General features: G+C 63.0%; 197 protein-coding genes, 9 tRNA genes and 18 pseudogenes (2 of these 224 cut by a window edge). 108 read left to right on the plus strand and 116 right to left on the minus strand.

All coding sequences use genetic code 11. From position 1 onward, the window contains the following. Positions 1-1,403, minus strand: the beginning of a protein-coding gene (locus ABMD26_RS04380; RefSeq protein ID WP_354308351.1) for an NAD-glutamate dehydrogenase. It extends 3,457 nt beyond the left edge of the window; only the first 1,403 of its 4,860 coding nucleotides appear in the window; its start codon is at positions 1,401-1,403; its stop codon lies beyond the left edge, outside the window. A 267-nt stretch (positions 1,404-1,670) separates the two neighbouring features. Here ABMD26_RS04380 and ABMD26_RS04385 point away from each other — a divergent pair, with 267 nt between their 5' ends. The 7 genes from ABMD26_RS04385 to ABMD26_RS04415 all read left to right on the plus strand — a co-directional run bounded on the left by ABMD26_RS04385 (position 1,671) and on the right by ABMD26_RS04415 (position 9,114). Further along, positions 1,671-2,021: a hypothetical protein gene (locus ABMD26_RS04385; RefSeq protein WP_354308353.1), complete on the plus strand. Its 351-nt coding sequence runs from the start codon at positions 1,671-1,673 to the stop codon at positions 2,019-2,021. A gap of 251 nt (positions 2,022-2,272) precedes the next feature. Beyond that, entirely contained in the window at positions 2,273-3,232 is a 960-nt protein-coding gene (locus tag ABMD26_RS04390) for an AAA family ATPase (RefSeq protein WP_043187645.1), read from the plus strand. A 4-nt stretch (positions 3,233-3,236) separates the two neighbouring features. Then, entirely contained in the window at positions 3,237-4,181 is a 945-nt protein-coding gene (locus tag ABMD26_RS04395) for a DUF58 domain-containing protein (RefSeq protein ID WP_354308355.1), read from the plus strand. Further along, positions 4,178-4,675 (plus strand): DUF4381 domain-containing protein, encoded by a 498-nt coding sequence (locus ABMD26_RS04400; RefSeq protein WP_192000053.1) that lies wholly within the window; start codon positions 4,178-4,180, stop codon positions 4,673-4,675. The genes ABMD26_RS04395 and ABMD26_RS04400 overlap by 4 nt, the downstream gene beginning before the upstream one ends. Continuing rightward, positions 4,668-5,744: a vWA domain-containing protein gene (locus ABMD26_RS04405; protein ID WP_354308358.1), complete on the plus strand. Its 1,077-nt coding sequence runs from the start codon at positions 4,668-4,670 to the stop codon at positions 5,742-5,744. The genes ABMD26_RS04400 and ABMD26_RS04405 overlap by 8 nt, the downstream gene beginning before the upstream one ends. Beyond that, a complete protein-coding gene (locus ABMD26_RS04410; RefSeq protein ID WP_354308360.1) occupies positions 5,741-7,483 on the plus strand; it encodes a VWA domain-containing protein in 1,743 nt (580 codons plus the stop codon). Before ABMD26_RS04405 ends, ABMD26_RS04410 begins: the two co-directional genes overlap by 4 nt. Next, on the plus strand, positions 7,480-9,114 hold the full coding sequence (locus ABMD26_RS04415) for a BatD family protein (RefSeq protein ID WP_354308362.1): 1,635 nt from the start codon (positions 7,480-7,482) through the stop codon (positions 9,112-9,114). The genes ABMD26_RS04410 and ABMD26_RS04415 overlap by 4 nt, the downstream gene beginning before the upstream one ends. 161 nt (positions 9,115-9,275) lie before the next feature. Here ABMD26_RS04415 and ABMD26_RS04420 read toward each other — a convergent pair whose 3' ends face one another. The 7 genes from ABMD26_RS04420 to ABMD26_RS04450 form a co-directional block, all read right to left on the minus strand. Next, positions 9,276-10,319, minus strand: coding sequence for an AI-2E family transporter (locus ABMD26_RS04420; RefSeq protein ID WP_049861005.1), 1,044 nt, complete (start codon positions 10,317-10,319; stop codon positions 9,276-9,278). A gap of 25 nt (positions 10,320-10,344) precedes the next feature. Next, a complete protein-coding gene (locus ABMD26_RS04425; RefSeq protein WP_192065555.1) occupies positions 10,345-11,157 on the minus strand; it encodes a DUF4892 domain-containing protein in 813 nt (270 codons plus the stop codon). Between the two features lie 113 nt (positions 11,158-11,270). Next, positions 11,271-12,125 (minus strand): alpha/beta fold hydrolase, encoded by an 855-nt coding sequence (locus ABMD26_RS04430; protein WP_354308365.1) that lies wholly within the window; start codon positions 12,123-12,125, stop codon positions 11,271-11,273. Between the two features lie 3 nt (positions 12,126-12,128). Beyond that, on the minus strand, positions 12,129-12,572 hold the full coding sequence (locus ABMD26_RS04435) for a hotdog fold thioesterase (RefSeq protein WP_049861008.1): 444 nt from the start codon (positions 12,570-12,572) through the stop codon (positions 12,129-12,131). A gap of 18 nt (positions 12,573-12,590) precedes the next feature. Then, positions 12,591-13,046 carry a phosphohistidine phosphatase SixA gene (sixA, locus tag ABMD26_RS04440; protein WP_192000058.1) on the minus strand — a complete coding sequence of 152 codons (456 nt, stop codon included), beginning with the start codon at positions 13,044-13,046 and terminating at the stop codon, positions 12,591-12,593. Beyond that, complete coding sequence (locus ABMD26_RS04445; protein WP_354308368.1) at positions 13,043-13,387, minus strand: DUF4389 domain-containing protein; 345 nt, start codon at positions 13,385-13,387, stop codon at positions 13,043-13,045. Before ABMD26_RS04445 ends, sixA begins: the two co-directional genes overlap by 4 nt. A 10-nt stretch (positions 13,388-13,397) precedes the next feature. Next, a complete protein-coding gene (locus ABMD26_RS04450) occupies positions 13,398-14,423 on the minus strand; it encodes an NAD(P)H-dependent glycerol-3-phosphate dehydrogenase (RefSeq protein ID WP_122741707.1) in 1,026 nt (341 codons plus the stop codon). 192 nt (positions 14,424-14,615) lie between these two features. Between ABMD26_RS04450 and ABMD26_RS04455 the strand changes: the two genes are divergently transcribed. From ABMD26_RS04455 to ABMD26_RS04470, 4 genes and pseudogenes are all read left to right on the plus strand, one after another. Continuing rightward, on the plus strand, positions 14,616-16,520 hold the full coding sequence (locus tag ABMD26_RS04455; RefSeq protein ID WP_134721497.1) for an ATP-binding protein: 1,905 nt from the start codon (positions 14,616-14,618) through the stop codon (positions 16,518-16,520). 271 nt (positions 16,521-16,791) lie between these two features. After that, a complete protein-coding gene (gene fabA / locus ABMD26_RS04460; protein WP_049861013.1) occupies positions 16,792-17,307 on the plus strand; it encodes a 3-hydroxyacyl-[acyl-carrier-protein] dehydratase FabA in 516 nt (171 codons plus the stop codon). Positions 17,308-17,318: 11 nt separating this feature from the next. Continuing rightward, positions 17,319-18,540, plus strand: a pseudogene (fabB, locus tag ABMD26_RS04465) (beta-ketoacyl-ACP synthase I). Between the two features lie 140 nt (positions 18,541-18,680). Further along, on the plus strand, positions 18,681-19,088 hold the full coding sequence (locus ABMD26_RS04470; RefSeq protein ID WP_134721499.1) for an OsmC family protein: 408 nt from the start codon (positions 18,681-18,683) through the stop codon (positions 19,086-19,088). A gap of 92 nt (positions 19,089-19,180) precedes the next feature. On the opposite strand, the gene ABMD26_RS04475 is transcribed toward ABMD26_RS04470, so the two are convergent. Further along, positions 19,181-19,909 carry a dienelactone hydrolase family protein gene (locus ABMD26_RS04475; protein WP_134721500.1) on the minus strand — a complete coding sequence of 243 codons (729 nt, stop codon included), beginning with the start codon at positions 19,907-19,909 and terminating at the stop codon, positions 19,181-19,183. Positions 19,910-19,978: 69 nt separating this feature from the next. Further along, positions 19,979-21,884 (minus strand): annotated as a pseudogene (htpG, locus tag ABMD26_RS04480) (molecular chaperone HtpG). A 293-nt stretch (positions 21,885-22,177) separates the two neighbouring features. On the opposite strand from htpG, the gene ABMD26_RS04485 reads away from it, so the two are divergent. Continuing rightward, complete coding sequence (locus tag ABMD26_RS04485; protein WP_049861017.1) at positions 22,178-22,474, plus strand: hypothetical protein; 297 nt, start codon at positions 22,178-22,180, stop codon at positions 22,472-22,474. Positions 22,475-22,614: 140 nt separating this feature from the next. On the opposite strand, the gene ABMD26_RS04490 is transcribed toward ABMD26_RS04485, so the two are convergent. Then, complete coding sequence (locus ABMD26_RS04490) at positions 22,615-24,279, minus strand: DEAD/DEAH box helicase (RefSeq protein WP_056843228.1); 1,665 nt, start codon at positions 24,277-24,279, stop codon at positions 22,615-22,617. 387 nt (positions 24,280-24,666) lie between these two features. Here ABMD26_RS04490 and ABMD26_RS04495 point away from each other — a divergent pair, with 387 nt between their 5' ends. Beyond that, positions 24,667-25,458, plus strand: a complete 792-nt coding sequence (locus tag ABMD26_RS04495) for a crotonase/enoyl-CoA hydratase family protein (protein WP_122741704.1) — start codon at positions 24,667-24,669, stop codon at positions 25,456-25,458. A gap of 27 nt (positions 25,459-25,485) precedes the next feature. Here ABMD26_RS04495 and ABMD26_RS04500 read toward each other — a convergent pair whose 3' ends face one another. Continuing rightward, positions 25,486-26,187, minus strand: coding sequence for a spermidine synthase (locus ABMD26_RS04500; RefSeq protein ID WP_056843467.1), 702 nt, complete (start codon positions 26,185-26,187; stop codon positions 25,486-25,488). A 171-nt stretch (positions 26,188-26,358) separates the two neighbouring features. Further along, positions 26,359-27,108: a sulfite exporter TauE/SafE family protein gene (locus tag ABMD26_RS04505; RefSeq protein WP_354308373.1), complete on the minus strand. Its 750-nt coding sequence runs from the start codon at positions 27,106-27,108 to the stop codon at positions 26,359-26,361. Between the two features lie 215 nt (positions 27,109-27,323). On the opposite strand from ABMD26_RS04505, the gene ABMD26_RS04510 reads away from it, so the two are divergent. Together ABMD26_RS04510 and ABMD26_RS04515 are read left to right on the plus strand one after the other, a co-directional pair. After that, a complete protein-coding gene (locus ABMD26_RS04510; protein ID WP_049861021.1) occupies positions 27,324-27,794 on the plus strand; it encodes a MarR family winged helix-turn-helix transcriptional regulator in 471 nt (156 codons plus the stop codon). Between the two features lie 72 nt (positions 27,795-27,866). Beyond that, positions 27,867-28,589 (plus strand): FadR/GntR family transcriptional regulator, encoded by a 723-nt coding sequence (locus ABMD26_RS04515; protein ID WP_122741700.1) that lies wholly within the window; start codon positions 27,867-27,869, stop codon positions 28,587-28,589. Here ABMD26_RS04515 and ABMD26_RS04520 read toward each other — a convergent pair. The 3 genes and pseudogenes from ABMD26_RS04520 to ABMD26_RS04530 all read right to left on the minus strand — a co-directional run. Then, positions 28,555-30,918: an efflux RND transporter permease subunit gene (locus ABMD26_RS04520; RefSeq protein ID WP_354311795.1), complete on the minus strand. Its 2,364-nt coding sequence runs from the start codon at positions 30,916-30,918 to the stop codon at positions 28,555-28,557. The two genes, ABMD26_RS04515 and ABMD26_RS04520, sit on opposite strands and share 35 nt — an antisense overlap. Before the next feature lie 17 nt (positions 30,919-30,935). Continuing rightward, a complete protein-coding gene (locus ABMD26_RS04525; RefSeq protein ID WP_502948299.1) occupies positions 30,936-31,949 on the minus strand; it encodes a WD40/YVTN/BNR-like repeat-containing protein in 1,014 nt (337 codons plus the stop codon). Positions 31,950-31,957: 8 nt separating this feature from the next. Then, positions 31,958-33,262 (minus strand): annotated as a pseudogene (locus tag ABMD26_RS04530) (MFS transporter); the annotation flags it as partial. A 36-nt stretch (positions 33,263-33,298) separates the two neighbouring features. Between ABMD26_RS04530 and ABMD26_RS04535 the strand changes: the two are divergent. Both ABMD26_RS04535 and ABMD26_RS04540 read left to right on the plus strand, forming a co-directional pair. Beyond that, entirely contained in the window at positions 33,299-33,442 is a 144-nt protein-coding gene (locus ABMD26_RS04535) for a hypothetical protein (protein WP_167649264.1), read from the plus strand. 77 nt (positions 33,443-33,519) lie between these two features. Then, on the plus strand, positions 33,520-36,990 hold the full coding sequence (locus ABMD26_RS04540; protein ID WP_354308376.1) for a hybrid sensor histidine kinase/response regulator: 3,471 nt from the start codon (positions 33,520-33,522) through the stop codon (positions 36,988-36,990). On the opposite strand, the gene ABMD26_RS04545 is transcribed toward ABMD26_RS04540, so the two are convergent. The 11 genes from ABMD26_RS04545 to ABMD26_RS04595 form a co-directional block, all read right to left on the minus strand. Next, entirely contained in the window at positions 36,961-38,367 is a 1,407-nt protein-coding gene (locus ABMD26_RS04545) for a DNA recombination protein RmuC (protein WP_354311797.1), read from the minus strand. The two genes, ABMD26_RS04540 and ABMD26_RS04545, sit on opposite strands and share 30 nt — an antisense overlap. A gap of 182 nt (positions 38,368-38,549) precedes the next feature. Beyond that, on the minus strand, positions 38,550-38,843 hold the full coding sequence (locus ABMD26_RS04550; protein ID WP_134721505.1) for an SEL1-like repeat protein: 294 nt from the start codon (positions 38,841-38,843) through the stop codon (positions 38,550-38,552). Between the two features lie 128 nt (positions 38,844-38,971). Continuing rightward, positions 38,972-39,262 carry a type II toxin-antitoxin system RelE/ParE family toxin gene (locus ABMD26_RS04555; protein ID WP_122741697.1) on the minus strand — a complete coding sequence of 97 codons (291 nt, stop codon included), beginning with the start codon at positions 39,260-39,262 and terminating at the stop codon, positions 38,972-38,974. After that, on the minus strand, positions 39,259-39,567 hold the full coding sequence (locus ABMD26_RS04560) for a type II toxin-antitoxin system RelB/DinJ family antitoxin (protein ID WP_122741696.1): 309 nt from the start codon (positions 39,565-39,567) through the stop codon (positions 39,259-39,261). The genes ABMD26_RS04555 and ABMD26_RS04560 overlap by 4 nt, the downstream gene beginning before the upstream one ends. Positions 39,568-39,862: 295 nt before the next feature. Continuing rightward, entirely contained in the window at positions 39,863-41,299 is a 1,437-nt protein-coding gene (gene hydA, locus ABMD26_RS04565) for a dihydropyrimidinase (RefSeq protein ID WP_134721506.1), read from the minus strand. A gap of 166 nt (positions 41,300-41,465) precedes the next feature. After that, entirely contained in the window at positions 41,466-42,386 is a 921-nt protein-coding gene (locus ABMD26_RS04570; RefSeq protein ID WP_354308380.1) for an allantoinase PuuE, read from the minus strand. A 45-nt stretch (positions 42,387-42,431) separates the two neighbouring features. Beyond that, positions 42,432-43,289 (minus strand): MurR/RpiR family transcriptional regulator, encoded by an 858-nt coding sequence (locus tag ABMD26_RS04575; protein WP_122741694.1) that lies wholly within the window; start codon positions 43,287-43,289, stop codon positions 42,432-42,434. A gap of 37 nt (positions 43,290-43,326) precedes the next feature. Continuing rightward, entirely contained in the window at positions 43,327-44,574 is a 1,248-nt protein-coding gene (locus tag ABMD26_RS04580; protein ID WP_354308383.1) for a cysteine desulfurase-like protein, read from the minus strand. A 37-nt stretch (positions 44,575-44,611) separates the two neighbouring features. After that, positions 44,612-45,346, minus strand: coding sequence for an amino acid ABC transporter ATP-binding protein (locus tag ABMD26_RS04585; RefSeq protein ID WP_354308385.1), 735 nt, complete (start codon positions 45,344-45,346; stop codon positions 44,612-44,614). Then, positions 45,343-46,020, minus strand: a complete 678-nt coding sequence (locus tag ABMD26_RS04590) for an amino acid ABC transporter permease (RefSeq protein ID WP_056843249.1) — start codon at positions 46,018-46,020, stop codon at positions 45,343-45,345. The genes ABMD26_RS04585 and ABMD26_RS04590 overlap by 4 nt, the downstream gene beginning before the upstream one ends. Before the next feature lie 51 nt (positions 46,021-46,071). After that, positions 46,072-46,848: a transporter substrate-binding domain-containing protein gene (locus tag ABMD26_RS04595; protein WP_049861031.1), complete on the minus strand. Its 777-nt coding sequence runs from the start codon at positions 46,846-46,848 to the stop codon at positions 46,072-46,074. Positions 46,849-47,421: 573 nt separating this feature from the next. On the opposite strand from ABMD26_RS04595, the gene ABMD26_RS04600 reads away from it, so the two are divergent. Genes ABMD26_RS04600 through ABMD26_RS04610 form a run of 3 tightly spaced genes read left to right on the plus strand, consistent with a single transcriptional unit; the run spans position 47,422 to position 50,445 of the window. Next, positions 47,422-49,404, plus strand: a complete 1,983-nt coding sequence (locus tag ABMD26_RS04600) for a methyltransferase domain-containing protein (protein ID WP_354308388.1) — start codon at positions 47,422-47,424, stop codon at positions 49,402-49,404. Beyond that, positions 49,401-50,111 carry an AzlC family ABC transporter permease gene (locus ABMD26_RS04605; RefSeq protein WP_354308390.1) on the plus strand — a complete coding sequence of 237 codons (711 nt, stop codon included), beginning with the start codon at positions 49,401-49,403 and terminating at the stop codon, positions 50,109-50,111. The genes ABMD26_RS04600 and ABMD26_RS04605 overlap by 4 nt, the downstream gene beginning before the upstream one ends. Beyond that, positions 50,092-50,445: an AzlD domain-containing protein gene (locus tag ABMD26_RS04610; protein ID WP_354308392.1), complete on the plus strand. Its 354-nt coding sequence runs from the start codon at positions 50,092-50,094 to the stop codon at positions 50,443-50,445. Before ABMD26_RS04605 ends, ABMD26_RS04610 begins: the two co-directional genes overlap by 20 nt. Before the next feature lie 31 nt (positions 50,446-50,476). On the opposite strand, the gene scpB is transcribed toward ABMD26_RS04610, so the two are convergent. From scpB to ABMD26_RS04630, 4 genes are read right to left on the minus strand one after another with little or no spacing between them, the layout of a single operon-like run. Then, entirely contained in the window at positions 50,477-51,250 is a 774-nt protein-coding gene (scpB, locus tag ABMD26_RS04615; RefSeq protein ID WP_354308394.1) for an SMC-Scp complex subunit ScpB, read from the minus strand. After that, positions 51,247-52,074: a segregation and condensation protein A gene (locus ABMD26_RS04620; protein ID WP_489315738.1), complete on the minus strand. Its 828-nt coding sequence runs from the start codon at positions 52,072-52,074 to the stop codon at positions 51,247-51,249. Before ABMD26_RS04620 ends, scpB begins: the two co-directional genes overlap by 4 nt. Positions 52,075-52,079: 5 nt before the next feature. Next, the gene (locus ABMD26_RS04625) at positions 52,080-52,709 is read right to left on the minus strand and encodes an L-threonylcarbamoyladenylate synthase (protein ID WP_056843251.1); all 630 of its coding nucleotides are present in this window, start codon (positions 52,707-52,709) and stop codon (positions 52,080-52,082) included. A gap of 13 nt (positions 52,710-52,722) precedes the next feature. After that, a complete protein-coding gene (locus tag ABMD26_RS04630) occupies positions 52,723-53,583 on the minus strand; it encodes a PHP domain-containing protein (protein WP_056843252.1) in 861 nt (286 codons plus the stop codon). Positions 53,584-53,648: 65 nt separating this feature from the next. Here ABMD26_RS04630 and ABMD26_RS04635 point away from each other — a divergent pair, with 65 nt between their 5' ends. The 5 genes from ABMD26_RS04635 (at position 53,649) to ABMD26_RS04655 (ending at position 57,260) form a co-directional block, all read left to right on the plus strand. After that, on the plus strand, positions 53,649-54,245 hold the full coding sequence (locus ABMD26_RS04635; RefSeq protein ID WP_049861035.1) for a septation protein A: 597 nt from the start codon (positions 53,649-53,651) through the stop codon (positions 54,243-54,245). 1 nt (position 54,246) lies between these two features. Beyond that, positions 54,247-54,555, plus strand: coding sequence for a YciI family protein (locus ABMD26_RS04640; protein ID WP_134721515.1), 309 nt, complete (start codon positions 54,247-54,249; stop codon positions 54,553-54,555). An 8-nt stretch (positions 54,556-54,563) separates the two neighbouring features. Next, positions 54,564-55,241, plus strand: a complete 678-nt coding sequence (locus ABMD26_RS04645) for a response regulator transcription factor (RefSeq protein ID WP_056843254.1) — start codon at positions 54,564-54,566, stop codon at positions 55,239-55,241. 180 nt (positions 55,242-55,421) lie between these two features. Beyond that, positions 55,422-55,859: a Spy/CpxP family protein refolding chaperone gene (locus ABMD26_RS04650; protein ID WP_192000071.1), complete on the plus strand. Its 438-nt coding sequence runs from the start codon at positions 55,422-55,424 to the stop codon at positions 55,857-55,859. 66 nt (positions 55,860-55,925) lie between these two features. Continuing rightward, positions 55,926-57,260 carry a sensor histidine kinase gene (locus ABMD26_RS04655; RefSeq protein WP_354308399.1) on the plus strand — a complete coding sequence of 445 codons (1,335 nt, stop codon included), beginning with the start codon at positions 55,926-55,928 and terminating at the stop codon, positions 57,258-57,260. Positions 57,261-57,270: 10 nt separating this feature from the next. On the opposite strand, the gene ABMD26_RS04660 is transcribed toward ABMD26_RS04655, so the two are convergent. Then, positions 57,271-57,828 carry an NAD(P)H nitroreductase gene (locus ABMD26_RS04660; protein WP_320522175.1) on the minus strand — a complete coding sequence of 186 codons (558 nt, stop codon included), beginning with the start codon at positions 57,826-57,828 and terminating at the stop codon, positions 57,271-57,273. A 124-nt stretch (positions 57,829-57,952) separates the two neighbouring features. Here ABMD26_RS04660 and ABMD26_RS04665 point away from each other — a divergent pair, with 124 nt between their 5' ends. Continuing rightward, positions 57,953-59,407: a TrkH family potassium uptake protein gene (locus tag ABMD26_RS04665; protein WP_314570914.1), complete on the plus strand. Its 1,455-nt coding sequence runs from the start codon at positions 57,953-57,955 to the stop codon at positions 59,405-59,407. Positions 59,408-59,428: 21 nt separating this feature from the next. Here the strand turns inward: ABMD26_RS04665 and ABMD26_RS04670 are convergent, their stop codons facing one another. The 4 genes from ABMD26_RS04670 to recQ all read right to left on the minus strand — a co-directional run bounded on the left by ABMD26_RS04670 (position 59,429) and on the right by recQ (position 64,641). After that, positions 59,429-59,734, minus strand: coding sequence for an Rdx family protein (locus tag ABMD26_RS04670; RefSeq protein ID WP_049861042.1), 306 nt, complete (start codon positions 59,732-59,734; stop codon positions 59,429-59,431). Continuing rightward, positions 59,731-61,857 carry a FimV/HubP family polar landmark protein gene (locus tag ABMD26_RS04675; RefSeq protein ID WP_354308402.1) on the minus strand — a complete coding sequence of 709 codons (2,127 nt, stop codon included), beginning with the start codon at positions 61,855-61,857 and terminating at the stop codon, positions 59,731-59,733. The genes ABMD26_RS04670 and ABMD26_RS04675 overlap by 4 nt, the downstream gene beginning before the upstream one ends. Before the next feature lie 82 nt (positions 61,858-61,939). Further along, positions 61,940-62,377, minus strand: coding sequence for a MarR family transcriptional regulator (locus tag ABMD26_RS04680; RefSeq protein WP_134721520.1), 438 nt, complete (start codon positions 62,375-62,377; stop codon positions 61,940-61,942). A 122-nt stretch (positions 62,378-62,499) separates the two neighbouring features. Continuing rightward, complete coding sequence (gene recQ, locus ABMD26_RS04685; RefSeq protein WP_134721521.1) at positions 62,500-64,641, minus strand: DNA helicase RecQ; 2,142 nt, start codon at positions 64,639-64,641, stop codon at positions 62,500-62,502. Between the two features lie 258 nt (positions 64,642-64,899). Between recQ and ABMD26_RS04690 the strand changes: the two genes are divergently transcribed. The 3 genes from ABMD26_RS04690 to ABMD26_RS04700 all read left to right on the plus strand — a co-directional run bounded on the left by ABMD26_RS04690 (position 64,900) and on the right by ABMD26_RS04700 (position 67,669). After that, positions 64,900-65,487, plus strand: a complete 588-nt coding sequence (locus ABMD26_RS04690; RefSeq protein ID WP_049861046.1) for a UPF0149 family protein — start codon at positions 64,900-64,902, stop codon at positions 65,485-65,487. A 9-nt stretch (positions 65,488-65,496) separates the two neighbouring features. Then, the gene (locus tag ABMD26_RS04695) at positions 65,497-65,877 is read left to right on the plus strand and encodes a YbaN family protein (RefSeq protein ID WP_354308405.1); all 381 of its coding nucleotides are present in this window, start codon (positions 65,497-65,499) and stop codon (positions 65,875-65,877) included. A 433-nt stretch (positions 65,878-66,310) separates the two neighbouring features. Then, a complete protein-coding gene (locus ABMD26_RS04700; protein ID WP_122741681.1) occupies positions 66,311-67,669 on the plus strand; it encodes a TolC family outer membrane protein in 1,359 nt (452 codons plus the stop codon). A 73-nt stretch (positions 67,670-67,742) separates the two neighbouring features. Here ABMD26_RS04700 and ABMD26_RS04705 read toward each other — a convergent pair whose 3' ends face one another. Further along, positions 67,743-68,705, minus strand: coding sequence for a zinc-binding dehydrogenase (locus tag ABMD26_RS04705; protein ID WP_090356973.1), 963 nt, complete (start codon positions 68,703-68,705; stop codon positions 67,743-67,745). Positions 68,706-68,844: 139 nt separating this feature from the next. Between ABMD26_RS04705 and ABMD26_RS04710 the strand changes: the two genes are divergently transcribed. Then, positions 68,845-70,926 (plus strand): carboxy terminal-processing peptidase, encoded by a 2,082-nt coding sequence (locus tag ABMD26_RS04710; protein WP_204951010.1) that lies wholly within the window; start codon positions 68,845-68,847, stop codon positions 70,924-70,926. A 169-nt stretch (positions 70,927-71,095) separates the two neighbouring features. Further along, a pseudogene (locus ABMD26_RS04715) lies at positions 71,096-72,280 on the plus strand (EAL domain-containing protein); the annotation flags it as partial. 5 nt (positions 72,281-72,285) lie between these two features. On the opposite strand, the gene ABMD26_RS04720 reads toward ABMD26_RS04715, so the two are convergent. From ABMD26_RS04720 to ABMD26_RS04755, 8 genes and pseudogenes are all read right to left on the minus strand, one after another. Then, positions 72,286-72,657: a hypothetical protein gene (locus ABMD26_RS04720; RefSeq protein WP_049861051.1), complete on the minus strand. Its 372-nt coding sequence runs from the start codon at positions 72,655-72,657 to the stop codon at positions 72,286-72,288. Beyond that, positions 72,654-73,007 carry a helix-turn-helix domain-containing protein gene (locus tag ABMD26_RS04725; protein WP_134721524.1) on the minus strand — a complete coding sequence of 118 codons (354 nt, stop codon included), beginning with the start codon at positions 73,005-73,007 and terminating at the stop codon, positions 72,654-72,656. The genes ABMD26_RS04720 and ABMD26_RS04725 overlap by 4 nt, the downstream gene beginning before the upstream one ends. A gap of 115 nt (positions 73,008-73,122) precedes the next feature. Continuing rightward, the gene (locus ABMD26_RS04730) at positions 73,123-73,569 is read right to left on the minus strand and encodes a YkvA family protein (protein ID WP_049861053.1); all 447 of its coding nucleotides are present in this window, start codon (positions 73,567-73,569) and stop codon (positions 73,123-73,125) included. A gap of 285 nt (positions 73,570-73,854) precedes the next feature. After that, complete coding sequence (bamJ, locus tag ABMD26_RS04735; protein WP_049861054.1) at positions 73,855-74,616, minus strand: BamJ family beta-barrel-assembly machinery protein; 762 nt, start codon at positions 74,614-74,616, stop codon at positions 73,855-73,857. A gap of 158 nt (positions 74,617-74,774) precedes the next feature. Next, positions 74,775-75,711: pseudogene (pcaQ, locus tag ABMD26_RS04740) on the minus strand (pca operon transcription factor PcaQ). Positions 75,712-75,917: 206 nt separating this feature from the next. Then, positions 75,918-76,280: a nitrite reductase small subunit NirD gene (gene nirD / locus ABMD26_RS04745; protein ID WP_192000083.1), complete on the minus strand. Its 363-nt coding sequence runs from the start codon at positions 76,278-76,280 to the stop codon at positions 75,918-75,920. Beyond that, positions 76,280-78,841, minus strand: a complete 2,562-nt coding sequence (nirB, locus tag ABMD26_RS04750) for a nitrite reductase large subunit NirB (protein WP_134721527.1) — start codon at positions 78,839-78,841, stop codon at positions 76,280-76,282. The genes nirD and nirB overlap by 1 nt, the downstream gene beginning before the upstream one ends. Before the next feature lie 316 nt (positions 78,842-79,157). Next, positions 79,158-82,949 carry a bifunctional nitrate reductase/sulfite reductase flavoprotein subunit alpha gene (locus ABMD26_RS04755; protein ID WP_354308411.1) on the minus strand — a complete coding sequence of 1,264 codons (3,792 nt, stop codon included), beginning with the start codon at positions 82,947-82,949 and terminating at the stop codon, positions 79,158-79,160. 364 nt (positions 82,950-83,313) lie between these two features. Between ABMD26_RS04755 and ABMD26_RS04760 the strand changes: the two genes are divergently transcribed. Continuing rightward, positions 83,314-85,113 (plus strand): di-heme-cytochrome C peroxidase, encoded by a 1,800-nt coding sequence (locus ABMD26_RS04760; RefSeq protein ID WP_354308413.1) that lies wholly within the window; start codon positions 83,314-83,316, stop codon positions 85,111-85,113. Then, the gene (locus ABMD26_RS04765) at positions 85,110-86,285 is read left to right on the plus strand and encodes a catalase family protein (protein ID WP_134721530.1); all 1,176 of its coding nucleotides are present in this window, start codon (positions 85,110-85,112) and stop codon (positions 86,283-86,285) included. The genes ABMD26_RS04760 and ABMD26_RS04765 overlap by 4 nt, the downstream gene beginning before the upstream one ends. 20 nt (positions 86,286-86,305) lie before the next feature. Here ABMD26_RS04765 and ABMD26_RS04770 read toward each other — a convergent pair whose 3' ends face one another. Beyond that, positions 86,306-86,791 (minus strand): TlpA disulfide reductase family protein, encoded by a 486-nt coding sequence (locus ABMD26_RS04770; protein WP_354308415.1) that lies wholly within the window; start codon positions 86,789-86,791, stop codon positions 86,306-86,308. Positions 86,792-86,892: 101 nt separating this feature from the next. Between ABMD26_RS04770 and arsC the strand changes: the two genes are divergently transcribed. The 9 genes from arsC to ABMD26_RS04815 all read left to right on the plus strand — a co-directional run bounded on the left by arsC (position 86,893) and on the right by ABMD26_RS04815 (position 94,251). Beyond that, complete coding sequence (gene arsC / locus ABMD26_RS04775; protein WP_049861061.1) at positions 86,893-87,246, plus strand: arsenate reductase (glutaredoxin); 354 nt, start codon at positions 86,893-86,895, stop codon at positions 87,244-87,246. After that, entirely contained in the window at positions 87,243-87,848 is a 606-nt protein-coding gene (gene wrbA, locus ABMD26_RS04780) for an NAD(P)H:quinone oxidoreductase (protein ID WP_354308416.1), read from the plus strand. The genes arsC and wrbA overlap by 4 nt, the downstream gene beginning before the upstream one ends. 39 nt (positions 87,849-87,887) lie before the next feature. Next, positions 87,888-88,628, plus strand: a complete 741-nt coding sequence (locus tag ABMD26_RS04785; protein ID WP_354308418.1) for a type I pantothenate kinase — start codon at positions 87,888-87,890, stop codon at positions 88,626-88,628. A 13-nt stretch (positions 88,629-88,641) separates the two neighbouring features. Beyond that, positions 88,642-89,313, plus strand: coding sequence for a DNA-3-methyladenine glycosylase I (locus ABMD26_RS04790; protein WP_043187466.1), 672 nt, complete (start codon positions 88,642-88,644; stop codon positions 89,311-89,313). A 276-nt stretch (positions 89,314-89,589) separates the two neighbouring features. Continuing rightward, positions 89,590-90,654, plus strand: a complete 1,065-nt coding sequence (locus ABMD26_RS04795) for an ABC transporter substrate-binding protein (protein WP_192065473.1) — start codon at positions 89,590-89,592, stop codon at positions 90,652-90,654. A gap of 301 nt (positions 90,655-90,955) precedes the next feature. Beyond that, entirely contained in the window at positions 90,956-91,798 is an 843-nt protein-coding gene (locus ABMD26_RS04800) for an ABC transporter permease (protein ID WP_354308421.1), read from the plus strand. Beyond that, complete coding sequence (locus ABMD26_RS04805; RefSeq protein WP_354308423.1) at positions 91,785-92,582, plus strand: ABC transporter permease; 798 nt, start codon at positions 91,785-91,787, stop codon at positions 92,580-92,582. The genes ABMD26_RS04800 and ABMD26_RS04805 overlap by 14 nt, the downstream gene beginning before the upstream one ends. A gap of 1 nt (position 92,583) precedes the next feature. Then, positions 92,584-93,573: an ABC transporter ATP-binding protein gene (locus tag ABMD26_RS04810; RefSeq protein ID WP_320522163.1), complete on the plus strand. Its 990-nt coding sequence runs from the start codon at positions 92,584-92,586 to the stop codon at positions 93,571-93,573. A 24-nt stretch (positions 93,574-93,597) separates the two neighbouring features. Next, entirely contained in the window at positions 93,598-94,251 is a 654-nt protein-coding gene (locus tag ABMD26_RS04815) for an HAD family hydrolase (RefSeq protein ID WP_056843276.1), read from the plus strand. Positions 94,252-94,254: 3 nt separating this feature from the next. Here the strand turns inward: ABMD26_RS04815 and ABMD26_RS04820 are convergent, their stop codons facing one another. After that, entirely contained in the window at positions 94,255-94,851 is a 597-nt protein-coding gene (locus tag ABMD26_RS04820; RefSeq protein WP_320522161.1) for a tRNA-uridine aminocarboxypropyltransferase, read from the minus strand. A 146-nt stretch (positions 94,852-94,997) separates the two neighbouring features. On the opposite strand from ABMD26_RS04820, the gene ABMD26_RS04825 reads away from it, so the two are divergent. Further along, positions 94,998-95,456, plus strand: a complete 459-nt coding sequence (locus ABMD26_RS04825; protein WP_134721536.1) for a hypothetical protein — start codon at positions 94,998-95,000, stop codon at positions 95,454-95,456. A gap of 11 nt (positions 95,457-95,467) precedes the next feature. Here ABMD26_RS04825 and ABMD26_RS04830 read toward each other — a convergent pair whose 3' ends face one another. After that, a complete protein-coding gene (locus ABMD26_RS04830; protein ID WP_320522160.1) occupies positions 95,468-96,793 on the minus strand; it encodes an ATP-binding protein in 1,326 nt (441 codons plus the stop codon). After that, positions 96,790-97,473, minus strand: a complete 684-nt coding sequence (locus tag ABMD26_RS04835; protein WP_320522159.1) for a response regulator — start codon at positions 97,471-97,473, stop codon at positions 96,790-96,792. The genes ABMD26_RS04830 and ABMD26_RS04835 overlap by 4 nt, the downstream gene beginning before the upstream one ends. Before the next feature lie 207 nt (positions 97,474-97,680). Here ABMD26_RS04835 and ABMD26_RS04840 point away from each other — a divergent pair, with 207 nt between their 5' ends. Continuing rightward, positions 97,681-98,496, plus strand: a complete 816-nt coding sequence (locus ABMD26_RS04840; protein WP_354308427.1) for a prolipoprotein diacylglyceryl transferase family protein — start codon at positions 97,681-97,683, stop codon at positions 98,494-98,496. 273 nt (positions 98,497-98,769) lie between these two features. On the opposite strand, the pseudogene asd reads toward ABMD26_RS04840, so the two are convergent. From asd to leuC, 5 genes and pseudogenes are all read right to left on the minus strand, one after another. Next, positions 98,770-99,883: pseudogene (asd, locus tag ABMD26_RS04845) on the minus strand (aspartate-semialdehyde dehydrogenase). Between the two features lie 66 nt (positions 99,884-99,949). Next, positions 99,950-101,032, minus strand: a complete 1,083-nt coding sequence (leuB, locus tag ABMD26_RS04850; protein WP_056843282.1) for a 3-isopropylmalate dehydrogenase — start codon at positions 101,030-101,032, stop codon at positions 99,950-99,952. A 58-nt stretch (positions 101,033-101,090) separates the two neighbouring features. Continuing rightward, positions 101,091-101,849 (minus strand): class I SAM-dependent methyltransferase, encoded by a 759-nt coding sequence (locus ABMD26_RS04855; protein WP_134721541.1) that lies wholly within the window; start codon positions 101,847-101,849, stop codon positions 101,091-101,093. A 174-nt stretch (positions 101,850-102,023) separates the two neighbouring features. Then, entirely contained in the window at positions 102,024-102,665 is a 642-nt protein-coding gene (gene leuD / locus ABMD26_RS04860) for a 3-isopropylmalate dehydratase small subunit (protein WP_134721542.1), read from the minus strand. After that, positions 102,662-104,095: a 3-isopropylmalate dehydratase large subunit gene (gene leuC, locus ABMD26_RS04865; RefSeq protein WP_134721543.1), complete on the minus strand. Its 1,434-nt coding sequence runs from the start codon at positions 104,093-104,095 to the stop codon at positions 102,662-102,664. The genes leuD and leuC overlap by 4 nt, the downstream gene beginning before the upstream one ends. A gap of 136 nt (positions 104,096-104,231) precedes the next feature. Between leuC and ABMD26_RS04870 the strand changes: the two are divergent. After that, positions 104,232-105,144: pseudogene (locus ABMD26_RS04870) on the plus strand (LysR family transcriptional regulator). Here the strand turns inward: ABMD26_RS04870 and ABMD26_RS04875 are convergent. Next, positions 105,121-105,915, minus strand: a complete 795-nt coding sequence (locus ABMD26_RS04875; RefSeq protein WP_314570834.1) for a PhzF family phenazine biosynthesis protein — start codon at positions 105,913-105,915, stop codon at positions 105,121-105,123. The pseudogene ABMD26_RS04870 and the gene ABMD26_RS04875 sit on opposite strands and share 24 nt — an antisense overlap. Before the next feature lie 89 nt (positions 105,916-106,004). Further along, entirely contained in the window at positions 106,005-106,478 is a 474-nt protein-coding gene (gene ybaK, locus ABMD26_RS04880; RefSeq protein WP_122741660.1) for a Cys-tRNA(Pro) deacylase, read from the minus strand. A gap of 296 nt (positions 106,479-106,774) precedes the next feature. Between ybaK and ABMD26_RS04885 the strand changes: the two genes are divergently transcribed. The 4 genes from ABMD26_RS04885 to glpD all read left to right on the plus strand — a co-directional run bounded on the left by ABMD26_RS04885 (position 106,775) and on the right by glpD (position 111,856). After that, on the plus strand, positions 106,775-107,614 hold the full coding sequence (locus tag ABMD26_RS04885) for an MIP/aquaporin family protein (protein WP_122741659.1): 840 nt from the start codon (positions 106,775-106,777) through the stop codon (positions 107,612-107,614). Positions 107,615-107,669: 55 nt separating this feature from the next. Beyond that, a complete protein-coding gene (gene glpK / locus ABMD26_RS04890; protein WP_049861084.1) occupies positions 107,670-109,172 on the plus strand; it encodes a glycerol kinase GlpK in 1,503 nt (500 codons plus the stop codon). Between the two features lie 137 nt (positions 109,173-109,309). Then, positions 109,310-110,065, plus strand: coding sequence for a DeoR/GlpR family transcriptional regulator (locus ABMD26_RS04895; protein WP_049861085.1), 756 nt, complete (start codon positions 109,310-109,312; stop codon positions 110,063-110,065). A 252-nt stretch (positions 110,066-110,317) separates the two neighbouring features. After that, a complete protein-coding gene (gene glpD / locus ABMD26_RS04900; protein WP_134721547.1) occupies positions 110,318-111,856 on the plus strand; it encodes a glycerol-3-phosphate dehydrogenase in 1,539 nt (512 codons plus the stop codon). A 76-nt stretch (positions 111,857-111,932) separates the two neighbouring features. Here glpD and ABMD26_RS04905 read toward each other — a convergent pair whose 3' ends face one another. The 4 genes and pseudogenes from ABMD26_RS04905 to ABMD26_RS04920 form a co-directional block, all read right to left on the minus strand. After that, positions 111,933-112,058 (minus strand): PA1414 family protein, encoded by a 126-nt coding sequence (locus tag ABMD26_RS04905; RefSeq protein ID WP_354308433.1) that lies wholly within the window; start codon positions 112,056-112,058, stop codon positions 111,933-111,935. A 148-nt stretch (positions 112,059-112,206) separates the two neighbouring features. After that, a complete protein-coding gene (locus ABMD26_RS04910; RefSeq protein ID WP_134721548.1) occupies positions 112,207-113,133 on the minus strand; it encodes a DMT family transporter in 927 nt (308 codons plus the stop codon). Between the two features lie 318 nt (positions 113,134-113,451). Further along, positions 113,452-113,844, minus strand: a complete 393-nt coding sequence (locus ABMD26_RS04915; protein ID WP_134721549.1) for a transcriptional regulator — start codon at positions 113,842-113,844, stop codon at positions 113,452-113,454. Positions 113,845-113,985: 141 nt separating this feature from the next. Next, positions 113,986-115,330: pseudogene (locus ABMD26_RS04920) on the minus strand (DEAD/DEAH box helicase). Between the two features lie 184 nt (positions 115,331-115,514). Between ABMD26_RS04920 and ABMD26_RS04925 the strand changes: the two are divergent. Beyond that, positions 115,515-116,780, plus strand: a complete 1,266-nt coding sequence (locus tag ABMD26_RS04925) for a mechanosensitive ion channel family protein (RefSeq protein WP_134721550.1) — start codon at positions 115,515-115,517, stop codon at positions 116,778-116,780. Positions 116,781-117,021: 241 nt separating this feature from the next. Here ABMD26_RS04925 and ABMD26_RS04930 read toward each other — a convergent pair whose 3' ends face one another. The 4 genes from ABMD26_RS04930 to ABMD26_RS04945 form a co-directional block, all read right to left on the minus strand. Then, positions 117,022-117,294: a DUF3077 domain-containing protein gene (locus tag ABMD26_RS04930; RefSeq protein ID WP_134721551.1), complete on the minus strand. Its 273-nt coding sequence runs from the start codon at positions 117,292-117,294 to the stop codon at positions 117,022-117,024. Positions 117,295-117,532: 238 nt separating this feature from the next. After that, the gene (locus tag ABMD26_RS04935; RefSeq protein WP_134721552.1) at positions 117,533-117,799 is read right to left on the minus strand and encodes a hypothetical protein; all 267 of its coding nucleotides are present in this window, start codon (positions 117,797-117,799) and stop codon (positions 117,533-117,535) included. Positions 117,800-117,818: 19 nt separating this feature from the next. Next, positions 117,819-118,622, minus strand: a complete 804-nt coding sequence (locus ABMD26_RS04940; RefSeq protein ID WP_134721553.1) for an NAD(P)H-dependent oxidoreductase — start codon at positions 118,620-118,622, stop codon at positions 117,819-117,821. Beyond that, the gene (locus ABMD26_RS04945; RefSeq protein ID WP_240049989.1) at positions 118,619-119,545 is read right to left on the minus strand and encodes a DMT family transporter; all 927 of its coding nucleotides are present in this window, start codon (positions 119,543-119,545) and stop codon (positions 118,619-118,621) included. Before ABMD26_RS04945 ends, ABMD26_RS04940 begins: the two co-directional genes overlap by 4 nt. 135 nt (positions 119,546-119,680) lie before the next feature. On the opposite strand from ABMD26_RS04945, the gene ABMD26_RS04950 reads away from it, so the two are divergent. The 4 genes and pseudogenes from ABMD26_RS04950 (at position 119,681) to ABMD26_RS04965 (ending at position 123,358) form a co-directional block, all read left to right on the plus strand. After that, positions 119,681-120,649, plus strand: a complete 969-nt coding sequence (locus tag ABMD26_RS04950) for a LysR substrate-binding domain-containing protein (protein ID WP_240049972.1) — start codon at positions 119,681-119,683, stop codon at positions 120,647-120,649. A 120-nt stretch (positions 120,650-120,769) separates the two neighbouring features. After that, a pseudogene (locus ABMD26_RS04955) lies at positions 120,770-120,997 on the plus strand (mechanosensitive ion channel family protein); the annotation flags it as partial. A 774-nt stretch (positions 120,998-121,771) separates the two neighbouring features. Next, on the plus strand, positions 121,772-122,566 hold the full coding sequence (locus tag ABMD26_RS04960; RefSeq protein WP_134721555.1) for an NYN domain-containing protein: 795 nt from the start codon (positions 121,772-121,774) through the stop codon (positions 122,564-122,566). Positions 122,567-122,689: 123 nt separating this feature from the next. Further along, complete coding sequence (locus ABMD26_RS04965; RefSeq protein ID WP_134721556.1) at positions 122,690-123,358, plus strand: 3'-5' exonuclease; 669 nt, start codon at positions 122,690-122,692, stop codon at positions 123,356-123,358. 39 nt (positions 123,359-123,397) lie between these two features. Here the strand turns inward: ABMD26_RS04965 and ABMD26_RS04970 are convergent, their stop codons facing one another. Both ABMD26_RS04970 and ABMD26_RS04975 read right to left on the minus strand, forming a co-directional pair. Beyond that, positions 123,398-124,468: a nucleotidyl transferase AbiEii/AbiGii toxin family protein gene (locus ABMD26_RS04970; protein ID WP_134721557.1), complete on the minus strand. Its 1,071-nt coding sequence runs from the start codon at positions 124,466-124,468 to the stop codon at positions 123,398-123,400. Then, positions 124,437-124,856: a DUF6088 family protein gene (locus ABMD26_RS04975; protein ID WP_090356910.1), complete on the minus strand. Its 420-nt coding sequence runs from the start codon at positions 124,854-124,856 to the stop codon at positions 124,437-124,439. Before ABMD26_RS04975 ends, ABMD26_RS04970 begins: the two co-directional genes overlap by 32 nt. A 221-nt stretch (positions 124,857-125,077) precedes the next feature. Here ABMD26_RS04975 and ABMD26_RS04980 point away from each other — a divergent pair. Next, a pseudogene (locus ABMD26_RS04980) lies at positions 125,078-125,304 on the plus strand (mechanosensitive ion channel family protein); the annotation flags it as partial. A gap of 130 nt (positions 125,305-125,434) precedes the next feature. Here ABMD26_RS04980 and ABMD26_RS04985 read toward each other — a convergent pair. The 3 genes from ABMD26_RS04985 to ABMD26_RS04995 form a co-directional block, all read right to left on the minus strand. Continuing rightward, on the minus strand, positions 125,435-125,716 hold the full coding sequence (locus ABMD26_RS04985) for a hypothetical protein (RefSeq protein WP_134721558.1): 282 nt from the start codon (positions 125,714-125,716) through the stop codon (positions 125,435-125,437). Positions 125,717-125,892: 176 nt separating this feature from the next. Then, positions 125,893-126,321 carry a nuclear transport factor 2 family protein gene (locus tag ABMD26_RS04990; protein ID WP_056843295.1) on the minus strand — a complete coding sequence of 143 codons (429 nt, stop codon included), beginning with the start codon at positions 126,319-126,321 and terminating at the stop codon, positions 125,893-125,895. A gap of 181 nt (positions 126,322-126,502) precedes the next feature. Continuing rightward, a complete protein-coding gene (locus tag ABMD26_RS04995; protein ID WP_240049974.1) occupies positions 126,503-127,387 on the minus strand; it encodes a hypothetical protein in 885 nt (294 codons plus the stop codon). Positions 127,388-127,637: 250 nt separating this feature from the next. On the opposite strand from ABMD26_RS04995, the pseudogene ABMD26_RS22140 reads away from it, so the two are divergent. After that, positions 127,638-128,720 (plus strand): annotated as a pseudogene (locus tag ABMD26_RS22140) (HAMP domain-containing protein); the annotation flags it as partial. 324 nt (positions 128,721-129,044) lie between these two features. Next, a pseudogene (locus ABMD26_RS22145) lies at positions 129,045-129,581 on the plus strand (methyl-accepting chemotaxis protein); the annotation flags it as partial. Positions 129,582-129,894: 313 nt separating this feature from the next. Here ABMD26_RS22145 and ABMD26_RS05005 read toward each other — a convergent pair. The 4 genes from ABMD26_RS05005 to ABMD26_RS05020 form a co-directional block, all read right to left on the minus strand. Continuing rightward, the gene (locus tag ABMD26_RS05005; RefSeq protein ID WP_354311798.1) at positions 129,895-132,225 is read right to left on the minus strand and encodes a TonB-dependent siderophore receptor; all 2,331 of its coding nucleotides are present in this window, start codon (positions 132,223-132,225) and stop codon (positions 129,895-129,897) included. Positions 132,226-132,392: 167 nt separating this feature from the next. Continuing rightward, a complete protein-coding gene (locus tag ABMD26_RS05010) occupies positions 132,393-133,340 on the minus strand; it encodes a FecR domain-containing protein (protein WP_354311799.1) in 948 nt (315 codons plus the stop codon). Next, entirely contained in the window at positions 133,337-133,849 is a 513-nt protein-coding gene (locus ABMD26_RS05015) for a sigma-70 family RNA polymerase sigma factor (RefSeq protein WP_354308442.1), read from the minus strand. Before ABMD26_RS05015 ends, ABMD26_RS05010 begins: the two co-directional genes overlap by 4 nt. Before the next feature lie 207 nt (positions 133,850-134,056). Continuing rightward, positions 134,057-135,244, minus strand: a complete 1,188-nt coding sequence (locus ABMD26_RS05020; RefSeq protein ID WP_354308444.1) for a sugar transporter — start codon at positions 135,242-135,244, stop codon at positions 134,057-134,059. Positions 135,245-135,637: 393 nt separating this feature from the next. On the opposite strand from ABMD26_RS05020, the gene ABMD26_RS05025 reads away from it, so the two are divergent. Then, positions 135,638-135,961 (plus strand): addiction module antidote protein, encoded by a 324-nt coding sequence (locus ABMD26_RS05025; protein ID WP_049861095.1) that lies wholly within the window; start codon positions 135,638-135,640, stop codon positions 135,959-135,961. Here the strand turns inward: ABMD26_RS05025 and ABMD26_RS05030 are convergent. Next, positions 135,951-136,817, minus strand: coding sequence for a carboxylate/amino acid/amine transporter (locus ABMD26_RS05030; RefSeq protein ID WP_134721563.1), 867 nt, complete (start codon positions 136,815-136,817; stop codon positions 135,951-135,953). The two genes, ABMD26_RS05025 and ABMD26_RS05030, sit on opposite strands and share 11 nt — an antisense overlap. 112 nt (positions 136,818-136,929) lie before the next feature. Beyond that, positions 136,930-137,283: a 3-phosphoglycerate kinase gene (locus tag ABMD26_RS05035; RefSeq protein WP_134721564.1), complete on the minus strand. Its 354-nt coding sequence runs from the start codon at positions 137,281-137,283 to the stop codon at positions 136,930-136,932. Between the two features lie 49 nt (positions 137,284-137,332). Between ABMD26_RS05035 and ABMD26_RS05040 the strand changes: the two genes are divergently transcribed. From ABMD26_RS05040 to ABMD26_RS05050, 3 genes are all read left to right on the plus strand, one after another. Then, positions 137,333-138,280: a LysR family transcriptional regulator gene (locus ABMD26_RS05040; protein ID WP_122741644.1), complete on the plus strand. Its 948-nt coding sequence runs from the start codon at positions 137,333-137,335 to the stop codon at positions 138,278-138,280. A 148-nt stretch (positions 138,281-138,428) separates the two neighbouring features. Further along, the gene (locus tag ABMD26_RS05045) at positions 138,429-138,992 is read left to right on the plus strand and encodes a peptidylprolyl isomerase (RefSeq protein ID WP_134721565.1); all 564 of its coding nucleotides are present in this window, start codon (positions 138,429-138,431) and stop codon (positions 138,990-138,992) included. A gap of 66 nt (positions 138,993-139,058) precedes the next feature. Beyond that, the gene (locus ABMD26_RS05050) at positions 139,059-140,888 is read left to right on the plus strand and encodes an ABC transporter ATP-binding protein (protein ID WP_049861144.1); all 1,830 of its coding nucleotides are present in this window, start codon (positions 139,059-139,061) and stop codon (positions 140,886-140,888) included. Positions 140,889-141,041: 153 nt separating this feature from the next. Here the strand turns inward: ABMD26_RS05050 and ABMD26_RS05055 are convergent, their stop codons facing one another. After that, entirely contained in the window at positions 141,042-142,166 is a 1,125-nt protein-coding gene (locus ABMD26_RS05055; RefSeq protein ID WP_134721566.1) for a GNAT family N-acetyltransferase, read from the minus strand. A gap of 278 nt (positions 142,167-142,444) precedes the next feature. Here ABMD26_RS05055 and ABMD26_RS05060 point away from each other — a divergent pair, with 278 nt between their 5' ends. Next, complete coding sequence (locus ABMD26_RS05060) at positions 142,445-143,728, plus strand: putative porin (protein ID WP_049861101.1); 1,284 nt, start codon at positions 142,445-142,447, stop codon at positions 143,726-143,728. An 85-nt stretch (positions 143,729-143,813) separates the two neighbouring features. Here the strand turns inward: ABMD26_RS05060 and ABMD26_RS05065 are convergent, their stop codons facing one another. The 4 genes from ABMD26_RS05065 to fadD2 all read right to left on the minus strand — a co-directional run bounded on the left by ABMD26_RS05065 (position 143,814) and on the right by fadD2 (position 152,669). Continuing rightward, positions 143,814-144,935, minus strand: coding sequence for a beta-ketoacyl-ACP synthase III (locus ABMD26_RS05065; RefSeq protein WP_134721567.1), 1,122 nt, complete (start codon positions 144,933-144,935; stop codon positions 143,814-143,816). A 76-nt stretch (positions 144,936-145,011) separates the two neighbouring features. Next, positions 145,012-148,923, minus strand: coding sequence for an ATP-dependent RNA helicase HrpA (hrpA, locus tag ABMD26_RS05070; RefSeq protein WP_134721568.1), 3,912 nt, complete (start codon positions 148,921-148,923; stop codon positions 145,012-145,014). Between the two features lie 101 nt (positions 148,924-149,024). Then, positions 149,025-150,722, minus strand: a complete 1,698-nt coding sequence (fadD1, locus tag ABMD26_RS05075) for a long-chain-fatty-acid--CoA ligase FadD1 (protein ID WP_134721569.1) — start codon at positions 150,720-150,722, stop codon at positions 149,025-149,027. Between the two features lie 261 nt (positions 150,723-150,983). After that, positions 150,984-152,669, minus strand: coding sequence for a long-chain-fatty-acid--CoA ligase FadD2 (fadD2, locus tag ABMD26_RS05080; protein WP_122741639.1), 1,686 nt, complete (start codon positions 152,667-152,669; stop codon positions 150,984-150,986). 166 nt (positions 152,670-152,835) lie between these two features. Between fadD2 and ABMD26_RS05085 the strand changes: the two genes are divergently transcribed. Next, the gene (locus ABMD26_RS05085) at positions 152,836-153,306 is read left to right on the plus strand and encodes a MaoC family dehydratase (RefSeq protein ID WP_049861106.1); all 471 of its coding nucleotides are present in this window, start codon (positions 152,836-152,838) and stop codon (positions 153,304-153,306) included. Positions 153,307-153,363: 57 nt separating this feature from the next. Here the strand turns inward: ABMD26_RS05085 and ABMD26_RS22150 are convergent, their stop codons facing one another. The 3 genes from ABMD26_RS22150 to ABMD26_RS05095 all read right to left on the minus strand — a co-directional run bounded on the left by ABMD26_RS22150 (position 153,364) and on the right by ABMD26_RS05095 (position 154,096). Continuing rightward, positions 153,364-153,474 carry a cytochrome c oxidase subunit CcoM gene (locus ABMD26_RS22150; RefSeq protein ID WP_502948300.1) on the minus strand — a complete coding sequence of 37 codons (111 nt, stop codon included), beginning with the start codon at positions 153,472-153,474 and terminating at the stop codon, positions 153,364-153,366. A 70-nt stretch (positions 153,475-153,544) separates the two neighbouring features. Then, positions 153,545-153,745, minus strand: a complete 201-nt coding sequence (locus ABMD26_RS05090; protein WP_049861107.1) for a hypothetical protein — start codon at positions 153,743-153,745, stop codon at positions 153,545-153,547. Positions 153,746-153,769: 24 nt separating this feature from the next. After that, on the minus strand, positions 153,770-154,096 hold the full coding sequence (locus tag ABMD26_RS05095) for an aspartate-semialdehyde dehydrogenase (RefSeq protein ID WP_122741638.1): 327 nt from the start codon (positions 154,094-154,096) through the stop codon (positions 153,770-153,772). 181 nt (positions 154,097-154,277) lie between these two features. On the opposite strand from ABMD26_RS05095, the gene metG reads away from it, so the two are divergent. The 4 genes and pseudogenes from metG to ABMD26_RS05115 all read left to right on the plus strand — a co-directional run bounded on the left by metG (position 154,278) and on the right by ABMD26_RS05115 (position 158,199). Next, the gene (gene metG / locus ABMD26_RS05100) at positions 154,278-156,323 is read left to right on the plus strand and encodes a methionine--tRNA ligase (RefSeq protein WP_354308451.1); all 2,046 of its coding nucleotides are present in this window, start codon (positions 154,278-154,280) and stop codon (positions 156,321-156,323) included. A gap of 98 nt (positions 156,324-156,421) precedes the next feature. Next, positions 156,422-157,240: pseudogene (locus tag ABMD26_RS05105) on the plus strand (RnfABCDGE type electron transport complex subunit B); the annotation flags it as partial. A gap of 34 nt (positions 157,241-157,274) precedes the next feature. Continuing rightward, the gene (gene nth / locus ABMD26_RS05110) at positions 157,275-157,913 is read left to right on the plus strand and encodes an endonuclease III (RefSeq protein WP_122741635.1); all 639 of its coding nucleotides are present in this window, start codon (positions 157,275-157,277) and stop codon (positions 157,911-157,913) included. Positions 157,914-158,019: 106 nt separating this feature from the next. Further along, entirely contained in the window at positions 158,020-158,199 is a 180-nt protein-coding gene (locus ABMD26_RS05115) for a PA3496 family putative envelope integrity protein (RefSeq protein ID WP_122741634.1), read from the plus strand. A 21-nt stretch (positions 158,200-158,220) separates the two neighbouring features. Here the strand turns inward: ABMD26_RS05115 and ABMD26_RS05120 are convergent, their stop codons facing one another. Then, positions 158,221-158,847, minus strand: a complete 627-nt coding sequence (locus ABMD26_RS05120; protein WP_122741633.1) for a response regulator transcription factor — start codon at positions 158,845-158,847, stop codon at positions 158,221-158,223. A 392-nt stretch (positions 158,848-159,239) separates the two neighbouring features. Between ABMD26_RS05120 and ABMD26_RS05125 the strand changes: the two genes are divergently transcribed. Then, positions 159,240-159,869, plus strand: a complete 630-nt coding sequence (locus ABMD26_RS05125; RefSeq protein ID WP_354308454.1) for a hypothetical protein — start codon at positions 159,240-159,242, stop codon at positions 159,867-159,869. 69 nt (positions 159,870-159,938) lie between these two features. Here the strand turns inward: ABMD26_RS05125 and ABMD26_RS05130 are convergent, their stop codons facing one another. Both ABMD26_RS05130 and ABMD26_RS05135 read right to left on the minus strand, forming a co-directional pair. Beyond that, positions 159,939-161,156 (minus strand): argininosuccinate synthase, encoded by a 1,218-nt coding sequence (locus tag ABMD26_RS05130; protein WP_122741631.1) that lies wholly within the window; start codon positions 161,154-161,156, stop codon positions 159,939-159,941. Positions 161,157-161,215: 59 nt separating this feature from the next. Further along, a complete protein-coding gene (locus tag ABMD26_RS05135) occupies positions 161,216-162,175 on the minus strand; it encodes a flagellar protein MotY (RefSeq protein WP_354308456.1) in 960 nt (319 codons plus the stop codon). 130 nt (positions 162,176-162,305) lie between these two features. On the opposite strand from ABMD26_RS05135, the gene pyrC reads away from it, so the two are divergent. From pyrC to bfr, 4 genes are all read left to right on the plus strand, one after another. Further along, positions 162,306-163,352, plus strand: a complete 1,047-nt coding sequence (pyrC, locus tag ABMD26_RS05140; protein WP_354308458.1) for a dihydroorotase — start codon at positions 162,306-162,308, stop codon at positions 163,350-163,352. Beyond that, the gene (rnt, locus tag ABMD26_RS05145) at positions 163,349-164,023 is read left to right on the plus strand and encodes a ribonuclease T (protein ID WP_049861119.1); all 675 of its coding nucleotides are present in this window, start codon (positions 163,349-163,351) and stop codon (positions 164,021-164,023) included. The genes pyrC and rnt overlap by 4 nt, the downstream gene beginning before the upstream one ends. Positions 164,024-164,170: 147 nt before the next feature. Then, on the plus strand, positions 164,171-164,392 hold the full coding sequence (locus ABMD26_RS05150; RefSeq protein WP_354308461.1) for a bacterioferritin-associated ferredoxin: 222 nt from the start codon (positions 164,171-164,173) through the stop codon (positions 164,390-164,392). A gap of 199 nt (positions 164,393-164,591) precedes the next feature. Beyond that, entirely contained in the window at positions 164,592-165,068 is a 477-nt protein-coding gene (gene bfr, locus ABMD26_RS05155; RefSeq protein WP_049861121.1) for a bacterioferritin, read from the plus strand. Positions 165,069-165,172: 104 nt separating this feature from the next. On the opposite strand, the gene grxD is transcribed toward bfr, so the two are convergent. Together grxD and plzR are read right to left on the minus strand one after the other, a co-directional pair. Then, positions 165,173-165,514 carry a Grx4 family monothiol glutaredoxin gene (grxD, locus tag ABMD26_RS05160; RefSeq protein ID WP_354308463.1) on the minus strand — a complete coding sequence of 114 codons (342 nt, stop codon included), beginning with the start codon at positions 165,512-165,514 and terminating at the stop codon, positions 165,173-165,175. Positions 165,515-165,647: 133 nt separating this feature from the next. After that, on the minus strand, positions 165,648-165,941 hold the full coding sequence (plzR, locus tag ABMD26_RS05165) for a PlzR type 4 pili assembly inhibitor (protein WP_049861123.1): 294 nt from the start codon (positions 165,939-165,941) through the stop codon (positions 165,648-165,650). 279 nt (positions 165,942-166,220) lie between these two features. On the opposite strand from plzR, the gene argF reads away from it, so the two are divergent. Both argF and ABMD26_RS05175 read left to right on the plus strand, forming a co-directional pair. Then, positions 166,221-167,141 carry an ornithine carbamoyltransferase gene (gene argF / locus ABMD26_RS05170; protein ID WP_056843315.1) on the plus strand — a complete coding sequence of 307 codons (921 nt, stop codon included), beginning with the start codon at positions 166,221-166,223 and terminating at the stop codon, positions 167,139-167,141. Beyond that, positions 167,138-168,223, plus strand: a complete 1,086-nt coding sequence (locus tag ABMD26_RS05175) for an ABC transporter ATP-binding protein (protein WP_167649266.1) — start codon at positions 167,138-167,140, stop codon at positions 168,221-168,223. The genes argF and ABMD26_RS05175 overlap by 4 nt, the downstream gene beginning before the upstream one ends. A gap of 70 nt (positions 168,224-168,293) precedes the next feature. Here ABMD26_RS05175 and ABMD26_RS05180 read toward each other — a convergent pair whose 3' ends face one another. The 9 genes and pseudogenes from ABMD26_RS05180 to uvrB all read right to left on the minus strand — a co-directional run bounded on the left by ABMD26_RS05180 (position 168,294) and on the right by uvrB (position 175,360). Further along, positions 168,294-168,740, minus strand: coding sequence for an Hsp20 family protein (locus ABMD26_RS05180; RefSeq protein WP_354308466.1), 447 nt, complete (start codon positions 168,738-168,740; stop codon positions 168,294-168,296). Positions 168,741-168,892: 152 nt separating this feature from the next. Beyond that, positions 168,893-169,838: pseudogene (locus ABMD26_RS05185) on the minus strand (tRNA dihydrouridine synthase). 213 nt (positions 169,839-170,051) lie between these two features. Beyond that, a complete protein-coding gene (locus ABMD26_RS05190) occupies positions 170,052-170,489 on the minus strand; it encodes an acyl-CoA thioesterase (RefSeq protein ID WP_354308468.1) in 438 nt (145 codons plus the stop codon). A gap of 107 nt (positions 170,490-170,596) precedes the next feature. Further along, a tRNA-Glu gene (locus tag ABMD26_RS05195) sits at positions 170,597-170,672 on the minus strand. A 43-nt stretch (positions 170,673-170,715) separates the two neighbouring features. After that, a tRNA-Ala gene (locus ABMD26_RS05200) sits at positions 170,716-170,791 on the minus strand. Between the two features lie 53 nt (positions 170,792-170,844). Continuing rightward, positions 170,845-170,920 (minus strand) — tRNA-Glu (locus ABMD26_RS05205). A gap of 69 nt (positions 170,921-170,989) precedes the next feature. Then, positions 170,990-171,065 (minus strand) — tRNA-Ala (locus ABMD26_RS05210). Between the two features lie 469 nt (positions 171,066-171,534). Continuing rightward, complete coding sequence (gene gltX, locus ABMD26_RS05215; RefSeq protein WP_043187284.1) at positions 171,535-173,013, minus strand: glutamate--tRNA ligase; 1,479 nt, start codon at positions 173,011-173,013, stop codon at positions 171,535-171,537. Positions 173,014-173,344: 331 nt separating this feature from the next. Then, entirely contained in the window at positions 173,345-175,360 is a 2,016-nt protein-coding gene (gene uvrB / locus ABMD26_RS05220) for an excinuclease ABC subunit UvrB (RefSeq protein ID WP_049861466.1), read from the minus strand. Positions 175,361-175,646: 286 nt separating this feature from the next. On the opposite strand from uvrB, the gene ABMD26_RS05225 reads away from it, so the two are divergent. The 13 genes from ABMD26_RS05225 to ABMD26_RS05285 all read left to right on the plus strand — a co-directional run bounded on the left by ABMD26_RS05225 (position 175,647) and on the right by ABMD26_RS05285 (position 189,609). After that, a complete protein-coding gene (locus ABMD26_RS05225) occupies positions 175,647-176,843 on the plus strand; it encodes an amino acid aminotransferase (RefSeq protein ID WP_192065394.1) in 1,197 nt (398 codons plus the stop codon). A gap of 59 nt (positions 176,844-176,902) precedes the next feature. After that, a tRNA-Asn gene (locus ABMD26_RS05230) sits at positions 176,903-176,978 on the plus strand. Positions 176,979-177,122: 144 nt separating this feature from the next. Further along, positions 177,123-178,133, plus strand: coding sequence for a ligase-associated DNA damage response exonuclease (locus ABMD26_RS05235; RefSeq protein ID WP_090356843.1), 1,011 nt, complete (start codon positions 177,123-177,125; stop codon positions 178,131-178,133). Next, positions 178,130-179,839, plus strand: coding sequence for an ATP-dependent DNA ligase (locus tag ABMD26_RS05240; protein ID WP_122741621.1), 1,710 nt, complete (start codon positions 178,130-178,132; stop codon positions 179,837-179,839). Before ABMD26_RS05235 ends, ABMD26_RS05240 begins: the two co-directional genes overlap by 4 nt. 256 nt (positions 179,840-180,095) lie before the next feature. Next, a complete protein-coding gene (locus ABMD26_RS05245) occupies positions 180,096-180,878 on the plus strand; it encodes a transporter substrate-binding domain-containing protein (RefSeq protein ID WP_049861470.1) in 783 nt (260 codons plus the stop codon). A gap of 68 nt (positions 180,879-180,946) precedes the next feature. Beyond that, entirely contained in the window at positions 180,947-181,675 is a 729-nt protein-coding gene (locus tag ABMD26_RS05250) for an ABC transporter permease (RefSeq protein WP_122741620.1), read from the plus strand. After that, positions 181,672-182,382, plus strand: coding sequence for an ABC transporter permease (locus ABMD26_RS05255; protein WP_049861472.1), 711 nt, complete (start codon positions 181,672-181,674; stop codon positions 182,380-182,382). Before ABMD26_RS05250 ends, ABMD26_RS05255 begins: the two co-directional genes overlap by 4 nt. Before the next feature lie 9 nt (positions 182,383-182,391). After that, positions 182,392-183,507, plus strand: coding sequence for a succinylglutamate desuccinylase/aspartoacylase family protein (locus ABMD26_RS05260; RefSeq protein ID WP_320522133.1), 1,116 nt, complete (start codon positions 182,392-182,394; stop codon positions 183,505-183,507). 13 nt (positions 183,508-183,520) lie between these two features. Next, on the plus strand, positions 183,521-184,285 hold the full coding sequence (locus tag ABMD26_RS05265; RefSeq protein ID WP_049861474.1) for an ABC transporter ATP-binding protein: 765 nt from the start codon (positions 183,521-183,523) through the stop codon (positions 184,283-184,285). Between the two features lie 170 nt (positions 184,286-184,455). After that, positions 184,456-186,228: an N-acetylglutaminylglutamine amidotransferase gene (locus ABMD26_RS05270; RefSeq protein WP_192065381.1), complete on the plus strand. Its 1,773-nt coding sequence runs from the start codon at positions 184,456-184,458 to the stop codon at positions 186,226-186,228. A 3-nt stretch (positions 186,229-186,231) separates the two neighbouring features. Beyond that, positions 186,232-187,974, plus strand: coding sequence for an N-acetylglutaminylglutamine synthetase (ngg, locus tag ABMD26_RS05275; RefSeq protein ID WP_354308474.1), 1,743 nt, complete (start codon positions 186,232-186,234; stop codon positions 187,972-187,974). A gap of 105 nt (positions 187,975-188,079) precedes the next feature. Beyond that, on the plus strand, positions 188,080-189,270 hold the full coding sequence (locus tag ABMD26_RS05280; RefSeq protein WP_354308476.1) for an osmoprotectant NAGGN system M42 family peptidase: 1,191 nt from the start codon (positions 188,080-188,082) through the stop codon (positions 189,268-189,270). Between the two features lie 111 nt (positions 189,271-189,381). Continuing rightward, positions 189,382-189,609: a YheU family protein gene (locus tag ABMD26_RS05285; RefSeq protein WP_043187253.1), complete on the plus strand. Its 228-nt coding sequence runs from the start codon at positions 189,382-189,384 to the stop codon at positions 189,607-189,609. Positions 189,610-189,612: 3 nt separating this feature from the next. On the opposite strand, the gene csrA is transcribed toward ABMD26_RS05285, so the two are convergent. Beyond that, on the minus strand, positions 189,613-189,810 hold the full coding sequence (gene csrA, locus ABMD26_RS05290) for a carbon storage regulator CsrA (RefSeq protein WP_049861478.1): 198 nt from the start codon (positions 189,808-189,810) through the stop codon (positions 189,613-189,615). A 227-nt stretch (positions 189,811-190,037) separates the two neighbouring features. Continuing rightward, a complete protein-coding gene (locus ABMD26_RS05295) occupies positions 190,038-190,370 on the minus strand; it encodes a YnfA family protein (protein WP_354308479.1) in 333 nt (110 codons plus the stop codon). A 169-nt stretch (positions 190,371-190,539) separates the two neighbouring features. On the opposite strand from ABMD26_RS05295, the gene ABMD26_RS05300 reads away from it, so the two are divergent. Beyond that, positions 190,540-190,698 carry a DUF3309 family protein gene (locus tag ABMD26_RS05300; RefSeq protein WP_090356827.1) on the plus strand — a complete coding sequence of 53 codons (159 nt, stop codon included), beginning with the start codon at positions 190,540-190,542 and terminating at the stop codon, positions 190,696-190,698. A 102-nt stretch (positions 190,699-190,800) separates the two neighbouring features. On the opposite strand, the pseudogene ABMD26_RS05305 reads toward ABMD26_RS05300, so the two are convergent. The 5 genes and pseudogenes from ABMD26_RS05305 to ABMD26_RS05325 form a co-directional block, all read right to left on the minus strand. Beyond that, a pseudogene (locus tag ABMD26_RS05305) lies at positions 190,801-192,460 on the minus strand (cation acetate symporter). Beyond that, entirely contained in the window at positions 192,457-192,768 is a 312-nt protein-coding gene (locus ABMD26_RS05310) for a DUF485 domain-containing protein (RefSeq protein WP_049861480.1), read from the minus strand. The pseudogene ABMD26_RS05305 and the gene ABMD26_RS05310 overlap by 4 nt, the downstream one beginning before the upstream one ends. Before the next feature lie 236 nt (positions 192,769-193,004). Beyond that, a pseudogene (locus ABMD26_RS05315) lies at positions 193,005-193,860 on the minus strand (glycine betaine ABC transporter substrate-binding protein). Between the two features lie 154 nt (positions 193,861-194,014). Continuing rightward, on the minus strand, positions 194,015-194,794 hold the full coding sequence (locus ABMD26_RS05320) for an ABC transporter permease (RefSeq protein ID WP_049861482.1): 780 nt from the start codon (positions 194,792-194,794) through the stop codon (positions 194,015-194,017). Next, positions 194,791-195,724, minus strand: a pseudogene (locus ABMD26_RS05325) (ABC transporter ATP-binding protein). Before ABMD26_RS05325 ends, ABMD26_RS05320 begins: the two are co-directional and overlap by 4 nt. A 385-nt stretch (positions 195,725-196,109) precedes the next feature. On the opposite strand from ABMD26_RS05325, the gene ABMD26_RS05330 reads away from it, so the two are divergent. From ABMD26_RS05330 to ABMD26_RS05340, 3 genes are all read left to right on the plus strand, one after another. Further along, positions 196,110-198,557, plus strand: a complete 2,448-nt coding sequence (locus tag ABMD26_RS05330; protein WP_354308482.1) for an acyl-CoA dehydrogenase — start codon at positions 196,110-196,112, stop codon at positions 198,555-198,557. 72 nt (positions 198,558-198,629) lie between these two features. Further along, a complete protein-coding gene (locus tag ABMD26_RS05335) occupies positions 198,630-199,040 on the plus strand; it encodes a PA2817 family protein (RefSeq protein ID WP_122741612.1) in 411 nt (136 codons plus the stop codon). A gap of 184 nt (positions 199,041-199,224) precedes the next feature. Then, complete coding sequence (locus ABMD26_RS05340; RefSeq protein ID WP_354308484.1) at positions 199,225-200,190, plus strand: aliphatic sulfonate ABC transporter substrate-binding protein; 966 nt, start codon at positions 199,225-199,227, stop codon at positions 200,188-200,190. Positions 200,191-200,312: 122 nt separating this feature from the next. Here ABMD26_RS05340 and ABMD26_RS05345 read toward each other — a convergent pair whose 3' ends face one another. The 4 genes from ABMD26_RS05345 to ABMD26_RS05360 form a co-directional block, all read right to left on the minus strand. After that, positions 200,313-200,618, minus strand: coding sequence for an addiction module antidote protein (locus ABMD26_RS05345; RefSeq protein WP_056843335.1), 306 nt, complete (start codon positions 200,616-200,618; stop codon positions 200,313-200,315). Beyond that, complete coding sequence (locus tag ABMD26_RS05350; RefSeq protein WP_056843336.1) at positions 200,615-200,914, minus strand: type II toxin-antitoxin system RelE/ParE family toxin; 300 nt, start codon at positions 200,912-200,914, stop codon at positions 200,615-200,617. The genes ABMD26_RS05345 and ABMD26_RS05350 overlap by 4 nt, the downstream gene beginning before the upstream one ends. A gap of 89 nt (positions 200,915-201,003) precedes the next feature. Further along, positions 201,004-202,143: an acyl-CoA dehydrogenase family protein gene (locus ABMD26_RS05355; RefSeq protein WP_354308487.1), complete on the minus strand. Its 1,140-nt coding sequence runs from the start codon at positions 202,141-202,143 to the stop codon at positions 201,004-201,006. A gap of 159 nt (positions 202,144-202,302) precedes the next feature. Next, positions 202,303-203,196: a LysR family transcriptional regulator gene (locus ABMD26_RS05360; RefSeq protein ID WP_056843338.1), complete on the minus strand. Its 894-nt coding sequence runs from the start codon at positions 203,194-203,196 to the stop codon at positions 202,303-202,305. A gap of 94 nt (positions 203,197-203,290) precedes the next feature. On the opposite strand from ABMD26_RS05360, the gene ABMD26_RS05365 reads away from it, so the two are divergent. From ABMD26_RS05365 to ABMD26_RS05420, 12 genes and pseudogenes are all read left to right on the plus strand, one after another. Further along, on the plus strand, positions 203,291-203,929 hold the full coding sequence (locus tag ABMD26_RS05365) for a cysteine dioxygenase family protein (protein ID WP_122741609.1): 639 nt from the start codon (positions 203,291-203,293) through the stop codon (positions 203,927-203,929). Continuing rightward, positions 203,926-205,509, plus strand: coding sequence for a rhodanese-related sulfurtransferase (locus ABMD26_RS05370; protein ID WP_354308490.1), 1,584 nt, complete (start codon positions 203,926-203,928; stop codon positions 205,507-205,509). The genes ABMD26_RS05365 and ABMD26_RS05370 overlap by 4 nt, the downstream gene beginning before the upstream one ends. Positions 205,510-205,624: 115 nt before the next feature. After that, a complete protein-coding gene (locus ABMD26_RS05375; protein ID WP_320498240.1) occupies positions 205,625-206,419 on the plus strand; it encodes a class II aldolase/adducin family protein in 795 nt (264 codons plus the stop codon). 64 nt (positions 206,420-206,483) lie between these two features. Beyond that, positions 206,484-207,257, plus strand: a pseudogene (locus ABMD26_RS05380) (ABC transporter permease); the annotation flags it as partial. A 5-nt stretch (positions 207,258-207,262) separates the two neighbouring features. Next, entirely contained in the window at positions 207,263-208,045 is a 783-nt protein-coding gene (locus tag ABMD26_RS05385) for an ABC transporter ATP-binding protein (RefSeq protein ID WP_134721595.1), read from the plus strand. 152 nt (positions 208,046-208,197) lie between these two features. Continuing rightward, entirely contained in the window at positions 208,198-209,850 is a 1,653-nt protein-coding gene (locus ABMD26_RS05390) for an ABC transporter substrate-binding protein (protein ID WP_354308493.1), read from the plus strand. Further along, positions 209,847-210,806 carry an ABC transporter permease gene (locus tag ABMD26_RS05395; protein ID WP_043187222.1) on the plus strand — a complete coding sequence of 320 codons (960 nt, stop codon included), beginning with the start codon at positions 209,847-209,849 and terminating at the stop codon, positions 210,804-210,806. Before ABMD26_RS05390 ends, ABMD26_RS05395 begins: the two co-directional genes overlap by 4 nt. 20 nt (positions 210,807-210,826) lie before the next feature. After that, a complete protein-coding gene (locus ABMD26_RS05400) occupies positions 210,827-211,771 on the plus strand; it encodes an ABC transporter permease (protein ID WP_354308495.1) in 945 nt (314 codons plus the stop codon). After that, positions 211,768-213,387, plus strand: a complete 1,620-nt coding sequence (locus tag ABMD26_RS05405; protein ID WP_354308497.1) for a dipeptide ABC transporter ATP-binding protein — start codon at positions 211,768-211,770, stop codon at positions 213,385-213,387. Before ABMD26_RS05400 ends, ABMD26_RS05405 begins: the two co-directional genes overlap by 4 nt. 285 nt (positions 213,388-213,672) lie before the next feature. Continuing rightward, positions 213,673-214,650, plus strand: a complete 978-nt coding sequence (locus tag ABMD26_RS05410; protein WP_320498236.1) for an ABC transporter substrate-binding protein — start codon at positions 213,673-213,675, stop codon at positions 214,648-214,650. Between the two features lie 12 nt (positions 214,651-214,662). After that, a complete protein-coding gene (locus tag ABMD26_RS05415) occupies positions 214,663-215,997 on the plus strand; it encodes an LLM class flavin-dependent oxidoreductase (RefSeq protein ID WP_354308500.1) in 1,335 nt (444 codons plus the stop codon). A gap of 62 nt (positions 215,998-216,059) precedes the next feature. Further along, positions 216,060-216,926, plus strand: a complete 867-nt coding sequence (locus ABMD26_RS05420; protein ID WP_354308502.1) for a TauD/TfdA dioxygenase family protein — start codon at positions 216,060-216,062, stop codon at positions 216,924-216,926. Positions 216,927-217,019: 93 nt separating this feature from the next. Here ABMD26_RS05420 and ABMD26_RS05425 read toward each other — a convergent pair. The 4 genes from ABMD26_RS05425 to ABMD26_RS05440 all read right to left on the minus strand — a co-directional run bounded on the left by ABMD26_RS05425 (position 217,020) and on the right by ABMD26_RS05440 (position 217,431). Beyond that, positions 217,020-217,095, minus strand: a tRNA-Gly gene (locus ABMD26_RS05425). Between the two features lie 3 nt (positions 217,096-217,098). Beyond that, positions 217,099-217,174, minus strand: a tRNA-Glu gene (locus ABMD26_RS05430). 103 nt (positions 217,175-217,277) lie between these two features. Further along, positions 217,278-217,353 (minus strand) — tRNA-Gly (locus tag ABMD26_RS05435). Positions 217,354-217,355: 2 nt separating this feature from the next. Next, positions 217,356-217,431, minus strand: a tRNA-Glu gene (locus ABMD26_RS05440). A gap of 331 nt (positions 217,432-217,762) precedes the next feature. On the opposite strand from ABMD26_RS05440, the gene ABMD26_RS05445 reads away from it, so the two are divergent. Further along, complete coding sequence (locus ABMD26_RS05445) at positions 217,763-218,533, plus strand: hypothetical protein (RefSeq protein WP_354308504.1); 771 nt, start codon at positions 217,763-217,765, stop codon at positions 218,531-218,533. 13 nt (positions 218,534-218,546) lie between these two features. Here the strand turns inward: ABMD26_RS05445 and msrC are convergent, their stop codons facing one another. Next, on the minus strand, positions 218,547-219,038 hold the full coding sequence (gene msrC / locus ABMD26_RS05450; protein ID WP_134721603.1) for a free L-methionine (R)-S-oxide reductase MsrC: 492 nt from the start codon (positions 219,036-219,038) through the stop codon (positions 218,547-218,549). Continuing rightward, positions 219,035-219,925 carry an ATP-binding protein gene (locus ABMD26_RS05455; protein ID WP_354308507.1) on the minus strand — a complete coding sequence of 297 codons (891 nt, stop codon included), beginning with the start codon at positions 219,923-219,925 and terminating at the stop codon, positions 219,035-219,037. Before ABMD26_RS05455 ends, msrC begins: the two co-directional genes overlap by 4 nt. 125 nt (positions 219,926-220,050) lie before the next feature. Here ABMD26_RS05455 and ABMD26_RS05460 point away from each other — a divergent pair, with 125 nt between their 5' ends. Further along, a complete protein-coding gene (locus ABMD26_RS05460) occupies positions 220,051-222,360 on the plus strand; it encodes a response regulator (RefSeq protein WP_354308509.1) in 2,310 nt (769 codons plus the stop codon). 18 nt (positions 222,361-222,378) lie between these two features. On the opposite strand, the gene ABMD26_RS05465 is transcribed toward ABMD26_RS05460, so the two are convergent. Both ABMD26_RS05465 and msrB read right to left on the minus strand, forming a co-directional pair. Continuing rightward, complete coding sequence (locus ABMD26_RS05465; RefSeq protein WP_090356776.1) at positions 222,379-222,861, minus strand: glutathione peroxidase; 483 nt, start codon at positions 222,859-222,861, stop codon at positions 222,379-222,381. 20 nt (positions 222,862-222,881) lie between these two features. After that, a complete protein-coding gene (msrB, locus tag ABMD26_RS05470; RefSeq protein ID WP_122741597.1) occupies positions 222,882-223,289 on the minus strand; it encodes a peptide-methionine (R)-S-oxide reductase MsrB in 408 nt (135 codons plus the stop codon). Positions 223,290-223,453: 164 nt separating this feature from the next. On the opposite strand from msrB, the gene ABMD26_RS05475 reads away from it, so the two are divergent. From ABMD26_RS05475 to ABMD26_RS05485, 3 genes are all read left to right on the plus strand, one after another. Continuing rightward, positions 223,454-224,665, plus strand: a complete 1,212-nt coding sequence (locus ABMD26_RS05475) for a pyridoxal phosphate-dependent aminotransferase (protein ID WP_122742345.1) — start codon at positions 223,454-223,456, stop codon at positions 224,663-224,665. A gap of 129 nt (positions 224,666-224,794) precedes the next feature. Then, the gene (htpX, locus tag ABMD26_RS05480) at positions 224,795-225,682 is read left to right on the plus strand and encodes a protease HtpX (RefSeq protein ID WP_049861507.1); all 888 of its coding nucleotides are present in this window, start codon (positions 224,795-224,797) and stop codon (positions 225,680-225,682) included. Between the two features lie 126 nt (positions 225,683-225,808). Next, positions 225,809-229,290 carry the 5' portion of a DEAD/DEAH box helicase gene (locus tag ABMD26_RS05485; RefSeq protein WP_354308513.1) on the plus strand. The gene runs 811 nt beyond the window's last position, so the window shows 3,482 of its 4,293 coding nt (coding positions 1-3,482); its start codon is at positions 225,809-225,811; its stop codon lies off the right edge, out of view.

A 229,290-nucleotide genomic window follows, 5' to 3' on the forward strand; every position in this document is an offset into this window, starting at 1 on the left:
ATCAGCTGCACACGCGCCAGCACCGACTCGGAGAAGAACGTCCAGAACTCGCAGTCCGTGGCCTTGAGGCGCTCCATCAGCACCTGCTGGATCTTCTGCCGCACTTCGGTGGAATAGACGTCGCGCGGCACATAGGCCAGGCAGTAGCAGAAACGGCCGTAGGGGTCCTTGCGCAGGAACACGCGGATCTTGTTGCGCTCCTGGATCTGCACGATCGACATGACGGTGCTGAACAGCTCGTCGATCGGCGTCTGGAACAGGTCGTCACGCGGCAGCACTTCGACCACCTGGGCCAGTTCCTTGCCCAGGTGCGCCTTGGCATGGAAACCGGAGCGGCGTTCGATCTCGGCGACCTTGCGGCGAATGTAGGGGATCTCGCGTACGCTCTCGCCATACACCGACGAGGTGTACAGGCCCATGAAGCGGCATTCCTTGAGCACCTTGCCGTCGGCATCGATCTGGCGGATCGACACGTAGTCCGGATAGGCCGGACGATGCACGCGGCTGGGATGGGCCGCCTTGGCGAAGGACAGCAGCATCGGCTCGTGCAGGTATTGCACGGCGTAGTCTTCGATGTGCAGTTCTTCGCTGCTCAGGCCGGCGCGCAGCAGCCGGGTCAGGCCGAGGAAGGACGCGGGGTCGTAGCTGAGCTGACCGCCCTGGGCGTCGGCATCGACCACGAATTCCTCGTAGCCCAGAAAGGTGAAGTGGTTGTCGGTCAGCCATTCGAGGAAGGCCTTGATCTCGGCCTTTTCCTGCTCGTCGCTGGCGAACGCGGTCTGCTCCACCAAGGTGATCATTTCGCGGACCTTGGCCTTCATCGGCTCGAAGTCCTGCACCGCGATGCGCACCTCGCCCAGCACCTGCTCCAGCTCGCGAGCGAGCACGTTGAGTTCGGCGGCGTTGGCGCAGCGGTCGATTTCCAGGTACATCAGCGATTCATGCAGGACGTCTTCGCCCTGGGCACCCTTGGCCAGCACTTCGAGCAGCTCGCCCTGGCTGCCGCGGCGCACGCTGAGCACGGTGGTCTGCAGGGTATGAATGCTGTAGCCGCGGCGGTTGAGCTCGGTACGCACCGAGTCCACCAGGAACGGCAGGTCGTGATGCAGCACCTCGACGGCGGTGTGGGTGGACTGCCAGCCGTGACGTTCGTAGTCGGGGTTGTAGACCCGCACCTGCGGCTTGGCATGATCGAAACGCTGCAGCAGGCGCCACGCCGACAGGGTGCAGCCGGCCAGGTCGCTGAGGCGACGCTGGGTGAGTTCGTCCAACGAGATGATGCCGAAGAACTGATCGGCGAACAGCGCCACTTGTGGCAGTTGCTGCTCGCTGATGTGCTGAGCCAGGGCCGATTGCAGTTGATGCTGGAAGTCGGCTTTGCTGGCTGCGGTGAAGAACGCCATCTGTGGTACTCCGCTTGGGCTTTGTTATTGGGTGAAGCGTCGCAGGTCACCCCGGTTCGGATCAACCATAGCCAATCCGGCGCTGCAGGGCGACATTCAAGAGGTCCAACGACCTAGCTTACCCAGAGCCCGGCATGCACTCTTGCGGTGCGGCGACATATTCGGTCATGCAGGAGTTATCGTACGAGCCCGCTGGCACGGGCGTTCCAGCCACCTTGCAGCTTTACCGCTATAATCGCGCCACTTTCCTACAATGGGACCTCCCGTATGCGCATGACTGCCTCCCTGCTGATGGCCAACCCTCGCGACGAAGAAGAAGACGACATGGCCCTGCTCTGCTGCCATGGCAGCGAAGGGGAAATGTTTCTGATGACGCGTTTTCCGGACGAAGAAGAGCTGGAAATCACCCTCGGCGAAGACCCTTACCTGCTGCGTGACCTCAAGGTGACCCTGAGCGCCAGCCGCCTGTTGGTAGAAGTGGCCGCTGCAGATGCCGATGTGTTCGGTGGCGATGATGTGCTGGAAATCGAGCATGCCAGCGATGCGGCGGAACTGGCGGAGATCGGGGAGACGTTGAGGATTTTGCTGGCGGGTGTCGGGACATTGGAAATCAACTGACCTCGCTCTCCGCCGCCCTGTATATCTGCATACGTGTAGGAGCGGCCAGTGGCCGCGAAATGGCCGGCCGACCCAACCGATCTCTTTGGCCGTGCAAGCTTGTTCGCGGCCACTGGCCGCTCCTACGGGACTCAAGGGTGCCCGGTCGAACACGCCGATTCCTCTCCCACCCTTCAATGCATTAAAGTAGCTGCCCCCGGCCAAGACGCCCTCACCCGCGTACTCGGTCCCTTCTTCAGGAACCGTCAACGATGGAACATCGTGAAGCGCTGATCGCGCTGCGAACCTTTCTTTCCACGCAGATCCTTGGCCAGGAGAAACTGGTCGAGCGCCTGCTGATCGTGCTGCTGGCAGACGGTCACATGCTGGTCGAGGGCGCGCCGGGGCTGGCCAAGACCAAAGCGATCAAGGAACTGGCCGAAGGCGTCGAAGCGCAATTCCATCGCATCCAGTTCACTCCGGACCTGCTGCCCGCCGACATTACCGGCACCGAGATCTATCGACCTGAAACCGGCAGCTTCGTGTTCCAGCAGGGTCCGATCTTCCATAACCTGGTGCTCGCCGACGAGATCAACCGGGCGCCGGCCAAGGTCCAGTCGGCGCTGCTCGAAGCCATGGCCGAGCGTCAGGTCAGTGTCGGGCGCAGCACCTACGACCTGTCGCCGTTGTTCCTGGTGATGGCCACGCAGAACCCGATCGAGCAGGAAGGCACCTATCCCCTGCCCGAGGCACAGCTCGACCGGTTCCTGATGCACGTCAAGATCGGCTTTCCGGATGCAGCCGTGGAACGGCGCATTCTGCAGCAGGCCCGGGGCGAGGCGCTCAATGGCGAAACCAAGCCGGAGCGGCGGGTCAGTCAGCAGGCGATTTTCGCCGCGCGCAAGGAGATCCTCGGGCTGTACATGGCCGACGCGGTGGAGGAATACCTGGTGCAACTGGTCATGGCGACGCGCACCCCGAGCAAGTTCGACGCCGAACTCGGCGAGTGGCTGGCCTACGGTGCCAGCCCGCGCGGGTCCATCTCGCTGGATCGTTGCGCGCGGGCCCACGCCTGGCTGGCGGGACGTGACTTCGTCAGCCCGGAAGACATCCAGGCCGTGCTCTTCGACGTCCTGCGCCACCGCATCATCCTGTCGTTCGAGGCAGAGGCCGCCGGTGTCGACCAGGATCGCGTGATCCAGCGCATCCTCGACGTCGTGGCCGTCGCCTGACCCCATGAGCCAGGAGCCGAGGCCAGAGCCTGGCATTCGCATCAGCCTGGCCGAGCTGATCGAAATGCGCCACCGGGTGCGCGAGGTGCAGTTGTTCTCCACCCCGGCCCAGCGCAGTCCGTTGATCGGTCTGCATCATTCCAAGCTGCGCGGACGCGGTGTGGATTTCGACCAGGTGCGTGTGTATCAGGCCGGCGACGATGTGCGCAGCATTGACTGGCGCGTCACCGCACGCACCCAGGAGCCGCACACCAAGCTGTTCCATGAGGAGCGCGAGCGGCCGATCTTCATTCTTGTCGAACAGAGCCGACGGTTGTTCTTCGGCTCCGGGCAGATGTTCAAGTCGGTACTTGCGGCCCAGGCGGCCGCACTGATCGGCTGGGCGGCGCTGGGGCATAACGACCGGGTCGGCGGGCTGGTGTTCGGCGATGGCGAGCACTATGAAATCAAGCCCCGGCGCAGCAAGCAGAGCCTGCTGCAGCTGCTCAACCGCCTGGTCCATGTGAATCAATCACTGCACACCGAAGCGTTGCCGGAGAAAGATTCGCTGGGCATGGCCCTGCGCCGGGCACGGGAGGTCTTGCGCCCCGGCAGCCTGGCCATCGTCATCTGTGACGAACGGGCGCTTACCGATGGCGCCGAGCAGCAGCTCAGCTTGCTGTCGCGTCATTGCGACCTGCTGTTGCTGCCGGTCTCCGACCCGCTCGACCATGCGCTGCCCGCCGCCGGGCTGTTGCGCTTCGCCCAGCGCGGCAGGCAGATGGACATCGATACGCTGAATCCGGACATACGCCTGGCCTATCGCGCCCTGAGCGAGGCGCGCATCGCTCGGTGGGAACGCCTGGCGCAGAAACTGCGCGTGCTGCTGATGCCTCTGAGCACTCAAAGCGAAATGATCGAGCAACTGCGTGAGTACCTCAATCCGCAACGGCCGGGCAAACTCAAATGAGCACGCTCGAGCAACTGCAGCCCCTGATCGCGCCGCCACCGATCGGCCTCTGGCCACCGGCGCCTGGCTGGTGGCTGCTCGCGGTGCTACTGCCGACGCTGGGATGGGCCGCCTGGCACTGGCGTCACCGCTGGCGGCGCAAGGCCGTGCTGCCTGTTGCAGCCGAGCAACCCCTGGATCCTGTGCGCCAGGGCGCGCTGGAAGAGCTGGCACGCCTGCCCAGGCCCTACGACGGCGCCCCGGCAGGCGCCTGGTTGCAGCAGATCAACGGTTTGCTCAAGCGCCTGTGCCGCAACCATTACCCGAACGCCAACAGCCATGTGCTCAATGGCCGCCAGTGGCTGGCATTTCTCGACAACCGCTGCCCGGCCGCCGGCCTCACACGCTGGATGGTGCTGGTGGAAGGGGTCTACAAACCCGAATGCAAGCTCGACGACAAGGCCATCGCCGGGCTGCAGCAGTCGGTCGAAACCTGGATACGCAAGCATGTTTGAGTTCGCCTGGCTGTGGGTCTTCGCCCTGCTGCCGCTGCCTTGGCTGCTGCGCGTGCTGTTGCCACCAGCCGACAGCGGCGAAGCGGCGCTCAAGGTCAGCTTTCTCGATGAACTCGAAGGGCTGGCCGGGCGCCGTGCACGGATCAGCCTGCCGACCTGGCCGCAACAGGCGCCCTACGTATTGCTGTGGCTGTTGCTGCTGATCGCCGCGGCACGCCCGCAGTGGCTGGGCGATCCACTGCCCATCGCGGCCAGCGGTCGCGACCTGCTGGTGGCGGTGGATGTGTCCGGATCCATGGATTACCCCGACATGCGCTGGCAGAACGACGACGTCAGCCGGCTGGAGCTGGTCCAGCGCCTGCTGGGCGACTTTCTCGAACATCGCCAGGGCGATCGGGTGGGCTTGATCCTCTTCGGCAGCAAGGCCTATGTGCAGGCGCCGCTGACCTTCGACCGACGCACGGTGCGTAGATGGCTGGACGAAGCGCGCATCGGCATCGCCGGCAAAAACACCGCGATCGGCGATGCGATCGGCCTGGCGCTCAAGCGTCTGCGCCAGCGCCCGGCGCAGAGCCGGGTATTGATTCTGGTCACCGACGGCGCCAACAACGGCGGTCAGATCCACCCCATCACGGCGGCGCGTCTGGCGGCTCAGGAGCATGTGCGCATCCATACCATCGGCATCGGCGCCGACCCCAGCGCCGATGGCGCGCTGAGCATGCTCGGCCTCAACCCCAGCCTGGATCTGGACGAGCCGAGCCTGCGAGAGATCGCACAGATCACCGGCGGTCAGTATTTCCGTGCCCGCGACGGCGACCAGCTGCAGGCCATCGGCGCCAGCCTGGATACGCTGGAACCGGTCGACCAGCAGCCCACCCAAGCGCGTCCGGCGCAGGCCCTGTACATCTGGCCGTTGAGCGCGGCGTTGCTGCTCAGCGTATTGCTGGTGGTGCGCGAGAACTGGCCGAACAATCCGCTGCAACGGTTTCTGCGCCAGCGCCGGTTTCTGCCGACCGCACCGCAGTGGCGCGAGCGCCTGGAGCGGCTGCAGTTGCGGAGGCGCAAATGATCGAGGCGTGGCCGCATTGGTTCCGGCCCTGGTGGCTACTGGCCTGGCCTGCGCTGGCCTGGCTACTCTGGCAACTGTGGCACCGGCAGAAACGCGCCGGGCGCTGGCAGTTGCTGCTCCCGCGCCACTTTCACGCGGTATTGCTGGGCGGTGGCAGCGGCCGCCAGAGCAAGGCGCCATGGATCGTGCTGGGCCTGGCCTGGCTGCTGACCGGCATAGCCCTGTTGGGCCCCAGCTGGCAGCGCATCGAGCAGCCCGGCCGAACGGTCGTCGACCCGCTGGTGGTAGTGCTGGCGCTGAGCCCTGACATGCTCGCCACCGACGTGGCGCCCAATCGCCTGGAACAAGCCCGGCGCAAGCTGCTGGACCTGCTCAACGCACGTCGCGATGCGCAGACCGCCTTGATCGTCTACGCCGGTAGCGCCCACGTGCTGGTGCCGCTGTCCGACGACCTGGGCACCAGCCGCAACCTGCTGGAGGCGATCAAGCCCTCGATCATGCCGGTCGAAGGTCAGCGCGCCGACCTCGGCGTACAACGGGCCCTCGAACTGCTCGACCAGGCCGAACAGGGCCAGGGACGCATCCTGCTGCTGACGTCGCAATTGTCCGAAGCAGAGCGCAGGGGTATTGCCCAGCGTCTGGACAACCACTCGCCACAGTTGTTGATCCTGGGTATCGGCACCCGCGACGGTGCGCCGGTGAAGCAGGAAAACGGCGATTTCCTCAAGGACGAACAAGGTGCGATCCGCCTGTCCCGCCTCGACGGGGCCGGGCTGCGCAGCTTCGCCGCCGACGTCGGCGGCCTGTACCGCCAGGCACGTATGGATGACCTGGATCTGCGCAACCTCGGACTGTTCGATCGCCCTGCAGTGTTGCGCAGCAATGGCACCACGCAACAGCTGGACAGCTGGGCCGATCAAGGCCACTGGTTGCTGCTGCCCCTGCTGTTGCTGGCCGCCCTCGCCGGCCGTCGCGGCTGGCTGTTCTGCCTGCCGCTGTGCTTGATGATGGCGCCGCAGCCCGGCTACGCCTTCGAATTCCAGGACCTTTGGCTACGCCGTGATCAGCAAGGGCAGGCCTTGCTCGAACAGCAGCGTCCGGCCCAGGCCGCGCGGCGGTTTAGCGATGCGCAGTGGCAAGGCATGGCGCTGTACGAGGCCGGCGACTACGAGGCGGCCGCCGAGCGTTTCGCCCAGGGCGACAGCGCCCGTGACCACTACAACCGCGGCAACGCCCTGGCCCGCAGCGGCGAGCTGGAAGCGGCGCTGGACGCCTACGACCAGGCCCTGGAGCGCCAAGCGGACCTGCGGCCAGCGCTGGAAAACCGTGCCCTGGTGGAACAGTTGCTGCGCCAGGCGCCGGCCGAACCTCCCGCAACTTCCGCCAATCCCCCCGACAAACCGCAGGCACCGGGCGCCACGGCGCCAGACGGGCAGGAGCCGAATTCGTCCGCCACGGCCGACGAGCACGCCCAGGACACCGAGGCCCAGAGCGGTCAGGAAAGCCCTGCCGGGCAAGCCGGGGGGGATCAGAATCAGGCACAATCCTCGCCACCGACCCAACCGCCAGGCGACGATTCCACGACCCGACCACCGCAACGCCCGCCCCAGACCAGCCTGGATGCCGAGCAACGCCAAGCTCTGGAGCAATGGTTGCGGCAGATTCCGGACGATCCGGCCGAGCTGTTGCGGCGTAAATTCTGGTACGAACAGCAACAGCATCAGGACAAGATTCGATGAGTCGCCTCAGTGCCCTCTGCATCAGTGCAACCCTGGCCGTGCTGGCCCAATGGACGCAGGCCGCCACCTTGGTGGCCAGCGTCGATCGCTCGCGGCTCAACTCGGGGGAAACGGTCGAGCTGACCCTGGAAACCAACGATGTCACGCAGTTCGGCAAGCCCGATCTGACACCGCTCGAAGGCCCGTTCGAGGTGCGCGACACGCGTCAGGTCAACCGCCTCACCAGTCTGGATGGCGACCACCAGGCCACGACCCGCTGGATCATCACCCTGCTTCCGCGCCAGACCGGAAGCGTGACTATCGCCCCCCTGCAACTGGGCGAGCTGCGCAGCCAGCCGATTCTCTTGCAGGTGCTGCACAGTGACCAGCCGCCGCGGGCGAACATCGCGCCGGTGTTCATCGATGCCACCCTGGATGGCGACAGTGTCTATGTGCAGGCACAGGCGGTGTTGACCGTGCGCATCTATCACTCGGTGCCGCTGTACGACGACAGCAACCTGACACCGCTGCAGTTGGCCGATGCACGCGTCGAGCCGCTGGGTGGGTCGCGAACGTTCGAGAAGATCATCAACGGTGTCCGCCACGGCGTGATCGAGACGCGCTATGCCATTTATCCGCAACGCAGTGGCGAGGTGTCGATTCCGGCGCTGGTGTTCACCGCCACCACCGTCGAACCGGCCGCACCGGGCGAGAGCGGCAACAACGCGCCGCAGCCAGGCAAGCAGATCCGGGTGACGTCCGCACCGATATCGTTGACCGTGAACGGCGTCCCTGGGGCCTACCCTGCCGATGTGCCCTGGTTGCCGGCACGCAGCTTGAGCCTGACTGAAAGCTGGAACCCCGATCCGCCCAGCAGCCAGGTCGGCGACTCCCTGACCCGTACGTTGGAGGTCAAGGCCGAAGGCCTTTCCAGCGCGCAACTGCCGGACCTGCCGGATACCCAGGTGGAAGGCCTGCGCCGCTACCCGGATCAGCCCCAGCTGAGCAATCAGACCGATGAGCGAGGCCTGACCGGCAGCCGCCAGGAGCGTGAAGCGTTGGTACCCGCACGCAGCGGCACCCTGCAATTACCGAGCGTCGAGGTGGTCTGGTGGAATACCCACGAAGACCATCTGGAGCGTACCGCTCTGCCAGCGCGCAGCCTGGAGGTCGCCGGCAACGCCGGCCTGATGGTCGATGCGCCGGTCGGCAACGGCGATGCCGAGCCGGACGTGGCGTGGCCCTGGAAACTGGCCAGCGTGATGCTGCTGTTCACCACGATGATCGGCTTTGCGCTGTGGTGGCGGGCCCGGGGCCAGCCGGCGGTGCTGCGCACAGCGCAAAGCGGACCGAGCCCGCGCACCTTGCTCGATGACCTCAAGCGCGCGTGCCAGGCCAATGACCCCCAGGCCACTCGTCAGGCCCTGGACGCCTGGGCGCGCCAGCAACCGGAGACACTGGCCGACATGGCGGCGCGCTTCGTGCCGTTGTCAGACGCCCTGGATGGACTCAATGGAGCGCTTTACAGTGAAAGTGGCCAGTATTGGCAAGGCGAGGAACTGTGGCGCGCGATCGGCAGTATCCTGCGCAGCGGCCCGGCCCTGGATCCGGCCGCTGACAACGCCGGGTTGCCGCCGCTGTATCCAAAATGATCCCCACCGGGTGGGAATCTAGGGTCTGTGTGAAAAGTCTTGAGACGAAGGTCAGGCAAGGCGAAAACAGCCGAGGAAGCGGAGTTTACGGGCTGTAAATGAGCATTCCGAGGCTGTTTTCAACGCAGCATCACCGAGTATCAAGGCTTTTCGCACAGAGCCTAGAGCGGTTTGTGTTCGGTGTGGGTCCAGTCATGCAACAGGCTGTAGGCCACTGCCAGCAAGGTGGGGCCGATGAACAGGCCGATGAAGCCGAACGCCAGCAGCCCGCCGAACACCCCCAGCAGCACGATCACCAGAGGCAGGTTGCCGCCGCGACTGATCAGGTAGGGCTTGAGCACGTTGTCCACGCCACTGATGACGAAGGTCCCCCAGATGCCGAGGAAAATCGCATAACCGTAGTCGCCATGCCACACCAGCCAGGCCGTGGCCGGGATCCAGGCCAGTGGCGGTCCCATGGGAATCAGGCTGAGCAGGAAGGTGACGATGCCCAGCACCAGGGCCCCCGGCACACCGGCAATGAGAAAGCCGATCAAGGCCAGGATCGCCTGGGCGGCGGCGGTGCCGATCACCCCGTTGACCACCCGTTGCACCGTGGCGGCCACCAGGTCGATGTAGTACCCGGCACGTTCGCCGATCAGCCGTTCCAGCAGCCTGAGCACGAAGGCCGCCATCCGCGGCCCGTCGCGATAGAAAAAGAACACGAAGACCAGACTCAGGGTAAGTTCGAGAATCCCGCCACCGATCTGCGCGCTGCGGGCCAGCAGAAAGTTGCCGACCTGCCCCAGGTACGGCCGCACACTGGCCAGAAGCGCCGCGCCCTGCTCGTCGAGGGTGTTCCACAGGCCGACCAGGCTGCCACCGACCAGAGGAATGCCCGCCAGCCAATCGGGCGCATCAGGTAGCCCATCGACCTGGACATCACGGATGAAGGCCGTCGCATCGCGCACATGGTCGGCCAGGTTGAAACCCAGCCACACCAGCGGCAAGACCACCAGCAACATCCAGCAGCCGGTGAGAATGCCCGCGGCCAGCGACTCGCGGCCGTTGAGCCAGCGGGTCAGCAGACGCATCAGCGGCCAGCTGGCATAGGCCAGGATCGCCCCCCATAGCAACGCCGAGCAGAACGGCGCCAATACCCAAAGGCAGGCACCGAGCAAGGCCAGCAAGACGATCTGGACCAGGAGGCGGTCGTTACTCAGCATTCAGGCTCCAAAGGCCGAAACAGGCTCAACGAATGATTTCCAGGTGCAGCCCCTTGACGCTCTCGCTTCCGGTTTCCAGACGGGCCGCGCGCACGCCCTTGGCTACCAGGGCATCGCGCCAGGCGGCCGCCGAGGCAGGCGAGACGCCGGAGACGCTTGCGCGAATCGAGCTGTCGAGTTGCAGACTGCGGGCCAGCAAGGCCACCCAGGTGTCGTCGGGGGTTTCGCCAAGGGCGGGATAGTCGAGATCGCCGGTGCTGCGCAGTTCATGCAGCACCGTGGCCGGCGTGGGCAGCAAGGTACCCAGCGGCGCATCGGCGACGAAGGTTTCGACGTGCAGATAGGCGCGACGGTTGCCGCGGGTGATGGCGTAGAGGGCGGTCAGGGTGTTGTCGTCCGGGGCGGCCTGGCGCAGCAGCACGAACGCCTGCTGATCGTCGGCCCCCGACAGCCGTGCGCCGTCGAAGACATCGTTGACCCACAAGCTGCTTTCACCACAGTCGCGCGCCTGACACCAGTACAGCGTATGCGCCCCACCCTGCTGCAAGGCTTCGCGCGCGTCGTTGAACGCCTGGCCCGCCGTCTGAGTTTCGGGAAGCTCGTAGGTGGTGGAACTGACCTGGCCCTTGGCGTTGACCTGGCCGTCCATGCGCAGCTTGCCGCTGATCTTGCGCAGCGACCCCAACGGATAGATGCGGTCCTTGTCGACCGCAGAGCGCTGGTCGACGACCTTGGCGTCGATCGGCCCCGGCGCCTGGGCCGCGAACGCGGCGGTACTCAGCGCTGCGGTGCACAGCAAACCGGCGAGTACCGGCAGCAGCCGCTTGGAGGCGTTCATGAGGGCAGCAGGGCGTGGAGGGCCAAAGGGCCGTAGACGAGCGTAGCAGCGAGTTCCATCGGGGGTCTTCTCCTGTTTCAACCTGACAAGCCTCGGCAGTTGACCGCTGCAAGTCAAGGTATCGCAAAAAAGCGATTGAAACAGTCTGCGACAAGCTCGGCCCCGGTGTCGTCATTCAGGTGCAGGTGATGGCCTCCGGGCAACTGCTGCACAGGGAGCCCCAACCGGGCCAGCAGCGCGGTATCGTTCACCAGCAGGCCCTCCTGCGCGAGGATCAACAGGCTGGGACAGCGAATCGCCTGCACGTACGCCAGTGCCTGCTCTTCGCTCAGGCGGACCGGCGACGGCAGGGTCAGGCGACTGTCGCTGCGCCAGCTGAATCCACCGGCCACGGCTTCAAGCCCACGCGCCGCCAACAACTCGGCCGCCTCATGGCTGACGGCGATACGCCCATGCCTGCGCGCAGACACTGCCCGGTCGATATCGGGATACACCGATTTGCGCTTATGAGCCAACGCCTGTTGCGCCTGCAGGGCTTCGCCGAGGCGCTGTGGCCCCTCCTCGGCAGCGCCGAGCGGCGGCACCACACCGTCGATCAGCGCCAGGCGCTCTATTCGCTCGGGCATGGCGCTCGCGAGCAAGGTGGCGACAATCCCGCCCAGCGAGTGCCCCAGCAGGGAAAAGCGCCGCCACCCAAGGTGGTCGGCTACCTGCAGCACGTCGTGGGCGTAATCCCACAGGGCATAACCAGCGCCGATCGGGCGATGCCCGGAATATCCGTGCCCGGCCAGATCGAGGGCGACGATGCGCAGCCCAGTCAGCTTCGGCGCCAGGCGGGCAAAGCTGTTGGCGTTGTCCAGCCAGCCGTGCAGCGCCAGCACCGGCTTGCCGTCTTCGGGTCCGTAGACCTGGGCGGCCAGCTCGATATGGGGCAGCGACAGACGGATGTCGCGGGCCGGCGCAGACACGACTCAGCGGGCCGGAGGGTTCTGCCCCAGCGGCACGACGGCCACCGTCAGCCGTGAAATGCAGCTGGGCTTGCCGTCGTCGCCTTGCAGGCGGATGTCCCATACGTGGGTGGTACGGCCTATGTGCACGGCACGAGCCACACCCGTCACGCGGCCGCTGCGCAACCCACGCAGATGGTTGGCATTGACTTCCAGGCCCACACAATAGAAACGCTCGGTATCGATGCACAGAAAACTGGCCATCGACCCCAGGCTTTCGGCCAGCACCACCGAGGCGCCGCCATGGAGCAGGCCGAACGGTTGGTGGGTACGTGCGTCGACCGCCATGCTGGCGGTCAGGGACTGGCCATCGAAGCTTTCGAAGCGGATGTCGAGCAACTCGCCGATGGTGTTTTTCTGCGCGGCATTCAAGCGTTCCAGATCCGGTTCGGTGCGCCACAGGCTCATGGGTGTATTCCTGACAGGTTAGGGATGACGAACTACTTGCAGGGACATCAGCCCCGCCAGCGGCCAGTCGCCGTGCAACTCGGCCAGGCTGGCCGTCTGCATGGGCTCGGGATGACGCAGGTTACCGTGCACGAGCAGGCTCAGCAGGTTGCCGACCAGCGGCTGGTGGCTGACCAGCAGGACGTTGTCCAGACCCAGCGCCTCCAAATGGCCGATGACTGCCAGAGGATCGCTGTCGGGCGTCAGCCAGGGCACGGTCTGTATCGGTGGAGCCGCCTGCAGGGCGCCATGGACCAGGGCTGCGGTCTGTTGTGCGCGCACATAGGGGCTGGCAAGGATGGCGTCCAGCGGTTGATCGTGCAGGTGCGCAGCGCTGATCAGTGCCTGCTGCTGGCCGAACGAAGTCAGGGCACGCTCGGCATCGCTGCGGGCATGGCTGACGGCCTCACCATGACGCAGGACCCAGAGCTTCATGGTTTGGGCTCGTCATCGGCCAGCGGGCGACCCGCGCCTGCCGGGTGGGCCGCTTCGCCGTCGGCCGGGCGCGCCGTGGGCCAGTCGGAAAACGGCCAGGGTTTGTGTTCGGTGTGAAAGCTGCCGAAGCGGCCGATCTGGGCCAGGTATTGGCTCAGGCTGTCGCCGAAGACCATCATGCCGGCGTTCGGCGCGCCATAGACCAGACGGTAGATCAGTTGCACCAGCACCAGTGCGCCGAGCAGAAACTGGGCGACCTGCCAGACCAGCACGAACACCAGCATCCAGAGCACACGCAGTACGATGGCCTCGCGGTCCGGATCGTTGAAAGAACGGTTCATGAATTGCTCCTCAGTTGAAGCCGCTGGTGGAGATGAAGTCGACGTCGGTCTTGGGTTCGGCCCGCATCAGCAGGTCGATGACCTGGTTCAGGGTACGCCCTTCGAAGAGGATTGCATGCAGGCCCGCCACCAGAGGCATGTACACCTGCAGCTCCTGCGCCTTGGCCTTGAGCACCTTCAGGGTGTTGACCCCTTCGGCCACTTCGCCCAGGCGCGACACGGCGTCTTCCAGGCTCAGGCCTTCGCCCAGCGCGAACCCTACCTGATAGTTGCGGCTCTTGGGCGAGGAACAGGTGACGATGAGGTCACCGACCCCGGCCAGGCCAAGGAACGTCATGGGGTTGGCGCCCTGGCTGACGGCGAAGCGGGTCATCTCGGCGAGCGCGCGGGTGATCAGCATGCTCTTGGTGTTCTCGCCCATGCCCAATGCCACGGCCATGCCGGCGATGATCGCGTAGACGTTCTTCAAGGCGCCGCCCAGTTCGACGCCGAAGCGGTCACTGCTGGCATAGACCCGGAACGTGCGGCCGTGAAGAACGGCCTGGACGCGTTCGCAGAGGGCTTCGTCGGCGCTCGCCACCACGGTGGCGGTCAAGGCATGCTCGGCGATCTCGCGGGCCAGGTTGGGCCCGGACAGCACGCCGATGCGTGCGCCCGGCGCGACGTCTTCGAGGATCTCGCTCATCAGCTTGAAGGTCTGCGCCTCGATACCCTTGGTCAGGCTGACCAGCATCTTGCCCGTCAGCTGTCCGGCGTGCACGGCCAGCACGCTGCGCAGGGCACTGGAAGGCAGCGCGACGAAGATCAGTTCGCTGCCGGCGATGGTCGCAGGCAGGTCGGTGACCGGCGTCACCCCTGGCAGGATCTTTATACCTTTGAGGTAGCGCGGGTTTTCCCGGTTCACCCGCATGGCTTCGGCCTGTTCGGGGTCGCGCATCCATTGCCGGACCGAATGACCGTTCTCGGCCAGCAGGTTGGCCACGGCGGTGCCGAAACTACCTCCTCCCAGCACGGCTATCGGCTGCTCTTGAGTCATATCCCATCCATTTGGTCGAGTTGAAGGCGATGAGGGACATTATACGGAGCCGCCCTGACACGACCAGTCCCGGCCCATGCCCCGGCAACATTACGACTGGAATTGTCGCTCTGACCGGTTAACATGCCTGACTGTTCAACTCGATTCAGGCCCTGTCGTGCTCGCCATATTCCCATTGCCTCACGCCCTGACATGAAGTTGCGCCTGAACCGCGACATTCATACGCGTACGCAGATCATCAGCGTCGGGCCGGCGCTGCTGTTGACGCTGCTGCTGATCGGCTTCTTCACCTTCGTACGCCTGCAGGACCTTCGTCAGGAACTCAACCACACGGGCCAGTTGATCGCCAACCAGCTCGCCCCCGCGTCCGAGTACGGTGTGGTCACCGACAATGCCGCAGTGCTCGAAGGCTTGCTCGGCGCCACTCTGGCCACTCCACATGTACGCTTTCTGGAGATCCAGGACCAGACCGACCAGCGCCTGGCCTACGTCGAACGGCGTGTCGGCGATGAGCATCGCTCGGCCCACGTCGAAGTGTTCCAGGCGCCGATCCAGATCCGCGGCGCGTTCCTCGAGGACCATCGGGCACAGGTGCAGCAGCACCTGGTGAGCGCCAGCAGTGGCGACTACCTGGGGCGGGTCATCGTTGGCATGTCCGACGATGCCTTCAGTCAGCGCCAGCAGGAGATCGTGCTCAAGGCGGGCGTGCTGGCGCTGTTCGCCCTGCTGTTCACCTATCTGCTGGCCCGGCGCCTGGCACGCAGCCTGGCCCAGCCGATCAGCGAAATGAGCCGGGTGGTCAAGGCCATCGGCCAGGGCCGCTTCGACACGCCGCTGCCGATCGTCGACGACAGCGAACTGGGCCACCTGGCCGGGCACATCAACAACCTGGCCAGGGCCTTGGCCAAAGCCAGCGACGAACAGCATCAGGCCATGCAGCAACTGATCCAGACCCGTGAAGAAGCCGAGCGCGCCAACAGCGCCAAGTCGGACTTCCTGGCGATGATGAGCCATGAACTTCGTACGCCCATGAACGGTGTGCTGGGCATGCTGCAGTTGCTCGAAACCACTGCACTGAACGATGAGCAACGCGATTACGCCCAAGTGGCGACCGAGTCCACCGAGCACCTGCTCAAGGTCATCAACGACATTCTGGATTTCTCCCGCATCGAACGGGCAGCCATGGAACTGGAGCACATCGGTTTCGGCCTGCACGAACTGATCACCAGTTGCGTGCAGGCCTTCCAGCACACCGCCCGGCAGCGCAAACTGGTGCTCGAACTTGCGCTGCCCGAGGGCATCGAGGGCTTGCAGGTCGAGGGTGATCCGACCCGCATCCGGCAGATTCTGGTCAATCTGATCGGCAATGCGCTGAAGTTCACCGATGACGGCGGGGTACACGTCGGCGTGCAGTGGCAGGTGCTCGATCACCAGTTGATCTGGCTGACCTGCACCGTGCGCGACACGGGCATCGGCATTGGCGAAGATCGCCTGGAAAGCATGTTCGTCGCCTTCGCCCAGGCCGACAGTTCGATCTCACGGCGCTACGGCGGTACCGGTCTGGGCCTGCCGATCGCGCGGACCCTGGCTGAACGCATGGGCGGTACGTTGCGGGCTCAGAGCCAGGAGGGTCAAGGTTCGCTGTTCACCCTGGAAATGCCCTTGGCCCTGAGCCAACAAAGCCTGGCGCGTCCGGCACCGGTGCCCAGCACCTGCGCCCAGGACGACGGTGCCGGTCACCGCGTGCTGCTGGTGGAAGACAACCCGGTCAACCAGACCGTGATCGAAGCGATGCTGCGCAGCCTGGGTTATGACGTCGATGTGGTGAGTGACGGGGCCGAGGCGGTCAGCCAGGTGCGTGAACGGCTCTATTCGGCGGTGCTGATGGACTGCCGCCTGCCGGTTCTGGACGGCTACGGCGCCTCACGGCAGATCCGCCAGATTCCCGGTCGCACCGAGCTGCCGATCATAGCCCTGACCGCTAACGCCTTGCTGGGCGACCGCGATACCTGCCTGGACGCGGGAATGAACGATTACCTGGCCAAACCGTTCAAACGTGCAGACCTGCAACAGGTTCTGCTGCGCTGGACGAGCTGAAAATGCACCGGTGAATAACGACCCGATGCCTTCCAGATAGCGCCCGTTGCTGGCAAGAAATGTTAAAGTGCGGCAGTCTTGTACATCCATTCGGACAAAGCCCGCCGTCTGGCATTATAATTTCAGTGAACAAGTGTACTTCCGTATCGCTTGCGCTGTGACTTTCACTACAACGCAATAGTCTATGTGTAGGCTGCCGACCCAGGCTTTGATCCTTCTGGTCGGTCGGGAAGATCTGCCCCCTGCCACCAGGGACTATTGAGGAGCTCGCATGACCAAACAAAACGCCTTTACTCGGGAAGATCTGCTGCGCTGCAGTCGTGGCGAGCTGTTCGGCCCAGGTAACGCGCAATTGCCCGCCCCCAACATGCTGATGGTGGACCGCATCACCCATATCAGCGCCGAAGGTGGCAAGTACGGCAAGGGTGAATTGGTCGCCGAGCTGGATATCACCCCGGACCTGTGGTTCTTCGCCTGCCACTTCGAAGGCGATCCGGTGATGCCGGGCTGCCTGGGCCTGGATGCCATGTGGCAGCTGGTCGGTTTCTTCCTGGGCTGGCAAGGCCTGCCGGGCCGCGGCCGTGCGCTGGGTTCGGGCGAAGTGAAGTTCTTCGGCCAGGTTCTGCCGACCGCCAAGAAGGTCACCTACAACATTCATATCAAGCGCGTGCTCAAGGGCAAGCTGAACATGGCCATCGCCGATGGCTCGGTCAGTGTCGACGGTCGCGAGATCTACACCGCCGACGGCCTTCGGGTTGGCGTCTTTACATCCACCGAAAATTTCTAAGGGTTATCCGCATGCGCCGCGTTGTTATCACTGGTCTGGGCATCGTTTCGTGCCTGGGCAATGACAAAGACACCGTCTCCGCAAACCTGCGGGCAAGCCGCCCTGGCATCCGCTTCAACCCGGAATATGCCGAAATGGGTCTGCGTAGCCAGGTTTCCGGCTCCATCGACCTCAATCTGGAAGAATTGATCGACCGCAAGGTGTACCGCTTCGTCGGCCATGCCGCCGCGTACGCCTACCTGGCCATGCAGGATGCCATCAAGGATTCCGGCCTGACCGAAGAGCAGGTCTCCAATCCTCGTACCGGCCTGATCGCAGGTTCGGGCGGCGCCTCCACCTTGAACCAGATGGAAGCACTCGACATCCTGCGCGAAAAAGGCGTGAAGCGCGTCGGCCCGTACCGTGTCACCCGGACCATGAGCAGCACCGTGTCGGCCTGCCTGGCCACCCCGTTCAAGATCAAGGGCCTGAACTACTCCATCGCCTCGGCGTGCGCCACCAGCGCGCACTGCATCGGTACGGCCATGGAACAGATCCAGATGGGCAAGCAGGACGTGGTGTTCGCCGGTGGCGGTGAAGAGGAGCACTGGAGCCAGTCGTTCCTGTTCGATGCCATGGGCGCCCTGTCCAGCAAGCGCAACGACACGCCCGAGAAAGCTTCGCGTGCCTATGACAGCGACCGTGACGGCTTCGTCATCGCCGGTGGCGGTGGCATGGTGGTGGTCGAGGAACTGGAACACGCCCTGGCCCGCGGCGCGCACATCTACGCCGAGATCGTCGGCTACGGCGCAACCTCCGATGGCTACGACATGGTTGCGCCAAGCGGCGAAGGCGCCATCCGCTGCATGCAGCAGGCCCTGTCCACCGTCGACACCCCGATCGACTACCTGAACACCCACGGCACTTCCACGCCAGTGGGCGACGTAGCCGAGATGAAAGGTGTGCGTGAAGTCTTCGCTGGCAAGTATCCGGCCATCAGCTCGACCAAGAGCCTGTCCGGTCACTCCCTGGCGCGCCGCTGGCGTGCACGAAGCGATCTACTGCATGCTGATGATGGAAGGCAATTTCATCGCCGGCTCCGCCAACATCGACGAACTGGACCCTGCCGTGGCCGATCTGCCTGTGCAGACCGTTACTCAGGAAAACGTCGAGATCAACACCGTGATGAGCAACAGCTTCGGCTTCGGCGGCACCAACGCTACCTTGGTGCTCAAGCGCTGGACCGGCCAGTAAGGCTCATAGCCTTGCTTGAAGACGGCGCCTGCGGGCGCCGTTTTTTTTGCCTGCAGTCGGTCGGCTGACGACAGTTGAACCCCTTTGGCGGCACAAGCCTCTATAGAGTGTGGTTTGTGCACTCTAACGAAGGGATCTCCATGTCTATCATCGTGACTACCGAACCCGGCGACGGATTTCGCCACCGCATCGACATCGATGGCCGCCACTCATTCCATACCGACCTGCTCGAAGCCTTGGGTGGCGCAGATTCGGCCCCCTCCCCCCACGACTATTTCGACGCCGCACTGGGCGCCTGCAAGGCCTTGACCCTGAAGCTTTATGCGCAGCGCAAAAACATCCCATTGACCGGGGTGAACATCGAGGTCAAGCGCGACAACAGTCAGGAGCCGACCGGCAAGTACAGCCTGCGGGTCAAACTGACGCTACTGGGCAATCTGACGGAAGCACAGCGCCATGACCTGGACCGGGTCGCCGATCACTGTCCGGTGCACAAACTGATGACCAGCGCGGTGATCGATATCGAGACGTATCTGGCGGAGGCTTAGGTGGGGGTTGTTCGCGGCCGCTGACCGCTCCTACGCAATTTCCGTAGGAGCGGCCAGTGGCCGCGAACAGGCATTCCTGGTCACCTGCTGACTCAGGCCTGGAACACTTCGTCGAGCAGGTTGTGCATGGCCTGGAAAGCCCGCGCCGAGACCTTGGCATCGTACATCTGCACACCTGGGTTGTTGGCCTCGGTGTCGGTGAACGAATGGTAGGCACCCCCGTAGCTGGTCAACTGCCAGTCCACACCTGCCGAGTTCATTTCGGAACGGAACGCAGGCAGTTGCTCGGCCGGCACCAGTGGGTCGGCGTCGCCATGCAGCACCAGGACCGAACCCTTGATGTCATGAGCATCGGCCGGATTGGGTGTGTCCAGCGTGCCGTGGAACGACACGGTGGCCTTGAGCGCTGCGCCGGTACGTGCCAGCTCCAGAGCACAGCAACCGCCGAAGCAGAAACCGAAGGCTGCGGACTGAGCGGGATCGACGGCAGCATGGGTCTGCTCGTGCAATTGCTGCAACGCTACCTGCATGCGCTTGCGCAGCAGGGCACGGTCGTTCTTCAGCGGAGTCATGGCCGCTGCGGCTTCGTCGTTGTTGCTCGGGCGCACGCCCTGCCCATACAAGTCCACCAGCAGCACCACATAGCCCTTGGAAGCCACGGCATGGGCGATGCGCTCGGCACCCTCGCTGACACCCATCCAGTTGGGCGCCATCACCAGCCCCGGACGTGGAGAAACGATATCGGCGTCGTACACCAGACGGCTTTCGTACGCCTGCCCGTCGATCTGGTAGACCACGGATTGAACGGTCAATGTGCTCATGCTTGTACCCCCAAAAGGTCGTGACTGAAAACGAAAAAGCCCGCCGAAGCGGGCTTTTACCTGGACTGCTTAAACGGACAACTCGACCAGCAGCTTGTTCAGCCGCCGCACGTATCCGGCAGGATCTTTCAAGCTGTCACCGGCCGCCAGCGCCGCCTGATCGAACAGGATGTGAGAGAAGTCGGCGAAACGATCTTCGCTCTGCTCCACGTCCAGCTTGGCGATCAGCGGGTGGTTGGGGTTGAACTCGAAGATCGGCTTGGAATCCGGCACCTTCTGGCCGCTGGCTTCCAGGATCTGACGCATCTGCAGGCCCAGGTCCTGCTCACCGATGGCCAGGATTGCGGGCGAATCGGTCAGACGGTGGGAAACCCGCACTTCGCTGACGGAATCACCCAGAGCCGCTTTAAGGGCGCTCGACCAGGCCTTCCTTGTCCTTGGCGATTTCTTCCTGGGCTTTCTTGTCCTCCTCGGAGTCCAGCTTGCCCAGGTCGAGGTCGCCACGGGCAACGTCGACGAAGCCCTTGCCATCGAATTCGGTCAGGTAGCTCATCAGCCACTCGTCGATGCGATCGGTCAGCAGCAGCACTTCGATGCCTTTCTTGCGGAAGACTTCCAAGTGCGGACTGTTCTTGACCTGCGCATAGGACTCGCCGGACAGGTAGTAGATCTTGTCCTGACCTTCCTTGACCCGTGCCAGGTAGTCGGCCAGGCCGACGCTCTGCTCGCCGCTGTCGTCGCTGGTGGAAGCGAAGCGCAGCAGGCCGGCGATCTTTTCCTTGTTGGCGAAGTCTTCGGCAGGGCCTTCCTTGAGGACCTGGCCAAAGTTCTTCCAGAACCCCTTGTATTGCTCGGGCTCGTTCTTGGCCAGTTTCTCCAGCATGTCGAGAACACGCTTGGTCAGGGCCGTTTTCATCGAGTCGATGATCGGGTCTTTCTGCAGGATCTCACGCGACACGTTCAGGGACAGGTCGTTGGAGTCGACCACACCCTTGATGAAGCGCAGGTACAACGGCAGGAAGGACTCGGCCTGATCCATCACGAACACGCGCTGTACGTACAGCTTGAGGCCACGCGGGGCTTCGCGCTGGTACAGGTCGAACGGTGCACGGGCCGGTACGTACAGCAGCGAGGTGTATTCCAGCTTGCCTTCGACCTTGTTGTGGCTCCAGCTCAGCGGGTTTTCGTAGTCGTGACCGACGTGCTTGTAGAACTCCTGGTATTCCTCGTCCTTGATCTCGGTACGCGGACGGGTCCACAGGGCGCTGGCGCGGTTGACGGTTTCCCACTCCTGCGCCGGAGCCTCTTCGCCTTCGGCCGGCGCGCTTTCCTTGGGCAGCTCGATCGGCAGGGCGATGTGGTCGGAGTACTTCTTGATGATGTTGCGCAGACGGTAGCCGTCGGCGAATTCGTCTTCGGCGCTTTTCAGGTGCAGGACGATACGAGTACCGCGCTCGGTCTTCTCGACGTTGGCGACTTCGAACTCGCCTTCACCCTTGGACGACCAGTGCACACCTTCGCTGGCCGGAGTGCCGGCACGACGGCTGTAGACGTCGACCTGATCGGCGACGATGAAGGCCGAGTAGAAGCCCACGCCGAACTGACCGATCAGGTGCGAGTCCTTCTTCTGATCGCCGGTGAGGTTCTTCATGAAATCAGCAGTGCCGGACTTGGCGATGGTGCCCAGGTGGGTCACGACATCGTCACGGTTCATGCCGATACCGTTGTCTTCGAGGGTGACGGTCTTGGCGTCCTTGTCGAAGCTGACGCGGATCTTGAGCTCACCGCCGCCTTCGAGCAGCTCGGGCTTGGCCAGTGCTTCGAAACGCAGCTTGTCGACGGCGTCGGAGGCGTTCGAGATCAATTCGCGAAGGAAGATTTCCTTGTTGGAATACAGCGAATGGATCATGAGGTGCAGCAGCTGCTTCACCTCGGTCTGGAAGCCCAGGGTTTCCTTTTGAGTTTCCACACTCATGGTCATCAAACTCCAATCAGATGGCAGGTGCCGCCGATGAGCGGCGGGATGACAAGGAGATGGGGCCACCGATCGGTATTTCAAGGGTGGCGTCGGCAGACGAGTGAGCCAGCACCCGTGAACGGCTTCTTTCACCCAGGGCCTGCGTGAAAACCGGACGAGTGCTTGAACGGTACAGCACGGCTGCGGAAAAACCTCATTGCGATCCGATACTTATATATAACCGCAATGACGGAACTTATATCCGGGGCACACCCTCTTAGCCTCGTAGATACCCAATAAGGAGAAACACCATGCGCAAGACACTCGCTTACTCCCTGATGCTGGCTGCCACCCTTGGTCTGGCTGCTTGCGACAAGAAATCCGAAGACAAGGCTCAGGACGCTGCAGAGCATCGTCAGGAAGCGCAGGAAAAAATGGACTCGGCTCAAGAGAAAATGAACGATGCCGCCAAGGAAAACGCCAAGGCCAACGAAGCGGCTGCTGAATCGAACAAGGCTGCAGCTCAGGAAGCGACCAAGTCCGACTCGAGCATGCCCGTAGCCCCAGGCACCACCCCTGCTACCCAAGTGCCGCCTGCCAAGAACTGATTGATCGGCGGTGCCTGCTTCGCGGGCAGAGCCCGCTCCCACAGGAGCGCGCTCGACCTGGCGATGAACGCGCCGCGATCAAGACAAAAAAAATCCCCGAACCAGTCGGGGATTTTTTTATGCCTGAAGACTATAGACAATCAGTCTTCGCGATAGCGACGCAGCTTCAGCTGCTTGCCAGCGACGCGGGTGTCTTTCAACTTGCTCAGCAGACCTTCCAGACCTTCTTCAGGCAGCTCGACCAGGCTGAAGCTGTCACGCACCTGAATGCGACCGATAGCCTCGCGGGCCAGGCCGCCTTCGTTGAGGATGGCGCCCAGCAGGTTCTTCGCAGCGATGCCGTCACGAGCACCCAGGGCAGTACGGCAGCGTGCGCGGCCTTCACCCAGTGGCATGGGGGCGCGACGCTCGCGGTCACCACGGTCAGGACGATCACCGCTGGTGCGTTCGCGTGGAGCGCTGGTCGGAACCAGTGGCTGCTCTTTGTTGACGGCATCCAGGGTCAGCGCCTGGCCATTGGTGGCCTTGCGCAGCAGGGCCGCGGCCAGGGCACGCGGGCTGCAACCGATGTCGGCGGTCAAGCGGTCCAGCAACTCGCCGTGAGTGCTTTCGGCATCGCCTACCAGCGGCGCGAGGCTGTTGGTCAGCTTGCGAATGCGCGCATCCAGCACGGCCTGGCCATCTGGCAGGCGAACTTCAGCGACCTTCTGGCCGGTGACACGCTCGATGACCTGCAGCATGCGGCGCTCACGTGGAGTCACCAGCAGCAGCGCACGGCCTTCGCGACCGGCACGGCCGGTACGGCCGATACGGTGCACGTAGGACTCGGGGTCGTACGGCATGTCGACGTTGAACACGTGAGTGATGCGCGGTACGTCCAGGCCACGGGCAGCGACGTCGGTGGCGACGACGATGTCCAGGCGACCATCCTTGAGCGAGTCGATGACGCGCTCGCGCTGGTTCTGGGCGATGTCACCGTTGAGTGCCGCAGCCTTGTAGCCTTTGGCTTCAAGGGCGCTGGCCAGGTCGAGGGTGGCTTGCTTGGTGCGCACGAATGCGATCAGCGCATCGAACTCTTCGACTTCCAGCAGGCGCAGGACAGCCGAGGTCTTCTGGTCGGCGTGAACCAGCAGGTGAGCCTGCTCGATCGCGGTGACGGTCTGAGTCTTGGTCTGGATCTTGACGTGCTTGGGGTCTTTGAGATGACGCTCGGCGATGGCGCGGATCGACTGCGGCAAAGTTGCCGAGAACAGTACGGTCTGGCGAGTCTCGGGCATGGCCTTGAAGATGACTTCCAGGTCATCCATGAAGCCCAGCTTGAGCATTTCGTCGGCTTCGTCGAGCACCAGGTGGTTCACCGTGGCGAGGACTTTCTCGTCGCGACGCAGGTGGTCGCAGAGACGGCCGGGGGTAGCGACGACGATTTGCGCGCCGTTGCGGATGGCTTTCAATTGCGGGCCCATCGGGGCACCGCCGTACACGGCCACTACGGTAACGCCAGGCATCTGCTTGGCGTAGGTTTCGAATGCAGTGGCTACTTGTAGCGCCAACTCACGGGTTGGCGCCAGGATCAGGGCTTGCGGCTCGCGCTTGCTCGGGTCGATACGATGCAGGATCGGCAGAGCGAAGGCGGCGGTTTTACCGGTGCCTGTCTGCGCCTGGCCGATCATGTCATGACCGGCGAGAATGATCGGGATCGATTGTTGCTGGATAGCCGAAGGCTCTTCGTAGCCGGTAGCGACTACAGCAGCAACAATGTTCGGATGAAGTTCGAGAGCGGCGAAGCCGCCGGTTTCCTGGGTCATGGGTCTGCCTCTAAGTGCATCCGCAAAGACCCATGCTCCAAAGCTGCGCATGCCTTGTAAGACTCGAGAGTCACCCTGGCAGCTTTGTCGGCGGGGATTTGCGAAAACGATTGAATGAAAGAATCGTTAGGGAGAGTCCGCGGAACGGACATGCAGCCGAAGCTGTCTTCGGGGGATTGCGCTACCTAAACGTGGCCTGGTTAAAGACCGGCGCGCACTATACCTGAAAACGGCCGCAAGGTGAGACTTTTTTGTACCTTGGTGCCGCATGCACGGCCGAGCCACGCGGGCTTTGCGCGAATCGGCATCACGGTCTATTTTAGCGAAGGCGCCTGCGCAGGTGCGGCGGCTGAAACCTTTCATCCAAAACCTTCGGAGAATGCCGTCATGCCCACCCCCTGCCCCGGCAAGGTCAGCTGCGAGCTGCGCGAGCACGTCATGCTCATCGGCCTTGACCGCCCTGCCAAACGCAATGCGTTCGACCTGCCCATGCTCGATGCCCTGAGCCTGGCCTACGGCGCGTTCGAGCGCGAGCCGATGGCGCGGGTGGCGCTGGTGTATTGCCACGGTGAGCATTTCACCGCAGGGCTCGATCTGACGGCGGTGAGCACGCGTCTGAGCCAGGGTTGGCAGGTGCCGCCCGGCGGCTGCGATCCCTGGCGGGTGTCCGGCGGGCCGGTGGTCAGCAAACCGGTCATCGTCGCGGCGCAGGGGTACTGCCTCACCGTGGGCATCGAGCTGATGCTCGCAGCCGACATCAACCTGTGCGCCAGCAATACCCGCTTTGCCCAGATGGAGGTGCAGCGCGGGCTGTTCCCGTTCGGCGGCGCCACCTTGCGCCTGCAACAGATTGCCGGCTGGGGCAATGCGATGCGCTGGCTGCTCACCGGCGATGAGTTCGATGCTCACGAGGCGCTGCGCCTGGGCCTGGTGCAGGAAGTCATGGCCAGTGAGGACCTGCTGCCCAACGCGCTCGCCCTGGCCCAGCGGATTGCCCGGCAGGCGCCGCTGGGCGTGCAGGCGACCCTGGCGTCGGCGCGCCTGGCGATCAGCGACGGCGAAGTGGCCGCCAGCCGCCAATTGGCAGCGACCACGGGACGGCTGTTCGCCAGCGAGGACGCCCACGAGGGCCTGGCGGCGATGCAGCAGCAGCGCCCTGCCGTGTTCGTCGGCCAGTAGCAGGGGGCATCGAGTCGACGCGGCGTGTCAGGTCGCCGGGCGGATCAGGTCGATCAGGCTCTGCAGGGAATAGCCCAACTGCGGCGCCAGGGCTTCGGCACGCTGGCGCAGACCGGGCAGGTCCAGCTGCTGCTCGATATCGGCCGGTACCATCACGATCACGTTGCCCTCCTTCACCGGCAACTCCCAGTAGTGGCGCTGGTAGAGCCCGCGCAGCAACGCAGCGCCGAGCGGCTTGCCGTCGTTGCCGGCCCACTGGTTGATGATCAGCCAACCGTGCGGGTTCAGGCGTTGCTGGCACTGTTCGAGAAAGCGCCAGGCCAAGTGCGCGGGCGCCGGACCGTGATCGGTATACAGGTCGACGAAGATCAGGTCGGCGGTTTCGGCGCTGGGCAGCAATTCCAGCGCGTCGCCGACCCGGATGTACAGCCTGGGATCGTCTTCCAGGCCCATGTATTCGATGGCCAGCCGGGGCACGTCGGGGCGCAGTTCGATGCATTCGACGTCTTCGAGTGGCAGGAACTTGAGGCAGGCCTGGGTCAACGTGCCTGCGCCGAGGCCCAGGAACAGGGCGCTTTCGGGTTCCGCATGGCACAGCGCGCCCACCAGCATGGCCCGCGTGTAGTCGTACTCCAGCCAGCTGGGGTCGGCAGTGAAGGTGCAGCTCTGCTCGATGGCGTCGCCGAACTCCAGGAAACGGTAGTCCGCCACTTCCAGCACGCGGATCATGCCCCAGGCATCGTGCACCTCGGCCAGTACGTGCTCGGTGCGTTCGCGGGGTTGCAGGGTGTCTTGATCTTCCACCTGAGGGCTCGTCGCGGCGAATTGAAGCGCCGATTGTGGCATTAATCCACCGAAACCGGGCACCCCGTGCGGTCGATTCGAGCTAGACCCTGAACACTAAACCTTGAACAGCAGCAGAACCGCGCAGAGCAGCAGAAACACGCAAAAGCTGCCACGCAGGACTTTTTCCGACAGGCTGTAGGCGATCTTCACGCCCCAGCTGATGCTCAGCAGGCCGCCTACGGCCATCGGTATGCCCATGGCCCAGTCGACGTGATCGTGCACCGCGTAGGTCAGCAGGGTCACGCTGGTACTCGGCGCAGCCAGGGCCAGCGACAGGCCCTGGGCCATGATCTGGGTGGTGCCGAAGACGCTGGTCAGCACCGGCGTGGCCAGCACGGCGCCACCGACGCCGAAGAAGCCGCCGATCACCCCGGAAAAGCCGCCCAGCACCCCCAGCCATGGCCAGGCATGACGCATCTCGCCCGTGCCACTGACCGGCCGCAGGAACATCTGCGCGATGTTGTAGACCACCAGCGCCAACAGGAACGCCACGAAGCCCACCCGCATCGATGCCGGGTCCAGTCCGGACGCGAGCATGGAGGCGAGCCAGGCGCAGACCAGACCACCCACGGCCAGGGGCAAGGCGTGCCGCCAGGGAATGGGACGACGCTGGTGATAGCGCCACATTGCCAGGAGCACGTTGGGCACCACCATCACCAGCGACGTGCCCTGCGCCAGTTGCTGGTCCACGCCGAACAGCAGGCCCAGGGCCGGAATCGCGATCAGGCCGCCGCCGATGCCGAACACGCCGCCCAGCGTGCCCATCGCCGCACCCAGTGCAATGTAGAGCAATGTTTCGAACATACCGCCTCTCTCTATCCGGGGTGCACCCTCAAGCCGTGCATCCTACCAGTGTGACCGTCGTCGATGGGCATGCACGTCGGGCACAACCTCGAACGAACTATGGGCGATGTTTGTAGCTCGAAATCAACAGCAGCCTCATCACGGAACGAGCGAGCCGCCAGCCCTGCCATCGGCGACTCGCGCAATGCTCTCGCACCATTGGAAAAAGGATCAGCATGAACACCGAATCCACTCATGACAGGGCAGTCACCGCGGACGACAGCCTGCTGCTGGATAATCAGCTGTGCTTCTCGTTGTACTCGACATCGCTGTTGATGACCAAGGTGTACAAACCCCTGCTGCAAGCGCTGGGCCTGACCTACCCGCAATACCTGACCATGATGGTGTTGTGGGAACGAGACGGCATGACCGTGGGTGAAATCAGCACCCGGTTGCTGACCGACCCCGGCTCGCTGACGCCCCTGCTCAAACGCCTGGAAGCCGAAGGTCTGCTCAGCCGTACCCGCAGCAAGGATGACGAACGCGTAGTCATCGTCGAGCTGACGCCCCAGGGCCGGGCCCTGCGCGACCAGGCCGAGTCCGTGCCGCTGAACATCGTCAAGGCCAGTTGCCACAGCAGCGCGGAGTTGCGCGCCTTGCAGGCCAGCCTGCTGTCGTTGCGCAAGAACCTGCAACAAGGGCTCTGACACCCCGCCCGAATACTTGGCGCGCAGGTGCTATCATCGCGCATTACCTGCCCCAAGGACCGAAAGCGCCCCATGGATTATCGCAAGCCTTCAGATCGCAAAAGCATGCACTCGCGGATCGTCCAGGAACTGGGGATGCAAATCGTCTCCGGTCGCTTCAAGCCCGACGACCGCCTGCCCGCCGAAGCCCTGCTGTGTGAAGAGTATGCGGTCAGCCGCCCGGTGCTGCGCGAAGCCACCCGGGTCCTGGTGGCCAAGGGTCTGGTGTATTCCAAGCCGCGGGTGGGCTCGGTGGTCAAGCCGCGCCGTGAATGGCACATGCTCGACCCGGACGTCCTGCATTGGGTCATGCAAAGCACGCCGCAGAACGAATTCTTCGCCCTGCTGACCAGCGTGCGCACCATCATCGAACCGGCAGCAGCGGCGCTGGCCGCCCAGCATGCCACCGACGCCGAGGTCGCATCGATCGGCGAGGCCTACCAGCGCATGGAAGCGGCCGGATCGGTCGATGACGTGCTGCAGCCCGATCTGGATTTCCACAGCCGCATCGCCGACGCCACCCACAACGACCTGCTCGCACACCTGTGCAACATGCTGTCGCTGGCGCTGCGCGAGGCCCTGCGTCATTCCAACCAACGGCCCAACCTGCACGAGCTGGCCCTGCCGCGGCACAAGGCGATCCTCACCGCCATCGAGAACCGCGACGCTTTGGGGGCCCGGCATGCCACGCTGGTCCAGCTGGACGACGCGCGCAATGCCCTCAGTGTGGTGCTGGGGCGGGCCGAATCGCTGTAGGCCGGACCAGCAGCCAGGCCAGTGCCGGTAACAACCACAAGGCGCCAAGCATGTTCCACAGCAGCATGAAGGTCAGCATCAGGCCCATGTCGGCCTGGAACTTGATGTCCGAGAACACCCAGGTCACCACCCCGCAAGCCAGGCACAGGCCGGTGAACAGGACCGCTCGCCCGGTGGATCGCAACGTCTGGTAGTAGGCCTGCTGCAACGGCAGTCCGGCGCGCAGGTGGCTGGCCAGACGACTGTAGAGGTAGATGCCGTAGTCCACGCCGATACCCACTCCCAGAGCGATCACCGGCAAGGTGGCGACTTTCACGCCGATCCCCATGAACGCCATCAACGCGTTGCCCAGCACCGACGTCAGCATCAGCGGCAGGACGATGCAAAGGGTCGCGGCAAGGGAACGAAAGATCAGCAGGCACATGACCGCGACGCACAGATAGACCAGCATCAGGACCTGCGGCTCACGGGCCTGGATCACCTGATTGGTCGCCGCCTCGACTCCGGCATTGCCGGCGCCCAGCAGGAACTGCAGGTCGTCGCGATCATGTTCCGCGGCGAACCCCTCGACCGTGTCTACCACGCGCTCCAGGGTGAGGGCCTTGTGATCGTCGAGATAGATCAGGATCGGCGCCAGCGAACAGTCGGCGTTGTACAGACCTTCTGCCCGTGCGACGGCACTGTTGAGCACGGCCGCGTTGCGGCTCAGCGTTTCCCACTTGAGGTTGCCCTCGTTCATGCCCTTGATCGTCTGCCGCGCCACACTGACCAGGGAAACCGTCGACTGCACCCCGGGGGTGTTGTCCAGGCTCCACATCAGGTCGTCGATGGCCGCCATCGTCGGGTAGGTCGAGCAGCCTTCGACGGGCGTCTTGACCATCACCACCAGCACGTCGGCGCGGGTCGCGTAGTGATCGATGATGAACCGGTTGTCGCTGTTGTAGCGTGAATCGGGACGCAGTTCGGGCGCGCCCTGATCGAGATCGCCGATCTGCAGGTTCTGGCCGTACCACAGGCCTGCGGCGCCGGCCAGCAATGCCACGGCGATCGAGACCGCTGCCACGCGCGGGCTGGCCACGCGTGAAAAGGCGCGCCAGAAAGTCTGCTCGCGCGCACTGTCGGCCACTGCGCGTGGCCGAATGCCGATGTAGGAAATCACCACGGGCAGCAGGATCAGGTTGGTGAAGACGATTACCGCAACGCCTATCGAGGCACCGATTGCCAGCTCGCGGATGACGCCGATGTCGATGACCAGCAAGGCGATGAAACCCACGGCGTCGGCCAGGATGGCGACCATGCCGGGCAGGAACAGCTGCCGAAAGGTCCGTCGCGCGGCCGTCAGCGCGTCATCGGCAGTGCTCGCGTGCAGGGCGATGCCGTTGATCTTCTGCACCCCGTGGGAGATGCCGATGGCGAAGATCAGAAACGGCACCAGCATTGAATACGGATCGATCCCGAAACCGATCGCGTGCATCAGGCCCAATTGCCAGACCACGGCCACCAGGGTCGCGGTCAACACGGCCACGGTGCTGCGCACGCAGCGGGTGAATGCGTAGAGCAGAAGCGTCGTGATGAGCACGGCCACGGCGAAGAACGCGACCACTTTCATCAGGCCATCGATCAGATCACCCACCTTCTTGGCAAAGCCGACGATGTGCACCTTGACCTGCGGATTGCGCGCCTGGAACTGCTCGCGAATGCGATCTTCTAGCTGATGGGAAAACTGCTGGTAATCGAGTGCCAGCAACCTGCCGGGACGTTGCGGATCAGGATAGCGTTCAAGCAGCGGCACCTCGATGATGCTCGAACGAAAATCGTTGGCCACCAGGCGGCCGACCTGCCCCGAGCGCAGCACGTTGCTGCGCAGCGCCTCCAGACTCGCCGCCGTGCCATCGTAGCGTTGCGGGATCACCTCGCCGCCGGCGAAGCCCTCCTCGGTGACCTCGGTCCATCGCACGCTGGGGCTCCAGAGCGACTTCAAGCCGGCACGGTCCACACCTGGCAGGTAGAACACCTCGTCGTGGAGCTGGCGCAGGGTTTCCATGTAGGCTGCGCTGAAAATATCCCCGTCGGTGGCCTGCACAGCGATGCGCACGCTGTTGCCCAGGTGGGCGAGATCGTCGCGGTGGGCAAGCATGTTCTCGATGAACGGGTGCTGGAGCGGGATCATCTTTTCGAAGCTGGTGGCCGGGCGGATCAATATGGCCTGCCAGCACAGCACGAGACTGATCAGCAGGCACAGGGCAATGACGGCGGGACGGTGATCGAAGATCAGCCGTTCGAGCCACGACCCCTGCTGCTCGGCGAGCGCCGGCCGAGGCTGAAGCACATCACCTTGGGAGCCCGTCACGGTGCCACCGGCGCGCCGTCGCCGTCGACGCGTTCCAACCCGCCCTGCCCGGCCAGTACCCAGCGATCCGGTCCGGCCGCTGTCACGCCTGCCAAGGCGCGACGGTCGGCTCGGCGGTAGAGGCTGAAACGGTGGCCCTGGTCACGACTGCGCAGGACGCTGCCAGCGTTACCCACCAGCAGGATTTCGCCACTGTCCAGCCGCGCCGCCCCGGCCAGGCCGGACGCCAGCGCGCCCTGGGCGTCGCTCACCTCCACCGGTTGCCAGCTGTCGCCGAAATCCTCGGAGCGATACAGGCTGCCGCGCAGGCCGTAGATCAACAGGGTTCGCGGCTGTCCGGTGTCGATCACGCCGAACCAGGAGCCGGTGTAGGGACTGGGCACCGCGGTCCAGCTCGCGCCAGCATCGGCGGAGCGGTACAGACTGCCCTGCTCGCCGACCACGAACAGGCCGCCGCCTGGAATCATGGCGATGCCGTTGAGGTGGTACTGATCGTCGTTGGGCAGGCGCTCGCTGACCTCTTTCCAGGTCTGCCCGCCATCGCGGGTCTGCAGAACCAGGCCATAGGCACCGATGGAGAAGCCGTCGTCGACATCCTGGAACCACACATCCAGCAGAGGTGCTTCACGGTCCGGATCCTCGTGCTGTTTACGCCAGCTCAGTCCGCCGTCGGAGGTGGCCAGGATCACCGCGTCATGACCCACTGCCCAGCCATGCTGGCCGTCGACGAAGTACAGCGCGGTGAGCAGCTGTCGGGTCGGCACGCGAGCTTGCTGCCAGGTCAGGCCCTGGTCTGCCGAATGCAGAATGTGCCCACGCTCACCTACGGCAACCAACCGCCGACCGGCCTGGACGACGTCGAGCATCAGGCCGTGTGCGGCGCGGCTCGATGCAATGGCATAGTCGTCTGCGGCGCACACCGGCTGTAGGCCCTGCGAGACGATCAGGCACACACCGAGCAGGCAGCCCGCCAATCGACCCCACGACAGCGGCCCGCGCCGGGCGATCACCGACCGCGCAGCCACAGCCGAAAACGCGAGATGAACTCGGGCACAGCGCTGAAGAGGTAGGCATTGACGCCCAGGTTGGCCAGCGACACCACCAGAAACAGCTGGGGGATGGTCAGTTTGGCCATGCTGAGCAGGACGATGGACAGGATCGCCGACACCACCATGAACAGCGCGTTGAGGATGTTGTTGGCGGCGATCACTCGGGCGCGCTGGTCTGCGGCGGTGCGCGACTGGATCAACGCGTACAGCGGCACGATGTAGAAGCCGCCGAAGACGCCCAAGCCGAGAATGTCGAGCAAGACCCACCAGGTCTGACCCTGTCCCAGCGCCCCGATCCAGGTCTGAGGCGCCACCGCTGGCACGTGGCCGCTCGAATGCCACCACAGCAGCAGCCCGAACAGTGTCAGGCCAAGCGCGCCCAGCGGCACCAGGCCCATCTCGACCCTGTGCCGGGACAGCCGTTCGCACAGCATCGAGCCCAGGGCGATGCCCACGGAGAACACGGTCAGGATCAGGGTGACCACGGTTTCGTCACCGTCCAGCCACTGCTGGGCGTAGGCCGGAATCTGGGTCAGGTAGATGGCGCCGACGAACCAGAACCATGAATTGCCGATCAGCGAGCGTGAGACCGCCCGGGTCTGGCCCAGACCCAGGCGCAAGGTGACCCAGGTCTGCCGGGCGATATTCCAGTCCAGGACCAGCCCCGGATTGGCGGCGCTCACCGGCGGTATGGCACGGCTGGCGAGATAGCCCGCCAGCGCCACCAGGAGCACGGCGCTGGCCACGACACCGGCGTGATTGGCGGCCGACATCATCACCCCGGCACCGATGGTGCCCGCCAGGATCGCCAGGAATGTGCCCATTTCCACCAGACCGTTGCCCCCGACCAGTTCTTCGGGGCGCAGTGCCTGGGGCATGATCGAGTACTTGACCGGACCGAACAGCGCCGAGTGGGTGCCCATGGCGAACAGCGCGGCGAGCATCAGCCACAGGTGGTCGAATGCGAACCCCACCGCGCCCACCGCCATGATGACGATCTCGGCCAGCTTGATGGCGCGGATCAAGCGGTGTTTGGGAAATTTTTCGCCGAACTGCCCGGCCAGCGCCGAGAACAGAAAGAACGGCAGGATGAACAGCAGCGCGCAGAGATTGACCCAGACGCTGCGGTCGCCTTCGATGGCGAGCTTGTAGAGGATCGTCAGGATCAGCGATTGCTTGAAGATGTTGTCGTTGAAGGCACCCAGGGCCTGGGTCACGAAAAACGGCAGGAAACGGCGCTTGCCGAGCAAGGCGAACTGCGACTGCTGACTCATCGATCCTGTCCCTGAATGATGCCGGGTGGGCTGGGCATGGGGGTAGTGTGGCGTGGCAACGATGCCCTGTATGGCAATCATGACCTGCACTTGGCCGGCGGCATCGTCGGCGCACAGCATAACCCTATACCGTCCATCGCCCAACTGGATGACAGCGGTTGCGACCATGGTCGGCACTGACGGCGCAGCGCCTGCCGTGCGAGACTGGCGGGTGCCCGTTGCGATGGGCGCCTGCCCGCCCCGTTCCGGAGTCATCGATGTCGTTGTCCAGCGGATTGATCGCCACCGTTGCCCTGGCCTACATGGCCGTGATGTTCGCCATCGCCTTCTATGGCGACCGCCGCAGCGCGCCGCTGCCGCCACGGGTGCGCGCCTGGGTCTACAGCCTGTCGCTGGCGGTGTACTGCACCAGCTGGACGTTCTTCGGCGCGGTGGGCCAGGCGGCCGAGCAGCTCTGGGCGTTCCTGCCGATCTACCTGGGGCCGGTACTGCTGATGCTGCTGGCGCCCTGGGTGCAGCAGAAGATGGTGATGATCAGCAAGCAGGAAAACATCACCTCCATTGCCGACTTCATCGCGGCGCGCTACGGCAAGTCGCAGAGCCTGGCGGTGGTCGTCGCGCTGATCTGCCTGATCGGCGTGCTGCCCTACATCGCCTTGCAGCTCAAGGGCATCGTGCTGGGCGTGAACCTGCTGATCGGTGCCGGTGCCGACGCCACCGGCACCCGCGTGCAGGACACCGCCATGGTGGTGACCCTGGTGCTGGCGCTGTTCACCATTCTCTTCGGCACGCGCACGCTGGACGTCACCGAGCACCACCGCGGCATGGTCCTGGCGATCGCCTTCGAAGCGCTGGTCAAGCTGTTCGCGTTCCTGGCCGTGGGCATCTTCGTCACCTATGGTCTGTACGACGGTTTCGATGATCTGCTCGATCAAGCCATGCTGGCGCCACGCCTGGAAGCGTACTGGAAGGAAACCATCAACTGGCCCTCGATGGTGGTGCAGACCGGCGTGGCCATGATGGCCATCCTCTGCCTGCCACGGCAGTTCCACGTCACCGTGGTGGAGAACACCGACCCACAGGACCTGCGCCTGGCGCGCTGGGTGTTTCCCGCCTATCTGATCCTGGCCGGGCTGTTCGTGGTGCCGATCGCGCTGGCCGGGCAGATGCTGCTGCCCAGCTCGGTGATTCCGGATTCGTTCGTCATCAGCCTGCCCCTGGCCGAAGCCCATCCGGCCCTGGCCCTGCTGGCCTTCATCGGCGGCGCATCGGCGGCCACCGGCATGGTCATCGTCGCCAGCGTGGCGCTGTCGACCATGGTCTCCAACGACATGCTGCTGCCGTGGCTGTTGCGTCGGCAGAGTGCGGAGCGGCCTTTCGAAGTGTTTCGCCAGTGGATGCTCAGCGTGCGCCGGCTGAGCATCGTGGTGATCCTCTTGCTGGCCTACGTCAGCTATCGCCTGCTCGGCTCCACCGCCAGCCTGGCCACCATCGGCCAGATTGCCTTCGCCGCCGTGACCCAGCTGACGCCGGCGATGCTCGGTGCGCTGTACTGGAAGCAGGCCAACCGGCGCGGGGTTTTCGCCGGGCTGGCGGTGGGTATCTTCCTCTGGTTCTATACCCTGGTGCTGCCAGTCGCGGCGCACAGCCTGAACCTGCCGCTGAACCTCTTTCCCGGTCTGGCCTGGATCCACGGCAACCCCTTCGGTTTGCCGATCACCCCGTTGACCCAAGGTGTGGTGTTGTCGCTGGCCGGTAACTTCATCCTCTTCGCCTGGGTTTCGGTGCTGTCGCGCACCCGTGTCAGCGAGCACTGGCAGGCCGGGCGTTTCATCGGTCAGGAGATCAACGCCGGGCCCCATGGGCGCTCGCTGCTGGCGGTGCAGATCAACGACCTGCTCAACCTGGCCGCGCGCTTCGTGGGTGAAGAGCGTGCACGGCAGAGCTTTCTTCGCTACGCCTATCGTCAAGGCAAGGGCTTCAATCCCAACCAGAATGCCGACGGCCAGTGGATCGCCCATACCGAACGGCTGCTGGCGGGCGTGCTGGGCAGTTCGTCGACCCGCGCGGTGGTGAAGGCGGCCATCGAAGGTCGTGACATGCAACTCGAAGACGTGGTGCGCATCGCCGACGAAGCCAGCGAGGTGCTGCAATTCAACCGCGCGCTGTTGCAGGGCGCGATCGAAAACATCACCCAGGGCATCAGCGTGATCGATCAGTCGCTGCGCCTGGTGGCCTGGAACCACCGCTATCTGGAGCTGTTCAATTACCCGGACGGCTTGATCAGCGTGGGTCGGCCGATTGCCGACATCATCCGCTACAACGCCGAGCGCGGCCTGTGCGGACCGGGCGAGGCACAGGTCCATGTGGCCCGGCGTCTGCACTGGATGCGCCAGGGTCGCGCGCACACTTCCGAGCGGCTGTTTCCCAATGGCCGGGTCATCGAGTTGATCGGCAACCCGATGCCGGGCGGCGGCTTCGTCATGAGCTTCACCGACATCACCGCCTACCGCGAGGCCGCGCAGGCGCTCAAGGATGCCAACGAAGGCCTGGAGCAGCGGGTCGCCGAGCGCACCCATGAACTGTCGCAATTGAACCAGGCGCTGACCGAAGCCAAGGGTCATGCCGAATCGGCGAACCAGTCCAAGACCCGTTTCCTGGCCGCGGTCAGTCACGACCTGATGCAGCCGCTCAATGCCGCACGGCTGTTCTCCGCCGCGCTGTCGCACCAGCCCGGTTTATCGACCGAGGCCAGCCAACTGGTGCAGCACATGGACCATTCACTGCGCTCGGCCGAAGACCTGATCAGCGATCTGCTGGATATCTCCCGCCTGGAGAACGGCAAGATCAGCCCGGATCGCAAGGGCTTCGCCCTCAGCGAACTGTTCGATGGGCTGGGGCCGGAATTCAAGGCCCAGGCCCGCGAACAGGACCTGGATTTCCGCGTGCGCGGCAGCCGCTTGCGGGTGGACAGCGATATCAAGCTGTTGCGCCGCGTGCTGCAGAATTTCCTCACCAACGCGTTCCGCTACGGGCGCGGGCCGATCCTGCTGGGGGTGCGGCGCAAGCCCGGCGCCTTGAGCCTCGAGGTGTGGGACCGCGGCCCGGGCATCGCCCGCGACAAATTGGAAACGATCTTCGAGGAATTCAAGCGCCTGGACAGCCACCAGACCCGGGCCGAAAAGGGCCTGGGCCTGGGCCTGGCGATTGCCGACGGGCTGTGCCGAGTGCTCGGCCATCCGCTGCAGGTGCGCTCCTGGCCGGGTCATGGCAGCGTGTTCAGCGTGACGGTCCCGCTGGCCGGCGTCGACACCCAGAACGCCCTGCCCGCTCCGGCGCCCGTGAGCCAGCCGCTAGGCGGGGCGCGAGTGCTGTGCGTCGACAACGAAGACAGCATCCTGCTGGGCATGCACAGCCTGCTCAGCCGCTGGGGGTGCGAGGTGTGGACCGCGCGCAATCGCCAGGAGTGTGCGGCGCTGCTGGCCGAAGGCAAGCGTCCGCAACTGGCCTTGGTCGACTACCACCTGGACGAAGGCGAGACCGGGACGCACCTGATGGCCTGGCTGCGCACTGCGCTGGCCGAGCCGGTGCCGGGCGTGGTGATCAGCGCCGACGTGCGCCCCGAAACCGTCGCCCAGGTGCACGCCGCGGGCTTGGACTATCTGGCCAAGCCGGTCAAACCGGCGGCCTTGCGGGCGCTACTCAACCGGTACCTGAGCCGGCACTGACACGCCGTCGGCATCGGCCTCGGCGCTGGCGTCCTGACGCGCTTCGGTCATGGCGCGTTCGAGCAGGTCGGGCGGCAGGCTCTTGCTGGCACGGGCGCCAAGCAACTTGAGCTGCTCGCTGCGGCTGACCAGGTTGCCGCGCCCTTCGGTGAGCTTGTTGCGCGCCGCGCCGTAGGCCTTGTCCAGCTGCTGCAGGCGGTTGCCGACTTCATCGAGATCCTGGATAAACAAGACGAACTTGTCGTACAGCCACCCGGCGCGCTCGGCGATTTCGCGGGCATTCTGGCTTTGCCGTTCCTGCTTCCAGAGGCTGTCGATGACCCGCAGCGTTGCCAGCAAGGTGGTGGGGCTGACGATGACGATCTGCCGGTCGAAGGCTTCCTGGAACAGGTTGGGCTCGGCCTGCAGCGCAGCGGAGAAGGCCGCTTCGATGGGCACGAAGAGCAGGACGAAATCCAGGCTGTGCAGCCCGTCCAGGCGACTGTAGTCCTTGCCGGACAGCCCCTTGACGTGGTTGCGCAACGACAGCACGTGCTGCTTGAGCGCGGCCTGGGCGATGGCACCGTCTTCGGCGGCGATGTACTGCTGGTAGGCGGTGAGGCTGACCTTGGAATCGACCACCACCTGTTTGTCGCCGGGCAGCATGATCAACACGTCCGGCTGAAAACGCTCGCCGTCCGGTCCCTTGAGGCTGACCTGGGTCTGGTACTCGCGACCCTTTTCCAGCCCGGCATGCTCCAGCACCCGCTCCAGGATCAGCTCGCCCCAGTTACCCTGGGTCTTCTGGCCCTTGAGGGCCTGGGTCAGGTTGGTCGCTTCGGTGCTCAGGCGCTGGTTCAGCTGTTGCAGACGCTCCAGCTCCTTGCCCAGGGAGAAGCGCTCGCGTGCCTCGTTCTGGTAGCTCTCTTCCACACGTTTTTCGAACGACTGGATGCGCTCCTTGAGCGGATCGAGCAGTTGCCCCAGGCGTTGCTGGCTGTTTTCGGCGAAGCGTTGTTCGCGCTCGTCGAAGATCTTGCCGGCCAGCTCGGCGAACTGCGCGCGCAGTTCGTCCCGTGAACCCTGCAGGTCGTTCAGGCGCTGCTGGTGGCTGTCCTGCTGTTCGCGCAGTTCAGCCGACAGGCCGGCACATTGCGCATCCAGACGGCGCAATTCGGTTTCACGGGTGCTGCGTTCGATGCTCCAGGCGTGGGCGGCATCGCGGGCATTGTCGCGCTCGTTCTGCAGCAGCTCGACCTCGCGGCGCAGACCGGCCAGTTCGGCCTGCTTGGCCGAGTTGGCCTGGCTCAGGTCGCTGACCTCGTCGCGGCAGGCATCGAGCTGCGCGCTCAGGCCGTCCTGAGCCAACTGCGCGTTGCTCAGGCGCTCGTCGAGCAAGGCGACCTGGGCCAGGGCGGCAGTGCTTTTGCGCTGCAGCTGCCAGGCCAGTGCCAGGCACGGCAGGGCGGCCGCCAGCAGGCCGATCAACAGGCTGGTCACGTCCAGGGCCATGGTTTGCTCTCATGCAGGGTCGATGAGCGGCAGTCTGAGGCCATTGGCCTTTCGGGGCAAACCGGGTGTCAGCTGCGGCGCAGATGGCTCAACGCGGTCTGGGCGGCCGGATCACCGGCGCGAGCCGCCTGGCGCAGAAGTTCCTGGCCGATGCGCTGGTCGCGGGCGTTGCCGCAGTCACGGCACATCAATTGGCCAAGCCGGCTTTGCGCGACCACTATCCCTTCGCGCGCGGGCTGCTTGAGCATGCGCCCGGCGAGGTGTTTGACGTTGGCCTTGTGGCCCAGGCGGGGGCTGTCGAGCAGCCAGAGGGCGACCTTGAGAGTGAAACGCTTGGGTGCAGCGGGAGCTGAACTTTTCATGAAAAACTTTGGGCAGATCGGAAAAGCGCGCCACCTTACTCTTTTTTTTCGGCGAATGCGCGGGAGGGTGACTAGTGGCCGCAGGGCTGAAACGCCTATGGCTACCGGTAAGGACTTCTCCCTATCGGCTAGTCGGACAATGTTTCCGGCCAGTTGCGGGCACAGTGCAATATCCGCAAGACAGTCACGACTTGCCCTCGAATGACATAGGCGGCTATGAAAGAGGTGTCGACAATAACCACTTCGTACGTGCCTTCGACCCTACCGATACGACCGCTGAGCGGGTGCTGTTCCAGGCGGGCTACGCAATCGCTTATACGTTGATCCACCTGGATAGCCGCGGCTGGATTGAACTCTTCGGTGTAATCAAAAATTCGGTCTCGATCCTTGAGCGCTGCTGCTGTCCATTCAAGCCTCACTCGCTTACCTCTTTCGATTTCTGCAAGGCGATGGCTCGGCGTCTGGCGAAATGCGCTTCGACATCTTCGGCTGGAATGGCAGGCGTGTGCTCGGCCAGGGCTTCCATGACCTTGGATTTGAACCAGGCGTCGTGGGCTTGAGGATCCGTGGTGAGCCCAACGGGCAAGCCACCTTCATTCGCCACCCGGGTAAGCAGAATTCGAACAGCATCTGATAGCGTCATGCCCATTTTTCCCAGCACGTGGGCGGCACGATCACGCAGTTCAGGGTCGATACGGGCTTGCACCAAAGCTGTGGCAGCCATGGGAACCTCCTCAATGGATTTAAACCCGAATGTAATTCAAACGAATTACACTGGCAAGATCTGTGTCGGTATCCATGCGCGCGTATTTCAACCCAACAGCCCTGCCCGACCGTGCTCGGCAAACTCCACTTCTACCCTGGCACCCATACCCAGCCACCGAACCCCGGTCCAGCTCCCGGTCGCGATCAGATCGCCAGCGCGCAGTGAATTGCCCACTGCGGCGGCATGCCGTGCCAGCCAGGGCAGGGAGTTCAATGCTTCGACGAGCGGCTGGCTGCCACCTGCTGCACGGCGTTCACAGCGGCAACTCGGTTTTGCGCCGGCGGGCCTGCGCCGGGGCCGGACGCTCGCACGGCAGAAACCGGCCACGGCCCGCTTCGCCGCGAGGCTTGCCGTCCCACACTACGTCGCCGCGTGACAGCGTGATGGCTGGCCAGGCGCTCAGCTGCATGCCGGCGTAGGGGGTGTAGTCGACGTTGTGGTGCAGCATCTCGTTGCTGATCGACACCGACTGTCCTTCATCCCAGATCACCAGATCGGCATCCGCGCCGATGGCGATACTGCCCTTGCGCGGGTACAGACCGTACATCTTCGCCGCGTTGGTCGACGTCAGCGCGACGAAGCTCTGCGGGGTGATGCGGCCGGTACGCACGCCTTCGGACCACAACAATGCCAAGCGCGTCTCGACGCCGGGAATGCCGTTGGCGATCTTGTCGAACGAGGCGTCCTCGCCGTGGGCGCGCTTGCCATCTGGGCCGCCATAGCGAAACGGCGCATGGTCGGACGAGAAGATCTCGAACGAGCCGTTTTCCAGTCCATCCCAGATCACTTGCTGGTTGGCGGCGTCGCGCGGCGGTGGACTGCAGATGCATTTGGCGCCTTCGAAACTGTCGTCGCAGCCCAGCGAATCGGCGGTCAGGAACAGGTACTGCGGGCAGGTTTCGGCGTACACCTTCAGGCCATGGCTCTGCGCCCAGCGAATCTGCTCCACGGCCTCGCGACCCGACACGTGGACGATGAGGATGGGCACGTCCACCAGTTCGGCCAGGGCAATGGCGCGATGGGTGGCTTCACGCTCCACCAGCATCGGCCGCGAGCTGGCATGGTAGCGCGGCGCACTGAGCCCGGCCGCCAGCAGGCGCTCGGTGAGCCAGGCGATGCAGTCGCTGTTCTCGGCATGCAGCATGACCATGGCGCCTTCGCGGCGCGCCACGGAGAGGGTTTCGAGAATCTCCCGATCACCCAGTTTCAGCGCGTCGTAGGTCATGTAGATCTTGAACGAGGTGTAGCCTTCGGCAATCAGCACGGGCAGTTCTTTACGCAACACTTCGGGCGTGGGGTCGGTGACGATCAGGTGGAAGGCGTAGTCGATCACCGGCTTGTCGCCGGCACGGCGATGGTAGTCGTCCACCGCCGCGCGCAGGGTTTCGCCCTTCTGCTGGCAAGCGAACGGAATCACCGTGGTGGTTCCGCCGCAGGCAGCCGACACCGTGCCGCTGAAGAAGTCATCGGCCATGACCGAGCCGTCGCCGGTGGGCTGATCCAGGTGCACATGGCTGTCGATGCCCCCCGGGGTCACATGCCGGCCTGCGGCATCGATTTCCTTGAGGCCTGGGGGCAGGTCCAGCGCCAGGGCGGCGATGCGCCCGTGACGAATGCCGATGTCGCTGGTAAAGGTGTCTGCAGCAGTGACCACGCGGGCGTTGCGAATAACCGTATCGAAAGGTTGCATATCAAGCCTCTTCAAGCAGTAGCCGGCCCCAACCGGCATGGTCAACATGTCCCAGCATCTACCCCGCAGACACCGCAATCCGTGTAGCAGCGGTGCAAGCCGCGTCCGGGTTCACCGCAGTGTGTCAGGCGAACCGCGTCCACCGCCGACGCGGCTCGCGCCGCTGCTACAGGGGGGTGCACACCCCAGCGGCATCGCGTTCCAGCCAGGCCTGGGCGATCTGTTCGCGAGTGGCGAACCAGACGCCTTCGTGGCCCTGGGCATATTCGATGAACTTCTGCAGGGCGCGCACCCGGCCTGGGCGGCCGACCATGCGCGGGTGCAGGCCGACGGACATCATGCGCAAGCCATTCGCGGACTCCTCGTGCAGCACCTCGAAGCTTTCCTTCATGTACTCGAGAAAATCCGAAGCCTGGGAGAGGCCAGGTGAGTTCCAGTAACGGAAATCGTTGACGTCACTGGTGTACGGCACCACCAGGTGGCGTTTGCCTTCCACGTCGACGAAGTACGGCACGTCATCGTTGTAGGCGTCCGAGTCGTAGAGAAACCCGCCCTCCTCGGCCACCAGGCGACGGGTTCGCACGCTGGCGCCATAGCGGCAGTACCAGCCCACCGGGCGCTTGCCGCAGGTGCGCTGGAAGGATTCGATGGCCAGGCGGATGTGCTCGCGCTCCTGCGCCTCGGTGAGGCGGAACACTTCCTCCCAGCGATAGCCATGGCTGCACACCTCATGGCCCAGCTCGACCGCCGCGCGGGCCACGTCTGGATTCTGTTCGAACGCCACCGCGCAGGCATGGAAGGTGGACGGCACGTTGGCTTTCTGCAAGATCCCCAGAATCCGCCAGATGCCGACCCGCGAGCCGTATTCGTACATCGATTCCATGGCCAGGTTGCGTACGCCATCGGGAAACTGATAACTGCCCCATTCGGTCATGCTTTCCTGATCGGGATCACCCATGGCCAGGGAGCGCTCGGAGCCTTCCTCGTAGTTGATGACCAGACTGATTGCCAGCCGGGCACCATTGGGCCAGGTACCTTGGGGACGTTGCTGGCCATAACCGACCAGATCTCTGAGGGGGAATGTCACGGTACGGCTCTCCAGCAGGTTGGGCAAAAAGCCGGGCCTGGGGCCTCAGCAGTCGATGTCTTTCAGGGCTTCATGGTCGCGGCCATCGCCGAAGGCCAGGCCCATGGCCAGAGTCTGGGCGACGCAGAACGCCGCGGTCAGCGAGCGGAAACCGAGCAGCTCGGCGTCGTCGACTTCGATCATCACCGCAGCGCACTGGCCGATCGGGCTCAGCAGGCTGTCGGTGATGGCCACGATCGGCGTGCCGGCCGCGACCGCCTGATTGCAGGCGTCGATGGTTTCCTGGGCATAGGGCGGAAAGCTGACGGCCACCAGCACGTCATCGCCATGCAGCGCCCCCACCTGCTCGCGCAGGCTGCCGCCCAGGCCGCTGATGTGTACGGCGCGGCGGCCAACCCGGCTCAAGGCATAGCTGAGGTACGCGGCCATGGGAAACGAACGGCGCATGCCGACCACGAAGGTGGTTCGCGCCTGTTGCAGCAAGGCAATGGCCTGTTCCAGCGCCTGCACCTGCTGCCCTTCGGCGAGGTGTTCGAGGGAGACGATATTGGCCCGGCTAAAGGCGCCCAGCATGGCGCCCACGTCGGTCGGATCGTCCAGCAGCTGTTCGCCGCGGTAGTGACGGATACGCTCCTTGAAGCTGCCCTGCCCGGCCTTCTCCAACGGCGCCTTGCACACGCGCTGCAGATCGCTGAAGCCACCATAGCCCAAGGCCTGAGCCAGGCGAATGAACGCCGAAGCGGGAATCTGCGAACGCGCGGCCAGGGCGGCGACCGTGTTGAGCGCCACGTCATGGGGGTGCTCGATCACGTACTGCGCGGCATCGCGCATGCGCGCGGTGAGTTTGTCCTGGCCGACGGCGATGGCGCTGCGCAGCTCTTCAAGGGTGTGCGGTAATGGCATGGTTCTGTGGCTCGATAGCTCGTTGGCTCGATGACGGTCAGCGGGGACGCAAATCTGCGATGGCGTGGGCCAGGCAGTCCACCAGCCGGGTCATTTCGTCGACGGTGTTGTAGTGCGCGATGGAAACACGCACCACCCCGCCCTGAGGCGCCAGGCCCAGTGCTTCGATCAAGTGACGGGCGTAGAAGTCACCAAAACGGATGCCGATTCGCGCTGCATCGACGCGGCGCACGATCGCCTCGGACTGCACGCCCTCGACCACGAAACTGATGGTCGGCACCCGGTCACCTGCGGTGACGCGCGGCTTGCCGATGATGCGCACGCCGTCGGCCTCGCGCAGATAGCCCAGCAGAATCTCGGCTAGCACGTTCTCCTGCACTTCGAACGCATCGAAGGCCGCCTGCATGATCTGCCGCTCGCTGCCTTCGCCGCCCAGGCGGCGGCCGATGTCCTGCAGGTAGTCGCTGATGCCGATGCAGCCATAGGACAGCTCGTAGTTGACGTTGCCCGGCTGCAGTTTGTACGGCAGCACGTCCTGGCCGATGAAGAAGTGGTTGAGGCTGGGCAGCTCCAGCAACAGCTCGCGCTTGCCCCACAGCACGGCGAAATGGGGACCGAAGACCTTGTAGAAACTGAAGACATAGTAGTCGGCGCCACTGGCCTGCACGTCCACCAGACGGTGCGGCGCGTACGCCACCGCGTCCACCACCAGCTTCGCACCGCAGGCATGCACGTGCTCGGCGACCTGCGCGACCGGGTTGACGCTGCCCAGAATGTTCGACGCATGGGTCATCGCCACGTAACGGGTGCGCGGTCCCAGCAGTGCTTGGAGGTCGTGCAGTTCCAGCTCCAGGCTGGACGGGTCCACTGACCACACGCGCAACGTGGCCCCGCGTTCTTCGCACAGGCGCTGCCAAGGGCCGATGTTGGCTTCGTGATCGCTGTGGGTGACGATGATCTCGTCGCCCGCCCCGATCGAGGGTGCAATGGCTCGTGCCAGCAATTGCAGCAGCAGCGTGGTCGAGCCGGCCATCACGCACTCTTCCGAGTGACGAGCATTGATCAGCTGGGCCACCGAGGCACGGGCTTCGAGCACCTTCTCACCGGCCTGCACCGACGGCGCGTAGGAGGCGCCCAACTGCACGGCATGGTTGAGCAAATAGTGGCTGATGCGCTCGGCCACTGGCTTGAGCACTGCCGAACCGCCAGCATTGTCCAGGTAGCCGTAGCCGTCGGCGAGTGCAGGGAATTGGCGACGAACGTAGTCGATATCAAGGGCAGTCAAAGTGAGTCTCCCGGTTGCTTGTCAGGGGTCAAGCCTGTCAGTGATGCAGGATGGCCTGCAGGAACGCCTGGGTTCGCGGTTCCTGCGGCGCGGTGAAGAATGCCTGCGGAGCGTTCTGTTCGATGATGCGGCCGGTTTCCATGAAGATCACCCGGTCGGCGACCTTGCGCGCGAAACCCATCTCGTGGGTCACCACGATCATGGTCACCCCGGACCGAGCCAGGTTCTGCATCACGTCGAGCACTTCGCCGACCATTTCCGGGTCCAGTGCCGAGGTGGGTTCGTCGAACAGGATCACACGCGGTTCCATGGCCATGGTCCGGGCGATCGCGACCCGTTGCTGCTGGCCTCCGGACAGTTGACTGGGGTACTTGTCGGCGTGGCTGGCCATGCCGACCTTTTCCAGCAACAGCCGCGCGCGGGCCTGGGCATCGCGTCGGTTCATGCCGCGTACCCGCACCGGTGCCAGCGCCACGTTGGCCAGCACCGTGAGGTGGGGATAGAGGTTGAAGTTCTGAAACACCATGCCCACTTCGCAGCGGATGCCGGCGAGCTTGGCGCCGTTTTCCACGCGCTGCCCGGACACCCGGATGTCACCGCTCTGATAGGGTTCGAGCAGGTTGATGCAGCGAATCAGGGTGGACTTGCCCGACCCCGACGGACCGAGGATCACCACCACCTCGCCCTGGGCGACGGTCAGGTTGATATCGGTGAGGGCCTGGAAAGGTCCGTAGAACTTGTCCAGCCGTTCGATCTCGATGACGTTGCTCATGCGCGCTTGCCTCCGTTGCCGTTGCGCCGCTCGACCCAGCTGACCAGTTGCACCAGGGGCAGCAGCAACAACAGGTACATGATCGCCGCTCCCACCAGCGGTGTAGGGTTGGCCGACAGCGCCTGGGCCTGGGTGGCCTGCTTGAGCAGGTCGGGCATGGCCACCACCGACGCCAGGGCGGTGTCCTTCATGACGTTGATGCAGTTGCTGGTCATCGGCGGCAGAACGATGCGCATGGCCTGGGGCAGGATCACGTCGCGCATGGTGTTGAAGAAACTCATGCCCTGGGAGGCCGCCGCTTCGAACTGCCCCTTGGGAATGGCCTCGATGCCGGAGCGGAATATCTCCGCCGAGTAGGCACACGACACCAGCGACAGCGCGGCCGCCGCAGCGGCGAAGGACGACAGCCGAATGCCGACGAAGGGCAAGGCGTAGTAGATCAGCACCAGCAGCACCAGCAGCGGGATTGAGCGCAGCACGTCGATGTAGACCCGCGCCAGCCAGCGCACGGGGGTGTAGCCATACAGCCTGAGCATGGCCAGCAGCAACCCGCCGACCAGACCCAGCACGATACTCACCACGCCCAGCAGGATGGTCACGCCAAGGCCGCGCAGCATCAACGGCAGCGCATCGACGAACACGTCCCAGTTGAAGAAAGTGTGTAGCAACTCCATGAACGGATCCCTTGGTCGTGAGCCGGTAGCGGGCGGGGCGAAAGGCTGAACTTACTTGGGTACGTCGACGACCTTCACGGTGCTGGAATCGTCTGCGGCGGCTGCACCGAACCACTTCTTGTGCAGGTCGGCGATCACGCCGTCTTTTTTCATCTCGCTGATGATGGTGTTCACGCGTTCGCCTTCGGCCCAGCCCTTGGCGTGCATCAGCGAGTACTTCTCGCCGGTGGGAATGCGTGCGACCACGGCATACTGCGGCTTGTCCTTGATGTAATAGAGCACGGCGGGAATGTCGCTGATGTAGCCGTCCATGCGCCCGGACGCCAGGTCGAGCATGGCCGGCGACAACCCTTCGTAGCGCGAGATGTCCTTGAACTTGTACTCGCCTTGATGCTGGGCGGCCCACATGTCGCCGGTCGAACCGGTGTCCACGCCCACCACCTTGCCGCTCATGTCGGCCAGGCCCTTGATGCCGGACTTGGTCAGCACCGAGAGCGACTGGTCGCTATCGTAGTACGGCTGGGCGAACCCGACCGATTCCAGGCGTTTGGGGGTGATGGTGATCGAAGAAATGGCGATGTCCGCGCGCTTGGACTGCACGGCGCTGAACAGACCGTTGAAAGGAATGTTGACGAACTCTACGGTCTTGCCGGCGCGCTTGGCCACTTCCTTCACCACATCGACTTCGAAACCGACGATGTCGCCCTTGGCGTCCTGAAACTCCCAAGGGACGTTGCCGACGTTGGCACCGACGGTCCAATCGGCAGCCAGTGCCGAGGCTGAAAACGCAGTGGCCACAGCCATGCTCAAAAGTACTTTCACGCTCATGTCCAGCTCCCCAATTCACGTCAGTGCCAATGGCGGCCTGGGTACTTGCGCAGGCCTGTCGAGAACGAGACTAGGAGCAGGAATCAAATAATTCAAGGTTTAATTTTATTGAATTAAATGCTCCATGAAAGGGCGATCAATGCCCGCATTGGTGCAGGCCACAAAGTCAGAAAACGAGCGGCACGCCGAGCATCGGCCAGGTAATTCACGCCTCAAGTGCACTCAAGCGGAGCACGGACCAGGCGCTGGCGACATCCCTCGTAGGAGCGGTCCGTGGCCGCGAAGGCCTCACCCCGGATGCACCTGAACCACCGCGAAGACTCCACAACGCCATACCCGCCTGGCAGTCCGGCTCACGCGCGCCCCTGAACGATCAAAAGTGCAAGTCAGCATCTGACAACAGAGTCCGTTCGTCCAAGCGAACCCCTATTCCATCCGCCCTGCAGGCGGTCAATCACGCTTCTCGACTGATAAACCAATGAAAACGTCCAGCGTGGGCCAAATTGACAGAACCTAATCGTTCGGTATATTGATCATTAATATTCACTAAAAGGAACGATGTGAATGTGCTCGATGAACACACTGCCTACCGCCATTCGCGAAGCCGTCTCGTCCAACCTGAAGTCAGCACGATCCGTGCGTGGCATCTCCCTGTCCGGGTTGGCAGAAATCAGTGGCATCGGAAAGGCCACCCTGTCGGGCATCGAAAAAGGCGAAGGCAATCCGACCATCGAAACACTCTGGAATCTTGCCAGGAGTCTGAATGTACCTTTCGGCCAACTGATCGCCTCGGAACGCGAAGAGGCAACCGTCTACACCGCTGCCGGAATCAGCGCCAAACTGATCAACAGAGAAACGACGCCCAGGGTCATCGAGACCTTTGTGATGGAGTTGGCCCCGCATACCAAGCGGTTGGCCGAGCCACACATGGCAGGTGTCATCGAACACGTTCTGATGCTGCAAGGCCGGATGCTCATTGGCACCTCCAGCGAACCTCAATTGATCAGCTCCGGGCAATCGGTACGATTCAAAGGCGATGTGCAGCATCTTTATCAAAGTCTGGACGAACCGTGCACCGTCCAGATTTCGGTGATCTACCCCGAACCCGACAATCGGCCTTCATGCGCAGACGACAAGATTCGTGACTGGCCCGTGACCATCGACGATTGGGAAGGCCTGAATGTGCAGGTCGATCGCATGGCGCTCGAAGCCAGGCAGGGCATCGTCGCCCGCAAACTGACTTTCGAAAAATGTCACCTTGAGGCGCAGATGGCACTCTCGGCGCTGAGCGATAACCTCAGGTCGGCACGCGTCAAAGTCGAAAGATCTCAACTTCATCTGGTCTACGAAGCCAGACCCATGATTGTCAGCCTGTCCCGGCAAGGCACCCATGCGCTGATCCAGTCGACCGCACCCGGCGCGAGTGATGCGCTGAGGCAGGCGCTGGATATCTGCAATCTAGGCTTCTCACCCTGGCGCTCGCTGAGCCAGCACCAAAAGAATGGGCTTGAAGATATCGCTCAGAGCGACTCGGTATGCTTGGCAACCCTGGCCGCCGAGGCGCTGACCCGACACGGATATCCCTGTGTGCCTGCCCAGGCAGCTCCCCGGTATGAGAAATCGACAAGGATGGACGCACGCTCGGAAAAAGCGAGTTTTGAAGACCGTATCAATGTCGACGCCTACGCGGCCTATGAACTGGTCCACCCGGCCTATGCAAAACAAGCAGTCGCTATAGCAAACGAGTTGCAGGGCCATTTGGGAAGCGCCACTGCCTCGATCATCGACGTCGGCACCGGCCCGGGGCTTCCACTGAAAATGCTGCTCGAGCTGCTGCCGGAGCTCAATGTCACGGCCGTGGATCCCAGCGGTGCAGCTTTTCACCACCTCAAAAAGCTTTTCGCGGACTACGCCAACGTAACGCCGATTCACGCCAGCATCACCGAACTCGACAAGCCTCATACGCCCTACACTGCCGCCATTTCGGTGGGCGCATCGCACCATCTCGACACCCTTGAGTTTTTACAGTCGACACGGGCTCAACTGGCCCCCGGAGGTCTGTTCATCGTTGCAGATGAAATGATCGCCGAGTTCGAAAACGCGAGCACCCGAAGTCGCAACCTGATCACACATCATCTTCAATACATCGCCGATACGTTCATACCCATTTCGCCCCATACGCTGGAGGCCGCTGAAGCGGCGTTGGTAACGTTGATCCGTCAGCACGTGCCACTGGCCCTATTCGATGCAAGCCACAGTGCATACGCCGAGGCGGAAAACAGGACTCGAAAACTGCTCGAAGAGATCAGAGCGCTGGACTTGCCTTCGGCCTTGAGCGATCCATTGATCGCTTTCTACCGTCTTCATTTTCTCGAGCTCGAGGCGCTGGTCGCAGGCCTGGATTATGAAGTGGAACAAAAGACCTATCCGAGGTGCTTTCAAGACCTGGCAAATACCGCTGGCTTCGAGGTGCTGCGCCACTCCAGGCTTTATGCGACCGCCGGCCGAAGCGAGTGGGATGCAGGCACTCACTTGTTCGTATTGAAAGCGCTATGAGTCGTCACATCGGTGTGCGCACACAGGCTATGTCGTCCTCCATGCCTGTGGTCATAGGCTATTTGCCGATCGCCTTCGCTTTCGGCATGACCGGTGTCACTCACGGCGTGTCGCCTGAAATGACGATCGCCATGTCGGCCATCATTTTTGCTGGAGCCAGCCAATTCGTCCTGCTGGCTGCCATATCCGCCAGCACGCCCTGGTTGTGGGTGATAGGCCTGTGCGCGCTGATGGACATCCGGCATCTGCTGTACGGCTCGCTGTTGAAAGCGACGCTGGGCAATACCGCAACCCCACGCAGACTGGGCATCGCTTTTTTTCTGACCGACGAAGTGTTCGCAACCGCCTTGATCAGACTGTCAGCCGTCAATGCGGCGGACCGCGGCATCTGGATGATGTGGATGGGAGGCTGCAGTTACCTGGCCTGGGTGATGGGTACCGCCCTCGGCGCTTATCTGGGTTTGCAGCTGTCCGAAAGCATTCCCCTTCTGGCCAAGGCGATGCCTTTTGCGCTTCCGGCGCTGTTTCTCATATTGGTGCATGAAACCTTCAAACCTGGGCATCGTACGGCAATCATTGCCTCTGCACTGACAGCCTGCGCCTTGTGGGCTGCAGGACTGTCAGGGCTCGCGCTTCTACTGGGTGCATTTGTCGGGTGCGTCTCGACGCTGTGGGGAGGAAAGGACAATGAGCTTGCATCTGAATGAAGCATGGGTAGCCATCATCGCCATGGGCGCAGTGACCTTCGCCACCCGCGCACTGCCATTTGTCTTCAAGCGCAACTTCGTGGAAGGCAAAAGCCCCGGAAAACAAACGCCGCTCAACGCCCTGGGACCCTCTTTGCTGGCTGCGATCGCTGTCGTCGCGATCATGCCGGACCTGCGAGATGCCGCAGTCGATGGCGTACAGCCGTTTGCAAGTTATCTGGTCAGTTTGCTGGCAACGCTGGCTGTACTCAGGCTGAGTAAAAGTGCAGGACTTGCTCTGATGATCGGGGTGGCGTGTTATGCATTGTGTTTGTCTGTAGCGGGTGTGGCGTAGATCCATTCGGGGCAGAGGGCTCACCGCAGATTCAACGCTCGTCGTCGGTCTGCGTCGAGTCGTTCGTCTGCGCAGGATCTTCGAGCAGATCATCGAAGTCGATCTTGAGCCCCTGCTCCATCGAATCGAGTTCCACCAGCAACGAGCGGAAGCTGGTCTCGTCCTTGGGCGGTGCCTCGCCCTCACCCTCGGCACTGGCATCGGCCAACGCCTGCAGATGGGCGGGCACCGGCGCGTCTTCGTCGTGGTCGTCCAAGACCGACTCGGGTTCCATCTCGCGCAGAACCGCCAGCGGCGGCAATTCATCGAGGCTCTTGAGGTTGAAGTGATCGAGAAACGCCTTAGCGGTGGCGAACATCGCCGGCCGGCCCGGCACGTCGCGATAACCCACCACACGGATCCACTCACGCTCCACCAGGGTCTTGACGATATTGCTGTTCACCGCCACGCCGCGCACGTCTTCGATCTCGCCGCGGGTGATGGGTTGGCGATAGGCGATCAGGGCCATGGTTTCCAGCAGGGCACGGGAATAGCGCTGCGGCCGTTCTTCCCAGAGCCGGCCGACCCAGGGCGCGTACTTCTCGCGGATCTGCAGACGGTAGCCGGACGCCACCTCGACCAGTTCGAACGCGCGCTTTTCGCAGGATTTGCTCAGGACTTCAAGGGCCTTCTTGAACACTGCCGGCTCCGGCCGCTCGGCCTCCTCGAACAGCTCATGGAGGCGTTCCAGGGACTGGGGTTTTCCGGAGGCCAACAGAAAGGCTTCAAGCAGCGGCGCCAGATCGCGCGGGTCAGTCAAGTTCATTGTTCGGCTCGGGCACGCACATGGATAGCGGCAAAGGCGTCATTCTGCACCAGTTCGATCAGTTGCTCCTTCACCAGTTCGAGGATGGCCATGAAGGTCACCACCACGCCGAGCTTGCCTTCCTCGGCACCGAACAGTTCGACGAAAGGCACGAAACCGCCACCGCGCAAGCGTTCGAGTACCTGGCTCATGCGCTCGCGGGTCGACAGCGCCTCACGGCTGACCTGATGGCTTTCGAACATGTCACTGCGCCGCAACACGTCGGCCATGGACATCAGTAGCTCTTCCAGGCTGACCTCGGGCAGCAGCTTGCGCACCTTGGCCTGGGGCGCATCGAGCTTGGGCACGTAGAGATCACGACCTACCCGCTTGAGGGTGTCGATCCCTTCGGCGGCCGCCTTGAAGCGCTCGTATTCCTGCAGGCGGCGAATCAGCTCGGCACGCGGATCGTGCTCTTCGTCCTCGACCACGGCGCTGCGCGGCAGCAACATGCGCGACTTGATCTCGGCGAGCATGGCGGCCATCACCAGATACTCGGCGGCAAGCTCCAGGCGTACGCTCTTCATCAGCTCGACGTAGCCCATGTACTGACGGGTGATCTCCGCCACGGGAATGTCGAGGATATCGATGTTCTGCTTGCGGATCAGGTACAGCAGCAGGTCGAGCGGACCTTCGAACGCCTCCAGAAACACTTCCAGCGCATCCGGCGGGATGTACAGGTCCTGCGGCATCTGGGTGAACGCCTGGCCATAGACCAGCGCCAGTTGCAGCTGCTCGGGCGAGCCTTGGGCAAGGCTGGACGACGGCTCTTCGACCGCGCTCAGGTCACTCACGCCATGGCCGCAAACGGAGCCGGGTCGCCGCAACCCACGCGTATCACCTGCGGATCGCCGTCAGCCAGGTTGATCACGGTGGACGCTTCGGTCCCGCCGAAACCACCATCGATGATCAGGTCGACATGTTTTTCCAGCAACTGACGCATCTCGTAAGGATCACTAAGCGGCTCGCTGTCACCGGGCATGATCAAACTCACACTCATCAGCGGTTCGCCCAGTTCTTCCAGCAGGGCCAGGGCGATCGGATGACTGGGCACGCGCAGGCCGATGGTGCGGCGCTTGGGGTGCAAGAGCAGGCGCGGCACTTCGCGGGTGGCGCTGAGGATGAAGGTATACGGCCCTGGCGTATGCGCCTTGAGCAGGCGGAACGCCGCGGTATCGACCTTGGCGAACAGCCCCAGCTGCGACAGGTCGCAGCAGATGATCGCAAAGTTGTGTTTGTCGTCCAGCTGGCGCAGGCGGCGCACCCGCTCCACTGCGCTCTTGTCGCCAATCTGACAACCGATGGCGTATGAAGAATCAGTGGGGTAGATCACGATGCCGCCCTTGCGAATGATCTCGACCGCTTGCTTGATCAGCCGCGGCTGCGGATTCTCTGGGTGGATCTGAAAGAATTGACTCACGTTGGCATCCTGTTCAGGCGGAGATTGACGGATCGTGCTTGAACCGCGCGGACAGCGGCGGCAGGTCCACCGGCAAGGGTCGATAGACACCGATTTCACCCCAGGCGCCCGGACCATGGAAATCACTGCCGGCGCTGACCATCAGGCCGAACTCGCGAGCCAGAATGGACAGCGTGCCGACCTGCTCGGCCGCCTGCATGCCGTTGACCACCTCGATCGCATGACCTCCGGCCTGAATATAGTCGCCGATCAGCTTGCGCCGCTTGCTGCGGGTGAAATCGTAGTGCAACGGGTGCGCCAGGCTGATCCAGGCCCGGGCTTCGCGCAACGTGCGCACGGTGTCCTCCAGCGTAGGCCAGTGCTGCTTGACGTCACCCAGCTTGCCCGCGCCCAGCCATTTGCGGAACGCCTCCTGGCGATCCTTGACGTAGCCTTGCTGCACGAGGAAATCGGCGAAATGCGGGCGGGCCGGCGCATTGCCGCTGTCGCCCAGGCCCTGCTGGATGGCGCGGGCGCCTTCCAGGGCGCCGGGCATGCCCTTGAGCGCCAGGCGCCGGTCGATTTCTTCGGCACGCAGCCAGCGACCGTGGTGCAGGCTGTCGAGCGCGGCGACCAGAGGCGGCGCATCCAGAGCGAAATTGTAACCGAGCACGTGGATGGTCGCACCGCCCCAGGTGCATGACATTTCGACACCACTGACCCACTGCATGTTCAGTGCTGTCGCGGCCGCACGGGCCTCTGGCTGGCCCTCCAGGGTGTCATGGTCGGTCAAGGCCAGGGTCTGCACGCCGTGATCGAAGGCTCGCTGCACCAGGACAGCAGGCGCAAGGGCGCCGTCGGAAGCGGTGCTGTGGCAGTGCAGGTCAACATTCATAGTGGCGCTTTCGCAGTCATTGATGTTTGTTATTATGCCGCCACATCCTGCTTCTGGCTGCCATTGTGAAACAATTGATCGATTTCATCCCGCTGCTCCTGTTCCTCATCGTCTACAAGACCGACCCGCACATGGTCGACCTGGCCGGTTACAGCTTTGAACTGGGCGGCATCTTCAGCGCCACCAAAGTGCTGATCGCCAGCTCGGTGGTGGTCTACGGTCTGTTGTTCATCAAGCAGCGCAAGCTGGAGAAAGGCCAGTGGTTGACCCTGATCGCCTGCCTGGTGTTCGGCACCCTGACCCTGGCCTTCCATAGTGAAACCTTCCTCAAATGGAAGGCACCGGTGGTCAACTGGCTGTTCGCCCTGGCGTTCGCCGGCAGTCATTTCATCGGCAAGCAACTGCTGATCAAGCGCATGATGGGCCACGCCCTGACCCTGCCCGACCCGATCTGGGCGAAACTCAACGTGGCGTGGGTGGTCTTCTTCCTGTTCTGCGGCGCTGCCAACCTGTTCGTGGCATTTACCTTCGAGCAGTTCTGGGTCGACTTCAAAGTGTTCGGCAGCCTGGCCATGACCTTGCTGTTCCTGGTGGGCCAGGGCATCTACCTGTCCCGTCACCTGCATGATTCCGATCGTACAACACCGAAAACCGAGGATTGACATGCTCTACGCCATCATTGCCACCGACACGCCCAACTCTCTGGAAAAACGCCTGGCCGCACGGCCCGAGCACCTTGAGCGCCTGAAGCAGCTGGAAACCGCCGGCCGTCTGGTCCTGGCCGGTCCCCACCCAGCCATCGACAGCAATGATCCCGGCGAAAGCGGGTTCAGCGGCAGCCTCATCGTTGCCCACTTCGAGTCCCTGGACGAAGCCCAGGCCTGGGCTGGCGCCGACCCGTTCGTCGCGGCCGGGGTCTATAAGGACGTGCTGGTCAAACCTTTCAAGCAGACCCTGCCTGCGCCTGAATGAAGGTTTAGATGAGCGACCTGTTACTGATCGACGACGACGTCGAGCTGTGCGAGCTGCTGAACAGCTGGTTGAGCCAGGAAGGTTTCCAGGTCAGGGCCTGCCACGATGGCAGCAGCGCACGCAAGGCCCTCGCCGAGCTGGCACCGGCGGCCGTGGTGCTCGACGTGATGCTGCCCGACGGCAGCGGCCTGGAGCTGCTCAAGCAGCTGCGCAGCGAACACCCTGACCTGCCGGTGCTGATGCTCTCGGCGCGGGGCGAACCGCTGGATCGCATCCTGGGCCTGGAGCTGGGCGCCGACGATTACCTGGCCAAACCCTGCGATCCGCGCGAGCTGACGGCTCGCCTGCGTGCGGTCCTGCGCCGCAGCCACCCGGTGGCGGTGGCGGGGCAGATGGAGCTGGGCGACCTGTGCTTCAGCCCGGCTCGCGGCGTGGTCAGTATCGATCAGCACGATATCAACCTGACCGTTTCCGAAAGCCGCCTGCTCGAAGCGCTCATGCGCCAGCCAGGCGAGCCGCTGGACAAGCAGGAGCTTGCGCAGATCGCCCTGGGCCGCAAGCTCACCCTCTATGATCGAAGCCTGGACATGCACGTAAGCAATCTGCGCAAGAAGATCGGCCCCCACGCCGACGGCCGGCCGCGGATCATGGCCCTGCGCAGCCGTGGCTATTTCTATGCGCAGTAGCCGGTCGGCGCATCGCACCGATCGCGCCGTCCACTTCGGCGCCTGAACGCGCAGGGATTTGTCAGCAACGACCGCGTCATCCCTTTACACAAGCTTTACGCGGCCTTGACCGCGCCTGACCTTGATCTCCCTAAACTGGCCACATCCGGTAACCACCGGGAACCAGACAGGAGATTCACCATGCGCAAGACCACCCTCGCAATGCTGTTCGCCGCTACCCTGCCGACCCTGGCCATGGCCATGCCCCAGGGCGGCCCCGAGGGTTTCGGCCCAGGCCCAGGCAAAGGCGGCCCAGGCCCTCGTGGCGGTGAGCCGTTCGCCCAGCTCGACCTGACCCACGAGCAACGCACCCAGGTCGGCAAGCTGATGGGCGAAGAACGCCATCAACAGCGCGAGATCACCAAGAAGTACCTGGACAAGCTGCCAGCGGCCGATCGCAAGGCCATGGAAGATGAAATCAAGGCCAACCGCGACAAGGCCCAGGCCGACGTACGTGCCGTGCTCAAGCCCGAGCAGCAGAAGCAGTTCGACGAGATGAAGAAGAAAGAGGACCAGCGCCGCGCCGAGTGGGCCGAATTCCAGGCCTGGAAAGCCCAGCAAGGCAAGAAAACCCAGTAATATCGGCGCACGCCCCCAGCCCGGTACGCTCACGCGTACCGGGCTTCGTCCATTGAGGAATTTGCCTTGCGTTCACTGTTCTGGCGCATCCTGGCCAGCTTCTGGCTGGCCATCGCCCTGGTAGCCGGCCTTTCGGTGCTGCTGGGCCACATGTTGAACCAGGACACCTGGATCCTCAGTCGCCACCCGGCGGTCAAGCATTTCGCCCAGGACTGGGTGGAGCGCTATGAGAGCAAGGGTGGCGAAGCTGCCCAGGAACTGCTCGAACAACGCAAGCGGCGCTATCGCATCGACACCCAGGTGCTCAACGAGGCTGGCGAAGCGGTCGTGCCGGGAACCTTCCCCCGTCGCGCCGAAGCGTTCGAGGCGCGCCACAACGACAACGACCGCGACCTGCCATGGCGCCGCCTGACAGCGGAATACACCAGCCCCAGCACCGGCGACACCTACCTGCTGATCTACCGCATCCCTCACCCCGAGCTCGATTCCTGGCATCGCGATTCCCTGCTCATGCCCATCAGCGCACTGGTGATCGCACTGGTCGTGCTGACGCTGTTCAGTCTGATGGTGACCTTGTCGATCACCCGCCCTCTGAGCCGGCTGCGCGGCGCCGTGCACGAACTGGGGCAGACCACCTACCAGCAGAACAGCCTGGCGCAGCTGGCTAGCCGTCGTGACGAATTCGGTGTGCTGGCGCGCGATTTCAACCGCATGGGCTCACGCCTGCAGAGCCTGATCGGCAGCCAGCGCCAGCTGTTGCGCGACGTGTCCCATGAACTGCGCTCACCCCTGGCTCGGCTGCGCATCGCCCTGGCCCTGGCGGAACGCGCCGAGCCCGCTCAGCGCGACCTGCTGTGGCCACGCCTGACCCGCGAGTGCGATCGTCTGGAAGCGTTGATCAGCGAGATTCTCGTGCTGGCGCGGGTCGATGCGGAACAGGCCACGGCCGAAGACGTGGATTTGCCAGCACTGCTGCACGCCGTACGCAAGGACGCGCTGGTGGCCGTGCCGGAGCAATCCATCGAACTGGACATTGCCCCGCACCTGGCGTTGCAGGGCTGGCCGACCATGATCGAACGGGCCGTGGACAACCTGCTGCGTAACGCCCTGCGCTTCAACCCCGGGCCGTCGCCGGTCGTGCTGTCGGCGCAACAAGTGGATGGGCGGGTGCGCATCAGCGTCCGCGATCACGGCCCGGGCGTGGCGGAGGAACATCTGGCACGCCTGAGCGAGCCATTCTTTCGTGCGCCAGGGCAAAGCGCTGCGGGCCATGGACTCGGGCTGGCCATTGCCCGCCGCGCCGCCGAACGGCATGGCGGCAGTCTGCACCTGGAAAACCATGCCCAGGGCGGCCTGATCGCAACCCTGGACTTGCCACCGGTGCCGGTGGTGGTGGCCTAGCCGAGTACGATCAGGCGCCCCACGCCTGCACGAAGTCGGCGGTGGCCAGTGCAGGCGCTTCGCGCAGTTCGCGCGCAGGCGTGCCCAGGTACAGGAAGCCGATGATCTGCTCGCCTTCGCTCAGGCCCAGCTTGTCCGCGACATAAGGCGCGTAGGACAGCTCGCCGGTACGCCAGACGCCACCCAGCCCCTGAGCGTTGGCCGCAAGCAGAATACCGTGAGCGGCGCAGCCGGCCGCCAGCAGTTGCTCGCTCTGTGGCACCTTGCGATGCTCCTGCAGGCGAGCGATCACCACCACGACCAGCGGCGCGCGCAAGGGCATGTTGCGGGCTTTCTCCAATGCTGCCTCGCCGGCCTCGGGGTTGAGCGCGGTGGCCTCGGCCAGCACGTCGCCGAGCCGCTGCAGGCCCTCCCCCTCGACGGTGAGAAAGCGCCACGGCCGCAGCTGGCCGTGGTCTGGCGCGCGCAGCGCGGCCTGGAACAGCACTTCGCGCTGCGCAGCGGTTGGTGCAGGCTCCATGAGCCGGGGAGCGGAAACACGATTGAGCAAAACCTCGAGCGCCTCCATGGGCAACCTCCTGTGGAACGATAAGCCGCTATTCTAGACCCAAGCGGCCTCCGCCTGCCGGGTTTACATGCTGTGGCCCGCAGGTAGAATGGCGGCCCTTTCCTTCATGGCCAGAGCTGACCCCATGGCGTTGCCGACCCTGCGCATCATCGGTTTCATTATCGGCATCTTCCTGATCACCCTGGCCGTGAGCATGGTCGTGCCCATGGGCACGCTGGTGGTGTTCGAGCGCACCGAAGACATCCAGTCGTTTCTATGGGCCAGCCTGATCACCTTCGTCGCCGGCCTGATGCTGGTACTGCCGGGACGCCCCGACAACGTCAACCTGCGGCCGCGCGACATGTACCTGTTGACGGTCAGCAGCTGGGTGGTGGTCTGCGTGTTCGCCGCCCTGCCCTTTTTGCTGACCAACCACATCAGCTACACCGACGCCTTCTTCGAAAGCATGTCGGGGATCACCGCCACCGGCTCGACGGTGCTCAGCCACCTGGACGAAATGTCCCCCGGCATCCTCATGTGGCGCTCGATGCTGCACTGGCTCGGCGGCATCGGCTTCATCGGCATGGCCGTGGCGATCCTGCCGCTGTTGCGCATCGGTGGGATGCGCCTGTTCCAGACCGAATCCAGCGATCGCTCGGAAAAGGTCATGCCGCGCTCGCACATGGTCGCCAAGTTCATCGTGCTGGTGTATGTCGGCTTCACCGCGCTGGGCACCCTGGGCTTCTGGCTGGCGGGGATGAGCCCGTTCGATGCGGTCAACCATGCGATGTCGGCGATCTCCACCGGCGGTTTCTCGACCTCCGACCTGTCCCTGGGCAAATGGCAGCAACCGGCCGTGCACTGGGTGGCCATCGTGGTGATGATCCTGGGCAGCTTGCCCTTCGCCCTCTACGTCTCGACCCTGCGCGGCAACCGCCAGGCCCTGCTGCGCGACCAACAGGTGCAAGGCATGCTGATCCTGTTGCTGGTCACCTGGCTGGTGCTGGGCACCTGGTACTGGGCCACCACCGAGCTGCCGTGGTGGACGGCCTTCCGCCACGTGGCGCTGAACGTCACCTCGGTGGTCACCACCACGGGCTTCGCCCTGGGCGACTACAGCCTGTGGGGCAACTTTTCCCTGATGCTGTTCTTCTACCTGGGCTTCATCGGTGGCTGCTCGGGCTCCACGGCAGGCGGGATCAAGATCTTCCGCTTCCAGGTCGCCTACATCCTGCTCAAGTCCAACCTCAATCAGTTGATCCATCCGCGCGCGGTGATCAAGCAGAAGTACAACGGCCATCGCCTGGACGAAGAGATCGTGCGGTCGATCCTGACCTTCTCGTTCTTCTTCGGCTTCACCGTCGGCATCATCGCGCTGGCGCTCTCGCTGCTGGGCCTGGACTGGATGACTGCGCTTACCGGGGCCGCCAGCACGGTCTCCGGCGTGGGTCCCGGCCTGGGCGAGGTGATCGGCCCGGCTGGCAACTTCGCCACCCTCCCCGACGCGGCGAAGTGGATACTGGCCGTGGGCATGCTGCTGGGCCGACTGGAAATCATCACCGTGCTGATCCTGTGCATGCCGGCGTTCTGGCGGCACTGATCGAGGCCGGCCCGGCAGGTTCTAGGAAGCTGGGCGCGCAGGCTCGTTGTGGCCAAGGTCACGGGCCGGATCGATCAGGTCGCGAATGCGCTGCTTGAGCACCTTGGCTTCGGGAAAACCACCGTCGGCCTTGCGCTCCCAGACCTGCACGCCGTCACAGGTGATGTGAAAGGTGCCCCCACTGGCCGGCGCCAGGGCGACCTGGCCCAAGTCCTCGCCGAAGGTGCTGAGCAGTTCCTGAGCCAGCCACGCGGCACGCAGCAACCACTGGCACTGGGTGCAGTAGGTGATCACCACCTGGGGCTTGGCGACGGCGGCCTCGCTCATGCCTCACCCATCCGCGCCAGCAACTGCCGTGCCGCCTGTTTGCTGGACTCGTCGCCGTCCTCCAGCAGTTCGTGGAGCAAGGCGCTGGCTTCGTCTGCATCGCCCTCGTCGAACAACTGCTGGGCCTGATCGAGTTTCTGCGCCGACGCGTGCTGCTGTTCCAGGTCATCGAAATCGACGGTCAGGCCATCCAGCTCAGGCAGATCGCTGTCGGCGATGAAGCTGTCGAGGAATTCGTTGTCGATGTCTTCCTGACTCTTGCCGGCCGGGACGTCCTCGGTCTGGGGCTCTTCGATCGGCGGGAGCTCTTCGACTTCGGCGAAATCGCTGAGAAACTGCTCCTCGGGCATCTCGAAGACTTCCGGCAGCTCCTTGAGGTTGCTGGTGAACTCCGGGTCCATTGCCTCTTCGGCCATGGGCACGGCAGCCGGCTTGCTTTTGGGTGCCGGCGTGTCACCGAAGGGGCTGACCAGCGCCCAGTCGGCATCCATGGACAGGTCATCCAGGTTGAGCTGGAATTCATCGTCCTGCTGCGTCGTTGACGCGGCTTCGGCCGGGGTGTCGAGTGCATCCAGATCGAAATCGGACAAATCGAAGTCGGCTTCCGGGGCAGATTCGGGCGCAGGCGCGGGCTGGGGCTCGGAGTGCACAGGCGCGGCAGCCGCCGCAGCGGCGGCACTGGCGGCCAGCACTGCCGCCGTGGCTGTCGGCGCCAGACTGGCAGGGGCCGTGGCGGCTGGCGACGAAGGTGCCGGAGCTGGCTGAAGATTGGGGAAGCGCCCGCGTATCTCGCTCAGCGTCTGTGGGTTGAAACCAGCCGACAGGAGCAGGGCCTCCTGTTCGGCAAAGCCCTTGGCATTGCCCTGCTGACCGAGCACCTCGAGCATGCGCACGCGCAGGTCGGTACGCTCGGGCTGCCTGGCCAGGCCGTCGCGCAGAATACCCAAGGCCTCATTGAAGCGCCCATAGGCGATATAGATACTTGCCCCGTCCAGGGCGTCGGTGGCCGTCGGGGCTTCCCGGCGTGGCACTGGTGCAGGCTCGGCGCGCTTGGGCGGCGCGGCTTCCACTACCGTGGGTGCTGCGGCAGTGGCCGGTGGCGCAGGCTGAACCGGCTGGGTCACTACCGGTTCGAAAGCCGCAAGCGATGCCGCCGACTTGCGTTGCCGCTGGCGACGCAACAGCAGCAACAGCGCGATGATCAGCAGCAAGGCAGCCACCAGCGCCAGGATATTCAACCAACCGCTACTGTCTTGCGCGACCGTGGGCGCTGGCGTGGCGACCGGCGCAGGCGCAGAGACCGGTGCAGCGGGTGCTGGCGACGCTACGGGCGCAGGGGTCGCGGTTGCAGTCCCGGGTACGACAGCGGGGGGCGATGCGGCCGGCGTTTCAGCCAACCGCGCCTGCAACTGGGCGACCTCCTTGTCCTTGTCGGCAACCTGCGCCTCAAGGCTCTGCAAGCGCGCCTGCACGTCGTCGAAATTCTTTTGCAGTTGCTGGTTTTCCAGCGCAGCCGCTGCCAGTTGCGCAGCATCCTGCGAAGGCGCCGGCGCAGCGGCCTTGGCAGATGCCTGCCTGGCCGGCTCGTTCGCAGGCTGACTCGAGGTGCGGGGCTTGGCCGGCGCTTCAGCGGGCCGTTGGGTGTTCGCTTGTGCCACCGGCGTACGCTGCGGCGCGCGGTCGGCCAGGCCCGGGCCCATGCCCGGCGGATCGAGCAAGACCGTGAAGGCCCGCAACAGTTGCCCGTTCGGCCGACCGACTTGTATCACGAAGCTCATGAACGGCTCGGTGACCACTTTGCTGGAACTGACGTGAATGACCTTGCGGCCACCGCTGAAATCGGGCGTGAACTTCAGGTCGTTGAGGAAGAAGCTGCGTTCCACCCCCGCCCTGGCGAACTCTTCGGCCGTCGCCAGGCTGGCACTGATGTCGTCCTGTTCCAACCCGGCCGTGTCGAGCAGGGCGATGTCGGCGCGAAACGGCTGGTTGAGCGACGAGCGCAGGGTCAGCTCACCCAGGCCCAGGGCCGATGCGGACGTGGAATAGCACAGTGCCAAGGCCCATACCGGCGCCAGCAGACGAAGTGAGGCGAACCTTGAACGCGACGGTATACGCACTTGCATGGGAATCCCTTGAAGACCGACATCCAATAACTTTATAGCCTGTGCAACCCGCTTGCTCCAAGCGGATGACGGCCCGTTGACTTCAGGATTTCTTTTCCAGATTCGCCAGGATGCGGCTGTGTACCCGCATGGCGGTGCTCAGTTCTTCTTCGTCGACGCCCATGAACAGTTCGACACGCAAGGCGTTGGCGATGGTTTCGATCTGCTCGATGAGTGGCCGTGCCGGCGGGCAGAGCATCAGCTTCTTGGCGCGGCGGTCTTCGACCACGGCCTGGCGCTCGACCAGGCCCTGGGCTTCGAGGCTGTCCAGCAGCCGGGCCAGGGTCGGCCCCTCGACACCCACGCTCTGGGCCAACTCGCGCTGGGTCGGAGGTTCGTCGAACCGCGCCAGGTGCAGCAGCACCAGCCAACGGGCCTGCGACAATCCCAATCCGGCCAGCCGGCGGTCCAGTTCGGCCCGCCACCCACGGGACATGTGCGCCAGCTGCATTCCGAAGCGATGTTGATCAGTTAACGGCATAGATCTCTCTTGAAAAAACAGCCTCGCACAAGCAGCGCCTGCGTGAAGGCCGGAGCTGATGATTAGTCAGCTAATCATGACCTTAGCCCACAGGCAAGACTCATGCCCAGTGGCAGCCTCGTTCACACTTCGAATTCGGACTGCAACGCTGCGCGTACGCAATACAGCACGCCCTCGGGCACACGACCGGCGAATTGCCCTGCAATCTCGGCGACAGCGGGCAATTCCCCTTCGCCGTCGAGAAAGGCGTCCTGTACTTCGCTCATCAATTCTTCGGGAAGGTCCAGCGCCTGCTCCAGCGACAGTTGCTGTTGGCCAATCGCTTCGGCGAGCAGGCTGTAGACATTCTTCTCACTGCACTGTAACTGGCCGGCGATCTGCAGCGGCGTCATGCCCGCACGGGCCAGGCTGATGAGCTCGTGGCGGATATCGGCCACCTCGCGTGGCGCTTCTCCGCCGCTGGAACCGGCCAGAACCTGCAGGAAGGCTTCGCCATAGCGCTCCAGCTTGCGTGCGCCGACGCCGCTGACCCGGCCCATTTCGGCCATGCTGGTCGGCTGGCTGCGGAGCATTTCCAGCAAGGTCGAGTCAGGGAAGATGACATAGGGTGGTACGGCATGCTCCTGGGCCAGGTTGCGGCGCAAGGTACGCAGCGCTTCCCACTGCTCGCGCTCTTCGCCGCGCACCAGCTGGCTGGCCGGGCTGGCCGAGCCGCTGCCACGGGTGGAGGACGTCTGCGGCTTGAGCTCCTTGCGCAGCGCAAGCGTCACCTCGCCACGCAGCAGCGGGCGGCAGCTGTCGCTCAGGCGCAGACCGCCATAGCCTTCCAGGTCGATATCGGCCAGACCGCGCGCGACCACCTGGCGATACAGCGAACGCCACTCTCCTTCCGAGCGGCCCTTGCCGACACCGAACACCGCCAGTTTGTCGTGGCCGAAACTGCGCACCTTCTCGGTGTCCTTGCCCAGCAGCACGTCCACCAGATGGCCGACGCCATAGCGCTGCCCGGTGCGGTAGATCGCCGACAGCGCCTGACGGGCCGGCTCGGTGGCGTCCCAGGTCTGCACGCCGTCGACACAGTTGTCGCAGTGACCGCAGGGCTGGGGCATGTCTTCGTCGAAATAGGCCAGCAGCGCCTGCCGACGGCAGCGGGTTTCTTCGCACAACGCCAGCATGGCATCGAGCTTGTGATGCTCCAGGCGCTTGTGCCGCTCGTCGCCTTCGGAATTCTGCAGCATCTGCTTGAGCATCAGCACATCCTGCAGCCCGTAGGCCATCCAGGCATCGGCCGGCAGGCCATCGCGGCCGGCGCGACCGGTTTCCTGGTAGTAGGCTTCCAGCGACTTGGGCAAATCCATGTGCGCCACGAAACGCACGTTGGGCTTGTCGATGCCCATGCCGAAGGCGATGGTGGCGACCATGATCAAGCCTTCCTCGTTGAGGAAGCGCTTCTGGTTGGCAGCGCGCGTTGCCGCCGGCAGGCCGGCGTGGTACGGCAGCGCTGGAAAGTTGTTCTCGCACAGGAAGGCGGCGACCTCGTCGACTTTCTTGCGTGACAGGCAATAGACGATGCCGGCGTCGCTGCGCCGTTCGGCGAGGAATGCCAGCAACTGTTTGCGCGGGCTTTCCTTGGGCACGATGCGGTAGAAGATGTTGGGCCGGTCGAAGCTGGAAAGAAAACGCTCGGCATCCTGCAGGTGCAGACGGGTGACGATCTCTTCACGGGTGCGCTTGTCGGCGGTGGCGGTCAGGGCGATCCGCGGCACGTGGGGGAACTGTTCGGCCAACTGGCCCAGTTGCAGGTATTCGGGACGGAAATCGTGGCCCCATTGGGAAACGCAGTGGGCCTCGTCGATGGCGAACAGGGCAATGTCCAGGCCACGGAGAAAATCCAGCATGCGCGGCTGCACCAGACGCTCGGGCGCCAGGTACAGCATCTTGATTTCGCCGCGACGAATGCGCGCGGCCAGCTCGCGCTGCTCGTCGGTACTGAGCGTGGAATTGAGCGCGGCGGCGGCCACCCCGAGCTCCTCGAGGGTGGCGACCTGGTCGTCCATCAGGGCGATCAGCGGCGAGACCACCACCGCCAGGCCGTCGCGCAACAGCGCCGGCACCTGAAAGCACAGCGATTTGCCGCCGCCGGTGGGCATCAATACCAACGCATCGCCACCGCGGGCCACACGCTCGATAATGGCACCCTGGCGACCGCGGAAGCTGTCGTAGCCGAAGATGTCCTTAAGAACGCGTTGAGCCTGTTCGAGCATGGGTCACTCCAGAAATCGTAAAACCACCCGGGCCGCACAGGCTGGATGAAAACCGCTTTCGCTGCATCCGCCATTGCGTAAGCGCGGATTACCGCCCCGTGAACCCGGGGCCTGAGCGAAAGACCGCGGCAGTATACCCCAGTGCCTGCAGCGTCGCGCGGCAGCCGGACATCCTGCCATTTCACCCGTTGGGTGGCGCACAAGGCCTAACAAGGCCTAGAATTCACTATCCGCATAGTCTTCCAAGGTAACCTGTTAATGTCCTTCGCCGAGCAACTGACCCGCCTGCAAGCCTTCCTCGACGCCGATGAGCTGCATGACGAGGCGCTGGACTACGTCGCCGCCCATGGCTACCTGACCGCCCTGTCGATCTGCTCCGAAGACGTCCCCGAGCGTGAATGGATCGATGCCCTCTTCGCCGAGCCGCCTCACTACAGCGACGACGCCCAGCGTGAAGAGATCGAAGGCACCCTCATCCAGCTCAAGGCGCATATCGCTCGCCAGCTGGCCAGCGACGAAGAATTCGAACTGCCGTGCGATCTCGATCTGGGCGATGAGCCGGACGATTCCGACCTGCGCGGCTGGTGCATCGGTTTCATGGAAGGCGTATTCCTGCGCGAAGCCGCCTGGTTCGAAACCGCCGAGGACGAAGTCAGCGAAATGCTCTTGCCGATCATGGTCGGTTCCGGCCTGTTCGACGAGCAGCCGGAGTTTTCCGACATTGCCGCCGATGCCAACCTCATGGACGACATGATCGTGCAGATCCCCGAGGCGCTGACGGCCCTCTACCTGCTGTGCAACGCCCCGGATGAAAAACCGGCGATTCTCAAGCCGCGCCATCACTAAGCAACGGCCGTGGCTCAAGCCCGGCCAGCCTGGCTACGCTACCTGCTGCTGGGCATTGGTTGCGCAAGCGTCTGTCTGGGCGTCATTGGTATCTTCCTGCCGATCATGCCCACCACGCCTTTCCTCCTGCTCGCGGCTGCGTGTTTCGCACGAAGCTCGCCGCGCTTCCACGCCTGGCTGCTTGGCCATCCGCAGCTGGGCCCGTTGCTCAAAGCCTATCTGGACGGCGAAGGCATTCCCTTGAAAGCCAAGGTGCTGGCGATCGGTTCGATGTGGGTCAGTATCGCCGTGTCGTGCTGGCTGGTGCCATGGCCATGGGTGCGCGTGCTGCTGATCGTGATCGCGCTGGCGGTCAGCATTTATATTGCCCGGCAGAAAACACGGGCCTGAGTCCAGGCTGTCGACGAACGGTCACTGCTGGATAAAACCCTAATTAAATCAATTAGCTAATCTTTAATGCAGGTCTGGATCAACGGTGATACACACCTGCGAAAGCGACAATTTTCCGTCACTATTTTGACCTTTACCTTCCGCCTTAGCTTTGGCGCGCCCTGCTACCCCCCGAAACGCTGGCCCTGAGCCTTATACCTCGCGCAACCCCGCTCCCCGCTTGCTCCTCAGCCGCAGTGAAATCTATTTGCCATCATTGAAAGGAATGATGGCATAAGTGTTTTTTGCTCTATATCATGTGAAAATTCCGTTGCAAGCGCTGCTCTCGGCGCCTCGATTGCGCCCATTACAAACCTTAAACGGACTTTTAACCGAGTTGTTCGCCAACATTCTGGCGTATGCCTGACTTCACACATAACGGAGAAGCACCCGAATGCGCGTTTTCACCCCCATCTGCAGCGCGATTTTGTTGGCCATGGCGTGCTCTCACGCGCAAGCCATGTCGCTCACCGAGGCGATCCAGAGCACCGTGGATAACCATCCTGAGCTGGCATCCAACATCAACAGTCGCCTGGCCGCGGATGAGGACACGAAAATCGCCCAGGGCGCCTACCGTCCCAGCGTCGATTTCGTCGCCGGCTATGGTCGCGAGCGTTCGGACAACCTGAACACCCGCGCCCGTGGTGACCACAACAAGGAAACGCTGAACTACACCCAATCGGAACTGCGTCTGCGCCAGATGCTGTTCGACGGCTCCAGCGCTTCCAGCGAAATCAGCCGCACCCGCTCCACCGCCACGTCCCGTGCCTACTACGTCCAGGCCACTGCCCAGGACCTGGCCCTGCGCGCTGTTCAGGTGTACCTGGATGTACTGCGCAACCGTGAATTGGTCACCCTGGCCAAGAACAACCTGCAGGCGCACTTGCGCGTCAACGACCAGATCGGCCTGCGCAGCGAGCGCGGCGTCGGCAGCACGGCGGACGTCGATCAGTCGCGTGCCCGTCGCGCCCTGGCCGAAAACAACTACAACACCGCCCAGGTCAACCTGGCAGATGCCGAAGCTGCGTTCTTCAGCGCCGTGGGCCGCATGCCCGACGAGCTGGAACCCCTGCCTTCGATCCGTGGCGAACTGCCGAGCGACCTGAATGCCGCGCGCCAGTCCATGATGGAAAACAACCCATACCTCAAGTCGGCCCAGGCCGATGTGCAGGCTGCCGAGAGCCAGTATGAAGGTGCCAAGTCCGCGTTCTACCCACGGGTCGATGCGGAGGTCGCCACCGGCGCCAACAACAACCTGTCGGGCGAGCGCGGTCACAACAACACCGACTGGCGTGCCGGCGTGAGCATGAGCTACAACCTGTACCGCGGCGGCAGCGACAAGGCCCGCCTGCAGGGTGACGCGCACCGCATCAACCAGGCCATGGACATCCGCAACAACGCCCTGCGTCAGTTGAACGAAAACCTGGCGTTGTCGTGGAACGCGATGAGAAACGCCGGCACGCAGATCCCGTATGCCCGCGAATACGCCGAGACCACGACGCGCGTGCGTGCGGCCTATCAGGACCAGTTCGGTCTGGGCCAGCGGACCCTGCTCGACGTGCTCGACAGTGAAAACGAGCTGTACACCGCCAACACCCGCTACGCCGAAGTCCGTTACACCGAGGAATACTCGATGTACCGCGTGCTCTCCAACATGGGTGAGCTGCTGGCCAAGACCCGCGTCGTGCTGCCGGCCGAAGCCGTGGCACTGACCGAAGTGAAGAGCGAAGCGCGTCTGCCTGAAATGCGCTGATTGCCGCCATGGCGAAACCCGTGGCCGCTCGTTCGCAGCCGGTCACGGATTTCGCCCAACGACAGCCCTGGGCTCAGCTCAGGGTTTCGTCGATCACCAGCACCACCTTCCCCGAAATTTGATTGCTTGCCAGCGCTTCGAATGCCGCTTCGGCGTCGGCGATCGGGAACGTCTTGGCCAACTGCGACTTCAAGCGCCCTTCGGTGAACAATGGCCATACCTGCTGGCCTAGGTCACTGAGCAGGTCGGCCTTGAACGCATCGTCACGGCTGCGCAAGGTCGAACCCTGCAAGCGCACACGCTTGCTCAGCACCTTGGCCAGATCGAACTGCGCCTGGCGGCCGCCCATCAGGCCGATCATCACCCAGCGTCCGTCCAGAGCCACCACGTCCAGGTTCAGCTCGCTGTAGTTGGCGCCCACCGGGTCGAGGATCACATCGAACGGGCCCAGGTCCTTCAACCCTTCCAGGCCATCACCCCGCACCACGCCACCCTGGGCACCCAGTGCTTCGCAGTAGGCCAGGCGCTCGGCGGAACCGACGCTGACCCAGGTCGGGTTGCCGAATGCCTTGCACAGCTGGATCGCCGCCGAGCCGATGCCACTGGCGCCAGCATGCAGCAGGACCTTCTCGCCCGGTTGCAGGTCGGCCAGCTGGAACAGATTCAGCCACACCGTCGCGTAGACCTCGACGATGCCTGCGGCCTCGTGCAGGCTCAGCCCCTCGGGCACGGGCAGCACGTGACGGCCATCGACCACCACCTCTTCGGCCATGCCGCCCCCGGCCAGCAACGTGCACACCCTGTCGCCAACCTGCCAGGACGAACCGACGCCGACCTCGCTGATGACGCCTGCACACTCCAGGCCCAGAATATCGCTGGCGCCCGGCGGCGGCGGGTACAAGCCGGCGCGCTGCATCAGGTCGGCCCGGTTGAGACCGGCCGCGGCGACGCGAATCTTCACTTGACCTACGTCACACGTCGGGCTCGGCCGTTCGCTCCACTCCACATGTCCTTCCACGCCTTGCAATGCCTTCACGGTGCCTCCATAGTTGAGTCATGACTGAGCCCGACGCCTTGGCGCCGGGCTTTTCGCATTATGCGTCCGGCTTCAACGGAACCGGCGAATTCAAAGACGGCCTAATATGCGTGATCAATTGCCCCCACGTCGAATCAGCATGAAGCATTTCATTCCCGGCAGTGCCCTGGCGCTGTGTATCGGCCTCGGCAGCTTGTCGATGTCCGCCAATACCTTGGCTGCCAACAGCTGGGACAAACTTCAGCCGGATCGCGACGAAGTGGTGGCCAGCCTCAATGTGGTCGAGCTGCTCAAGCGCCATCATTACAGCAAGCCGCCGCTCAACGATGCGCGCTCGGTCATCATCTATGACAGCTACATCAAGCTGCTCGATCCCTCGCGCAGCTATTTCACGGCGGCCGACATCGCCGAGTTCGACAAATGGAAGACCCAGTTCGACGACTTCCTGAAGAACGGCAACCTGGATCCCGGCTTCGTCATCTACAAGCGCTACCTGGACCGGGTCAAGGCCCGTCTGGACTTTGCCCTGGCTGAACTGAACAAGGGCGTCGACAAGTTCGACTTCACCACCAAGGAAACCCTGCTGGTCGACCGCAAGGACGCCCCTTGGCTGAAGAACGAAGCGGAGCTGGACGACCTGTGGCGCAAGCGCGTGAAGGATGAAGTGCTTCGCCAGAAGATCGCCGGAAAAGACGCCGCGCAGATTCAGGAAACCCTGTCCAAGCGCTACAAGAACCAGCTTGCCCGCCTCGACCAGACCCGCGCCGAGGACATCTTCCAGGCGTACATCAATACCTTCGCCCAGTCCTACGATCCGCACACCAACTACCTGTCCCCGGACAACGCGGAAAACTTCGACATCAACATGAGCCTGTCGCTCGAAGGCATCGGTGCGGTCCTGCAAAGCGACAACGATCAGGTCAAGATCGTGCGCCTGGTCCCTGCCGGTCCGGCCGACAAGACCAAGCAGGTCGCCCCTGCCGACAAGATCATCGGCGTCGCCCAGGGCGACAAGGAAATGGTCGACGTGGTCGGCTGGCGCCTGGATGAAGTGGTCAAGCTGATTCGCGGGCCGAAAGGCTCCACCGTGCGCCTGGAAGTGATTCCGCACACCAATGCGCCCAACGATCAGACCAGCAAGATCGTCTCGATCACCCGCGAAGCGGTCAAGCTCGAGGAACAGGCGGCGAAGAAGTCGATCCTCAACCTCAAGGAAAACGGCCGCGACTACAAGCTGGGCGTGATCGAGATTCCAGCCTTCTACCTGGACTTCAAGGCGTTCCGCGCCGGTGACCCGGACTACAAGTCGACCACCCGCGATGTGCGCAAGCTGCTCACCGAGCTGCAGAAGGAAAAAGTCGACGGCGTGGTCATCGACCTGCGCAACAACGGCGGCGGCTCCCTGCAGGAAGCCACCGAACTGACCAGCCTGTTCATCGAGAAAGGACCGACCGTGCTGGTGCGCAACGCCGATGGCCGCGTCGACGTGCTCGAGGATGAAAACCCCGGCGCGTTCTACAAAGGCCCGCTGGCGCTGCTGGTGAACCGTCTTTCCGCTTCGGCCTCTGAGATTTTCGCCGGTGCCATGCAGGATTATCACCGCGCCTTGATCGTGGGCGGACAGACCTTCGGCAAGGGCACGGTGCAGACCATCCAGCCGCTCAACCACGGCGAGCTCAAGCTGACCTTGGCCAAGTTCTACCGGGTTTCCGGACAGAGCACCCAGCATCAGGGCGTGCTGCCGGACATCGCCTACCCGTCGATCATCGACACCAAGGAGATCGGCGAGAGCGCCCTGCCCGAAGCGATGCCGTGGGACACCATCCGCCCGGCCATCAAGCCGGCGAGCGATCCGTTCAAGCCGTACCTGGCCAAGCTGACCGCCGACCATGACGCGCGTACCGTGAAGGATCCCGAATTCATCTACATCCGCGATCGTTTGGCCCTGGCCGAGCAGTTGATGAAAGAGAAGACCGTGAGCCTGAACGAGGCCGATCGTCGTGCCCAGCACAGCGACATCGAAGCCAAGCAACTGGCGTTGGAAAACACCCGTCGCAAGGCCAAGGGCGAAGAGCCGCTCAAAGAGCTGAAGAAGGAAGACGAAGACGCACTGGGCGCTGATCCGGACAAGACCAAACCGGAAGACGACGCTTACCTGGCCGAGACTGGGCGCATCCTGCTCGACTACCTGAAACTCAATACATCGGTGGCCAAGCACTGATGCACGCGGTAATGACGGCAACGTGACACCTGCGTCATCAAACCGAAATGAAGCTGTCGTGAAATAGGGACCCGCTGCGTGAGCAGCGGGTCTTTTTTTGCGTCTGGCCCGGTGCTTTCAACCTGTTTCGAGCATCGGGCAGCACGACCTTCAGCAAGGTAGCGTACCGATGACCGTCATTGAACAGCTCAGCGCCCTGGACACCATTCTGGCCCAAGGCGGTGTGCACAGCTTGTTCCAGCCGATCGTGTCACTGTCCCAGCAACGGCTCCTGGGCTTCGAGGCATTGAGTCGAGGGCCGTCGAACAGCCCGCTGCACTCGCCGATCAACCTGTTCGCCGTCGCCCGCCAGGCCGGGCGGCTCAACGAGCTGGAGGTGATGTGCCGGGAAACCGCCTGCCGCCGCTTCAGCGAACAGCGCCTGGACGGCAAGCTGTTTCTCAACGTGTCGCCCGAGTCGCTGGTCGAACCGCTGCACGAAAACGGCCGCACCTTGCAGTTGTTGCAACGCTACGGCATCAGCCCGAACCAGGTGGTCATCGAACTCACCGAACAAACCCCCACCGACGATTTTCAACTGCTGTTCAACGCCCTGCATCATTACCGCGCCATGGGGTTCTCCATTGCCCTGGACGACTTGGGAGCAGGCTATTCGAGTCTGCGCTTGTGGTCGGAATTACGCCCGGACTACGTGAAGATCGACCGCCACTTCATCGATGGCATTCACCAGGACGCCCTCAAGCGCGAGTTCGTCGGCTCCATCCTGCAGATCGCCAAGGCCTCCAAAGCCCAGGTGATCGCCGAGGGCATCGAGCTGGAGGAGGAACTGCTGGTGCTCATCGAGATGGGCGTCGACCTGGTCCAGGGCTACCTGCTCTGCCGCCCGCAGGAACAGCCGCCACGGGATGCACGGGGGCTGATCCCGCGGCTCGAAGGCAGCCACCCTCCCCTGAGCGAAGACGGGGACCACCTGGCCGCGCTGATCATCGAACAAGCCGCGGTGCAGCGCGATACCTCGACCCGGCAGGTGCTGGAAGCCTTCCGCCTGCAGGCCGACCTGAACACCCTGGCCGTGGTCGACGACGAGGGCCGCCCCTGTGGCATCGTCCATCGGCACGCACTGTCGGATGCGCTGTTCGAGCCCTTCGCCGCCGGCCTGTTCGCGCACAAGCCGATCAGCCGACTGATGAGCAGTGATTTCCTCGCGGTCGACATCAAGCAGTCCCTGCAACAGGTCAGCCGCCTACTGACCGGACGTGCGCGGCAACGGATCGAAGAGGACTTCGTGATCATTCAGGGTGGGCGATACCTGGGCTTGGGGCGACTGATCGACGTGCTCAGACTGATCACCGAGCCGGCCTAGACCGCCGTGCTGGACGGGTACGCATACTCGAACACGCGCACCACTTCCGAGGCGTGCCAGGCGGCAGCCGCCACGCCATCCGACGGACCGGAGAAGCGCCCGAGCTTTTCAACGCACTCGAAAAAGCCGGGACGCGGCAGCCGGCTCGCGCCCTGGCTGATCACCAGCGAGCTGCGCAAGGGTTGGTCGGCGCGGGCATCGAGCATGGCCAGGTATTCCAGCGCCGCCGTCAGGGTCTGCATGGCAGGCGTGGGCAATGCCAGACGTTCGAGCAGCGCGCGGTAGGTGAGCAAGTGGCGCTGGTGCCGTGCAACGTCGAGCTCGCTCAGCAGGCCCTCCCATTGCTGCCGACTGATGCGCACGCTCACGACTCGCTGCTCCAGCCCGGCACCCCCAATTCCCAGGCAAGGCTGCGGCGGATGGCAGCATCGGGCTCGCGCTCGCCGGTTTCGATCATCGACAGGTAGGAAGGACTGATGCCGACCGCGCGGGCCAGACTGTCCAGAGGCACGCCCTGGGTCTCGCGCAATTCGCGCAGGCGCTGGAAGCTGGGAGGCGGGACGTGAGCGGCCGGAGCGGTCGGTTCGCTGGACGCTTCGGTGTCTGAAGTCTGCTCGACCGAGCTGCCTGCGGCAGCAGCCAGAAGCCGTTGATACTCGGCCCATGGCACCACCGCGTATTCCGGCTGGCCGTCACGGCTTATCACCTGAACCCCCATTGCATCCTCCCGCACGATGGCTGCCTACATCGGATGATGCAAGCGTAATGCAGGGATGTTAACAGGGGATCGCCGACTTCGGGGCGTTAACTGCGCACCGAAGCCGGCAGGCGTATCAGCGGTGGGATTTTTCCAGCTCAAGCTCCTGCTCCGAAGCCGGCAGGCGCTCGACGACCCGCAGCTTCTCCGGAGACTGCCGCTCGCGCCAGGCGCGGAAGGTGTCCAGCTCGCCGGACAGGGTTTTCATGACCCAGGCCAGGACCGCGATGTCGTCCAGCATGCCGACGCCCAACAGCCAGTCGGGAATGGCATCGATGGGGCTGACGAAGTAGACCAGGCCAGCGACGATGGACAGCAACGCCTTCGGGCTGATGTTGCGGTACTCGCCCCGCCAGTAGGCCAGGCACAGGGCCTGGAGCAGTTGCACGTCTTCCTTCAGGGCGCCCAGCCGATAGCCCTTGCCCTTGCGCGCCACGGCGAAGATCAAGGCCGGCAGGCGGCCCCGACTCAGGATGCGTTCGGCAATGGGCAGAAAACGGGTGAAATTCCAAGGTGCCTTCATGAGCCCTCCGGTGCCGAATGGTGGTTTCAGGTTATCCACAGTATTTGTGGATAACCTTGTGAACAGAGCCGCTTTTCGCGCCTGACCCGCCCGGTTTTCAAGGGCTGAGGTCAAATCGGGCGTTTTTTACTCACACAAAAAAGCCACGAAAATTCTTGACGCAGTGTTCCTAAAACGGCTAATGCAGCTTCATCTCAGACCCATTGGCCAAGGCCCGGTTCAAACGAAAACGCCCCGTCGAGACGGGGCGTTTCATCAAGCCGTGACGCTTCGCAGCAATAGCGCTTACTTGGCGGGTGCGGCTTCTTCGACTTCGGCATCGTCGGTTTCGGCAGCAGCGTCGGCAGCAGCCTTGGCAGCGTCCTTGATGGCGATCAGTTCGAGGTCGAACACCAGCACCGAGTTGGCCGGAATGGTCGGGCTCGGGCTCTGCGCGCCGTAGGCCAGATCGGCCGGGATGAACAGCTTGACCTTCTCGCCGACGTGCATCAGTTGCAGGCCTTCGACCCAGCCTGGAATCACGCCGCTCACCGGCAGATCGATCGGAGCGCCGCGCTCGATGGAGCTGTCGAAGACCTTGCCGTCGATCAGCTTGCCTTCGTAATGGACGGTGACCACGTCGGTCGGCTTGGGCTGGGCGCCGTCGGCCTTCTTGATGACCTGGTACTGCAGGCCCGAAGCGGTGGTGACCACGCCATCTTTCTTGCCGTTTTCCTCGAGGAACTTCTTGCCGGCGGTCTGCGCCTCGGCGTTCATCTTGGTCATGCGTTCTTCAGCGCGTTTCTGCAGATCGGCGAAAGCTGCGACCAGCTCATCGTCCTTGATCTTCTGCTCTTTCTTGCCGACGGCGTCTTCGATACCCAGGGCTACGGCCTTGGAGTCGAGATCGTCCATACCTTCCTGAGCCAGGCTCTTGCCCATGTTCAGACCGATACCGTAGGAAGCTTTTTGCGCCGGGGTTTTGAGCTCGACGCTGGTCTGGGAATCGCAACCTGCGAGGACCAGGGTGACCAAGGCAACTGCCGCCGCCAACCGATGCTGTTTCATGCTATTTCCTTGTTCATGCGCCATAAGGGCAATCGAGTGAGGCCGCGAGCTTATCAGGCGGCCACGACCAATGGCTACCGGCATGAGAGAGGCAAAAAGCCGATAAGTTCAGGCCAGCAAAAGGAAAGTGGCTCGGCAGCGGCTCTATGAAAGATGTGTCATGGGAAGGTGGAGGACTGCTCATACTGCGCAGCCACTTCACGCACCACCTCACACAGCCATTGCGCCGGCATCGACAGCGGCAGCGCGGCGTTGCGGCAGATGCCCACCGAGCCGCCCGGCTCGTGCACGCCCAGATCCAGTTCGTACAACTGGCCGGTGGCGATGTCGCGTTGCACCGCATCGCGTGGCGCCACCCAGATGGCATCGCTGCTGGCGACGTAGCGTCGACTCAGGGTCGGCGAAAGCGTTTCCAGACGTTGCGCAGAAGGGGTGATCGCGCATTGCACGAACAAGCTGTCGGCGTGCTTGCGGATGGTCGTCCCAGCCAGCGGCAGCACCCACGGGCAGGCGCCGACCTGTTCGGCGTCCAACGGGCGCGCGTCGAGCAGCGGATGGCCCGGGCGTACCACCAGGGTCATCGACTCGCTGTACAGGTGCTCGAACGACAGGCCCTGGATCTGCGGGCTGTCGGTCATGCGGCCGATCACCAGGTCCAGTTCACCCACGTGCAGTTGCGCCAGCAGGTAGGCCCCCGGTCCCGGTCGCGACGCTGACGACCAGCGCGGCGTGGCGCGCGTGCAGACGGCAGAGCACTTCGGGCAGCAACTGGCTTTCCACGGTGGACAGCACACCGATGCGCACTTGGGGCGCTTCATGCGGCTCGCCGCGCAGGCTGCTGACGCCGTCGCGCAGGGCCTGCACGCAGGGGCCGGCGTAGCGCATGAAGCGTACGCCTGCGGCCGTCAGCTCGACCCCGCTCTTGTCGCGCTCGAACAGGCGGGTCTGCAGCAGGTCTTCGAGTTCCTTGAGGGTCTTGGAAATCGCCGGCTGGCTGATGGACAAGGTGTCGGCGGCCTTGGCGAAGCTGCCCTGGCGGGCAATTTCGAGAAAGCACAGCAGGTGGCGGAATTTGATGCGGCTGTCGAGGTTCATGGCGCCAATCGTAGCATTGGGCCTTGGGGTTTGCTTTGGTAGTGAGGGCCCCCGGCACATGGAGCTTTCTTATGGGAGCAGTGGTCTTGGGATTTGCTTTGGTAGTGAGGGCCTCTTCGCGGGCAGAGCCCGCTCCCACATTAGTGTGCGTACGCCGGACCATTGTGGGAGCGGGCTCTGCCCGCGAAGAGGCCAGCAAGACCTACCTACAACCTGCCAATCTCTACCCGATCCCCATTCAAGCGCACAGGCCAGACCCTGACATGCTGATCCGGCGCTTCCAGGCAGCGCCCGTCGCTGAAGCAGTAATGCTGCTTGTACAGCGGCGCCGCCACCACCAACTCCCCTTGCAGGTACCCGACGATTCCGCGGCCCAGTACGTTGGCGCCCGAGCGCGGGTCGTGGTTGTCGATGGCGTGCAGCACCCTGCCCTCGCCTGCTTCGGGCAGGTAGAACAATGCGATCTGGTCGCCGTCCAGCCACACCACCACACCGGAATTGGCGATCAGGTCCGACCGCTCGCACACTGCTTGCCAGGTCATCGCCTGCACAGCTTCGAATGCCTGCATCACACCACCTCCTCGACCACCGGAATCAACGTCACGACATCGCCCGCATGGGCGGGGCGGCGCTGGCCGCGTTCCTTGACGAATTGCACGCCAGGGTCCGCGCGTTTGTCATTGACGAAGGTGCGGAAGCGCTTGAGCTTTTCCGGATCCTTCAGGGCGTTGGCCCATTCGCATTCATAGTGATCGACCACCCGCTGCATCTGCGCTTCGAGTTCGGCGCCCACGCCCAGGCTGTCTTCCAGGACCACCTGCTTGAGGAATTCCAGGCCGCCTTCCAGATTCTCGCGCCACACCGAGGTGCGCTGCAGCTTGTCGGCGGTGCGGATGTAGAACATCAGCACACGGTCGATGTAGCGGATCAGTTGCTCGTCGTCCAGGTCGGTGGCGAACAGCTCGGCGTGACGCGGCCGCATGCCACCGTTGCCGCAGACGTACAGGTTCCAGCCCTTTTCCGTAGCGATCACGCCGATGTCCTTGCTCTGCGCCTCGGCGCACTCGCGGGTGCAGCCCGATACCGCGAACTTGAGCTTGTGCGGCGAGCGCAGGCCCTTGTAGCGGTCCTCGATGCGCAGGGCCATGGCCACGCTGTCTTGCACGCCGTAGCGACACCAGGTGCTGCCCACGCAGGACTTCACGGTGCGGGTCGACTTGCCGTAGGCATGCCCGGTTTCGAAGCCCGCTTCGATCAGCTCACTCCAGATCTCCGGCAGTTCGTGCAACTGCGCGCCGAACAGGTCGATGCGCTGGCCACCGGTGATCTTGGTGTAGAGGTCGTATTTCTTCGCCACCACGCCGATGGCGATGAGCTTGTCCGGGGTGATCTCACCGCCGGGAATGCGCGGCACCACCGAGTAGGTGCCGTTCTTCTGCATGTTGGCCATGAAGGTGTCGTTGGTGTCCTGCAGCGGCACCAGCGAAGGGTCCATGATCGGCTGGTTCCAGCACGAGGCGAGGATGTTGCCGACGGTGGGTTTGCACACGTCGCAGCCCACCGCGCCGCGTCCGTGGCGGGCGAGCATGTCCTCGAAGCTGGCGATGCCTTCGACACGGGCCAGCGCGTACAGCTCGGCGCGGGTGTAGGCGAAGTGCTCGCACAGGCTCTTGTCGACCGTCACGCCACGGGCCGTCAGTTCATGCTCGAAGACCTGCTTGAGCAGCGCCGCGCAGCCGCCGCAGCCGGTGCAGGCCTTGGTCTGCGACTTGAGCGCCGAGAGGTCGCCGCAACCGCCGTCGATGGCGGAACAGATCGCCCCTTTGCTGACGTTGTGGCAGGAGCAGATCATGGCCGTGTCGGGCAATGCATCGGCGCCGAGAACCGGTGCGCCGTCGGACAGCGGCAGGATCAACGTCGACGGGTCGGCCGGCAAGGCGATGCCGTTCTGCGCGTATTGCAGCAGGGTGTCGTAGTAGCTGTTGTCGCCGACCAGCACGGCGCCGAGAACCCGTTTGCCGCTGGCGTCCACCACCAGGCGCCGGTAGCTGGCGTTGGCTTCATCGATGAAACGGTAGCTCTTGGCGCCCGGCGTGCTGGCATGGGCGTCGCCGATGGAACCCACGTCGACCCCGAGCAGCTTGAGCTTGGTGGACATGTCGGCGCCGCTGAACGCCACCGGTGCCTCCCCGGCCAATTCGCAGGCGACGTTGCGGGCCATGCTGTAACCGGGCGCTACCAGACCGAAGATGCTGCCGTTCCAGGAGGCGCACTCGCCAATCGCATACACCGCCGGGTCGCTGGTGCGACAGTGCGGGTCGATGACGATACCGCCACGGGCGGCGATCTCCAGCCCGCTGGCGCGGCCCAATGCGTCTTGAGGGCGGATACCGGCCGAGAACACGATCAGGTCGGTTTCCAGACACTCGCCGCCGTCGAAATTCATCCGATAGCGATGGGTCTCGCCGGCCTCCACGTTCTGCGTGGCGCGCGAGGTGTGCACGCCGACCCCCAGGGCTTCGATACGCGCGCGCAGTGCTGCGCCCCCTTCGGCGTCCAGCTGCACCGGCATCAGCCGCGGGGCGAACTCGACCACGTGCGCTTCCAGCCCCAGCGACTTCAAGGCGTTGGCCGCTTCCAGGCCCAGCAGCCCGCCGCCGACCACCACACCACGGCGCGCCCCGGCTGCCGCGGCGCGGATCGCGTCCAGATCATCCAGGGTACGGTAAACCAGTCGCGCGTTGCCCTCACAGCCTGGAATCGGCGGCACGAACGGGAACGAACCGGTGGCCAGCACCAGCACGTCGTAGGCATGCCGCCCGTTGGCGGTGACCACTTCGCGGGCCTGACGGTCGATCTCGATCACCGGCTGGCCCAGGTGCAGGGTGACGCCGTGCCTGCCGTACAACTGGGCGTCGCCCAGGGCCAGGGTTTCGGCGCACGAACCGCCGAAGTATTCGGACAGGTGCACCCGGTCATACGCCCGCTGGCGCTCTTCGCCGAAGACGTGGATCTCGTAGCGATCGACCGCGCTGCGCTCGATCAACTGCTCGACACAGTGATGCCCCACCATGCCGTTGCCGACGACGATGAGTTTCTGCCGGGGCTTGAGGTTCACGAGCGCGTTCATGGGTATCTCCTGGCACGTTGCGGTGTCTTGACCACCGGGCAAAAAAAAAACGCCTGGAGCGAATGCTCCAGGCGCCTTTGCCTGATCGTCGAAATGAGGGTGTCCGGTGGGGTGATCGTCGTTGAGCACCTGGGACTTGTCAGGGTGGAAGCAGGTTGCGTGCCAGGGTTTGTCTGGGGAGTGTCAGTTGGGGCCTCTTCGCGGGCAGAGCCCGCTCCCACACTGAGATCACGCTGACGGCTCTTGTGGGAGCGGGCTCTGCCCGCGAAGAGGCCCACCTGATCCAAAGACCCATGACAGTGCACACCGCACCCTTTCAGTACACATCCCGCACATAACGCCGGTCCCGGCTCAACTGGGCCAGGTAAGCCTCGGCCTCCACCGTGCTCATGGCGCCGTGTTCCGCCACCACGTCGCGCAGCACTGCGTCGACATCCTTGGCCATGCGGCTGGCATCACCGCAGACATAGAAATGCCCGCCCTGCTGCAACCATTGCCACACCTGGGCGCCCTGCTGGCGCAGGCGGTCCTGGACGTAGATCTTTTCCGCCTGGTCACGGGAGAACGCCGTATCCAGCCGGTGCAGATGCCCGCTGCGCAGCCAGGCGTGCAGTTCGTCGCGGTAGTAGAAGTCACTGTGTTCGCGTTGCTCGCCGAACAACAGCCAGTTGCGCCCGTGATGACCCAGCGCCTGGCGCTCGTGAAGGAAGGCGCGAAACGGCGCGATGCCGGTGCCCGGACCGACCATGATCATCGGCGTATCGGCCTGGCTGGGCACGCGGAACTGACGGGTCTTTTGAACGAAGATCGGCACCAGCGCCGCTGCCGAGCGATCGGCCAGGAAGCCCGAGCAGACGCCACTGCGCACGCGCTCGTTGCACTGGTAACGCACGGTCGACAAGGTGATGTGCACCTGATGCGGGTCGGTGCGGGCGCTGGAGCTGATGGAGTACAGCCGCGGCTGCAAGGGCTTGAGCAGGCCGAGCAGTTCCTGGGTGGTCAGCGTCACCGGAAAGGCTTCGAGCAGATCAATCAGTTGCCGACCCCACAACCACTGCTGCAGTTGGCCAGCATTGTCCGGTTCGAGCAACGAGGCCAACAGCGGATCGGCGCAGCGCTCGCCCAGGAATGCCAGCCACTGCGGCGTGATGCGCGTGATGTCCAGATGCTTGTGCAACGCCACTGCCAGCGGCTGCTCGCCGTGCCCCTTGAGCAGTACCCGCTCGCTGCTGTCCAGGCCGAGGCAGGCCAGCAGTTCCTCGACCAGGCTCATGCAGTTGCTCGGCCATACGCCAAGGGCATCGCCCGCTTCATAGACCAGGCCGCTGTCCTTCAAGTCGAACACCACATGGCGCACTTCCTTCTCGGTGCCAGCGGCGTTGAGTACCTGATTGTACAGGACCCGCGCCAGCCAGGGTCGCTGACGGGTATACAACGCAGCTTCTGCCGCAACCGAACCGGCCACCGATTCAGCCACTGAACTGGATGCGGGTCCGGCAAGCAGCAGACTGGCGGCCTGTATCCAGCGCTCGGCAGGTGCCTGATCGTCAGGCTCGCACTCGACGCGTTCGAGCAGACGCTCGCCGCCCAATTGGGTCAGGCGCTCGTCCAGCTTGCGGGCGAAGCCGCAGAACTGCGCGTAACTGGAGTCGCCAAGTGCCAGCACGGCATAGCGCAGGTCTTCACGCGGCTCGGCCTGCGTGGCCTGCAACTGGGCCCACAGGCGCGCGGCATTGTCCGGTGCATCGCCATCGCCGAAGGTGCTGGTGATCAGCAACAGGTCACGGCCGGCGAGCAACTCGGCCGGGGTGATCTCGTGCAGGCCACGCAGAGCGACCGATGCGCCACGCTCGCGCAGGGTCTGCGCGCAGCGTTCGGCGATGGCCTGCGCGGTGCCGGTCTGCGAAGCCCAGAGCACCTGGATGGCCGCCTGCCCGTCGCTTGCCGCGACAGCCTCAGGCACGTCGGCATCGAGGTTCTGCAGGGCGATTTTCGGCGAGCCGACGCGTTGCAGCGCCACGGCGGCGAACTTGAACGCCGGCTGGTGCGACAGCGGATCGGTGGCGTCGCTGGTCACGGCATTGACGGCCAGATCGCTGCCATACACGTCGTTCCAGTGAAACGGCGCGAAGCAATTGCCCGGCCGTACCCGGTCGCTGATACGGGCCGGTAATACCGCATGGCCGCGCCGCGAGCGAACCTGCACCTGATCGGCCTCGCCGATGCCCAGACGCTCGGCGTCGTCGGGATGGAGTTCGATGAACGGCCCAGGGTCGAGCCGGTTCAAGGTGGCGACCTTGCCGGTCTTGGTCAGGGTGTGCCACTGATGCTGCAAGCGACCGGTGTTGAGCACCATTGCGAACTCGGCGTCGGGAAGATCGGCGGCTGGCAGGTGCGGACGGGCGAAGAACCGCGCACGACCGCTTGCGGTGGGAAAGCGCACGCCTGCCTCGGTGAGGTAGCGAATCGGGCTGCGCGCCCCCTCCTGTCCTGGCAGCGCGGGCCATTGGCGCGGCTGCTGGCGCAGTTGCGCGTAGCTGGCGCCGCGGATGTCGTAACCGCTCTGCGGGTTGTCGAAGCGTTGCAGCTCTTGATAGACCTGCTCGGCGCTGGTGTAGTCGAAGCCCTCGGCGAAGCCCATGGCGCAGGCGATCCTGGCGATGATCTGCCAGTCCGGCAGGGCTTGCCCCGGTGCGTCGACAGCCTTGCGCATCAGGGTCATGTTGCGCTCGGAGTTGATCATCACCCCTTCGGCCTCGGCCCACAACGCGGCGGGCAGCAGCACGTCGGCATAGCGGTTGGTCTCGGTGTCGAGAAAGGCATCCTGGGTGATCACCAGCTCTGCGGCCTGCAGGCCATCGATGACCTGCTGGCGATTGGCGACACTGGCCACCGGGTTGGTGCAGATGATCCAGCATGCCTTGATCGCGCCCTCGCCCATCTGCCGAAACAGGTCGACGGTGCCGGCGTTGCCTTCTTCACGCAAGCTGCCGGGGGCAATGCCCCAGAGTGTTTCGACGTGGGCCCGATCGGCCGCCACCAGCAGCGAACGCTGGCCCGGCAGGCCTGGGCCCATGTAGCCCATTTCGCGCCCGCCCATCGCGTTGGGCTGGCCGGTCAGGGAGAACGGTCCGCTGCCCGGACGGCAGAGGGCGCCGGTGGCCAGGTGCAGGTTGCACAGCGCGTTGGTGTTCCACGTGCCGTGGATGCTCTGGTTCAGCCCCATGGTCCAGCAACTCATCCAGTTGGCCGCGCCACCGATCCACTGCGCCGCCTGACGGATCGCCTGTTCGTCGAGGCCGGTGATCTCGGCGACTCGGGTTGGCGTGTAATCGGCCAGAAAAGCCGGCATGTCCTCCCAGCCTTCGGTGTGCGCGGCGATGAACGCCGGGTCGGTCGCGCCGTTGGCGTGCAGCAGGTGCAGCAGACCGTTGAGCAGCGCCAGGTCGGTGCCCGGCTCGATCTGCAGGAACAGGTCGGCCTTGTCGGCAGTGGCGTTGCGCCGTGGGTCGACGACGATCAGTCTGGCGCCAGCCTTGAGGCGATCGAGCAGGCGCAGGAACAGGATTGGATGACAGTCGGCCATGTTCGCGCCGATCACCAGAAACACCTCGGCCTGATCGAAATCATCGTACGAGCCGGGCGGGCCATCGGCACCCAACGACAGCTTGTAGCCACTGCCGGCGCTGGCCATGCACAGCCGCGAATTGGATTCGATATGCCGCGTGCGCACGTAGCCCTTGGCAAGCTTGTTGACCAGGTACTGGGCTTCCAGCGACATCTGCCCGGAGACGTAGAAGGCCAGGGCATCGGGGCCATGCTCATCGAGGATCTGCCGCAGGCGGCTGCCGGCTGCGGCGATGGCGGCATCCATGTTCGACTGTACCGGCTCGTGGTCACGGTTCTCGCGCAGGTAGGCGTGCTGCATGCGCCCCGGATCGCTGAGCGGCTGGGCGCAGGTGCTGCCCTTGGTGCACAGGCGTCCGGCGTTGGCCGGATGCAGCTTGTCGCCGCTGACCTTGACCACGCGGCCGCTCTCGACAGTCATGACGATACCGCAGCCGACGCCGCAGTAGGGGCACACGCTACGCACTGAAGTGGCGGTCATCGACCCTCCTCGCTGCTGACGGCAAAAACAAAAACGGCGCCAGCTGCCTGCGCTCATCAGAGCGGGCAGCACGGCACCGTTGTCGTGTGGGAGGCAATCGGCATCGATTGCATTGTGTAGTGCGCAGGCTTGCAATCCATGCGCCACAATCATCCGGACCGCAGCGAAGAACGGAAGCAGCCGGTCGCAGGTGCGGCGTATCGACCGTGACCTGCACCCTTTATGTGCGTCGCGCACCACAGGCTGGCACCGATGCGACGGGCGTCTGCGCGTTATGAAAAGATTGCCGGGACTAGACTAAAGGCCAGTTGCCATCACTGGGTTTTTCAGGCATAAAGCCGCGCTTATCACAAGGACCGTGCCCATGCGCTTGCTCATTCGAGGCGTGATGATCGTGCTGGTGGCTGCGCTGTTGGCCGTCGCCGTCATCGCCTACTACATCGCCTACCCCAACCTGCCGGCCTACAGCCCTGCCCGCGACCTGCACTACCTGCAGGACTGGAGCGACGCCGACCGCGACACCTACTACTTCACCCCCCAGGGGACCCAGGTCAAGGGCCTGCACTACGACTGGTTCGTCAACCTGGAACAGCCGTTTTCCACGCAACGCTTCGCAGCGCCGGAAAACCTCGGCCGTTTCGGCTTCCTGATCGAACCGGGCCACGCGCAGAATACGCACGACTTGCCCATAGGCTTCACCCGGCATCCCAGCGAAAACGGCGACACGCAGTTTCTCGACATCAGCTGCGCCGCGTGCCACACCGGTGAGTTGCGCTTCAACGGCACGGCGCTGCGGGTAGACGGCGGCACCGCGCAGCACGTGCTGCCCGCCACGGTGCCGACCCTGCGCGGCGGCGATTTCGGCCAGGCGCTGGCGGCGAGCATGGCGGCCACCTACTACAACCCCTGGAAGTTCGAGCGCTTCGCCCTGGCGGTGCTCGGCGAGCAAGGCTACGAGGCCGGGCACGACGCCCTGCGCGCAGCGCTCAAGGCCTCGCTGAACAGCTTCCTGCACACCGCCTGGAACGACACCCATCGCGGCCTGTACCCCGTCCAGGAAGGGCCCGGCCGCGCGGATGCGTTTGGCCGCATCGCCAACGCCACCTTCGGCGACGCCATCAGTGCCGACAACTATCGCGTCGCCAACGCGCCGGTCGACTATCCACACTTGTGGGACATCTGGACGTTCGACTGGGTGCAGTGGAACGGTTCGGCCCAGCAGCCGATGGCGCGCAACATCGGTGAGGCGCTGGGCGTGGGCGCGACCCTGGAATTCTTCGACTCCCACGGCCAGCCCCTGATGGGCGACGAACGCTACCCCTCGAGCGTGCGGGTCATGGACCTGTACCGCATCGAACAAGCCGTGGAGCGTCTGCCCGCGCCGCAGTGGCCCGAAGCGGTGCTGGGCCAGGTCGATCTGACCCGTGCCGCCCAGGGCCGGCAGCTGTTCCAGGAAAACTGCGCGGCCTGCCACGTGCCCCCGGTGGACCACAGCGGACCGCGCCCCGTGGCCAAGCTGCAGATGCGCTCGGTCGACTACATGGGCACCGACCCTAGCGCTGCCAACAACATCGCCGATCATCGTTTCGATGTAAGCGCGCTGAACTGGGACGTGCAGGCCCTCAAGACCATGAACGTGCAGCTGGAAGATCCCAACGAGCCGCTCGACCTCAAGCACATTTCCGTGGCCAAGGCACTGGCCTACGTCACCGCCTTCGTCGAGGCGCGGGCCTACCGCCAGGCCGGCATCGGCCCGCAGGAACAGGCACGGCTGAACGGCTTCGGCATGGACATCGGCGTGCGTGAACTGCGCGCGTACAAGGCCCGCCCCCTGGCCGGCGTCTGGGCCACCCCGCCGTTCCTGCACAACGGTTCGGTGCCCAGCCTCTATCAACTGCTGTCGCCGCAAGACGAGCGCTCGGTCACCTTCTACCGTGGCAACCTGGAATACGACCCGGCGCACCTGGGTTACCGCAGCGAAGCCTTCCCCGGCGGTTTCCTCTACGACACGCGCCTGACCGGCAACGCCAACAGTGGCCATGAATTCCGCGACGGCCCGCTGGGGGCCGGGGTGATCGGTCGCCTGCTGCAGCCCGAGGAGCGCTGGGCGCTGCTCGAATACCTCAAGGTCCTGGGTGGGCCACTGGAGAAACGACTGCCATGATCAACCGTCCCTCGATCGATTCGACGCCGCCCGGCCCCATCGGCCGCTTCTGGCTGCGCCTGGGTACCTGGCTGTTCAAGACGGTGCTGGGACTGATCGTCCTGGGCCTGCTGGGTTGGTTGCTGGCCACGGTGTGGTACGCCTGGAAGTTCTCCGGGCCGGTCTCGGCCCAGGAGCAGATTCCCGCCGGCGAAGCGGCGATGACCCAGGACATCATCCAGACCGCCATCCGCATCGTCGACCAGCACCGCGAACCCACCCGCTACCTGCGCGACGCCCACGCCAAGGCGCATGGCTGCGTGCAGGCGCAGGTCAGCGTGGCCACCGATCTGGATCCGGCACTGCGCCAGGGTGTGTTCAGCGAACCGGGCAAGACCTGGCAAGCCTGGATGCGGCTGTCCAACGGCAACGCCTATCCGCAGTTCGACAACATGAAGGACGCACGCGGCATGGCCATCAAGCTGCTGGGCGTGCCCGGCGATCAGCTGTTGCCCAGCCAGCAGGGACGTGGCGAGCAGGATTTCGTCATGTTCAACCATGCCAACTTCTTCGTCAGCGACGTGGCCGAGTATCGCCAGAACGTGGCGGCTCAGGCCGACGGCAAGAAGGTGATGGCCTTTCTGCCAGGCTGGGACCCGCGCCAATGGCAGGTGCGGCACCTGTTCATCGCCCTGGCGACCTTGTCCGAAGCACCGCCCAGCCCGCTGCTGACCACCTACTTTTCCGTGTCGCCGTACAAGTTCGGCAACCTCAATGCCAAGTTCCGCGTCACCCCGGAAGCGGGAACGTGCCCGGCCTATACGCCACCGGCGCAGAACCGCGACGTACCCAACTTCCTGCGCTCGGCGTTGTACCAGCAACTGTCCACCGATCGTCAGCCAGCCTGCTTCGCCCTGCAGATCCAGACGCAGGACGCCACGCGCTACATGCCCATCGAAGACACCAGCGTGCAGTGGAAGGAAAGCGATGCGCCCTTCCAGACCGTGGCCCACATCCAGGTGCCGGCTCAGGATTTCGACACACCCGCGCAGAACCTGATGTGCGACAACCTCAGTTTCAGCCCCTGGCACGGGATCGAGGCGCATCGCCCCATCGGCGGCATCAACCGCCTGCGCAAGGCGGTGTACGAGGCGGTCAGCGCCTATCGACTGGAACGCAATGGCGTCAGGTGAGCACGGTCCTGGACCGCAACTCAGTTGCCGTTGCCCTGCAAGGCCGCCAGACGCGCCTTGATGCCAGCGGCGGTCTGCTCGCCCATCAATTGCTCGCGCAGCTTGCCCTGGTCATCGATGATGTAGGTGACCGGCAAACCCTGGCTGCGCGGCAGGGCGAAACGCGGCGCCGGGTCCTGGGCCAGTACCGGGAAATCGATCCCCAGCGTCTGGGCGGCGGCGCTCAATTCCTCACCCTGAAGGTTGTCGAAATTCACTCCGAGCACCCGCACGCCCTGCCCTTGCAGGCTCTGCGACAGCGCATTGAGTTCGGGAATCTCGCGGCGGCAGGGTCCGCACCACACCGCCCAGTAGTTGACCACCAGCCAGTGCTCGTCCAGCGTCTTGGCGCTGACCGGGTTGCCATGCTGATCAGGGCCGTAGTCACCCCCACAACCACCCAGCAGCGCGACCGCCAACAGCAGGCCCGCCAACGGTGCGAAGCGGGCCTTGATACGCCATTTCATGGATCTACCCTTCCTCATTCCTGCAGCTATGCGAAAAAGGCGACCGATCATCGCCACGTGGTTAGAATACCCGCCACTGGATGCCGGAGGCGACTTTTCCCATGACCGATCTGACCCTTTACCATAACCCGCGCTGCTCCAAATCCCGCGCGGCGTTGGAGCTTTTGCAAGCCCGTGGGCTCGAGCCCGTCATCGTGCGCTACCTGGAAACGCCTCCCGATGCCGCCACCCTGCACACGCTGCTGGGCAAGCTGGGCATCAGTGCCAGGGCACTGTTGCGCACCGGTGAAGAAGAATACAAAACCCTGGACCTGGCCGACGCCACCCTGGGCGAGGAACACCTGGTGCAAGCCATGGCCGCGCATCCCAAGCTGATCGAGCGGCCCATTCTGGTCAACGGCGAACGCGCGGTGATCGGCCGGCCACCGGAAAACGTACTGGAGATCATTGCGTGAACACACCCTACATCCTGGTGCTCTATTACAGCCGCCATGGCGCCACCGCCGAGATGGCCCGCCAGATCGCCCGCGGCGTCGAAGCCAGTGGGCTGGAAGCGCGCCTGCGCTGCGTGCCGGCGGTTTCGACCGAGTGCGAAGCCGTGGCACCGTCGATTCCCGAGCAGGGCGTGGTCTACGCCAGCCTCGACGACCTGAAGAACTGCGCCGGCCTGGCCCTGGGCAGCCCGACGCGCTTCGGCAACATGGCTGCGCCGCTCAAGTACTTCCTCGACGGCACCAGCAGCCTGTGGCTCAGCGGCGACCTGGTCGGCAAGCCGGCCGGGGTGTTCACGTCCACCGCCAGCCTGCACGGCGGTCAGGAAACCACCCTGTTGTCGATGCTCCTGCCCCTGCTGCACCATGGCATGCTCATCACCGGGTTGCCCTACAGCGAGTCGGCCCTGGTGGAAACCCGGGGCGGCGGCACCCCCTACGGCGCCAGCCATCATGCCGGTGCCGATGGCAAGCGCGTGCTCGACGAGCACGAGAAAACCCTGTGTCGGGCACTGGGCAAACGCCTGGGCCAGACCGCACAGCTGCTGAGCACTGCGCGTGGCTAAGTCCGATCGTAGAGTGCATCGCACGATGGCGGGCCACGCTTGAGCATCCACGCCTACACCAAGTACCCCGCCATGGCGTTCGGCGACGAGTCGCCGCTGGCCTGGATCAGCGAACACATCCGCGAGCACTATCAAGGCCATCGGCACACCTTCGTGGTGGCCATCGCCGGCAGCGTCGCCGTGGGCAAGAGCACCCTGTCCACGCTGCTCAAGGAACGGTTCGAGGGCTGGCCGGAAGCACCGCGGGTCGATGTGGTCAGCACCGATGGATTCCTGTATCCCAACCGGATCCTGGAAGCGCGTCAGCTGATGCCGCGCAAGGGCTTCCCGGAAAGCTACCGCACCGACGACCTGAAGGCGTTCCTGCATGATCTCAGGCAGGGCGTCCGTGGTTTGCAGGTCCCGGTCTATTCCCAGGCGATCAAGGACATCGACGAGCACTTCCACCTGATCGACCAGCCGGACATCCTGATTCTGGAGGGGCTGAACATCCTCCAGCTGGACCACGCCCACGACTTCTCCATCTACCTGGATGCCCCTACCGCCGACATTCGTCACTGGTACATGGAACGCTTCATGAGCCTGACCACTCTATCGGGCGACGCTGCACAGGCGCGCGCCGACTATTTGTGGGAAGAGGTCAACCTGAAGAACCTCACGGAAAACATCCTGGTGACCCGCGATCGGGCGCAGATGGTTCTGCACAAGGCACCGGACCACCGCATCGACGAGGTCTGGCTGCGCGAAGGCGACCTGCCCGTGCATTCATCCAGCAGTTGAGGACACCGGTTCCATGCAAGACTACAAGTGGCTGAACGAGTACTGCCTTAATCGCTTCGGCTCGCAGAAAGCGCTGGAGGCACGTCTGCCGACGGCCAAGTCGCCGGCGCAACTGCGCAAGATCAGCGCCGACCGCTACCTCTCGACCATGGCCCTGCGGGTCTTTCGGGCGGGCCTCAAGCACAGCCTGGTCGACTCCAAGTGGCCTGCCTTCGAAGAGGTGTTCTTCGGCTTCGACCCGGAGAAGATCGTGCTCATGGGCGCCGAGCGCCTGGAACGGCTGATGCAGGACACCCGCATCATTCGCCATTTCGGCAAGCTCAAGAGCGTCCCGCGCAACGCGCAGATGATTCTCGACGTGGCCATGGAGCATGGCAGCTTCGGTGATTTCATCGCCGACTGGCCGGTGGAAGACATCACCGGCTTGTGGCAGTACATCGCCAAGCACGGCAACCAGATGGGTGGGCTGTCGGCGCCGCGCTTCCTGCGCATGATCGGCAAGGACACCTTCATTCCCAGCTGGGACGTGGTGGCCGCGCTGAATGCCCAGGAGATCGTCGACAAGGTGCCCAGTTCCAAGCGCGATCAGGCGGCCGTGCAGGCCGCATTCAACCAGTGGCATGCCGAAAGCGGCCGGCCGATGTGTCAGCTGTCGGCGATGCTGGCCTTTACCGTGAACCACTGATCCCTCTGCGCCTCGCGGGGCCCGCTTGGCGGCCCTGCCCGGCTACTACTCCGTACATCCCTGCTTGCAACTGCCCTCGCGCCGTATCGATCGAAACGGCAAATCTCGTCTACGCTTGATTTCCAGGGGCCTGACAGCCCTGAGCATGCCTGCGGCCGACGCGCTCGACGTCAAAATGTCATGCGTGTCCCCTACGTTGGCTCGGGTATTGCTGATCCTGATCAATCCAATCGTCGACACTCCCCTCGTTTCGATAGGCGCCCATAGGAGCACCGGATGAAAAAGCTTTTCCTGGCCACACTGTTAGGTTCGAGCATCGCGTTGTGCAACCTGGCTTCGGCCGCGGATACCGATCTGCAAACCCTGGAAGCCGCGGCCAAGACCGAAGGCACGGTCAACAGCGTCGGCATGCCCGATGCCTGGGCCAACTGGAAGGGTACCTGGGAAGACCTGGCCAACAAGTACGGCCTCAAGCACATGGACACCGACATGAGCTCGGCCCAGGAAGTGGCCAAGTTCGCCGCCGAGAAGGACAACGCCAGCGCCGATATCGGCGATGTCGGTGCAGCGTTCGGCCCCATTGCCACCAAACAGGGCGTGACCCAGCCGTACAAGCCTTCCACCTGGGCGCAGATTCCCGACTGGGCCAAGGACGCCGATGGCCACTGGATGCTGGCCTACACCGGCACCATCGCGTTCATCATCAACAAGCAACTGGTCAAAGCCGAAGACGCGCCCAAAAGCTGGGCGGATCTGAAGAACGGCAAGTACAAGGTAGCGATCGGCGACGTCAGCACTGCAGCCCAGGCGGCCAACGGGGTGCTCGCGGCGGCGATCGCGTTCAAGGGTGACGAAAGCAACCTGGCCCCTGGCCTGCAGTTGTTCACCGAGCTGGCGAAACAGAAGCGCCTGTCGCTGGCCAACCCGACCATCCAGACCCTGGAAAAAGGCGAGATCGAGGTGGGCGTGGTCTGGGACTTCAATGGCCTGAGCTATCGCGATCAGATCGATCCGAAACGCTTTGACGTGTTGATTCCTTCGGATGGCTCGGTGATTTCCGGCTACACCACGATCATCAACAAGTACGCCAAGCACCCGAACGCCGCCAAGCTGGCGCGTGAGTACATCCTCAGCGATGCCGGCCAGATCAACCTGGCGCGCGGCTATGCACGGCCGATCCGCGCCGACCACATCAAGCTGCCGGAAGATGTCGCGGCCAAGCTGCTGCCGGCCGAGCAGTACCGCAACGTCACCCCGATCAAGAACCCGGACGTCTGGGAAGCCAGCGCCAAGGCCCTGCCCCAACAGTGGCAGGAACAGGTCATCTTCGAGATGCAGTGATTGCCTGCGGTGCATCAGGTAGGGCCCCTTCGCGGGCAGAGACCCGCTCCCACAGGAGCAGGAGCGTCAATTCCTGTGGGAGCGGGGCGGGCGGCTGAGCCCTCTGCCCGCGAAGAATCCACCACCAATCCCCCTGACACCCCGCCCCTCGGAGCCCTCCAGCAGTGACCACCCCCACCCGCGGCAGAACCCTGGCCCTCCCACAGGAGCAGAAGCGTCAATCCTTGTGGGAGCGGGTCTCTGCCCGCGAAGGGCCCACCACCAACCCCCTGACACCCCGCAACCCCGGAGCCCTCCAGCAGTGACCACCCCCACCCGCGGCAGAACCCTGGCCCTGCTCCTGCTGGCGCCCTTCGCCCTGTTCTTCATCGTCTTCCAGATCGCCCCCCTCGCCTGGGTGGCCATCCACAGCGTGCAGACCGACGCCGGCTGGAGCCTGGACAATTTCAGCAAGGCTTTCGGCTCGCGGTTCTACCGCCAGGCCATCCAGTTCAGCCTGGAAATCAGCTTCTGGTCGAGCCTGTTCGGCATCGTCATCGCCGTCATCGGTGCCTACTCCCTGCGCCGGGTCGACTCGCGGCTGCGGGATTTCGTCAGCGCCTTCGCCAACATGACCAGCAACTTCTCCGGCGTGCCGCTGGCCTTCGCCTTCATCATCCTGCTGGGCTTCAACGGCGCGATCACCCTGGCGCTCAAGCAGAGCGGCCTGATCGACGATTTCAATCTCTACTCCAAGACCGGCCTGATCATCACCTACACCTATTTCCAGATCCCGCTGGGCGTCCTGCTGCTCTACCCCGCCTTCGACGCCCTGCGCGAAGACTGGCGCGAGTCCGCCGCGCTGCTCGGCGCCAACGGCTGGGCCTACTGGCGCTACATCGGCCTGCCGGTGCTGACCCCGGCGCTGCTGGGCACCTTCGTCATCCTCCTGGCCAATGCCCTGGGCGCATACGCCACGGTGTACGCCCTGACCACCGGCAATTTCAACGTGCTGCCGATCCGCATCGCCGCCATGGTGGCCGGCGACATCAGCCTGGACCCCAACCTGGCCAGCGCCCTGGCGATGATTCTGGTGGGGCTGATGACCCTGGTCACCCTGGTCCATCAATGGCTACTGCGCAGGAGCTACCATGTCGCGCGCTGAACACAAGGCCCCCGGCCTCTACCACAGAATCGTGGTGTGGCTGCTGTTCCTGATCCTGCTGCTGCCCTTGGCCGGCACCCTGCTGTATTCGTTGGCCACCAGCTGGTCGGCGTCGATCCTGCCCAGCGGCCTGACCTTCAAGTGGTACCTGCAACTGTGGGGCGACCCGCGGTTCCTGCAGGCCTTCGGCCAGTCGCTGGTGGTCTGCGTGGGCGCGCTGGTGCTGTCGGTGCTGCTGATCCTGCCGCTGCTGTTCGCCGTGCACTACCACTTCCCCAGGCTGGATGCGCTGATGAACATCCTCATCCTGCTGCCCTTCGCCGTGCCGCCGGTAGTGTCGTCCGTGGGCCTGTTGAACCTGTACGGCTCGGGCCCGCTGGCCATGGTCGGCACGCCGTGGATCCTGATCGGCTGCTACTTCACCGTGGCCCTGCCCTTCATGTACCGAGCCATCACCAACAATCTGCAGGCGATCAACCTGCGCGACCTGATGGACGCTGCCCAGTTGCTCGGCGCCAGCACCTTCCAGGCAGCGTTTCTGGTGGTGCTGCCCAACCTGCGCAAGGGCCTGATGATCGCCCTGCTGCTGTCGTTCTCGTTCCTATTCGGCGAGTTCGTTTTCGCCAACCTGCTGGTCGGCACCCGCTACGAAACCCTGCAGGTTTATTTGAACAACATGCGCAACAGCAGCGGCCACTTCAGCAGCGCGCTGGTGATTTCCTATTTCTTCTTCGTGTTGCTGCTCACCTGGGGTGCGAACCGCTTGAACAAGGACAAAGACTGATATGAGCTTCGTCAGCGTCGAAAGACTGGATAAGCGCTACGGCAACACCGAAGTCTTCAGCGATATCGGCTTCACCATCGAACGGGGTGAATTCATCACCCTGCTCGGGCCGTCCGGTTGTGGCAAGTCGACCCTGCTGCGGGCGATCGCCGGACTGACGCCGATCAACGGCGGGCGCATCCTGCTCGATGGCCAGGACCTTGCCCCGCTCGGTCCGCAGAAGCGCGACATCGGCATGGTTTTCCAGAGCTATGCGCTGTTTCCCAACATGAACGTGGAACAGAACGTCGCGTTCGGCTTGCGCATGCAGAAGGTCAAGGGCGCCGAAAACACCCGCCGCGTGGCCGAGGTGCTGGCGCTGGTGGAACTGGACGAGTTCGCCAAGCGTTACCCCCATCAATTGTCCGGCGGGCAATGCCAGCGAGTGGCGCTGGCCCGCTCGCTGGTCACCCGGCCGCGTCTGCTGCTGCTCGACGAGCCCCTGTCGGCGCTGGATGCACGCATCCGCAAGCACCTGCGCGAACAGATCCGGCAGATCCAGCGCGAACTCGGGCTGACCACGATTTTCGTCACCCACGATCAGGAAGAGGCGCTGACCATGAGCGACCGCATCTTCCTGATGAACAAGGGCCGCATCGTCCAGAGCGGCGACGCGCAGAGCCTGTACACGGCACCGGCGGACGCCTTCGCCGCCGGTTTCATCGGCAACTACAACCTGCTTGATGCTGCCCAGGCCAGTGCCCTGTTGCAGCGACCTATCCATACCCGGGTGGCGATTCGTCCGGAAGCCATCGAGCTGGGTTCGAGCGGCTCGCTGGAGGGTGAAATCCGCAGCCACAGCCTGCTGGGTAACGTGATCCGCTACCGCGTGCAGGCCCATGGCGTACTGCTGGTGGTGGATGTGCTCAACCGCACCGCCGCCGACCTGCTGCCCGACGGCCAGCGGGTGTCCCTGACGATTGGGCCGGACGCACTTTGTGCGGTAGCCTGAGCACCTTTCCAAGGGAGGTTTCATATGGCTCTAGCGATTTTCGATCTCGACGAAACCCTGATCCACGGCGACTGCTCTTCACTCTGGAGCGAGCAGATGGGTCGCCTGGGCTGGGTCGACCCCGAGTCCTTCATGCAACGCGACCAGGAGTTGATGCAGGCCTACAGCGAGGGTCGGCTGGCCATGGAAGACTACATGGCGTTCAGCCTGGAGCCGATGCTCGGGCGCTCGCCTGAGGAGGTCGAACACCTGGTCGGGCCCTGGGTCGAGGACTTCATCGAGCCGATCATTTTCAGCGACGCCACCCGCACCATCGCCGCACACCGTGCAGCCGGCGATCGCATTCTGATAATTTCCGCTTCCGGCGTTCATCTGGTTCAGCCCATTGCCGAGCGCCTGGGTGTCGACGACGTGCTGGCGATCGACCTGGAACTCAACCACGGCAGCTACAGTGGCAATACGGTCGGCGTATTGACCTACCGCGAGGGCAAGATCAAGCGCCTGCGCGAATGGATGCACGACGAGGGCGAAACCCTGGAAGGCGCCAGCTTCTATTCGGACTCTCGCAACGACCTGCCGCTGCTGCTGGAAGTGCCCTTCCCCCATGCGGTCAATCCCGACCCGGTACTGCGCGAGCACGCCGAAAAGGCCGGCTGGCCGATTCATCACTGGCGTTGATGATTACTGGCGTTGATGGTTGCGCAGATAAACCTCTTCGCCCATGGCGGCGATCTGCCCTTCGATGAGTGCGTCGAAGGGCTTGAGCAGCGCCTGGAACGAGGCCGGTGCTTCGAGTACCTCCAGAGCCTGGGTGATGGCCTCCAGGGTCGACAGCGCGCCCGGACCCGGTGCCTTGCGCAGCCGATAACGCGAGGGCTCGGCAGCGGCCAGCTGAACCCTGGGCAGGTCGGCGAGCAGCGGGTTGAGGTGCAGCAGTTTGCGCGCCTTGCGCCAGGTGCCGTCGGGCACCACCAGCAACCGCGACTGAGCCTCTGGCGCGTAGGCACTCAAGGCTTCACTGCGCTCGTCGGGAAACAACAGGCAGGGCTGATAGCCTGGCTGCGCCAGCCACCGGGCCAGGTCAGTGAAGATTTCGCCGACCCTGATCTCGCAGTTCTGCAGTCCAAGCGCGGCCAGGCGCGCCGTATTCAGCGCGTGATTCACCTCGCTGGGATGCTGCAGGATCAGCACCCGCGTTCGGCTGGGCAGGTTCGGGATCAACGCGCAGAGGCACAGGGCCTGAGGACGTTGGCAGCGAGGGCATTGAGGTCTGGACATACGCAATTGTGCCATGAGGCCGCGCGGCGGCAATACCGGGTCGAACGCGCGCGCGCGAAAAAGTCGCGCACCGGGCCGCTAAACCTTTGTACCCCGGTGGCCGATCCGCTCTAATGTGAGCCCCACTGTCCCAGGACCCTGCCGCAATGAAATACTGCTGCGCATTACTTTTCAGCTTGCTGTCCCTTACCGCCCAGGCCACGGAAGTTGGCGAACGGCTGGCCCCCTGGACCCTGCTCGATCAGTTCCAACAACCCTACTCGCTCAGCGACGAGACCCAACTGATCATCGTCGCGCGCAGCATGGCCGCCGCCCAGTTGATGGGTACGGCCATGGAAAAACGGCCCAAGGACTTTCTCGACTCGCGGCACGCGGCGTACATCGCCGATATCCAGTACATGCCGTCGGTGGCCAAGTGGATCGCCATTCCGGGCATGAAGAAACTCAACTATCGCATTCTGCTGGACCAGGAAGGCCGCGTCGCACCGCGCTACGACGGCGACCGCGAAACCGTGCAGTGGCTGGAGCTCAAGGACGGTGTCGTGGTGGACATCAAGACCTTCAGCGATTCGCAGCAACTGGCCAGCGCGCTGTCCGCACGCTGAGCCAACGGCGATTATACCGGTCGGAACGGGACCTTGAAGCTGACGCGCAAGCCATCTTCGGTACTGTCGAAGTGCAAGGTACAGCCGCAACGCTGGGCGATCGCCTGAACGATGGCCAGGCCCAGCCCGCAACCGGTGCTGGAACGGCTGCGCCAGAAGCGCTGGGTCAGGTGTTCCAGGTCTTGCGCGGCGATGCCAGGGCCGAAGTCGCGGACCGTGAAGCACACGCAGCCAGGCTCCGTGGCCAGCGTTAGCCAGACCGGCGCCTGATCAGGGCTATGCCGTAGCGCGTTGTCGATCAGGTTGCGCAGTGCCTGTACCGCCAGGGTCGATGGCATGCCCAGGGCTATTGAGGGCAGCCGCGGGGGGACGTGCAATTCGACCCGCCAGCGTTCCTCCGGGCGAGCGTCGCCGATGGCCAGGCGCGCCACCTGTTCGGCGCTGCACGGTGCGCCATCGTCGAACGACAGGCTGCCTTCGACCCTTGCCAGCAAGAGCAATTGTTCAAGGGTGCGCTGCAGGCGGTCGGCGCCCTCCTCGGCATGGCCCAGCGCCTGTTCGTGGGCGAGCCCGGCCGTCATGCGGGCCACCTGCAGGTGGGTCTTGATCGCGGTCAAGGGACTGCGCAGTTCATGGGCCGCATCACCGGTCAGCTGCCGTTCCCGTTCCAGGGTACGGCCAATGCGCAGGAACAGCTGGTTCTGGGTTTCCAGCAGCGGTTGCAACTCACTGGGCAGCGACTTCAGCGCCAGGGGTTCAAGGGCATCGACGTCGCGCTTGCGCAGCGCCTCGCACATGCGATTGAGGGGCGCCAGGCCTTTGCCGATGCCCAGCCAGAGCATCGCGATGCTGCCCAGCAGGGCCATCAGTACCGGTGCGGAAGCGGCGAGTAGTACCGAACGGTTCAATGCCTCGCGTTCCAGCTCGCGGTCTGCGGTGGTGATCCGCACATCGTCCCGAGCCAGGGTGAAACTGCGCCAGTGTTCACCATCGATCTCCTGATCGTGGAAGCCGGTGCGCTGGTCGTCCAGCACCTGATCGGCATTGCCATGGCTGCGGGCGAGGATTTCCCCACGCAGCGAGCTGACCTGGCAGGCGATGCCATCCGGGATGCTCCATTGATCGGCACTGAAGCGGGTGCCCTCGCCCTGCGCGGACAACGGTTGCGGCAGCCGATCGACCAGGCCGGCGACCATGCGCGCCGACGCCACCAGGCGCTGGTCGAGAGAGAACATCATCTGGCTGCGCAAGTCGCGGAACATCCAGGTCGCGGCCAGCGCCCAGATCAGCACGAAGGCCGTGCCCAGAATCAGACTCAAGCGCAGGCGCAGGCTCATTGCGGCCCCTGCGCTGCGGCCTGGGCCGGCCCCAAGCGATAGCCCAGGCCGCGGACGGTTTCGACGATGCCGTTGCCCAGCTTGCGCCGCAGATGGTGGATGTGAACGTTCAACGCATTGCTTTCCACTTCGTCGCTGAAGCCATAGACACTGTCCTTGAGCTGCTCGCCCGAGAGCACGCGGCCTCGGTTCTGCAGCAGGGCGTACAACAGCGCCTGCTCGCGACGGGACAGGTCGACGGCCTGGCCGGCCAGCCAGGTCTGGCGGGTGCTGGGGTCATGTTGCAAAGGGCCGTGTTCGATCATGTTCAGGGTCCGCCCGGCCACTCGGCGCTGCAGGGTGTGCAGGCGCGCGCACAGTTCACGCAGGTCGAAGGGTTTGAGCAAGTAGTCGTCGGCGCCGGCCTGCAGACCGGCAACCCGATCGCTGACGCTGTCGCGGGCGGTCAACACCAGCACCGGCAGCGCCTCGCCCTTATGGCGCAACCGTTGCAGCAGCTTGATGCCATCCTCGTCGGGCAGCCCAAGATCCAGCACCATCACATCGAAGCTGGCGGCCTGCAGCATGGCCTGGGCGGCAGAAGCCGTGGCCACTCGATCGACGTTCAGACCCTGGGCATTGAGCCCGGCAACGATGCCGCTGGCGATCAGGTCATCGTCTTCGCAAAGCAATACGTGCATGACAGCGCTCGAAGGATAAATGCCCACGGTGACAGGCCGTGATTAACACAACATTATGCGCCCAAACGCCCGTGACGACGGGCATCGGCCGCAAAAAACGCGGCGCGGTGTGTCTGTCGGAACCGGACCGATCATGCAGGTTGGGTTAACCATCGGTTAACCTTGATACCGCCATACTTGCCGGATCACTTCAAGAGACCCCTGCCAATGCTCAGCCTTTCCGTGGGGCCATTCGCGCTTTCCCTGCATCACCTGCTGATACTGCTGGCCTTGGGCCTGGCCAGCGTCGTGGGTTGGCAGATGTCGCGGCGCGGGTTGGGCAGCAATCCCGAAGTGCTGATCTTTCGCCTGTTCCTGCTGGGCCTGGTGGTGGCGCGCGTCGCTTTCGTGATGCGGTACTGGGCGCAGTACCGTGCCGATCCGTGGCAGATTCCCGATATCCGCGATGGCGGCTTCCTGCTATGGCCGGGGCTTGCGGTGAGCGGCGTGACGGCGCTGGTGTATGCCTGGCGGCGCCCACTGGCGCGTGTCACCTTGGGCACAAGCCTGGTCAGCGGCCTGACGTTCTGGGCCGTCACCAGTCTGGCCAGCCAGTGGTACCTGCAGGAACGCCACGCGCAATTGCCCGACGTCACCCTGCACACTGCAGCAGGTGAGCCTGTGGCGCTGCGCAGTTACGCAGGGCAGCCGCTGGTGATCAATCTCTGGGCCAGCTGGTGCCCGCCTTGCAGACGGGAAATGCCAGTGCTGCTGGACATGCAGAAACGCCATCCGCAGGTCCGTTTCCTGTTCGTCAACCACGGCGAAACCGCACAGATCGTCGCAAGCTTTGCGGGAACCATGGGGCTGGATCTGCAACAGGTGGCATTCGACAGCCAGGGCGATCTGGGCCGCGCATTGGGTTCCGTCGCGCTGCCAACCACGCTGTTCTACAGCGCCGACGGCAAGCTGCTGGGCAGCCATCTGGGCGAGCTGTCGACTGCCAGCCTGAACCACGCGCTGGAAGCCTTCGAAAACCAGTAACCGCCGACGCCCCCCTGTAGCAGCGGCGCAAGCCGCGTCGGCGGTAAACGCGATATGCCTGAAAGACCGCGATAAACCCGGACGCGGCTCGCGCCCCCCTGTAGCAGCGGCGCAAGCCGCGTCGGCGGTGAACGCGATATGCCTGAAAGACCGCAATAAACCCGGACGCGGCTCGCGCCGCTGCTACAGAGACCGCATGCCCCTGTAGCAGCGGCGCAAGCCGCGTCGGCGGTCGGTGCGGTTCGGCTGGCGGACCCAGCGAACCCGAGGAAATCAACGCTCCAGCAGAATCCGCAGCATGCGGCGCAACGGCTCGGCGGCGCCCCACAGCAATTGGTCGCCGACGGTAAACGCGCCCAGGTACTGCGAGCCCATGTTCAGCTTGCGCAGGCGTCCGACCGGGATGTTCAGCGTGCCGGTGACCTGGGTCGGGGTCAGCTCCTGCATGCTCGCTTCACGGCTGTTGGGCACTAGCTTGACCCACGGGTTGTGCTGGCTGATCAGGCCTTCGATGTCCGCCATCGGCACGTCCTTGTTCAGCTTGATGGTCAGCGCCTGGCTGTGGCAGCGCATGGCGCCGATGCGCACGCAGATGCCGTCCACCGGAATCGGACTCTTGAAGCGACCCAGGATCTTGTTGGTCTCGGCCTGAGCCTTCCACTCTTCACGGCTCTGCCCGTTCGGCAGCTCCTTGTCGATGTACGGAATCAGGCTGCCGGCCAGCGGCACACCGAAGTTCTCGGTCGGATAACCCTCGCCGCGCATGGCCTCGGCCACCTTGCGATCGATGTCCAGAATGGCACTGGCCGGGTTGGCCAGGTCATCGGCCACCGAGGCATGGGTGCTGCCCATCTGCTTGATCAGCTCGCGCATGTTCTGCGCACCGGCACCGGACGCCGCCTGATAGGTCATGGCGCTCATCCACTCCACCAGACCGGCCTCGAACAGGCCGCCCAGGCCCATGAGCATCAGGCTCACGGTGCAGTTGCCGCCGATGTAGTTCTTGGTGCCGGCATCGAGCTGCTGGTCGATCACGCGGCGGTTGACCGGGTCGAGCACGATCACCGCGTCATCCTGCATGCGCAGGCTGGAGGCGGCGTCGATCCAGTAGCCCTGCCAGCCGGCCTCGCGCAGCTTGGGGAATACCTCGCTGGTGTAGTCGCCACCCTGGCAGGTCAGGATCACGTCGAGTGTCTTCAGCTCTTCAATGCTGTAGGCATCCTTGAGCGGAGCAATGTCCTTGCCCACCGCAGGCCCTTGGCCGCCCACATTGGAAGTGGTGAAAAACACCGGCTCGATAAGATCGAAATCCTGCTCCTTCCAGCATCCGCTGCATGAGCACGGAACCGACCATGCCGCGCCAACCGATCAGACCTACACGTTTCATCGCAACTACACCTTCTTGAAAAGTGGGCCGCTGCTTTCGATTGAAAGTCGCAGCGGGCCCAAGAGATTACAGATTCCGCAGCGCGGCGACTACTGCATCGCCCATTTCCTGCGTACCGATCCGCGCGTTGCCTTCGGACCAGATATCGCCGGTGCGCAAGCCCTGGTCCAGGACCAGGCTGACAGCCTGCTCGATGGCATCGGCGGCCGCGTGCTGATTGAAGCTGTAGCGCAGCATCATCGACACCGAGAGGATGGTCGCCAGCGGGTTGGCGATGCCCTGTCCGGCGATGTCCGGTGCCGAACCGTGGCACGGCTCGTACATGCCCTTGTTGTGCGCGTCCAGGGAGGCCGAGGGCAACATGCCGATGGAGCCGGTGAGCATCGACGCTTCATCGGAAAGAATGTCGCCGAACATGTTGTCGGTGACCATCACGTCGAATTGTTTCGGCGCCCGCACCAGCTGCATGGCGGCGTTGTCGACGTACATGTGGCTCAGCTCGACGTCGGGATAATCCTTGCCGATCTCTTCGGCCACTTCGCGCCACAGCTGGCTGGATGCCAATACGTTGGCCTTGTCCACCGAGCACAGCTTCTTGCCGCGCACCTGGGCCATGTCGAAGCCCACGCGCACGATGCGGCGGATTTCGCTCTCGCTGTAGGGCAGCGTGTCATACGCCTGGCGCTCGCCGCCTTCCAGTTCACGGGTGCCACGGGGGGCGCCGAAGTAGATGCCACCGGTCAGCTCACGGACGATGAGAATGTCCAGCCCGGCAACGATTTCCGGCTTCAGGCTGGAAGCGTCCGCCAGTTGCGGATAAAGAATGGCCGGACGCAGGTTGGCGAACAGGCCCAACTGCGAACGGATTTTCAGCAGGCCGCGCTCCGGGCGGATGTCGCGCTCGATCTTGTCCCATTTCGGGCCGCCCACGGCACCCAGCAGCACCGCATCGGCGGCACGGGCGCGTTCCAGGGTTTCATCGGCCAGCGGCACGCCGTGCTTGTCGATGGCTGCGCCACCGATCACGTCATGGGCCAGCTCGAAGCCCAGCTGGAACTTGTCGTTGGCCAGCTCCAGCACCTTGACCGCTTCGGCCATGATTTCCGGGCCAATGCCGTCGCCTGGGAGAATCAGAATCTGCTTGCTCATGCTTTCCTCGTTAATTCCGGTAATACGGCGCGCCCTCGGGCAGGCCGTGAATGAATGCTCAACGCTGGGCCCACAACACCAGCACGTCGGTGCTGAACGAGCCATTGTCGTCGATCTGGTAATACTCGCGCACCTCGGCGCCTACGGCTTGCTGCAAGGTGCGGATGGCCGCACGCATGACCTCGGGGGTGCGCATGCGCTCGACCCAGGACACGTATTCAAGGCGCAGGCGCTGGCGTGTATGCCCGCGCACCTGCAGCCCGGCCGCATTGACCTGGCTCAGCCATTCGCCGGCACTGTAGTCACGCACATGACTGGTGTCGCGCAGCACTTCCACGCTCTGCAGATAGGTATCGAGCAGCGGGTTGCCCGGCGACATCACGTCGATGAAGCACGCCACGCCACCGGGCTTGAGCACACGACGCACTTCGCGCAGGGCCAGGCCCAGGTCGCTCCAGTGGTGGGCCGAGTAGCGGCTGAAGACGTAGTCGAACTCGCCATCGGCGAACGGCAGCTGTTCGGCCGGACCACGTTGGGTGCTGACGTTGCCCAGCCCTCGCTCGTGGGCGGCGCTGGCGACTACATCGAGCATCTGCTGCGACAGATCATAGGCCACCACCTGCTTGACCAGTGGCGCGCAGTGAAAGCTGACGTGCCCGGCGCCGCAACCCAGATCCAGCAACCGAGCCTGGGACTGGCCGGCCAGTTCCGCCTGAAGCAGCGCAAATTCCACGCCCTGGGCGTGAACGGCGCTGCTCAGGTAGGCCGAGGCCTGTTCGCCGAACTGTTTCTGCACGACTTGGCTGTGCTGGGTCATGTGGCTGGGCTTCCTTGTGCCTGGGTTTGTGGTGGACTTGCCGGCCTCTTCGCGGGCAGAGCCCGCTCCCACAGGGTCTCCACCCATCTGTCATAAAGGGAACAGGTGGGAGCGGGGCGGGCGGCGAGCCCTCTGCCCGCGAAGAGGCCAAACCTGCCTACATCAATCAATCAATCAATCGCGAAACAACCAGGGCTGGCTCGCCCGATGCTTGGCCTCGAACGCCGCAATGGCTTCCCCATCCTGCAAGGTCAGCCCGATATCATCCAACCCGTTGAGCAGGCAGTGCTTGCGAAACTCGTCGATCTCGAAGCTGTACACCTTGCCGCTCGGGCTGGTCACGGTCTGCGCGGCCAGGTCCACGGTCAACTGGTAACCCGGCGCTTCCTCGACTTGCTTGAACAGCTCATCGACTTCCGCATCGCTGAGGATGATCGGCAGCAGGCCGTTCTTGAAGCTGTTGTTGAAGAAAATGTCGGCATAGCTGGGTGCGATCACGGTGCGGAAACCGTACTCGTCCAACGCCCACGGCGCGTGCTCGCGACTGGAGCCGCAACCGAAATTCTCCCGCGCCAGCAACACGCTGGCGCCTTGGTAACGCTCATGGTTGAGCACGAAATCCTTGTTCAGCGGGCGCTTGGAGTTGTCCTGGTAAGGTTGCCCCACATCCAGGTAGCGCCACTCGTCGAACAGGTTCGGGCCGAAGCCGGTGCGCTTGATCGACTTCAAGAACTGCTTGGGAATGATCTGGTCGGTGTCCACGTTGGCACGATCCAACGGAGCGACCAGGCCGGTGTGACGAGTAAAGGCTTTCATGCTGCGCTCCCCTGGATCAATTCACGAACGTCGACGAAACGGCCGACAACGGCGGCGGCGGCGGCCATGGCCGGGCTGACCAGGTGGGTACGCCCACCGGCGCCCTGACGGCCTTCGAAGTTGCGGTTGGAGGTCGACGCGCAATGCTCGCCCGACTCCAGCCGATCCGGGTTCATCGCCAGACACATGGAGCAGCCCGGTTCGCGCCACTCGAAGCCTGCCTCGAGAAAGATCTTGTCCAGGCCTTCGCTTTCGGCCTGCTCCTTGACCAGGCCCGAGCCCGGCACGACGATCGCCTGCTTGATGGTCGAGGCCACCTTGCGGCCCTTGGCGATGACGGCGGCGGCGCGCAGGTCTTCGATGCGCGAATTGGTGCACGAACCGATGAACACACGGTCGAGCTGGATATCGGTGATCGCCTGGTTGGCGGTCAGGCCCATGTATTTCAAGGCACGCTCGATGGAACCGCGTTTGACCAGATCCGCCTCACGGGCCGGATCCGGCACGTTCTGATCCACGGCCAGGACCATCTCCGGCGACGTGCCCCAGCTGACCTGTGGCTTGATCTGCGCGGCATCCAGACGCACCACGGTGTCGAAATGGGCATCGGCGTCGGACACCAGCCCTTTCCAGGACTCCACCGCCTTGTCCCAATCGCCGCCACGGGGCGCGAACGGGCGACCCTTGACGTAGGCGATGGTCTTTTCATCGGCGGCCACCAGACCCACGCGGGCGCCGGCCTCGATGGACATGTTGCAGATGGTCATGCGGCCTTCCACCGACAGATCGCGAATGGCGCTGCCGGCGAACTCGATGGCATGGCCATTGCCGCCGGCGGTGCCGATCTTGCCGATCACGGCCAGCACGATGTCCTTGGCGGTGACGCCGAACGGCAAGGTGCCTTCGACCAGCACCTGCATGTTCTTCATTTTCTTGGCCACCAGGCACTGCGTGGCGAGCACGTGCTCGACCTCCGAGGTACCGATACCGTGGGCCAGGGCACCAAAGGCACCGTGGGTCGAGGTGTGCGAGTCGCCACAGACCACGGTCATGCCGGGCAAGGTCGCGCCCTGCTCCGGACCGATCACGTGAACGATGCCCTGGCGCACGTCGTTCATCTTGAATTCGGTGATGCCGTATTCATCGCAGTTGTCGTCCAGGGTCTGCACCTGCAGACGCGACACCTGGTCGGCGATGGCACCGATGCCGCCCTTGCGTTCCGGTGTGGTCGGCACGTTGTGATCGGGCGTGGCGATGTTGGCGTCGATGCGCCATGGTTTGCGGCCGGCCAGTCGCAACCCTTCGAACGCCTGGGGCGAAGTCACTTCGTGGATGATGTGACGGTCGATGTAGATCAGCGCCGAACCATCGTCGCGCTGCTTGACCAAATGCGAATCCCAGAGCTTGTCGTAGAGCGTTTTGCCGGCCATCAGACGTTTCCTCATCAGTGTTTCTAATCTTTCTATGCCAATAACCGCTTGGCTTGTAGGGATGATGCTATGGGGTTATCTTGAATAACTCAAATTCATAATTTTCATACTTTGGATAACCAAAAGGAATCGGCTCATGGACCTGGCCAGTCTCAATGCCTTTATTGCCATCGCCGAAGTGGGCAGCTTTTCCAGGGCCGGGGATCGCCTGCATTTGACTCAACCTGCGATCAGCAAACGCATTGCCAGTCTGGAGCAGCAGTTGGGTGTGCGCCTGTTCGACCGGCTGGGTCGGGAAGTCAATCTGACCGAGGCCGGCCGAGCGCTGCTGCCGCGGGCCTACCAAATTCTCGACGTGCTCGAAGACACCCGTCGCGCCCTGACCAACCTCAGCGGTGACGTCACCGGTCGGCTCACTCTGGCCACCAGTCACCATATCGGCCTGCACCGATTGCCCCCGCTGCTGCGCACATACACGCGCATGTACCCCAAGGTCGCCCTGGACATTCAGTTTCTCGATTCGGAAGTGGCCTATGAGGAGATTCTCCACGGTCGGGCGGAGCTGGCGGTCATCACCCTCGCGCCCGAGCCCCACCACCTGGTGCGCTCGGTGCCGGTGTGGCATGACCTGCTGGATTTCGTCGCCGCACCTGAACATCCGCTGGCCCTGCGGGACGCGGTGAAGCTGAGCGATATTGCCGAACATCCGGCGGTGTTTTCCCGGCGGCAATACCTTCACCCACCATATCGTCAGCCGTCTGTTCGAGGCTCAGGGCCTGAGCCCGAACATCGCCATGAGCACCAACTACCTGGAAACCATCAAGATGATGGTGTCGATCGGGCTGGCATGGAGTGTGTTGCCGCGCACCATGCTCGACGATCAGGTGGCGCGCTTCGTACTGCCCGGCGTGCAGTTGAGTCGACAGTTGGGCTACATCCTGCACACCGAGAGAACCCTGTCGAACGCGGCCCGGGCCTTCATGGCATTGCTCGATGGCCAGGCCGGCATTTCGGCGGCGGATGAATCAGATCTGCGGGCCCAGGAGTAACCGGCCGCTGCTGACCAGCGTGGCATAGCCGCCGATCTTGACCCGCTCGCCTTCCCTGCGGCAAAACAGCTCGCCCCCGCGGGCCGAGCACTGGTATGCGCTGAGGCTGGTCTTGACCAGGCGCTTGGACCAGTACGGAATGAGGCTGCAGTGGGTGGAACCGGTCACCGCGTCTTCATCGATGCCAATGGCCGGGGCGAAATAGCGCGAGACAAAATCGTGATGGTCGCCCCGTGCGGTGATGATCACCCCAGGCCAGGGCAAGCGAGCCAGCGCCGCCATGTTCGGCTGACATTCGCGCACTGCCTGCTCCGACTCCAGCAACACGAACAGGGACGTTGCCGCCATCACATCGACCGCCTCGCAGCCCAGCGCACGCTCCACATCCAGCGTAAGGCCCAGCTGTTCTTCAGGCATCATGGCCGGGAAATCCAGCCACAGGCGGTCGCCCTCGCGGCTGACGGTCAGGGTGCCGGAACGGCTGGCGAACGACAGGCTGGTCGCGGTTTCGCCATAGACATGGAACAGGACGTAGGCGCTGGCCAGAGTGGCATGACCGCACAAGGGCACTTCGGTGCGCGGCGTGAACCAGCGGATGTGCCAGCCCTGAGCCTCGCGCACCATGAACGCGGTCTCGGCCAGGTTGTGTTCGGCAGCGATCTTCTGCATCAGTTCGTCGGCCAGCCAGCTGTCCAGGCGATAGACGATGGCCGGGTTGCCAGCAAACGGATGTTGGGTAAACGCATCGACCTGATGGAAATCCAGTTGCATGGCATTCCTCGCTGTAGCGGAAAGGGGTAGCGCCCAGGCCGTGGGCTATCGGCGTTCGACTCGTGGAGTCGATGAATAATTTCTTGCGTTCATCCAGCACGGCCGATATCGGCGAAACAGCCTTGGGTATGCTCGGCCAGCAACTGCGGCGCCAGTTCCACTTCCAGCCCGCGTCTGCCGGCGCTGACATACACGCTGGGCAACGTCGCTGCGGTTTGATCGATGAACGTGCGCAGGCGCTTTTTCTGCCCCAAGGGGCTGATGCCGCCCAACAGGTAACCGGTGGCGCGCTGCGCGGCCTGTGGATCGGCCATCTCGCACTTCTTGACTCCCGCCGCCTGTGCCAGTGCCTTGAGGTCCAGCGTGCCGGTAACGGGCACCACTGCCACCAGCAGTTCGCTTTTTTCAGTGGCCGCCAGCAGGGTCTTGAACACCTGAGCCGGGGCCAGGCCGAGCTTTTCGACCGCTTCCAATCCGTAGGAGGCGGCCTTCGGATCGTGTTCATAGGCATGCACCCGATGGTCGGCGCGATGCTTCTTCAAGAGGTCCAGGGCGGGTGTCATGCAGGGACTCCAGACAAATAAAACCGATGCCCGGCATTAGGACACAGGCAGGCAAGCCACGCCAACCGTGGCTTTGCCGCAAATGGACGAATCCGTTCTCGATCATTGAACGAACTCGTTCACTTTCGACCTTTGACAGCGGCGTTTCTTGTCTATATTTTTTCGTTTGTGAAGATAGGCACGATAGTACAATGTGCTGAAAGGTTGTAATCCGGCGTGCGATGGGGATCGCACGACGGCAGATTCCAGGCGCCAGAAACGGCGTCAGACAAAAAAAACAATTGGGGTAAAACACGATGACCGCACAGCAACAACCGACCCTGTCGGGTCAGTGCATTGCCGAGTTTCTCGGAACCGCACTGCTTATCTTCTTCGGTACTGGCTGCGTCGCGGCGCTCAAGGTCGCAGGGGCCAGCCTCGGCCTATGGGAAATCAGCATCATCTGGGGCGTCGGCGTGAGCATGGCGATCTACCTGACGGCTGGCGTGTCCGGAGCGCATCTGAACCCGGCCGTCAGCATCGCCCTGTGCCTGTTCGGCGGTTTCGAAAAGCGCAAGCTGCCCTTCTACATTCTGGCTCAGGTTGCCGGCGCGTTCTGCTCGGCGGCACTGGTCTACACCCTCTACAGCAGCCTGTTCTTCGATTACGAACAGACCCATGGCATCGTCCGCGGCACGCAGGCGAGCCTGGAAACGGCGAGCATCTTCTCCACCTATCCGCACGCGGCGCTGTCCATCGGTCAGGCTTTCCTGGTCGAGATGGTCATCACCGCCATCCTGATGGGGGTGATCATGGCCTTGGGCGACGAGCACAATGGCCTTCCGCGCGGCGCCATGGCACCGTTGCTGGTGGGGTTGCTGATCGCCGTGATCGGCAGCGCGATGGGCCCACTGACCGGCTTCGCCATGAACCCGGCCAGGGATTTCGGTCCCAAGCTGATGACCTTTATCGCCGGGTGGGGTGAAATAGCCTTCACCGGTGGCCGTACGATTCCCTATTTCATCGTGCCCATCGTGGCGCCGATCGTAGGTGCCTGCCTGGGCGCCGGCGCTTACCGGGTACTGATCGCCCGCCATCTGCCCAACTCGCTCAACGAGTCGGCCAAGGCGGCCGCATCGAAGGTGCAGGCCTCCTGAGCCTGCACAGCTACTCCATTCCGCATCTATTTCAAACTTGCGCAAGGCCATCGACATGACCGATACCGACAACAAGAACTACATCATCGCCCTGGACCAAGGCACCACCAGCTCGCGAGCCATCATTTTCGACCGCGACGCCAATGTCGTCGGCACGTCGCAGCGTGAGTTCGCCCAGCACTACCCGCAGGCAGGCTGGGTCGAGCACGATCCGATGGAAATCTTCGCCACCCAGAGCGCGACCATGGTCGAAGCCCTGGCCCAGGCCGGGTTGAGCCACGCCCAGGTCGCAGCCATCGGCATCACCAACCAGCGTGAAACCACCGTGGTGTGGGACAAGAACAGCGGTCGCCCGATCTACAACGCCGTGGTCTGGCAGTGCCGACGCAGCACCGAGATCTGCCAGCAGCTCAAGCGCGATGGCATGGAAGACTACATCAAGCAGACCACCGGCCTGGTCGTCGATCCGTACTTCTCAGGCACCAAGCTCAAGTGGATTCTGGACAACGTCGAAGGCAGCCGCGAGCGCGCCCGCAACGGCGAGCTGCTGTTCGGCACCATCGATAGCTGGCTGATCTGGAAATTCACCGGCGGCAAGGTCCACGTCACCGACTACACCAACGCCTCGCGCACCATGCTCTTCAACATCCACACGCTGGAGTGGGACGAGAAGATGCTGCAGACCCTGGACATCCCCCGCGAGATGCTGCCAGAGGTCAAGTCGTCGTCGGAAGTCTACGGCCACACCAAGAGCGGCATCGCCATTGCCGGTATCGCCGGCGACCAGCAGGCCGCCCTGTTCGGCCAGATGTGCGTCGAACCCGGCCAGGCCAAGAACACCTACGGCACCGGTTGCTTCCTGCTGATGAACACTGGCAAGAAGGCCGTGACTTCGCAACACGGGATGCTCACCACCATCGGCTGCGGCCCGCGTGGCGAAGTGGCCTACGCCCTGGAAGGCGCCGTGTTCAACGGCGGCTCGACCGTGCAGTGGCTGCGTGACGAACTGAAGATCGTCAACGACGCCTACGACACCGAATACTTCGCCAGCAAGGTCAAGAACACCAACGGCGTGTACCTGGTGCCGGCCTTCACTGGCCTGGGCGCGCCCTACTGGGACCCCTATGCCCGTGGCGCACTCTTCGGCCTGACCCGTGGCGTGCGCGTGGACCACATCATTCGTGCCGCACTGGAATCGATCGCCTACCAGACCCGCGACGTACTCGACGCCATGCAGCAGGACTCCGGCGAACGCCTGAGCGCCCTGCGCGTGGACGGCGGTGCGGTGGCCAACAACTTCCTCATGCAGTTCCAGGCCGACATCCTCGGCACGCCGGTCGAGCGTCCGCAGATGCGCGAAACCACGGCGCTGGGCGCTGCCTACCTAGCGGGCCTGGCGTGCGGCTTCTGGGGCAGCCTGGACGAATTGCGCGGCAAGGCTGTGATCGAACGCACCTTCGAGCCGCTGCTCGATGAAGCCGGCAAGGAAAAACTCTACGCCGGCTGGAAAAAGGCCGTCGAACGCACCCGCGACTGGGAACCGCACGAAGAGCAGTGATCGAGCAGGCACCGGCCGGGCAATCCGGCCGGTGCCTTGCGGATTGATGCAATGCCGGCCCCTGCAATCAAGTCTGGCGATTGGGGCCTTTCCTGCGGCATCATGCATGCTTTTGCATGGCAGCCAAAGGAAGCCCCATGAACCTGCCTCCCCGCCAACAGCAGATCCTGGAACTGGTACGCGAACGCGGCTATGTCAGCATCGAGGAAATGGCCCAGCTGTTCGTCGTGACACCGCAGACCATTCGGCGTGACATCAACCAACTGGCCGAGGTCAACCTGCTGCGCCGTTACCACGGTGGCGCCGCCTACGACTCGAGCATCGAGAACACGGCCTACGCCATGCGTGCCGACCAGATGCGTGACGAGAAACAACGCATCGCCGAAGCCATCGCCGCCCAGATCCCCGACCACGCTTCGCTGTTCATCAACATCGGCACCACCACCGAATCCATCGCTCGCGCCCTGCTCAACCACAGCCATCTGAAGATCATCACCAACAACCTGCATGTGGCCTCGATCCTCAGTGGCAAGGACGATTTCGATGTGCTGCTGGCCGGCGGCAACGTGCGTCGCGACGGCGGCGTGGTGGGTCAGGCCAGTATCGATTTCATCACCCAGTTCAAGGTCGACTTCGCCCTGGTCGGCATCAGCGGCATCGACGAAGACGGCAGCCTCCTGGACTTCGACTATCAGGAAGTTCGCGTCAGTCAGGCGATCATCGCCAACGCGCGGCAGGTCATCCTGGCCGCTGACTCAAGCAAGTTCGGCCGCAATGCCATGGTTCGCCTGGGCCCGATCAGCCTGATCGATTGCCTGGTCACCGACCAGCCCCCCGTCCCCGCCCTGCTGCAATTGCTGCAACAGCACAAGATCCGTCTCGACATCGTCTGACCCTGTGGCAGCGGCGCAAGCCGCGCCCTTCTCCCGCCCGTTCGCTTACGAACCCCACCCGGCAAGGCTCGCGTTCGGTTGTGCGCACCTGCGATGTTCACATTTCTTCGCTTTCGCCTGCGGCGATCAACAAATTCAATCATCTTCGACTGGCTAACCCCTACGTATTGGGCTAGTATTTTCGAAATTGAACATTGATGTTCGAATTCAAAGCACTCATTCGAACGCTCCTTGATAAACGCAGGAGGCTCCATGCCCCATTCGACCTTGCCCCGCCAACCGTTGGCTGAAATCTACGACGTCGCCGTGATCGGTGGTGGCATCAATGGTGTGGGGATCGCCGCCGACGCTGCCGGGCGTGGGCTCTCCGTCTTTCTCTGCGAGAAGGACGACCTTGCCAGCCACACCTCGTCGGCCAGCAGCAAGCTCATCCACGGTGGCCTGCGTTATCTGGAACACCATGAATTCCGCCTGGTGCGCGAAGCGCTGGCGGAACGCGAAGTGCTGCTGGCCAAGGCCCCGCACATCGTCAAGCCGATGCGTTTCGTGCTGCCGCACCGGCCTCATCTGCGTCCTGCGTGGATGATCCGCGCCGGCCTGTTCCTTTACGACAACCTGGGCAAGCGGGAAAAACTGCCCGGCTCGCGCAGCCTGCGTTTCGGTGCCGACAGTGCACTGAAGCCAGAGATCACCCGTGGCTTCGAATACTCCGACTGCTGGGTGGACGACGCCCGCCTGGTGGTATTGAACGCCATGGCCGCGCGGGAAAAAGGCGCGCACATCCACACCCGCACCCGTTGCATCGATGCGAAGCGTGTGGACGGTGTATGGCAGGTCAATCTGCAGCGCGAGGACGGCAGCACCTTCACGTTGAAGGCTCGCGCCCTGGTCAACGCAGCGGGCCCATGGGTAGCCAAGTTCATCCGTGACGACCTGCAACTGCAGTCCCCGTACGGCATCCGCCTGATCCAGGGCAGCCATCTGATCGTGCCACGTCTGTACGAAGGCGAGCAGGCGCATATCCTGCAGAACGAAGACCAGCGGATTGTCTTCACCATTCCGTATCTGGACCGCTTCACCATCCTGGGCACCACCGACCGCGAGTACACTGGCGATCCGTCCAAAGTGGAAATCACCGACGCCGAAACCGACTACATCCTCAAAGTGGTCAACGCCCACTTTAAGAAGCAGGTCAGCCGCAGCGACATCGTGCGCACCTATTCCGGTGTTCGCCCGCTGTGCAACGACGAGTCGGACAACCCGTCGGCCATTACCCGCGACTACACCCTGTCGCTCAGCGGCGGTCAGGGTGAAGCGCCGATCCTGTCGGTGTTCGGTGGCAAGCTGACCACCTATCGCAAGCTGGCAGAATCGGCCATGGCGCAACTCAAGCCATTCTTCACGCAGATGCGCGGCAGCTGGACGGCGAGCAGTGCCCTGCCTGGCGGCGAAGACATGACCACGCCCCAGGCACTGGCTCAGGCCATGCGCGCCAAGGCACCTTGGCTGCCAAGCGGGCTGGCCGAACGCTGGGCCGTCAGCTACGGCAGCCGCAGCTGGCGCCTGATCGAAGGCGCACAGTCGCTGGCCGATCTGGGCGAAGAACTGGGCGCAGGCCTGTACAGCCGCGAAGTGGATTACCTGTACGAGCAGGAATGGGCCACACGCAGCGACGACGTCCTGTGGCGACGCAGCAAGCTGGGCCTGTTCGTCGACGAAGGGGCCATCGCACGGGTAGACGCCTACCTGGCCAAGATCGACGCCAGCCGCGCGAATACTCAGGCGGCTTGAACCACGCCAGCCATGCCCACAACGAAAAACGCCCCGTAAGGGGCGTTTTGCATGGCGCGAGGCGGGCCGAAAAGGCTCAGCGCCGTGGACGCTGCCGTGGTCGGTGGTTATCGGCCGGGATCGGCACAGGCTGCGGCGGCGGTGGCACCAGCCCCAATGCGACAGCCAGATCATGGAGCCAGTTGTACATGTTACCGTTCATATCGCCCCCCTTCAGGGAAAACCCTAACGACGGTCATGGTCCGTCGCTTCTGTTCGATCATAGCGCTAAGCGACGTAGGATGCATGCACGCACTTGTGTCGAAAAGTCGCAGTCCTATTAATTGATCATCGACCCGGCGAGTAATTCATTACGTTATCCAGATTCGTAACCGGCGGCGCACCCACTGCTCGGCACTGACCAGGGTGATGCCCAACAGCACGCACACCGCCCCCAGAATGAAGTTCATGCTCAGCGGCTCGCCCAGCAATACCACACCGAAGGTCACGCCGAACAAGGGCGTCATGAACGAGAACACGGCAAGGTTGGACGCAAGGTAGCGGCGCAGCAGCCAGAACCAGATCAGAAAGCTGGCAAAAGAGACCACAACGCCCTGGAACAACACGCTGGCGGTGCCAATGGGCGTGAAGGTGACATGGCTGAACTGGCCCGTGGCGAGGGCAATGATCAACAGCCCTGCCACGCACACGATCAGTTGATAGAACAAGGTCAGGGCAACGGGCGCTTCGGACAGCCGCGAGGTGCGTACCACCACCGTGGTCGCACCCCAGCAGAGCCCCGCCATCAAGCCCATGGCGTCCCCCAGCAGCATGCGTCGATCCAGATGCTCCCAGGAAATGCCTCCTGCGAAGGCAAAGGCGATACCGCTGAACGCCAGGGCAATGCCCAGCCATTGCAAAGGCCGCAGGCGCTCCCCTGGCAGCAGCGCATGCAGGCCGAGTGCGGTGAAGACCGGCGCGGTGTAAAGAAAGACCGACATGTGCGCCGCCGAAGTCAGCTTCAAACCTTCGGCGATGAACAGGAACTCCAGACCGAACAGCGAGCCGGCGACCAGCCCGGCACGCCAGGTATAGGGCACATGCCCCCAACCACCGCGCCAACAAAGCAGCATCGCCACCAGCACGGCAGAGATGCCCGAGCGCATGGCCGCCTGCATCACCGGGGCGATATCCGCAGCGGCCCATTTGATGGTGACCTGCTGGATCCCCCAGATCAGGCAAAGCCCCAGCATGACCTTGAGGGCAAAGCCATCGGTCTGACGACGTTCCGCGCTCATGGGACAAATGACCTCGGCATCACAGTGCTCTCCCGCAAGGAAAACACCAGTGTATCAAGCCATACAACCCAAGGCCTTCAACGGTACCGAGCATTCCGGAAGATGACCGCTCCGGCACGGATTCAATTGCGCCGTGGGGGCACACTCTGCCCATATTGTGGGAGCGGGGCGGGCGGCGAGCCCTCTGCCCGCGAAGCAGGCGCCGCGGTCTGTCAGGCAAAACACCCTGTGGGAGCGGGGCGGGCGGCGAGCCCTCTGCCCGCGAACAAGACCCCGCGGTCTATCAGCCAAACCGCAATACTGAATACCCCGCCCAACTCACACAATCTGCGGCTTACTGGCCACCTCATCAAAAGTCGCCGGGTCCAGCGCATCATCCTGATCATCGAGCACTTCGAGCCCGTGGTCATTATCCGGAATACTGCTATCTATCAGGCTCAACAGGCTGGACCCGCGCAAGGTCAGCTGGAAATTGCGCCCCGTGCCGCCCTCGCTGTCCGGACGCTGCTCGATGAAGCCCCGCTCCAGCAACAGCGCTTGATAATCGCTCGCTTGAGTCGTCAGCTGATCGACAGCTGCCGACGTATCACCCTGCGCGGCGGTCGCCTCGGCGTGATCCTGAGCGTAGATATCTGGGGTGAAATCCTGATGGGCGCCGTTCTGCACTTCGTGCAACAGACGCTCGATCAATTGCCAGTTGTAAGTGGTCATCCGGAAGAACCTCCAACACATGAGTGAAAGGGCTTGCCAGGCATGGGACCGGGTGTGTGCGGGGGAGTTGCGGGAAGACGGCTTTGCGGGGTGTTTTGGCAGGTCTGGCCTCCGGAGGGAAGCAGACCTGCCCTACGCAGGTTACTCGCTGACGGCAGGCTTGCGGCGCTTGAGCGGCGCCAGGCCGTCCTGGCTCACCAGGGCTGGGGTGTCGGCCTTGGGACGGTTGACGCTCTTGCGCTTGGTCGGGCCCTTGGCGACGCTTTTCTTGTCGCCCTTCTTGTCCTTGTCGGTCTTTTTCTTCTTCACGCCGACTGCCTTGCCCGACGCCTTGACCTTCTTCGGTCCGCCGTAGGTACCTTTCACTTCCTTGATCACGCGACGCTCGAAGGTCTGCTTGAGGTAGCGCTCGATGCTTGACATCAGGTTCCAGTCACCGTGGCAGATCAGGGAAATCGCCAGGCCTTCGTTTGCCGGCACGGCCGGTGCGGCCGATGCGGTGCACGTAGTCGTCGCCGCTGCGTGGCATGTCGAAGTTGACCACCAGATCCAGACCGTCGACGTCCAGACCACGGGCGGCCACATCGGTGGCCACGAGGATCTTCACGCCACCCTGCTTGAGGCGGTCGATGGCCAGCTTGCGGTCTTTCTGGTCCTTGTCGCCGTGCAGGACGAAAGCCTTGTATTCCTGCGCCACCAGACGGCCGTAGATACGATCGGCCATGGCCCGGGTGTTGGTGAAGATGATCGCCTTCTGGTACGTCTCGTTGGCCAGCAACCAGTTGAGGATCTGCTCCTTGTGGACGTTGTGGTCGGCCGTGACGATCTGCTGACGAGTGCCCTCGGCCAGCTGGCTGACGTTGTTGATCAGCAGGTGCTCGGGGTCCTTGAGCACCTTGCCGATCATCTCGCGCAGACCGGCGCCGCCGGTGGTGGCCGAGAACAGCAGGGTCTGTTCACGCTGGGCGCACTCCTGGCTCAGGCGCGTCACGTCTTCGGAGAAGCCCATGTCGAGCATGCGGTCGGCTTCATCGAGCACCAGCACCTCGACGTTCTTGAGGTCCAGGTTGCCAGCGTTCAACTGCTCCAGCAGACGGCCCGGCGTACCGATGAGGATGTCCGGCACCTTGCGCAGCATGGCGGCCTGCACCTTGAAGTCTTCACCACCGGTGATCAGGCCGGCCTTGATGAAGGTGAACTGGCTGAAGCGCTCCACTTCCTTCAAGGTTTGCTGCGCCAGCTCGCGGGTCGGCAGCAGGATCACGGCACGGATGTCGACGCGAACCTTGGCCGGCCCCATCAAGCGGTTGAGGATCGGCAGCACGAATGCCGCGGTCTTGCCGCTGCCGGTTTGCGCCGTCACCCGCAGGTCGCGCCCTTGCAAGGCCAAGGGAATGGCCGCTACCTGCACCGGCGTCGGCTCGACAAATTTCAGCTCGGCGACGGCTTTGAGCAGGCGTTCATGCAGGGCGAATTGGGAAAACACGGGTGTTACCTCGACGGAGTACATAAATTCGACTGCATAGGGTACCGGTTTGCGGACGATTAGCCGAATTTCTTTACCCGTAACTCGGTAAATTGCGTGCAAATCTTTCCAGGCGTGGCGATTGCCCTGCGCAATGGGCTTTAATCCCCGCCCCCTTTTCAACTCGGGAGCTGCACGCCCACCCATGAATATCGAATCGCTCTGGCAACAAACCGTCACCTTCATCACGGGCCTCGACGACCAGCCGATCCTGCAGGCCGGTGTGTCGCTGTTCCTGCTGCTGATCGCCGCCTTCACCCTGGGCCGCCTGGCACGCTTTCTCACCCTGCACGCGGTCAAGCTGCTCAGCCGCCGACCTTCGCTGCACTGGCTCACCGACTTCCTGCACAACAAGGTCTTTCACCGCCTGGCGCAAATGACGCCGTCGCTGGTGGTGCAGTTCAGCCTGGGCCTGATCCCGGTGCTGAGCGACAACAGCAAGCACGTCATCGGCAACATCGCGCTGGGCTTCACCATCCTGTTCATGGTGCTGGCGCTGGGCGCCCTGCTCAATGCCCTGCTCGACATCTACGCCCGCACCGAACACGCCCGCACCCGCTCGATCAAGGGTTACGTGCAACTGGCGAAGATGATCCTGTACATCTTCGGCGCGATCATCATCGTCGCCACCTTGATCGACCGCTCACCGTTACTGCTGCTGTCCGGCCTGGGTGCCATGTCTGCGGTCATCCTGCTGGTCTACAAGGACACCCTGCTGTCGTTCGTCGCCAGCGTGCAATTGACCAGCAACGACATGCTGCGCGTCGGCGACTGGATCGAAATGCCCCAGGTGGGCGCCGACGGCGACGTCGTCGACATCACCCTGCACACGGTGAAGATCCAGAACTTCGACAAGACCATCGTCTCCATCCCCACCTGGCGCCTGATGAGCGAGTCGTTCAAGAACTGGCGCGGCATGCAGCAGTCCGGCGGCCGGCGCATCAAGCGGGCGTTGAACATCGATGCCAGCGGCGTGCGTTTTCTCGACGAACAGGAACAGCTACGCCTGACCCAGGTGCATCTGCTCAGCGGCTACGTCAGCAGCAAGCAGGCCGAACTCAAGGCCTGGAACGCAGCCCAGGGCGAAGTGGCAGAACTGTCCGCCAACCAGCGCCGCATGACCAACCTGGGCACCTTCCGCGCCTACGCCCTGGCGTACCTCAACGCCCACCCCGACATCCAGCCGAACATGACCTGCATGGTCCGGCAGATGGAAGCCACCGCCGAAGGGGTACCGCTGGAAATCTACTGCTTCACCCGCACCACGGCCTGGGCCGAGTACGAACGGATTCAGGGGGACATCTTCGATTACCTGCTGGCCGTGCTGCCGGAGTTCGGGCTGAGCGTGTACCAGAAGCCCAGCGGCGCGGATTTGCGCGGTGGGTTGGTGGCGGTGACCGGTCCGCATTGAAAGCAATGCCTTTCGTAGGAGCGGTCCGTGGCCGCGAAACATGCACTGCGGTGTGTCAGGTACCACGCGGTGCGCCCTTCGCGGCCGATGACCTCTCCTACGGGATGCCAGTGCCTTATGTGGAAAAGGGGCGGACGGCGAGCACTCTGCCCGCGAAGAAGACACCTCCCACATTGAGCCATGCTCATCCTTTCGGGAATCAGACATTCCTGGCAAAAGCCTGAAGGCGATAGCCTCAGGCCTAACCCGTCGCCTTCCCTCCCTCAGCCAGATCATCGATGACCGCCTTCGCCATCTCGCCTAGATACAAAGCCGGCCACAGCAGCGCAGTCCCCGAATCACCCTCCACGGCCTCCAGCAGCGCCTGATTCACGCTCGCCTGCAGCATCGCTGCATATTCGAGCGCCACATCGGCGGGAGCATTGGAGTTGACCAGAAACAACGTGTGCGAGCCGTCGCCGCACCGGGCGAACGAAGTGATACCCAACGTCTTGCAGTCATGCAGAGTAGTCATGATGTGATGATCCGTATCGTGAGGAATCGACACCCTCTGCCGCCAGGCAGGAAGGGTGGCGAATTGCACAAGGTTGGCGGGCCGGGATACGAGAACGGGCTGCCTCGGTATGGCTGTAGCCTTGGTCGAGCACCAAGCACGCAGCCTCGTGCTTAAACTCAGAGGTCAAGGTACGACGTTGCTTGGTCATCAGACACCTCTCTATGGCGAGCATTCTCGCCTAAATGAGTGTCCGGTTTCATTTGACCACTACAGGCTCCCATCGCTCGAGAGCGGGCCTTGCGCTCAGCGGATCTTGCCAGTGCACGGCATAAGCTTCGCCCGTGATTTTCCTACCCAAACAGCTCGCGATGGCTTGAGCTTGTCCTAAGGTTTGTTCGGCATATTCCAGTTTGCGGCTCAGCACAACCAGTGAGATTGAATCGGTCTCGCCTGCCGTCAGAACTAAGCTCTGAGCTATCGCATTGGATATTTTTCCGGTGCCTGCCAGCATGATGACTGCCATGATTTCTCTCCTGCCAGAACTAGATTTTTGACTTCGGTTGCACCGAAAAACAGGATGCAGCCTGTTCAAAACCCTGTCTTGCACGTGGATTCCACTGCACACCAGAGCGGGCTTCAATCCCAGGCTTCAGCTGCTGGTTGTTGTCATAGTCTTCGCGCGGGTGAAAAAATAGCGGCTGCACCCCGTCCAAGCCTCGTAAGTAATCGGCATATGAGCTCAGATATCGCTGACGTTCGTCATCGCTGAGCTGCGCCGGCATCCACGCAGCAAACGGAGGAAGGACTGTGAAACCGGTATAAGCCAGAATGCCGTTATGGATGGGCCAAAGTACGTGATGCAAGTCGCCATCAATGCCAGCGGGCGTATAAAGACTGCTGGCGGTGCCTGTGGTCAGGCAAAGCATGGCCCTCTTTCCCTTTAGTAATCCGGATCCATACTTGTGCCCCGATGAGTACGCGAACCCACGACTTAACACCCGGTCTACCCAGCCTTTCAGAATGGCCGGCATCGAAAACCACCACACCGGGAACTGAAGAATCACTAGGTCAGCCCACATGACCTTCGATTGCTCTGCTTTGACGTCGGCCGTCTGAGAATTGTTGGCAAACGCGTGTTCCTGCTCGTGGGAGAGATCGAGATAGTCAGGGTTGGCGCGATTTTCGGAGAAGTCACCAATGCCTAGCTCGCCTTTCCAATTCATCGCGTAGAGATCGCTTACCTGAACCTGGTGACCGATTTCGCGCAGCGTTTCGACAGCTTTATCCTTCAGAGCACCGTTAAATGAACGTGGTTCTGGGTGCGCCAACACAATTAACGTCTTCATAACTGTATCTTCTCCTTGCGACTTTCAGAGGTCTGATAACTTCTTCCGCCTTCAGTATGTTCAACCGCTTTGCTGAGATTCACTACGAGCGGGCCAACAATGGTCAGGCTTGCGCCCAGCAGAAATCCGAAGCTCGTCTGCTCTGCGAGCCACAGATATCCCATCAGTACGCCAAACAGCGGGCTCATGAAAGCCAGCACTCCAAGGCGGGCAGCGAGATAGCGACGAAGCATCCAAAACCAGATCAAGTAGCTTGCCACCGACACAATCAGCGTCTGGAAAACCAGGCTGGCGACTGCGCCGGATGAGAAATTCATCGAGCCTTGGCCTGCCAGCAGGCTCAAAGGCAGAAGAATGAGAAAGGCACCTGCCAGTTGGCAAAACAGGGTCTGGGTTGCCGGCGCTTCACTGAGACGACTGGTACGCACTGCCACCGTCGTAAACCCCCAAGTAGCGCCCGCACACAAGCCCAACAAGTCACCTAGGAGACTGTTCGCATTGGCCGTTTGGATGGTTGTCCCATCGCGAGGCATGAGGAAGGTGATGGCAATTCCTGCGAACGCTAGAGACATACCAACCCACTGAATCGGGCTAAGGCGCTCCTCCGGCAAGCGTAGATGCAGACCGATGGCGGCGAATAAGGGAGCCGTATAAAGGAAAACCGCCATGTGCGAGGCGCTTGTCCAGCGTAACCCTTCGGCGACGAACAGAAATTCACCCGCGAACAGAACGGCCACGACTAATCCGGAGCGGCACCAGACGCCTGATAACCAAACCTCGCGCATGATCCGTTTTCCAATTAACCAGACCAAGGCGGCAGCGACGCCAGAGCGAACGGCGACCTGCATGATAGGAGCTATGTCGTCGGCAACCGCCTTCATCGCCACTTGCTGGGCACCCCAAATGAGGCAAAGCAACACCATCACCGCAGCGGCACCCCCGTCTACTGACTTCCTCACTTATCGGTACCTTTTGTCGTTGATGATTTGTCGTCAAACCACCTTACCTGGACTATCGGCATTGGCTGTTCCGTTGAAAATCGAGATTGGTTATGCGCTGTGGCGAAATTCGATTGTGGGAAGGTTTACAAGCCGCTACAAATCATGTGTTTTCGGTCTATAGAAGAGAAAAACTACGCCATGAGAGCGGATACGCCCCTTAGGGCCATCGCTTGCTTTGACGCAGTCATGCGCACCGGCAGCGTCACCCTTGCTGCAAGCCAGCTGTTCGTCACGCCGGGAGCGGTTGGGCAACAGATTCGCAAGCTGGAAGATTGGTTAGGAACGTCTTTGTTTGTACGCAGCGTGCGCAGGCTGGAGCCAACGGCTGAAGCTCTGAGCTATTGGGAGCAAGTTAAGCCGGCTCTGCGCCAGTTGGAAACCGCCAATCTCGCGGTTCGAGGTCTTAGAGACAGGCAGGTACGGTTAAGCATGCCGCCGGCGTTTGCCAACTCCTGGTTCGCGAAGCGGATGCCATTGTTTACGGAGCGTTACCCAGAGGTTCAACTGCACCTGAGCGCGTCCAGCGATACCGTGAATTTCAATGACGGTACCTTCGACCTGGCGGTACGGCATTTCGATGGATATGGCGGGGACGTCAAAGCAGAACTGCTTTTGCCAGACGAGGTAAGGGTCTATAGCAGCCCGGCTTACCGCGAACGGCTCCGGTTGCATAGCCTCGATTCCTTACCGGGAGCAACCCTGCTCTATACGACCTCTCATGCTCACTGGTCTCAATGGCTGTCATCGGTCGGCATGTTCCCGGATAGCTTCTCCAGCAGCCTCAGGTTCGATCAGTCGGAGCTGGCAATCGACGCGGCACGCCGCGATCAAGGTCTAGTGCTCACCAGCCCTTGGTTGGTTGAGGAAGATGTACAACGGGGTTTTCTCGTACCTGTATTTGACTCTGTCCTAAAGACGGGCAAGGGCTACTATTTGGTGCAGGCCAAAGATGTGGTGTTGGGTGAGGCAGCCCAGCTGTTACGCCGCTGGCTTTGCGACGTGGCGCAGCGAGTTCAACGAAATTGATACTCGAAGCCATATTTGCTGCGCATCAAGGGAGGCGTAAGCGCTTGCTAGTCGCTTCCCGTCGTTATCAAGCTAGGTGGCTGCATCATGCTTGAATAACTCCGATACGCCCCCTATCAGCCGAACATGACCTGCATGGTCCGGCAGATGGAAGCCACCGCCGAAGGGGTACCCCTGGAAATCTACTGCTTCACCCGCACCACGGCCTGGGCCGAGTACGAGCGGATTCAGGGGGATATCTTCGACTACCTGCTGGCCGTCCTGCCGGAGTTCGGGTTGAGCGTGTACCAGAAGCCCAGCGGCGCAGATTTGCGCGGTGGGTTGGTGGCGGTGACTGGCCCGCATTGAAAGCCCCCCCCGTAGGAGCGGTCCGTGGCCGCGAACCAGGCGCTGCGGTGTACTAGGCACTACGCAGTGCGCCCTTCGCGGCCGATGACCGCTCCTACGGGATGCCAGTGCCTTATGTGGAAAAGGGGCGGACGGCGAGCACTCTGCCCGCGAAGAAGACACCTCCCACATTGAGCCATGCTCATCCATTGAGGAATCAGACGTTTCTGACAAACGCCTGAAGACGACAGCCTCAGGCCTAACCCGTCGCCTTCGCTATCGGGCCTAGATACTGAGCAGGCCACAGCAGCGCAGTCTCCGAATCGCCTTCCACCGCTTTCAGCGAAGCCAGAAGGTCCAGCAGAGGTGCCTGTTTCCACGCGTGGCCAGCTGAGCGCTGAACAGATCAATTGCACCAAGTACAACGCCGCCAAGAAAAGCTCTCCCCACCTCAGGCTTAAGGGCATCATTCGTGACAGCTTGATCGCCGATGTGAATTCTGGATATCTCGAGGGCCCGCCAAGCGCTCCATGACTTCTGGTTAGAGCATGCCTCGAATGAGTGCCCGCCTTCTCACACGTAGTACCGGAAGAAAGCATCAGGACCTGACGCGCTGAGAGCCCCACGCCGTCAGAAAGGCGGGCGAAATGTTGCGTGGTTTCAGCCTATTGGTACCTGCTCTTCAAGGGTTATTAGTTCACAACGACGCGAGGACGTCCGCCACCTTTGTACCGGGATGACCCTGTGTCATCGCACATGCAATGGTAAGGTGATGCTTTCATTCAAGGATGATCCATGGCCACTCACATCGCCCCCAATGCTCAAAAGCGCCTCGCTGTTTTAATCGACGCTGATAACGCCCCAGCAGCAATCGTGGAGGGTCTCTTCGAAGAGATCGCCAAGTATGGTGTAGCCAGCGTCAAACGCATCTACGGCGACTGGACTGGCCCACAGCTTGGTGGCTGGAAGAAAGTCCTTCTTGATCATTCGATTCAGCCAATCCAGCAGTTCGCCTATACCAAAGGGAAAAACGCGACGGACAGCTCGCTGATCATTGATGCGATGGACTTGCTGTATACCCGACGTTTTGATGGATTTTGCCTGGTGTCCAGCGATAGCGACTTCACTCGTCTTGCCTCCCGCCTACGCGAAGAAGGACTCACGGTGTATGGCTTTGGGGAAGAGAAAACACCCAAGCCATTCGTAGCCGCGTGCGACAAGTTCGTCTACATCGAGTTGCTTCGCGAGGACAGCCCGACGCCCGCTAACGAAGAACCAAGTCCCGACCTGAGCCTGCCTGCAGACGCTGTCAAACCTGATGCTGTGGAGAAGCCTAAGAAGCCGAAGGCGCCGGTTGGGTTCATCGCGAAGATCCTGGACGATATCGCCGACGAAGAGGGTTGGGCACACTTGGGTGCGCTGGGCGCAAACATCACGAAGCTACGTCCAGAATTTGATTCTCGCACCCACGGCTACAAGAAGCTGAGCGACCTCATCAAGGGCTACCCGCACGCTTTTGAAATTCAGGCACGCGGCACAACGGGTGGCAGCGCTGCCATGTACGCGCGGCACAAACAGCAGAGCAAATGATGAGTTCGTCCTGCGTCCCCCCCCCTATCGCTACTTTCGAAACGCTCTGCGATTACAGTGGAGGACTGGGCGGGCAAAAGACATTTCAAGGTGTGATTAACCGATCGAGAATTAGAGCTGACCATGGAACCTGTTCGCAAACCGCAGCATTTGGGAGCCTTGGGGGAGCTGTTACGCCCTTACCAGTACCTTCTGTGCATCGATCTTGAGGCTACTTGCGATGAGGACACCAAGCCCGGAGAACCCGCCCGTCAGCTGAAGGTGCAACGGGATGAGATGGAAACCATTGAGATCGGCCTAGCGGTGGTCGACCTGTCATCACTCCAGTTGGTCGACCAATTTCAGAGCTTTGTCCGGCCTACCCGACACCCGGTATTGACCGACTTCTGCCGCAGACTGACAACGATCAAGCAGACCGACGTGGATACCGCCCCTGGTTATGTCAGGACTGCCCGCATGCTGGACGCATTTCTAGAAGCCTATCCGAACTCAGCTTGGTGTTCGTGGGGCGATTACGACTACAAACAGCTTCAGCAGGATGCCCTACACCTGAACTGCAAGCCGATGCTAGACGGAATGCTTCACACCAATCTCAAGAAATGGCACTGGAAGGTCTTCAACTGCAAAGCGCTTGGCCTGCAGCCTGCGGTGGAGATGCTCGGGCTTGAATGGGAGGGCACCTACCACCGTGGCATCGATGACGCTCTCAACTTGGCAAACCTGGCAATCCATATGCTGGGGCGTTTGGCGTTTCCTGAAACACCACTGCCGAACGCCGACCGGCTTCCCTAGAGGCCCCTTCTATAGGTCACTCAGAATACTGCTATGCCGTCACGCATCGCCGTCTGCTGCGTCGTGATCCAACAGATACCGAGCAACATCGGTAAAGGTTGCGAAGCAAGTTTCGTATTCAGGTCGCTCAGACGCGTACAGCAAAGGCTTGAGCCGTTGTTCAAAATTGGCCTTCAAGCACTCATGGGTCTCGGCGACCTTAAGGGTACGTCGCAAGACTCCGAACGGATCCGCAGCGAACTCAGGGTGCTGCCCACCGAACTCAAGCACATCCTTGTTTACGGATGAGGAAAATACTCGTGCGGCAGGCTCTAGCGCCTCGGAGTGATTTGTTGCGATACACCACACGTCGTAAACATGACGAACCAGAGCGGTATCGAAATCCCCGCTCTGGTGACCATCCCAATTCCATGCGCAGCGACGCAGCAGCGAGAGTACTTTTTCCGCCAGGGTTTCTGCCACGGTGATGCAGTTCATGGAGAACACAAAAGGGTTTGCGCTCCCGCTCAGCACTTCCAGCATATACCCCAGACTTTGCATTTCCGAAGGGATCATCGGGGGGCGGCAAATGAGCTCAACCTTCAGCTGCGGGCGCAAGGTTCCCGCCGTGTCTTGAAAATGAGCTTCGTAAGACACCAACAGGCAGTAATAGCGGCTGCCGTCTCTGCGGATGGGATTGTCCTTGTCCACTTGAACAACGAACTGGAATCCAAGCCCCGTCAGGGCATCTTCCACCGCCTTGTGCAGCGCCTTCAGTCGGCCACGCTCACCCAGTGTATTCGGGAACGCATAGCCTTCTGGTGGTGATTCCAACACTATCTTTATGTCGATGTCCTCGGACATCCTCTCGATAAGGCCGTAGGCCTTCGACAAACAGGTACCGCCCGCAAACACCATTCGCGTTGCGACATCGATTGACTGTGGCTGGGAATCACCTCTTTTCCGATTGACCTGATTGGCGCTATGAACGATATGGATTTGCGAAAGCGCATGAAGAGCATCAGTGATGTGCTGATCTTTCTCTGCGACAGCAGCCGGCATGTTTTTTAAAATACCGGCCGTAGACGCATCTACAATGCTAACCCGCTGCTGTTCTGAGAGCGTTTTCATAGACTAAAGTGTTGTTCCCTACAGTCACTTTACGAGTGATACGTCGCCCTCCAGTGTTGACCACCGTCCCCATCGGAATCTGGGTCGACTTGCCGCTGTTGTACTCGGCAACAAGGGTGCTGGGTGCAATCGAAATGTTGAGCTTCTTGAACAGCTCAGCAGCGATCATTTCCAGCGTGCCAGCCGGTGTTGGCTGCCCCGTATATTGGTTGATACGGGCTTTCGCAAATGCACCTTTGCTAACACGTACGAGCAAACCGTTCGCCACAAACCGGGCCAGCACCCGGCCGACCTGCGAATCGCTGCCCATGTTAGAAAACTCTGAGCGCAACACGACCAAGCTTGCGCGTTGCTTGATTGAACGGCTCATGCGGTCTTCGAGTTTCATAGATCACCTCCTAAGACAACCTGTCTACCTTGAGGTCACTATACCCCCCATTTTCAGATATGACCAATAGGACAAGGCTGTTCACACGACAAAACCTGCGCATCTACGCACGATATTTGCTGCGCATCAAGGGAGGCGTAAGCGCTTGCTAGTCGCTTCCCGTCGTTATCAAGCTAGGTGGCTGCATGATGCTTGGATAACTCCGATACGCCCCCTATCAGCCGAACATGACCTGCATGGTCCGGCAGATGGAAGCCACCGCTGAAGGCGTACCGCTGGAAATCTACTGCTTCACCCGCACCACGGCCTGGGCCGAGTACGAACGGATTCAGGGGATATCTTCGATTACCTGCTGGCCGTGCTGCCGGAGTTCGGGTTGAGCGTGTACCAGAAGCCCAGCGGCGCGGATTTGCGCGGCGGGTTGGTGGCGGTGACTGGCCCGCACTGAAAGCCCCCCGTAGGAGCGGTCCGTGGCCGCGAACCAGGCGCTGCGATGTACTAGGCACTACGCGGTGCGCCCTTCGCGGCCGATGACCGCTCCTACGGGATGCCGCAGCCTCGGTGGAAACGAACCAGACTCACCCCTTCGACTTCGCCTTCTCCTCCCGCTCCGCAGCCGAATGCTGGGTCTCGGCTTCCTTGTCACCGTCCGTCATCCAGGGCTTGGCGCTTTGCTGTGCCTTGTCGATCGTCTCGTTGATCTGCTTGGCGGATTCGCTGAAGGTGTCGCGCGCGGCTTCGACCAGTTGTGTCTTGGACGTTTCGATGACTTTGTTCGCGGCATTCTCGGCCGCGTCGCAGCCGGCAAGAAGTACGGTCAACGCGACCACGGCCGGGTAAGCGATCAGTCTGGACGACATGGAAACCTCTGCAAGGGATGGGGGTGCGCGAGATCATACCTTTGCCCGTTTTGGCCGAAGTGAGGATTCTTAAGTCAAGGTGTGTCTTAGTGCAGCGCGTCCGCCAAGCCGGCGATTCGAGGGCACCGGCCGGTGACAGCTCCAGGACAGAACTGCCAAGCGCTTGGAATCAAATGCTAGAAGCGGAAGGCCTGACGGCCGATCAATAGCCATTCGCCCTTCTGTTTCTGCCAGATCTGAAAGTTTTCGATCTCAGTGGGCACTACTTTTCCGCTGTTCACGGCCTGGGCAGAAAAATGATTGCGTACCAGAGCGACATCCCCGGACAGGGTGATCTTCTGATTGAGCATCTTCAGCTCGTTGAAGGCGCTTTTACCGGTTTCGATGTCGGCGATGAATGCTTTTTTGTCCTGAATGTTGCCACTCGAATGCCCGTAGGTCAGGTTCTCGGCCGTGAGTGCATTGAGTTGCGCAATATCCTTGTGCCACATAGCTTGCGTCAGTTTATCCACGGCAGCGGCGACGTCAGTTTCGTCGGGAACCGCAGCCGCTACATAACCCGTGAAGAGGCACAGAAAACCTACCAGCAATGTCAGCTTTTTCATGCATAGATCCTTTTGTTGTAGTTGTAGGACACATTGGGAAAAATCGTAGATGACTATTCTTGTCTGTCATCGTACAACGCCCAGGATTCTGCCTGCCGATCGCGCGCAATTGCAACTGTTTGTAAATATGGGCGGGCATTTAAAGCAGGCTCGCCACCCGCCCCGCTCCCATAGGTGCTAGTTAATACGCCATGGACAGACTCAGGGTCACCTGAGGCACGACGCTGTCGGTCTCTCCGTCCGGGCCGCTGAGTTCGCGCAGGGTGCCGTCGCGGTAGATGGCCAAGGCCTCGGCGCGCGCGCTCCAGCGGGTTTCGCTCCATTGGAAGGGTTGCTCGAGCGCCAGTCCGGTACGGGCATACAGGCGATCACCTGAATCGGGACCGTAGAAACCGTTCCAGCCAACCCCGACGGCACTGGGGAAACTCAGGCGCAAGCCTGCATCGCTCAAGTCCATGCCGGGCTCCAGCGTGCCTTGGGTGTAGAGGCCGCTGTCACCCTGAGTGCGGCTGGTGACGGCCAGTCCCGGTCGCCACGCGCCAAACCCGGAGTCAGCCTGGTAGGCCAAGGTGAAACTTGCCTCCTGGGTGGTGGCGGCGACATCGTTCGGGCTGGTCTTGACGGTATAGACGAAGCCCAGTCGCAGCCCCTCGCTGGGCGAAACCACCAGACCGAGCAGGTTGTTGCTCTCGTACCAGCGGCGCGGGCTCACCGTTTCGTCGCTCGACGCGCTGTGGAAACCGTTGCTGGTGCTGAACACCAGCCAGGCATCGGCGCTGCCGTCGGCGGCCTGGTGCAGGTCCAAGGCGAAGCCGGCCTGGACATGCAACGGAATCCGATCGAGGCTGGCGGCGTCATCGTCGTAGTTGCCTCGCGCGAAATCACCATTGCGGGCATCGATGCTCAGCTGCGGGTGAAAGCGACCGGAGGCCTCGCCGATCTCGACACTGCCCAATGCGGCATCTTCGGTTTCGATGGAAGGCACGCTGCGCGGCGCAGCCAGGCAGGGTTGCATGACCGCTGCCAGCGCAGCGGCGAGCAGAGGAAGGCGAGGTACGGTGGGCATGCGCGAAGGCTCTGTGAGGAAGGTCGCTCTGTAGACTCTGAACGGTTGGGAAAGTACCGCCGAACAACGCTCGTCCCTCACTCTTTTCGATACTCCTCCCCTCCGTCTGTCCGGTCGCCGATGGGCCTCATTCAGATTCGCCGTTCGTCGCCGATAGTTAGAAGACACTCAAAAGAATATGCCTAGAGCTCACGCTGCACGTCTTGTCTTTTTCTGCCGACCAACACTTACAACACCAGCGGAATAGTCCATGAACATCAAGCAAAAACTCACCTGGGGCTTTGCGGTCATCGCCTGCCTCCCGGTCATCGTGGTGGCCGCGCTCGTCGTCTTCAACCTGCGCGAAGCGGCCAGGGCCGACTTCGTCGACAGCAGCGGCCGTGAGATCCGGCAGATCGACAATGGCATCAAACAGTTCTTCGACGGCATCAGCCAGAACGTCGAGTACATCGCCAAGGATCCTCGTATCGTCGCTGCCAGGGATCTGAAGAACTACACGGGCGCCGATGCAGCGCAGGTGCCTTTGACCGAGAGCAATCGGCGCCTGCTGGACATCTTCGATGGCTTCGCCAAGACCCATCCGAGCACGGCTTACCTGTCGCTGGGCTTGAGCGACGGTGGTTACGCCAGCTGGCCCGATGACCCCAAGATCGCCAATTACGACCCGCGCCAACGGCCCTGGTACAAGGCTGCGATGGCCGCTCCGGGAACCACGGTGCGCACCGACGCCTACTATTGGGCAGCGGACGATGTGTCGTTGATCGGCACGGTGCGCAGTGTCACCGACGCCGCAGGCCAGGTGGTCGGCGTGGTCGGCCTGGATGTGTCGCTCAAGCAGATGACCGAACTGGTGAAGAACATCAAGCTGGGCAACAGCGGCTACCTGATGCTGATCGAAGCCAACGGCAACGTGCTGGTGGATGCCAGCGATGCGAAGCACAATTTCAAACCGCTGGCCGACCTGGGCGGCAACTACGCCGAGTTGGCCAGGCATGGCGATGGCTCGACTCAGATCGAGATCGACGGCAAGGTCTACATGGCCAACATCGTCAGCTCGGCCGGGCTGGGTTGGCGGTTCATCGGCCTGATCGAGCGAGAGGAAGTGATGGCCCAGGCTTCGAACCTGACCTGGCTGATCGCGGCCATCGCGGCAGTGCTGGCCGTGGTGTTCGCCTTGGTTGGCGCCAGCTTCGCCGGTGTCATCGTGCGTCCGATCCGTGGCGTCGCCAACGGTCTGCAGGAGATCGCCGAGGGCGAAGGCGACCTGACGCGTCAGCTCAAGGTCCAGAGCAAGGATGAAACGGCGGCGCTGGCCGGCTGGTTCAACCAGTTCGTGGGGATGATCGCTCAATTGGTGCAACGCATCGGGACCGCGTCTTCCGATCTGCAGGTGGCCGCTGCCGACACCCAGGAGGTGGCTCGCAACATGGACGAAGTCGCCGGTCGCCAGCGCGAAGCGGTGGAACTGGTCAGCACCGCGTTCAACGAAATGGTCGCCACCGCCAACGAAGTGGCCCGCTCCTGCGGGCAGGCGGCCACCAGCGCGGACAATGGTTATCAGCAAGTCCATGACGGCCAGCAGCGTATCGGCGAGGCGACCACCAGCGTGCTCAGGCTGAGTTCCGAGCTGCAGCAATCGACCGAAACCATGCAGCTGCTGCAGCAGGACAGCAAGAACATCAACAGCATTCTGGACACCATTCGTTCGATCGCCGAGCAGACCAACCTGCTAGCCCTGAATGCGGCCATCGAAGCGGCTCGGGCCGGTGATCAAGGGCGAGGTTTTGCGGTGGTCGCCGATGAGGTACGGGCGCTGGCTCGGCGTACGGCCGACTCGACCGGCGAGATCGATGGGCTGCTAGGCAACCTTGCCCGCCGCACCGAGGTGATCACCCAGCAGATGCAGGGCAGCCTCCAGGTGTCCCAGGACAGCGTCGAATGCATTCAGTCGGCGCGGGACAGCTTCGACAAGATACGCACGTCGGTCGACTCGATACGCGACCAGAACAACCAGATCGCCACGGCCGCCGAAGAGCAGCATCAGGTGGCCGAAGAGATCAATCGGCACATCGCGCAGATACATGCCGATGCTCAGTTGGTCGAGGAGTATGCGCACACGGCGCAGTCGGGATCGGGGCGTCTGACGGACATTTCCGCGAACCTGCGCGGCCTGGTCGGGCGCTTCAAGGTGTGACGCCGAAATCCGCGGCGCCTTCTTCGCGGGCAGAGCCCGCTCCCACAGTTTTTTGGTGCTCAACAGGTTAGCAGCACCGCGCAATGGGGCAGGCTAGCACCGCTCCCACAATTTGTTGGTGCTCCACAGGTTAGCAGCACTGCGCAATGGGGCAGGCGATCACCGCTCCACTGTGGGAGCGGGCTCTGCCCGCGAAGGCCTTACCGCGGTACGCTTGACACACCGCGGTGCTCTTTTCGCGGGCAGAGCCCGCTCCCACAGATGCCTGCCTCCACAGATGGCTACTCTCACAGATGGCCGATCCCACGGACAGTCAGAAGCCGACCGTGGCAGAAACCAGATAGGTTCGCGGGGTAGCGAGGGTCAAACCAGGTTCGCTGTCGTCGGAGGCGCCGGCCGAGGCCCAGTAGCGTTTGTCCAGTACGTTCTCGACATTGGCGCGCAGGGTAACCGCCTTACCCTGCACCTTGAACGCATACCGGGCACCCACATCGAAGCGCTCCCAACTGTCGATTTCCTTGCTGTTGGCCTGATCCAGGTATTGCGAGCTGGAATAGATACCGCGCCCGGTGAGGGTCAGCCCGGGCAATGCTGGAACGTCCCACTCCGCCCCCAAATTGACATTGAGCTCGGGCGTGGCCGGTGCGCGGTTGCCATCGAAGGCCCCTGCGCCGGTGCCCGTCAACTCGCTGTCGATGTACATCACCCCGCCCAGCAGTCGCACGCCCGTCAGCGGTTCGCCGAACACACTCAATTCCACGCCATTGTTCTCGCGCTTGCCATTGGGGCCGAAGGTGCGGGTGAGCGCGTTGGTTTCGTACGCCGGCTGCTTGATGCGAAACGCCGCGGCGGTGATGGCCAGGCTGCCGAGGTCGTACTTCGCACCTACCTCGACCTGCCGGCTGATGAAAGGCGGGAATATCTCGTCTTCGTTGATCGACGTGGAAGGCGCAATCTTGCCTTGGCTTAGACCTTCCAGATAGTTCGCATACAACGACAGCTCGTCGGTGAGCTTGTAGAGCACGCCCGCAGACGGTGAAAACTTTTCCTCGTCGTAAGCCGTATCGCCTTTCACTCCATCGCTCCAGTCATCCACCTTGACCCGCTGCCAGCGCCCACCGAGGGTCAACAGCAGCCGATCGTCGAAGAAGCCAAGAGTGTCGGACAGGGCCACGCCGTCGAACCGGTTCTCGGTATAGACCTTGGGGTCCTGACGGGTGGCATTGGACGGCGTCGCCGTGGCAACCGGCGCGTAGAGATTGCTGCGCCCCCTGGCGTAGCGCGCGCCGCCGTTGGTGAAGTCCATGTAGAAATGACTGACAGCCAGGTTCAGCTCGTGGCTGACCGGGCCGGTCTGCAGCCACTTGCGCGCGCCCAGCGTGGCCGTGCGTACGCTTTCATCGCGGGTGAAGTCGCGGGGCAGCACGTCGAAATCGCCGGCATCATTGATGACGGACACGTTGTGCCGAAGGAAATCATGATTACTCTCCCGAGCGCCGACGCTGCCGTACAGCATCAGCGAATCGCTCAGATCATACTCACCATTGAACGCCCCGAACGTGTCCTGGGTACGCGCCTTGCTCCAGCCCTGCGCATAGTTGTCGCGCACATGGTTGGCACCGGGCACGCGGGCATTGGCGCCGACCTGAACGCGCTCCTGGGGCGCATCGGTATCACGCTCGGTATGCCCAACATCGGTAGACAGCCGCAGGCGTTCGCCGCGGAAATCCAGGCCGATCACGGCCATTTCCCGGTCCACGCTCTGCTTGTCCCAGGTAGTGTCGCCCGCCTGTTTCACCGCGTTCAGGCGCAGGCCAAACTGGTTGTCCTGGCCAAAGCGTCGGCCGATGTCCACGGCGCCACCGGCCTGGCTGTCGGAGGCATAGCTGGCGGTGAACTCGTTGATCGGCGTGTCGGTGGCGCGCTTGGGCACCACGTTGATACCGCCGCCGACGCTGCCCCGAGGTGAGATACCGTTGATCAACTGGCTGGGCCCACGGAGGATATCCACCCGCTCGGCCATCTCCATGTCGATGGAGTACGTGGGCAGTATCCCGTATAGCCCGTTGTACGACACATCGCTGTTGAACAGGCTGAAGCCGCGGATGGTGAACTGCTCGAAACGCCCGCCGGCCGGGTTGGTGGTACGCACTGCCGGGTCGCTGGCCACCAGATCGCCCAGGGTGCGGGCCTGCTGATTTCGCGCGGTCTCGCTGGTGTAGCTGGTCATGCTGAATGGCGTGTCCATGAAGTCACGTGCGCCGAGCAAACCTTGAGCGCCACTGCGTGCGACCTGCCCACCGGCATAGGGCTGCTCCGTCACGCTGCCTTGTGCGGCACCGGTCACGGTGGTGGGCGTGATCTCCAGCACGTCGGCACCCAAGGGCGCAGCCACGAGCGTATAGGCATCCTCTCCCACCGCTTGCAGGCGCAGACCGCTGCCGGCCAGCAGTTGAGCGAAGCCGCCCTCCACGCTGTACTCGCCGACCAGACCGGCGCTCTGCCGACCGTTGACCAAGGCAGGCGCCACCGACAGGCTGACGCCCGCCTGGCTGGCAAAGCGGGTCAACGAGGCGGCGAGTTCGCCCCGGGGTACGTTGTAGACACGCGCCGTGTCGTCGGCAAACGCCATCTGCATGGGCATGGGTGCAATGCCGAGCAGCAGGCTGAGGGGCAAGGCCCGCGCGTAGTGCGCCGAAGATGTGCGGCTGTAACGGAGAAACGAACGAGGGGGCCGTGGGGGCATGGCTGAAGGCTCTTTGAGTGTGCTTACCTCTCCATGACAAGCGAGCGCGAAAAAGGGGACAGGCGCTAGGCAGGTTTTTCCTGTGGCACCAGCGTGGCCCAATAGCGTGTGCGCCACTGGACCCGCAGCGGCAGACTGACAGCCAGCAGGTTCAGCACCTGATCCGGATCTTCCAGACGAAAACTGCCCGTGACGCGCAGCGCTTCCAGCTCCGGCTGCCAGCGCAGGATGCCGGGACGATAGCGATCCAGATCGCGCAGAAAATCCCCAAGAGGCTGGTCCAACGCAACGATCACGCCCTCGCGCCAGCCAGGCTGGCGAGGGTCGAAGCGCTCGATCGGACCTGGACCGGTGCCGGACAACTGAACGTGCTGGCCCGCGCGCAAGGTGAGCGGCGCAAAACCGGTAGGCCGCACATCGGCCTGCCCGGTGAGTACCGACAGCCGACAGAGGCCGTCGTCCTGGCGCACATTGATTTCACCCTGGTCCAGCCTCACGCTGCCAAGCGGCGTATGGATGTCGAACGGCATGGCATTGGCCAGACGCAACCGAATCTCCCCGCGCAGCAGCGTGAGTTGCCGTTGGCCAGGGTCGATATCGACCGCAGTGGCGGTATTGATGTGCAACACGGCGCCATCGGCCAAGGTCAATTGGCGTCGCTCGCCGGTGGCGGTGGCCACGTCGGCGCGCCAGGCATCGATGGGCAGCTCACGTATAACCCACCAGGCGGCCGGCGCGGCCACGGCCAGCCCCAACAACCCCTTGAGCAGGTCGCGGCGGCCGTGGCCGGGACGATCGAGGCTGGCCATTGCCAGCGCCGGCGGCAGAACTTGGAAGCGGCCCCTGAGCGCCGCTACCCGGCGCCAGGCGGACTCATTCGCCTCACTGGCTTGGCGCCAGCGTTGCAGCCGGGTGAGGTCCTGTTCCGTGACGGCGCCAGACTCCATGCACACCCACCAGCGGGCAGCCGAGCGGGCAGCTTGGCGTGCTTCGTCACTCGGCTCGGCATTCAGCACAGTTCGGCCAGCAGGCAATGTTCGTAGGCCTGGGCCATGTAGCGCTTGACGCTGCGCTCGGTGACCTTCAAGCGCTCGGCGATTTCTCGGTAGCCCAACCCTTCGAGCTGGCTGAGCAGAAAGGCCCGGCGAACCTTGGCCGGTAAGCCATCGAGCAATTGGTCCAGGGCGTGCAGGGTTTCCAGCACCTGCCAGCGCTGTTCCGGCGCAGGTGCGACATCGGCGGGCAAGGTGGCGAGCGCGTCGAGATAGGCCTGTTCCAGACTGCGCCGACGGTAGAAATTGATCAGCAGCCGTTTGCCGACCGTCTTGAGGTAAGCACGCGGCTCCTGCAACTCGGCCACCGACTGGGAACTGGCCAGCACCCGGATGAACGTATCCTGGCTCAGGTCCGCCGCATCCCACGTACTGCCCAGGCGCCGGCTGAGCCATTGCTCCAGCCAGCTGCGATTGTCGCGATAGAGCGTCTCGAACGCCCGAGCGTCCACCCTCGCCGGCTCGACCATCATCGGCACCCTGTCAGATGTAAATGAGATCGATTGTATTTTAAAAAGGGTTTGCAGCGGAACCGTTAGTTACGCCCTCGATGCTGCATTCAGCCGCAATGCGCTCAGCCAGACAAACCGCGTGCGCCGCCGACGCGGCTTGCGCCGCTGCTACAGGGACGGCGTTGCCTCAGCCGCGTCAGCGATCGACGCGGTATTGCAGACCGATCAACCCGAGGCAGGCGCTGACTGAACCCGCCGATAGGTCGTGTGCCAACACAACAGCAAGCCTGCCCCCGCCATCAGCGCGCCGACGATGCCGATGTTGGCCACGCCCACCTGGGTGATCACCACACTGCCCAGCAACGCTCCACCGCCGATACCGACGTTGTAGATCCCCGAATGCAGCGCCATGGCCACGTCCGTGGCATCCGGGGCCAGCTCCAGGACCTTGGACTGCATCGCCAGGCTGAAGCACATGATCGAAATGCCCCAGACCACACTCACCCCACCCAGATAGGTGGCGTAGCGCGCCAACGGCAGCAACAGCATCAGGCAGAGGGCCAGCAACGCGATCGACGCCACCATGAAACCACGCGGATAGCGACCGCTGTAGCGGCTGAACACCAGCGAGCCGATCACCCCGGCACCGCCGAACAGCAACAGCAGCGTCGTGGTCATTTCCCCGCTCATGCGCGCCGCAGCCTGCACGAAGGGTTCGATGTAGCTGTAAGCGGTGTACTGAGCGGTAATCACCAGCGCAGTCGTCACATACAACGCCACCAGCACCGGCCGCTTGAGCAGCATGGGCAGGCTGCGCAGCGAACCTGAATTCTGGCTGGGCAGCGCCGGCAGGCTTTTCGCCAGCCACAGCGCCACTAGCGTGGCCACCACGCCGATTCCCACGAATGTGGTGCGCCAGCCCAGCGCTTCACCGACCACCCGCCCCAGCGGCACGCCCAGCACCATGGCCAGGCACGTACCGGTGGCCAGCAGGCCCAGGGCCTGAGTGTGCTTGCCCGGTGGCGCCAGCCGCACCGCCAGCGATGCCGTGATCGACCAGAACAAGGCGTGCGCGAAAGCGATGCCGATACGGCTGGCCAGCAGCACGCCATAGCTCCAGGCGACGCTGGACACCGCATGGCTGGCCACGAACAGGATGAACACCCCGATCAGCAATCGACGCCGCTCGATGTTGCGCGTGAGCAGCATGATCGGCAGCGACATCAGCGACACCACCCAGGCATACACCGTCAACATCAGCCCCACCTGCGCCGTCGGCATCGCAAAGCTCAGACCGATCGAGGTCAACAACCCGACCGGCGCGAACTCCGTGGTATTGAAGATGAAAGCCGCCAGCGCCAACGCAATCACGCTGGACCAGCTGCCTGTGGGTGTATTCGAAGGCGTATTCATTGGATGGCTTCAGCGACTCTCAAAAATAGTAGGAACGGTCGCGCCTTAACAAACACCACGCATACGTGTAGCCGCCTGACCCTCAAGCCAAGCGGAGCATGCAATGAATGATTGTTATGAGTTTGAGGGGCGACGCCAGATGCGGCGGATTCTACGCCCCGCATACGGTAGGCACAATGCGGTCGCCCACCCGGCCCATAAAGTAGAAGACGATACCTGGAAACGTCGGTACACAGTTTCGGGCTTGTCCTCGGAACCAGCGATCAAGAAAATTTGTATCCTATGGGATACGGATCTATGCTGATGATGATCGCAACTAAAGATGTAATCGACACAGTCCTCCGACATTGCTACCGCCAAGCGCATGGCACAACAACTTCAGGAACAGGAACGATGAAAATCAAGCTACGGGAATGGGATAGCGCCGAACATCTCAAAACCGATCAAGACATGATCATGTACTTCGATGCTTGCATGGCCGAAGCGGGTGATGACGCGGCATTCATTGCCAAGGCGCTGGGCAACATTGCGCGCGCCAAGGGCATCGCCCAGGTGGCAAGGGACACCGGGCTGGGTCGGGAAAGTCTGTACAAGGCTCTTTCGGAGGACGGCAATCCGAGCTTCGCGACGATACTGAAGGTGACGCGTGCACTGGGTATCTCGCTGCATGCAGGGCTGCTTGCATCACCTTCCCGCCCTGCCCCCACTATCGGCTAGCGATCTGGGCGCGCACACCCAACCGACTCAACCAGACCGAGAACAAGATCACCCCACCGCCGAGGAACAGTCGCCCCAAGGGCTCGTCCTGATTCCAGATCAGCAGGTTGAGCAGCAGGCCGACCGGCACGTGGAGATTGTTCATCACCGCCAGCGTGGCGCCTGGCACGCGGCTGGCGCCCTTGTTCCACCAATACATGCCGAGCGCCGTCGACACCAGTCCCAGGAACGCCAGCACGCTCCATTGCACAGGCGTCTGTGGCAGGTTATGGGAGTTGCCGAACAGCAGAAAGGCCGGCAGCACCACCAGCAAGGCGCCAACGTAGAAGTAGCCGAAGCGTCGATACTGTGGCTGGTCGCTGGGATGGCGTGCCAGCAGATGCTTGTACAGCACCTGCCCGGCCGCATAGGTGAAGTTGGCCAGCTGCAGCAACAGGAAACCGATGAAGAAGTCCGGGCTGACGCGGTCGAAACGAATCACTGCGGCCCCTGCTACCGCGACCAGCGCCGCCACCAGCGCCCAGCGGTTGAAGCGACGGTTCAACGCGTCCTCGATCAGCGTCACGTGCACTGGCGTCAGGATGGTGAAGAGCAGCACCTCCGGCACGCTCAAGACCCGAAAGCTCAGGTACAGACAGACGTAGGTGATGCCGAACTGCAGCGCACCGATCAGCAGCATGGCGCGCAGGAAGCGCGGTTCAACCTGACGCCAGCGCGTCAGCGGCAGGAACACCAGCCCGGCGAGCAGCACCCGGGCTAGCACGGCAAAATAGCTGTCGACGTGGCCAGCGAGGTATTCGCCGATCAAGCTGAAAGAGAAAGCCTGGATGAGGGTGACGATCAGAAGGTATTGCATGGTGCGTCCCGAATTGGCGAGGCGCGGACCTTAGCGCATCTGGACCGGATCAGGCCAGTGAAGCCAGCCTTGGATCGCTACCGTGATTCATCAAATGAGTTGTCTTGGCCGATCATTGCTCTACCCTGTGTCGCATCTGTGCGGGTGGGTACACGCTCGGCTGGCATTGCACCTCGATTCGCAACCTGAGAATGCTGCGCTTGAAGCTGGCTACCGCGTCGGTCGACGCCCCTGCGGCGACGCTGACCCGCCGGGTCCGCACCGGCTCGGGGCCATTGCGAAAGCGCACACTGCACTGCGCCGCGCGGGCTCCGTAGTTCTGCAGGGTCACGGCGGCCATGTCGGGAGCCGTGTCATGGGCCGTGACCAGAATGTCGGTGTCGTCGAGCTGCTTCTGCACGTCGATGGGGTAGGCGAAACACACACCTGGCAGCAGGGCCAGCACTACAACGCAGCATTTGATCATCGAGCAGTCTCCGTGGCGGGCTGCCAGCTTAGGACACCAGGAGTCGAAGATGAAAGCGCCCCGCGTCACCCTTGAGCAATGGCGAACCCTGCAGGCCGTGGTCGACCACGGCGGCTTCGCCCAGGCTGCCGAAGCCCTGCACCGTTCGCAGTCGTCGATCAGCTACACCGTAGCGCGCATGCAGGACCAGCTCGGCGTGCCGCTGTTGCGCATCGACGGCCGCAGGGCGGTGCTCACCGATGCCGGCGCGGTGCTGTTGCGCAGGTCCCGCCAACTGGTCAACCAGGCCAGCCAGCTGGAAGACCTCGCCCACCACATGGAGCAGGGCTGGGAAGCCGAAGTGCGCCTGGTGGTCGACGCAGCCTATCCCAATGCACGGCTGATCCGCGCCCTTACCGCGTTCATGCCGCAGAGCCGCGGCTGTCGCGTACGGCTGCGCGAAGAAGTGCTGTCGGGGGTCGAGGAAGTGCTGCAGGAAGGCGTCGCCGACCTGGCGATCAGCGGCTACGGCATACCGGGCTACCTGGGCACCGAACTGAGCGCCATCGAATTCATCGCCGTGGCCCACCCCGAGCACGCGTTGCTGGGCATGGGTCGCGCGCTCAGCGTGCAGGATCTGCACGGCCACATGCAGGTGGTGATCCGCGATTCGGGCCGCCAGCAACCGCGTGACGTGGGCTGGCTGGGCGCTGAGCAGCGCTGGACGGTCGGCAGCCTGGCCACGGCGACCAGTTTCGTCGGCAGCGGCCTGGGCTTCGCCTGGTTGCCGCGGCACATGATCGAACGCGAACTGCGCGAGGGCACACTCGCTGCCTTGCCGCTTGAGCAAGGTGGCAGTCGGCACCCAACCTTCTATCTGTATTCGAACCGGGACAAGCCCTTGGGTCCGGCCACACAAATTCTCGTCGAATTGCTGCGCACCTTCGACACCGCGCCCCTGGACGTGCCGATTCCGGCTCTTGAACAGGCCAATGCCCTCATGGGGCATGACGACTGACCGTCTTGCGAACATTAAGTAACATTCATTTGTTACATCCCCGCTCGCCTGGGCCGCCCTTTGGCGGCACGCTTGCTACATTGCCCCGAACGCTTGCGCCGCTTGCGGCTCAAAGCCTATGCCTCTCCCCCTCAAGGACCTCGTACCGATGCTGAAAAAAATCCTCCTGGCCGCCTGCTCCCTCTCCTTCGCGGGCCACCTGATGGCTGCCGACGCCCAGCACCCCCATGTGTTGCTCGACACCAGCATGGGCGCAATCGAAGTCGAACTGGACGCGGTCAAGGCGCCGATCAGCACCGCCAACTTCCTCGCCTACGTCGACAAAGGTCACTACAACAACACCATTTTCCACCGCACGATTCCAGGCTTCATGGTGCAAGGCGGCGGCTTCGACGCCAACATGCGTGAAAAGCCCACCCAGGCCCCGATCAAGAACGAGGCCGACAATGGTTTGCACAACGTGCGGGGAACCCTCGCGATGGCGCGCACTCAAGTAAAGGACTCGGCCACCAGCCAGTTCTTCATCAATCAGAAGGACAACGATTTCCTCGACCATGGTGGTCGCGATTTTGGCTACGCGGTCTTCGGCAAGGTGGTGAAAGGCATGGAAGTGGTCGACAACATCGCCAACACGCCGACGACCACCAAAAGCGGCATGCAGAACGTGCCCAGTGATCCGATCATGATCAAATCGGCGAAACGCGTGGACTAAGCCGCGCGTCCTGCCGGCCATGTCTCAGCCAGGACCGTCAACCCGCACAGGAGAGCACGCTTGAGCATTTATCGCCGCTTCGAACAATGGATCGATATCTTCCGCGAAGCGCCTACGGAAACGCCTCCCAACAAGGTCCTGGCCTTCTACATCTACTACCTCAAGCAGGTCTGGCCCAGCTTCGCCACTTTGCTGGTGGTCGGCCTGATCGGTGCGCTGATCGAGGTCGCGCTGTTTCGCTACCTCAGTCGCATCATCGACATGGCCCAGGGCACGCCCAACGTGCACTTCTTCAGTGACAACGCGCTGGAGCTGACCTGGATGATGGTGGTTGCGCTGGTCCTGAGGCCCATCTTCATCGGCCTGCATGACCTGCTGGTGCACCAGGCGATCAGCCCTGGCATGACCAGCCTGATCCGCTGGCAGAACCACAACTACGTGCTCAAGCAGAGCATGAACTTCTTCCACAGCGACTTTGCCGGACGCATCGCCCAGCGCATCATGCAGACCGGCAACTCCCTGCGCGACTCGGCGGTGGCCGCGGTCGATGCGCTGTGGCATGTGCTCATCTATGCGATCAGTGCCCTGGTGCTGTTCGCCGAGGCCGATTGGCGCCTGATGATTCCGCTGATCTTGTGGATCATCGCCTACGTGATTTCGCTGTACTACTTCGTTCCGCGGGTCAAGGAACGCTCGGTGGTGTCCTCCGACGCCCGCTCGAAGTTGATGGGGCGCATCGTCGACGGCTACTCCAACATCGCCACGCTCAAGCTGTTCGCCCACACCAGCATGGAGCAGCAATACGCCCGTGACGCCATCAGTGAACAGACCGAGAAAACCCAGCTGGCCAGCCGGGTGATCACGGCCATGGATTTCGCCATCACCACCATCAACGGTCTGTTGATCGTCGGCACTACGGGCCTGGCCCTGTGGCTATGGACGCAATCGCTGATTTCCGTGGGGGCAATCGCTCTGGCAACGGGTCTGGTGATCCGTATCGTCAACATGTCCGGCTGGATCATGTGGGTGGTCAACGGCATCTTCGAAAACATCGGCATGGTGCAGGACGGCCTGCAGACCATCGCCCAACCGGTCAGCGTGACCGACAAGAAGGGCGCGCCACGGCTCAAGGTCGACCGCGGCAACGTGCGTTTCGAAGACGTGCACTTCCACTACCCCAAGGGCGACAGCATCATCGAGGGCCTGACCCTGGATATTCGTCCGGGCGAGAAGATCGGGTTGATCGGACCTTCGGGTGCAGGCAAGTCGACGCTGGTCAACCTGCTGCTGCGTCTGTACGACTTGCCCAGCGGGCGCATTCTGATCGATGGCCAGGACATTGCCGACGTGACCCAGGAAAGCCTGCGCGAGCAGATTGGCCTGATCACCCAGGACACTTCGCTGCTGCACCGCTCCATTCTCGACAACCTGCGCTACGGCAAGCCCAATGCCACCGAGGAGCAGGTCTGGGAAGCGGTGCGCAAGGCGCGGGCCGATGATTTCCTGCCGTTGTTGTCCGACAGTGAAGGTCGTCGCGGTTTCGATGCCCATGTCGGCGAGCGCGGCGTGAAGCTGTCCGGTGGTCAGCGCCAGCGCATCTCCATCGCCCGCGTGCTGCTGAAGAACGCACCGATCCTGATCATGGACGAAGCGACTTCGGCGCTCGACTCCGAAGTCGAGGCGGCGATTCAGGAAAGCCTGGAAACCCTGATGAAGGGCAAGACCGTGATCGCGATCGCCCACCGCCTGTCGACCATCGCCAAGATGGATCGCCTGGTGGTGTTGCAGAAAGGCAAGGTGGTCGAGATCGGCAGCCATACCGAACTCCTGGCACAGCAGGGCCTGTATGCACGCCTCTGGCACCATCAGACCGGCGGTTTCGTCGGGATGGATTGATCCTGGCGCTCCCATGGCTCACGGGGCCATGGGAGCCCCCTGTAGGAGCGGTCATCGGCCGCGAAGACGTCACCGCGGCTCGCCTGACACACCGTAGCGCTCCCTTCGCGGCCACTGGCCGCTCCTACAGTCAGGCACCTAGTAATGAATGACTCAGGCCTGTCGATACGGCAACGCTTCCCGCGCTTGCTCCGCGTACCTCAGCACCCCCACCCGCTCCTCCTGCAGAAAACTCTCCACCGCAGCCCGCAGTCCCGGGTGCCGCAGGTAGTGCCATGACCGCGTGATCACCGGCTCGAACCCACGGATCAACTTGTGCTCGCCTTGCGCCCCGGCATCGAAACGCTGGATACCGTGGGCAATCGCATAGTCCATGCCCTGATAGAAACAGGTCTCGAAGTGCAGCCGGTCATACTCGGCCAGGCATCCCCAATAACGACCATAGAAGCTGTCGCCTCCCAGCAGACTGAAGGCCATCGCCACGGGCCGGCGTTCATGGGTCGCCAACACCACGCGGATCGCCTCGGGCATGCGCTCGGCCAGCAGACTGAAGAAGTCACGAGTCAGATAGGGAGAGCGTCCACGCACGTGGTAGGTATTGGCATAGCAGGCATAGACGAAATCCCATTCGGCCTCGCTGACCTGCCCGCCCTCGCGCCATTCGAACTCGATACCTTGCGCCCTTACCTGTTCGCGTTCCTTGCGCATCTGCTTGCGCTTGCGCGAGCTGAGCGCATCGAGAAAATCCTCGAAATCCCGATAGCCACGGTTATGCCAGTGATACTGGCAACCCAGCCGTTCCATCCAGCCTTCCTCGGCGCCGATCAGCGCATCGAAGTCAGGATCGGTGAAATTGACATGCGCACCACTGAGCCCTTCCAGCTCCAGGTACCCCGGTACACTGCGCAGCAACTCGACGCCATGCTCGGGACGACGCATCAACAGGCGTGGGCCGCTGACCGGACTGAACGGCACCGCCCCCAGCAGCTTGGGATAGTAGTCGATACCGGCACGCTCGCAGGCGTCGGCCCAGCCGTGATCGAACACATACTCCCCATACGAATGCCATTTACGGTAGCTGGGCAAGGCCGCCACCAGCTGCCCTTCCTCGATCAGCACCAAGTGCTCCGGCGCCCAACCGGAGCGCTCGCCCAGGCTGCCACTGTCTTCCAGCGAGCTGAGAAAGCCATGGCGCAGGAACGGTTGGGATTCAGGCAACAGCGCGTCCCATTGCGCGGCGTCGATGGCGGACAAGCTGGCAGCAACATGCAACGGCATCGGTAGGCTCCAAAGGATGAGACGTGCCGAGCAGTATCGCGCAGCCTCTGCCTGCGGTCACCCGCCAATACGGTGCCATCACTCGGCGAACGCTCTGGATCAATGCATACCGTCTTTTCAATGTCATCACTAAGCCATTGTTCTGACATTGTTTTGTCATCACCCCTCGCAATACTTGCGCCAGTTTTTCGGGGTCTGCCACGCCATCTGCCAGGCGTGTCCGAAAGCACTTTCAGGTTCGGCGCTTGCCGGCCTTTTTTTGCGATAGGGAGAATGTCATGCGTCGTGTTTCAACACTCACCAAGGTCAGCCTGAGCGCCACCGTTCTGATGGCCATCAGCAGCCAGGCCAGTGCTGCGGTCGATGCCAAGCTGCTCGACATGCTGCGCGCCAACGGTTCGATCAACGCTGCGCAATACGCCGAATTGAAGACCGAGCTGGACAGTGAGAAACAGGCCCAACAAGTGGCTGCCGCCGAACAGTCGAAGAAGATGAGCGCATTCGACCAGAAAGTCGCCTGGGCCGCGAAGACCCAGATCAAGGGCGACGTGCGCCTGCGTCATGAAAGCATCAACGTCGACGGCGAACGTGATGGTTCCAGCGGCGATCGCAACCAGGACCGCCAGCGCATCCGCGCACGTCTGGGCGTCTACAGCGAGATCAACCCGCAGGTCGATGCCGGTATCCGCGTCGCTACCGGCAGCAGCGCCGATGCCCGCTCCACCAACCAGAGCCTGGATGGCGCCTTCAGCAAGAAATCCATCTGGCTCGATCAGGCCTACCTGGACTGGCACCCAACGGCCGTCAAGGACCTGCACCTGATCGGCGGCAAGATGAGCCAGCCCTGGGTCAGCATGGGCGACGTGATCTGGGACGGCGACATCAACCCCGAGGGTGTGGCCGCCACCTACAAGCTGCCACTGGGCGGCGCCGAACTGTTCGGCAGCACCGGCTACTACGTGCTGACCGACAACATCGACGGTGAAGGTCGCCAGTTCGAACATGACCTGCGCATGTACACCGGCCAGGCCGGCGCGCGCTTCGCGCTGGGCGATAACGTCAAGATGACCCTGGGCGGCAGCGTCTACTCCTACGACAACGACAACGCCACCAACGCCGCTGCCGTACTGGCTGTCAACGGCAACGCCTCGACCGAATTCACCCTGTACGAAGGCTTCGGTCAGCTGGACATCACCGGCCTGCCCCTGCCGCTGTCGATCTATGGCCAGTACGTGGTCAACGGCGATGCCGAAGCCACCGCCACCGTCGGCAAGCAGGACACTGCCTGGCTGACCGGTTTCAAGACCAAGTTCGCCGGCTTCGGCCTGGACTACAACTACCGCGACGTGCAACGCAATGCCGTGGTGGGCGCGTTCACCGACTCCGACTTCGCCAACGGTTTCACCGGCTCGCGCGGCCACAAGGTCAAGCTGGGCTACGAGATCGACAAGAACTTCGCCGTCGGTGCCACCTACTTCCTGGCCGAATCCGACGTCGCCAGCCGTACCCGTACCGATGCCGACGTGAACACCCTGCAGCTGGACCTGGAAGCCAAGTTCTAAGCCTGCTCTCCTCGCTTCAGACAAAAGGCGCAAGCTGCGAGTGCATCGCAGGTTGCGCCTTTTTCATTGCCACTGCCGCCGTCGATCAGCGCTTGCGCAGAATCACGCTGCCAATCGAATAGCCTGCACCGAACGAGCTCAGCACGCCGAGCGAACCCGCTGCCAGGTCGTCCTGATGGGTATGTAGGGCGATCACCGAGCCGGCCGAACTGGTGTTGGCATAGCGGTCGAGAATCACCGGCGCCTCCTCGACGCTGGCATCGCGGCCCAGCAGTTTCTTCACGATCAAGTGGTTCATGCTCAGGTTGGCCTGGTGCAGCCAGAAACGCCTGACGGCCTGCACGGCAATGTCGTTCTGCGCCAGGTGGGCGGCGATCAGCTCGGCGACCATCGGGCAGACTTCCTTGAACACCTTGCGGCCTTCCTGGACGAACAGTTTGTCCTCCCCACCCGGCCCCAGCGCCTCTACCCGATTCAGAAAACCGAAGTTGTTGCGAATGTTGTTGGAAAACTGGGTCTGCAGACGGGTGCTGACAATGTCGAATTGGTGCGCCGATGTGGCCAGGTCCGCACGCTCCACCAACACGGCAGTGGCCGCATCGCCGAAGATGAAGTGGCTGTCGCGGTCGCGGAAATTCAGGTGTCCGGTGCAGATCTCCGGGCTCACCACCAGCACCGCCCGCGCCTGTCCCAGCTGCACGCTGTTGCTCGCTTGCTGGATACCGAAGGTGGCCGACGAACACGCCACGTTCATGTCGAACCCGAAGCCCTGGATACCCAGCGCCTGTTGCACCTCGATGGCCACCGCCGGGTAAGGCCGTTGCAGGTTGGAACAGGCAACGATCACCGCGTCGACGTCGGCAGCCGTGCGACCGGCGCGTTGCAGCGCCTGCTCCGCGGCAGCCACGGCCATCTGGCACAGAATCGACTGCTCTTCGTTGCTGCGCTCGGGCAGGTTGGGTTTCATCCGCTGCGGATCGAGAATGCCCGCCTTGTCCATGACGAAGCGGCTCTTGATGCCGCTGGCTTTCTCGATGAAGGCCGCGCTGGAGGGGGCCAGTGCCTGCACGTCGCCGCGCTCGATGGCCGCAGCGTTGTCCTGGTTGAAGGCGGCTACATAAGTGTTGAAAGACTCGACCAGCTCCTCGTTGGAGATGCTCTGGGCCGGTGTGTACAGGCCGGTGCCGCTGATGACGACGTTATGCACGGTCGTTCCTCTATTGTTAGGGGCAACTCAATCAGATGAATGCCACGCAAGCCCGAGTCGAAAGACCGGGCCGCACTCAGGCGTCCACTGCACTCCACTGCTTGCTCAAGCGCTTGTCCGACACGGGCACCTTGGTGCCCAACTGTTGCGCGAACAACGACACTCGATACTCCTCCAGCAGCCAGCGGTATACCTCCAGCTGTGGATCACGCTTGCCCTCCTGGCCATGCTTGTTCAGGCGTGTCTGATACTGGCTCCAGAGATTGGCCAACTCGCCGCTCCAGACCCGATCTTTCTGCACCTGACTCGGCAGTTTCTCCAAGCGTAGCTCGACCGCCTTGAGCAGGCGCGGCATTTCCTTGAGCCAGGCTGCCGGGGTATCGCGCACGAAACCGGGATAGACCAGATGGCTCAACTGCTGCTTGATATCGTTCAGCGCCACGGCATGGGTCAGATCGATCTTGCCCTTGAAGCGCTTTTGCAAGCCATGCCACAGCTTGAGGATATCCAACGTCAGGCGCGCCAGACGTTCGGCGTGCTCTGCCCAGGCGCCACGCTTGCGCTCGGCCAGTGCCGCCAGCGCCACACCGTCGCGCGGCAGGCTCGCTTCACCTTCCAGCACGCAACTGTCCAGGCTGGCCAGCAGGATGTCCTCGACGAGGGCTTCGACACGGCCGAGTTCGCGGTACAGCAGGCCCAGTTCGGTCTGGCCCGGCAACTTGCTGCGCAGGAACTTGGCCGGTTCGGCCAGTTGCTGCAGCAGCAGCCGCTGCAGGGCGCGTCGGTGCTGGTACTCGGCTTCGGCGCTGGTCGAGAACCGCCCTTCCTTGACCGTGCCGCCTTCCTCGACCAAGGCCGGGTAGACCGTCATCGACAGTCCGGCGATGTTCTGCTGGGTGGTCTGTTCGACCTTGGCGAACGCCTTGGCCTGCACCGGTTGCTGGCTCTTCGCGGCATTCGGCACCGCCAATGCGGCGCTGCTGGCCTCGGCGAAACGCGCGGTGAGCTCGGCCAGGTCACGTCCCTCACCAAGAAATTTGCCTTGGCCGTCGAGCACTTCGATGTTCATGCGCAGATGGCTGTCGACCTGCTGCGCGGCCTCGGCCCATGCCTCGTCGCTGACCCGCGCGCCGGTCATGCGCAGCAGTTCGCGGCCCAGGGCCTGGGGCAAAGAGCCTTCGCCGAAGGTCAGACGTGCGAGGGCGGCGCGAACGAAGTCCGGCACCGGCACGAAATTCTTGCGCAGGGCTTTGGGCAGGTTGCGCACCAGGGAAATGCACTTGGCCTCCAGCAACCCCGGCACCAGCCATTCCAGGCGCTCGCCCGGCAAGGCCGGCAGCAGCGGCGCGGGCACGCGCAGGGTGACGCCGTCGCGAGGGTGATTGGGCTCGAAGTGGTAGCTCAGGTGCAGGCTCAGATCGCCCAGACGCAGGGTGTCAGGGTATTGCGCGGCAGTGACTTCGCTGGCCTCGCGGGCCAGCACGTCCTCTTCGCGCATGATCAGAAGATCGGGGTTCTTCTGGCTGTTGACCTTGTACCAGCTGTCGAACGTCGCCGTCTGGTGAATCTCGGCGGGCAGGCGCGCCTCGTAGAACCCGTAGAGGGTTTCTTCGTCGGCCAGAATGTCGCGTCGGCGGGCCTTGGCCTCCAGCTCGTCGAGCTGCTCGAGCAGCTGGCGGTTGGCCGTCAGGCACTTGGCCCGCGACTGGATCTCGCCGCGCACCAGCCCTTCGCGAATGAACAGCTCGCGCGATGCCACCGGGTCGATGGGTCCGAAATGCGCCGGGCGACGGCCGACCACGATCATGCCGTAGAGGGTGATCTGCTCAAACGCCACCACCTGGCCGCGCTTCTTCTCCCAGTGCGGCTCGAAATGGTTTTTCTTGATCAGGTGTCCGGCCAGCGGTTCGATCCAGTCCGGCTCGATCTTGGCGACCATGCGCGCATACAGCTTGGTCGTCTCGACCAGCTCGGCGGCCATCAGCCACTGCGGCTTCTTGCGCCCCATGCCCGACGACGGATGCACCCAGAAACGACGCTGTCGCGCGCCCAGATAGTCGCCGTCTTCGGTTTTCTGGCCGATCTGGCTGAGCAGGCCGGACAACACCGCCTTGTGAAACTTGGGATAGTCCGCGGCGTCCTTGTTCACCTGCAGTTGCAGGTCACGGCAGATCAGGCTCAGTTGACGGTGTGCATCACGCCACTCGCGCAGGCGCAGGTAATTGAGGAACTGTTTGCGGCACCAGTTGCGCAAGGCACTGGAGCCCAGTTCCTGACGCTGGGTTTCGAAACCACGCCACAGATTGACCAGCGCGGCGAAATCCGAGTCGGCATCCTTCCACTGCGCGTGGGCCTGATCGGCCGCCTGCTGACGCTCGGGCGGACGCTCGCGCGGATCCTGCACCGAGAGCACGCTGGCGATGATCAGCACTTCCTGCAAACTGCCCTGGCGCGCGCCTTCGAGCAGCATGCGCCCCAGCCGTGGATCGATCGGCAAGCGCGCCAACTGTCGGCCCATCGGCGTCAGCTGGTTCTCGCGGTTGACCGCAGACAGCTCCTGCAGCAGGTTGAAGCCGTCGCTGATGGCCTTGCCGTCCGGTGGCTCGATGAACGGGAAGCGGTCGATTTCACCCAGGCGCAGGTGCAGCATCTGCAGGATCACCGCCGCCAGGTTGGTGCGCAGAATCTCGGGATCGGTGAATTCGGGGCGCGAGAGAAAATCCTCTTCGCTGTACAAGCGGATGCAAATGCCCGGCTCGACTCGGCCACAGCGACCCTTGCGCTGATTGGCGCTGGCCTGGGACACCGCCTCGATCGGCAGACGCTGGACCTTGGCCCGGTAGCTGTAGCGACTGATGCGCGCGGTACCGCTGTCGATCACGTAGCGAATGCCGGGCACGGTCAGAGACGTCTCCGCCACGTTGGTAGCCAGCACCACGCGGCGCCCGGGATGGGACTGGAAAATGCGCTGCTGCTCGGCCGGCGACAGGCGCGCGTACAGCGGCAGGATTTCCGTGTGCCGCAGCTGAGCCTTGCGCAGCATGTCGGCAGCATCGCGAATCTCGCGTTCGCCGGGCAGGAACACCAGCACATCGCCCGGCGTCTTGCGCTCGCTGCGCTCGAAGGCGGCGATTTCGTCCAGCGCCGCCAGAATCGCCTGGTCGACGGTCAGGTCGTTCTCGATCTGATTGCCTTCCTCGTCCTGCTCGGCCGTCAGCGGTCGGTACCAGGTGTCAACCGGGAAGGTGCGCCCGGACACCTCGATGATCGGCGCATCGTCGAAATGCTCGGAGAAGCGCTGCAGATCGATGGTGGCCGACGTGATGATGACCTTCAGATCGGGACGCCGTGGCAGCAGGGTCTTCAGGTAGCCCAACAGGAAATCGATGTTCAGGCTGCGTTCGTGGGCCTCGTCGACGATGATGGTGTCGTAGCGCTCGAGAAAACGGTCGTGCTGGGTTTCGGCCAGCAGGATGCCATCGGTCATCAGCTTGACCAGGGTATTGGCATCGCTCTGGTCTTCGAAACGCACCTGGTAACCCACCAACCCGCCCAGTGGCGTCGCCAGTTCCTCGGCGACACGGCTGGCCACGCTGCGCGCAGCGATCCGGCGTGGCTGGGTATGGGCGATCAGGCCATGCTGGCCGCGGCCCAGTTCCAGGCAGATCTTGGGCAACTGGGTGGTCTTGCCCGAGCCGGTTTCACCGGCAATGATCAGCACCTGATGCTCGGCGAGCACTTTCTTGATTTCGTCGCGCTTGGCGGCAATGGGCAGACTGTCGTCGTAGCGCACCGTCGGCACGCTGAGCCGGCGCGCCTCGACGCGAGCGAACGAGGCCTGCACTTTCTCGACCCACTGGCCGAGCTTCGCCTCGTCGGGCCGTTTGCGCAGTTCATGCAGCTGCCGGCGCAGGCGGTGACGGTCGCCGATCATGGCCTGGTCGAGGTTTTTCAGAAGCTGGTCAATCGAAGCGGTTTGGTCGGTCATCAGGTACGCAGAGGTCTTGGTGGGGTACGTCGAAGGTCACACCCCGCAATTGTCGCAGATTTGCGGGGGTTGTGTCGGTAGCGCCCGGTACCCGGCAGGGATCAAGCCGATTTCTTGATGCCCAGTTTTTTCACTTCCTCATCGCGCAACTCGCGGCGCAGGATCTTGCCCACGTTGGTAGTCGGCAGCACATCGCGGAATTCCACCGTGCGCGGGACCTTGTAGGCGGTGACGTTGGCGCGCATGTGCTCCATGACCTTTTCCTTGGTCAGGGTGACACCGGGTTTGGGCACGACGAAAATCTTGATCGACTCGCCGGACTTCTCGTCCGGTATGCCGATGGCAGCGCATTGCAGCACGCCCGGCAAGGTGGCAAGGACGTCCTCGAGCTCGTTGGGGTACACGTTGAAGCCGGAGACCAGGATCATGTCCTTCTTGCGATCGACGATGCGCATGTAGCCATCGGGCTGGATCAGCGCGATGTCGCCGGTCTTGAGCCAGCCTTGCGCGTCGAGGATCTCGGCGGTGGCCTCCTGGCGCTGCCAGTAGCCCTTCATGACCTGCGGGCCCTTGATGCACAACTCTCCGATCTCACCCAATGGCAGCTCTTCGCCCGCATCGTTGATGATCTTGGCCAGAGTAGAAGGCACCGGAATGCCGATGGTGCCGATCTGGATGCGCTGGTTGGGGTTGACCGTCGCCACCGGGCTGGTTTCGGTCATGCCGTAACCTTCGCAGATGGCGCAGCCGGTCACTTCTTTCCAGCGCTCGGCGGCGGCCAGTTGCAGGGCCATGCCGCCCGACAGCGTGACTTTCAGCGCCGAGAAGTCCAGCTTGCGAAACGCCTCGTTGTTGCACAGGGCCACGAACAAGGTGTTGAGCCCGACGAAGCCGCTGAACTTCCACTTCGACAGTTCCTTGACCATCGCCTGCAGGTCACGCGGGTTGCTGATCAGCACGTTGTGGTTGCCGATCAGCATCATGGCCATGCAGTGAAAGGTGAAGGCATAGATATGGTAGAGCGGCAGCGGCGTGATCAGGATTTCACAGCCTTCGTCGAGGTTGGACCCCATCAAGGCCTTGCACTGCAGCATGTTGGCCACCAGGTTGCGATGGGTGAGCATCGCCCCCTTCGCCACGCCGGTGGTGCCGCCGGTGTACTGCAACACGGCCACTTCCGAGCTGGCCGGGTTGGCCTCGTTGACGGTTTGGCCACGCCCCTTGCTCAACACATCGTTGAACTTCACTGCCCGTGGAAGGTGATAGGCCGGGACCATTTTCTTCACGTACTTGATCACGCTGTTGACCAGCAGACGCTTGAGCGGCGGCAACAGGTCGGCGACTTCGGTGACGATGACATGGCGGACGGACGTCTTGGGGACGACCTTTTCCGCCAGGTGCGCCATGTTCGCCAGGCATACCAGTGCCTTGGCGCCGGAGTCCTTGAACTGGTGCTCCATTTCCCGCGCGGTGTACAGCGGGTTGGTGTTGACCACCACCAGGCCTGCGCGAATCGCACCGAAGACCGCCACCGGATACTGCAGGACGTTGGGCAACTGCACCGCAATGCGATCACCCGGCACCAGGTCGGTGTTCTGCTGCAGATAGGCGGCAAAGGCTCCCGACAGTTCGTACAGCTCACCGTAAGTGAGGGTCTTGCCCAGGTTGGTGAACGCCGGCTTGTCGGCGAAGCGCTGGCAGGACTGCTTGAGTACCGCCTGGATATTGGGATACATGTCCGGATCGATATCCGCCGCGATTCCAGCCGGATACTTATCCTTCCAGAAATTTTCGATCATGGAAGCCCACTCCTCCAGCGCCAGCGAATCTTCACCGCATTCGATGCGATTATTATTGATATGTCAGCACGACCGATACAGGTCCAAATGCCGAAAAGCGCGCCGAGAGTAGCAGCTTTGCCATGAGGCGCCTAGAGGCTGAAGGTGGCCAGGCGGTAACCATTGTGACCGGATTGGCAGTTCCGGTCACAGCGGCTCCAGGTTGTATCCGGGCTCGCTGGCGCCCGTCTGCAACGCCCGCCACGACCCCTGTTCAGTGCATCAACCGTCGCGCAGTTCACGTCGCAGGATCTTGCCCACGGGTGTCATCGGCAAGGCGTCGCGCAGGACGATTTCCCGTGGCAGCTTGTAGCCGGTGAAGTTGGCCTTGCAGTAGACCATCAATTCGGCGGTGGTCAGCTGCGGATCGCGGGCCACCACGAACAGCTTGACCGCCTCGCCGGAGCGCTCGTCTGCCACCCCGATCGCCGCGCAATTGGCCACCTGCGGATGCGCCATGACCACGTCCTCGATTTCGTTGGGATAGACGTTGAAACCGGAAACGATGATCAGGTCCTTCTTGCGGTCGACGATGCGCACGTAGCCGTCGGGATCGATGACGGCGATGTCGCCGGTCTTGAACCAGCCTTGCGCGTCCAGCGCCTCGGCGGTCGCCTCGGGCTGCTGCCAATAGCCGCGCATCACCTGCGGACCCTGGATGCACAGCTCGCCACGCTCGCCCAGCGGCAACTCGGCCCCTTGGTCGTCGATCACCTTCAGCCCCGTGCCGACCACGGGAATGCCCACGCTGCCGATGCGCGCGCTCTGGCCATAGGGGTTGGTGCAGGCCACCGGCGAGGTCTCGGTCAGGCCGTAGCCTTCGACGATGCGGCAACCGGTCAGGCTTTCCCAGCGCTCGGCCGTGGCCTTGACCAGCGCCGTACCACCGGAGTTGGTGACCTTGAGATGGGAGAAATCCAGGGATCGAAACTCGGCATGCTCCATCAATGCCACAAACAGCGTGTTCAGCCCCAGCAAGGCGGTGAACTTCCATTTCTTCAGCTCCTTGATGAAGGCGCCGATGTCACGGGGGTTGGTGATCAGTACGTTATGGTTGCCGGTGACCATCATGCACAGGCAGTTCGCCGTGAACGCATACACGTGGTAGAGCGGTAGCGGCGCGATCATCACCTCGTGGCCTTCGCGCAGGATCGTCTGGCCCTGCTCGTCGAGCTGGCGGAAACAGGCCCTCACCTGCAGCATGTTGGCGACCAGGTTGCCATGAGTGAGCATGGCGCCCTTGGCCAGCCCGGTGGTGCCGCCGGTGTATTGCAGCACCGCGAGGTCATCGAGGGTCGGCGCCATCGGACGGGGTGACGACCCCGCGCCTTGCGCCAGAATCGTCTTGAAGGGTATCGCCTGGGGCAGATGGTAGGCAGGGACGCGCTTCTTGACCTTGCTCACCAGCGTGTTGACCAGCCAGCCCTTGGCAGCGGGCATCAGGTCGCCCAGACGGGCTTCGATCAGGTATTCCAGCTTCGTGTCCTGCAGCACCTGCTCGACCTTGTCGCCGAACAGGTTGAGGTAGACCAGCGCCCGTGCCCCGGAATCGGAGAACTGATGGCGCATTTCGCGTGCGGTGTATAAAGGGTTGGTATTGACCACCACCAGGCCGGCGCGCAATGCGCCGAATACCGCAATGGGGTATTGCAGGACGTTGGGCAACTGCACGGCGATTCGGTCGCCGGGGACGAGGTCGGTGTGCTGCTGCAACCAGCTGGCGAAAGCGGCGCAGTGCCGGTCGAGCTCGGCATAGCTCAGGGTCACGCCCATGTTGCTGAAGGCCGGACGTTGGGCGAAGGTGGTACAGGAGCGGTCGAACACATCGACAATGGAGGTGAATTCACCGACCGCAAGAGTGTGGGGCACGCCCGGCGGGCGCTTGTCGTTCCAGAAATCAGGATGCATTATTATTGTCCTCTGATTCGAAGCCCGCCCGGCCATTGCGCCTGCGGTATGCTGCCGACGTTAGCAGCTGCCGCAACCGACGCAAATGCGCACGACCCTCCTGTTAACATCGTGAATCTATTTGACGCGGCACTGGCCCCGTCAAAGCCAAGGAACCCGCACACCCATGACCCAAGTCAGCAATACTCCGTACGAAGCGCTCGAAGTCGGTCAGACCGCCAGCTTCAGCAAGACCGTGCAGGAGCGCGACATCCAGCTGTTCGCCGCGATGTCGGGAGACCACAACCCGATTCACCTCGACGCCGAGTTCGCCGCCGCCAGCATGTTCAAGGAGCGCATCGCCCATGGCATGTTCAGTGGTGCCCTGATCAGCGCCGCTGTGGCTTGCGAGCTGCCCGGACCGGGCACCATCTATCTGGGTCAGCAGATGAGCTTCCAGAAACCGGTGAAACTGGGCGACACCTTGACCGTGCGCCTGGAAATCCTCGAAAAGCTGCCCAAGTTCCGTGTCCGCATCGCCACTCGCGTGTTCAATCAGCGCGATGAGCTGGTCGTCGACGGCGAAGCTGAAATCCTTGCGCCACGCAAGCAGCAGACCGTCACCCTGGTCAGCCCGCCACCCATCACCATCGGCTGAACGCTACCCACAAAAAAGGGGCGACCCTAGTCGCCCCTTTCGTTGATCAGTCACCGCTCACCGGTCACTGTAGGAATCCCTCCAGATGTACAGCGCAACGCCGACCATGAGCAGGGTGGCGAGGCCGAAGGTCAGCGCCCCGGCAAAAAAAACGTCATCGAACATCATCGCTGGTCGTTCCGGCATCCACTCGAAACGTCACCCTACGCGGGCACGCCGTTGCCTGGATTGACCTGAGTCAACGCTTCTTCGGCTTCTTGGTTTTCTTTCTGGACTTGGCCGGGTCCAGGGGCAGCGCCTGCTCGAAGGCCTGACGCATCTCGTTGAGGCGCTTGTCCTTGAGGTCGTGGATACGCTTGCCGCGTTCGCTGGCGAAATCGATCAGGTTGTCGTCTTGGCTCATGGCGGTGTCGAATCGGTGGCGAAAAGGATCGTTCATGATGCAGCGCGCGAACGGCCCTGACTAGACCTGGATGTCGACCCACAGTCCCTGGCGCGGAGGGTCCTCGACCAAGGGGGCCACCGGTACCGTGTTGTCGGCGTTGAGCGAGTCGCCCGGCACCGGCGCGTGCTCGTCCGGATCCGGCGATCGGCCTTCGCGCTGCCGCCGGCGCTGTTCCTCGCGCAGGATCAGCGCCGCCTGATCGGCATCGTGATGACGCAGATCGATGGCGGTTTCGTTGGAGCCTGGCTGAGCCGGCGCCACAGGCGCGATGCTGGGCGTCGGCTTGACCGGGTCGAGTTGCGAAGTCACCGGCACGACGCTGATCGGAATCAGGGGCGGAATCATGAGAGAGGTCTCCTAATCCCAGGTTGTCGGCAGTCATCGCGGCAACTTGAGACATTTTGTCGCAGTGATGCAGGCGTGTCCCCATCGGGTTGCGCCTCCGTCGCTCCTGACAGGAGGTGAAAAAATCCACTCGCCCCTTTATAGTGTTCGGTCTTCGTTTCACTTCCAGTAGCCGAGCCCCATGTCCGAGCCACGCAAGATTCTCGTCACCAGCGCCCTGCCCTATGCCAACGGTTCCATCCACCTTGGCCACATGCTGGAGTACATCCAGACCGATATGTGGGTGCGCTTCCAGAAGCATCGCGGCAATCAGTGTGTCTATGTCTGCGCAGACGACGCCCATGGCTCGGCCATCATGCTGCGGGCGGAAAAGGAAGGGATCACGCCCGAACAGCTGATCGCCAACGTCAAGGCCGAGCACAGCGCCGACTTCGCCGACTTCCTGATGGACTTCGATAATTTCCACTCCACCCACAGTGAAGAAAACCGCGAGCTGTCCAGCGAGATCTACCTGAAGCTGCGCGAGGCCGGCCATATCGCCCAGCGCTCGGTCACCCAGTATTTCGACCCGCAGAAGCAGATGTTCCTCGCCGACCGCTTCATCAAGGGCACCTGCCCCAAGTGCGCAGCGCCCGACCAGTACGGTGACAACTGCGAAAAGTGCGGCGCTACCTACGCGCCCACCGAGCTCAAGGATCCGAAATCGGCAATCTCGGGCGCCACGCCCGTGCTCAAGGACTCCCAGCACTTCTTCTTCAAGCTGCCCGATTTCCAGCAGATGCTCGAAGGCTGGACGCGCAGTGGCACCCTGCAGGACGCGGTGGCCAACAAGATCGCCGAATGGCTCGATGCCGGCCTGCAGGAGTGGGACATTTCCCGCGATGCACCCTATTTCGGCTTCGAGATTCCAGGCGAACCCAGCAAATACTTCTACGTGTGGCTGGATGCGCCGATCGGCTACATGGCCAGTTTCAAGAACCTCTGCGCCCGACGTCCGGAACTGGACTTCGATGCCTACTGGGGCAAGGATTCGACGGCCGAGCTGTACCACTTCATCGGCAAGGACATCATCAATTTCCATGCGCTGTTCTGGCCAGCCATGCTCGAAGGCGCCGGCTACCGCAAGCCGACCGCACTCAACGTGCACGGTTTCCTGACGGTCAACGGCGAAAAGATGTCCAAGTCCCGTGGCACGTTCATCAAGGCCCGTACCTACCTTGATCACCTGGCGCCCGAGTACCTGCGCTACTACTTCGCGTCCAAGCTGGGCCGTGGCGTGGACGATCTGGACGTCAACCTCGACGACTTCGTGCAGAAGGTCAATTCCGACCTCGTGGGCAAGGTGGTCAACATCGCCAGCCGCTGCGCCGGTTTCGTCCACAAGGGCAACAACGGCGTATTGGTCGCCGCGAATGCCGCACCGGAGCTGACCCAGGCATTCCTGGACGCCACGCCCAGCATCGCCGAAGCCTACGAAGTGCGCGACTTCGCCCGCGCCATGCGCGAAATCATGGCCCTGGCCGACCGTGCCAACGCCTGGATCGCCGAGAAGGCGCCCTGGTCGCTGGCCAAGCAGGAAGGCCGCGCCGACGAAGTGCAGGCTGTCTGCGCCGCAGGCATCAACCTGTTCCGTCAGCTGGTCATCTTCCTCAAGCCGGTCCTGCCCGAGCTTGCGCGGGAAGCCGAACGCTTTCTCAATGTCGAGCCACTGACCTGGAACGACCACGCCACCTGGCTGGCCGATCACTCGCTCAACCCCTTCCAGGCGTTGATGACTCGCATCGACCCGGTCAAGGTGCAGGCCATGACCGACGCTTCCAAGCAGGACCTCGCCGCTGCTCAGGATCCTGCCGCACCCGCCACCGGTAACGGTGAGCTGGTCAAGGACCCGCTGGCTGCCGAAATCGACTTCGACGCGTTCGCCGCGGTCGATCTGCGCGTTGCGTTGATCCTCAAGGCCGAAGCCGTCGAAGGCGCGGACAAACTGCTGCGCCTGACCCTGGACATCGGCGATGAACAACGCAACGTCTTCTCCGGGATCAAGAGCGCCTATCCGGACCCGGCTGCGCTGGAAGGTCGACTGACGATGATGATTGCCAACCTCAAGCCTCGCAAGATGCGCTTTGGCATCTCCGAGGGCATGGTCATGGCCGCAGGCCCTGGCGGCGAGGAAATCTACCTGCTCAGCGCCGACAGCGGCGCCAAGCCGGGCCAGCGCATCAAATAGGTTCAGGTTCACACGCCCTGCCGCTTGTCTTCATCGCAAGACAAGCGGCAGGATCGCTGCCCACCTCACCACCTGCTCCCTCCGCAATCCGGCCGCCCATGAACCTGATCGAACGCATCGACGCATTGTTGCCACAGACTCAGTGCGGCAAATGTGGCCATGCTGGCTGCCGGCCCTACGCAGCCGGCATCGTGGCCGGCGAGCCGATCAACCGTTGCCCGCCGGGGGGTACGGCAACCATCGCTGCCTTGGCGCATCTGCTTGAGGTACCGGTGCTGCCGCCGGACCCGACACAGGGTACGGCACCTGCCCAGATCGCCTACATCCGCGAAGCCGAATGCATCGGCTGCACCAAGTGCATCCAGGCGTGTCCAGTGGACGCTATTCTCGGCGCCCCGAAGTTGATGCACAGCGTGCTGGTCGACGAATGCACCGGTTGCGACCTGTGCGTTGCGCCCTGCCCTGTCGATTGCATCGAGATGCGTGACGCACCGGCATCGGCGTTCACTTCGTTGGCGAGCGATCCCGCTTGCAGCACGGAACAGCAACGTGTGCGTCTGCACAAGCGCAATCGCGCCCGACAACGCTACGAGGCCCGCAACCTGCGACTGCAGCAGGTCCAGGCGGCACGGCAGGCCGAGCGATCACACAGGCCGCAGCGACCGGCTACCCTCGCGGTGCCGTCGTCCCCGGCCTTGTCGGCGATCGAGCGGATCAAGGCAGCGAAGGCGGCCAAGGCGAGCACTGGCGACGCAGCCCTGAAACAGGCGAAAATCGCCGTGGCCATGAGCCGTGCGCAGTTGGCAAAAACCCAGAAGGCTTTCGTGACACCGCCCACGTTCGAGCAGTACCTCATACTCGACGCCTTGAGCCGCGAACACGAGGCCGCCGAACGTCACCTGGCTGCACTTCAATCACACTAGTCTTGCCCGCGAAGGATTTATCTGCCCGATGAACGCCACGAAACGCCAGGAAATCTTCCGCCGGCTGCATGAAGACAACCCGGAGCCCAAGACGGAACTGGCCTACGGCTCACCCTTCGAATTGCTGATCGCGGTCATTCTTTCTGCGCAATCCACCGACGTCGGCGTGAACAAGGCGACTGCGAAGCTGTTTCCCGTCGCACCGACGCCTGAGGCGATGCATGCGCTGGGTGTCGAAGGACTGTCGAGCTACATCAAGACCATCGGCCTCTACAACAGCAAGGCCCGCAACGTCATCGAGACGTGTCGCCTGCTCGTCGAACGGCATGGCGGCGAGGTTCCACAAACCCGCGAGGCCCTCGAAGCGTTGCCCGGTGTGGGACGCAAAACCGCCAATGTGGTGCTCAATACCGCGTTTCGGCAACTGACCATGGCCGTCGACACCCACATTTTTCGTGTCAGCAACCGCACGGGAATCGCACCCGGCAAGAACGTCGTGGAAGTCGAGCAGAAACTGATGAAGTTCGTACCGCGGCCTTACCTGCTCGACTCGCATCACTGGCTGATCCTGCACGGTCGCTACGTCTGCCAGGCACGCAAGCCTCGCTGCGGCAGTTGTCGCATCGAAGACCTGTGTGAATACAAGCACAAGACGAGCGACGATTGAGACGGCCTGTAAGAGCCGATCGGCTGATTGAAAAAATCTTTTTTACGCCGTCTTCGAATATCGCTATAAGGTCCGCCATTGGCAGCACATGCCTGGAGCTGACGTCATGAGTACCGATAAAGAAGTGCTGGAAACGGAAGACGACTTCATCACCGCCGACAGTGAAGAAGCCGAGCCCGTCGTCGAGCCCGTCAAGAGCAACCTGAGCAAGCGGCGTACGATCGACAACCTGCTCGAGGAAAGACGTCTGCAACGACAGTTGGCCGATTACGATTTCGACCTCTAGGGCACGCGACGTGCCTGGCCTTCAGGCCAACCCGTTGCGCTGGGCTAGTTCGATCAGATCGACAAGCGAACGGGCGTTGAGCTTTTGCAACAGGCGCGTCTTGTAGGTGCTCACGGTCTTGTTGCTGAGAAACATGCCATCGGCGATCTGCTTGTTCGACTTGCCCTTGGCCAATTGCTGCAACACCATCATTTCACGCCCGGACAGGCGATTCACCATGTCCGCTTCCGACGCATTGCCCAGACTCGCCCTCACCGAATGCAATGCCTGGTTCGGGAAATAGCTGTAGCCGGACAGTACCGCCTTGATCGCACTGAGCAACTCGGTAAGGTCCTGCTGCTTGCACACATAACCTGCCGCGCCCGCCTGCATGCAACGCATGGAAAAATGCCCCGGCGCCTGCGAGGTCAGCACCAGCACCTTGAGCTGAGGTTCGCTCACCGTCAGCCGACCGATCACCTCCAGCCCATCGAGCTTGGGAATCCCGATGTCGAGAATGACGATGTCCGGTGCGTGGTCACGCGCCAGTTGCAGCGCGTCGACACCGTTGTCGGTCTCGGCCACCACCTCGTAGCCATGGCGCTCCATCAGCAGACGCACGGCGAGGCGGATGACCGGATGATCGTCCACGATCAGCACTTTATTCATGGGAGGATCCAATTTTCCGCGGTTCGAATTCTAGAGCCCGCACATTACCCCAGACGCCTGCCTTTCTTGACGATTCAGAATCTGGGCAGGCAATAACTAAGACACTTCCTACAGCACTAGAAGAATATTCCTACATATTGAGCCTGTGAAAATTCTTGTACAGTGCCTGACGGCTTCGAGCTCTGCTTATGAAACTAAGGAGCAGGAGCATTGCATAATTGCCCTGCCGCTTCAATTGAGCCGTGCCCTGCAAACCGGCCAAGCTGTTGCAGGATAAATACCGCCGATGAATCATTGTCGGTTCGAACTGAAAGCAGCGACCCAGAGCCTTTGGAATGCTTTTCAGCGCCTGATGCCTACCTTGGGTACGATGCTTTGCCTGAAGGATAACTATGCATCCTGCACGGCCGGGCGACCCCACTACTATCGATGGCCAAGCAACCATCGGCCGCATGCGGCCCTGCGAGGCATTCGTGGCCAACAAGAAAATCACCCGTCCCAATCCGCTCGGCATCATTGCCCTGTTCACCGCAATGGTCGAGGCATCGGCTCTGGCGAGCCTGCCCTTTCTGGACGAAACCAGCCAGACGATCTATATATGGTTCCTGGTGGGCTTTCCAACTTTCCTGGCCATTCTTTTCTTCGCAACGCTCAATTTCAACCGACGTGCGCTGTACTCGCCATCGGACTTCGAGAGCTCGGCTTACTTCCTAGAAAGTCTGGACACCGACGCAGACGCCTATAAATACCGAGCCGACAACAAAGTAAGATTGGCGCACAACGACTTACATATCATCGACACCCATACACTGCACACGCGAGGGCGCATGGCGGCCCATCTGGAACGGCTGGCCGATGTTCTGGAAACGCGCAAACATGCCCGACCGCTGCTGATCGTGCTGGTAGGCCAGGTTCCGCCACCGCCCTTGCCCAATGCGCTGGCTGCGCGGCTGGCCAGGTTGCAATGCCAGGTCGCAGCGCTGCAACCCGGTCGCTTGAAGTGGACGGTGCTGTTGGGATGACCCATGAAAAAACCCCGGTCGAGACCGGGGTTTTCGAGGCATGCCTGATTGCTGTCTGAACCGCTGTCGTCAGAACAACGTGCGGCCCTTGTTCGCGGCAATGCGCATACGCAAGGCGTTGAGCTTGATGAAGCCCGCCGCGTCGGCCTGGTTGTAGGCGCCGCCGTCTTCCTCGAAGGTCGCGATATTGGCGTCGAACAGCGAGTCATCGGACTTGCGGCCAGTGACGATCACGTTGCCCTTGTACAGCTTGAGCCGGACCACACCGTTCACGTTGACCTGCGAGGCGTCGATCATTTGCTGCAGCATCACGCGCTCAGGGCTCCACCAGTAGCCGGTGTAGATCAAGCTGGCGTACTTGGGCATCAGCTCGTCCTTGAGGTGCGCCACTTCGCGATCCAGGGTGATGGATTCGATGGCGCGGTGGGCGCGCAGCATGATGGTGCCGCCTGGGGTTTCGTAGCAGCCCCGGGACTTCATCCCGACATAGCGGTTCTCGACGATGTCCAGACGGCCGATGCCATGCTCGCCGCCGATGCGGTTCAAGGTGGCCAGAACGGTGGCAGGTGTCATCTCGACGCCGTCCAGCGCGACGATGTCGCCGTTGCGGTAGGTCAGCTCCAGATACTGCGGGGTATCCGGGGCGTTCTCCGGCGAGACGGTCCACCGCCACATGTCTTCTTCGTGCTCGGTCCAGGTGTCTTCCAGCACGCCGCCTTCATAGGAGATGTGCAGCAGGTTGGCGTCCATCGAGTACGGCGACTTCTTCTTGCCGTGGCGCTCGATCGGAATGTTGTGCTTCTCGGCGTAGTCCATCAGCTTTTCACGGGAGAGCAGGTCCCACTCGCGCCATGGCGCGATGACCTTGACGCCTGGCTTGAGCGCATAGGCGCCCAGCTCGAAACGCACCTGGTCGTTGCCCTTGCCGGTGGCGCCGTGGGAGATGGCATCCGCACCGGTTTCGTTGGCGATTTCGATCAAGCGCTTGGCGATCAACGGCCGTGCGATGGAAGTGCCCAGCAGGTATTCGCCTTCGTACACGGTGTTGGCACGGAACATCGGGAACACGAAGTCGCGCACGAACTCTTCGCGCAGGTCGTCGATGTAGATTTCCTTGACGCCCATGGCCTGCGCCTTGGCGCGTGCCGGCTCGACCTCTTCGCCCTGGCCGAGATCGGCAGTGAAGGTCACTACTTCACAGTTATAAGTGTCCTGCAGCCACTTGAGGATCACCGAAGTGTCCAGGCCGCCGGAATACGCCAGAACGACCTTGTTTACGTCCGCCATGCCATCACTCCACGGGGTTCTACGGAAAGCCGTCGATTCTACCGCCCAAGGCTACGAATTTACAGGGGCGCGACAGCTTTGGTTGAACACGCGACAGTCACAATGGCTTCGCAGGCGGCTTGTCGGTGGCCAGAACGGCGGGCGAATCGGCGGCGGGGGGCAGCGCTTGGCGGCGCCTCTACACGAGACAACTCGATGCTCACGCGACGGTTTCGGGCCCGATTGGCGGCATTGTTGTTGGCCACCAGCGGATAGCTTTCGCCGTGAAAGCGCAAGGTGATCTGGCTTTCGCTCAGACCATGGGCCAGCAGGTAGTCCTGAACGGCCAGGGCCCGGCGCCGGGAGAGGTCGCGGTTCACCAGGCGGTTGCCGCTGTTGTCCGAATGGCCGTCGAGCTGCACGTGATTGACGCTGGGATCGGCTTTCATGAAGGCCAGCAGCTTGTCCAGACGCGCCTTGGCCGCCGTGTCGAGCTCGAGACCACGGGGAAAGCCCACATCGCTCAGGCGAATCTGGTCGTAGTTCATCGGCAACAGTTTCGCCGCGCAGGCCTGGTACTCACCGAAAGCCTGGCCGAAGCGTGCCGACAGCAAGCGGATTTCGACCGGCTGGCTACCCGATTGGCTGCGTATCAGGGTCATGCGCCCCTCCAGCAGTCCATTGATCAGGCCACTGGCCTGACTTTGCGAGCTGGTCAGCAGGGTCTCGCCATGGCCCAGGCGGACGCTGCCCAGGTTGATGTCGCCACGGCCCGGCTGCCAGGGTGCTGCGGCGGCCAGGAGAGTGGCAGAGCCCGTCCCCAGCAGATGACTGACGGAGTTGAGGCGAAACACGGCCTGCTCGCCTGCCCGGCGCACGAACTCGGCCGAGCCGAAATTGGCGACCGGCTGGCCCAATCGACACTCGAACTGATCGCCCGCGACTTTCCACTCGACGTTCTCCAGACGGGTCTGGAAATTCATCGCCAGGGCCGGAAGGCTGGCAAACACACTGAGCAGGGCAAGATAACGCTGGCGCACGACAGGCTCCACGGGTTCGAACGGGGTACTTCCAAGGTATCGGACATGGCCTGCAAAACTTGATAGCGGATGCCGTGGGCGGCGTTTTCCGGTAGCATTCGCGGCGAGTTCGAACCGCCTGGAATCCCCAATGTCCGACCGCCTGACCCTTCTGCGTCCCGACGACTGGCACATACATCTTCGTGATGGTGCCGTGCTGCCGCATACCGTGGCCGATGTATCGCGGATCTTCGCCCGCGCCATCGTCATGCCCAACCTGGTACCGCCGGTGCGCACCGCCGCCGACGCCGATGCCTATCGCCAGCGCATCCTGGCCGCACGCCCCGCAGGCAGCGCCTTCGAACCGCTGATGACCCTGTACCTGACCGACCGCACCAGCGCCGCAGACATCCGTGTCGCCGCCGCTTGCGGATTCGTCAAGGCGGCCAAGATGTACCCGGCCGGCGCCACCACCAATTCCGATTCCGGGGTCACCAGCCTGGACAACATCACCGAGGCGCTCGAAGCGCTCAGCGATGCCGGGATGCCCCTGCTGATTCATGGCGAAGTCACCCGCGGTGACGTCGACGTGTTCGACCGTGAGAAAATCTTCATCGACGAGCACATGCGCCGGTTGGTGGAGCGTTTCCCCACGCTCAAGGTCGTCTTCGAGCACATCACCACCGCCGAGGCCGCCGAGTTCGTCAAGGCCGCGCCGGCCAATGTCGCCGCGACCATCACCCCCCAGCACCTGCTGTACAACCGCAATCACATGCTGGTGGGGGGAATCCGGCCGCATTTCTATTGCCTGCCGATCCTCAAGCGCAATACCCATCAGGTTGCCTTGCTCGACGCCGCCACCAGCGGCAGCGGCAAGTTCTTCCTGGGTACCGATTCGGCGCCCCATGCCCAGCATGCGAAAGAAGCCGCCTGCGGCTGCGCCGGTTGCTACAGCGCCTATGCCGGCATCGAGCTGTACGCCGAGGCGTTCGAGCAGCGTAATGCCCTGGACAAGCTCGAGGGTTTTGCCAGCCTGCACGGCCCGGACTTCTACGGCCTGCCGCGCAACACCGACACCATTACCCTGGTCCGCGACGAGTGGACCGCCCCAACCAGCCTGCCCTTCGGTGAGCAGGTCGTCATTCCGCTGCGCGCCGGTGAAAAACTGCGCTGGCGCCTGCTGGAGAAAGATGCGTGAGTGAAGACAACTACGACGACGAAGATACGGGCAATGCCGGTACGGGCTCGCGCCATCCCATGGCCGCCCGTTTTCGTGGCTACCTGCCGGTAGTCGTGGACGTGGAGACTGGCGGCTTCAACAGCGCCACCGATGCCCTGCTCGAGATCGCCGCGACGACCATAGGCATGGACGAGAAAGGCTTCGTGTTTCCCGACCACACCTATTTCTTCCGCGTCGAACCGTTCGAAGGGGCCAACATCGAGGCCGCGGCGCTGGAGTTCACCGGCATCAAGCTGGACCACCCCCTGCGCATGGCCGTCAGCGAGGAGACAGCGCTGACCGACATCTTCCGCGGCATCCGCAAGGCGCTCAAAGCCAACGGCTGCAAGCGCGCGATCCTGGTGGGCCACAACAGCAGCTTCGACCTCGGCTTTCTCAATGCTGCCGTCGCGCGTACCGACATGAAGCGCAACCCGTTCCATCCCTTCTCCAGCTTCGACACCGCCACCCTGGCAGGCCTTGCCTACGGTCAGACCGTTCTGGCAAAAGCATGCCAGGCTGCGGATATCGACTTCGACGGTCGCGAAGCCCACTCCGCGCGCTACGACACTGAAAAGACGGCCGAGCTGTTCTGCGGCATCGTCAACCGCTGGAAGCAGATGGGCGGCTGGCAGGACTTCAACGACTGAATACCTGTGTCGGGAGTTGCTGGAACAACCGGCACTCCTGCACCGTTCATCGCCTGTTGCGAGCGCAGTCGCGAGTTGTTTTGACAAGCATTCTCATTAACATTAGGATCGTCCGCACTGAAACCAACACAGCGGCGGTTCTTACGTATGTATGTCTGTCTTTGCCAGGGTGTCACCGATGGTCAGATTCGCGATGCAATCTACGAAGGCTGCTGCAGCTATCGTGATGTACGCGCAACCCTTGGCGTTGCCACTCAATGCGGTAAATGTGCCTGCCTTGCCAAGGAAGTGGTACGCGATACGCTGACGCAAATCCAGACTGCCCAGGCATCCACCCTGTCCTACCCTGTGGAATTTACACCTGCCTGAAGCAACCCCCATTCGAGAAACCGGGCCATGCCCGGTTTTTTTATGTCTGAAATACAACGACTTAGCAACAAACGCGGAACTCAGTCATTCTTATTCCGATTAATTTTCATATAGTATTCAATAACTTAGGTTTGACAGCGCAAGTTCCTGAGGCCAAACTTCACCGCATTACTCCTATACCCGCGCAGGCTCTCTGACCATGAAAGGCGAAATCAGCGTCATCCAGCATCTCAACAGGATCCTCGGAAACGAGCTGGTCGCCATCAACCAATATTTCCTGCATGCCCGCATGTATGAAGATTGGGGTCTGAACAAGCTGGGCAAGCACGAGTACAAGGCTTCGATCGATGCCATGAAGTACGCCGACAAGTTGATCAAGCGCATTCTCTTCCTCGAGGGGATTCCCAACCTTCAGGAACTTGGCAAGATCCTGATCGGTGAACACGCCAGTGAAATGCTCGGCTGCGACCTGAAAATCGAATACAAGGGCCTGGCCGATCTGAAAGGCGCCATCGCCCACTGCGAGACTGCCGGTGACTTCGGCAGCCGTGAAATGCTCGAAGACATCCTCGAAGGCAAGGAAGAGCAGATCGATTGGTTGGAAACCCAGCTGAGCCTCATCGACAAGGTCGGAATCGAGAACTACCTGCAGTCGAGCATGGGCGAAGAAGACTGATCCCACTGCACTGCCGAAGCGACACCATGAAAAAGCCCCGCGCTGTGTGAACAGGCGGGGCTTTTCTTGTTCCTGACCGACTTGAATGTCGGCCGATCACGGGATCAAGCGTCGGCTTTGGCTTGCGCGGCCTTGGCCGAAGCTTCCTTGACCAGGGTCTGCAATTCACCGTTGGCAGCCATCTCGGCCACGATGTCACTGCCGCCTACCAGTTCGCCGGCCACCCACAGCTGCGGGAACGTTGGCCAGTTGGCATACTTGGGCAGGTTGGCACGAATTTCTGGGTTCTGCAGGATGTCGACGTAGGCGAATTTCTCGCCACAGCCCATGATCGCCTGCGAGGCCTTGGCCGAGAAACCGCACTGAGGCGCGTTCGGCGAGCCTTTCATGTAAAGCAGGATTGTGTTGTTGGCAATCTGCTCTTTGATCGTTTCGATAATATCCATGGAGCACCTCGCTCGGCTTGTCTATCCGACACTGTCGTCGGCACGGTGAGGCATTGTAACGGAAAGCCGAGCGCAACGCTCGGGCTCTTGTAGCGCGGGGCGTTGGGAGAAAAGCTTGCGGTGGTCGACCGATTCAGTTCATCGGCACAGACGAAGGCAATGCCTGCATCTGGATTTCCAGCACCGTCTCGACTTCTTCCTGGGCGACGTGCACCCCGGTCAGTTCGCCGATGAGTCGCCAGTGGTCGTCCAGTCCGGTGCTGATGGTCGCCATGCGATCGATCATGTGTTTGCCGGCCGAGCGTGTGACCTCGTCGGAACTGCGCAGCAGCTCGAACGACATGGAGGTCATGGACGCCGTCAGGTGGGTCAGGGTGCGGGCGGTCAGACCCAGCAGCTCCAGCAGTTGTTGTTCTTTCGATTCCATTCCGCAAACTCCGTGTGCGTCGCAATACGCATTTATAACTCACGGACGATGTTTAGGAAACGTCAGATGGTCGGCAGAAACATCCAGCGATCGAAACCTTCGGAAACTTGTGCCTGCCGGTTAAAACTTCAGCGGCTATTGGTAAAAGGCGACAGTTCCTTATAGGATGGCGCCTTCCCTTATTTCGTCGCCCCGTGCGGCTTTCGCCGCAGGTCTCACTCGTTTTTCCGAAAAACCTGTTTTCGAGCACCTGCGGTCCGTGGCAAAAGGTAGTCAATGATGAGCGCAAGGCACTTTCTCTCCCTTATGGATTGCACGCCCGAAGAGCTAATCAGCATCATTCGTCGAGGCATCGAGCTCAAGGACCTGCGTCAGCGCAGCGTGCTGTTCGAGCCTTTGAAGAACCGCGTACTGGGCATGATCTTCGAGAAGTCGTCGACGCGCACCCGCCTGTCTTTCGAAGCCGGCATGATCCAGCTCGGTGGCCAGGCCATATTCCTGTCCCCGCGCGACACGCAGCTGGGCCGTGGCGAGTCCATCGCCGATTGCGCCATCGTCATGTCGCGCATGCTCGATGCAGTGATGATCCGCACCTTCGCCCACCAGACACTGACCGAGTTCGCGGCCAATTCGCGCGTACCGGTGATCAACGGTCTGTCCGACGACCTGCACCCCTGCCAGCTGCTGGCCGACATGCAGACGTTTCTCGAACACCGCGGCGCCATCCAGGGCAAGACCGTGGCGTGGATCGGTGATGGCAACAACATGTGCCACAGCTATATAGAAGCGGCCATTCAGTTCGATTTCCAGCTGCGCATCGCCTGCCCCGAAGGTTTCGAGCCGGACGCACGCTTTGTGGCCATGGCGCCGGAGCGCGTCAGCGTGGTCCGCGATCCTCGCGAAGCTGTGCGTGGCGCCCATCTGGTGAGCACCGATGTCTGGACATCCATGGGCCAGGAAGAGGAAACCGCACGGCGTCTGAAACTTTTCAAGCCCTTCCAGGTGACCCGCGAACTGCTCGACCTGGCGGCCGATGATGCGCTGTTCATGCACTGCCTGCCGGCCCACCGTGGCGAGGAGATCAGCCACGATGTGCTCGACGATCCCCGCGCCGTGGCCTGGGACCAGGCCGAGAATCGCCTGCATGCGCAGAAAGCGCTGCTGGAATTTCTGGTCGCTCCGGGATATCGCCCTGAATGAGCACCGCATTGCTGCTCGAACTGCGCAACCTGGCGTGCGGCTATGGCGCTCAGCGTGTGGTGCAGAACCTCAACCTGCACCTCAACGCGGGCGACATCGGCTGCCTGCTCGGCTCCTCCGGGTGCGGCAAGACCACGACGCTGCGCGCCATCGCCGGCTTCGAGCCGGTCCATGAAGGCGAGATCACCCTCGACGGCGAGGTCATTTCCCGGCCCGGCCATACCCTGGCTCCGGAAAAGCGTCGAATCGGCATGGTCTTTCAGGACTATGCACTGTTCCCCCATCTGACCGTGGCCCAGAACATCGCCTTCGGCATCCGCAAGCACCCCCGGCAGGCACAGGTGATCGGCGACATGCTCGAACTGGTCAACCTTGGCGGGCTGGATAAGCGCTATCCCCATGAGTTGTCGGGAGGCCAGCAGCAGCGTGTCGCGCTGGCCCGGGCTCTGGCACCGGAGCCGCAACTGCTGTTGCTGGACGAGCCGTTCTCCAACCTCGACGTCGAGCTGCGCCGGCGCCTGAGCCATGAGGTGCGCGACATTCTCAAGCGCCGTGGCACCAGCGCCATCCTGGTCACCCACGATCAGGAAGAGGCCTTCGCCGTCAGCGACCACGTCGGAGTGTTCAAGGAGGGTCGGCTGGAGCAGTGGGATACGCCGTACAACCTGTATCACGAACCCGCCTCGCCGTTCGTGGCGAGCTTCATCGGCCAGGGTTATTTCATTCGGGGTCAGTTGGTGGATCCGGAAACGGTGACCACCGAGCTGGGCGTGCTGCGTGGCAACCGCGCCTACACGTGGCCTGCTGGCAGCGCCGTCGACCTGCTGCTGCGTCCCGATGACATCGTGCATGCGCCCGACAGCCCGCTCAAGGCGCGCATCGTCGGCAAGAGTTTCCAGGGTGCGGCAACCCTGTATCGTTTGCAGCTGCCCACCGGCAGCCAGCTCGAAGCCGTGTTTCCCAGTCACCTGGATTACCTGCCAGGCGCCGAGGTGGGCATTCAGGTCGCTGCCGACCATCTGGTGCTGTTCCCTGCAGCAGGCAGCGTGCCGGTGCTGAGCGAGCCGCGTCGACACGCCTGACTCGCCTGGCAAATCACGGGCAATAAAAAAGGGCGCTCCACCAAGCGCCCTTTCTTCTACAGCTCAAGCGTTATTGCAGACGGCTCTGCGCAGATCCGTTGATCGGGATGCGCTTGGCCTTGGCCTCTTCAGGCACGACACGCAGCAGGTCGATGTTGAGCAAACCGTTGTTCAACGCCGCGGCCTTCACCTCGATATGGTCGGCGAGGCGGAACGACAGCTTGAACGCACGCTGGGCGATGCCTTGGTGCAGGTAGGTCACGCCGGTGGTCTCGGCGTCGCGCTTGCCACCGCTGACGGTCAGAACGCCCTTCTCGACTTGCAGCTCCAGGTCTTCTTCCTGGAAGCCTGCAGCGGCGATGACGATCCGGTACTGATCATCGGCGTGCTTTTCGACGTTGTAGGGTGGGTAGCTGCTGGCCGACTCGTTGCGTGCGGCAGACTCGAACAGATCGTTGAAACGATCGAAGCCCACGGAGTGGCGGAACAGTGGAGCAAGGGAAAATGCAGTAGCCATGTGTTTCTCCTGAATCTCAGCGAGTGATTGTCTCCGCGACCCGAATTCGGCATCGCGTCACCCATAGATAGGGACCAGCCAAACGCTTTCAAGAGCTTCCAGGAAAATTTTCTTGCGCAGTGCGAAGATTTTTCTTGTGACCAGCCGACTGGCTAGCCCGGCTGCAGCAGGCGCTCGACCGCGTCACAATCCTGTTCGCGGCGCACAAGGGTGAACAGCTCGGACGCCTCGGGGTAGGCGCGGGTCAGCATGGCCAGCCACTGCTTCAGCCGGCCCGGTGCCTGTCGTGGTGTGAGCTGCGCACGGGCCTGGCGCCAGAATTCGCGGATCAGCGGCAGCAGTTCGGCCCAGGTCATGTCGGGCAGCTCGATGCCCTGCTCCGCAGCGGCGATCTGCCGCGCCAGGTCGGGCTTGGATACCAGCCCACGACCGAGCATGAAGTCCTTGGCACCGCTGACCTCACGGCAGCGCCTCCAGTCGGCGACGGTCCAGATGTCGCCATTGGCATAGACCGGCACCTTCACCACGTCTTGGACCTTGGCGACCCATTCCCAATGCGCTGGCGGCTTGTAACCGTCGACCTTGGTCCGCGCATGCACGACCAACACCTCGGCGCCACCTTCGGCCAGTGCGGTGGCACACTCGATGGCGCTGTCGGGGGTGTCGAAACCCAGGCGCATCTTGGCCGTCACGGGAATGTGCGCAGGCACCGTCGCGCGCACTTCACGCAGGATGCGATGAAGCAGTTCCGGCTCCTTGAGCAGCACCGCCCCGCCACGCGACTTGTTCACCGTCTTGGCCGGGCAGCCGAAATTCAGGTCGATCACAGGCGCACCGAGGGTACAGGCAAACGCGGCGTTGTCGGCGAGCGCCACCGGGTCCGAACCCAGCAACTGCACACGCAACGGCACGCCGGCTCGGGTCTTGGCGCCGGCCAACAGCTCAGGTCCGAACTTGTGATAGTAGGCCGCAGTGAGCACGCGCTCGTTGACGCGGATGAATTCGGTGACGCACCAGTCGATGCCGCCGACCTGGGTCAGGACGTCGCGCAGGATATCGTCGACCAAGCCTTCCATTGGGCGCCAAGGCTAATTGCATGAAGTGTTTCTCGGACAGGGGCGTGAAAGGGAGCGGATTCTAGCAGAAAGCCCGCGCGCGGGCGGGCTCTCTAGGGTCTGTGTTAAAAGTCTTGAGACGAAGGTCAGGCAAGGCGAAAACAGCCGAGGAAGCGGAGTTTACGGGTTGTAAATGAGCATTCCGAGGCTGTTTTCAACGCAACATCACCGAGTATCAAGGCTTTTCACACAGAGCCTAGGATTGGAGGACTATGGCTTGACCATACCCATCCAGAAACTCGGCCGGCATGCGTTTGGGCTTGCCGCTGGACAGTTCGATGCAGACGAAGGTGGTACGTGCCCTGAGCACAACCGCGCCGTCACGGGGACGCCGCAGTTGGAAGTGGCGCGTCATCTTCAGACGTCGGTCCCAGTCGAGGATCCAAGTGCCCAATTCCAGCCCATCGCCTTCGTGGGCGCTGGCCAGGTAGTCGATTTCATGGCGAACCACGGCCATGGCGCGATCGAGTTGTCGATAGGTCGCAAGATCCAGACCCAGGTGCTGAGAATGCTGCCAGGCACAACGTTCGAGCCAAGTGACGTAGACGGCGTTGTTGGCGTGTCCGAGGCCATCGATGTCGTCGGGCTGGACTGTCAGGGCTATGACGAAGGGGGCGGGCCGATCCCAGTTCATGGGCGCTCCTGGAGAATTAGGAACAGGCAGATATGGCGAGAGCAGAAAAACAAAAGGCTCATTCAATAATCGAATGAGCCTTATAAGTCCCGCAGAGCGGGTAATCGTGGCGTCCCCTAGGGGACTCGAACCCCTGTTACCGCCGTGAAAGGGCGGTGTCCTAGGCCACTAGACGAAGGGGACGCAAAACCTTCAGTCGAGCCCGCTATTGCGAACTCTGGCAAATTGGTGGAGCTAAACGGGATCGAACCGTTGACCTCTTGCATGCCATGCAAGCGCTCTCCCAGCTGAGCTATAGCCCCGAATTTATCGCCCTGCGGCGGAATATCGACTTCACTCTATATTTCTATACAACTGGCGTCCCCTAGGGGACTCGAACCCCTGTTACCGCCGTGAAAGGGCGGTGTCCTAGGCCACTAGACGAAGGGGACATACCTTCTACCAAGATCAGTCTGGAACTGATCGGCTCGTTGTCAAATTGCGACATCAAGCCTGGAATTTGGTGGAGCTAAACGGGATCGAACCGTTGACCTCTTGCATGCCATGCAAGCGCTCTCCCAGCTGAGCTATAGCCCCAAACAGTGTGTTGCTGTGTGGACGGGGCGCATATTAAGACGGCCTCGCCAGGGTGTCAAACTTATTTTCAGAATTATTTCGAAGTTTTTTATCGCGATTACAGGGACTTACCGGTTTTGCTGGGTTTGGGCGAAGAGCGACGCGGCTTGCGCCGCTGCTACGGGGATCGTGGTGCATCGGCGCGCTGGGGTGTGCCTGGCAGAACGCGGCGCGTTCGGACGCGGCTTGCGCCGCTGCTACAGGGATCGTGGTGCATCGGCGCGCTGGGGTGTGCCTGGCAGAACGCGGCGCGTTCGGACGCGGCTTGCGCCGCTGCTACAGGGATCGTGGTGCATCGGCGCGCTGGGGTGTGCCTGGCAGAACGCGGCGCGTTCGGACGCGGCTTGCGCCGCTGCTACAGGGATGGTGGTGCACCGGATGCACCCGGGCCCGCGATCTTCTGTAGCAGCGGCGCGAGCCGCGTCGGGGGTCAGGCGATCGCGGCCAGGAGCTTTTCCCATTCCTTGTTTTCTTTCTTGGAAACACCGCCGAGCAGATCAAGGGCCTGGCGCAGGCGGAAGCGGGTCAGATCGGGGCCGAGGATTTCCATGGCGTCCAGGACCGACACCGAACTGGCTTGCCCGGTGATCGCGGCAAACATCAGAGGCATGGCGTCACGCAGCTTCAGGCCGAGCGACTCGACCACCGCCTGGATGGTTGCAGTGATGCGCTCCTTGTCCCACTGGCGCAGGCTTTCCAGCTTCCAGAGGATCAACTGCATCAACTGCCGCACCTGGTCGGCGGAAAGCTTCTTGCTCTCGAACAGGCGGGCATCCAGCTGAAGGCCGCCGGCGAAGAAGAAACCGCCCAGCGGAACGATCTGACTGAAGGTCTCTACCCTGCCCTGCACGTGCGGCGCGATCTTCATCATGTAGTCGGGATTGAACGCCCACTGCTGCACACGTGCGGCAAACTCCTGTACCGGCAGCTCGCGCAGCCACTGGCCGTTGAGCCACGAGAGCTTCTCGATGTCGAAGATCGGGCCACCCAGGGAAACGCGGGAGAGATCGAAGTGCTCGACCATTTCGGCGAGGGAGAATTTCTCGCGTTCGTCAGGCATCGACCAGCCCATGCGGCCCAGGTAGTTAAGCATGGCTTCGGGCATGAAGCCCATGCGCTCGTAGAAGGTCACCGAGGTCGGGTTCTTGCGCTTGGACAGCTTGCTCTTGTCCGGATTGCGCAGCAGCGGCATGTAGCACAGCGCCGGTTGCTCCCAGCCGAAGTATTCGTAGAGCTTCATCAGCTTGGGCGCCGACGGCAGCCATTCTTCGCCGCGCAGCACGTGGGTGATGCCCATCAGGTGGTCGTCGACCACATTGGCCAGGAAGTAGGTAGGCAGGCCGTCGGTCTTCATCAGGACCTGCATGTCCATGCGGTCCCATGGGATTTCTACATCGCCACGCAGCATGTCGGGAACCACGCAGACGCCTTCGGTGGGGACCTTCATGCGGATGACGTGGGGTTCGCCGGCGGCCAGGCGGCGCTGGACTTCCTCGGCCGACAGCAACAGCGCGCGGCCGTCGTAACGAGGGGTTTCGCCACGGGCGGTCTGTTCGGCGCGCATCTGGTCGAGTTCTTCGGCGGTGCAGAAGCACGGGAATGCGTGGCCCATGTCGACCAGTTGCTGGGCGTATTGCTTGTAGATATCGCCCCGCTCGCTCTGCCGGTACGGACCATGTGGGCCGCCTACGTCGGGGCCCTCGCTCCACTCGATGCCGAGCCAGCGCAGGGCGTCGAAGATCTGCTGCTCGGATTCGCGAGTCGAGCGCAACTGGTCGGTGTCTTCGATGCGCAGGATGAATTCGCCGCCATGCTGTTTGGCAAAGCAATAGTTGAACAGGGCGATGTAGGCCGTGCCGACATGGGGGTCGCCGGTGGGCGATGGGGCGATACGCGTACGAACGGTCATTGAGGGTCTCGAGCAGGTTGAATCGAAACGCCGATGTTAGCAGGGCTTGGGGGGCAGGCTCCAGAATCGTGTGGCAGGGGGTGTGGGCGTTCGGCTGTGGGACGGTGGCGTGGCCTTCGCGGGCAGAGCCCGCTCCCACAGGTCGTACGTTTGCGGGTCGGCTCTGGTGTGGCCTTCGCGGGCAGAGGGCTAGCCGCCCCGCCCCCACAGGTCGTGCGTTTGCGGGTTGGCTCTGGTGTGGCCTTTCGCGGCCGCTGACCGCTCCTACAGATGTGCATTTGCAGATCTCTCGTAGGAGCGGTCAGCGGCCGCGAATGGGAACGGCTCGTGATCAGACCTTGAGCAAGCGCTCGCGCAGTTTGCCGATTTCGTCGCGCATCTGCGCGGCGGCTTCGAATTCCAGGTCGCGGGCCAATTGATACATCTTTTCTTCCAGTTGCTTGATGCGCTTGGTGATTTCGCTCGGCGAGCGCAGTTCGTTTTCGTAGCGCGCATTTTCCTCGGCGGCCTTGGCCATGCCCTTGCGCTTCTTGCTGCGCGAGCCAGGCACGGTGGCGCCTTCCATGATATCGGCGACGTCCTTGACCACGCCCTTGGGCACGATGCCGTTGGCTTCGTTGAAAGCGATCTGCTTCTCGCGACGACGCTCGGTCTCACCGATGGCGCGCTCCATCGAGCCGGTCATGCGATCGGCATAGAGGATGGCCCGGCCATTGAGGTTTCGCGCGGCACGGCCGATGGTCTGGATCAGCGAGCGATCCGAACGCAGGAACCCTTCCTTGTCGGCATCCAGGATCGCCACCAGCGAAACCTCGGGCATGTCCAGGCCTTCGCGGAGCAGGTTGATCCCCACGATCACATCGAATGCGCCCAGACGCAGGTCGCGGATGATCTCCACTCGCTCCACGGTATCGATGTCCGAGTGCAGGTAGCGCACGCGCACGTCATGGTCGGCCAGGTAATCGGTAAGGTCCTCGGCCATGCGCTTGGTGAGTACGGTGACCAGAATGCGGTCGTCGTTGGCCACCCGCTTGCGAATCTCCGACAGCAAATCGTCGACCTGGGTCAATGCGGGCCGCACCTCGACCTGGGGATCGACCAGACCGGTCGGCCGTACCACCTGCTCGATGATTCTCCCGGCATGCTCGGCCTCGTAGTTGCCAGGGGTGGCCGAGACGAAAATGGTCTGGGGGCTCACCCCTTCCCATTCGTCGAAACGCATGGGTCGGTTGTCCAGCGCCGAGGGCAGGCGGAAACCGTATTCGACCAGGGTTTCCTTGCGTGAGCGGTCGCCCTTGTACATGGCGCCCACCTGCGGAACGCTGACGTGGGACTCGTCGATCACCAGCAAGGCGTCAGGGGGCAGGTAGTCATAGAGGGTGGGCGGCGCTGCGCCGGCGGGACGTCCGGACAGGTAGCGGGAATAGTTTTCGATGCCGTTGCAGTAGCCCAGCTCCAGGATCATTTCCAGATCGAAGCGCGTGCGCTGTTCAAGCCGCTGGGCTTCGACCAGTTTGTTCTTGTCGCGGAAGTAGTCCAGGCGGTCCTTGAGTTCTTCCTTGATGCCTTCCACGGCGCCCAGCAGGGTTTCCCGTGGGGTGACGTAGTGGCTCTTGGGGTAGAAGGTGAACCGTGGCAACTTGCGCGTGACCTCGCCGGTCAGCGGATCGAACGCGGCGATGTTCTCGACTTCATCATCGAACAGCTCGATACGGATGGCTTCCAGATCGGATTCGGCGGGGAACACGTCGATCACGTCACCACGCACGCGGAAGGTGGCACGGGCGAAGTCGATCTCGTTGCGGGTGTATTGCAGGTCGGCGAGCCGGCGCAGCAGCGCGCGCTGGTCGAGCTTGTCGCCGCGGTCGACGTGCAGAACCATTTTCAGATAGGTTTCGGGACTGCCCAGACCGTAGATGCATGACACCGTGGTGACGATGATGGCGTCCTTGCGTTCGAGCAACGCCTTGGTCGCGGACAGGCGCATCTGCTCGATGTGGTCGTTGATCGAGGAATCCTTCTCGATGAAGGTGTCCGACGATGGCACGTAGGCCTCGGGCTGGTAGTAGTCGTAATAGGAAACGAAATATTCGACCGCGTTGTTCGGAAAGAACGCCTTGAACTCACCGTACAGCTGAGCGGCCAAGGTCTTGTTCGGCGCCAGCACCAGCGTCGGGCGCTGAACCTGCGCAATCACGTTGGCGATGCTGAACGTCTTGCCCGACCCGGTTACCCCCAGCAAGGTCTGGTGCGCCAGGCCCGCTTCGATACCTTCCACCATCAGACGGATGGCTTCCGGCTGATCGCCGGCCGGCTCGAAACGGGTAACCAGTTGAAACTCGGACATGCCACACCTCATGAGTCGCTACAGCCGGACTTTTCCGACTGTATTTATAGACAGTACTCAACCCTAATTGGCACCTGTTGCGGCAAGTTTCAAGGGCATGGCCCAAGACCTTCGGCAAGCACGGGACCAATGGTCGAAAAATAATCGGCAAAAATCGGTAAAACCAGGTGCAACCTGTCGCCCCATGGGCCAAGCGTCTTTATACTGACTCCCCACTCGTGCACCGCTTCGTGCCGCATGGATGAAGCGTGCATCCTCTTCACTCCCGATCAGAGCTACGGTAAAAATGAGCCTGTTTTCCGCTGTCGAATTGGCACCCCGCGATCCTATCCTGGGCCTCAACGAAGCATTCAACGCCGACACCCGCACCGACAAGGTGAATCTGGGCGTTGGCGTGTACTGCAACGAAGAGGGGCGAATTCCCCTGCTGCGCGCGGTGATCGAAGCCGAAACCCAGCGCGTTGCACAGCACGCCGCACGTGGCTACCTGCCCATCGACGGTATCGCCGCCTACGACAAGGCTGTACAGACCCTGATCTTCGGAGCCCAGTCCCCGCTGCTGGCGGCAGGTCGCGTGGTGACCACGCAGGCCGTCGGTGGTACCGGCGCCCTGAAGATCGGCGCCGACTTCCTCAAGCAGCTGTCGCCTGACGCCGTGGTCGCGATCAGTGACCCCAGCTGGGAAAACCATCGCGCCCTGTTCGAAACCGCCGGTTTCAACGTGCAGAACTATCGCTACTATGATGCGACCAGCAACGACGTGAACCGTTCAGGCATGCTCGAAGACCTCGACGCCCTGCCCGCCGGTTCCATCGTCGTGCTGCATGCCTGCTGCCACAACCCGACCGGCGTCGACCTCGGTGCATCCGACTGGGTCAACGTGCTGGACGTGGTCAAGCGCAAGGGTCATGTGCCGTTCCTCGACATGGCCTACCAGGGTTTCGGCGACGGTATCCATGAAGACGCCGCGGCCGTGCGCCTGTTCGCCGAGTCGGGTTTGAGCTTCTTCGTTTCCAGCTCGTTCTCCAAATCGTTCTCGCTGTATGGCGAGCGTGTCGGCGCATTGTCGATCGTCACCCAGTCGAGCGACGAGACCTCTCGCGTGCTGTCGCAGATCAAACGCGTCATTCGCACCAACTACTCCAACCCGCCGACCCATGGCGCAATGATCGTGGCCAACGTATTGAACAGCCCGGAGCTGCGCGCCATGTGGGAGGACGAGCTGGGCGAGATGCGCCAGCGCATTCGCGGCATGCGTCTGCAGATGGTCGAGGGACTGGCGGCCCAGGGTGCGAACCGCGATTTCGGTTTCGTCGCCCGTCAGGCCGGCATGTTTTCCTATTCGGGGCTGAGCGCCGAGCAGGTCGCTCGCCTGCGCAACGAGTTCGGCATCTACGCACTGGACACCGGGCGTATCTGCGTGGCCGCGCTGAACCAGCGCAACATCGATGGCGTGATCAAGGCCATCGTCCAGGTGCTGTAGCCTTTTTGCCTGGGGGAGGCTTGACTTCCCCTTAGCAATCAGTAACATACGCAGCAGATTCCGCGATAGCTCAGTTGGTAGAGCAAATGACTGTTAATCATTGGGTCCCTGGTTCGAGTCCAGGTCGTGGAGCCAAATACTGAAAGAAAGCCCCTCATTGCAGGGGCTTTTTTTTGCCTGCACGGTGGCCCTTGTGCAGCGCTTCCCGACGCCTTCGCCTTCGAACTTTCCCCTGCCCTGCCCGCTCATAACAACACACCCATCACCTGGCCACCTGCCATGGACCTAGTCGTCGCGCGTCCCGAAGGCCTGTATTGCACCGCCGGGGATTTCTATATCGACCCGTGGCGGCCCGTCGAGCGTTCGGTGATCACCCATGGTCACGGCGACCATGCACGGACCGGCAATGAACACTATCTGGCGGCAGCGCCGGGTGAAGGCATCCTGCGCACCCGTCTTGGCCAGGACATCAATCTGCAGTTGCTCGAGTACGGGGAAGTCCTGCAGCACAACGGCGTGACGCTGAGCTTTCATCCGGCCGGACACGTGCTGGGCTCGGCCCAGGTCCGCCTGGAATACAAGGGTGAGGTGTGGGTCGCTTCCGGTGACTATAAAGTCGAGCCGGACGGTACGTGCGCGCCCTTCGAGCCGGTGCAATGTCACACCTTCATTACCGAATCGACGTTCGGCCTACCGATCTATCGCTGGCAGCCGCAGGCGGAGATTTTCGAGGAAGTGAACCAGTGGTGGCGTGCCAACGCCGAGCAGGGCAAAGCCAGCGTTCTGTTCGCCTACGCGTTCGGCAAGGCTCAGCGCTTGCTGCACGGCATCGATGCCAGCATCGGGCCGATCCTGGCCCATGGTTCGGTGGAGCCGTTGAATCGGGTGTACCGCGATGCCGGCGTCTACATCCCGGAAACCCAGTATGCAGGTGACTTCAAGAAAACCGACCCGGCGTTGCGCAATGCCCTGATCATCGCGCCGCCTTCAGCCGGCGGCAGTACCTGGATGCGCCGTTTCGGCGACTACAGCGATGCTTTCGCCAGTGGCTGGATGCGTCTGCGCGGTACCCGTCGGCGCCGCGGTGTGGACCGTGGCTTCGTGCTGTCCGACCACGCCGACTGGCCCGGGCTGCTGTGGGCCATCGAGCAGACCGGTGCCGAGCGGGTGATGGTGACCCACGGCTCGGTGGAAGTGCTGGTGCGCTACCTGCGCGACATCGGTCTGGACGCCCAGGGCTTCACCACTGAATACGGTGACGAAGAGGAACCTCAGGAGGCCACGTCTTGAAAGCGTTCGCACAGTTGTATGCCAATCTCGACGAAACCACTTCGACCAATGCCAAGCGTCAGTTTCTGGAAGACTACTTCCGTCAGGCGCAGCCGGCTGATGCCGCCTGGGCGGTGTATTTCCTCTCCGGCGGCCGTCCCCGGCAACTGGTGCCGACCAAGGTCTTGCGCGAGTTGGCCATCAAACTGGCGAACGTGCCCGAATGGTTGTTCGAAGAAAGTTATCAGGCGGTAGGCGATCTGGCCGAGACGTTTTCGCTGCTGCTGCCCGAGGCCGAACAGACCAGCGACGAAGGCCTGGCCTGGTGGCTGGAGAACGCCCTGCTGCCCCTGCGCGGGCTGCCACCTGAAGAATTGCACGAGCGCTTGCCGCCGCTGTGGGCTCAGCTGGACCGCGCCAGCCTGATGCTGTGCCTGAAGCTGATCACCGGCAGTTTCCGCGTGGGCGTTTCGAAACTGCTGGTGACCCGAGCGCTGGCGCAGATGGCCGGTCTGGACAGCAAACGCGTGGCCCAGCGCCTGGTGGGCTACACCGACCTTTCGCACCGTCCGGTTGCCGACAGCTACCTCAAGCTGATCGCCGAGGAATCCTCGGACGAGCATGCCCAGCGTGGCGGCCAGCCGTACCCGTTCTTTCTCGCTCATTCGCTGCAACAACCGGTCGATCAGTTCGACACCCTGCTGGGCCCTAGCAGTGATTGGCAGGTGGAGTGGAAATGGGACGGGATCCGCGCGCAGCTGGTCAAGCGGGACGGACGCCTGTGGATCTGGTCGCGAGGCGAGGAGCTGGTGTCGGATCGCTTTCCCGAGCTGCACTCCCTGACCGCAAGCCTGCCTGACGGCACCGTGATCGACGGCGAGATCGTGGTCTGGAAGACTCCGCCACCGGCGGATGTGGCGCCCGAGGATTTCAGCCTGGACGATGCATCGAGCACCTCGGCAGATGCACCGGCGGTGCAGCCGTTCGCTCTGCTGCAACAGCGCATCGGTCGCAAGACCTTGAGCAAGAAGATTCTCGAAGAGATTCCCGTGGTGGTGCTCGCCTATGACCTGCTCGAATGGCACGGGGAAGACTGGCGCAGCCGTCCGCAACACGAACGTCGCACACAGATGGAACAGGTCATCGCGCAGGCCGCCGATCCGGTACTGCGTCCTTCGCCGGTACTGACCGGCGAAGACTGGCTGGATCTGGGCCGACAGCGCGAGGCCTCGCGGACACTGGGGGTCGAGGGCATGATGCTCAAGGCGCGCGATTCACTCTACGGCGTGGGCCGGACCAAGGACATGGGCACCTGGTGGAAATGGAAGGTGGACCCCTTTAGCGTCGACGCGGTTTTGATCTATGCCCAGGCCGGCCATGGGCGCCGGGCGAGCCTGTACAGCGACTACACGTTTGCCGTGTGGGACGGTCCGCCGGAAGCGTCCGAGCGCACGTTGGTGCCATTCGCCAAGGCCTATTCCGGATTGACCGACGAAGAGATGCGCAAGGTCGACGCGATCGTGCGCAAGACCACCGTGGAGAAATTCGGCCCGGTGCGTAGCGTGACGCCGACGCTGGTGTTCGAATTGGGGTTCGAGGGCATCGCCCTGTCCAAGCGTCACAAGAGCGGCATCGCTGTACGCTTTCCACGCATGTTGCGCTGGCGCCATGACAAACCGGTGGCCGAAGCCGACAGTCTGGCGACCCTGCAGGACCTCCTGGCCTGATGCACTGAATGCACCGCCAAGGTGCATTTTTTTGCCATGGATTATTTCAGGGCATTGCTGTACCAATGGCACGCGCCTCTGGCGACCCGCAGCCTGCGAGCCCGTGGAAAAGTTTCAGCGACGCGACACAACCTTACTCAAGCGGGTCTGCACTGGGACTATGGTGCGGAAATTGCTATCAAAATGATGTCTGGCACTCGCCGGTAACGCACATCGCCCTCACCCAACGCATTCAACTGGTTTTAAGGACTGCACGATGAAAAAAGCATTGCTGACCCTTTCTGCTCTGGCCCTGGCGTTCTCGGCCGGCAGCGCGATGGCCAAGGAATACAAGGAGTTGCGTTTCGGGGTCGATCCATCCTACGCACCGTTCGAATCCAAGGCAGCCGATGGCAGCCTGGTGGGCTTCGACATCGATCTGGGCAATGCCATCTGCAAGGAGCTGAAGGTCACCTGCAAATGGGTCGAAAGTGATTTCGACGGCATGATTCCAGGCCTCAAGGCGAAGAAGTTCGACGGCGTGATTTCCTCGATGACCGTGACCCCTGCCCGTGAGAAAGTCATCGACTTCTCCAACGAGCTATTTTCCGGCCCGACCTCGCTGGTGTTCAAGAAAGGTGCAGGCCTGAGCACCGACCTGGCTTCGCTCAAGGGCAAGACCGTAGGTTACGAACAAGGCACCATCCAGGAGGCCTACGCCAAGGCCGTGCTGGACAAGGCAGGTATCAAGACCCAGGCCTACCAGAACCAGGACCAAGTCTACGCCGACTTGATCTCGGGTCGTCTGGACGCTTCGATCCAAGACATGCTGCAGGCCGAACTGGGCTTCCTGAAATCGCCGCAGGGTGCGGGCTATGAAGTCAGCGAGCCGATCGACAGCGAGCTGTTGCCGTCCAAGACCGCCGTGGGTATCGCCAAAGGTAACAAGGAACTCAAGGCGTTGATCGATAAAGGTATCAAAGCGTTACACGATGATGGCACCTACACCGAAATCCAGAAGAAGCACTTCGGTGAGCTGAACCTGTACAGCGGCAAGTAAGTCCCGCTGTGACAGCGCCCATTCCCGCTCGGGGATGGGCGTTTTTTTGACCGGCACAGGCCAGATTCATGTTCGACGACCTTTTGCAGTACCTCGGGTTGTCCGCGTTCAGTTTGAAGGGCTTTGGCCCGCTGCTGCTCGAAGGCACCTGGATGACCATCAAGCTGTCCCTGCTGTCGCTGCTGGTCAGCGTGGTGCTGGGCCTGATCGGCGCCAGCGCCAAGCTGTCCGGTACGGCAGTGCTGCGCGTACCTGCCCAGCTCTACACCACCCTGATCCGCGGCGTGCCCGACCTGGTGCTGATGCTGCTGATTTTCTACAGCCTGCAGACCTGGTTGACCGGCCTGACCGAAGCCCTTGAATGGGACTACATCGAGATCGATCCTTTCGCCGCCGGGGTCATTACCCTGGGCTTCATCTATGGCGCCTATTTCACCGAAACCTTCCGTGGCGCCATGCTCGCCGTGCCGCGCGGCCAGCTCGAAGCGGCCACGGCCTACGGCCTCAAGCGCTCGCAGCGTTTCCGCTACGTGGTCTTCCCGCAAATGATGCGTTACGCCCTGCCCGGCATCGGCAACAACTGGATGGTCATGCTCAAGGCCACGGCGCTGGTCTCGATCATCGGCCTGGCCGATCTGGTCAAGGCCGCCCAGGATGCGGGCAAGAGCACCTATCAACTGTTCTATTTCCTGGTGCTGGCCGCGCTCATCTATCTGCTGATCACCAGCGCGTCCAACATCGCCCTGCGCTGGCTTGAACGACGCTACAGCGCGGGCACCCGGGAGGCGCTGCGATGATCGAACTTCTTCAAGAATACTGGCGGCCGTTCCTTTATTCCGATGGCCAGAACATCACCGGCCTGGCCATGACCCTGTGGCTGCTCAGTGCGGCGCTGGTAATCGGCTTCGTGGTTTCGGTGCCGCTGTCGATCGCCCGCGTCTCGAGCCGGCGCTGGGTGCGCTGGCCGGTGCAGTTCTACACCTACCTGTTCCGCGGAACGCCGCTCTATATCCAGCTGCTGATCTGCTACACCGGCATCTACAGCCTGGAAGCCGTGCGAGGGCAGCCCCTGCTCAACGACTTCTTCCGCGACGCGATGAACTGCACGATCCTGGCCTTCGCCCTGAACACCTGCGCCTACACCACGGAGATCTTCGCCGGGGCGATCCGCAGCATGAACCACGGCGAGGTCGAGGCGGCCAAGGCCTATGGCCTGAGCGGCTGGAAGCTGTATGCCTACGTGATCATGCCGTCGGCCCTGCGCCGTTCGCTGCCCTACTACAGCAACGAAGTGATCCTCATGCTGCACTCGACCACGGTGGCGTTCACTGCCACCATCCCGGACATCCTCAAGGTCGCACGGGATGCCAACTCGGCGACCTTCCTGACCTTCCAATCCTTCGGCATCGCCGCGCTGATCTACCTGACCATCACCTTCGCCCTGGTCGGACTGTTTCGCCTGGCCGAACGCCGCTGGCTGGCCTTTCTCGGCCCGACGCACTAGGACCTGAACATGCAACACGACATTCATGAATTGCTGGCTCGCCTGCCCGGCACCGCGCGCCAGATCCACAGCTTCAGCTACGGCCCGACGGGTGCCGGCAAGGTCTATATCCAGGCCTCGCTGCACGCCGACGAGTTGCCGGGGATGCTGGTTGCCTGGCACCTGCGCCAGCGTCTGGCCGAACTGGAGGACGCAGGACTGCTGCGCCAGCAGGTGGTCATCGTACCGATCGCCAACCCCGCCGGGCTCGATCAGATCGTCATGGACACGCCACTGGGCCGCTACGAGCTGGAAACCGGCGAGAACTTCAATCGTCGTTTCGTCGACCTGGCCGATCAGGTCGGCTGCGCCGTCGAGCCGCTGCTGGGTGATGATGAGGCGCGCAATACGGCGTTGATCCGCACGCACCTGAGCCAGGCGCTGAACCAATTGCAGCCGGCCACGGCCCTGCAATCGCAGCGCCTGACCCTGCAGCGCCTGGCATGCGATGCCGACATGGTGCTGGACCTGCACTGCGATTTCGAGGCCGTGCAGCATTTGTACACCACACCCGAAGCCTGGCCGCTGGTAGAACCACTGGCACGCTACCTGGGCGCTCAGGCCAGCCTGCTGGCCACCGACTCGGGCGGGCAGTCGTTCGACGAGTGCTTCAGTCTGTTCTGGTGGCAACTTCAGCAGCGCTTTGCCGAGCGTTTCCCGATCGCCATGGGCAGCTTTTCTGTGACCGTCGAGTTGCGCGGCCAGGGTGACGTCAACCACCCCATGGCCAGCGGCGACTGTCAGGCCATTCTCGACTACCTGGCCAGCACCGGGGCCATCGACCGCACGCCAGCACCGCTGCCAGCACTGCTCGCCGCCGCCACGCCGCTGGCCGGCGTGGAACCAGTGACCGCGCCGGTGGGTGGACTGTTGGTGTTCACCGCGGTGCCCGGCCAGTATCTGGAAGCCGGGCAGTTGATCGCCGAGATCATCGATCCGCTGAGCAACACGGTCACCCCTGTGCGTAACCGGCAGCCGGGGCTGATGTACGCCCGCTCGCTGCGTCGCATGGCCACCGCGGGCATGCTGGTCGCCCATGTCGCCGGCACCCAGGCCTGCCGCAGCGGCTATCTACTTCAACCTTGAGGACCTGTTGCGCATGTACAAACTGACCATCGATGGCCTGCACAAGAGTTATGGCGACAACAAGGTGCTCAAGGGTGTTTCGCTCAAGGCCAGCACGGGTGACGTGATCAGCCTGATCGGCGCCAGTGGCTCGGGCAAGAGCACCTTCCTGCGCTGCATCAACTTCCTCGAACAGCCTGACGACGGTGCCATGAGCCTGGATGGCAAGGCCATTCGCATGACCACCGACAGTGGCGGCATGCGCGTCGCCGATGCCGAAGAACTGCAGCGCTTGCGCACGCGTCTGGCCATGGTGTTCCAGCACTTCAACCTGTGGAGCCACATGACCGTGCTCGACAACATCACCATGGCCCCGCGCCGGGTGTTGGGCGTCGACAAGGACGAAGCGCGGGAACGGGCGTTGCGCTACCTGGACAAGGTCGGCCTGCCGGAGCGCGTGGCCAGCCAGTATCCGGCCTTCCTGTCCGGTGGCCAGCAGCAGCGCGTCGCCATTGCCCGCGCCCTGGCCATGGAGCCGGAGGTCATGCTGTTCGACGAGCCGACCTCGGCACTGGACCCGGAACTGGTGGGCGAAGTGTTGAAGGTGATCAAGGGCCTCGCCGAGGAAGGACGCACCATGATCATGGTCACCCATGAAATGAGCTTCGCCCGTGAAGTGTCCAGCCAGGTGCTGTTTCTGCATCAGGGCCTGGTCGAGGAAGAAGGCTCGCCTGCACAGGTACTGGGCAGCCCGAAAAGCGAACGCCTGCGGCAGTTTCTCAGCGGCAATCTCAAATAACCCTCAGGTACCACACCCCTGTGGGAGCGGGTTCTACCCGCGAATGCCTACCCAGCGAACGGCTCCCTTATAACCGATCGATCTAAAACTCTCGCTACCTGCCTCGGTCAGTTTCATACCTGGCCGAACTTCCATCGGCCGTTCCCCAACGGAAAAACCGGTAAGGACTTATGTGCGGATTAGCTGGTGAGTTGCGCTTCGATTTTCAACCTGCGGACCTTGCGGCCGTGGAACGCATCACCCACGACCTGGCCCCACGCGGCCCGGACGCTTGGGGCTTTCAGGCCCAAGGGCCGATTGCCCTGGGCCATCGTCGGCTGAAGATCATGGACCTGTCGGATGGCTCCGCGCAGCCGATGACCGATGCCCACCTCGGGCTGAGCCTGGCCTTCAACGGCGCCATCTACAACTTCCCCGAACTGCGCGCCGAACTGGAAGCGCTGGGCTATGGCTTTCACTCCGGTGGCGACACCGAAGTATTGCTCAAGGGCTACCACGCCTGGGGTGAAAAGCTGCTGCCCAAGCTCAATGGCATGTTCGCCTTTGCCATTTGGGAGCGTGATACGCAGCGCCTGTTCATCGCGCGCGACCGCCTGGGCGTGAAGCCGTTGTACCTGTCGCGCACCGACAAGCGCCTGCGTTTCGCCTCGGCCCTGCCAGCGTTGCTCAAGGGTGGCGACATCAGCCCGATACTCGACCCAGTGGCGCTGAACCACTATCTGAATTTTCACGCCGTCGTGCCTGCGCCGCGGACGTTGATCGCAGGTATTGAAAAGCTGCCGCCAGCGACTTGGATGCGCATCGACGCCAACGGCAAGACCGAACAGCAGATCTGGTGGACCTTGCCTTATGGCCCTCATGCCGATGAAGCCAATCTGACTCTGGAAGATTGGCGCGACCGCGTGCTGGAGAGTACCCGTGAAGCGGTTGCCATTCGCCAGCGGGCCGCCGTGGACGTCGGCGTGCTGCTTTCGGGCGGTGTCGATTCGAGCATGCTGGTGGGCCTGTTGCGTGAAGTGGGCGTGAAGGATCTGTCGACCTTCTCCATCGGTTTCCAGGACGCCGGTGGCGAGCGCGGCGACGAGTTCCAGTATTCGGACCTGATCGCCAAGCACTACGGTACTCAGCACCACCAACTGCGCATCGAAGAACGCGAAATCATTGAGCAACTGCCCGCCGCGTTCCGCGCGATGAGCGAACCGATGGTGAGCCACGACTGCATCGCCTTCTACCTGTTGTCACGCGAAGTCGCCAAGCATTGCAAGGTGGTGCAGAGCGGCCAAGGCGCCGACGAGCTGTTTGCCGGCTACCATTGGTACCCGCAAGTGGACGGCGCCAGCGATCCGTACCAGGCCTACCGCGATGCGTTCTTCGACCGCAGCTACGATGACTACGCCGCAACCGTCGCGCCCAAGTGGCTGACCGCCAACGATGCAGCCGGCGATTTCGTGCGCGAACATTTCGCCATGCCCGGTGCCGATGCGGCGGTGGACAAGGCATTGCGCCTGGACAGCACGGTGATGCTGGTCGACGACCCGGTCAAGCGGGTCGACAACATGACCATGGCCTGGGGCCTGGAAGCGCGTACGCCGTTTCTGGACTACCGCCTGGTCGAGCTCTCGGCGAGGATTCCCGGCAAGTTCAAGCTGCCTGACGGCGGCAAGCAAGTGCTCAAGGAAGCGGCGCGGCTGGTGATTCCGAGCGAGGTCATTGACCGCAAGAAAGGTTATTTCCCGGTGCCCGGCCTGAAACATCTGGAAGGCGATACGCTGAACTGGGTCAGGGACCTGTTGCTGGACCCTAGCCAGGACCGCGGCTTGTTCAATCCGAACATGCTCGACCGCCTGCTGACCGACCCGCAAGGTCAGCTGACCCCGCTGCGCGGCTCCAAGCTGTGGCAGCTGGCGGCGTTGAATCTGTGGCTCAGCGAACAAGGACTCTGATCGATGAAAGCTCACGCCACGGCCTTCAATCAGCGTCTGATGCGCGGCCAGTCGCCGTCGTACGAGCGGCTGCAGGCGCGCTTCGCCGAAGACGGCAACAGTGACGAACTGCAACAGCGCCCGCTGCACTGCGGCTGGGGACGGCTGCTCGTCGGCCATACGTATCCGGACCCCGAAGCACTGGCTGCCGAACTGCTCAACGAGCAGCAGGGCGAGCGCGACATTGCTCTGTACGTGGCCGCGCCCCAGCAGGTGTTGGCCCAAGCGCCGCAGCAGCTGTTTCTCGATCCGTCCGACACGCTGCGTCTGTGGTTCAGTGATTATCGGCCGGCACAGCGCGTCTTCCGTGGGTTCCGTATTCGCCGGGCGCAAACCGAAGGCGATTGGCAGGCCATCAACCAGCTGTACCTCAAGCGCAAGATGTTGCCTATCGATCAAAGCCTGCTGACACCCCGCCACCAGGGCGGTCCGGTGTACTGGCTGGCCGAAGACGAAGACACCGGCCATGTGATCGGCAGCGTCATGGGGCTCAACCATGCCAAGGCCTTCCGCGATCCGGAAAAAGGCAGCAGCCTGTGGTGCCTGGCGGTCGATCCCCGCTGCACGCGTCCGGGCGTGGGCGAAGTGCTGGTTCGGCATCTGGTCGAGCACTTCATGAGCCGTGGTCTGGCCTACCTGGACCTGTCGGTCATGCATGACAACCGTCTGGCCAAGAATCTCTACGCCAAGCTGGGCTTTCGCAACCTGCCCACCTTCGCCATCAAGCGCAAGAACGGCATCAACCAGAAGTTGTTCCTCGGCCCCGGCCCGCAGGCCGATCTCAACCCCTATGCGCGGATCATCGTCGACGAAGCGTTCCGTCGTGGCATCGACGTGCAGGTGGACGACGCCGAAGCCGGCCTGTTTACCTTGATCCATGGGGGTCGGCGGATCCGCTGCCGCGAGTCGCTGTGCGACCTGACCAGCGCGGTGAGCATGACCCTGTGCCAGGACAAGAGCCTGACCCACAAGGTGCTGCGAGCCGCTGACCTGAGCCTGCCGTCGCAGCAGCTCGCGGGCAGCGCCGACGACAACCAGGATTTTCTCGACGAACATGGTCGCGTGGTGGTCAAGCCGCTGGACGGTGAACAGGGCAACGGTGTGGCCGTTGACCTGAGTACGCTGGAGGAGGTGCAGGAGGCCATCGAGCACGCGCGCCAGTTCGACAGCCGAGTGCTGCTCGAAAGCTTCCATGAGGGCGTCGACCTGCGCATCGTGGTCATCGGCTACGAAGTGGTCGCAGCGGCCATCCGCCGTCCCGCACAGATCATCGGTGACGGGCACACCAACATCGGCACCCTGATCGAGGTGCAGAGTCGCCGTCGCCAGGCCGCCACCGGGGGCGAAAGCCGCATCCCGATTGACCAGGAAACCCTGCGTACCGTACAGGCCGCCGGTTTCGACATGGACAGCATCCTGCCCAGCGGCCAGCAACTGACGGTACGCAAGGCCGCCAACCTGCACACCGGTGGGCACCTTGAAGACGTGACGCAGATCCTTCATCCAGTGCTGGTCGACGCAGCGGTGCGCGCAGCCCGCGCACTGGACATCCCGGTGGTGGGTCTGGACCTGCTGGTGCCGGCTGCCGACCAGCCGGAGTACGTGTTCATCGAAGCCAACGAGCGGGTGGGACTGGCCAACCACGAACCGCAACCCACGGCAGAGCGCTTCGTCGACCTGCTGTTTCCCCATAGCCGCCCGATGTAGCGGCCGTACGTGGCGCCTGCCGGGTCAACCGTGCAGGCACCTCGCCCCTGTTTTATCGGGCCCGTGACACCCTCGCTGTCACCTCTATCCACCTCAGGAGTTTCCATGACTTCCAAAATTCCCGAACCGGATATCCAGTATCTGCAGAAAGTGCTGTTGGAAATGCTCGCCATTCCCAGCCCTACCGGGTTCACCGATACCATCGTGCGCTATGTGGCCGAGCGTCTCGAAGAACTGGGCATTCCGTTCGAAATGACCCGCCGCGGCACCATTCGCGCCACGCTCAAGGGCAAGCAGAATTCGCCGGACCGCGCCGTGTCCGCGCATCTGGACACCATCGGCGCCAGCGTGCGCGCCGTGCAGGACAACGGGCGCCTGTCGCTGGCTCCGGTGGGCTGCTGGTCGAGCCGTTTCGCCGAGGGCAGCCGGGTCAGTGTATTCACCGACAACGGTGTGATCCGTGGCAGCGTGCTGCCACTGATGGCCTCCGGGCATGCCTTCAATACCGCCATTGACCAGATGCCGGTGAGCTGGGATCACGTCGAACTGCGCCTGGATGCCTATTGCGCGACCCGCGCCGATTGCGAATCGCTGGGCGTGAATATCGGTGACTACGTCGCGTTCGATCCATTGCCCGAGTTCACCGACAGTGGCCACATCAGCGCTCGCCATCTGGATGACAAGGCCGGTGTGGCAGCGCTGCTGGCATCGCTCAAGGCGATCGTCGAAAGCGGCTGCGAGCCCCTGATCGACTGTCACCCGCTGTTCACCATCACCGAGGAAACCGGCTCCGGTGCGGCAGCTGCGTTGCCTTGGGACGTCAGCGAGTTCGTCGGCATCGACATCGCGCCGGTCGCCCCGGGTCAGCAGTCGAGCGAGCATGCCGTCAGTGTGGCGATGATGGACTCCGGTGGTCCCTACGACTATCACCTGTCGCGGCACCTGTTGCGCCTGGCCGATGACAACGAATTGCCGGTACGGCGCGATCTGTTTCGCTACTACTTCAGCGATGCCCATTCCGCCGTTACCGCTGGCCATGACATCCGCACGGCACTGTTGGCGTTTGGCTGCGATGCCACCCACGGCTATGAACGCACCCACATCGACAGCCTGAGTGCGCTCAGCCGGATTCTCACGGCCTACATGCTCAGCCCGCCGGTATTCGCCAGCGATGCCAAGCCCAACACCGGCTCGCTCGAGCGCTTCAGCCATCAACTGGAGCACGATGCGCAGATGGAGTCGGACACTCGCGTGCCCGCGGTAGAAGACGTACTGGGGCAGAAAACCAGTAGCTGAGAAGCCTGATGCGCTGCTCAGTGACCGCGCCACCCTGCCCTTGCCATCAGGCTTCGGACAACGGGCGGCGCGGCACTGTTACACTGAGCGCCTATCCTGCGAGCACCGAACATGCTGATTCCCTACGACCATCTCGAAGCTGACACCCTGACCCGCCTGATCGAAGACTTCGTGACCCGGGACGGGACCGACAACGGCGACGAAACGCCGCTGCAGACCCGCGTCGAACGCGTGCGTCATGCGCTGGGCAAGAAACAGGCGTTCATCGTATTCGACCCGGAAAGCCAGCAGTGCACGCTCATGCTCAAGCACGACATAGCGCCCGAGCTGTTCGACTGAGACCTACACCACAGGCACCTGCTTGGCGTGTTTGCCGTGTTTCTCCTGGATTCGTCGATAGACCTCGGCACGGTGCACCTCCACGTCCTTGGGTGCCTGAATGCCGAAGCGTACGGTGTTGCCGCGCACGTCCAGTACCTTGATCCACACGTCATCGCCGATGGAGATGAGTTCGCCCACATGTCGCGTCAATACCAGCATGGCTTTGTTCCCTCAAATGAATGCCTATTGAGGGTGGACTGTGTTTTCGCGCACCACAAGACAAGCAGAGGAATACAGTTTAAGCCTACGAAAGTTAGTAAATTCCCTGTCAGATATTTCGTACTTATTCGTATTGGTCAGGGCTGAGGCATCAGTAAGTTGTACCAATCCATACACTTCCAATCATCTTGTATGGATATTTACATACTTTCAAACCCTCGACAGGTCTAGGCCTGTTGCAATCTTGGTCCCCACAGGATAAGGCTCGCGCCCAGCACGCAGAGCGATGCGCCCATCCAGTCGAACATCTGCGGGCGCACCTTTTCGACCACTGCCAACCATCCCAGCGACGCGACGATGTAGAGGCCGCCGTAGGCCGCATAGGCACGTCCGGCATAGGCTGCTTCGACCCGGGTGAGCACCAGTGCGAAACAGGTCAGGCTCAACAGCCCGGCCACTGCCCACCACGCGCTTCTATCCAGCCGTAGCCAGAGGTAAAAGGCGTAGCAGCCGGCGATCTCGAAAAGCGCGGCCAGTAGAAACCAGCAATAGTTGAGCATCTGGGGCATCCAGCTAAATATCAGAGCGCCAGCATACGACAGCGGTCATTCATCGCAGAAACATTTTTTAATCTTTGGGACTTTTTATGACGCGCCACAGTCCGACCTATTAAGCAGTCGAGCGCTGCCTGGCTTTACTGACGAATCATCTCACTGTCCACATAAGGAAATCGCCATGGGCACCATACTGATCATCGTTCTGATTCTGTTGTTGATTGGCGGATTGCCAGTATTCCCGCACTCCAGAAGTTGGGGCTACGGTCCGTCGGGTATCATCGGTACCGTACTGATCATCCTGCTGATTCTGGTATTGCTCGGCAAGATATAGCGTTGCCGGTGCGCGGGCCTTCAGGGGCAGCGCGCCAGGAATGGAAAAATCCGATGCCCTTGCGGGCATCGGATTTTTTTTGCGTGGCAATGGGTGCGGGTATCAGTGCGAGACTGCGCCGCTGGAACCCAGACCGGTCTGCGAGCGTACGAACTGCGGGTAGAACAGTGCGCGCTCTTCGTCGGCGGCTGCCGACTTGTCGGTGATCGAGAAGAACCAGATACCCACGAAGGCGATCGCCATCGAGAACAACGCTGGGTACTCGTAGGGGTAGATCGGCTTGTCGTGGTGCAGGATCTGCACCCAGATGGTCGGGCCGAGGATCATCAGCGTCACCGCGCTGATCAGGCCCATCCAGCCGCCGATCATGGCGCCACGGGTGGTCAGCTTCTTCCAGTACATGGAGAGCAGCAGCACCGGGAAGTTGCAGCTGGCCGCGATCGAGAACGCCAGGCCCACCATGAAGGCGATGTTCTGGCTTTCGAACGCGATACCAAGGCCGATCGCCAGGACACCGAGGCAGACGGTGGTGATCTTGGAAACGCGGATCTCGTCCTTGTCGTTGGTCTTGCCCTTCTTGATGACGCTGGCGTACAGGTCGTGGGACACCGCCGAAGCACCGGCCAGGGTCAGGCCGGCAACGACCGCCAGAATGGTGGCGAACGCTACAGCCGAGATGAAGCCCAGGAAGATGCTGCCACCCACGGCATCGGCCAGGTGCACCGCGGCCATGTTGTTACCGCCGAGCAAGGCGCCAGCGGCATCCTTGAACGCCGGATTGGTGCTGACCAGCAGGATCGCGCCGAAACCGATGATGAAGGTGAGGATGTAGAAGTAGCCGATGAAACCGGTCGCGTACAGCACCGACTTGCGGGCTTCCTTGGCATCGGACACGGTGAAGAAGCGCATGAGGATGTGCGGCAGGCCGGCAGTACCGAACATCAACGCCAGGCCCAGCGAGAACGCCGAGATCGGATCTTTCACCAGCCCGCCCGGGCTCATGATGGCCTCACCCTTGGCGTGTACCCTGACCGCTTCGGAGAACAGCATGTTGAAGTCGAAGTTGACGTGCTTCATCACCATCAGGGCCATGAAGGACGCGCCGGACAACAGCAGTACCGCCTTGATGATCTGCACCCAGGTGGTCGCCAGCATGCCGCCGAACAGTACGTACAGGCACATCAGGATGCCCACCAGCACCACTGCCACGGCATAGTCGAGGCCGAACAGCAGCTGGATCAGCTTGCCGGCACCGACCATCTGCGCGATCAGGTAGAACGCTACTACCACCAGCGAACCACAGGCCGACAAGGTGCGGATTTCCTTCTGTTTCAAACGATAGGACGCAACGTCGGCGAAGGTGTACTTGCCCAGGTTGCGCAAGCGCTCGGCGATCAGGAACAGGATGATCGGCCAGCCCACCAGGAAGCCGATGGAGTAGATCAGGCCATCGTAGCCGGAGGTGAACACCAGCGCGGAAATGCCCAGGAAGGATGCCGCCGACATGTAGTCGCCAGCGATCGCCAGGCCGTTCTGGAAACCGGTGATCTTGCCGCCTGCCGCGTAGTAGTCCGCCGCCGACTTGTTGCGCTTGGACGCCCAGTAGGTGATGCACACGCGTGGCACCCACGAACAGCACGAACATGACGATCGCCGAGACGTTGAGGGGCTGCTTCTGCACCGCGCCGGTCAGCGCCTCGGCAGCCATCACGCTTGGGGCCAGGGCGAGTGCGCCCATTGTTGCCAATAGACGCCGCATCATTGCTTGGCCTCCTGCAGGATCAGACGATTGAGGTCGTCGAACTCGCCGTTGGCGCGCTTGACGTAGATGGCGGTCAACACGAAGGCGGAAAGGATGAGCCCGACACCGATGGGGATGCCCCAGGTGATCGACGATCCCGGACTGAGCTTGGCGCCCAGAATGTGGGGGCCATAGGCGATCAACAGGATGAAGGCCGAATACAGTCCGAGCATGATCGCCGAAAGTATCCAGGCAAACTTCTCCCTCTTTCTCACCAGCTCCTTGAAACGCGGGCTGTTTTGAATCGAGAGGTAAATGCTGTCGTTCATTGTTTTTGTCCTCGCAGCATAGATGGATAGAACGTATTCCACTTTAGGCTGCTCTGGGGCGCACTCCAGACGACCTTAGTAGTAGATCGGGGCTCGCAGACGCAAAAAGGTCGCCCTGAGGCGACCTTTCATGGTTCAACGTAGGAGCGGTCAGTGACCGCGAAGGCCGCACCGCGGTTGACCCTATATAACACAGTGCCTGATTCGCGGCCGATGATCGCTCCTACAGGGAGGGGTTACTTGGCGGTCCACTCGGCCACACGGTCCGGGTGCTTGGCGACCCAGTCCTTGGCGGCGGCGTCAGGCTTGGCGCCGTCCTGGATGGCCAGCATCACTTCGCCGATCTCGTCCTTGGACGACCACTGGAATTTCTTCAGGAAAGCTGCGACCTCTGGCGCCTTCTTGTCCAGACCCTTGCTGCCGATGCTGTTGACGGTTTCCGCCGCGCCGTAAACGCCCTTCGGATCTTCCAGGAAGCGCAGTTTCCACTTGGCGAACATCCAGTGCGGAACCCAGCCGGTCACGGCAATGGACTGCTGGGCGTTTTCCGGCGCGAGTCAGTTCCGCAATCATGCCTGCACCCGAGCTGGCCTGCAGCTTGTAGCCGGACAGACCGTAATCCTTGATCGCCTGTTCGGTCTTGAGCATCACGCCCGCGCCGGCGTCGATACCGACGATGCGGTTCTTGAAGGTGTCGTCGGTCTTGAGGTCTTCGATGCTCTTGGCCTTGACGTATTCGGGCACGATCAGGCCGATCTTGGCATCCTTGAAGTTGGGGCCGTAGTCGACCACCTTGTCCTGGTTCTTGCTCCAGTATTCGCCGTGGGTTACCGGTAGCCAGGCCGACAGCATCGCATCGAGTTTGCCGGTGGCCACGCCCTGCCACATGATGCCGGTGGCAACCGCCTGCAGCTTCACGTCGTAACCCAGCTTCTGCTTGATGACTTCGGCGGCGACATGGGTGGTGGCGACGCTGTCCGACCAACCATCGACGTAGCCGATGGTGACTTCCTTGGCGGCAGCACTGGCCCAGCTGCAGCCCATGGCCAGAACCAGAGCAGCACTGGCTCCGAGAACTTTCTTCATGCTCATTCTGCTTCCCCGATAAGGCTGCGCGCGACGAATGCCGCACGGCAAATGTTGGCGTACTGATCATCGACTTCACGCGTCGATGATCATGCTCCACCTACGACCTTGAACCGTCGAGAAACGACATGGCCGGGCCTTGCGGTCCGGCCGGGGGAACTCAGCTGCGCATGCCACGGCCGCTGACCAGCAGCTTCACGCAGGCGAAGTACAGCACCACCGTGGCCACCAGCATGAACGCCACCGCCACGCCGATGCTGATATCCGAAACGCCGAGGATGCCGTAACGGAAAGCATTGACCATGTGCAGCACCGGGTTGGCCAGCGACACCGTCTGCCAGAACGGCGGCAGCAGGCTGATGGAATAGAACACCCCGCCCAGGTAGGTCAACGGCGTGAGCACGAAGGTCGGCACGATGGAGATGTCATCGAAGTTGCGCGCGAACACCGCGTTGATGAAGCCGAGCATCGAGAAAATCGTGGCCGTCAGCAGCACCACCAGCACGGTGATACCCAAGTGATGCACCTGCAGATCAGTGAAGAACAGCGACAGCACGGTAACGATGATCCCCACCATCAGGCCGCGCAGCACACCGCCCGCCACATAGCCCACCAGAATGGTGTGCGGCGACAGCGGTGACACCATCAGCTCCTCGATGGAACGCTGGAACTTGGCGCCGAAGAAACTCGAAACCACGTTGCCGTAGGAGTTGGTGATCACCGACATCATGATCAGCCCCGGCACGATGTACTCCATGTAGCTGAAGCCACCCATGCCGCCGATCTGCTTGCCGATCAAATTGCCGAAGATGACGAAGTACAGCACCATCGTGATGGCCGGGGGCAGCAGCGTCTGCGGCCAGATCCGCGTGAAGCGGCGCACTTCGCGGTAGATGATGGTCTGCAGGGCGACCATGTTGGCCTGAAATTCGGAACTCATACCGCAACCTTCCTCAGATTTTCTCTCCACCAGGGACACGAACAGCTCCTCCAGGCGATTGGTCTTGTTGCGCAGGCTCAGCACCGGAATGTTCAGCAATGCCAACTGGCCGAACAGCGAGGTGATGCCGATCTCCTTGTCGACCTGCACTTCCAGGGTCTGCGGATTGACCAGCGTGCAGGGGTAGCCTTGCAACTGCGGCGCAGCCTTGAGCGGTTGCCCCAGATCGAGCAGGAAGGTCTCCACGTGCAGGGTGCCGAGCAGATCGCGCATGCTGGTATTCTGGACGATGGTGCCGTGGTCGATGATGCCGATGTTGCGGCACAGCTGTTCGGCTTCTTCCAGGTAATGGGTGGTGAGGATGATGGTGATGCCTTTCTCGTTGAGCTCGGTGAGAAAGCTCCACATCGAGCGGCGCAGTTCGATGTCCACGCCCGCGGTGGGCTCGTCGAGAATCAGCAGGCGCGGCTCATGGATCAGCGCCCGCGCGATCATCAGGCGCCGCTTCATGCCCCCGGACAACGATCGCGACGGCGTATCGCGCTTGTCCCATAGCCCCAGTTGGGTCAGGTACTGCTCGGCGCGCTCCTTGGCGACCTTGGCTGGAATGCCGTAGTAGCCCGCCTGGGTCACGACGATGTCGAAGGTCTTCTCGAACTGGTTGAAGTTGAACTCCTGAGGCACCACGCCGATGCTGCGCTTGAGCGCGGCCGGCTGGCGGTCCAGGTCGTTGCCGAAGATGTTGACCGTACCGCTGGTCTTGTTGACCAGGGTGGAAAGGATGCCGATGGTGGTCGATTTACCTGCGCCGTTGGGGCCCAGCAGTGCGAAGAAGTCGCCTTCCGCTACGTCGAGATCGATGCCACTGAGGGCCTGAAACCCGTTGCCGTAGGTTTTGGTCAACTGTCGAATGGACAGAGCAGAACTCATAAGGGGTCTATACGCCGTGTTGAGAATGGTGATGAAGTGAGGGCGACTGCGATGATTTGCAACCAGATGTGTGTGAACGGACGCCATGATGGGCGCCGTCTCCGCTGTCGTAAAGTGACCGTTGTCGATAGTGGACATCAGTCTCACGCGTGTCGCGTCTGCCCATTGAGGTAGGGCCACAACCGCTGGCGAACGTTCCGGGCAACTGCCCACCGCCATGCGCTGTGCGAACTCCCCTACCCCGCAACGGTCACTATCCAGGCAAGACCTGGATCTGTCCCACACCGAAGCTACGTGCCTGGCCACCGTTTTTTCCGTGTGCCGTCGTTCTCTCGACGGCGTCCGCAGGTGGTTCGTCCCACCTGGCTTTCACGGAGAAAACACTATGCTGTTGTTGTGGATCGTCGCCCTCGTGGTCGGCATCGCCTGGCTGGCTCACCGCCGCATTCCCGCGTTGCCTGCCATGGGCATCTTCGCCGTCTTCCTGCTGGTCATGGGCGCGGCCAGTCGCGCGTCCGGCTGGCTGCTGGCGGTGTTCTGGCTGCTGCTGCTCGCCAGCGCCCTGCCCCTGCTATTGCCAGAGGCGCGCCGCAAGTGGTTCACCGCGCCCTTGTTCCGCTGGTTCAAGAAGACCCTGCCGCCGATGTCCGACACCGAGCGCGACGCCATCGACGCCGGCACGGTCTGGTGGGACGGCGAATTGTTCAGCGGCCGGCCTGACTGGAACACGTTGCTGGCCTACCCCAAGGTCCAGCTGAGTGCAGAAGAACAGGCGTTCATCGACGGCCCGACCGAGCAGCTCTGCGCCATGGTCAGTGACTGGCAGATCGGCCAGGACATGGACCTTCCGCCAGCGGCCTGGACGCATATCAAAGAACACGGCTTTTTCGCCCTGATCATTCCCAAGGAATATGGAGGCAAGGGTTTTTCCGCCTATGCCCACTCCCAGGTGGCGATGAAACTGGCCACCCGCAGCGGCGACCTGGCCTCCACGGTCATGGTGCCGAACTCCCTGGGCCCTGCCGAACTGCTGCTGCACTACGGCACGGACGAGCAACGCAACCACTACCTGCCACGCCTGGCCCGTGGCGACGACATCCCCTGCTTCGCCCTGACCGGGCCCCTGGCCGGTTCGGATGCGGGGGCAATGCCCGACGTCGGCGTCATCTGCAAAGGCCAGTGGCAAGGCGAAGAAGTCATCGGCATCCGCCTGACCTGGGAAAAGCGCTACATCACCCTCGGCCCCGTCGCCACATTGCTTGGCTTGGCCTTCAAGGCCCACGACCCGGAGCACCTGCTGGGCGACAAGGAAAACCTGGGCATCAGCCTGGCGCTGATTCCGACCGATACGCCCGGCGTCGAGATCGGTCGTCGCCATTTGCCGCTGGGCGCCGCGTTCATGAACGGGCCGAACTCGGGCAAGGACGTGTTCATCCCCCTCGACTACCTGATTGGCGGTCAGCCCATGCTCGGCAAAGGCTGGATGATGCTCATGAACTGCCTGTCGGTGGGCCGTTCGATCTCGTTGCCAGCGGTCGGCACCGGCGCTGCCAAGTACACCAGCCTGGTGACCGGTCAGTACGCCCAGGTGCGCGAGCAGTTCAACGTGCCGCTGGCGGCGTTCGAAGGCATTCAGGAATCTCTGGCACGCATCGGTGGCAACGCCTGGCTGATGGACAGCGCGCGCATGTTGACGGCCAACGCCGTGGACCTGGGAGAAAAGCCCTCGGTGCTGTCGGCCATTCTCAAGTACCACCTGACCGAGCGCGGTCGCGACTGCATCACCCACGCAATGGACGTCCACGGCGGCAAAGGCATCATCATGGGGCCCAACAACTACCTGGGTCGCAATTGGCAAGGCGCACCGATCTTCATCACTGTGGAAGGCGCGAACATCCTCTCGCGCAACCTGATGATCTTCGGTCAGGGCGCCATCCGCTGCCATCCGTTCGTGCTCAAGGAAATGGCCTTGGCCGCACGCGAAGACCAAAGCCAAGCGCTGCTGGAATTCGATGCCCTGCTGCTCAAGCACATCGGGTTTGCCGTGAGCAACGCGGCCAGCACCTTCATTCTTAACCTGGGATTCGGGCATTTCGAGCAGGCACCGGGTGACCGTCTGGCCCAAGGGTATTTCCGGGCGTTGAACCGACAGGCTGCCGCCTTTGCCCTGCTGGCGGACTTGAGCATGATGCTGCTCGGTGGCGAATTGAAGCGTCGCGAACGCCTCTCGGCGCGGCTGGGCGATGTGCTCAGCTACCTGTACCTGAGTTCGGCGGCGCTCAAGCGTTATCACGACCAGAACTCGCCCGAATACCTGGAGCCACTGCTGCGCTGGGCCATGGAAGAAAGTCTGGGCAAGGCCGAACATGCCCTGGACGCGATCCTCAAGAACTTCCCCAGCAAACTGCTCGGTTGCCTGTTGCGCGGCGTGGTGTTCCCGTTCGGTCGCCGTCACACCGGTCCGTCCGACAAGCTGGAAGCCGAAGTGGCCGCGATCACCGGTCGCCACAAGGGCGACCCGGCACTGGAAGAGCTGCTGGCCGGCTGTTACCGCCCACAAGGCGCGGACGATCCGGTCGGCGCGCTGCAGGTTGCTTTCGATCTGCTGCGTGACAGCCAGCCGTTGCACAAGAAGCTGCAACAGGCCCACAAGGCGCGCCAGTTCAGCGCCACGCCCGGGCAATCGCTGATCGATGCGGCGCTCGAGGCTGGCGTCCTGCAACCGGGCGAGGCGCAGACGCTGCACCAGGCCGAAGCGGCGCGGCGCAAGGTGATCGATGTCGACGACTTCAGCAAGGATGAACTGCTGCCCACCGCCGGCACGGTCCGCTGAGGATCTGCAATAAGACAGCGGGCGCGTGGAGCTTTATACTCCCGCGCCCGTTTCGCTCAAGAGGACCCCACCATGGCCACTGCCCATCTCGAACACCACCTTGTCCTGCTGGACCACTTGCGCGGCATCCTCGTGGCGCTGGGCGAGGCGGAGCAGGTACCCGAGGAAAGCCACGCGTTGTTCCTCGAACGCTTCGATGAACTGCGCGCGCAGCTGCCGGTCGACCCCGTGGAAAGCCAGTACCTGGGCCAGGACATCCTGTGTCAGGTCATCACCCGCTATCCGCAGATCGCCCATCTGGTGCCACGCGACCTGCTGTGGTTCTTCGCCGGTGACTGCCTGCACTACATGCCCGATGAAGAGATCGAGCTGTATCAAGCACTGGAAGAACGCCGCTTCGATGCCGAAGAGAACGACGAGCCCTTCGACTGGAATCAGGAGAAGCAGTTGATGGCGATGTCGGGGCCGCAAAGCCATCATTGACCGTGCTTCACTTCGCCGTCGCAATGACGGCGAAGTGCTGTCTGCATAAGCTGATAACCAAACGCCATTACCCTCCCCCTTGTCGTTCTTCTATAGTCGCCTCACCGGATCACCGGGCATGCCCTCCCCTGTTCTCTTCGAGCCGACCGCGCCCAGCGGATGCGTCGAAGACGAGACTCACATCATGTCCACCCTCTTCACCCCACGACACCTGCTCGCCGCAAGCCTCAGCGTTGCGCTCGGCTTGTCCTTCAGCGTCGCGGCCCACGCCGAAACGCAGCTGCGCATCGGCTACCAGAAATCATCGACCCTGATGGTGCTGCTCAAGCAGCAAGGCACGTTGGAGAAACAACTGGCCGATCGAGGCGTGCGCGTCAGCTGGCATGAATTCGCCAGCGGCCAACCGCTGCTCGAAGCGCTCAACGTCGGCAACGTCGACCTGTCCGCCGACGTCGCCGATACGGTGCCGGTGTTCGCTCAGGCCGCCGGGGGCAAGCTTACTTATTACGCATCCGAGTCGGCCTCGCCGCAGGCCCAGGCGATCCTGGTTCGGCAGGACTCGCCACTCAAGGCACTGACCGATCTCAAAGGCCATACCGTGGCGGTCACCAAGGCGGCTGGCGCCCATTACCTGCTGCTGGCCGCCTTGCGCAAAGCCGATCTGAAATTCACCGACATCCAGCCTGCCTACCTGTCCATCGCCGACGGCCGGGCGGCCTTCGAAAACCAGAAAGTGGATGCCTGGGTGGCGTGGGAACCCTTCCTCAGCGCCGCGCAGCAACATCAACCCACGCGCGTGCTGGCCGGCAGCGAAGGCCTGGCGGCGTACAAGCGTTATTACCTAGCCGGCACACCCTACGCCGAGGCCAACCCGGCCATTCTGAAAACCGTATTCGATGATCTGGCCGAAACCGGCAAATGGGTCAAGGCGCACCCTGCCGAAGCGGCCGCGATACTGGGCCCATTGTGGGGCAACCTGGACCCAACCGTGGTGCAGCAAGCCAACGCCCGCCGCAGCTACGACGTGCAGCCGGTGACCCGTGACGGGCTGGCGGAACAGCAGAAGATCGCCGACGCCTTCCACGACGAGAAGCTGATTCCCAAGCGGATCGATGCAGTGAACGTGGAGGTGTGGGCGCCGGGCAGTTAGCGGTTTATGTCCGGAAGGGTCACAAGTCAACGACCTCTATTCGAGCCCCCGGCCACCGTGCTAGATCCGACTGTTCGACGGGCCGTTTTGCATGGCCGGCGCTCTGCCCGCCTGAAATTTCTTCAGCCGGGCGTTTCTGATTGCACATGCGCTCTGGCAGTCAAATCGACTCCCAGCGCCCGCATCACTGTCAGCATGGTTTTCAGTGTGGGATTTCCACGTTCACTGAAAGATTTGTAAAGCTGTTCTCTGGCCAGACCTGTTTCCTTTGCCAGTTCGGTCATTCCTTTCGCACGAGCAACAACACCCATGGCCTTGGCTATGTAGGCAGCATCTCCAGTGTCGAAGGCGTCTGCCATGAATACCGCTATCGCCTCTGGGCCGTCGAGCGCCTGTGCGGGATCGTAGTCATAAATTGGCTCGCTCATTGTGGCCTCCACTCATTCGCCAGGCGTTTTGCAGTCTCAATGTCTTTTGTCTGACTGCTCTTGTCTCCACCACATAGCAGGATGACGATTTCATTCCCGCGCTGCTGGAAATAAATCCGATACCCTGGGCCATAGTGAATTCGTAGCTCGCTGACTCCCTGGCCGACGGGTGAAACGTCGCCGGGCAGACCATTTGCCAACCTGAAGATACGAGCGGCAATTGCAGCTTTTGCTCGCTGATCTTTCAGCTTGCTCTCCCAGGTCATGTAAGTGGCAGTTTGCTTGATTTCAATCATAGCTGGATTGTATTTTATAAATCACGGCTAAACAACCGGATCTACCAGGGCGCCAGTGGATGAGTCATTCCTCGTAGACTCGTGCCCCCTTACCTTCTCTCTTCAAACGCCAACAGCGCCTGCCGCCCGATCGCAACCAGTGCACTGTCATCCTGAGGCGTATGAATGCGTGCGCAGAGCACGTTGCGGTAGTGCCGCTCCAGCGCGTTGCGGCGATCAAGCGCGGGGTTGCCGCCGGCTTCGATGGCCAGGGTCACGGCGCGGATGGCGTGGTTGCAGACCAGGTACTTGATGGCCGGCCAGCGTTCGGCGGGCAGGCGGCCTTCGGCGGACGATTGCAGCAAGGCCTGGTTGGCCAGCAGCAGGCTGTCGATCTCGCCGACCCGCTCCTGAAAGCGCGGCAACGTCGCCAGGGCGGCACCGAGGTTGGCCGGCACACGATGCTGCAACCAGTCGATGAACGAGTCCCGCGCGGCCTGGGCCACGCCATCGTAGACGCTGGACATCAGCACCGCCATCCAGCGCAGGCCTTCGGCGTCGAGCTCCGGCTGCGGCGCGCTGGCCGGGCTTACGCTGACCGCCTGGTCGAGGGGCACCAGCACGTCGTCGAAGACCACGTCGTGGCTGCAGGTGGCACGCATCCCCAGGTGGTCCCAGGTGTCTTCGATGCTGACGCCGGGCGTGTCCCTGCGCACCAGCCATGAGCCCACCAGCGGATCATCGTCGTCACTGCGTGCCCACACCAGCAGCCAGGTCAGGCCGTGGCTGCCCGTGGAGTAGATCTTGCGACCCGTGAGTCGCCAGCCCTCGGCGGTTCGCCGCGCCACGGTGTTGGGCAAACCGCCGCGCGCCGGGGTGCCGAGTTCGGGCTCGACCCGCAGAGAATTGATCAATGCTCCGGTTTCCACGGCCTCCAGAGCCAGGCGTTGCTGCCAGGCCTTGGGCCAGCGCTCGCTTTGATGCAGGCGAGCCTGCTGCAGATACTGCATGACCAGAATCAGCGCCGTGGCCGGCTCGCCCTTGGCCACGGCCGCTACCACTTTCTGCGCTGTGGCCAGGTCGGCCCCACCGCCGCCATAGGCCGTGGGCACGGTCAGGGCCAGCAGGCCCAGGCTGTGCAGGTGCTCGATGTTGTTATGGGGAAACTCGCCGCTGCGGTCGTAGCGCTCGGCGTGCAGGGCCATTCGCTGAGTCAGCGCGGCAAGGGCGATGGGGTCAAGTGGGGTCATGGGCAAACTCTGTCGCGCCGTTGAACAACGGCAGGCCGGCGGCAGCGCGACTCACCGACGCGCGGCCGTTGATTTGCGCCCATCTAACCATCCGTCATGACATGAGTAAAATTCAATTTAGTCATATCCTAATATGCGAAAACCGAGCGATGAAAACCCTCAGTCCGTGTTCATGCCGTGGGCCACGGTTTCCCCGAACACGCGAATCGCACCCTGAAGATTGCCGACGAAGGCGGCGTGCACCAGCCACAGGTCGACCATGGGTTTGAAATCCGAGATCTGTAGCACCTGCAGTTGATCGCGGTGTCGGCTGTGCTGCAACAGCGGTGCCGGGACCAGCCCCAGGCCCATGCCACTGGCCGCCAGACCCAGCTGCAAATCGGTACCGAAAATCTCCAGATTGAGTTTCAGGCTCAGGCCCTGTTCGGCCAAGGCGTGCGAAAGGCCGGCGCGGAAGCCGCAGCCGTCGGGGTTCAAAACCCATCCGGTACTCTGGCAATCGGCGAGCTTGCAGCGTTTGCCGAGGTCCAGGCCCTTGGCGCCGACCACCAGCAGCGGCATGCGCGCCAATGAATGCCCCACCACGCCTTCGGGGAACACCTTGCCGGCCGGGAACAGCGCCGCAGCGGCGTCCAGCTCCCGGTGCTGGATACGCTGGACCAACTGGCCACCCCACCCGTGTGCAACCTGCACCTGCAGATCCGCGAAGCGCTGCTTCAAGGCTTGCAGGGCATCGAGCAGCACCGCGTCGCCCACGGTCTGCGGCACGCCGAGGCGCAGGGTGCCGGAAGGCGCTGCATCTTCGGCCACCAACTCATGCAACGAATCGATCTCGCGCATCACGCCTTGGCAGCGTTCGTACACACGCAGGCCGATGGCCGTGGGTTTCATGGGCTTGGTGTGGCGATCGAGGAGGATCGCCCCCAGTGACTCTTCGAGACTCTGCAGACGCCGGGTGATGGCGGACTGAGTCAATTGCAAGGATTCGGCGGCAACGCTCAACGATTGCAATCGCACGACGGCCAGAAACGCTTGGATGTCATCTATCTTCATTCGCTTTTCGCATATTAGCTTATGAACAAATTGAATTTCGGGAAGCTTAACCCCTTTGCTAGGGTAATAACGAATCTGTTCGAGGGCTACTGAAATGACTCATCCCCTGCGCTATGACCGTTTTCGCCAGTTCGTCGGCGACCTGGCCGAGCTGCTCGAGCGCACGTCCAGCGAGCCAGAGGTGCTGGAGCACGGCGCGGTGTTGCTGCAACGACTGGTCAGCCATGACGACTGGCTGCCGGAAATCGCTGCGCAGCCGGATCCGCAACGCTACCAGCAATTCCTGCTGCACGCCGATGCGCGCCAGCGCTTTTCCGTGGTGAGCTTCATCTGGGGCCCGGGGCAACGCACACCGATCCATGACCATCGCGTGTGGGGCCTGATCGGCATGTTGCGCGGCGCCGAATTCTCTCAGGGCTTCAGCCGTACGGCCGATGGCCGCCTGGCACCCGACGGTGCGCCTGTCCGTCTGGGTCCGGGTCAGGTCGAGGCGGTCTCGCCCAGCGTCGGCGATATCCATCAGGTCAGCAATGCCTTCGACGACCGTGTCTCCATCAGCATCCATGTCTACGGCGCCAACATCGGCGCCGTGCAGCGCGCCGTGTACAGCGAGAGCGGCGAAGAGAAACCCTTCATCTCCGGCTATTCCAATGCCGGCATCCCCAATTTCTGGGACCTGTCCAAAGAGCCTGCGTCCACCGAAAGCTCGTTCAAAGAGAGATCGCCCGCATGACCAAGATTGCCGTACGCCCCTACTCCGCGATTCGCCAGGCATTGCTGGACCAGCAGGAGCTGGCCCTGATCGATGTGCGCGAGGAAGCGCCCTTTGCCGAGGCGCATCCGCTGTTCGCCGCCAACATTCCCCTGTCGCGCCTGGAACTGGACATCTACGCCCGCGTACCGCGTCGGGATACCGCGATCACTGTCTACGACGATGGCGAAGAGCTTGCCCAGTTGGCGGCGCAACGCTTGCAGGCGCTGGGCTATACCGATGTGGCCCTGCTGGAAAACGGTCTGGCTGGCTGGCGCGAGGCGGGTGGGGAATTGTTTCGCGACGTCAACGTGCCGAGCAAAGCGTTCGGTGAACTGGTGGAAAGCCGTCGCCACACACCCTCGCTGGCGGCAGAGGAGGTCAAGGCGCTGCTCGACCGTCAGGCGAACGTGGTGGTGGTCGACGCGCGCCGTTTCGATGAATACCAGACCATGAGCATCCCCGGCGGCATCAGCGTGCCGGGCGCCGAACTGGTGCTGCGCATCCGCGAACTGGCGCCGAACCCGCAGACCCAGGTGATCGTCAACTGCGCCGGGCGCACCCGCAGCATCATCGGCACCCAGTCACTGGTCAACGCCGGAATTCCCAACCCGGTGGCGGCGCTACGCAACGGCACCATCGGCTGGACGCTGGCCGGTCAGGCCCTGGAGCACGGCCAGCAACGTCGTTTCGGTGAAGTCGACGAACACACCCGCGCCACCGCGGCACAGTCGGCACGCGCAGTGGCAGACAAGGCCGGCGTGCAACGGACGACGCTGGCGACACTAGGCAACTGGCAGGCCGAACAGGGACGCACCACCTATGTGTTCGACGTGCGCACCCCGGAAGAATACGCGACCGGGCATTTGCCTGCGGCTCGCTCCACGCCCGGCGGTCAGCTGGTGCAGGAAACCGATCACTTCGCCAGTGTGCGCGGCGCGCGCCTGGTGCTGGTCGACGACGACGGTGTGCGCGCCAACATGAGTGCGTCGTGGCTGGCCCAGATGGGCTGGGACGTGTCCGTGCTGGACGATGCGCAATCCAGCGACTTCACCGCCACCGGCGCATGGCAGGCACCGTTGCCAACCCTGCCCGAGGCGCCGACGGTCAGCCCGGCGACACTCGCCCAGTGGCAGAGCGAGGGCGACACTCAGGTGTTTGACTTCACCACCAGCGCCAACCATGTGCAGCGCCACATCGCCGGCGCCCACTGGGCACTGCGCGCGCAACTGCCCCAGGCCCTGGAGAACGTGCCGGTGGCCGAGCGCTACGTGGTGACCTGCGGCAGCGGTCTGCTGGCGCGCTTCGCCGTAGCCGACCTGCAAGCCTTGACCGGCAAGCCCGTCTTCCTCCTCGAAGGCGGCAATGCCGCCTGGGTGGCCGCAGGCCTGCCGGTGGAGCAAGGCGAGCACCATCTGGCGGTGCCTCGCAGCGATCGCTACCGCCGCCCCTACGAGGGCACCGACAACCCCCGCGAGGCCATGCAAGGCTATCTGGACTGGGAGTTCGGTCTGGTCGAGCAACTGGCCAAGGACGGGACCCACGGCTTCAAGGTGATCTGACCGCGCCACACCCCTTACCTCACTGGCTGCTCGGGACCTGATGAAACCGGACCGAGCGGCGATCGCGCCTCAGCGCCGTCGCCGCCGGTCTGCACGTTTTTCAGGAGAGCCCCGAATGACTTCGTTGTCCGTTCTGCACGATTCCACGCCCACGCTGCGCCAGCGTGTCACGCCCCAGGAATGGGAGGTGCGCGTCAAGCTCGCAGCCGCCTATCGCCTGGCCGCACAACTGCGTTGGACCGACCATATCTACACGCACTTCTCGGCGCGGGTACCGGGCGATCAGGAGCACTTCCTGATCAACGCCTTCGGCTTGCTGTTCGATGAAATCACGGCATCCAATCTGGTCAAGGTCGACATCGACGGTGAACTGATCGACGACCCCCTGGGCCTGGGCATTAACCACGCCGGCTACGTGATCCACAGCGCCATTCACCGCGCGCGTCCCGACCTCAAGGCCGTGTTGCACACCCACACCCGCGACGGCGCCGCCGTGTCGGCGCAACGCAACGGCCTGCTGCCGCTGTCCCAGCACGCCCTGCTCTACTACAGCCGCGTGGCCTACCACGGCTATGAAGGCATTGCCCTGGACCTCGACGAACAGGCGCGCCTGGTCCACAACCTGGGCGACAGCAACATCCTGATCCTGCGCAACCACGGTCTGCTGACCGGTGGCGTCAGCGTGGAGCACGCCTTCCGCGAACTGCATGGCCTGGAGCGGGCCTGCAACATCCAGATCGCCGCCCAGGCCGGCGGCAATGCCGACCTGTTGCTGGCGCCGCAGGCGGCCATCGACAAGGTGCACCAGCAGTCCGCCAGTGCCGCCAGCGGCGACAACCCCAAGATCCAGCTGCACTGGGACGCCTTGATCCGTCAGCTGGACCGCGAGGGCCAAGACTATGCGACCTGAAATCGCCCTCCAGCCGGTTGCACAGGCGCCTCTGCAGATGCTGGAAATCACCCCCAGTGCGCCCCGCCGCGGCCTGCGCGTGCCAGGCTTCGTGCTCAGGCTGCTGAGCCCGCTGGCGATCCTGGTGCTGTGGGAGCTGGCCTCCCGGGCCGGGCTGATTCCGCCACGCATCATTGCCGCACCGTCGAGCATCGCGGTGACCTTCTGGGCCCTGACGGTCAGCGGCGAACTGCCCATGCACCTGTTGATCTCCCTGCAACGCGCGGTGTCGGGGCTAGCCATCGGAGTCGTCATCGGCACCGTCGCCGCGCTGTTCACCGGGCTGTCGCGGCGCGGCGAAGTGCTGCTCGACTCGCCCATGCAGATGCTGCGCACCGTGCCGTCACTGGCACTGGTGCCGCTGTTCATCCTCTGGTTCGGCATCGGCGAATTCACAAAGGTCGCGCTCATCGTCATGGGCACCACCTTTCCGGTGTACCTGAACCTGTTCGCCGGTATCCGCAGCATCGACCCCAAGCTGATCGAAGCCGGCAATACCCTGGGGCTGAACCGCCGCGAACTGGTCTGGCACGTGATATTGCCCGGCGCATTGCCGTCGTTCTTCGTCGGCCTGCGCTATTCGCTGGCGATTTCCTGGCTGGCGCTGGTGTTCGTCGAGCAGATCAACGCGACCTCCGGCATCGGCTTTCTGGCCAGCGACGCGCGCGACTTCATGCGCACCGACATCATCGTCATCTGCCTGCTGGTGTACAGCCTGCTGGGGCTGGTGATCGACGGCATCATCCGCGCCCTGGAGCACTATGCCCTGGCCTGGCGCCCCTCCTTCGTGAAGAGCTGATTTCCATGACCGCACACACCGCGCTGCACCCCCAACCCGCCGTCAGCCTGCAGAACGTGGTGCGCCAGTTCGGCGCCAATCGTGTCATCGACGGCCTGGACCTGGACATCGCGCCCGGCGAGTTCGTTGCCCTGCTGGGCGCCAGCGGCTCGGGCAAGACCACCCTGCTGCGCTCGCTGGCCGGGCTCGATCCGATCGAAGGCGGCCGCCTGCTGGTGCCTGCGGCGCGCTCGGCAGTGTTTCAGGAACCACGCCTGATGCCGTGGAAACGGGTGTGGAAGAACGTCACCCTCGGCGTGCGCGACCCGCAGGCTCGCGAGCGGGCGGTCAAGGCCCTGACCGAAGTGGGTCTGGCGCATCGGCTCGATGCGTTTCCCGGCACCTTGTCCGGCGGGGAAGCCCAGCGCGTGGCACTGGCCCGCAGCCTGGTGCGCGAGCCTCGTCTGCTGTTGCTGGACGAACCCTTCGCGGCCCTCGACGCATTGACCCGCATTCGCATGCATCAACTGATCATCGACCTGTGGCGCGCCCACGGACCGGCAGTGTTGCTCGTCACCCACGACGTGGAAGAAGCGATCCTGCTGGCCGATCGCATCATCGTGCTCAAGCAGGGACGCATTGCCGAGGCCTTGCCCATCGGCCTGGATCGCCCACGGGAAAAAGGCACCCCTGCCTTCAATGCCATTCGCCGTCGCCTGCTCGGACTGCTGGGCGTGGACGCTGGCCCGCCTCAGGTGGCCGATGGGCCCTTGCCGCTGGCGAGCAGACCACGAGCGCTCGCGACCTGAATCGGGGTGAGCCCTTCGCGGGCAGAGCCCGCTCCCACAGGGTTGGTGGTGCCCGAAGGTCTGCTGCACTCCCTGTGGGAGCGGGGCTCTGCCCGCGAAGGCCGCCACCCCCAAACCCAAGCCGATCACAGCACTACAAAGGACCCTCACCCATGCCCCACCCAACCCCCTCATCGGCTTCGAACCCACCCCAACGCCCCCGCCTGCTGGCGCTCGGCGTACTGCTCGCAACGCTTGTGGGCTGCTCGCCCTCGGCCCCCGAGCAGGCCGACAAGACCCTGAAGATCGCCTTCTTCGGCGACAACACCACCCTGGTCAGCGTCGACCCGTTCCAGGTCTACTGGCTCGAACACCGCGTGCTGTTGCGCAACGTCGCCGAATCCCTGACCGATCAGGACCCCGACAGCGGCAAGATCATTCCCTGGCTGGCGAAAAGCTGGAACATCAGCGACGACGCCCTGAGCTACACCTTTCACCTGCGTGACGACGTCACCTTCAGCAACGGCGAGCGCTTCGACGCGCACGCGGTCAAGACGGCGTTCGACAGCGACAAGGCCTTCGCCCGGGAACTGCCGGCCACCTTCGGCGCCACCTACCTGGCCGGCTACGACCACGCCGAAGTGCTGGACGACTTCACCGTCAAACTGGTGCTGTCGCGACCCAACGCCGGCTTCCTGCAGGCGACCTCCACCACCAACCTGGCGATTCTCGCCCCGGCGTCCTACCAGTTGACCGCCAAGCAGCGCTCCCTGGGCCAGATCATCGGCACCGGGCCTTTCGTGCTGGAGCACTACACCCCGGAGAGCGGCGCCCGCCTGACCCGTCGTACGGGCTACCACTGGGCGTCGGCGAACATGAAGAACAAGGCCGATGCCCATCTCGATGCAGTGGACATCAGCTACATCGCCGAGGAAAGCGTGCGCAATGGCCTGTTCCTGCAAGGCAAGGTCGATGTGCTGTGGCCGCGCAACCCCTTCTCGGAGGTCGACCTCAAGCTGTACCAGAGCAAGGGCGCGACCATCCAGAGCCGTGCCTTGCCGGGTCCGGCTCTGAACCTCTACCCCAACACCCGCAACGGCCGCGTGCTGGCCGACAAGAAGGTCCGTCAGGCACTGCTCAAGGCCATCGACCGCAAGAGCTACGCCAGCACCGTGTACAACGCCGATTTCCCGGTGGTGACCGGGGTCTACGACAGCACCACGCCGTACTTCAAGGCCCAGGGCGACAAGCTGGCCTACGATGCCGCCGATGCCGCACGCCTGCTCGATGAAGCGGGCTGGGTGCCGGCTGCCGACGGCTATCGGCACAAGGACGGCAAACGCCTGAGCCTGGCCTACAACATCAACGGCAGCGAAACGGCCGGTGATGTGCTGGTGCAGGACCAACTGCGCAAAGTGGGCATCGACCTCAAACTCAACGTGGTGACCCGCGCCGAATGGACGGCGGCCAACGCCCAGGGCAACTACGACCTGACGTCCACCTACATGACCCGTGCCGACCCGATCATCCTGCAGACCATTCTCGATCCGCGCAGCGCCAACAGCTCGACCCTGGCCACCAACACCTACGAACCGGCCACACTCAACCGCGCGACCGCCCTGTTCGATGCCGGCATCACCGCTACCCAGACCGAGCAGCGCGCCAAAGCCTATGGTGACCTGCAAGACCTGCTGGTGGACGAAGCTTCGGCCTTTCCGATCTACGAGCGGGTCTGGCAGGCCGCCACCGCCGCGCGGGTGAAGAACTTCCACTGGACCGCCGAGGGCTTCGCCTTCCTCGGTGACATCGAGGTCGGCACGCCATGAACCGTTACCTGCTGGGCCGTGTCGGCCAGGCGCTGCTGGTGCTGTGGGGCGCCTATACCATCACCTACTTCATCCTCTACCTGCTGCCGGGGGATACGCTGTCGATCATGCTCAGCGCGTCGGGCATCGAGGTCGATGCGCTGTCACCTGCGGACCTGGCCAAGGCGCGCGCCTACTACGGGCTGGACCGCGGTCTGTTCGAGCAGTACGGGCACCTGCTCTGGCAGGCCCTGCAGGGTGACTTCGGCCAGTCGCTGTCACTCAACCGGCCCGTGACCGCGTTGCTGGCCGAGCGCCTGCCCCAAACCCTGACCCTGGCCGGTTCAGCCATCGTGCTGTCGCTGATCGGCGGCGTCGGCTTGGCCTACCTGACCGCCTACGTACGTTGGCAGCCGCTGCAATCGGCCATGGCACGCCTGCCCTCGCTGGGCTTCTCGGTGCCGGTGTTCTGGCTGGGCCTGCTGCTGATCCAGGTGTTCGCCTTCGGTCTCGGCTGGTTCCCCGCCACCGGCAGCCAAGGCCTGGACAGCCTGGTGCTGCCGGCCATCACCCTGGCGATTCCCAGCGCGGCGGTGTATGCCCAGGTGCTGCAACGCGGATTTCAGCACGTGGCTCGCGAGCCCTACATCACCACCGCCTACGCCAAGGGCCTCAGCCGCGCCCAGGTGCAGTACCGCCACGGTCTGAAGAACGCTGCACTGCCCATCCTCACGCTGTTCGGCCTGCAGGTCGGCAATACCGTGTCCGGCGCGGTGCTGGTGGAAACCATCTTCAGCCGCAACGGCGTCGGTCGCTTGGCCCAGGAAGCGGTGCTGCGCCAGGACATCCCGGTGGTGCTGGCCATCGTCGCGATCTCGGCCGCCGCCTTCGTGGTGGTGAATCTGCTGGTGGACCTGCTCTACCCGATCTTCGACCCCCGTATCACTCACGCGCCTGCCGCGCCCACAGCGGCCTAGGCCAGCCAAGGACTTCGCTCATGCCTTCATCCAATGCCGTGCGTGATCTCGACCAGCGCTTCATCCCGGCCGCGCCTGCTGCGACGGTCTACGCGCCGCCACCGACAGCGGTCCTGCCCACGTGGCGGCGGCGCAGTCGCTGGGTGCGTCTGCTCGCGGCCTCACGCCCCTTGTCACGCCGACCTGGCTTCTTGCTGGCTGCTCTGGTGGTCGCCTTCGCCTTGCTCGCCGCCGTGGCACCGGGCGCGCTCAGCGGCTTCGACCCCAATGCCACCGCGCCGCTGGCCAAACTCACCGCGCCGAACGCGACCCATTGGTTCGGCACCGACGAGTTGGGCCGCGATCTCTACACCCGGGTGATACACGGTGCCAGCCTGTCGATCCAGGCTGCGCTACTGGCCGTCGGCCTGGCCCTGCTCGGAGGCCTGACCCTGGGCGTGCTGTCAGGGTTCGCCGGTGGCCGCGTGGACGCGGTGATCATGCGCGTGATCGACGTGCTGCTGGCCCTGCCCGGCTTGCTCCTGGCCTTGGCCATCGTCACCGCCATCGGCTTCGGCACCTTGCCGGTGGCCCTCGCCGTGGGCGTGGGGATCATCCCCGGCTTTGCCCGCACCACCCGCGCCGAAGTGCTGCGGGTCAAGACCCTGCCCTATGTCGAGGCTGCACGACTGGGCGGCGCGAGCTGGCTGCAGACCTTGTGGCGGCACATCCTGCCCAACGCCTGGGGCCCGGTCGCGGTACTCGCCACCCTGGATTTCGGCGCGGCCATCCTGGCCACCGCCGGGCTCAGCTTCCTCGGTTTCGGCGCCGCACCCCCGGCGCCGGAATGGGGCACGCTGATCGCCACCGGGCGGCACTTTCTGATCACCGCGCCATGGGTGGCGCTGTTGCCGGGCGTGTTCGTCGTGGCAGTGGTGTTCAGCCTCAACCACCTGGCCCGCACCCTCGAAGAGATCAAGCGATGAATCCGCTCATTGAAGTGCACGACCTGAGCATCGCCTACCGTCACGGGCCGGAACAGACACAAGCGGTGACCGATGTATCATTCAGCCTGATGCAAGGCGAGACCCTGGCCATCGTCGGCGAATCCGGCTCGGGCAAGACCACCATCGCCAACGCCATTCTTGGCTTGCTGCCGGACAGCGCCGTGGTCACCGCCGGGCGCCTGTTGGTGGCCGGTCAGGACCTGAGCCAGGCCAGCGAAAGGACCAAACGCCAGTTGCGCGGCCGCACCATCGGCCTGGTGCCGCAGGACCCGATGGTCAGCCTCAATCCGACCCAGCGCATCGGCCGCCAGATCGCCGAAGCCTTGGTGCTGGCCAAGGGTGCGCGCTACAAAGGGGTGGACGCCGACGTCAGCGAACTGCTGGCCCAGGTGGGTCTGGACAACCCGCAACTGCGCGCTCGGCAGTACCCCCATGAGTTGTCCGGCGGCATGCGCCAACGGGTGCTGATCGCCATCGCCCTGGCCGGCAACCCGCGCCTGATCATCGCCGATGAACCCACCAGCGCCCTGGACGTCACCGTGCAGCGGCGCATCCTCGACCATCTCGAAGGGCTGGTACGCGAGCGTGGCATTTCCCTGCTGATCATCACGCACGACCTGGGCGTGGCTGCCGACCGAGCCGACCGCGTGCTGGTGATGAAGGCCGGCGCGTTGGTCGAACAGGGCACGCCGCACCAAGTGCTGGCCAGCCCGAGACAGCCGTATACCCGCGCGCTGATCGCCGCCGCGCCGGCGTTCGCCGAGCCCCGCGCACCGCGCCCGGCTTCCGCGTCGGGGCAGACACCCCTGCTTTCCCTGACGGCGGTGAACAAGCATTACCGCCTGCCACGCATACGCGGCCAGGCCGAGCGTTTCCAGGCGCTGGCCGATGTGAGCTTCAAGGTCTGCGCCGGGCAGACCCTGGGCATCGTCGGCGAATCGGGCTCGGGCAAGAGCACGGCGTTGCGGATCGCCCTGGGCCTGGAAAAAGCCGACAGCGGTCGCATTCAGTTCGCCGATCAGGACGTGACCGATTTAGGCTGGCGACAATTCAGACCCTTGCGTCGGCGCATGCAATTGGTTCAGCAGAACCCCTTCGCCGCGCTGGACCCACGCCTGTCGATCTTCGACAGCATCGTCGAGCCGCTGGTCTCGTTCGGCCTGGCCAAAGGTGCGGCGCTGGATCGGGCCGCGCGTGAGCTGATCGAACGGGTGCATTTGCCGGCGCATTTTCTCGACCGCCTGCCCAGAGAACTGTCCGGCGGTCAGCGCCAGCGCGTGGCCATCGCCCGGGCGCTGGCGTTGCAGCCCGATCTGGTACTGCTGGACGAGCCGGTGTCGGCGCTGGATGTTTCGGTGCAACGGCAGATTCTCGACCTGCTGGACGAACTGCAACGCGAGCTGGGTATCGCCTATGTGATCGTTTCGCACGATCTGGCGGTGATCGCCAACGTGGCCGATGACGTGCTGGTCATGCGCCAGGGCCGCATCGTCGACCAGGGCCCCACCGCCCAGCTGTTCGATCAGCCATCGAACCCCTACACCCGAGCGCTGCTCGACGCCGTTCCCGGCAAGCGCCAACGGGCCCTGGCCTAGAACCCGTAGGAGCGGTCATCGGCCGCGAACCTGCTACCGCGCGGTTTCTGGTGGACCGCGGCGTTGCGTTCGCGGCCGATGACCGCTCCTACGGGGATGCAGTGAGTGGGACAGGATCACAATATGCGCAATACGCATAAACAGACGCTAGATAAATCCACAAAAAGAATAATTAACATAGAACTAAATGTCATTTCACAGCGCGCCTTTAGAGCTTTAGTTTGAACCCAGACCGACCCCTTGCCCGGTGGAGGTAACTCAATCTCTCTTCAGGAGTCGCTGTCCATGACCCGTTCCCGTGTCCTTTCCTTCGTTCTGGCCGTGGGGCTGCTGGCCACAGGCCCGCTGGCCTGGGCCGACAAGCTCGAACCGTTGCGCGTCGCCAATCAGAAATCCAGCCTGAAGCTGTTGCTCACCGCAGCGGGCGAACTCAAGGACGTCCCCTACCCCATCGAGTTTTCCGAGTTCGCCGCCGCCGCGCCCCTGGGCGAAGCGCTGAACGCCGGTGCGGTGGACGTGGGTTACCTGGGCGATGCGCCTTACGTATTCGCCCTGGGTTCCGGCGCGCCGCTCAAAGCCGTCAGCATCACCCATTTCGAAGGCCGCTACACCACCTCCATCCTGGTGCCCAAGGACTCGCCACTGCAGTCGGTTGCCGACCTCAAGGGCAAGCGCGTGGTCACCAACCGCGGTTCCATCGGCCACTTCCTGGTGATCAAGGCCCTGCGTGACGCGGGCCTGAAAACCTCCGACATCACCTTCGTCAATTTGCTGCCCAGCGACGCCCAGGGCGCGCTGCAATCCGGCGATGCCGACGCCTGGTCGACCTGGGACCCCTACACCACCATCGCGCTGAACCAGGGCAACGCCCGCATCCTGCGCAAGGGCACCGACCTGCTGACCAACAACACCTACCTGGTGGCCACCCAGCAGGCCACCGAAACCAAGCGCGCTCAGGTCGAGGACTTCGTCGTGCGCCTGGAGCGTGCCTACCAGTGGGCCAACACCCACCACGACGAGTTCGCCGCCGCTCAGGCCCAGGTCACCCGCCTGCCCTTGGCGGTGCACCTGGCCTCGGTCAACGAGACCCGCTACACGCGCGCCGAGATCACCGACGCGGTGATCGCCGACCTGCAGCAGACCGCCGACATCTATCTGGAAGAAGGCGTGCTGGCGCAGCCAGTCAAGGTTGCCCAAGGCTTTGACAAACACTTCAACGACTTCCGCGCACCCACCCAGACCCCGCTGGCCAGCGCGCCATAACAGGAGATTTCCATGAGCACACGACAACTGAAACTGGGCGCCATGATCCACGGCGTAGGGCACGGCTGGGGCGAGTGGCGGCATCCGCAGGCGCTGGCCGACGCCAGTACCAACCTGCGTTACTACCAACACCAGGCGCGGCTGGCCGAAGACGCCCGCTTCGACTTCGCCTTCATCGCCGACAGCCTGCACATCCACGAACGCTCCAGCCCCCATTACCTCAACCGCTTCGAGCCGCTGACCCTGCTCTCGGCGCTGGCCGCCACCACCGAGCACATCGGCCTGGTCGCCACCATCACGGTCAGCTACACCGAGCCCTACCAGGTCGCCCGGCAACTGGCCTCTCTCGACCACATCAGCGGCGGCCGCGCCGGCTGGAACGTGGTCACCTCGTGGCTTTCAGGCACCGCCGACAACTTCAGCAAGGCCGAGCATCCAACCCATGCCGTGCGCTACAAGATCGCCCGGGAACATGTGGATGTGGTCAAGGGACTGTGGGATTCCTGGGAGGACGACGCCTTCACCCGCAACAAGGCCACCGGCGAGTTCTTCGACCGCAGCAAACTGCACGCCCTGAACCATCGTGGTGAGTTCTTCCAGGTCAAGGGACCGCTGAACATCGCTCGTTCGCGCCAGGGCCAACCGGTGATTTTCCAGGCCGGTGTTTCCGAAGACGGCCGCAATTTCGCCGCCCAGAACGCCGATGCGATCTTCTGCCGACACGAGTCGTTCACCGAGTCGCGCGCCTATTACCAGGACCTCAAACAACGCGCTGCAAGCGCCGGTCGCAATCCGGACAAATTGTTCGTCCTGCCGGGCATCAGCCCGATCACCGGGCGTGATCGCGAAGAGGTCGAGCGTCGCTATCAAGAGGCCGCAGACCTGGTCGGCATCGAAGACGCCATCGTTGCCCTGGGCCGCCCGTTCAACGACTACAACTTCAGCGGCCACGATCTGGACGCCCCCTTCCCCGACCTCGGCGACCTGGGCGCCAACAGCCACAAGGGTACGTCCGAGCGGATCAAGCAACTGGCCCGTGACGAGCACCTCACCTTGCGCGAAGTGGCCCTGCGCTTTGCCATGCCCGAACGGGATTTCGTCGGCCTGCCGGAAGAGGTTGCCGACGCCGTGCAAGCCTGGTTCGAGGGCCACGCCGCCGACGGGTTCATCATCAACTCGCTGTTGCCCGACGGCCTCGAATACTTCACCCGCTACGTGGTGCCGATCCTTCAGCAACGCGGCCTGTTGCGCACCGAGTACCCCGGCCTGACCCTGCGCGACAACCTCGGCCTCGAGGTGCCGGTCAATCGCAACGCGGCCCTGCGCCGCAACGAAGAAGTGGCCTGATAACCGATTTCCCACCCGCCGTGGCCGTGGGCTCCGGCACTCGATTGCAAAGGACACCTGCCATGTTTGCCGAAAAAGTACATCGCCCCGCCACGGCGATCCACGCCATCGCCCTGGAGCCGACCATCGGCGCGCAGATCGAAGGCGTCGATCTGCGCCACCCTCTCGACGCGCAAACCCGTGACCAGATACGTGCGTTGCTGCTCAGGCACAAAGTGTTGTTTTTCCGTGACCAGCACATCGATACCGCCCAGCAGTTGGCCTTCGCTCGCCAATTCGGCGAGCTTTATCAGCATCCAACCACTCAGAAACAGGACCACGAGCGGCCCAACGCTCACCTGATCCTGGCCAGCGAAGCCCGCGACCGTTATGGCGATGCCCGCAAGGGGCGCTGGCACACCGATACCAGCTGGATGCTCAAACCCACCTTCGGCGCCGTGCTGCGCGCCGTGTCGCTGCCCGAAACCGGCGGCGACACGCTGTGGGCAGACACGGGACTGGTGTACCGCAGCCTGCCGACGGCGCTGCGCGAACGCATCGACAACGCCTTCGTCACCCACAACTTCAAATCCTCGCTGGACAAGGTCGGCTACAACTATCCGATCCTCGCGCACCCGCTGGTGCGTACCCATCCCGAAACGGGTGAAGATGCCCTGTTCATCAATTTTTCGATGTCGCCGCAGATTCTCGGCCTGTCACTGGAGGAAAGCCGCGAGATCGTCGGCCTGCTGCTCAAGGAAGTGAGCAACCCCGAATACCAACTGCGCTTCAAGTGGCAGCCGGGCGATGTAGCGTTCTGGGACAACCGCGCCGCCCTGCACTATCCGGTCTACAACTACGGTGATTTCCCGCGCGTGATGGAACGGGTACTGATCGCCGACGATGACATTCCCCATCGACGCCGGGCTGATCCGGATAAATCGCGCTGAACCCTTCGCGGCCGATGACCGCTCCTACGATCGGCTCGCTAACACGCACAAACAAAAACGCCGCTCATTGCTGAGCGGCGTTTTCATTGAATTTGGAGCGGGAAACGAGACTCGAACTCGCGACCCCGACCTTGGCAAGGTCGTGCTCTACCAACTGAGCTATTCCCGCAAATGGCGTCCCCTAGGGGACTCGAACCCCTGTTACCGCCGTGAAAGGGCGGTGTCCTAGGCCACTAGACGAAGGGGACACGCTGACCGAAACACATGGTGTGTATTCCGGCGCCCAGACCCATGTCCGAAGACTGGATACTGGTTTCACTCAGTGCCGCCCGAGAGCCACACTGCTTAAACTGGAGCGGGAAACGAGACTCGAACTCGCGACCCCGACCTTGGCAAGGTCGTGCTCTACCAACTGAGCTATTCCCGCAATGGCGTCCCCTAGGGGACTCGAACCCCTGTTACCGCCGTGAAAGGGCGGTGTCCTAGGCCACTAGACGAAGGGGACACGCTACAACATTCACTCCCTGCCGCGCTTCGCTGTGTGCTTTACGCTGCAAGTGGCGCGCATTCTATGGATGCTTTCGAGGGTCGTCAACCCCCTGTTATAAATTTATTTAAATCAATGACTTCACTGCGCTTTACAGGCCCTGTGGCAGGCCACTGCCAAGCGGCAATGCTCAGGAGGACCAATAAGCTTTTGACACCGTTAGTAGCACAAAGCCATAGTTGCCACACCCCCTCCATAAGCACCCCATGGCTGCGGCGAGCGGGTTAGGCTACCCGTGTCAGCACAGCGGCCCTACACTTGAACTTCATTCCACCTCGAGAGCTCCCCGGTGACTCCACTCATGATCACCCTGTTCATCGTAACGGGGATCGCCATCCTTATCGTCATCGGCCTGCTCAACAATATGGTCGAGAGCAACAAGCTGGCCAAGGCGCGCGACAAGCTCGAGCTCACCGACCGCCTGCGCCGCTGTGGCCGTATCGACGAGACGTTCCCCGGTCAACTGATGACCCCTGCCCTCAAGCAGCTGCTCGCGCGACTGGAACTCAACATCAGCCAGCGCCTGCTGCAGCTCGACAAGCAGGACGCACCGCTCAAGACTCGCCTGGAAGCTCTGCAGGCGGAAATCGCCAAGGGCGATGACATTGCCATCAATAACCCTCCTCTCCCGATCATGACCGAAGACCGAGCCAAGGAAGTGCGCTTCCTGCTCGAAGCCCTGCACGCCCAGGTAACCCGGGCCGGGCAGGAAGGCTTCCTCAGCACCGTCGAGACCAAACACTGGGCGAACGAAATCCGCGGCATCCTCGTGCTGCTGCACATCGAGTTCTTCAATAACCTGGGCCAGCAACTGCTGGGAGAGGGCCTGCCGGGTCGCGCCCGCCTGGCCTTCGAGCGCGGCGTGCAATACCTCAAGAGTCAACCCGACGCCGTGCTCTACCAGGAGCAACTGCAATACCTGCAGAAGATGCTCAAGCGCACCAACGCCATGGTCCTCAGCGAAATGGAGCCTACCGGAGACGAGGTCAACGAACTCACCGACGGTTTGAAAGCCGACGAGAAGGAAGACCCGTTCCAGAAGAAAGCCAACTACGACTGAAAGCGGTCGCGCTTCAGTAGCGGCTGCAGTCGGTCGATTGCAGGAAGATCGCCGCCAGTTGTTCCAGACCCTGTTGGTCGGCTTCGCTGAAGCGTGCGAGGCGCGGGCTGTCCAGGTCCAGCACACCGATCAGCTTGCCGTCCTTGAGCAGCGGGATCACCAGCTCGCTGTTCGACGCGCTGTCACAGGCGATGTGGCCAGGGAACGCATGCACGTCCTCCACTCGCTGGGTCTTGCGGCTGGCTGCAGCCGCACCGCACACGCCACGGCCGAACGGGATGCGCACGCACGCCACCTGCCCCTGAAAAGGCCCGAGCACCAGTTCCTCATTGCGGTTCAGATAGAAACCCGCCCAGTTCAGGTCATCGACCTGATTGAACAGAAATGCCGAAAACTGCGCCGCATTGGCGACGAAATCACGCTCGTCGGCCAGCAGCGATTCCAGTTGAGCGCACAGCATACGGTAGCCTTCCAGCCCCGCGCCTGCGGCGTGCAGATCGATCATGGTTGTTGCTCCAACAGTTTGAGACCCACCCAGTAGCGGGCGAATTGATAGGCGCAGCGGCCATTGCGGTTGCCGCGGCCAGTGGCCCAGCGCACGGCGAGGATATCCAGTTGCTCGTCACGGGACCATTGCAGGCCGCTGTCACGGGCGAGCTCGCCGATCCAGTGTTCCACCACGCGCAGGAAATGCTCCTGGGTGAAGGGATAGAACGACAACCACAGACCGAACCGGTCCGACAGGGCGATCTTGTCTTCGACCGCTTCGCTGGGGTGCAACTCGCCGTCGACCCGGGACCAGTTGTCGTTGTCGCTCTGATGTTCGGGAACCAGGTGCCGGCGGTTGGACGTGGCGTACAGCAACACGTTGTCCGGCGCCTGCTCCAGCGAACCGTCAAGCACGCTCTTGAGCACCCGATAATCGCCCTCACCCGCCTCGAACGACAGGTCATCGCAAAACAGCACGAAGCGCTGCGGCAGCTTCTGCAACTGCTCGACCACCCGCGGCAGATCGGCCAGGTGGTCACGCTCGATCTCGATCAGGCGCAAGCCCACGGCGGCATGCTCGGCAAGCAACGCCCGCACCAGCGACGATTTGCCCGTGCCGCGCGACCCCCACAGCAGCGCATGGTTGGCCGGATGGCCGTCGAGGAATTGCTGCGTGTTGCGTGCCAGCTGCTGGCGCTGTTGATCGACCCCGATCAGATCGCTCAGGCGCAGGTCCAGGCTGACCTCCAGCGGCAGCAGATAGCCGCTGCGGCCCTCGCGCTGCCAACGCGCAGCCAGGCACTGGTGCCAGTCGATTTCAGGGCGCAGCGCAGGCAGCAGCGGCTCGAGCCGCGCCAGTACGGATTCGGCGCGCTCAAGAAAGGCATTCAAACGAGAGTCCACGACTTTTCCTCAAGGCAAGTTGCGTGTAAAAGGTTCGGCAAGGGGACATGCCGTCGCACACTACGGCGCACAGACATGGTCCATGCTTTGGCCCTGCGCACGGAATGGAAATTGGCCCAGTATCCATGGATATAAAATTCACCCAGCGGCTGTCCTATAAACAAGCCCGCTTGACGGTACTGGTCGGCTTCATTCTGGGGGCTTTGCTCAGCGTTATCCAGATCGGCATCGATTATGCCATCGTCGATCAAACCATCGATCGGCAAATGCGTTCACTGTTGGAAATCAGCCACAACCCCGCCTCGCGCATCGCCTACAACATCGACGCCGAACTGGCCAAGGAACTGACCCTGGGCCTGTTGCAATCGGAGTCGATCACCGCTGCACGGCTGACGGACAACACTGGCAACATCCTCGCCAGCGTGCAGCGGCCACGCCTGGAAAGCAGCTACCGCTTCATCAGCGACATCCTCTTCGATGCCCAACGCCAGTACGAAGACCCGCTGTTCCTCTCGCACATGCCCGACGACCGCCTGGGCACGCTGCAGTTGACCGTCGACACCTTCGCCATCGGCAACCGCTTCCTGCGCCGTGCCGAAATCACCTTGGCCAGCGGCTTCCTGCGCACGGCGCTGCTCACCGCCCTGCTCCTGGGCTTTTTCTACGTGATGCTGACCAAGCCACTGAACCGGGTCATCCGCGCGTTGAGCAACAGCGATCCGCACCAACCCAAACCGGCGCGCCTGGACTATCCCCCGGGCCACGAACATGACGAGATCGGCGTGCTGGTAAAAGTCGCCAACCAGCAGTTCATCAGCATGGCCACGGAAATCCAGCAGCGGCGCAGCGCCGAGAACCGCCTGACCGAGTACCTGGGCGAGCTGGAAAACATCGTCTCGGCACGCACCACCGAGCTCAAGGCCAGCAATACCCGCCTGAGCATGTCCAACGAAGAGCTGGAGAAAGCGCGCCGTACGGCCTTGGACATGGCCCAGGCACGCGCCTCGTTTCTGGCCAACATGAGCCACGAGATTCGCACCCCGCTCAACGGGTTGCTGGGCATGATCGCCCTGTCGCTGGACAGCCCGCTCAATGCCGAACAGCGGCAGCAACTCTCCATCGCGCACGACTCGGGCAAGGTACTGGTCGAGTTGCTCAACGATATCCTCGACCTGTCCAAGTTCGACGCCGGGCAGTTGGAGCTCGAGCGCATCCCTTTCGACCTCGGCGCGCTGATCGAAGACACGGCCAACCTGCTGTCGCAGAACGCGGCGCCCAGTGTCGAGCTGACCTGCCTGATCGACCCGCATTTTCCGGCACTGGTCCTGGGCGACCCTACCCGGGTTCGGCAGATCGTCAGCAACCTGCTGTCCAACGCGCTGAAATTCACTCGCTTCGGCCGGGTCGACGTGCGCCTCTATACCCGGCCAGGTGGGGTGCGCATCGAAGTCAGCGACACCGGCATCGGCATCGCTCAGGAAGCCCAGGTCAAGATCTTCCAGCCATTCACCCAGGCCGGCGCCGGCATCACTCGCCAGTTCGGCGGCACCGGCCTGGGCCTGGCCCTGACCAACAACCTCTGCGAGGCCATGAAGGGCCGCTTGAGCATCAGCTCCGAAGCCGGATTCGGCAGCCAGTTTTACGCCGACCTGCCGCTGGTTGCGCACAGCCCGGCCCAAGTGCCACCGCTGCTGCGTGGCCAGGTGGTGTTGGTCGGGCATGCCGGCAGCGGTCTGGCGGAGCTGTTGCTGGACGTGCTGCCATTGTGGGGCATCGATTACCAGCGCTACGACCTGGGCGCGGACCTCTCCGGCATCGCACCGGACCTGGTGATCACCGATAACCTGGACTGCCTGTTCAGTCTGCGCCCAGGCATTCAGGCGCCGATTCTGCTGGTGACCGCCTATGGCAACTTCCTGCCGACCGAGCAGGCCAACGCATTGATGCCGCTGCAGCAGCAGGCGCGTCCCCTGGCGCGCAACGCGCTGTATCAGGCGCTGCGGCGCAGTTTGGTAGGTGACGAGCCGACAGCGCTCGATAACGTCGCCAACCGGCGCAGTGCACAGCGGCGCGCACGCATCCTGCTGGTTGAGGACAACCCGGTGAATCAACTGGTGGCCAAGGGCATGCTGAGCAAGCTGGGGTGCGAAGTCACCGTGGCCGCCCATGGCGGCGAAGCACTGAGCGAGCTGGAAAAGCGCGAGTTCGACCTGGTGCTGATGGACTGCAACATGCCCGTCATGGACGGCTACGAAGCCAGCCGGCAGATCCGTCGCAGCGGCCGCTGGCCACAGTTGCCGATCGTGGCGCTGACCGCCAACGCCATGCCCGAAGAGCGCGAACGGTGTCGCGCCGCCGGCATGAGCGACTACCTGGCCAAGCCGTTTCGCCGTGAAGAACTGGTGATGCTGATCGACCAATGGGTGCCCGAATAGCCAGGCACCCAACCCGCTTCAGCCCAGCGCCTGCTCGATCTCCTGGGCCAGGTCAGCCGGCTTGGTCAAGGGCGCGAAGCGTTTGACGCTGCCGTCAGGCGCCACCAGGAACTTGGTGAAATTCCATTTCACCTTTTCCGAACCGAACAGCCCGGGCGCGCTTTTCTTCAGGTGAGCGAACAGCGGATGGGTCAGCTCGCCGTTGACGTCGATCTTGCGGAACATCGGAAAGGTAACGCCGAAGTTCTTCTCGCAGAACTGCACGATGTCCAGCGTATCGCCGGGCTCCTGATTGCCGAACTGGTTGCAGGGGAAGCCCATCACCACCAGCCCCTGCTTGCGATAGGTCTGCCACAGCTCCTCCAACCCCTTGTACTGCGGGGTGAAACCACACTGGCTGGCGGTATTGACCACCAGCAGCACCTTGCCGGCGAAATCGCCGACCGTCTTGTGCTGGCCGTCCAGGGTGATGCATGGGATGGAGAGAAGATCTTTGCTCATGGTCGCTTTCTTGTCAGGGGTCATGCAGGCTGTTCGGCCCGCGGCTTGAAATCCAGGCACACCGAATTGATGCAGTAGCGCAGGCCGGTCGGCTTGGGTCCATCGGGGAATACATGACCCAGGTGCGACTCGCACGAGGCGCACTTGACCTCGGTGCGGATCATGCCGTGGCTGGTGTCACGGATCTCGACCATCGCCTGCTCGCCGATCGGTGCGTAGAAGCTCGGCCAGCCGCAGCCGGAATCGAACTTGGTGGACGAATCGAACAGGGGCTCATCGCAGGCGACGCAGATGAAGATTCCGTCACCTTTGAAATCGTTGTACTTGCCCGTGAACGGCCGCTCGGTCGCACTCAGCCGGCAGACGTTGTACTGCTCGGGGTCGAGCATTTCCTTCCATTCTTGTTCGGTTCGCGTGAGCTTGGCCATCGGTACACCTCGGCGGTTCAAAAAGCCCGATCTGTGTCTTTTGCAACGATCGGGCGGCACGTATGATTGCGCCTTTGGACAGCAGTCTGTCACCCGCGTTTCAGCGATTCAATTTTTTCATCTTCAGGGCCGGCGCGGGCCTTGTCATCTTTCGGGACCTCACCATGCAGTTCAGCAAATCGAACAAGCTCGCCAACGTCTGCTATGACATTCGCGGGCCGGTGCTCAAGCACGCCAAGCGCCTGGAAGAGGAAGGCCACCGCATCCTCAAGCTGAACATCGGCAACCCGGCGCCGTTCGGTTTCGAGGCGCCGGTCGAGATCCTCCAGGATGTCATCCGCAACCTGCCCACTGCCCAGGGCTACAGCGATTCCAAGGGGCTGTTCAGCGCGCGCAAGGCCGTAATGCAGTACTACCAGCAGAAGCAGGTGGAAGGTGTCGGCATCGAAGACATCTACCTGGGCAACGGTGTGTCCGAGCTGATCGTGATGTCGCTGCAGGCCCTGCTCAACAACGGTGACGAAGTCCTCATCCCAGCGCCCGACTATCCGCTGTGGACCGCTTCGGTGAGCCTGGCCGGCGGTCACGCCGTGCACTACCTGTGCGACGAGCAGGCCAACTGGTGGCCGGACCTGGACGACATCAAGGCCAAGATCACCCCCAACACCAAGGCCATGGTGATCATCAACCCGAACAACCCCACCGGCGCCGTCTACTCCAGGGAAGTGCTGCTGGGTATGCTGGAAATCGCCCGCCAGCACAATCTGGTGGTGTTCTCCGATGAGATCTACGACAAGATCCTCTATGACGATGCCGTACACATCTGCACCGCGTCGCTGGCGCCGGACCTGCTCTGCCTGACCTTCAACGGCCTGTCAAAGTCCTATCGCGTGGCCGGTTTCCGTTCCGGCTGGATCGCCATCTCGGGGCCCAAGCACAACGCCCAGAGCTACATCGAAGGCATCGATATCCTGGCCAATATGCGCCTGTGCGCCAACGTGCCGAGCCAGCACGCGATCCAGACCGCGCTGGGCGGCTACCAGAGCATCAACGACCTGGTCCTGCCCAACGGTCGCCTGCTGGAACAGCGCAACCGCACTTGGGAGCTGCTCAACGACATTCCCGGTGTCAGCTGCGTCAAACCCATGGGCGCGCTGTACGCGTTCCCGCGCATCGACCCCAAGGTCTGCCCGATCCACAACGACGAGAAGTTCGTGCTCGACCTGCTGCTGTCGGAGAAGCTGCTGGTGGTCCAGGGCACTGCGTTCAACTGGCCCAACCCGGACCATTTCCGCGTGGTGACGCTGCCGCGAGTCGATGATCTGGAGCAGGCCATCGGTCGCATCGGCCGCTTCCTGAAGAATTATCGCCAGTAAAAACCGAACGTATTCAGGTGTCCGTCTGCATATACACAGTTTGAAATAGTCCCCCGGTTGAATCGACCGGGCGCGCACCTTATATAGCGCATACGCAACACTTTTATCCGTCAGGAGAACGTTACAACCATGATGCGCATCTTGCTGTTTCTGGCCACTAACCTTGCGGTGGTGCTGATTGCCAGCATTACCCTGAGCCTGTTTGGCTTCAATGGGTTCATGGCGGCCAACGGGGTGGATCTGAACCTCAATCAGCTGCTGATCTTCTGCGCCGTGTTCGGCTTCGCCGGTTCGCTGTTTTCGCTGTTCATCTCCAAGTGGATGGCGAAGATGAGCACCGGTACGCAGATCATCACCCAACCGCGCACCCGTCACGAACAATGGCTGCTGCAGACCGTCGAGGAGCTGTCCCGCGAGGCGGGCATCAAGATGCCCGAGGTCGGTATCTTCCCGGCGTACGAGGCCAACGCCTTCGCCACCGGCTGGAACAAGAACGACGCGTTGGTAGCCGTCAGTCAGGGCCTGCTCGAGCGATTCTCGCCCGATGAGGTCAAGGCGGTCCTGGCGCACGAGATCGGCCACGTAGCCAACGGCGACATGGTCACCCTTGCGCTGGTGCAGGGCGTGGTGAACACCTTCGTGATGTTCTTCGCGCGAATCATCGGCAACTTCGTCGACAAGGTCATCTTCAAGAACGAACAAGGCCAGGGTATCGCCTACTACATTGCGACCATCGTGGCCGAACTGGTGCTGGGTATCCTGGCCAGCATCATCGTCATGTGGTTCTCGCGTCGCCGCGAGTTCCGCGCCGATGAAGCCGGTGCACGCTTGGCCGGCACCAACGCGATGATCGGCGCGCTGCAACGCCTGCGCTCCGAACAGGGTGTTCCGGTGCAGATGCCCGATTCGCTGAATGCGTTCGGCATCAACGGTGGTCTCAAGCACGGCCTGGCCGGCCTGCTCATGACTCACCCGCCGCTTGAAGACCGTATCGAGGCCTTGCGCCGTCGCGGTTGAAAGCAACAGGCATGATCGAGGGCGACGAAAGTCGCCCTTTTTCATGGGCGTCGAAAATACGGCAGCCGGTGCGCCGTTTGCACTGTCTGGTTTGCAACTTCGCCGCCCTCCCCCCATCAATAGATCATGAACCTACCTCAACGCCCTGATTCGCCACTGGCCCATTTCCACCCGGCAGTAAGCGCCTGGTTCAGCCAGCACTTCGCCGCCGTCACGCCTGCCCAGGCCCAGGCCTGGCCGTTGATCCAGCAGGGCCTTTCGACCCTCATCGCTGCACCCACCGGGTCGGGCAAGACACTGACGGCGTTCCTGGCCGTGCTCGACGAACTGGTAAAACGGGGCCTGGAGCACCAGGGTCAGTTGCCCCAGCGCACGACCGTGCTGTACGTCTCGCCTCTCAAGGCGCTGTCCAACGACATCCAGCTCAATCTGCAACGTCCGCTGCTGGGTATCGCCGAGCAACTGACGACCATGAACCTGCCCGCGGTGACCATCGTCGCCGGTGTACGTACGGGCGACACGCCGCAGAAGGAGCGCGCCGCCATGCGCCGGCAGCCTCCGCACATTCTGGTGACCACACCCGAATCGCTCTACGTGCTGCTCGGTTCGGACTCGGGCCGAGGCATGCTGGCCGATGTGCACACGGTCATCGTCGATGAGATCCACGCGGTGGCCGGCAGCAAGCGCGGCAGTCATCTGGCCCTGAGCCTGGAGCGTCTTCAGGCGCTGTGCAGCCAGCCTTTGCGACGCATCGGCCTGTCCGCCACGCAGAAGCCCATCGCCCAGGTGGCGCAATTCCTGGTGGGGGCGCAACGCGCATGTTCGATCGTCGACATCGGCCACGCGCGGCCTCGGGACCTGGCGATCGAAGTGCCCGCGGTGCCGCTTGCCGCAGTCATGCCCAACGATGTCTGGGAGCTGCTCTACGACCGCCTGGCAGCCCTCGCGCAGGCCCATCGCACCACGCTGGTGTTCGTCAATACGCGGCGCCTGGCCGAACGCGTGGCACGGCATATGAGCGAGCGCCTGGGCCGTGAGCACGTCGCGGCCCACCATGGCAGCCTGGCCAAGGAGCATCGACTGGATGCGGAGCAGCGCCTCAAGCGCGGCGACTTGCAGGTATTGGTGGCCACCGCTTCGCTGGAGCTGGGTATCGATATCGGTGACGTCGACCTGGTCTGTCAGATCGCTTCGCCAGGCTCCATCTCCGCGTTCCTGCAACGGGTAGGTCGATCCGGGCACCATGTCGGTGGCTTTCCCAAGGGCCGCCTGTTTCCCACGTCGCGAGATGACCTGATCGAATGCGTGGCGCTGCTGGACTGCGTGCGCCGAGGCGAACTGGACACCTTGCAGATTCCTCGGGCACCGCTGGACGTGCTGGCCCAACAGATCATCGCCGAGGTCAGTTGCCAGGAATGGCCGGAGCAGGCGCTGCTGCAGATGTTCCGCCAGGCAACGCCCTACGCCGGGCTCGACGACGCGCGCTTCGAGGGCTTGCTGCGCATGCTCGCCGAGGGCTACAGCGGACGTCAGGGCGTACGTGCAGCCTATGTGCATCGCGATGCCGTGACCCGCACCCTGCGCGGTCGACGCGGCAGCAAGCTGACCGCCGTCACCAGCGGTGGGGCGATTGCCGACAACGCCGACTACGCGGTGCTGCTCGAACCCCAGGCGTTGAGCATCGGCAGCGTCAACGAGGATTTCGCCGTGGAAAGCCTGGCCGGCGACATCTTCCAACTGGGCAACCGCTCCTACCGCATCCTGCGCATCGAAGGCGGCAAGGTCAGAGTCGAAGACGCCCACGGCCAGGCGCCGAACATCCCCTTCTGGCTCGGCGAAATGCCCGGGCGCAGCGCCGAGCTGTCGGCCGGCGTGGCGCGATTGCAGGCATCGATCGACCAACACCTGGCGCTCAGCGAAGGTCAGGTCGAGTCGTTGCTGCCCTGGTTGCAGGACGAATTGGGCCTGGGCCGGGACAGCGCCGAGCAACTGCTCGATTATCTGGCGCGCACACGTCAGGCGCTGGGCGCCCTGCCCTCGCAGGACACCCTGATCATGGAGCGCTTCTTCGACGCCTCCGGCGCCACGCAACTGGTCATCCATACGCCCTTCGGCAGCCGCATCAACCGCGCCTGGGGTCTGGCCCTGCGCAAGCGCTTCTGCCGCACCTTCAATTTCGAGTTGCAGGCGGCCGCCAGCGAAGATGCAATCGTGCTGTCGCTGTCGACCAGTCACAGCTTCGAGCTGGAGGAGGTGTGGCATTACCTGCACAGCAACAGCGCTGAATCGATACTGATCCAGGCGCTGCTCGATGCGCCGCTGTTCGGCGTGCGCTGGCGCTGGAACGCGGCGACGGCCCTGGCCCTGCCCCGCTACAGCGGCGGACGCAAGGTGGCCCCGCAACTGCAGCGCATGAAAGGCGAGGATTTGATCGCCACGGTATTCCCGGACCAGATCGCCTGCCTGGAAAATATCGTCGGCGAGCGGGAGATTCCCGATCACCCGCTGGTCCAGCAGACCCTCGACGATTGCCTGCACGAGGCCATGGACAGCGCGGGCTGGCTGACCCTGCTGCGGCGCATCGAGAGCGGTCAGATCACCCTCATCCAACGCGATCTGCCCAGCCCTTCGCCATTGACGGCGGCTATCCTCAATGCCCGGCCCTACGCGTTCCTCGACGACGCGCCGCTGGAAGAGCGACGCACCCAGGCAGTCCTCAACCGACGCTGGGACGAACCCCGCTCGGCAGACGACATGGGTGAACTGGACACGGACGCGATCGCTGCCGTGGCCGCCGAAGCATGGCCCGCCCCCGTCAACGGTGACGAGATGCACGAAGCCTTGATGAGCCTGGGCGCCTTGGCAGAGCGCGAGGTTCAGCCCAGCGAGTTGGCGCTGTTGAAGACGCTAGCGCGCACCGGCCGTGCTGCGCGCCTGACGCTGGGCGATGGCAATCACCTGTGGCTGGCCCTGGAGCGCGTGGCCTGCCTGCAAACCCTCTACCCCGGCGCCAAGCTATCCCCCGCACTGCAGGTGCCAGCGCATCTGATCCAGACGTGGACCCAGGAGAGTGCGACGCTGGAGCTGATCCGCGCCCGCTTGAGCGGATTTGGCCCGCAAAGACTGGGGGATATTGCCGCCCCGCTGAACCTGCATCCTGCCGTGGTGGAACTGGCGCTGCTGGAACTGGAATCCCAGGGTTATGTGATGCGCGGCCAGTTTCTTACCCACATCGAGGAAACCCAGTGGTGCGAGCGGCACCTGCTGGCGCGTATCCATCGCTATACGGTGAAGCGTCTGCGGCGCGAAATCGAACCGGTCAGCCTGCAGGTGTTCATGCGTTTTCTGCTCGACTGGCAGTGCCTGGCGCCTGGCACCCGCCTGCAGGGCGAGGCGGCCCTGGTCAAAATCCTGGAACAGTTCGAAGGGTACAGCGCCCCGGCTGGCGCCTGGGAGAGCGATCTACTGCCCGCGCGGCTGCGTGGCTACGACCCATCGTGGCTGGACCGCGCTTGCCGCAGCGGCAAGACGGTCTGGGCGCGGCTGGCCAGCAGCGGCAAAGGAGCTACCCTGCGCGGCACGCCGATCGTGCTGCTGCCCCGCGCGCG

Origin of the sequence: Pseudomonas sp. PvP001, assembly GCF_040546375.1 — a bacterium.
Classification (GTDB): domain Bacteria; phylum Pseudomonadota; class Gammaproteobacteria; order Pseudomonadales; family Pseudomonadaceae; genus Aquipseudomonas; species Aquipseudomonas coleopterorum.

Bases quoted from the DNA above. Each gene is read 5' to 3' on its own strand.
- ABMD26_RS05320 (WP_049861482.1), bottom strand. From the start codon at position 194,794: ATGAGTTCCGAATTTCAGGCCAACATGGTCGCCCTGCAGACCATCATC.
- nirD (WP_192000083.1), bottom strand. From the start codon at position 76,280: ATGCAGGCATTCGAAGCTGTGCAGGCGATGACCTGGCAAGCAGTGTGC.
- ABMD26_RS04600 (WP_354308388.1), top strand. From the start codon at position 47,422: ATGAACACACTGCCTACCGCCATTCGCGAAGCCGTCTCGTCCAACCTG.
- ABMD26_RS04495 (WP_122741704.1), top strand. From the start codon at position 24,667: ATGCCCACCCCCTGCCCCGGCAAGGTCAGCTGCGAGCTGCGCGAGCAC.
- ABMD26_RS04995 (WP_240049974.1), bottom strand. From the start codon at position 127,387: ATGCCCACCGTACCTCGCCTTCCTCTGCTCGCCGCTGCGCTGGCAGCG.
- ABMD26_RS04855 (WP_134721541.1), bottom strand. From the start codon at position 101,849: ATGACCCAGCACAGCCAAGTCGTGCAGAAACAGTTCGGCGAACAGGCC.
- ABMD26_RS04645 (WP_056843254.1), top strand. From the start codon at position 54,564: ATGAGCGACCTGTTACTGATCGACGACGACGTCGAGCTGTGCGAGCTG.
- glpD (WP_134721547.1), top strand. From the start codon at position 110,318: ATGCCCCATTCGACCTTGCCCCGCCAACCGTTGGCTGAAATCTACGAC.
- ABMD26_RS05345 (WP_056843335.1), bottom strand. From the start codon at position 200,618: ATGAGCGAGCCAATTTATGACTACGATCCCGCACAGGCGCTCGACGGC.
- pyrC (WP_354308458.1), top strand. From the start codon at position 162,306: ATGTCCGACCGCCTGACCCTTCTGCGTCCCGACGACTGGCACATACAT.
- ABMD26_RS05375 (WP_320498240.1), top strand. From the start codon at position 205,625: ATGACTTCGTTGTCCGTTCTGCACGATTCCACGCCCACGCTGCGCCAG.
- ABMD26_RS04960 (WP_134721555.1), top strand. From the start codon at position 121,772: ATGGCCACTCACATCGCCCCCAATGCTCAAAAGCGCCTCGCTGTTTTA.
- ABMD26_RS05130 (WP_122741631.1), bottom strand. From the start codon at position 161,156: ATGGCGGACGTAAACAAGGTCGTTCTGGCGTATTCCGGCGGCCTGGAC.
- ABMD26_RS04905 (WP_354308433.1), bottom strand. From the start codon at position 112,058: ATGAACGGTAACATGTACAACTGGCTCCATGATCTGGCTGTCGCATTG.
- ABMD26_RS05175 (WP_167649266.1), top strand. From the start codon at position 167,138: ATGAGCACCGCATTGCTGCTCGAACTGCGCAACCTGGCGTGCGGCTAT.
- ABMD26_RS05420 (WP_354308502.1), top strand. From the start codon at position 216,060: ATGTTTGCCGAAAAAGTACATCGCCCCGCCACGGCGATCCACGCCATC.
- ABMD26_RS04415 (WP_354308362.1), top strand. From the start codon at position 7,480: ATGAGTCGCCTCAGTGCCCTCTGCATCAGTGCAACCCTGGCCGTGCTG.
- ABMD26_RS04500 (WP_056843467.1), bottom strand. From the start codon at position 26,187: ATGATCCGCGTGCTGGAAGTGGCGGACTACCGTTTCCTGGAGTTCGGC.
- ABMD26_RS04875 (WP_314570834.1), bottom strand. From the start codon at position 105,915: ATGCAACTGGATTTCCATCAGGTCGATGCGTTTACCCAACATCCGTTT.
- ngg (WP_354308474.1), top strand. From the start codon at position 186,232: ATGAAAGCTCACGCCACGGCCTTCAATCAGCGTCTGATGCGCGGCCAG.
- ABMD26_RS04675 (WP_354308402.1), bottom strand. From the start codon at position 61,857: ATGCAAGTGCGTATACCGTCGCGTTCAAGGTTCGCCTCACTTCGTCTG.
- ABMD26_RS04755 (WP_354308411.1), bottom strand. From the start codon at position 82,949: ATGACCGCCACTTCAGTGCGTAGCGTGTGCCCCTACTGCGGCGTCGGC.
- ABMD26_RS04485 (WP_049861017.1), top strand. From the start codon at position 22,178: ATGCGCAAGACACTCGCTTACTCCCTGATGCTGGCTGCCACCCTTGGT.
- ABMD26_RS05340 (WP_354308484.1), top strand. From the start codon at position 199,225: ATGTCCACCCTCTTCACCCCACGACACCTGCTCGCCGCAAGCCTCAGC.
- ABMD26_RS05385 (WP_134721595.1), top strand. From the start codon at position 207,263: ATGACCGCACACACCGCGCTGCACCCCCAACCCGCCGTCAGCCTGCAG.
- bfr (WP_049861121.1), top strand. From the start codon at position 164,592: ATGAAAGGCGAAATCAGCGTCATCCAGCATCTCAACAGGATCCTCGGA.
- ABMD26_RS04830 (WP_320522160.1), bottom strand. From the start codon at position 96,793: ATGAGCCTGCGCCTGCGCTTGAGTCTGATTCTGGGCACGGCCTTCGTG.
- ABMD26_RS04575 (WP_122741694.1), bottom strand. From the start codon at position 43,289: ATGCCATTACCGCACACCCTTGAAGAGCTGCGCAGCGCCATCGCCGTC.
- ABMD26_RS04825 (WP_134721536.1), top strand. From the start codon at position 94,998: ATGAAATACTGCTGCGCATTACTTTTCAGCTTGCTGTCCCTTACCGCC.
- ABMD26_RS05255 (WP_049861472.1), top strand. From the start codon at position 181,672: ATGATCGAACTTCTTCAAGAATACTGGCGGCCGTTCCTTTATTCCGAT.
- uvrB (WP_049861466.1), bottom strand. From the start codon at position 175,360: ATGTCCGAGTTTCAACTGGTTACCCGTTTCGAGCCGGCCGGCGATCAG.
- htpX (WP_049861507.1), top strand. From the start codon at position 224,795: ATGATGCGCATCTTGCTGTTTCTGGCCACTAACCTTGCGGTGGTGCTG.
- ABMD26_RS04385 (WP_354308353.1), top strand. From the start codon at position 1,671: ATGCGCATGACTGCCTCCCTGCTGATGGCCAACCCTCGCGACGAAGAA.
- ABMD26_RS04660 (WP_320522175.1), bottom strand. From the start codon at position 57,828: ATGGAGGCGCTCGAGGTTTTGCTCAATCGTGTTTCCGCTCCCCGGCTC.
- leuD (WP_134721542.1), bottom strand. From the start codon at position 102,665: ATGAAAGCCTTTACTCGTCACACCGGCCTGGTCGCTCCGTTGGATCGT.
- ABMD26_RS04425 (WP_192065555.1), bottom strand. From the start codon at position 11,157: ATGAACGCCTCCAAGCGGCTGCTGCCGGTACTCGCCGGTTTGCTGTGC.
- nirB (WP_134721527.1), bottom strand. From the start codon at position 78,841: ATGAACGCGCTCGTGAACCTCAAGCCCCGGCAGAAACTCATCGTCGTC.
- ABMD26_RS05415 (WP_354308500.1), top strand. From the start codon at position 214,663: ATGAGCACACGACAACTGAAACTGGGCGCCATGATCCACGGCGTAGGG.
- ABMD26_RS04640 (WP_134721515.1), top strand. From the start codon at position 54,247: ATGCTCTACGCCATCATTGCCACCGACACGCCCAACTCTCTGGAAAAA.
- ABMD26_RS05045 (WP_134721565.1), top strand. From the start codon at position 138,429: ATGCTGAAAAAAATCCTCCTGGCCGCCTGCTCCCTCTCCTTCGCGGGC.
- ABMD26_RS05350 (WP_056843336.1), bottom strand. From the start codon at position 200,914: ATGATTGAAATCAAGCAAACTGCCACTTACATGACCTGGGAGAGCAAG.
- ABMD26_RS05020 (WP_354308444.1), bottom strand. From the start codon at position 135,244: ATGAATACGCCTTCGAATACACCCACAGGCAGCTGGTCCAGCGTGATT.
- ABMD26_RS04610 (WP_354308392.1), top strand. From the start codon at position 50,092: ATGAGCTTGCATCTGAATGAAGCATGGGTAGCCATCATCGCCATGGGC.
- ABMD26_RS05475 (WP_122742345.1), top strand. From the start codon at position 223,454: ATGCAGTTCAGCAAATCGAACAAGCTCGCCAACGTCTGCTATGACATT.
- ABMD26_RS05085 (WP_049861106.1), top strand. From the start codon at position 152,836: ATGACCCAAGTCAGCAATACTCCGTACGAAGCGCTCGAAGTCGGTCAG.
- ABMD26_RS04510 (WP_049861021.1), top strand. From the start codon at position 27,324: ATGAACACCGAATCCACTCATGACAGGGCAGTCACCGCGGACGACAGC.
- ABMD26_RS04815 (WP_056843276.1), top strand. From the start codon at position 93,598: ATGGCTCTAGCGATTTTCGATCTCGACGAAACCCTGATCCACGGCGAC.
- ABMD26_RS04940 (WP_134721553.1), bottom strand. From the start codon at position 118,622: ATGAAGACGTTAATTGTGTTGGCGCACCCAGAACCACGTTCATTTAAC.
- ABMD26_RS04535 (WP_167649264.1), top strand. From the start codon at position 33,299: ATGGGGGTAGTGTGGCGTGGCAACGATGCCCTGTATGGCAATCATGAC.
- ABMD26_RS05035 (WP_134721564.1), bottom strand. From the start codon at position 137,283: ATGATCAAATGCTGCGTTGTAGTGCTGGCCCTGCTGCCAGGTGTGTGT.
- ABMD26_RS04975 (WP_090356910.1), bottom strand. From the start codon at position 124,856: ATGAAACTCGAAGACCGCATGAGCCGTTCAATCAAGCAACGCGCAAGC.
- ABMD26_RS04765 (WP_134721530.1), top strand. From the start codon at position 85,110: ATGATCAACCGTCCCTCGATCGATTCGACGCCGCCCGGCCCCATCGGC.
- ABMD26_RS04420 (WP_049861005.1), bottom strand. From the start codon at position 10,319: ATGCTGAGTAACGACCGCCTCCTGGTCCAGATCGTCTTGCTGGCCTTG.
- ABMD26_RS04970 (WP_134721557.1), bottom strand. From the start codon at position 124,468: ATGAAAACGCTCTCAGAACAGCAGCGGGTTAGCATTGTAGATGCGTCT.
- ABMD26_RS04680 (WP_134721520.1), bottom strand. From the start codon at position 62,377: ATGCCGTTAACTGATCAACATCGCTTCGGAATGCAGCTGGCGCACATG.
- ABMD26_RS05465 (WP_090356776.1), bottom strand. From the start codon at position 222,861: ATGAGCAAAGATCTTCTCTCCATCCCATGCATCACCCTGGACGGCCAG.
- ABMD26_RS05115 (WP_122741634.1), top strand. From the start codon at position 158,020: ATGAGTACCGATAAAGAAGTGCTGGAAACGGAAGACGACTTCATCACC.
- fadD2 (WP_122741639.1), bottom strand. From the start codon at position 152,669: ATGCATCCTGATTTCTGGAACGACAAGCGCCCGCCGGGCGTGCCCCAC.
- ABMD26_RS05405 (WP_354308497.1), top strand. From the start codon at position 211,768: ATGAATCCGCTCATTGAAGTGCACGACCTGAGCATCGCCTACCGTCAC.
- ABMD26_RS05355 (WP_354308487.1), bottom strand. From the start codon at position 202,143: ATGACCCCACTTGACCCCATCGCCCTTGCCGCGCTGACTCAGCGAATG.
- ABMD26_RS04405 (WP_354308358.1), top strand. From the start codon at position 4,668: ATGTTTGAGTTCGCCTGGCTGTGGGTCTTCGCCCTGCTGCCGCTGCCT.
- ABMD26_RS04925 (WP_134721550.1), top strand. From the start codon at position 115,515: ATGAATATCGAATCGCTCTGGCAACAAACCGTCACCTTCATCACGGGC.
- hydA (WP_134721506.1), bottom strand. From the start codon at position 41,299: ATGCAACCTTTCGATACGGTTATTCGCAACGCCCGCGTGGTCACTGCT.
- ABMD26_RS04965 (WP_134721556.1), top strand. From the start codon at position 122,690: ATGGAACCTGTTCGCAAACCGCAGCATTTGGGAGCCTTGGGGGAGCTG.
- ABMD26_RS04435 (WP_049861008.1), bottom strand. From the start codon at position 12,572: ATGAGCCTGTGGCGCACCGAACCGGATCTGGAACGCTTGAATGCCGCG.
- ABMD26_RS04810 (WP_320522163.1), top strand. From the start codon at position 92,584: ATGAGCTTCGTCAGCGTCGAAAGACTGGATAAGCGCTACGGCAACACC.
- ABMD26_RS04550 (WP_134721505.1), bottom strand. From the start codon at position 38,843: ATGAAAAGTTCAGCTCCCGCTGCACCCAAGCGTTTCACTCTCAAGGTC.
- ABMD26_RS05295 (WP_354308479.1), bottom strand. From the start codon at position 190,370: ATGCTCAACTATTGCTGGTTTCTACTGGCCGCGCTTTTCGAGATCGCC.
- leuB (WP_056843282.1), bottom strand. From the start codon at position 101,032: ATGAGCAAGCAGATTCTGATTCTCCCAGGCGACGGCATTGGCCCGGAA.
- ABMD26_RS05180 (WP_354308466.1), bottom strand. From the start codon at position 168,740: ATGGCTACTGCATTTTCCCTTGCTCCACTGTTCCGCCACTCCGTGGGC.
- ABMD26_RS05265 (WP_049861474.1), top strand. From the start codon at position 183,521: ATGTACAAACTGACCATCGATGGCCTGCACAAGAGTTATGGCGACAAC.
- ABMD26_RS05335 (WP_122741612.1), top strand. From the start codon at position 198,630: ATGGCCACTGCCCATCTCGAACACCACCTTGTCCTGCTGGACCACTTG.
- ABMD26_RS04990 (WP_056843295.1), bottom strand. From the start codon at position 126,321: ATGAAAAAGCTGACATTGCTGGTAGGTTTTCTGTGCCTCTTCACGGGT.
- ABMD26_RS04710 (WP_204951010.1), top strand. From the start codon at position 68,845: ATGAAGCATTTCATTCCCGGCAGTGCCCTGGCGCTGTGTATCGGCCTC.
- ABMD26_RS04690 (WP_049861046.1), top strand. From the start codon at position 64,900: ATGTCCTTCGCCGAGCAACTGACCCGCCTGCAAGCCTTCCTCGACGCC.
- ABMD26_RS04840 (WP_354308427.1), top strand. From the start codon at position 97,681: ATGCTCAGCCTTTCCGTGGGGCCATTCGCGCTTTCCCTGCATCACCTG.
- ABMD26_RS05330 (WP_354308482.1), top strand. From the start codon at position 196,110: ATGCTGTTGTTGTGGATCGTCGCCCTCGTGGTCGGCATCGCCTGGCTG.
- ABMD26_RS05095 (WP_122741638.1), bottom strand. From the start codon at position 154,096: ATGATTCCGCCCCTGATTCCGATCAGCGTCGTGCCGGTGACTTCGCAA.
- ABMD26_RS04700 (WP_122741681.1), top strand. From the start codon at position 66,311: ATGCGCGTTTTCACCCCCATCTGCAGCGCGATTTTGTTGGCCATGGCG.
- argF (WP_056843315.1), top strand. From the start codon at position 166,221: ATGAGCGCAAGGCACTTTCTCTCCCTTATGGATTGCACGCCCGAAGAG.
- ABMD26_RS04910 (WP_134721548.1), bottom strand. From the start codon at position 113,133: ATGAGCGCGGAACGTCGTCAGACCGATGGCTTTGCCCTCAAGGTCATG.
- ABMD26_RS04935 (WP_134721552.1), bottom strand. From the start codon at position 117,799: ATGGCAGTCATCATGCTGGCAGGCACCGGAAAAATATCCAATGCGATA.
- ABMD26_RS04770 (WP_354308415.1), bottom strand. From the start codon at position 86,791: ATGAAATGGCGTATCAAGGCCCGCTTCGCACCGTTGGCGGGCCTGCTG.
- ABMD26_RS04470 (WP_134721499.1), top strand. From the start codon at position 18,681: ATGTCTATCATCGTGACTACCGAACCCGGCGACGGATTTCGCCACCGC.
- ABMD26_RS04670 (WP_049861042.1), bottom strand. From the start codon at position 59,734: ATGAGCGAGGCCGCCGTCGCCAAGCCCCAGGTGGTGATCACCTACTGC.
- ABMD26_RS05060 (WP_049861101.1), top strand. From the start codon at position 142,445: ATGCGTCGTGTTTCAACACTCACCAAGGTCAGCCTGAGCGCCACCGTT.
- ABMD26_RS04410 (WP_354308360.1), top strand. From the start codon at position 5,741: ATGATCGAGGCGTGGCCGCATTGGTTCCGGCCCTGGTGGCTACTGGCC.
- ABMD26_RS05190 (WP_354308468.1), bottom strand. From the start codon at position 170,489: ATGAACTGGGATCGGCCCGCCCCCTTCGTCATAGCCCTGACAGTCCAG.
- msrB (WP_122741597.1), bottom strand. From the start codon at position 223,289: ATGGCCAAGCTCACGCGAACCGAACAAGAATGGAAGGAAATGCTCGAC.
- metG (WP_354308451.1), top strand. From the start codon at position 154,278: ATGTCCGAGCCACGCAAGATTCTCGTCACCAGCGCCCTGCCCTATGCC.
- recQ (WP_134721521.1), bottom strand. From the start codon at position 64,641: ATGCTCGAACAGGCTCAACGCGTTCTTAAGGACATCTTCGGCTACGAC.
- ABMD26_RS22150 (WP_502948300.1), bottom strand. From the start codon at position 153,474: ATGATGTTCGATGACGTTTTTTTTGCCGGGGCGCTGACCTTCGGCCTC.
- ABMD26_RS04400 (WP_192000053.1), top strand. From the start codon at position 4,178: ATGAGCACGCTCGAGCAACTGCAGCCCCTGATCGCGCCGCCACCGATC.
- ABMD26_RS05225 (WP_192065394.1), top strand. From the start codon at position 175,647: ATGAGCCTGTTTTCCGCTGTCGAATTGGCACCCCGCGATCCTATCCTG.
- ABMD26_RS05270 (WP_192065381.1), top strand. From the start codon at position 184,456: ATGTGCGGATTAGCTGGTGAGTTGCGCTTCGATTTTCAACCTGCGGAC.
- ABMD26_RS04805 (WP_354308423.1), top strand. From the start codon at position 91,785: ATGTCGCGCGCTGAACACAAGGCCCCCGGCCTCTACCACAGAATCGTG.
- ABMD26_RS04725 (WP_134721524.1), bottom strand. From the start codon at position 73,007: ATGGGGGTTCAGGTGATAAGCCGTGACGGCCAGCCGGAATACGCGGTG.
- ABMD26_RS04820 (WP_320522161.1), bottom strand. From the start codon at position 94,851: ATGTCCAGACCTCAATGCCCTCGCTGCCAACGTCCTCAGGCCCTGTGC.
- ABMD26_RS05395 (WP_043187222.1), top strand. From the start codon at position 209,847: ATGAACCGTTACCTGCTGGGCCGTGTCGGCCAGGCGCTGCTGGTGCTG.
- ABMD26_RS04895 (WP_049861085.1), top strand. From the start codon at position 109,310: ATGAACCTGCCTCCCCGCCAACAGCAGATCCTGGAACTGGTACGCGAA.
- grxD (WP_354308463.1), bottom strand. From the start codon at position 165,514: ATGGATATTATCGAAACGATCAAAGAGCAGATTGCCAACAACACAATC.
- ABMD26_RS05090 (WP_049861107.1), bottom strand. From the start codon at position 153,745: ATGAACGATCCTTTTCGCCACCGATTCGACACCGCCATGAGCCAAGAC.
- ABMD26_RS05030 (WP_134721563.1), bottom strand. From the start codon at position 136,817: ATGCAATACCTTCTGATCGTCACCCTCATCCAGGCTTTCTCTTTCAGC.
- ABMD26_RS05285 (WP_043187253.1), top strand. From the start codon at position 189,382: ATGCTGATTCCCTACGACCATCTCGAAGCTGACACCCTGACCCGCCTG.
- ABMD26_RS05005 (WP_354311798.1), bottom strand. From the start codon at position 132,225: ATGCCCATGCAGATGGCGTTTGCCGACGACACGGCGCGTGTCTACAAC.
- ABMD26_RS04595 (WP_049861031.1), bottom strand. From the start codon at position 46,848: ATGAGCGTGAAAGTACTTTTGAGCATGGCTGTGGCCACTGCGTTTTCA.
- bamJ (WP_049861054.1), bottom strand. From the start codon at position 74,616: ATGAAACAGCATCGGTTGGCGGCGGCAGTTGCCTTGGTCACCCTGGTC.
- glpK (WP_049861084.1), top strand. From the start codon at position 107,670: ATGACCGATACCGACAACAAGAACTACATCATCGCCCTGGACCAAGGC.
- ABMD26_RS04395 (WP_354308355.1), top strand. From the start codon at position 3,237: ATGAGCCAGGAGCCGAGGCCAGAGCCTGGCATTCGCATCAGCCTGGCC.
- ABMD26_RS05235 (WP_090356843.1), top strand. From the start codon at position 177,123: ATGGACCTAGTCGTCGCGCGTCCCGAAGGCCTGTATTGCACCGCCGGG.
- ABMD26_RS04795 (WP_192065473.1), top strand. From the start codon at position 89,590: ATGAAAAAGCTTTTCCTGGCCACACTGTTAGGTTCGAGCATCGCGTTG.
- ABMD26_RS04585 (WP_354308385.1), bottom strand. From the start codon at position 45,346: ATGAGCAACGTCATCGAGATCGAACGGCTGGACAAGTTCTACGGACCT.
- sixA (WP_192000058.1), bottom strand. From the start codon at position 13,046: ATGAAGCTCTGGGTCCTGCGTCATGGTGAGGCCGTCAGCCATGCCCGC.
- ABMD26_RS04445 (WP_354308368.1), bottom strand. From the start codon at position 13,387: ATGAACCGTTCTTTCAACGATCCGGACCGCGAGGCCATCGTACTGCGT.
- ABMD26_RS04790 (WP_043187466.1), top strand. From the start codon at position 88,642: ATGCAAGACTACAAGTGGCTGAACGAGTACTGCCTTAATCGCTTCGGC.
- ABMD26_RS04650 (WP_192000071.1), top strand. From the start codon at position 55,422: ATGCGCAAGACCACCCTCGCAATGCTGTTCGCCGCTACCCTGCCGACC.
- hrpA (WP_134721568.1), bottom strand. From the start codon at position 148,923: ATGACCGACCAAACCGCTTCGATTGACCAGCTTCTGAAAAACCTCGAC.
- ABMD26_RS04390 (WP_043187645.1), top strand. From the start codon at position 2,273: ATGGAACATCGTGAAGCGCTGATCGCGCTGCGAACCTTTCTTTCCACG.
- ABMD26_RS05365 (WP_122741609.1), top strand. From the start codon at position 203,291: ATGACTCATCCCCTGCGCTATGACCGTTTTCGCCAGTTCGTCGGCGAC.
- ABMD26_RS05390 (WP_354308493.1), top strand. From the start codon at position 208,198: ATGCCCCACCCAACCCCCTCATCGGCTTCGAACCCACCCCAACGCCCC.
- nth (WP_122741635.1), top strand. From the start codon at position 157,275: ATGAACGCCACGAAACGCCAGGAAATCTTCCGCCGGCTGCATGAAGAC.
- ABMD26_RS05250 (WP_122741620.1), top strand. From the start codon at position 180,947: ATGTTCGACGACCTTTTGCAGTACCTCGGGTTGTCCGCGTTCAGTTTG.
- ABMD26_RS05260 (WP_320522133.1), top strand. From the start codon at position 182,392: ATGCAACACGACATTCATGAATTGCTGGCTCGCCTGCCCGGCACCGCG.
- gltX (WP_043187284.1), bottom strand. From the start codon at position 173,013: ATGACCGTTCGTACGCGTATCGCCCCATCGCCCACCGGCGACCCCCAT.
- ABMD26_RS04665 (WP_314570914.1), top strand. From the start codon at position 57,953: ATGGCGTTGCCGACCCTGCGCATCATCGGTTTCATTATCGGCATCTTC.
- msrC (WP_134721603.1), bottom strand. From the start codon at position 219,038: ATGATCGATCTGCACGCCGCAGGCGCGGGGCTGGAAGGCTACCGTATG.
- csrA (WP_049861478.1), bottom strand. From the start codon at position 189,810: ATGCTGGTATTGACGCGACATGTGGGCGAACTCATCTCCATCGGCGAT.
- ABMD26_RS04505 (WP_354308373.1), bottom strand. From the start codon at position 27,108: ATGTTCGAAACATTGCTCTACATTGCACTGGGTGCGGCGATGGGCACG.
- ABMD26_RS04930 (WP_134721551.1), bottom strand. From the start codon at position 117,294: ATGACTACTCTGCATGACTGCAAGACGTTGGGTATCACTTCGTTCGCC.
- ABMD26_RS05370 (WP_354308490.1), top strand. From the start codon at position 203,926: ATGACCAAGATTGCCGTACGCCCCTACTCCGCGATTCGCCAGGCATTG.
- fabA (WP_049861013.1), top strand. From the start codon at position 16,792: ATGACCAAACAAAACGCCTTTACTCGGGAAGATCTGCTGCGCTGCAGT.
- ABMD26_RS04455 (WP_134721497.1), top strand. From the start codon at position 14,616: ATGAAGTTGCGCCTGAACCGCGACATTCATACGCGTACGCAGATCATC.
- ABMD26_RS05460 (WP_354308509.1), top strand. From the start codon at position 220,051: ATGGATATAAAATTCACCCAGCGGCTGTCCTATAAACAAGCCCGCTTG.
- ABMD26_RS04730 (WP_049861053.1), bottom strand. From the start codon at position 73,569: ATGAAGGCACCTTGGAATTTCACCCGTTTTCTGCCCATTGCCGAACGC.
- fadD1 (WP_134721569.1), bottom strand. From the start codon at position 150,722: ATGATCGAAAATTTCTGGAAGGATAAGTATCCGGCTGGAATCGCGGCG.
- ABMD26_RS05400 (WP_354308495.1), top strand. From the start codon at position 210,827: ATGCCTTCATCCAATGCCGTGCGTGATCTCGACCAGCGCTTCATCCCG.
- arsC (WP_049861061.1), top strand. From the start codon at position 86,893: ATGACCGATCTGACCCTTTACCATAACCCGCGCTGCTCCAAATCCCGC.
- ABMD26_RS04590 (WP_056843249.1), bottom strand. From the start codon at position 46,020: ATGGAGTTGCTACACACTTTCTTCAACTGGGACGTGTTCGTCGATGCG.
- ABMD26_RS04560 (WP_122741696.1), bottom strand. From the start codon at position 39,567: ATGGCTGCCACAGCTTTGGTGCAAGCCCGTATCGACCCTGAACTGCGT.
- ABMD26_RS04540 (WP_354308376.1), top strand. From the start codon at position 33,520: ATGTCGTTGTCCAGCGGATTGATCGCCACCGTTGCCCTGGCCTACATG.
- ABMD26_RS04760 (WP_354308413.1), top strand. From the start codon at position 83,314: ATGCGCTTGCTCATTCGAGGCGTGATGATCGTGCTGGTGGCTGCGCTG.
- scpB (WP_354308394.1), bottom strand. From the start codon at position 51,250: ATGAACTTGACTGACCCGCGCGATCTGGCGCCGCTGCTTGAAGCCTTT.
- ABMD26_RS04605 (WP_354308390.1), top strand. From the start codon at position 49,401: ATGAGTCGTCACATCGGTGTGCGCACACAGGCTATGTCGTCCTCCATG.
- ABMD26_RS04945 (WP_240049989.1), bottom strand. From the start codon at position 119,545: ATGGTGTTGCTTTGCCTCATTTGGGGTGCCCAGCAAGTGGCGATGAAG.
- ABMD26_RS04475 (WP_134721500.1), bottom strand. From the start codon at position 19,909: ATGAGCACATTGACCGTTCAATCCGTGGTCTACCAGATCGACGGGCAG.
- ABMD26_RS05245 (WP_049861470.1), top strand. From the start codon at position 180,096: ATGAAAAAAGCATTGCTGACCCTTTCTGCTCTGGCCCTGGCGTTCTCG.
- ABMD26_RS05150 (WP_354308461.1), top strand. From the start codon at position 164,171: ATGTATGTCTGTCTTTGCCAGGGTGTCACCGATGGTCAGATTCGCGAT.
- ABMD26_RS05055 (WP_134721566.1), bottom strand. From the start codon at position 142,166: ATGCCGTTGCATGTTGCTGCCAGCTTGTCCGCCATCGACGCCGCGCAA.
- ABMD26_RS04915 (WP_134721549.1), bottom strand. From the start codon at position 113,844: ATGACCACTTACAACTGGCAATTGATCGAGCGTCTGTTGCACGAAGTG.
- ABMD26_RS05360 (WP_056843338.1), bottom strand. From the start codon at position 203,196: ATGAAGATAGATGACATCCAAGCGTTTCTGGCCGTCGTGCGATTGCAA.
- ABMD26_RS05410 (WP_320498236.1), top strand. From the start codon at position 213,673: ATGACCCGTTCCCGTGTCCTTTCCTTCGTTCTGGCCGTGGGGCTGCTG.
- ABMD26_RS04835 (WP_320522159.1), bottom strand. From the start codon at position 97,473: ATGCACGTATTGCTTTGCGAAGACGATGACCTGATCGCCAGCGGCATC.
- ABMD26_RS05310 (WP_049861480.1), bottom strand. From the start codon at position 192,768: ATGAACGACAGCATTTACCTCTCGATTCAAAACAGCCCGCGTTTCAAG.
- ABMD26_RS05025 (WP_049861095.1), top strand. From the start codon at position 135,638: ATGAAAATCAAGCTACGGGAATGGGATAGCGCCGAACATCTCAAAACC.
- ABMD26_RS04885 (WP_122741659.1), top strand. From the start codon at position 106,775: ATGACCGCACAGCAACAACCGACCCTGTCGGGTCAGTGCATTGCCGAG.
- ABMD26_RS05280 (WP_354308476.1), top strand. From the start codon at position 188,080: ATGACTTCCAAAATTCCCGAACCGGATATCCAGTATCTGCAGAAAGTG.
- plzR (WP_049861123.1), bottom strand. From the start codon at position 165,941: ATGGAATCGAAAGAACAACAACTGCTGGAGCTGCTGGGTCTGACCGCC.
- leuC (WP_134721543.1), bottom strand. From the start codon at position 104,095: ATGGCCGGCAAAACGCTCTACGACAAGCTCTGGGATTCGCATTTGGTC.
- ABMD26_RS04630 (WP_056843252.1), bottom strand. From the start codon at position 53,583: ATGAATGTTGACCTGCACTGCCACAGCACCGCTTCCGACGGCGCCCTT.
- ABMD26_RS05125 (WP_354308454.1), top strand. From the start codon at position 159,240: ATGCATCCTGCACGGCCGGGCGACCCCACTACTATCGATGGCCAAGCA.
- ABMD26_RS04515 (WP_122741700.1), top strand. From the start codon at position 27,867: ATGGATTATCGCAAGCCTTCAGATCGCAAAAGCATGCACTCGCGGATC.
- ybaK (WP_122741660.1), bottom strand. From the start codon at position 106,478: ATGACACCCGCCCTGGACCTCTTGAAGAAGCATCGCGCCGACCATCGG.
- ABMD26_RS05120 (WP_122741633.1), bottom strand. From the start codon at position 158,847: ATGAATAAAGTGCTGATCGTGGACGATCATCCGGTCATCCGCCTCGCC.
- ABMD26_RS05040 (WP_122741644.1), top strand. From the start codon at position 137,333: ATGAAAGCGCCCCGCGTCACCCTTGAGCAATGGCGAACCCTGCAGGCC.
- ABMD26_RS04985 (WP_134721558.1), bottom strand. From the start codon at position 125,716: ATGTCGTCCAGACTGATCGCTTACCCGGCCGTGGTCGCGTTGACCGTA.
- ABMD26_RS04450 (WP_122741707.1), bottom strand. From the start codon at position 14,423: ATGACTCAAGAGCAGCCGATAGCCGTGCTGGGAGGAGGTAGTTTCGGC.
- ABMD26_RS04490 (WP_056843228.1), bottom strand. From the start codon at position 24,279: ATGACCCAGGAAACCGGCGGCTTCGCCGCTCTCGAACTTCATCCGAAC.
- ABMD26_RS05015 (WP_354308442.1), bottom strand. From the start codon at position 133,849: ATGGTCGAGCCGGCGAGGGTGGACGCTCGGGCGTTCGAGACGCTCTAT.